This window comes from Vibrio campbellii CAIM 519 = NBRC 15631 = ATCC 25920 (assembly GCF_002163755.1).
Classification (GTDB): domain Bacteria; phylum Pseudomonadota; class Gammaproteobacteria; order Enterobacterales; family Vibrionaceae; genus Vibrio; species Vibrio campbellii.
The window spans coordinates 1,384,117-1,614,802 of sequence record NZ_CP015864.1 but is presented as its reverse complement, the minus strand read 5'-3'; the positions used below and the strand labels follow the sequence as shown (position 1 = coordinate 1,614,802).

Annotated in this window: 215 protein-coding genes, 5 tRNA genes, 3 rRNA genes, 9 pseudogenes and 1 riboswitch (1 of these 233 cut by a window edge); of the genes and pseudogenes, 133 read left to right on the top strand and 99 right to left on the bottom strand. The window is 45.3% G+C overall.

The window, feature by feature from the left end; translation table 11 throughout:
• Positions 1-408: the 3' portion of a DUF445 domain-containing protein gene (locus A8140_RS23575; RefSeq protein ID WP_005533899.1), read on the top strand. Its footprint begins 300 nt before the window's first position; 408 of the gene's 708 nt are visible here — the last part of the coding sequence; the start codon falls outside the window, past its left edge; it ends in the stop codon at positions 406-408.
• A gap of 80 nt (positions 409-488) precedes the next feature.
• Here A8140_RS23575 and A8140_RS23570 read toward each other — a convergent pair whose 3' ends face one another.
• Positions 489-965 (bottom strand): Lrp/AsnC family transcriptional regulator, encoded by a 477-nt coding sequence (locus A8140_RS23570; protein WP_005533898.1) that lies wholly within the window; start codon positions 963-965, stop codon positions 489-491.
• A gap of 335 nt (positions 966-1,300) precedes the next feature.
• Between A8140_RS23570 and A8140_RS23565 the strand changes: the two genes are divergently transcribed.
• Positions 1,301-1,468: a hypothetical protein gene (locus A8140_RS23565; RefSeq protein ID WP_005536045.1), complete on the top strand. Its 168-nt coding sequence runs from the start codon at positions 1,301-1,303 to the stop codon at positions 1,466-1,468.
• 7 nt (positions 1,469-1,475) lie between these two features.
• Here the strand turns inward: A8140_RS23565 and A8140_RS23560 are convergent, their stop codons facing one another.
• Entirely contained in the window at positions 1,476-1,724 is a 249-nt protein-coding gene (locus tag A8140_RS23560; RefSeq protein ID WP_005536047.1) for a hypothetical protein, read from the bottom strand.
• A gap of 601 nt (positions 1,725-2,325) precedes the next feature.
• Between A8140_RS23560 and A8140_RS23550 the strand changes: the two genes are divergently transcribed.
• The 3 genes from A8140_RS23550 (at position 2,326) to A8140_RS25750 (ending at position 3,365) form a co-directional block, all read left to right on the top strand.
• Positions 2,326-2,859: a GNAT family N-acetyltransferase gene (locus A8140_RS23550; protein WP_005536049.1), complete on the top strand. Its 534-nt coding sequence runs from the start codon at positions 2,326-2,328 to the stop codon at positions 2,857-2,859.
• Between the two features lie 125 nt (positions 2,860-2,984).
• The gene (locus tag A8140_RS25755) at positions 2,985-3,164 is read left to right on the top strand and encodes a hypothetical protein (protein WP_227740710.1); all 180 of its coding nucleotides are present in this window, start codon (positions 2,985-2,987) and stop codon (positions 3,162-3,164) included.
• An 18-nt stretch (positions 3,165-3,182) separates the two neighbouring features.
• Positions 3,183-3,365: a hypothetical protein gene (locus tag A8140_RS25750; RefSeq protein WP_005536052.1), complete on the top strand. Its 183-nt coding sequence runs from the start codon at positions 3,183-3,185 to the stop codon at positions 3,363-3,365.
• A 152-nt stretch (positions 3,366-3,517) separates the two neighbouring features.
• Here the strand turns inward: A8140_RS25750 and A8140_RS23540 are convergent, their stop codons facing one another.
• Positions 3,518-3,757 (bottom strand): RNA recognition motif domain-containing protein, encoded by a 240-nt coding sequence (locus tag A8140_RS23540; protein ID WP_005428980.1) that lies wholly within the window; start codon positions 3,755-3,757, stop codon positions 3,518-3,520.
• Positions 3,758-3,905: 148 nt separating this feature from the next.
• Here A8140_RS23540 and A8140_RS23535 point away from each other — a divergent pair, with 148 nt between their 5' ends.
• Positions 3,906-4,436 (top strand): GNAT family N-acetyltransferase, encoded by a 531-nt coding sequence (locus A8140_RS23535; RefSeq protein ID WP_005536055.1) that lies wholly within the window; start codon positions 3,906-3,908, stop codon positions 4,434-4,436.
• A gap of 50 nt (positions 4,437-4,486) precedes the next feature.
• Here the strand turns inward: A8140_RS23535 and putP are convergent, their stop codons facing one another.
• The 4 genes from putP to A8140_RS23515 form a co-directional block, all read right to left on the bottom strand.
• Positions 4,487-5,947 carry a sodium/proline symporter PutP gene (gene putP, locus A8140_RS23530; RefSeq protein ID WP_005536057.1) on the bottom strand — a complete coding sequence of 487 codons (1,461 nt, stop codon included), beginning with the start codon at positions 5,945-5,947 and terminating at the stop codon, positions 4,487-4,489.
• A gap of 137 nt (positions 5,948-6,084) precedes the next feature.
• A complete protein-coding gene (locus tag A8140_RS23525; protein WP_005536059.1) occupies positions 6,085-6,792 on the bottom strand; it encodes a hypothetical protein in 708 nt (235 codons plus the stop codon).
• An 11-nt stretch (positions 6,793-6,803) separates the two neighbouring features.
• Complete coding sequence (putA, locus tag A8140_RS23520; protein ID WP_005536061.1) at positions 6,804-9,935, bottom strand: bifunctional proline dehydrogenase/L-glutamate gamma-semialdehyde dehydrogenase PutA; 3,132 nt, start codon at positions 9,933-9,935, stop codon at positions 6,804-6,806.
• Between the two features lie 400 nt (positions 9,936-10,335).
• Positions 10,336-11,148 carry an AraC family transcriptional regulator gene (locus tag A8140_RS23515; RefSeq protein ID WP_005536063.1) on the bottom strand — a complete coding sequence of 271 codons (813 nt, stop codon included), beginning with the start codon at positions 11,146-11,148 and terminating at the stop codon, positions 10,336-10,338.
• A gap of 771 nt (positions 11,149-11,919) precedes the next feature.
• Between A8140_RS23515 and A8140_RS23510 the strand changes: the two genes are divergently transcribed.
• A complete protein-coding gene (locus A8140_RS23510) occupies positions 11,920-12,639 on the top strand; it encodes a helix-turn-helix transcriptional regulator (protein WP_033000632.1) in 720 nt (239 codons plus the stop codon).
• A gap of 67 nt (positions 12,640-12,706) precedes the next feature.
• Here A8140_RS23510 and pdxH read toward each other — a convergent pair whose 3' ends face one another.
• Positions 12,707-13,342: a pyridoxamine 5'-phosphate oxidase gene (gene pdxH, locus A8140_RS23505; RefSeq protein ID WP_005536068.1), complete on the bottom strand. Its 636-nt coding sequence runs from the start codon at positions 13,340-13,342 to the stop codon at positions 12,707-12,709.
• Positions 13,343-13,510: 168 nt separating this feature from the next.
• Between pdxH and A8140_RS23500 the strand changes: the two genes are divergently transcribed.
• The 7 genes from A8140_RS23500 to A8140_RS23470 all read left to right on the top strand — a co-directional run bounded on the left by A8140_RS23500 (position 13,511) and on the right by A8140_RS23470 (position 23,771).
• Positions 13,511-15,382: a sensor histidine kinase gene (locus A8140_RS23500; RefSeq protein ID WP_038863149.1), complete on the top strand. Its 1,872-nt coding sequence runs from the start codon at positions 13,511-13,513 to the stop codon at positions 15,380-15,382.
• Positions 15,375-16,436: a sigma-54-dependent transcriptional regulator gene (locus tag A8140_RS23495; RefSeq protein WP_005534338.1), complete on the top strand. Its 1,062-nt coding sequence runs from the start codon at positions 15,375-15,377 to the stop codon at positions 16,434-16,436. Before A8140_RS23500 ends, A8140_RS23495 begins: the two co-directional genes overlap by 8 nt.
• Before the next feature lie 113 nt (positions 16,437-16,549).
• Entirely contained in the window at positions 16,550-17,941 is a 1,392-nt protein-coding gene (locus A8140_RS23490) for an HlyD family type I secretion periplasmic adaptor subunit (RefSeq protein WP_005534341.1), read from the top strand.
• A gap of 113 nt (positions 17,942-18,054) precedes the next feature.
• On the top strand, positions 18,055-18,738 hold the full coding sequence (locus A8140_RS23485; protein WP_033000449.1) for a transglutaminase-like cysteine peptidase: 684 nt from the start codon (positions 18,055-18,057) through the stop codon (positions 18,736-18,738).
• A 5-nt stretch (positions 18,739-18,743) separates the two neighbouring features.
• The gene (locus A8140_RS23480; protein ID WP_038863145.1) at positions 18,744-20,657 is read left to right on the top strand and encodes a bifunctional diguanylate cyclase/phosphodiesterase; all 1,914 of its coding nucleotides are present in this window, start codon (positions 18,744-18,746) and stop codon (positions 20,655-20,657) included.
• Positions 20,658-20,673: 16 nt separating this feature from the next.
• On the top strand, positions 20,674-22,788 hold the full coding sequence (locus tag A8140_RS23475; RefSeq protein ID WP_005534347.1) for a type I secretion system permease/ATPase: 2,115 nt from the start codon (positions 20,674-20,676) through the stop codon (positions 22,786-22,788).
• A gap of 383 nt (positions 22,789-23,171) precedes the next feature.
• On the top strand, positions 23,172-23,771 hold the full coding sequence (locus tag A8140_RS23470) for a mechanosensitive ion channel family protein (protein ID WP_005534350.1): 600 nt from the start codon (positions 23,172-23,174) through the stop codon (positions 23,769-23,771).
• A gap of 777 nt (positions 23,772-24,548) precedes the next feature.
• On the opposite strand, the gene A8140_RS23455 is transcribed toward A8140_RS23470, so the two are convergent.
• Complete coding sequence (locus tag A8140_RS23455) at positions 24,549-24,977, bottom strand: hypothetical protein (RefSeq protein WP_005534353.1); 429 nt, start codon at positions 24,975-24,977, stop codon at positions 24,549-24,551.
• 58 nt (positions 24,978-25,035) lie between these two features.
• Here A8140_RS23455 and A8140_RS25745 point away from each other — a divergent pair.
• Positions 25,036-25,155: pseudogene (locus A8140_RS25745) on the top strand (mechanosensitive ion channel family protein); the annotation flags it as partial.
• A gap of 219 nt (positions 25,156-25,374) precedes the next feature.
• Here A8140_RS25745 and A8140_RS23450 read toward each other — a convergent pair.
• Positions 25,375-26,004: a hypothetical protein gene (locus tag A8140_RS23450; protein ID WP_038863143.1), complete on the bottom strand. Its 630-nt coding sequence runs from the start codon at positions 26,002-26,004 to the stop codon at positions 25,375-25,377.
• 730 nt (positions 26,005-26,734) lie between these two features.
• Between A8140_RS23450 and A8140_RS23440 the strand changes: the two genes are divergently transcribed.
• Positions 26,735-27,319 carry a flavodoxin family protein gene (locus A8140_RS23440; RefSeq protein ID WP_005534360.1) on the top strand — a complete coding sequence of 195 codons (585 nt, stop codon included), beginning with the start codon at positions 26,735-26,737 and terminating at the stop codon, positions 27,317-27,319.
• Between the two features lie 63 nt (positions 27,320-27,382).
• Here the strand turns inward: A8140_RS23440 and A8140_RS23435 are convergent, their stop codons facing one another.
• Complete coding sequence (locus A8140_RS23435) at positions 27,383-29,008, bottom strand: ABC transporter substrate-binding protein (RefSeq protein ID WP_005534363.1); 1,626 nt, start codon at positions 29,006-29,008, stop codon at positions 27,383-27,385.
• Positions 29,009-29,195: 187 nt separating this feature from the next.
• On the opposite strand from A8140_RS23435, the gene mpaA reads away from it, so the two are divergent.
• Positions 29,196-29,906 carry a murein tripeptide amidase MpaA gene (gene mpaA, locus A8140_RS23430; RefSeq protein WP_005534365.1) on the top strand — a complete coding sequence of 237 codons (711 nt, stop codon included), beginning with the start codon at positions 29,196-29,198 and terminating at the stop codon, positions 29,904-29,906.
• 20 nt (positions 29,907-29,926) lie between these two features.
• On the opposite strand, the pseudogene A8140_RS23425 reads toward mpaA, so the two are convergent.
• A pseudogene (locus tag A8140_RS23425) lies at positions 29,927-30,253 on the bottom strand (SIS domain-containing protein); the annotation flags it as partial.
• A gap of 39 nt (positions 30,254-30,292) precedes the next feature.
• Positions 30,293-31,195, bottom strand: coding sequence for a LysR family transcriptional regulator (locus A8140_RS23420; protein WP_033000451.1), 903 nt, complete (start codon positions 31,193-31,195; stop codon positions 30,293-30,295).
• 92 nt (positions 31,196-31,287) lie between these two features.
• Here A8140_RS23420 and A8140_RS23415 point away from each other — a divergent pair, with 92 nt between their 5' ends.
• A complete protein-coding gene (locus tag A8140_RS23415; protein WP_005534371.1) occupies positions 31,288-31,941 on the top strand; it encodes a CatB-related O-acetyltransferase in 654 nt (217 codons plus the stop codon).
• Between the two features lie 66 nt (positions 31,942-32,007).
• Here the strand turns inward: A8140_RS23415 and A8140_RS23410 are convergent, their stop codons facing one another.
• The 4 genes from A8140_RS23410 to A8140_RS23395 all read right to left on the bottom strand — a co-directional run bounded on the left by A8140_RS23410 (position 32,008) and on the right by A8140_RS23395 (position 38,466).
• Positions 32,008-33,687: a DUF342 domain-containing protein gene (locus tag A8140_RS23410; RefSeq protein ID WP_005534373.1), complete on the bottom strand. Its 1,680-nt coding sequence runs from the start codon at positions 33,685-33,687 to the stop codon at positions 32,008-32,010.
• Between the two features lie 445 nt (positions 33,688-34,132).
• Positions 34,133-36,151, bottom strand: coding sequence for a tRNA(Met) cytidine acetyltransferase TmcA (locus A8140_RS23405; RefSeq protein ID WP_005534376.1), 2,019 nt, complete (start codon positions 36,149-36,151; stop codon positions 34,133-34,135).
• Between the two features lie 115 nt (positions 36,152-36,266).
• On the bottom strand, positions 36,267-37,241 hold the full coding sequence (locus tag A8140_RS23400) for a ParB/RepB/Spo0J family partition protein (protein ID WP_005534379.1): 975 nt from the start codon (positions 37,239-37,241) through the stop codon (positions 36,267-36,269).
• Between the two features lie 7 nt (positions 37,242-37,248).
• Positions 37,249-38,466, bottom strand: a complete 1,218-nt coding sequence (locus tag A8140_RS23395) for an AAA family ATPase (RefSeq protein ID WP_005428912.1) — start codon at positions 38,464-38,466, stop codon at positions 37,249-37,251.
• 1,243 nt (positions 38,467-39,709) lie between these two features.
• On the opposite strand from A8140_RS23395, the gene A8140_RS23390 reads away from it, so the two are divergent.
• Positions 39,710-41,680 carry a replication initiator protein RctB domain-containing protein gene (locus tag A8140_RS23390; RefSeq protein ID WP_012130354.1) on the top strand — a complete coding sequence of 657 codons (1,971 nt, stop codon included), beginning with the start codon at positions 39,710-39,712 and terminating at the stop codon, positions 41,678-41,680.
• 252 nt (positions 41,681-41,932) lie between these two features.
• On the opposite strand, the gene A8140_RS23385 is transcribed toward A8140_RS23390, so the two are convergent.
• Genes A8140_RS23385 through A8140_RS23375 form a run of 3 tightly spaced genes read right to left on the bottom strand, consistent with a single transcriptional unit; the run spans position 41,933 to position 44,222 of the window.
• The gene (locus A8140_RS23385) at positions 41,933-42,439 is read right to left on the bottom strand and encodes a hypothetical protein (protein ID WP_005534284.1); all 507 of its coding nucleotides are present in this window, start codon (positions 42,437-42,439) and stop codon (positions 41,933-41,935) included.
• Entirely contained in the window at positions 42,439-43,371 is a 933-nt protein-coding gene (locus tag A8140_RS23380) for an ATP-binding cassette domain-containing protein (protein WP_005534286.1), read from the bottom strand. The genes A8140_RS23385 and A8140_RS23380 overlap by 1 nt, the downstream gene beginning before the upstream one ends.
• Positions 43,368-44,222 carry an ABC transporter ATP-binding protein gene (locus A8140_RS23375; RefSeq protein WP_033000436.1) on the bottom strand — a complete coding sequence of 285 codons (855 nt, stop codon included), beginning with the start codon at positions 44,220-44,222 and terminating at the stop codon, positions 43,368-43,370. Before A8140_RS23375 ends, A8140_RS23380 begins: the two co-directional genes overlap by 4 nt.
• A 360-nt stretch (positions 44,223-44,582) precedes the next feature.
• Here A8140_RS23375 and A8140_RS23370 point away from each other — a divergent pair, with 360 nt between their 5' ends.
• Positions 44,583-44,780, top strand: coding sequence for a hypothetical protein (locus A8140_RS23370; protein ID WP_005428900.1), 198 nt, complete (start codon positions 44,583-44,585; stop codon positions 44,778-44,780).
• Between the two features lie 164 nt (positions 44,781-44,944).
• Positions 44,945-46,003 carry a GTP cyclohydrolase II gene (ribA, locus tag A8140_RS23365; RefSeq protein ID WP_005534292.1) on the top strand — a complete coding sequence of 353 codons (1,059 nt, stop codon included), beginning with the start codon at positions 44,945-44,947 and terminating at the stop codon, positions 46,001-46,003.
• Between the two features lie 80 nt (positions 46,004-46,083).
• Here ribA and A8140_RS23360 read toward each other — a convergent pair whose 3' ends face one another.
• On the bottom strand, positions 46,084-46,839 hold the full coding sequence (locus A8140_RS23360; RefSeq protein WP_005534294.1) for a substrate-binding periplasmic protein: 756 nt from the start codon (positions 46,837-46,839) through the stop codon (positions 46,084-46,086).
• A gap of 68 nt (positions 46,840-46,907) precedes the next feature.
• Here A8140_RS23360 and A8140_RS23355 point away from each other — a divergent pair, with 68 nt between their 5' ends.
• The 3 genes from A8140_RS23355 (at position 46,908) to A8140_RS23345 (ending at position 49,989) form a co-directional block, all read left to right on the top strand.
• Positions 46,908-48,833 (top strand): ATP-binding protein, encoded by a 1,926-nt coding sequence (locus A8140_RS23355; protein WP_005534296.1) that lies wholly within the window; start codon positions 46,908-46,910, stop codon positions 48,831-48,833.
• Between the two features lie 94 nt (positions 48,834-48,927).
• Positions 48,928-49,137, top strand: coding sequence for a DUF3283 family protein (locus A8140_RS23350; RefSeq protein WP_005534298.1), 210 nt, complete (start codon positions 48,928-48,930; stop codon positions 49,135-49,137).
• A 135-nt stretch (positions 49,138-49,272) separates the two neighbouring features.
• On the top strand, positions 49,273-49,989 hold the full coding sequence (locus A8140_RS23345) for a YebC/PmpR family DNA-binding transcriptional regulator (protein WP_005428886.1): 717 nt from the start codon (positions 49,273-49,275) through the stop codon (positions 49,987-49,989).
• A 90-nt stretch (positions 49,990-50,079) separates the two neighbouring features.
• Here the strand turns inward: A8140_RS23345 and rodA are convergent, their stop codons facing one another.
• A complete protein-coding gene (rodA, locus tag A8140_RS23340; protein ID WP_033000439.1) occupies positions 50,080-51,162 on the bottom strand; it encodes a rod shape-determining protein RodA in 1,083 nt (360 codons plus the stop codon).
• 392 nt (positions 51,163-51,554) lie between these two features.
• Complete coding sequence (locus A8140_RS23330; RefSeq protein ID WP_005534304.1) at positions 51,555-52,784, bottom strand: RCC1 domain-containing protein; 1,230 nt, start codon at positions 52,782-52,784, stop codon at positions 51,555-51,557.
• Between the two features lie 585 nt (positions 52,785-53,369).
• On the opposite strand from A8140_RS23330, the gene A8140_RS23325 reads away from it, so the two are divergent.
• The 8 genes and pseudogenes from A8140_RS23325 (at position 53,370) to A8140_RS23290 (ending at position 60,682) form a co-directional block, all read left to right on the top strand.
• A complete protein-coding gene (locus tag A8140_RS23325; protein WP_005534306.1) occupies positions 53,370-54,035 on the top strand; it encodes a hypothetical protein in 666 nt (221 codons plus the stop codon).
• A 9-nt stretch (positions 54,036-54,044) separates the two neighbouring features.
• Positions 54,045-54,743, top strand: a complete 699-nt coding sequence (locus A8140_RS23320; protein ID WP_005534308.1) for an ABC transporter ATP-binding protein — start codon at positions 54,045-54,047, stop codon at positions 54,741-54,743.
• Complete coding sequence (locus tag A8140_RS23315) at positions 54,731-55,999, top strand: ABC transporter permease (protein WP_005534310.1); 1,269 nt, start codon at positions 54,731-54,733, stop codon at positions 55,997-55,999. Before A8140_RS23320 ends, A8140_RS23315 begins: the two co-directional genes overlap by 13 nt.
• Positions 55,992-56,777 carry an outer membrane lipoprotein-sorting protein gene (locus A8140_RS23310; RefSeq protein ID WP_005534312.1) on the top strand — a complete coding sequence of 262 codons (786 nt, stop codon included), beginning with the start codon at positions 55,992-55,994 and terminating at the stop codon, positions 56,775-56,777. Before A8140_RS23315 ends, A8140_RS23310 begins: the two co-directional genes overlap by 8 nt.
• A 45-nt stretch (positions 56,778-56,822) precedes the next feature.
• Positions 56,823-58,151 (top strand): hypothetical protein, encoded by a 1,329-nt coding sequence (locus A8140_RS23305; protein ID WP_005534314.1) that lies wholly within the window; start codon positions 56,823-56,825, stop codon positions 58,149-58,151.
• A complete protein-coding gene (locus A8140_RS23300) occupies positions 58,152-59,174 on the top strand; it encodes a sensor histidine kinase (RefSeq protein WP_005534315.1) in 1,023 nt (340 codons plus the stop codon). It abuts the gene before it with no gap.
• A 15-nt stretch (positions 59,175-59,189) separates the two neighbouring features.
• Complete coding sequence (locus A8140_RS23295) at positions 59,190-59,981, top strand: LytR/AlgR family response regulator transcription factor (protein ID WP_005534316.1); 792 nt, start codon at positions 59,190-59,192, stop codon at positions 59,979-59,981.
• Between the two features lie 68 nt (positions 59,982-60,049).
• A pseudogene (locus tag A8140_RS23290) lies at positions 60,050-60,682 on the top strand (DUF2268 domain-containing putative Zn-dependent protease).
• A 106-nt stretch (positions 60,683-60,788) separates the two neighbouring features.
• Here the strand turns inward: A8140_RS23290 and A8140_RS23285 are convergent.
• The 3 genes from A8140_RS23285 to A8140_RS23275 form a co-directional block, all read right to left on the bottom strand.
• On the bottom strand, positions 60,789-61,283 hold the full coding sequence (locus A8140_RS23285; protein ID WP_005534322.1) for a peptidylprolyl isomerase: 495 nt from the start codon (positions 61,281-61,283) through the stop codon (positions 60,789-60,791).
• Positions 61,284-61,405: 122 nt separating this feature from the next.
• Complete coding sequence (locus tag A8140_RS23280) at positions 61,406-63,067, bottom strand: methyl-accepting chemotaxis protein (protein WP_005534324.1); 1,662 nt, start codon at positions 63,065-63,067, stop codon at positions 61,406-61,408.
• Between the two features lie 175 nt (positions 63,068-63,242).
• Positions 63,243-63,629 carry a thiol-disulfide oxidoreductase DCC family protein gene (locus A8140_RS23275; protein ID WP_005534327.1) on the bottom strand — a complete coding sequence of 129 codons (387 nt, stop codon included), beginning with the start codon at positions 63,627-63,629 and terminating at the stop codon, positions 63,243-63,245.
• 860 nt (positions 63,630-64,489) lie between these two features.
• On the opposite strand from A8140_RS23275, the gene gltS (A8140_RS23265) reads away from it, so the two are divergent.
• From gltS (A8140_RS23265) to A8140_RS23250, 4 genes are all read left to right on the top strand, one after another.
• Positions 64,490-65,725, top strand: coding sequence for a sodium/glutamate symporter (gltS, locus tag A8140_RS23265; protein ID WP_005428854.1), 1,236 nt, complete (start codon positions 64,490-64,492; stop codon positions 65,723-65,725).
• A gap of 284 nt (positions 65,726-66,009) precedes the next feature.
• Positions 66,010-66,780, top strand: coding sequence for an SDR family NAD(P)-dependent oxidoreductase (locus A8140_RS23260; RefSeq protein ID WP_005531275.1), 771 nt, complete (start codon positions 66,010-66,012; stop codon positions 66,778-66,780).
• A gap of 101 nt (positions 66,781-66,881) precedes the next feature.
• Positions 66,882-67,427, top strand: coding sequence for an OsmC family protein (locus tag A8140_RS23255; RefSeq protein WP_005531274.1), 546 nt, complete (start codon positions 66,882-66,884; stop codon positions 67,425-67,427).
• A gap of 556 nt (positions 67,428-67,983) precedes the next feature.
• On the top strand, positions 67,984-69,921 hold the full coding sequence (locus tag A8140_RS23250) for a hypothetical protein (RefSeq protein WP_005531272.1): 1,938 nt from the start codon (positions 67,984-67,986) through the stop codon (positions 69,919-69,921).
• Between the two features lie 262 nt (positions 69,922-70,183).
• On the opposite strand, the gene A8140_RS23245 is transcribed toward A8140_RS23250, so the two are convergent.
• The gene (locus A8140_RS23245) at positions 70,184-70,777 is read right to left on the bottom strand and encodes a MarR family winged helix-turn-helix transcriptional regulator (protein WP_033000108.1); all 594 of its coding nucleotides are present in this window, start codon (positions 70,775-70,777) and stop codon (positions 70,184-70,186) included.
• Between the two features lie 93 nt (positions 70,778-70,870).
• Between A8140_RS23245 and A8140_RS23240 the strand changes: the two genes are divergently transcribed.
• Both A8140_RS23240 and A8140_RS23235 read left to right on the top strand, forming a co-directional pair.
• A complete protein-coding gene (locus A8140_RS23240; protein WP_005531268.1) occupies positions 70,871-71,623 on the top strand; it encodes a hypothetical protein in 753 nt (250 codons plus the stop codon).
• A gap of 10 nt (positions 71,624-71,633) precedes the next feature.
• On the top strand, positions 71,634-72,182 hold the full coding sequence (locus A8140_RS23235; RefSeq protein ID WP_005531266.1) for a redoxin domain-containing protein: 549 nt from the start codon (positions 71,634-71,636) through the stop codon (positions 72,180-72,182).
• Positions 72,183-72,338: 156 nt separating this feature from the next.
• Here the strand turns inward: A8140_RS23235 and A8140_RS23230 are convergent, their stop codons facing one another.
• Both A8140_RS23230 and A8140_RS23225 read right to left on the bottom strand, forming a co-directional pair.
• Positions 72,339-72,854 (bottom strand): RNA methyltransferase, encoded by a 516-nt coding sequence (locus A8140_RS23230; RefSeq protein WP_005531264.1) that lies wholly within the window; start codon positions 72,852-72,854, stop codon positions 72,339-72,341.
• A 213-nt stretch (positions 72,855-73,067) separates the two neighbouring features.
• Positions 73,068-74,165: a flavin monoamine oxidase family protein gene (locus tag A8140_RS23225; protein WP_005531262.1), complete on the bottom strand. Its 1,098-nt coding sequence runs from the start codon at positions 74,163-74,165 to the stop codon at positions 73,068-73,070.
• A 135-nt stretch (positions 74,166-74,300) separates the two neighbouring features.
• Here A8140_RS23225 and A8140_RS23220 point away from each other — a divergent pair, with 135 nt between their 5' ends.
• Both A8140_RS23220 and A8140_RS23215 read left to right on the top strand, forming a co-directional pair.
• Complete coding sequence (locus A8140_RS23220; protein ID WP_005531260.1) at positions 74,301-74,870, top strand: TetR/AcrR family transcriptional regulator; 570 nt, start codon at positions 74,301-74,303, stop codon at positions 74,868-74,870.
• Positions 74,871-74,945: 75 nt separating this feature from the next.
• Positions 74,946-76,307: a tetratricopeptide repeat protein gene (locus A8140_RS23215; protein ID WP_005531258.1), complete on the top strand. Its 1,362-nt coding sequence runs from the start codon at positions 74,946-74,948 to the stop codon at positions 76,305-76,307.
• 26 nt (positions 76,308-76,333) lie between these two features.
• On the opposite strand, the gene A8140_RS23210 is transcribed toward A8140_RS23215, so the two are convergent.
• Entirely contained in the window at positions 76,334-77,221 is an 888-nt protein-coding gene (locus A8140_RS23210) for a LysR family transcriptional regulator (RefSeq protein WP_005531256.1), read from the bottom strand.
• Between the two features lie 372 nt (positions 77,222-77,593).
• Between A8140_RS23210 and A8140_RS23205 the strand changes: the two genes are divergently transcribed.
• The 3 genes from A8140_RS23205 to A8140_RS23195 are packed head-to-tail and all read left to right on the top strand — an operon-like array spanning position 77,594 to position 79,302.
• Positions 77,594-77,959 (top strand): nuclear transport factor 2 family protein, encoded by a 366-nt coding sequence (locus A8140_RS23205; RefSeq protein WP_005531254.1) that lies wholly within the window; start codon positions 77,594-77,596, stop codon positions 77,957-77,959.
• Positions 77,960-77,994: 35 nt separating this feature from the next.
• Positions 77,995-78,459, top strand: coding sequence for a cupin domain-containing protein (locus A8140_RS23200; protein WP_005531252.1), 465 nt, complete (start codon positions 77,995-77,997; stop codon positions 78,457-78,459).
• A 9-nt stretch (positions 78,460-78,468) separates the two neighbouring features.
• A complete protein-coding gene (locus A8140_RS23195; RefSeq protein WP_005531250.1) occupies positions 78,469-79,302 on the top strand; it encodes a sulfurtransferase in 834 nt (277 codons plus the stop codon).
• Positions 79,303-79,481: 179 nt separating this feature from the next.
• On the opposite strand, the gene A8140_RS23190 is transcribed toward A8140_RS23195, so the two are convergent.
• From A8140_RS23190 to A8140_RS23180, 3 genes are read right to left on the bottom strand one after another with little or no spacing between them, the layout of a single operon-like run.
• Positions 79,482-80,312, bottom strand: a complete 831-nt coding sequence (locus tag A8140_RS23190) for a hypothetical protein (RefSeq protein ID WP_005531248.1) — start codon at positions 80,310-80,312, stop codon at positions 79,482-79,484.
• Complete coding sequence (locus A8140_RS23185; protein WP_005531239.1) at positions 80,312-81,169, bottom strand: ABC transporter ATP-binding protein; 858 nt, start codon at positions 81,167-81,169, stop codon at positions 80,312-80,314. The genes A8140_RS23190 and A8140_RS23185 overlap by 1 nt, the downstream gene beginning before the upstream one ends.
• On the bottom strand, positions 81,166-81,537 hold the full coding sequence (locus A8140_RS23180) for a GntR family transcriptional regulator (RefSeq protein ID WP_005531237.1): 372 nt from the start codon (positions 81,535-81,537) through the stop codon (positions 81,166-81,168). Before A8140_RS23180 ends, A8140_RS23185 begins: the two co-directional genes overlap by 4 nt.
• A 449-nt stretch (positions 81,538-81,986) precedes the next feature.
• Between A8140_RS23180 and gltS (A8140_RS23175) the strand changes: the two are divergent.
• Positions 81,987-83,212: pseudogene (gene gltS / locus A8140_RS23175) on the top strand (sodium/glutamate symporter).
• Positions 83,213-83,495: 283 nt separating this feature from the next.
• Here gltS (A8140_RS23175) and ulaG read toward each other — a convergent pair.
• Positions 83,496-84,563, bottom strand: a complete 1,068-nt coding sequence (gene ulaG, locus A8140_RS23170; RefSeq protein ID WP_005448892.1) for an L-ascorbate 6-phosphate lactonase — start codon at positions 84,561-84,563, stop codon at positions 83,496-83,498.
• A gap of 124 nt (positions 84,564-84,687) precedes the next feature.
• Complete coding sequence (ulaR, locus tag A8140_RS23165; RefSeq protein ID WP_005531235.1) at positions 84,688-85,443, bottom strand: HTH-type transcriptional regulator UlaR; 756 nt, start codon at positions 85,441-85,443, stop codon at positions 84,688-84,690.
• Between the two features lie 386 nt (positions 85,444-85,829).
• Between ulaR and A8140_RS23160 the strand changes: the two genes are divergently transcribed.
• The 8 genes from A8140_RS23160 (at position 85,830) to A8140_RS23125 (ending at position 92,890) form a co-directional block, all read left to right on the top strand.
• Positions 85,830-87,590: a PTS ascorbate-specific subunit IIBC gene (locus A8140_RS23160; protein WP_005531232.1), complete on the top strand. Its 1,761-nt coding sequence runs from the start codon at positions 85,830-85,832 to the stop codon at positions 87,588-87,590.
• A gap of 123 nt (positions 87,591-87,713) precedes the next feature.
• Positions 87,714-88,190, top strand: a complete 477-nt coding sequence (locus A8140_RS23155) for a PTS sugar transporter subunit IIA (RefSeq protein WP_005531229.1) — start codon at positions 87,714-87,716, stop codon at positions 88,188-88,190.
• 9 nt (positions 88,191-88,199) lie between these two features.
• Positions 88,200-88,892, top strand: a complete 693-nt coding sequence (locus A8140_RS23150; RefSeq protein WP_005531224.1) for an L-ribulose-5-phosphate 4-epimerase — start codon at positions 88,200-88,202, stop codon at positions 88,890-88,892.
• 4 nt (positions 88,893-88,896) lie between these two features.
• Positions 88,897-89,718, top strand: a complete 822-nt coding sequence (locus tag A8140_RS23145; RefSeq protein WP_005531221.1) for a Cof-type HAD-IIB family hydrolase — start codon at positions 88,897-88,899, stop codon at positions 89,716-89,718.
• A 5-nt stretch (positions 89,719-89,723) separates the two neighbouring features.
• Positions 89,724-90,371, top strand: a complete 648-nt coding sequence (locus tag A8140_RS23140) for a 3-keto-L-gulonate-6-phosphate decarboxylase UlaD (RefSeq protein WP_005434690.1) — start codon at positions 89,724-89,726, stop codon at positions 90,369-90,371.
• An 8-nt stretch (positions 90,372-90,379) separates the two neighbouring features.
• On the top strand, positions 90,380-91,261 hold the full coding sequence (locus tag A8140_RS23135) for an L-ribulose-5-phosphate 3-epimerase (RefSeq protein WP_005531220.1): 882 nt from the start codon (positions 90,380-90,382) through the stop codon (positions 91,259-91,261).
• A 183-nt stretch (positions 91,262-91,444) separates the two neighbouring features.
• On the top strand, positions 91,445-91,873 hold the full coding sequence (locus tag A8140_RS23130) for a hypothetical protein (protein ID WP_005531219.1): 429 nt from the start codon (positions 91,445-91,447) through the stop codon (positions 91,871-91,873).
• 150 nt (positions 91,874-92,023) lie between these two features.
• The gene (locus A8140_RS23125; protein ID WP_005531217.1) at positions 92,024-92,890 is read left to right on the top strand and encodes a hypothetical protein; all 867 of its coding nucleotides are present in this window, start codon (positions 92,024-92,026) and stop codon (positions 92,888-92,890) included.
• A gap of 126 nt (positions 92,891-93,016) precedes the next feature.
• Here A8140_RS23125 and nagB read toward each other — a convergent pair whose 3' ends face one another.
• A complete protein-coding gene (gene nagB / locus A8140_RS23115; protein WP_005531216.1) occupies positions 93,017-93,817 on the bottom strand; it encodes a glucosamine-6-phosphate deaminase in 801 nt (266 codons plus the stop codon).
• Positions 93,818-94,191: 374 nt separating this feature from the next.
• On the opposite strand from nagB, the gene A8140_RS23110 reads away from it, so the two are divergent.
• Entirely contained in the window at positions 94,192-94,443 is a 252-nt protein-coding gene (locus A8140_RS23110) for a DUF3081 domain-containing protein (protein WP_005531215.1), read from the top strand.
• A gap of 147 nt (positions 94,444-94,590) precedes the next feature.
• Here A8140_RS23110 and A8140_RS23105 read toward each other — a convergent pair whose 3' ends face one another.
• On the bottom strand, positions 94,591-94,944 hold the full coding sequence (locus tag A8140_RS23105) for a MaoP family protein (RefSeq protein ID WP_005531214.1): 354 nt from the start codon (positions 94,942-94,944) through the stop codon (positions 94,591-94,593).
• 148 nt (positions 94,945-95,092) lie between these two features.
• On the opposite strand from A8140_RS23105, the gene A8140_RS23100 reads away from it, so the two are divergent.
• The gene (locus A8140_RS23100; RefSeq protein ID WP_005531213.1) at positions 95,093-95,986 is read left to right on the top strand and encodes a LysR family transcriptional regulator; all 894 of its coding nucleotides are present in this window, start codon (positions 95,093-95,095) and stop codon (positions 95,984-95,986) included.
• Positions 95,987-96,144: 158 nt separating this feature from the next.
• Here the strand turns inward: A8140_RS23100 and A8140_RS23095 are convergent, their stop codons facing one another.
• Together A8140_RS23095 and A8140_RS23090 are read right to left on the bottom strand one after the other, a co-directional pair.
• On the bottom strand, positions 96,145-96,588 hold the full coding sequence (locus A8140_RS23095; RefSeq protein WP_005531212.1) for a DoxX family protein: 444 nt from the start codon (positions 96,586-96,588) through the stop codon (positions 96,145-96,147).
• Between the two features lie 349 nt (positions 96,589-96,937).
• Positions 96,938-97,141: a hypothetical protein gene (locus tag A8140_RS23090; protein WP_005428499.1), complete on the bottom strand. Its 204-nt coding sequence runs from the start codon at positions 97,139-97,141 to the stop codon at positions 96,938-96,940.
• 204 nt (positions 97,142-97,345) lie between these two features.
• On the opposite strand from A8140_RS23090, the gene A8140_RS23085 reads away from it, so the two are divergent.
• The 3 genes from A8140_RS23085 to A8140_RS23075 all read left to right on the top strand — a co-directional run bounded on the left by A8140_RS23085 (position 97,346) and on the right by A8140_RS23075 (position 100,121).
• A complete protein-coding gene (locus A8140_RS23085) occupies positions 97,346-98,713 on the top strand; it encodes a DNA-3-methyladenine glycosylase 2 family protein (RefSeq protein ID WP_038863135.1) in 1,368 nt (455 codons plus the stop codon).
• Positions 98,710-99,210, top strand: coding sequence for a methylated-DNA--[protein]-cysteine S-methyltransferase (locus tag A8140_RS23080; protein WP_033000105.1), 501 nt, complete (start codon positions 98,710-98,712; stop codon positions 99,208-99,210). Before A8140_RS23085 ends, A8140_RS23080 begins: the two co-directional genes overlap by 4 nt.
• Before the next feature lie 89 nt (positions 99,211-99,299).
• Positions 99,300-100,121 (top strand): hypothetical protein, encoded by an 822-nt coding sequence (locus A8140_RS23075; RefSeq protein ID WP_005531210.1) that lies wholly within the window; start codon positions 99,300-99,302, stop codon positions 100,119-100,121.
• 84 nt (positions 100,122-100,205) lie between these two features.
• On the opposite strand, the pseudogene A8140_RS23070 reads toward A8140_RS23075, so the two are convergent.
• Positions 100,206-100,463 (bottom strand): annotated as a pseudogene (locus tag A8140_RS23070) (YitT family protein); the annotation flags it as partial.
• 240 nt (positions 100,464-100,703) lie between these two features.
• Here A8140_RS23070 and A8140_RS23065 point away from each other — a divergent pair.
• Positions 100,704-101,168, top strand: coding sequence for a CesT family type III secretion system chaperone (locus A8140_RS23065; RefSeq protein WP_005531208.1), 465 nt, complete (start codon positions 100,704-100,706; stop codon positions 101,166-101,168).
• A 6-nt stretch (positions 101,169-101,174) separates the two neighbouring features.
• Entirely contained in the window at positions 101,175-102,911 is a 1,737-nt protein-coding gene (locus tag A8140_RS23060) for a hypothetical protein (protein WP_227740708.1), read from the top strand.
• A gap of 825 nt (positions 102,912-103,736) precedes the next feature.
• Here the strand turns inward: A8140_RS23060 and A8140_RS23050 are convergent.
• Positions 103,737-104,762: an acyltransferase gene (locus A8140_RS23050; protein ID WP_005531204.1), complete on the bottom strand. Its 1,026-nt coding sequence runs from the start codon at positions 104,760-104,762 to the stop codon at positions 103,737-103,739.
• 253 nt (positions 104,763-105,015) lie between these two features.
• Between A8140_RS23050 and A8140_RS23045 the strand changes: the two genes are divergently transcribed.
• Both A8140_RS23045 and A8140_RS23040 read left to right on the top strand, forming a co-directional pair.
• A complete protein-coding gene (locus tag A8140_RS23045; protein ID WP_005428486.1) occupies positions 105,016-105,606 on the top strand; it encodes a TetR/AcrR family transcriptional regulator in 591 nt (196 codons plus the stop codon).
• Positions 105,607-105,728: 122 nt separating this feature from the next.
• Positions 105,729-106,583, top strand: a complete 855-nt coding sequence (locus tag A8140_RS23040; protein WP_005531202.1) for an alpha/beta fold hydrolase — start codon at positions 105,729-105,731, stop codon at positions 106,581-106,583.
• A 117-nt stretch (positions 106,584-106,700) separates the two neighbouring features.
• Here A8140_RS23040 and A8140_RS23035 read toward each other — a convergent pair whose 3' ends face one another.
• Positions 106,701-109,241, bottom strand: a complete 2,541-nt coding sequence (locus tag A8140_RS23035; RefSeq protein ID WP_005531201.1) for a glycosyl hydrolase family 18 protein — start codon at positions 109,239-109,241, stop codon at positions 106,701-106,703.
• Between the two features lie 370 nt (positions 109,242-109,611).
• Positions 109,612-110,115: a DUF2850 domain-containing protein gene (locus A8140_RS23030; protein ID WP_005531199.1), complete on the bottom strand. Its 504-nt coding sequence runs from the start codon at positions 110,113-110,115 to the stop codon at positions 109,612-109,614.
• Between the two features lie 220 nt (positions 110,116-110,335).
• On the opposite strand from A8140_RS23030, the gene ppnP reads away from it, so the two are divergent.
• Positions 110,336-110,620, top strand: coding sequence for a pyrimidine/purine nucleoside phosphorylase (gene ppnP / locus A8140_RS23025; protein WP_005531197.1), 285 nt, complete (start codon positions 110,336-110,338; stop codon positions 110,618-110,620).
• 140 nt (positions 110,621-110,760) lie between these two features.
• Positions 110,761-111,042 carry a hypothetical protein gene (locus A8140_RS23020; RefSeq protein WP_005531195.1) on the top strand — a complete coding sequence of 94 codons (282 nt, stop codon included), beginning with the start codon at positions 110,761-110,763 and terminating at the stop codon, positions 111,040-111,042.
• Positions 111,043-111,064: 22 nt separating this feature from the next.
• Here the strand turns inward: A8140_RS23020 and A8140_RS23015 are convergent, their stop codons facing one another.
• Complete coding sequence (locus A8140_RS23015) at positions 111,065-112,249, bottom strand: GGDEF domain-containing protein (RefSeq protein ID WP_033000101.1); 1,185 nt, start codon at positions 112,247-112,249, stop codon at positions 111,065-111,067.
• Between the two features lie 445 nt (positions 112,250-112,694).
• Here A8140_RS23015 and A8140_RS23010 point away from each other — a divergent pair, with 445 nt between their 5' ends.
• The 8 genes from A8140_RS23010 (at position 112,695) to A8140_RS22975 (ending at position 122,275) form a co-directional block, all read left to right on the top strand.
• Positions 112,695-114,020 carry a carbohydrate porin gene (locus tag A8140_RS23010; protein WP_005531186.1) on the top strand — a complete coding sequence of 442 codons (1,326 nt, stop codon included), beginning with the start codon at positions 112,695-112,697 and terminating at the stop codon, positions 114,018-114,020.
• Positions 114,021-114,438: 418 nt separating this feature from the next.
• Positions 114,439-115,443 carry a LacI family DNA-binding transcriptional regulator gene (locus A8140_RS23005; protein ID WP_005531185.1) on the top strand — a complete coding sequence of 335 codons (1,005 nt, stop codon included), beginning with the start codon at positions 114,439-114,441 and terminating at the stop codon, positions 115,441-115,443.
• A 22-nt stretch (positions 115,444-115,465) separates the two neighbouring features.
• Entirely contained in the window at positions 115,466-116,713 is a 1,248-nt protein-coding gene (locus A8140_RS23000; protein ID WP_005531184.1) for an ABC transporter substrate-binding protein, read from the top strand.
• A gap of 62 nt (positions 116,714-116,775) precedes the next feature.
• A complete protein-coding gene (locus tag A8140_RS22995) occupies positions 116,776-117,765 on the top strand; it encodes a carbohydrate ABC transporter permease (protein ID WP_005531183.1) in 990 nt (329 codons plus the stop codon).
• 1 nt (position 117,766) lies between these two features.
• Entirely contained in the window at positions 117,767-118,651 is an 885-nt protein-coding gene (locus A8140_RS22990; RefSeq protein ID WP_005531182.1) for a carbohydrate ABC transporter permease, read from the top strand.
• A 23-nt stretch (positions 118,652-118,674) separates the two neighbouring features.
• Positions 118,675-120,021 (top strand): GH1 family beta-glucosidase, encoded by a 1,347-nt coding sequence (locus tag A8140_RS22985; RefSeq protein ID WP_005531181.1) that lies wholly within the window; start codon positions 118,675-118,677, stop codon positions 120,019-120,021.
• A 2-nt stretch (positions 120,022-120,023) separates the two neighbouring features.
• Complete coding sequence (locus A8140_RS22980) at positions 120,024-121,118, top strand: ABC transporter ATP-binding protein (protein ID WP_005531180.1); 1,095 nt, start codon at positions 120,024-120,026, stop codon at positions 121,116-121,118.
• Positions 121,119-121,252: 134 nt separating this feature from the next.
• On the top strand, positions 121,253-122,275 hold the full coding sequence (locus tag A8140_RS22975) for a LacI family DNA-binding transcriptional regulator (RefSeq protein WP_005531179.1): 1,023 nt from the start codon (positions 121,253-121,255) through the stop codon (positions 122,273-122,275).
• Between the two features lie 217 nt (positions 122,276-122,492).
• Here the strand turns inward: A8140_RS22975 and A8140_RS22970 are convergent, their stop codons facing one another.
• Both A8140_RS22970 and A8140_RS22965 read right to left on the bottom strand, forming a co-directional pair.
• A complete protein-coding gene (locus A8140_RS22970; RefSeq protein WP_033000099.1) occupies positions 122,493-124,637 on the bottom strand; it encodes a TonB-dependent siderophore receptor in 2,145 nt (714 codons plus the stop codon).
• A gap of 318 nt (positions 124,638-124,955) precedes the next feature.
• Positions 124,956-126,635 (bottom strand): RluA family pseudouridine synthase, encoded by a 1,680-nt coding sequence (locus A8140_RS22965; RefSeq protein WP_005531176.1) that lies wholly within the window; start codon positions 126,633-126,635, stop codon positions 124,956-124,958.
• Between the two features lie 194 nt (positions 126,636-126,829).
• On the opposite strand from A8140_RS22965, the gene A8140_RS22960 reads away from it, so the two are divergent.
• On the top strand, positions 126,830-127,627 hold the full coding sequence (locus A8140_RS22960) for a Cof-type HAD-IIB family hydrolase (RefSeq protein ID WP_005533151.1): 798 nt from the start codon (positions 126,830-126,832) through the stop codon (positions 127,625-127,627).
• A 104-nt stretch (positions 127,628-127,731) separates the two neighbouring features.
• On the opposite strand, the gene A8140_RS22955 is transcribed toward A8140_RS22960, so the two are convergent.
• The 3 genes from A8140_RS22955 to A8140_RS22945 are packed head-to-tail and all read right to left on the bottom strand — an operon-like array spanning position 127,732 to position 129,699.
• The gene (locus A8140_RS22955; RefSeq protein ID WP_029388666.1) at positions 127,732-128,136 is read right to left on the bottom strand and encodes a hypothetical protein; all 405 of its coding nucleotides are present in this window, start codon (positions 128,134-128,136) and stop codon (positions 127,732-127,734) included.
• A 10-nt stretch (positions 128,137-128,146) separates the two neighbouring features.
• Complete coding sequence (locus A8140_RS22950) at positions 128,147-129,238, bottom strand: GGDEF domain-containing protein (RefSeq protein ID WP_005533146.1); 1,092 nt, start codon at positions 129,236-129,238, stop codon at positions 128,147-128,149.
• On the bottom strand, positions 129,235-129,699 hold the full coding sequence (locus A8140_RS22945) for a putative pterin-binding protein (RefSeq protein WP_005533144.1): 465 nt from the start codon (positions 129,697-129,699) through the stop codon (positions 129,235-129,237). Before A8140_RS22945 ends, A8140_RS22950 begins: the two co-directional genes overlap by 4 nt.
• A 281-nt stretch (positions 129,700-129,980) precedes the next feature.
• Here A8140_RS22945 and A8140_RS22940 point away from each other — a divergent pair, with 281 nt between their 5' ends.
• Entirely contained in the window at positions 129,981-130,352 is a 372-nt protein-coding gene (locus A8140_RS22940) for a DUF805 domain-containing protein (protein ID WP_005428270.1), read from the top strand.
• Positions 130,353-130,480: 128 nt separating this feature from the next.
• Here A8140_RS22940 and A8140_RS25290 read toward each other — a convergent pair.
• The 3 genes and pseudogenes from A8140_RS25290 to A8140_RS22930 form a co-directional block, all read right to left on the bottom strand.
• Positions 130,481-130,651: pseudogene (locus tag A8140_RS25290) on the bottom strand (BamA/TamA family outer membrane protein); the annotation flags it as partial.
• A gap of 202 nt (positions 130,652-130,853) precedes the next feature.
• A complete protein-coding gene (gene fghA / locus A8140_RS22935) occupies positions 130,854-131,693 on the bottom strand; it encodes an S-formylglutathione hydrolase (RefSeq protein WP_005533142.1) in 840 nt (279 codons plus the stop codon).
• A gap of 204 nt (positions 131,694-131,897) precedes the next feature.
• Positions 131,898-133,046 (bottom strand): S-(hydroxymethyl)glutathione dehydrogenase/class III alcohol dehydrogenase, encoded by a 1,149-nt coding sequence (locus A8140_RS22930; RefSeq protein WP_005533140.1) that lies wholly within the window; start codon positions 133,044-133,046, stop codon positions 131,898-131,900.
• A 290-nt stretch (positions 133,047-133,336) separates the two neighbouring features.
• Here A8140_RS22930 and A8140_RS22925 point away from each other — a divergent pair, with 290 nt between their 5' ends.
• The 3 genes from A8140_RS22925 to A8140_RS22915 all read left to right on the top strand — a co-directional run bounded on the left by A8140_RS22925 (position 133,337) and on the right by A8140_RS22915 (position 135,971).
• Complete coding sequence (locus tag A8140_RS22925; RefSeq protein ID WP_005533138.1) at positions 133,337-134,152, top strand: arylamine N-acetyltransferase family protein; 816 nt, start codon at positions 133,337-133,339, stop codon at positions 134,150-134,152.
• Between the two features lie 367 nt (positions 134,153-134,519).
• Positions 134,520-135,032 carry a GNAT family N-acetyltransferase gene (locus A8140_RS22920; protein WP_005533136.1) on the top strand — a complete coding sequence of 171 codons (513 nt, stop codon included), beginning with the start codon at positions 134,520-134,522 and terminating at the stop codon, positions 135,030-135,032.
• A gap of 69 nt (positions 135,033-135,101) precedes the next feature.
• A complete protein-coding gene (locus tag A8140_RS22915) occupies positions 135,102-135,971 on the top strand; it encodes a LysR family transcriptional regulator (protein ID WP_005533134.1) in 870 nt (289 codons plus the stop codon).
• Positions 135,972-136,045: 74 nt separating this feature from the next.
• On the opposite strand, the gene A8140_RS22910 is transcribed toward A8140_RS22915, so the two are convergent.
• A complete protein-coding gene (locus A8140_RS22910) occupies positions 136,046-136,819 on the bottom strand; it encodes a siderophore-interacting protein (RefSeq protein WP_038863130.1) in 774 nt (257 codons plus the stop codon).
• A 319-nt stretch (positions 136,820-137,138) separates the two neighbouring features.
• Between A8140_RS22910 and A8140_RS22905 the strand changes: the two genes are divergently transcribed.
• Genes A8140_RS22905 through A8140_RS22895 form a run of 3 tightly spaced genes read left to right on the top strand, consistent with a single transcriptional unit; the run spans position 137,139 to position 139,850 of the window.
• The gene (locus A8140_RS22905) at positions 137,139-137,516 is read left to right on the top strand and encodes a hypothetical protein (RefSeq protein WP_005533130.1); all 378 of its coding nucleotides are present in this window, start codon (positions 137,139-137,141) and stop codon (positions 137,514-137,516) included.
• A 44-nt stretch (positions 137,517-137,560) separates the two neighbouring features.
• Positions 137,561-138,700 (top strand): MFS transporter, encoded by a 1,140-nt coding sequence (locus A8140_RS22900; RefSeq protein WP_227740707.1) that lies wholly within the window; start codon positions 137,561-137,563, stop codon positions 138,698-138,700.
• Positions 138,681-139,850: an ATP-grasp domain-containing protein gene (locus tag A8140_RS22895; RefSeq protein ID WP_005533126.1), complete on the top strand. Its 1,170-nt coding sequence runs from the start codon at positions 138,681-138,683 to the stop codon at positions 139,848-139,850. The genes A8140_RS22900 and A8140_RS22895 overlap by 20 nt, the downstream gene beginning before the upstream one ends.
• Positions 139,851-139,926: 76 nt before the next feature.
• On the opposite strand, the gene A8140_RS22890 is transcribed toward A8140_RS22895, so the two are convergent.
• Together A8140_RS22890 and A8140_RS22885 are read right to left on the bottom strand one after the other, a co-directional pair.
• Complete coding sequence (locus A8140_RS22890; protein ID WP_005533124.1) at positions 139,927-141,858, bottom strand: S9 family peptidase; 1,932 nt, start codon at positions 141,856-141,858, stop codon at positions 139,927-139,929.
• 271 nt (positions 141,859-142,129) lie between these two features.
• Positions 142,130-142,714: a LysE family translocator gene (locus A8140_RS22885; protein ID WP_005533122.1), complete on the bottom strand. Its 585-nt coding sequence runs from the start codon at positions 142,712-142,714 to the stop codon at positions 142,130-142,132.
• Positions 142,715-142,862: 148 nt separating this feature from the next.
• On the opposite strand from A8140_RS22885, the gene A8140_RS22880 reads away from it, so the two are divergent.
• Both A8140_RS22880 and A8140_RS22875 read left to right on the top strand, forming a co-directional pair.
• Positions 142,863-143,303 carry an Lrp/AsnC family transcriptional regulator gene (locus tag A8140_RS22880; RefSeq protein WP_005533120.1) on the top strand — a complete coding sequence of 147 codons (441 nt, stop codon included), beginning with the start codon at positions 142,863-142,865 and terminating at the stop codon, positions 143,301-143,303.
• 211 nt (positions 143,304-143,514) lie between these two features.
• Positions 143,515-144,693: a lytic polysaccharide monooxygenase gene (locus A8140_RS22875; protein ID WP_005533118.1), complete on the top strand. Its 1,179-nt coding sequence runs from the start codon at positions 143,515-143,517 to the stop codon at positions 144,691-144,693.
• 78 nt (positions 144,694-144,771) lie between these two features.
• On the opposite strand, the gene A8140_RS22870 is transcribed toward A8140_RS22875, so the two are convergent.
• The 4 genes from A8140_RS22870 to A8140_RS22855 all read right to left on the bottom strand — a co-directional run bounded on the left by A8140_RS22870 (position 144,772) and on the right by A8140_RS22855 (position 147,237).
• Positions 144,772-145,386 (bottom strand): HAD family hydrolase, encoded by a 615-nt coding sequence (locus A8140_RS22870; RefSeq protein WP_005533116.1) that lies wholly within the window; start codon positions 145,384-145,386, stop codon positions 144,772-144,774.
• Positions 145,387-145,402: 16 nt separating this feature from the next.
• Positions 145,403-145,732, bottom strand: a complete 330-nt coding sequence (locus A8140_RS22865; protein ID WP_005533114.1) for a DMT family transporter — start codon at positions 145,730-145,732, stop codon at positions 145,403-145,405.
• 534 nt (positions 145,733-146,266) lie between these two features.
• The gene (locus A8140_RS22860) at positions 146,267-146,578 is read right to left on the bottom strand and encodes a cupin domain-containing protein (RefSeq protein WP_005533113.1); all 312 of its coding nucleotides are present in this window, start codon (positions 146,576-146,578) and stop codon (positions 146,267-146,269) included.
• An 8-nt stretch (positions 146,579-146,586) separates the two neighbouring features.
• The gene (locus tag A8140_RS22855) at positions 146,587-147,237 is read right to left on the bottom strand and encodes a Qnr family pentapeptide repeat protein (RefSeq protein ID WP_005428393.1); all 651 of its coding nucleotides are present in this window, start codon (positions 147,235-147,237) and stop codon (positions 146,587-146,589) included.
• 432 nt (positions 147,238-147,669) lie between these two features.
• Here A8140_RS22855 and ompW point away from each other — a divergent pair, with 432 nt between their 5' ends.
• The 3 genes from ompW to A8140_RS22840 all read left to right on the top strand — a co-directional run bounded on the left by ompW (position 147,670) and on the right by A8140_RS22840 (position 151,119).
• Positions 147,670-148,314: an outer membrane protein OmpW gene (gene ompW, locus A8140_RS22850; RefSeq protein WP_005533110.1), complete on the top strand. Its 645-nt coding sequence runs from the start codon at positions 147,670-147,672 to the stop codon at positions 148,312-148,314.
• 295 nt (positions 148,315-148,609) lie between these two features.
• Entirely contained in the window at positions 148,610-149,635 is a 1,026-nt protein-coding gene (locus A8140_RS22845) for an HlyD family secretion protein (protein ID WP_005533107.1), read from the top strand.
• Positions 149,632-151,119 carry an MDR family MFS transporter gene (locus A8140_RS22840; protein WP_005533103.1) on the top strand — a complete coding sequence of 496 codons (1,488 nt, stop codon included), beginning with the start codon at positions 149,632-149,634 and terminating at the stop codon, positions 151,117-151,119. The genes A8140_RS22845 and A8140_RS22840 overlap by 4 nt, the downstream gene beginning before the upstream one ends.
• A gap of 86 nt (positions 151,120-151,205) precedes the next feature.
• Here A8140_RS22840 and A8140_RS22835 read toward each other — a convergent pair whose 3' ends face one another.
• Positions 151,206-151,451 carry a Rho-binding antiterminator gene (locus A8140_RS22835; RefSeq protein ID WP_005533101.1) on the bottom strand — a complete coding sequence of 82 codons (246 nt, stop codon included), beginning with the start codon at positions 151,449-151,451 and terminating at the stop codon, positions 151,206-151,208.
• 156 nt (positions 151,452-151,607) lie between these two features.
• Here A8140_RS22835 and A8140_RS22830 point away from each other — a divergent pair, with 156 nt between their 5' ends.
• Complete coding sequence (locus tag A8140_RS22830) at positions 151,608-152,741, top strand: MBL fold metallo-hydrolase (RefSeq protein ID WP_005533099.1); 1,134 nt, start codon at positions 151,608-151,610, stop codon at positions 152,739-152,741.
• 246 nt (positions 152,742-152,987) lie between these two features.
• Here the strand turns inward: A8140_RS22830 and A8140_RS22825 are convergent, their stop codons facing one another.
• The 4 genes from A8140_RS22825 to A8140_RS22810 form a co-directional block, all read right to left on the bottom strand.
• Positions 152,988-153,731, bottom strand: a complete 744-nt coding sequence (locus A8140_RS22825; protein ID WP_005533097.1) for a GlcG/HbpS family heme-binding protein — start codon at positions 153,729-153,731, stop codon at positions 152,988-152,990.
• A 67-nt stretch (positions 153,732-153,798) separates the two neighbouring features.
• Entirely contained in the window at positions 153,799-154,191 is a 393-nt protein-coding gene (locus A8140_RS22820; RefSeq protein ID WP_005533095.1) for a hypothetical protein, read from the bottom strand.
• A 375-nt stretch (positions 154,192-154,566) separates the two neighbouring features.
• Entirely contained in the window at positions 154,567-154,818 is a 252-nt protein-coding gene (locus A8140_RS22815) for a TIGR03643 family protein (protein ID WP_005428362.1), read from the bottom strand.
• A 129-nt stretch (positions 154,819-154,947) separates the two neighbouring features.
• Positions 154,948-155,367 carry a VOC family protein gene (locus tag A8140_RS22810; RefSeq protein ID WP_005533093.1) on the bottom strand — a complete coding sequence of 140 codons (420 nt, stop codon included), beginning with the start codon at positions 155,365-155,367 and terminating at the stop codon, positions 154,948-154,950.
• A 201-nt stretch (positions 155,368-155,568) separates the two neighbouring features.
• Here A8140_RS22810 and A8140_RS22805 point away from each other — a divergent pair, with 201 nt between their 5' ends.
• The 5 genes from A8140_RS22805 (at position 155,569) to A8140_RS22785 (ending at position 159,680) form a co-directional block, all read left to right on the top strand.
• Positions 155,569-156,030: an ecotin family protein gene (locus A8140_RS22805; protein WP_005533090.1), complete on the top strand. Its 462-nt coding sequence runs from the start codon at positions 155,569-155,571 to the stop codon at positions 156,028-156,030.
• Positions 156,027-156,335, top strand: coding sequence for an MliC family protein (locus A8140_RS22800; RefSeq protein ID WP_005533088.1), 309 nt, complete (start codon positions 156,027-156,029; stop codon positions 156,333-156,335). Before A8140_RS22805 ends, A8140_RS22800 begins: the two co-directional genes overlap by 4 nt.
• 575 nt (positions 156,336-156,910) lie before the next feature.
• Positions 156,911-157,315, top strand: a complete 405-nt coding sequence (locus A8140_RS22795; RefSeq protein WP_005533085.1) for a hypothetical protein — start codon at positions 156,911-156,913, stop codon at positions 157,313-157,315.
• A gap of 14 nt (positions 157,316-157,329) precedes the next feature.
• Positions 157,330-158,892, top strand: coding sequence for an NAD(P)-binding protein (locus A8140_RS22790; protein WP_005533082.1), 1,563 nt, complete (start codon positions 157,330-157,332; stop codon positions 158,890-158,892).
• On the top strand, positions 158,889-159,680 hold the full coding sequence (locus tag A8140_RS22785) for a hypothetical protein (protein WP_005533080.1): 792 nt from the start codon (positions 158,889-158,891) through the stop codon (positions 159,678-159,680). Before A8140_RS22790 ends, A8140_RS22785 begins: the two co-directional genes overlap by 4 nt.
• A 332-nt stretch (positions 159,681-160,012) precedes the next feature.
• Here A8140_RS22785 and A8140_RS22780 read toward each other — a convergent pair whose 3' ends face one another.
• A complete protein-coding gene (locus A8140_RS22780) occupies positions 160,013-160,504 on the bottom strand; it encodes a VOC family protein (protein WP_005533078.1) in 492 nt (163 codons plus the stop codon).
• Positions 160,505-160,866: 362 nt separating this feature from the next.
• Between A8140_RS22780 and A8140_RS22775 the strand changes: the two genes are divergently transcribed.
• Positions 160,867-161,313 (top strand): hypothetical protein, encoded by a 447-nt coding sequence (locus tag A8140_RS22775; protein ID WP_005533076.1) that lies wholly within the window; start codon positions 160,867-160,869, stop codon positions 161,311-161,313.
• Positions 161,314-161,699: 386 nt separating this feature from the next.
• Here the strand turns inward: A8140_RS22775 and A8140_RS22765 are convergent, their stop codons facing one another.
• Complete coding sequence (locus A8140_RS22765) at positions 161,700-162,731, bottom strand: zonular occludens toxin domain-containing protein (protein WP_005533074.1); 1,032 nt, start codon at positions 162,729-162,731, stop codon at positions 161,700-161,702.
• 2 nt (positions 162,732-162,733) lie between these two features.
• Entirely contained in the window at positions 162,734-163,024 is a 291-nt protein-coding gene (locus tag A8140_RS22760) for a hypothetical protein (protein ID WP_005533071.1), read from the bottom strand.
• Between the two features lie 382 nt (positions 163,025-163,406).
• Here A8140_RS22760 and A8140_RS22755 point away from each other — a divergent pair, with 382 nt between their 5' ends.
• Together A8140_RS22755 and A8140_RS22750 are read left to right on the top strand one after the other, a co-directional pair.
• The gene (locus A8140_RS22755) at positions 163,407-164,741 is read left to right on the top strand and encodes a mechanosensitive ion channel domain-containing protein (protein WP_038863607.1); all 1,335 of its coding nucleotides are present in this window, start codon (positions 163,407-163,409) and stop codon (positions 164,739-164,741) included.
• Positions 164,742-164,745: 4 nt separating this feature from the next.
• Complete coding sequence (locus tag A8140_RS22750) at positions 164,746-164,958, top strand: hypothetical protein (protein WP_005537049.1); 213 nt, start codon at positions 164,746-164,748, stop codon at positions 164,956-164,958.
• A gap of 259 nt (positions 164,959-165,217) precedes the next feature.
• Here the strand turns inward: A8140_RS22750 and A8140_RS22745 are convergent, their stop codons facing one another.
• The 5 genes from A8140_RS22745 to A8140_RS22725 all read right to left on the bottom strand — a co-directional run bounded on the left by A8140_RS22745 (position 165,218) and on the right by A8140_RS22725 (position 170,556).
• Positions 165,218-166,156: a LysR family transcriptional regulator gene (locus A8140_RS22745; protein WP_033000785.1), complete on the bottom strand. Its 939-nt coding sequence runs from the start codon at positions 166,154-166,156 to the stop codon at positions 165,218-165,220.
• Positions 166,157-166,255: 99 nt separating this feature from the next.
• Positions 166,256-167,506 carry a hypothetical protein gene (locus A8140_RS22740; protein ID WP_033000783.1) on the bottom strand — a complete coding sequence of 417 codons (1,251 nt, stop codon included), beginning with the start codon at positions 167,504-167,506 and terminating at the stop codon, positions 166,256-166,258.
• A gap of 140 nt (positions 167,507-167,646) precedes the next feature.
• A complete protein-coding gene (locus tag A8140_RS22735; RefSeq protein ID WP_005537042.1) occupies positions 167,647-167,964 on the bottom strand; it encodes a DUF4144 family protein in 318 nt (105 codons plus the stop codon).
• A gap of 150 nt (positions 167,965-168,114) precedes the next feature.
• The gene (locus A8140_RS22730) at positions 168,115-168,651 is read right to left on the bottom strand and encodes a DUF924 family protein (RefSeq protein WP_005536454.1); all 537 of its coding nucleotides are present in this window, start codon (positions 168,649-168,651) and stop codon (positions 168,115-168,117) included.
• A 57-nt stretch (positions 168,652-168,708) separates the two neighbouring features.
• The gene (locus A8140_RS22725; protein WP_005536457.1) at positions 168,709-170,556 is read right to left on the bottom strand and encodes a M3 family metallopeptidase; all 1,848 of its coding nucleotides are present in this window, start codon (positions 170,554-170,556) and stop codon (positions 168,709-168,711) included.
• Positions 170,557-170,797: 241 nt separating this feature from the next.
• Here A8140_RS22725 and A8140_RS22720 point away from each other — a divergent pair, with 241 nt between their 5' ends.
• Positions 170,798-171,166, top strand: a complete 369-nt coding sequence (locus tag A8140_RS22720; protein ID WP_005536460.1) for a hypothetical protein — start codon at positions 170,798-170,800, stop codon at positions 171,164-171,166.
• A 66-nt stretch (positions 171,167-171,232) separates the two neighbouring features.
• Here A8140_RS22720 and A8140_RS22715 read toward each other — a convergent pair whose 3' ends face one another.
• Positions 171,233-171,406, bottom strand: coding sequence for a hypothetical protein (locus tag A8140_RS22715; protein WP_005428284.1), 174 nt, complete (start codon positions 171,404-171,406; stop codon positions 171,233-171,235).
• A 236-nt stretch (positions 171,407-171,642) separates the two neighbouring features.
• Here A8140_RS22715 and A8140_RS22710 point away from each other — a divergent pair, with 236 nt between their 5' ends.
• Together A8140_RS22710 and A8140_RS22705 are read left to right on the top strand one after the other, a co-directional pair.
• Positions 171,643-172,773, top strand: coding sequence for a sugar diacid recognition domain-containing protein (locus A8140_RS22710; protein WP_005536461.1), 1,131 nt, complete (start codon positions 171,643-171,645; stop codon positions 172,771-172,773).
• 148 nt (positions 172,774-172,921) lie between these two features.
• The gene (locus A8140_RS22705; protein ID WP_005536463.1) at positions 172,922-174,055 is read left to right on the top strand and encodes a glycerate kinase; all 1,134 of its coding nucleotides are present in this window, start codon (positions 172,922-172,924) and stop codon (positions 174,053-174,055) included.
• Between the two features lie 99 nt (positions 174,056-174,154).
• Here the strand turns inward: A8140_RS22705 and A8140_RS22700 are convergent, their stop codons facing one another.
• The 4 genes from A8140_RS22700 to A8140_RS22685 all read right to left on the bottom strand — a co-directional run bounded on the left by A8140_RS22700 (position 174,155) and on the right by A8140_RS22685 (position 178,841).
• On the bottom strand, positions 174,155-175,333 hold the full coding sequence (locus tag A8140_RS22700; RefSeq protein WP_227740728.1) for an MFS transporter: 1,179 nt from the start codon (positions 175,331-175,333) through the stop codon (positions 174,155-174,157).
• A gap of 23 nt (positions 175,334-175,356) precedes the next feature.
• A complete protein-coding gene (locus tag A8140_RS22695) occupies positions 175,357-175,761 on the bottom strand; it encodes a VOC family protein (RefSeq protein ID WP_033000667.1) in 405 nt (134 codons plus the stop codon).
• Complete coding sequence (locus tag A8140_RS22690; RefSeq protein WP_005536469.1) at positions 175,731-176,480, bottom strand: helix-turn-helix transcriptional regulator; 750 nt, start codon at positions 176,478-176,480, stop codon at positions 175,731-175,733. Before A8140_RS22690 ends, A8140_RS22695 begins: the two co-directional genes overlap by 31 nt.
• A gap of 924 nt (positions 176,481-177,404) precedes the next feature.
• On the bottom strand, positions 177,405-178,841 hold the full coding sequence (locus tag A8140_RS22685) for an aminotransferase-like domain-containing protein (RefSeq protein WP_005534840.1): 1,437 nt from the start codon (positions 178,839-178,841) through the stop codon (positions 177,405-177,407).
• Positions 178,842-178,951: 110 nt separating this feature from the next.
• Between A8140_RS22685 and A8140_RS22680 the strand changes: the two genes are divergently transcribed.
• Positions 178,952-179,869, top strand: coding sequence for a DMT family transporter (locus A8140_RS22680; RefSeq protein ID WP_005534838.1), 918 nt, complete (start codon positions 178,952-178,954; stop codon positions 179,867-179,869).
• 304 nt (positions 179,870-180,173) lie between these two features.
• Here A8140_RS22680 and A8140_RS22670 read toward each other — a convergent pair whose 3' ends face one another.
• Together A8140_RS22670 and A8140_RS22665 are read right to left on the bottom strand one after the other, a co-directional pair.
• Positions 180,174-180,602, bottom strand: coding sequence for a MarR family winged helix-turn-helix transcriptional regulator (locus tag A8140_RS22670; protein WP_005534836.1), 429 nt, complete (start codon positions 180,600-180,602; stop codon positions 180,174-180,176).
• Positions 180,603-180,611: 9 nt separating this feature from the next.
• Positions 180,612-181,253 (bottom strand): cytochrome b/b6 domain-containing protein, encoded by a 642-nt coding sequence (locus tag A8140_RS22665; RefSeq protein WP_005534834.1) that lies wholly within the window; start codon positions 181,251-181,253, stop codon positions 180,612-180,614.
• Positions 181,254-181,381: 128 nt separating this feature from the next.
• Here A8140_RS22665 and A8140_RS22660 point away from each other — a divergent pair, with 128 nt between their 5' ends.
• Both A8140_RS22660 and A8140_RS22655 read left to right on the top strand, forming a co-directional pair.
• Complete coding sequence (locus A8140_RS22660) at positions 181,382-181,825, top strand: cytochrome c (protein WP_005534832.1); 444 nt, start codon at positions 181,382-181,384, stop codon at positions 181,823-181,825.
• Between the two features lie 66 nt (positions 181,826-181,891).
• On the top strand, positions 181,892-182,551 hold the full coding sequence (locus A8140_RS22655; RefSeq protein WP_005534830.1) for a hypothetical protein: 660 nt from the start codon (positions 181,892-181,894) through the stop codon (positions 182,549-182,551).
• A 14-nt stretch (positions 182,552-182,565) separates the two neighbouring features.
• On the opposite strand, the pseudogene A8140_RS22650 reads toward A8140_RS22655, so the two are convergent.
• The 6 genes and pseudogenes from A8140_RS22650 to A8140_RS22625 all read right to left on the bottom strand — a co-directional run.
• Positions 182,566-182,745 (bottom strand): annotated as a pseudogene (locus A8140_RS22650) (GNAT family N-acetyltransferase); the annotation flags it as partial.
• Positions 182,735-183,235, bottom strand: coding sequence for a GNAT family N-acetyltransferase (locus tag A8140_RS22645; RefSeq protein ID WP_005534827.1), 501 nt, complete (start codon positions 183,233-183,235; stop codon positions 182,735-182,737). The pseudogene A8140_RS22650 and the gene A8140_RS22645, both read right to left, overlap by 11 nt.
• Positions 183,236-183,295: 60 nt before the next feature.
• Positions 183,296-183,766: an HAD family hydrolase gene (locus A8140_RS22640; protein ID WP_005534825.1), complete on the bottom strand. Its 471-nt coding sequence runs from the start codon at positions 183,764-183,766 to the stop codon at positions 183,296-183,298.
• Between the two features lie 382 nt (positions 183,767-184,148).
• Complete coding sequence (locus A8140_RS22635; protein WP_005534821.1) at positions 184,149-184,613, bottom strand: GNAT family N-acetyltransferase; 465 nt, start codon at positions 184,611-184,613, stop codon at positions 184,149-184,151.
• Positions 184,614-184,622: 9 nt separating this feature from the next.
• On the bottom strand, positions 184,623-185,354 hold the full coding sequence (locus A8140_RS22630) for an SDR family oxidoreductase (protein ID WP_005534820.1): 732 nt from the start codon (positions 185,352-185,354) through the stop codon (positions 184,623-184,625).
• A gap of 27 nt (positions 185,355-185,381) precedes the next feature.
• On the bottom strand, positions 185,382-185,900 hold the full coding sequence (locus tag A8140_RS22625; protein WP_005534818.1) for a GNAT family N-acetyltransferase: 519 nt from the start codon (positions 185,898-185,900) through the stop codon (positions 185,382-185,384).
• 264 nt (positions 185,901-186,164) lie between these two features.
• Between A8140_RS22625 and A8140_RS26035 the strand changes: the two are divergent.
• Positions 186,165-186,832, top strand: a pseudogene (locus A8140_RS26035) (NapC/NirT family cytochrome c); the annotation flags it as partial.
• A pseudogene (locus A8140_RS25935) lies at positions 186,819-187,777 on the top strand (molybdopterin dinucleotide binding domain-containing protein); the annotation flags it as partial. The pseudogenes A8140_RS26035 and A8140_RS25935, both read left to right, overlap by 14 nt.
• A 78-nt stretch (positions 187,778-187,855) precedes the next feature.
• Here A8140_RS25935 and A8140_RS22610 read toward each other — a convergent pair.
• From A8140_RS22610 to thiD, 8 genes are all read right to left on the bottom strand, one after another.
• Positions 187,856-188,581, bottom strand: a complete 726-nt coding sequence (locus tag A8140_RS22610) for a phosphatase PAP2 family protein (protein ID WP_005534816.1) — start codon at positions 188,579-188,581, stop codon at positions 187,856-187,858.
• Between the two features lie 188 nt (positions 188,582-188,769).
• Positions 188,770-189,384 (bottom strand): thiamine phosphate synthase, encoded by a 615-nt coding sequence (gene thiE, locus A8140_RS22605; RefSeq protein ID WP_005534815.1) that lies wholly within the window; start codon positions 189,382-189,384, stop codon positions 188,770-188,772.
• A gap of 64 nt (positions 189,385-189,448) precedes the next feature.
• Positions 189,449-190,240 carry a hydroxyethylthiazole kinase gene (gene thiM, locus A8140_RS22600; protein ID WP_005534813.1) on the bottom strand — a complete coding sequence of 264 codons (792 nt, stop codon included), beginning with the start codon at positions 190,238-190,240 and terminating at the stop codon, positions 189,449-189,451.
• 12 nt (positions 190,241-190,252) lie between these two features.
• Complete coding sequence (gene tenA / locus A8140_RS22595; RefSeq protein WP_005534812.1) at positions 190,253-190,921, bottom strand: thiaminase II; 669 nt, start codon at positions 190,919-190,921, stop codon at positions 190,253-190,255.
• Positions 190,922-190,975: 54 nt separating this feature from the next.
• Positions 190,976-191,926, bottom strand: a complete 951-nt coding sequence (locus A8140_RS22590; protein WP_005534810.1) for an ABC transporter substrate-binding protein — start codon at positions 191,924-191,926, stop codon at positions 190,976-190,978.
• 46 nt (positions 191,927-191,972) lie between these two features.
• Positions 191,973-192,773 (bottom strand): ABC transporter permease, encoded by an 801-nt coding sequence (locus A8140_RS22585; RefSeq protein ID WP_005534808.1) that lies wholly within the window; start codon positions 192,771-192,773, stop codon positions 191,973-191,975.
• On the bottom strand, positions 192,766-193,521 hold the full coding sequence (locus tag A8140_RS22580) for an ABC transporter ATP-binding protein (RefSeq protein ID WP_038863766.1): 756 nt from the start codon (positions 193,519-193,521) through the stop codon (positions 192,766-192,768). The genes A8140_RS22585 and A8140_RS22580 overlap by 8 nt, the downstream gene beginning before the upstream one ends.
• Positions 193,511-194,398: a bifunctional hydroxymethylpyrimidine kinase/phosphomethylpyrimidine kinase gene (gene thiD / locus A8140_RS22575; protein ID WP_005534805.1), complete on the bottom strand. Its 888-nt coding sequence runs from the start codon at positions 194,396-194,398 to the stop codon at positions 193,511-193,513. Before thiD ends, A8140_RS22580 begins: the two co-directional genes overlap by 11 nt.
• A 104-nt stretch (positions 194,399-194,502) precedes the next feature.
• Positions 194,503-194,613, bottom strand: a riboswitch (TPP riboswitch).
• A 356-nt stretch (positions 194,614-194,969) separates the two neighbouring features.
• Between thiD and A8140_RS22570 the strand changes: the two genes are divergently transcribed.
• Together A8140_RS22570 and A8140_RS22565 are read left to right on the top strand one after the other, a co-directional pair.
• The gene (locus tag A8140_RS22570; RefSeq protein WP_005534803.1) at positions 194,970-196,355 is read left to right on the top strand and encodes a TldD/PmbA family protein; all 1,386 of its coding nucleotides are present in this window, start codon (positions 194,970-194,972) and stop codon (positions 196,353-196,355) included.
• Positions 196,355-197,698 carry a TldD/PmbA family protein gene (locus A8140_RS22565; protein WP_005534801.1) on the top strand — a complete coding sequence of 448 codons (1,344 nt, stop codon included), beginning with the start codon at positions 196,355-196,357 and terminating at the stop codon, positions 197,696-197,698. The genes A8140_RS22570 and A8140_RS22565 overlap by 1 nt, the downstream gene beginning before the upstream one ends.
• A gap of 78 nt (positions 197,699-197,776) precedes the next feature.
• On the opposite strand, the gene trmY is transcribed toward A8140_RS22565, so the two are convergent.
• Positions 197,777-198,376 carry a tRNA (pseudouridine(54)-N(1))-methyltransferase TrmY gene (trmY, locus tag A8140_RS22560; RefSeq protein ID WP_005534799.1) on the bottom strand — a complete coding sequence of 200 codons (600 nt, stop codon included), beginning with the start codon at positions 198,374-198,376 and terminating at the stop codon, positions 197,777-197,779.
• Between the two features lie 158 nt (positions 198,377-198,534).
• On the opposite strand from trmY, the gene A8140_RS22555 reads away from it, so the two are divergent.
• The 9 genes from A8140_RS22555 to A8140_RS22510 all read left to right on the top strand — a co-directional run bounded on the left by A8140_RS22555 (position 198,535) and on the right by A8140_RS22510 (position 205,127).
• Complete coding sequence (locus A8140_RS22555; protein WP_005534797.1) at positions 198,535-199,059, top strand: DUF3087 domain-containing protein; 525 nt, start codon at positions 198,535-198,537, stop codon at positions 199,057-199,059.
• Positions 199,060-199,527: 468 nt separating this feature from the next.
• Positions 199,528-201,080 (top strand): 16S ribosomal RNA (locus tag A8140_RS22545).
• Positions 201,081-201,208: 128 nt separating this feature from the next.
• A tRNA-Glu gene (locus A8140_RS22540) sits at positions 201,209-201,284 on the top strand.
• 2 nt (positions 201,285-201,286) lie between these two features.
• Positions 201,287-201,362 (top strand) — tRNA-Lys (locus A8140_RS22535).
• A gap of 24 nt (positions 201,363-201,386) precedes the next feature.
• A tRNA-Ala gene (locus tag A8140_RS22530) sits at positions 201,387-201,462 on the top strand.
• Between the two features lie 35 nt (positions 201,463-201,497).
• Positions 201,498-201,573 (top strand) — tRNA-Val (locus A8140_RS22525).
• Positions 201,574-201,858: 285 nt separating this feature from the next.
• A 23S ribosomal RNA gene (locus A8140_RS22520) occupies positions 201,859-204,748 on the top strand.
• An 87-nt stretch (positions 204,749-204,835) separates the two neighbouring features.
• Positions 204,836-204,952, top strand: a 5S ribosomal RNA gene (gene rrf / locus A8140_RS22515).
• The 16S, 23S and 5S rRNA genes sit together here with 5 tRNA genes alongside, the layout of an rRNA operon.
• A gap of 84 nt (positions 204,953-205,036) precedes the next feature.
• Positions 205,037-205,127, top strand: a tRNA-Ser gene (locus A8140_RS22510).
• A gap of 346 nt (positions 205,128-205,473) precedes the next feature.
• On the opposite strand, the gene A8140_RS22505 is transcribed toward A8140_RS22510, so the two are convergent.
• Positions 205,474-205,830, bottom strand: a complete 357-nt coding sequence (locus A8140_RS22505) for a YibL family ribosome-associated protein (protein WP_005530256.1) — start codon at positions 205,828-205,830, stop codon at positions 205,474-205,476.
• Positions 205,831-205,914: 84 nt separating this feature from the next.
• Positions 205,915-206,910, bottom strand: a complete 996-nt coding sequence (locus A8140_RS22500) for a 2-hydroxyacid dehydrogenase (protein ID WP_005530254.1) — start codon at positions 206,908-206,910, stop codon at positions 205,915-205,917.
• Positions 206,911-207,086: 176 nt separating this feature from the next.
• Here A8140_RS22500 and A8140_RS22495 point away from each other — a divergent pair, with 176 nt between their 5' ends.
• Positions 207,087-207,569 carry a L,D-transpeptidase family protein gene (locus A8140_RS22495; RefSeq protein ID WP_005530252.1) on the top strand — a complete coding sequence of 161 codons (483 nt, stop codon included), beginning with the start codon at positions 207,087-207,089 and terminating at the stop codon, positions 207,567-207,569.
• Positions 207,570-207,594: 25 nt separating this feature from the next.
• On the opposite strand, the gene A8140_RS22490 is transcribed toward A8140_RS22495, so the two are convergent.
• Positions 207,595-208,305 carry a glycerophosphodiester phosphodiesterase family protein gene (locus tag A8140_RS22490; protein WP_005530250.1) on the bottom strand — a complete coding sequence of 237 codons (711 nt, stop codon included), beginning with the start codon at positions 208,303-208,305 and terminating at the stop codon, positions 207,595-207,597.
• Positions 208,306-208,712: 407 nt separating this feature from the next.
• On the opposite strand from A8140_RS22490, the gene A8140_RS22485 reads away from it, so the two are divergent.
• The 20 genes from A8140_RS22485 (at position 208,713) to A8140_RS22390 (ending at position 226,800) form a co-directional block, all read left to right on the top strand.
• Complete coding sequence (locus A8140_RS22485; RefSeq protein ID WP_005530248.1) at positions 208,713-209,378, top strand: response regulator transcription factor; 666 nt, start codon at positions 208,713-208,715, stop codon at positions 209,376-209,378.
• Complete coding sequence (locus A8140_RS22480; RefSeq protein ID WP_005530246.1) at positions 209,378-210,751, top strand: sensor histidine kinase; 1,374 nt, start codon at positions 209,378-209,380, stop codon at positions 210,749-210,751. Before A8140_RS22485 ends, A8140_RS22480 begins: the two co-directional genes overlap by 1 nt.
• A gap of 206 nt (positions 210,752-210,957) precedes the next feature.
• Positions 210,958-213,048 carry a TonB-dependent siderophore receptor gene (locus A8140_RS22475; protein ID WP_005530244.1) on the top strand — a complete coding sequence of 697 codons (2,091 nt, stop codon included), beginning with the start codon at positions 210,958-210,960 and terminating at the stop codon, positions 213,046-213,048.
• Between the two features lie 74 nt (positions 213,049-213,122).
• The gene (locus A8140_RS22470) at positions 213,123-213,890 is read left to right on the top strand and encodes a DUF3450 domain-containing protein (protein ID WP_033000013.1); all 768 of its coding nucleotides are present in this window, start codon (positions 213,123-213,125) and stop codon (positions 213,888-213,890) included.
• Positions 213,891-215,258 carry a MotA/TolQ/ExbB proton channel family protein gene (locus A8140_RS22465; RefSeq protein ID WP_005530240.1) on the top strand — a complete coding sequence of 456 codons (1,368 nt, stop codon included), beginning with the start codon at positions 213,891-213,893 and terminating at the stop codon, positions 215,256-215,258. It begins immediately after the preceding gene.
• Positions 215,258-215,812, top strand: a complete 555-nt coding sequence (locus tag A8140_RS22460) for a MotA/TolQ/ExbB proton channel family protein (RefSeq protein ID WP_005530238.1) — start codon at positions 215,258-215,260, stop codon at positions 215,810-215,812. The genes A8140_RS22465 and A8140_RS22460 overlap by 1 nt, the downstream gene beginning before the upstream one ends.
• On the top strand, positions 215,809-216,213 hold the full coding sequence (locus A8140_RS22455) for an ExbD/TolR family protein (protein ID WP_005432634.1): 405 nt from the start codon (positions 215,809-215,811) through the stop codon (positions 216,211-216,213). Before A8140_RS22460 ends, A8140_RS22455 begins: the two co-directional genes overlap by 4 nt.
• Complete coding sequence (locus tag A8140_RS22450; RefSeq protein WP_005530236.1) at positions 216,213-216,833, top strand: energy transducer TonB; 621 nt, start codon at positions 216,213-216,215, stop codon at positions 216,831-216,833. Before A8140_RS22455 ends, A8140_RS22450 begins: the two co-directional genes overlap by 1 nt.
• Positions 216,830-218,002 carry a tetratricopeptide repeat protein gene (locus A8140_RS22445; protein ID WP_005530234.1) on the top strand — a complete coding sequence of 391 codons (1,173 nt, stop codon included), beginning with the start codon at positions 216,830-216,832 and terminating at the stop codon, positions 218,000-218,002. Before A8140_RS22450 ends, A8140_RS22445 begins: the two co-directional genes overlap by 4 nt.
• 173 nt (positions 218,003-218,175) lie before the next feature.
• Positions 218,176-219,021, top strand: coding sequence for a CPBP family intramembrane glutamic endopeptidase (locus A8140_RS22440; protein ID WP_005530232.1), 846 nt, complete (start codon positions 218,176-218,178; stop codon positions 219,019-219,021).
• A gap of 136 nt (positions 219,022-219,157) precedes the next feature.
• On the top strand, positions 219,158-219,787 hold the full coding sequence (locus tag A8140_RS22435; RefSeq protein WP_005530229.1) for a PepSY-associated TM helix domain-containing protein: 630 nt from the start codon (positions 219,158-219,160) through the stop codon (positions 219,785-219,787).
• A 23-nt stretch (positions 219,788-219,810) separates the two neighbouring features.
• Positions 219,811-220,350 carry a DUF2271 domain-containing protein gene (locus A8140_RS22430; RefSeq protein WP_005530227.1) on the top strand — a complete coding sequence of 180 codons (540 nt, stop codon included), beginning with the start codon at positions 219,811-219,813 and terminating at the stop codon, positions 220,348-220,350.
• Positions 220,351-220,366: 16 nt separating this feature from the next.
• A complete protein-coding gene (locus A8140_RS22425) occupies positions 220,367-221,197 on the top strand; it encodes a DUF4198 domain-containing protein (protein ID WP_005530225.1) in 831 nt (276 codons plus the stop codon).
• A 44-nt stretch (positions 221,198-221,241) separates the two neighbouring features.
• The gene (locus A8140_RS22420) at positions 221,242-221,562 is read left to right on the top strand and encodes a hypothetical protein (protein WP_005530223.1); all 321 of its coding nucleotides are present in this window, start codon (positions 221,242-221,244) and stop codon (positions 221,560-221,562) included.
• A complete protein-coding gene (locus A8140_RS22415; RefSeq protein ID WP_005530221.1) occupies positions 221,559-222,110 on the top strand; it encodes a DUF6162 family protein in 552 nt (183 codons plus the stop codon). Before A8140_RS22420 ends, A8140_RS22415 begins: the two co-directional genes overlap by 4 nt.
• 62 nt (positions 222,111-222,172) lie before the next feature.
• The gene (locus A8140_RS22410; protein WP_005530219.1) at positions 222,173-223,108 is read left to right on the top strand and encodes a metal ABC transporter solute-binding protein, Zn/Mn family; all 936 of its coding nucleotides are present in this window, start codon (positions 222,173-222,175) and stop codon (positions 223,106-223,108) included.
• On the top strand, positions 223,108-223,842 hold the full coding sequence (locus A8140_RS22405) for a metal ABC transporter ATP-binding protein (RefSeq protein WP_005530217.1): 735 nt from the start codon (positions 223,108-223,110) through the stop codon (positions 223,840-223,842). Before A8140_RS22410 ends, A8140_RS22405 begins: the two co-directional genes overlap by 1 nt.
• The gene (locus A8140_RS22400; protein ID WP_005530215.1) at positions 223,842-224,717 is read left to right on the top strand and encodes a metal ABC transporter permease; all 876 of its coding nucleotides are present in this window, start codon (positions 223,842-223,844) and stop codon (positions 224,715-224,717) included. Before A8140_RS22405 ends, A8140_RS22400 begins: the two co-directional genes overlap by 1 nt.
• A gap of 14 nt (positions 224,718-224,731) precedes the next feature.
• The gene (locus tag A8140_RS22395) at positions 224,732-225,601 is read left to right on the top strand and encodes a metal ABC transporter substrate-binding protein (RefSeq protein ID WP_005530213.1); all 870 of its coding nucleotides are present in this window, start codon (positions 224,732-224,734) and stop codon (positions 225,599-225,601) included.
• A 215-nt stretch (positions 225,602-225,816) separates the two neighbouring features.
• Entirely contained in the window at positions 225,817-226,800 is a 984-nt protein-coding gene (locus A8140_RS22390; protein ID WP_005530211.1) for a porin, read from the top strand.
• Positions 226,801-226,979: 179 nt separating this feature from the next.
• Here A8140_RS22390 and A8140_RS22385 read toward each other — a convergent pair whose 3' ends face one another.
• Both A8140_RS22385 and emrD read right to left on the bottom strand, forming a co-directional pair.
• A complete protein-coding gene (locus tag A8140_RS22385; protein ID WP_033000011.1) occupies positions 226,980-229,145 on the bottom strand; it encodes a S9 family peptidase in 2,166 nt (721 codons plus the stop codon).
• Positions 229,146-229,422: 277 nt separating this feature from the next.
• Positions 229,423-230,628 (bottom strand): multidrug efflux MFS transporter EmrD, encoded by a 1,206-nt coding sequence (gene emrD, locus A8140_RS22380; RefSeq protein WP_005432600.1) that lies wholly within the window; start codon positions 230,626-230,628, stop codon positions 229,423-229,425.
• Positions 230,629-230,686: the final 58 nt, after the last annotated feature.

Genomic DNA, 230,686 nt, shown 5'->3' with positions numbered 1-230,686 from the left:
CTTGAGCCTGTGATCAAGAAAGTCGATTTAAACCCAGCCTTTGATTCATTGGTCGAAGTCATCGAAGGCTCTCAGTTTGGTGGCATGCTTGCAATGTTTGGCGGTGCAGAAGCACTGCAACCCATGCGCCAACCGTTCGTGGAAAAGATGCAAGAGTCGATTATTGAGCTAAGCAAGAGCGACACCATTAAGGAAGCACTAAAAGAGCAAATGGAATCGCCTGCAATGATGGATGAAATCAAGCAGAACATTGAAAGCATCATTGACCAGCGCCTGAGTGAGCTGACACCCGCTTTGGTTAAAGAAATCGTGCAGAAGATGATTAAAGAGCACCTTGGTTGGCTCGTGGTTTGGGGCGGTGTGTTTGGTGGCCTTATCGGTGTACTAACCACATTCGTAAGCGCATAAAAAACTAACCAGAACTTGATATACGAAAGGAGCCTCATGGCTCCTTTTTTGTGTCTGATATCGACGTATCCCCACTCGTATTAACCGAGTAATTCAGGGTTCACACCAAATCCCGTCTTATGTTCTTCGATAACCACTTCACTTCGAGTTTGGATCACGCCCGGTAGTGTCCCAAGCTTACTCGACATAAATTCCTGATAAGCCTTCATGTTCTTTACTCGAACTTTAATCATGGTGTCGAAATCACCTGACAACGAATAACACTCTTCAATTTCAGGCATGAGCTCTGCCGCTTTGGCAAATTTCTCGAAAATCGAGAAGCTGGTTTGGTCAAGACGAATATGAATAAACACCTGTACATCTAGGCCAAGCTTCTCTGCATTGAGCTCTGCGTGATAGCCATTTATGTAGCCTTCTTTCTCCAGTCTCTTTACGCGTTCAGAGCATGGTGATGTGGTCAAGTTCACTTGCTTTGCTAATTCCACCACTGGAATTCGCCCTCGAGAATGCAACACTCTCAAAATTTGTAAATCAATTCTATCTAGTTGATAACTCATTAACCACATCCTTGTAACAACTCAGGAGCCACCAGATTAATAGTAACTATTAAGTTTGCAAATAGTGAAATATACAACGTGTGAGACCAATATGAGTTTAACGATTGCCAGCACAAAAAAAACACTAAACGTTCCAAAAATAAAAACACTCATACATATAATTTATAAATAAATTACTCAATATGGATAAATTTATTTATTAGACAAATTTGTTAACAAAAAAATGGAGTGATGAACTTTGAAGAGAATAACATGAGCCTTAAAGAAAAGAAGTGAGCCAAATAGTAAGGCGATAATGGTAAAAAATCTTGATAGAAAATCTTGAGGAGATCACAATGTTAACCCTACAACTCGCTTATAAGCCGTTTGGTGTTGGTAAATGGACGTACACGAACGTTTCGCACGAAGTCGCAAAATCACTGGCGTCTGAATATGCCTCTTATGGCTGGCCAGTCATGATCGATGGATTACCTTTCGCAACAGAAAAAGAGCTGGCTGCGTAAACGCAGATTAGATGAGTGCTGATGTCTGTCGCGCTGGATGATGAACCACTTCACCAATAGCGCGATGGTTACAACAGCGACAATAGAATTGTGGTTCCATCTCGTAATAATGTTCACCAGTTACGAACTTGGCCATTAATTGTGTGAAGCTCACCACTTTCCCTGTCAGTGTTTGGATTTGCTCTGGTTCACAACGCTTCATGATCACTTTGTGCTGCGTTGCTCTTCTACAAGCTGAGCAATAGATATCCGGCATTACAATCTCTCCCTGTATTTTTCGTTACTACTGACAATTGACATATTTTGTTCAAAATAATTCCACAATAAAAAAGCCCCTTCTCTTTTTTGTGTCCTAACTCCAAAAATTCCCGTACACGCGCCCGAAAACTGCGACCTTGGTCAGTCCGCCTGCTTTCGGACCGAACAATGAAAAATAACACCTATGTATGCAATACAATAAACCATCACACACTACATATTGTTGAGCGCTAATTTTTACATTTCTCTACAGGAAACCGCACACGTTGGAAGTGGAATAGAAATAAGGGGATCGTTGTACGGATTTAAGCAATTTACAGTGTGAATTATGTCCTAACCAGGTCAAATTACATGTGCAGAATGTAATTTCAAAACACATACCTGACTTCATCAACCCATCACCTGGCGCGTTAGTAGTCGTGACTTAGTAGTGTCCCACGGTCGCTCCCTCAAGAATGATGTTTAACGTGATTCGCGGTGCCCAACCCAGAACCAATGAAGCGGGTGTTCAATTCGCATTTAGTGATTTAAGATACTTTGATGCCACTTCTGACCAGATCTTGATGTCTGGTACACCCAATCCGTGAGGTAAAACCAAGATGCCAGCACAACCCACTCTCTTCACCGAACGACTTATTCTTCGCCCATTTCATCACAACGATTGTGAGCGTGTAGCTTTGCTCGCTGGAGAAAAAATCATCGCAGATATGACCGCTAACATCCCACACCCTTACGAACCACCAATGGCAAAAACTTGGATAGATGGGCATGGCCCTATGTTCTATGAGCGCAGAGGTATCGTCTATGCCATCACATTGAGAAGCACAGGAGAACTGCTTGGTGCGGTGAGTTTACCAAGAATAGAAGACGGGTACGGTACATTGGGATATTGGATTGGCGTACCATACTGGGGAAAGGGTTATGCTTTTGAAGCATCTAAAACCCTAGTTGAATTTGCTCAATCATATTTCGAACTCGTCGGTATTCGTGTGATGCACTTAGCAGAGAATCAACGCTCAAAGTCAGTGATAAAGAAACTAAATGTGCCTTATATAGGAAACAAAATCCTTGGCATGCAAGGCGTAGAGCGCGAAGTTTGCGTCTACCAATGCAGATTTGATGCGAATAACTAAACCTGAAAGCGTTCCGCAAACTAAAGAAAGCACTGAGTGGAAGGTGGGACTTGCCTCTTAGATTTGTTGTTCAGCGAAACTAAGCGGCTCTCATCGTGACATTATGATGTGCAAAAGATAACTAGATGGAACATGGAGTCATTGGCATGGAAGGCCTCGCAAAATCTCTCAATCAACAAGGGTTCCGCTGTCATGCGCTAGATCGAAAGGTCAAAGTAGAACTCGGTAGCTTCGGGCAGTTTGTTTACATTGTAAAAGATTACCAAAGCGGTTGTTATATCGTTCAAAGTCACGTAACCATATAACTGATAAGCTTTGTTTTAATGCTTGGTGTTGGCTTATATGGTTTGGCTGCTCAAGGAAGTGCTCTTAGTGCGGTGATTGCAGCGATTTCTCTTGGCGGCTTAATCAACCTAATCTTAATCGAAGTAAAAACGCTTCCGCTTAAACGAAACTTACAACAACTATCGAATATAGGCTTAGAAGAAGTGGAGAATAGTCATTGATACGCTACACCACGAAGGAACCCTATCAGTTTCCCCACACTTACTCCGATAAAAGTGGTTAGCGCAATAAATAAAATAACTTGAACATAAGAGTGATAACTGAGAATGACTTAATAAAAAAAAGCCAGCAATGATGCTGGCTTTTCTCTCTCTTAGTCTTGAGCGACTTTCACGCGAATCTTGCTTTTCGCTACGCTGGTCATGTTCAGCGCTTCCAGTGCAGCAATCGCTTCTGCTTCATCTGGCATGATCACAAAGCCGAAGCCTTTTGATAAACCGGTTTCTTGATCAAGAACCAATGTACACAGTTCCACTTTGCCGTGCTCAGAGAATAGTGCACGCATGTCTTGCTCAGTCGTTTGACGAGCCAAGTTTCTTACTAAAAGTTTCATAATGAACCTAGTGATTTGAATAACCATGCAATTCTCTCAGGTTCTTCCAAGCAAACCAAGTGAATAATATTGTGCGAACAACTAGATCATTCTAAGTACATCTGTTTAAATGATTTTTCGTTTATTTTTCACCCAAAGGAGAGCAGGAATGGAGACGAAACGTCTTAAGCTAATCCCCGCTTGTTTAGAGCGTGCAGAAGAAGCACATCAAGCGGTATTACGAAGCCAAAAGACACTCGAAGTGTATCTTCCTTGGGTACCACATGTGCTCACACTAGAGGCCATGATTGAGGGAACAGAAAAAGCCATCGCGAACTTTGAAAATTTCGAAGAGGAGTTACGTTACTTCATCATTGAAAAAGAGAGTGATCGCTTAATTGGTGCCGTTGGCTTAATGATTAAAGATCAGGAAGTACCCTCATTTGAAATCGGTTACTGGCAGGATGATAGCGCTGTAGGGAATGGCTACATTTCCGAAGCGGTGCTTGAACTAGAGCGCTACGCGTTTGAAGATCTTGGTGCGAGGCGCATTGCTATTACTGCAGATTCAACCAACCTAAAAAGCCGCGCCGTCGCAAAGCGTTGTGGTTATGACTTTGAGGGTGAGCTTAGACACGATAGTGTTTCTACCTCAGGAGAACTGAGTAACACGGTAGTTTACGCCAAAATCCGTCACTAAAAGCAAAAAAGCCCGCGATGAACGCGGGCTTTGTTTTTATTTGAGAGGAATCAGTCTAGCTCAAGCACTTCTTGCGCTGCACCACCAGTCAACTTACTTACAACAACGATCGCAATCGTTGAGAAGATGATACCTGGTACGATTTCGTACACATCGAACCAACCGCCTGTTAGCTGTTTCCAAACAACGATAGTCACGCCGCCAATTAGGATACCTGCTAGTGCACCGTTACGGTTCATGCCGCTCCAGTAAAGGCTAAGCACAACTGCTGGACCAAACGCAGCACCAAAGCCTGCCCAAGCGTAAGATACAAGACCAAGAACAGAGCTGTCTGGCGTCATTGCTAGGAATAGCGCGATAAGAGAAATAACGATAACGCCTACACGACCAATCATGACCACTTCTTCAGACGTTGCATCTGGCTTAATCACTTGCTTGTAGAAGTCTTCTGCAAGAGCTGATGAAGAGACTAGAAGCTGTGAATCCGCAGTACTCATTACCGCCGCTAGGATTGCCGCCAATAGGATACCTGCAATCACCGGGTGGAATGCCGTGTTCACCAATAGCATGAAGATTTTCTCGCCATCATCAACCTGTGTACCAGGGTGACCAGTTACCCATACTAGACCAACAAGACCAACCAACATTGCACCCGCCATAGAAAGCGTAGTCCAACCCACAGCGATACGACGCGCTGTTGTTAGGTCTTTGTTTGAACGAGAAGCTTTGAAGCGCGCTAGGATGTGCGGCTGACCAAAGTAACCAAGGCCCCATGCCACCAAAGAGATGATCGCAATAGCAGATAGAGGCTCACCTTTTACGTCGTTCCAAAGCGTTAATAGCTCTGGGTTGATGTTGTGCATGTCCGTCGCTAGTTGACCTAGGCCACCATCCATAACGGCAACAGGCACGATCATTAGCGCCGCCGCCATCAATAGACCTTGTACCAAGTCCGTCCAAGAAACCGCTAGGAAACCACCAAATAGCGTGTATGAAACCACGCACACCGTACCAATGATAACAGCAATGCTGTAATCCAAACCGAATACGGTCTCAAACAGTTTCCCCCCAGCTACCAAGCCTGAGCTGGTGTAGAAAAGGAAGAATAGAAGAATGAAGAACGCAGAGATTGTCTGAATCAGTTTCGACTTATCGTTAAAACGACGTGATAAGAACTCAGGTAGAGTCAGCGCATCAGTTTGGATACTATAAGTACGAAGGCGTTTTGCACTGATTAACCAGTTTAGCCATGTACCCACAAGCAGACCACCTGCTAGCCAGAATGCTTCAATACCTGCTGCATACGCATACCCCGGAAGACCAAGTAGCAACCAGCCACTCATGTCTGATGCGCCCGCGGAAAGTGCCGCTGGCCATGGACCAAGGCTACGACCACCTAGGAAGTAATCAGATGAATTGGAAGTTCTCTTATACGCGTAAACGCCAATGGCAACCATAATTAGTAAGTACGCCACGAAAGTGGTCGTGATAGCAAAGCTATTTTCTATCATTTGATAGTCCTCGTTATAATTATTTCCTTCCTTGCCCTCTTTGATACTTTGCCATCGCAGCAATACATCAAAGCAAGAGATACCAATCCGGATAAGCTCTCAGGCTCTTTTGATTCAGATTGGTATCGCAAGTCAGGTTAGTGGGAGTCGCTCCCCAATTCGAGTAGAGTCGCGTTACCGCCCACTGCTGTAATATTTATCGTTCGAGTACGCTCGGTAATGAAGCGCAACGACAGATGAGGATCATGAGCCAATGTCGGTGACTCTAAATCCGTTTCAGAAACTAAGCCGACGATGGCACCGTCACGCTTAGCCAGTTGCAGGTTAAGCACGTGCTCAACCTGTAAATGCCCAACATAACCCACACTACGTACGTCACTGTCTAACAACGGGGAAGACGCATCGTACGCAACCACTTGGACTAAGTTAGATGGGAAGTTTGCTGACGCCGCAGCATGCTTAACCAATTGATTAAGATCTGCATTGTCACTGCAAATCACCACACTGTTGCCTGCAATCAAAGCACAGGTGATCATTGCAAATGTGCTGTATAGTGCGTTCTCTTTGTGCTCTAGGTTGTTTTCACAAACAACCAAAGCCACACCGCGACCCGCTGTATACAGCTCGTTAGTTTCACCGGTAGGACCCACTAACTGATGAGTTTCTGCCAACAGAGACGACGCTTGCTGTAAGTGGTAAGACACCACTTTGCCAACCACGCCATGCTGCTCTTCAATGGCAGATTTAAATGCCAGCAAATGCTCGCATTTGTAGTCAAAATCGGTCAGATTCCACTGCTCCCACGCAGAGAATGCATCTTTAAAAAACGTTATCTGATGAACCATAATGCGACTCCTTACGCCTTCTCTGCTTGAACAAGGTGTTGTTTAGTAAAGCGGTATAGGTAGTGAGGACCACCGGCCTTCGGACCCGTACCCGACAAACCTTGACCACCGAATGGCTGAACGCCAACGACCGCACCGACCTGATCGCGGTTGATGTAGCAGTTACCCACACGAGCGTGTTTTTCAATCCAACGGTAAGTGGTTTCGTTACGGCTGTGGATGCCCATTGTGAGACCAAAACCAGTTTGGTTGATTTGCTCAACCACATTTGGCAACTCAGACGCTTTAAAGCGAACAATGTGCAAGATAGGACCGAATTGCTCTTCTTTCAGAACATCAATGCCCGAGATTTCGAACGCACTTGGTGATACAAAATCACCGTGCTGACACGCTTCATCCAACTGCAATTGAGCAACTTTGGTTTGCGTACTTGTCATGTGCTCTAGGTGAGCAAGGAGTTTGTTCTTTGCATTGATGTCGATAACCGGACCCACATCGGTTTTGTGTAGGTAAGGAATACCAACATGCAGTTCATTCATTGCACCTTGGATAAGGTTGATGATGCGATCCGCAACGTCTTCTTGAACGAACAGAACGCGCAGGGCAGAACAACGTTGACCAGCAGAAGCGAAAGCGGAACGAATCACATCACGCACAACTTGCTCTGGTAGCGCCGTACTATCCACAATCATGGCGTTTTGACCGCCAGTTTCAGCGATAAACGGGACTGGCTTAGCGCTGCGCTCGGCAAGCGTCACGTTGATGCGCTGTGCCGTTGCTGTCGAACCAGTGAATGCCACACCTGCAATCGCATCGTGAGAGGTTAGTGCATGACCAATTTCACCACCACGACCCGGCAATAGCTGAATCACACCTGCCGGGAAACCAGCTTCTAACATCAATTCGATCGCACGCGCCGCAATTAAGCTAGTTTGCTCAGCGGGCTTAGCCACAACTGTGTTACCTGCAACCAATGCCGCTGTGACTTGACCAAGGAAGATCGCTAATGGGAAGTTCCATGGACTGATACAAACGAATACGCCAAGCCCTTCGCGGCTAGAAATGCGTTTCACGCCATCAAAACCATCTAGCTCAAACGGCTGAAGATTTTGCGCTTGCTTTGCGTAGTAACGACAGAAGTCGACCGCTTCACGCACTTCATCAATGCTGTCATGGATAGTCTTGCCCGCTTCTTGGTGACAAATCGCCACCAGCTCAGCCAAGTTTTCTTCCATCAGATCCGCAAGCTTATCTAGGCACGCCGCTTTTTGTTCAATTGCAGTACCTTTCCACTCTGGGAATGCAGCATCAGCCGCTTCGATTGCAGCGGAAACATGATCAAGGCTTGCAAAAGCCACCTGACCCACTTCAATACGACGATCGTAAGGGGCAGTAATGATCTCTGCGGAGTTTTCCTTGATCATGCTTTCGGCATGTTTTTCGCCGTTGATGATCGGACCCGCAGTCCAATTCTGGGTTAGGAAGCTTTCAACCTGCGCTTCAAACGGCTTCGCTTCGCTATCGATATCAACGTTCACACCGTGCGAGTTTTTGCGCTCTGGGAAGATGCCGGTTGGCATTGGAATTTGACCGTTGTGCAAGGTCTCAAACGAGGTCAACACATCAACAGGGTGATGCGTCAGCTCTGAAATCGGACAACGCGCGTCCACCAAACGATGCACAAACGAACTGTTCGCGCCGTTTTCTAGTAAGCGACGAACCAAGTAAGGCAGTAGATCCGCATGGCTACCGACTGGCGCGTAAATACGTACTGGCTGACCATAAGTGTCCATCACATGGTTATAAAGCGAATCGCCCATACCATGCAGACGTTGGAATTCGTAATCTTTGTGCTCTGCCATTACAGCAATCGCCGTAACAGTGTGCGCGTTGTGACTAGCAAACTGCGGGAAGATATTACCGCGCACGCCTTCACTCAGTAGGAAACGCGCACAAGCTAAGTAAGCAACATCCGTCGCTTCTTTGCGCGTGTAAACTGGGTAGTTCTCGTAACCTGCTTGTTGTGACCACTTGATTTCGCTGTCCCAGTACGCGCCTTTTACTAGACGAAGCGGGATCAAATCACCCTGCTCTTTCGCTAGACCGTTTAGCCATACCAATACAGGCAATGCACGTTTCGAGTAGGCTTGAACTACCAGACCAAACTTGCCCCAGCCTTTCAAAAGGTCGCTGCGGTACAGTTTTTCAAACAGTTTTAGTGACAGCTCAAGACGGTCCGCTTCTTCTGCGTCAATAGTAATGGCAACATCCACTTCGATAGCGCGCTTGAGCAGTTGCGTTAAGGTGTCGTAAAGCTCTGTCATCACGCGTTCTTCATTCGCCACTTCATAACGTGGGTGAAGTGCAGAAAGCTTGATAGAAACAGAAGGTGCAGGGCTTGTATCGCTACCGTACGTTTCGCGACCAACGGCTTCAATCGCCATTAGGTAGTCTTTGAAATACTTGCTTGCGTCTGCCGTGGTTAGCGCCGCTTCACCCAACATATCAAATGAGTAAGTGAAACCTTTGTCGCGCATTGGGCGACCGTTCTTCTGCGCTTCTTCAATCGTACGACCACGTACAAACTGATGACCCATGATCTTCATTGCCTGATACATGGCTTTACGAATCACAGGTTCTGAGAATTTGTTCACCAGACGGTTTACAGCCTGACCTGGGCTCTGGGTTACTTGCTCACCAAGGTCAATCACTTTACCCGTTAGCATTAAGCCCCAAGTTGACGCGTTTACGAAAACCGAATCAGAACTCTTAAGATGAGATTTCCAGTCAGCAACGCTTAACTTGTCTTTAATCAGTGCATCCGCTGTCGCAGAATCCGGAATACGCATCAATGCTTCTGCAAGACACATCAGCAAGATACCTTCATGAGTATCTAAGCTGTATTCCAGCAGTAGCGCATCAATCATCTGAATTGACTTCTTATCCGCACGGATGGCTTCGATAAGCTGGGTTGTTTGGGTCGTGATTGCCGATTTTTCTTCCGCTGTCGGCGTCGCTAGTGGCAATAATTGCTCTAGCCATTGAGACTCGTCCACCATGTACAATGGCGAGATCAGTGACCACAACTTATCAAGCGGCTGCTCGATAAATTCCGGTGTTAACACATTCGTTGCAGTAAACATGCGTTTTCCTCAATCTCTCTCCTCGAAAACCGCTTCGAGGATCATCAATGGCTGGCAGTGTATTTTGAGCCCGAGAAGAATACTTGTCAAAAACTCCGAGCTTTTTGCTAAAAACTCGCTTTTATAACAAAACATCTACATAGTCACACGCAATTACATAATATATTGTGTTGTAAAAATTCATCTTTGCCTGTCATTTACAACAAAGACAGATAGGTTTTGAGCAATTTTTGTTTGAATAAGAAGGATTTAGATTGCGCTTTTGTGAGGAACGGACAAAAACAATGAAAACTTTCGGAGAATTACGCAAAAAAGTTCGACTTTCCTGTACAAAACGCAAGCACAAAAAAGCCGCGACTCATGCGCGGCTGTCATCATATAAGCAACTATACCAATATAATTAGCCAACCTGTTTCTTATACTGAGAAGGCGATAACCCTTGTAAACGAGTAAAAGTATGCGTAAAGGTACTTTGGCTCGAGAAACCAGTAAATTCAGCAATTTGTCCAAGCGTAAGGTGACCTTGTTCAATTAAGTCACGCGCCATATCAATACGTTTACCTAGCACATACTGATGCGGCGTAATGCCCATCTGATCTTTAAATAAACTGTGGAACTGGCTTTCGCCCAAAAACACACTGCCCGCCAGCTGCGCCACACTGATTTTGTGGCTCAAGTGCTGCTCGATGTAACGGTCAATCGCATCCAGATCAAAGCGAGACTCTTTCCTCGACGTTTCAAATGCTGAGATATGACGCTGCATCAGAGCGATCACAGTATCGTTACACGCACGGCTTAGCAGTAGGTCATCTGGGTGATTACGCATCTCTTGCACCAGCATCTGAATCAGCTTTTGGATTTGACCATCCAACTGGAAGTAAAGATGAGAACGCTCTAGATTGTTGATTTTCTGCAGCATCTCGGAGTCATCATTGGCTGGCTTTGGCATATTGAGCACCAAAATATCTGATTGATGAATCACGCCGCCGAAAGCATGATCAGAAGACGCTGTTACGATACAACCTTGTCCCGGACCAACCAGATTGCCCTGTCCACGCACTTCAAATTCCGCTTGCCCTTTCAAGCCGATCACGATCTGGGTGTAAGCATGATCATGGCATTCCATATAAGACGGAAGCGTGATCAATTCTGCTGGCTTAGGCAGCATGATCTCTTTATGCAGCGGGGCTTTCGGGTTATCTGGGTTACTCATTTCAACAGTCGTCTTTACACGGTCAGCTTACACCTTGGCATCATATACCTTCTCGGTTGGGTTGCAACTCCTCCCCGAGTCAATCGCACAAGATCAAACCAACACGAATCAAGGCTCTCTACATGATCATAGTTCCGGAACGATGATCATGTAAGAGTAACTTACGGTCAATGTGCAACCAATTTTTTTAACAAAAACGGGCAGATAGCAAAAATTACCAAAGGTGAGACAAACACTTAGCAAAGATCCTAGCAATGAAAATGCACATTAATGTAAAAGGTAAGATGAAAATTACGATCGAACGCGCACGAAATGCCCGAAAAACAGTGGCATAGAGGGATTTCCCCCCTTACTAACCTCTTCTCGATTCAATACATTAGACCTCGAGCTCTAGGATGCATACGACCCTGAGCTCATCGGTATCTACTTGATACCTCTAACTTACTTAGCAGACCCTCACTACGTAATTTAGAACCTCTTCTACACGTCGACAAGATTATATCTTGTGTTGCCAGCCCGTCTTCAGGCTGGCTTTTTTTTGTCTATCGCCAATGAAAACAATGGCATAAGCTGCTAATATATCGGACATCTCACTGTATCCTGACGTTAATTATCACGCAGAGCTATCTTGATAGACCTTCTCTCTTCCAGTTCTATCTGGCGCGATTCTCGAAAGCATGATCAAGGTAATGCGATAATGTAAACGCAGGCAAAGCAAAGTGAGGGAACGACCTGTAATCATGCAGGCGATATAGCAGTAGTGAGTCCCTTGTGAATATTCCAGTCAATACCATAGAACAGTCGCTCCTTCGACAGCTACCGGGTTGTTGGGGGTGCAAAGATAAAGATTCGGTATTCCGCTATGTGAATCAGGAATACGCCGAGTTAATTGGGTACGATTCGCCCGAAGCTTGTATCGGTAAGACAGACTTCGAAATGGCTAGCCCTACCATTGAGTGCGCCCAAGACTTTCAAGAACAAGACAAGCATGTGATTGAAACCGGCGAGTCGCTGAAGATCCTTGATATACATCCTTATCCAGATGGCCATTGGCGCGCGCACATTTTTACCAAGACACCTTGGAGAGATGAAGACGGCAACATCATTGGCACCATCTTTTATGGTCGCGAGCTAACGGATACCGCTGTGATTGAAGTCGGCTATTGGGTTTGCCGAGCTATTGGTGGTGCACCAAATCAACATTCTATCTTCCGTTTTTCTAATCTTAAACCTGAGCCAGAAAAGCTGACCTGCCGCGAGCAAGAAACGCTGTTCTTACTGCTCTATGGTAAGAAACCGCAATTTATCTCTCAGGTGATGGGGATTTCAACCAAGACAGTAGAAGGGCATGTCGCTCGTCTGCGCACCAAATTTGAAGCCAATAGTAAGAACGAGCTTATCGATAAAGCGATGGAAGCAGGTTACGGCTCCATCGTGCCAAAGACGCTGCTTAAACATCAGTTGTCTGTTGTTCTCAACGGCGAACGTTGAACTTCCAAACTAGAAAACAAAAACACCGCCCATTGCGGCGGTGTTTTTTATCTCGTCATCGAAGTGACTACGGCGCAAGACGGTCGATGTCCCACTCACCTTCTTGATTTGAGAACAAGAAGCGGTCATGCAGACGGTGTTCACCGCCTTGCCAGAACTCAATGCTTTGTGGCTTAACGCGGAAACCACCCCAGAAGGTCGGCATAGGAATCTCACCTTTAGCAAACTTCTGCTTCAGCTCTAAAAACTTACCTTCCAATACGCCACGTGCAGAGATACGGCTGCTTTGCTTGCTCGCGATCGCTGCTAATTGGCTCTCTTTCGGGCGAGAAGTGAAGTACTTCATGTTCTCCATCGGCGTTAGCTTTTCTGCCACGCCCGTGATGTGAACCTGACGCTCAAGGGGATGCCATGGGAAATGCAGGCTGATGTTACTGTTGTGCTCAAGCTGCTGCGCTTTACGGCTGCCCAAGTTGGTGTAGAACACAAAGCCATCTTTATCGACACTTTTTAGCAGCACGATACGTTGAAACGGCATGCCGTTTTCGTCCACTGTTGCGACCGTCATCGCCGTAGGATCCGTTAGCCCCGCTTGTACCGCTTGCTCTAACCATAGGTTAAATTGATCAATCGGATCTGCTTTTAAATCTTTACGACGCAGGCCACCTTTTGTGTACTCACGACGAATATCAGCAAGTTCCATCTTCACTCCTTCACTCGTTTTTGTCGATTGTGCGCCCGATACTAAGGAAATACAAGGTCGGCAAGCAAGAACCCTGATTACAGTTTTGTGCTGTGTCACGTTGTCGCAGAAGCTCACAGCATCATTAAATGCCTTTTGATAACATAGCTTTAAAAAAGTGAGCCAACCGTGAACCTACTTAACCCAAAAGCTCTGCGCCATTTTTTGTTGGTCTTGCTCGCCATCGGTTTGATCGGGCTGATGTTGACCCATAAATACGCAACCCAACATCAACATGATCAGTGGCAAAGCAAGTTACAAACTCAAGCTTCACAGGTCGCCCAAGAAATCGATTATGAATTGGCAAAGTTTGAGCAAATCCCGAACTTACTCAGCCATGATCCAAGATTGCTTGATGCCGTCAAAGTAGGCAAACCATCAGAATCACTTAACCTATTACTCGCCGATTGGTTAGCACAAAGCCTTGCTGACACCATTTACGTGCATGACAACACCGGCTTAGTTATCGCATCGAGTAACTACCAGCAAGACGACAGCTTTGTGGGCTCGAACTTTGCCTTCCGTCCATACTTTCAACACGCTTTAAATGGGGAGAAAGCTCAGTACGTTGCCCTTGGCGTACGTTCCAATAAACGCGGCTACTTTTTCTCATCCCCGCTTTGGGTTGGAGGCGAAGTCGCAGGCGTGATTACGGTTAAAGTAAACTTGGAGCAACTCGAAAAAGGTTTAACCCAAGAAAATGGTGGGTTACTGGTTACCGGTGTGCACGATGTCGTCTTCATGAGCAACTTGCCCGATTGGCGCTACCGAGCCCTATTCCCATTGTCTGAACAGGCAAAACGAGAGCTTAACCAGACTCAACAATACGGTGATACCTTGCCTCAATATCGTGGCGAGTTGACTGGGCAAAGTGGCGCGACGCAGTTTAAAAACAATCAGCTATTGGTTTCACCCAACTACCTCGCTTACGCAACAAACTTATTCGACAAAGGTTTTCGTGTTGTCGCTCTGATTAGCCAACAAGAAGTGTTTGCTGCGGTATTGCAAGCGGATGTGATTTACCTTTTGCTGTATTCGCTCGTTGGCCTAATAGCCTTAGCGTGGTTTCAAATGCTGGTCAATAAAGCACGATTAGCAAATATGAATACAAACTTGGAAGAAAAGGTCACGGAACGCACCATAGTACTGAGCCAAGCCAACCACCAGCTGCAACAAACCGTGCACCAATATGAACAGAGTCAGCAAGCACTTAAGCAAACCCAACAAGAGCTCACTCAAGCCGCGAAACTCGCACTACTGGGCGAGCTGTCTGCCAGCATCAATCATGAAATCAACCAACCACTTGCTGCACTTCGCACCTATACAGAAAACTCTCAACGTTTGATGGCGATGGAACGCTACTCTATGGTGACAGATAATCTCGGCAAAATGCTTTCTCTCAATGACACCATTGCCGAAGTTATTGCTCGTTTGAAAGTCTTTACGCGCAAAACGGACAACAACTCGCACAACGAAGTGTCCGTGCTACACGATGCGGTACAGAACGCAACGCGCATTCTGAGCAGCAAGCTGATCAAACAAGGGGTGACGCTAAAAGTGCCAAACATTGAATGCGACGTGAAACTCGCCATTCACAGCGTCGAGCTAGAGCAAGTACTGATAAATCTCTTCCATAATGCAGCCCAAGCGATGGAAGGACACTGTGTCGATCCACAAATTTCGATCGCGATACAATGCAATGAAAGCAACTGCGATATTCTGATTTCCGACAACGGACCTGGTATGTCAGAACAAGCATTAGCCAAAGTATTCGATCCATTTTTCACCACTAAACCTGAGGGACTTGGGCTGGGTTTAACCATTTCAAAACGTATTTTAGAAAGCTATCAAGGCTCTCTCAGTGCTTACAATCACAATGCTTACAATCGTAGTGCTTTCAGTGATATAGATACGCAATCCCAGCAGTCAGGCGGCATGACCTTTATTGTCAGCGTGCCTTTAGTCCCACCTCGTCCTGCAGAGGAACACTCTCATGCATAATCCCGTTTTCTTTGTTGATGATGAACCCCATATCCGTGATGCGGTTACTCAAGCGCTATTAATCGAAGGGATTGACGTCACTTGCTTTCCAAACGCAGTTGAAGCGATGAAGAGTGGTGCGTACGATTTTCTCGAAAAACCCTTCTCTACCGAACAGTTACTTAAGTCACTTAATAACGCTGGCGACAAGTTGGCCTTATTACAAGAAAACGTCTGGCTTAAAAAAGAACTCGACATGCAAACCCATGTTGGTCCCAAGATGATTGGTCACAGCCAAGCCATGGTCGACATTCGCCGTACCTTGATCAGCACTCCGCTCCACCAACCGCTGATTTTTGTCGGTGAAGATGGAACAGGAAGAAGACTGGCTGCGCAGTTTGCTCACGATATTCACGCCACACCGGAAAATGAATTGTTCATTACTTCTGGCGATGATTTGTACGAACTTTCTCTCGATGCACTAGACAAAGCCGTACATCATCTTACGGACGGTAAAAGCCATTGCAGTCTGTACCTGCACAGTGCAGAACACATCTCGACAAAACAGTGGCAATGCTTATTTGAACACCCAAAACTGCAACGTGTCTTTGGTGCAGCCAACACAGTCGACAAAGGCATTGAAAGCTCAGTAAAGATGATTCGTATGCCAAGCTTGAATGAACGCAAAGAAGACATCGGTCCCCTATACAAACACTTTGTGCGTCACGCCGCGAGTCGCTATCAACTCCAACCCCCTCAGATTAGTCTCGATGAGGTAAAACTGGTTACGGAACTCGATTGGCCTGAAAACATCAAACAATTGAGGCAATTTGCGGAGTTAAGAGCGCTAAAACCCGATGTGTTTCGTATGGAGGATTGGAGCAGTGAAAAGAGCATCGAAATCCAAAGTATGACTCAACGCACAGAACACTTTGAATACTGCTTGTTGTTTGACGCCTTGCAACGACACAGAGGCAGACTCAAAGAGGTTCAACTAGAATTACAAGTGTCGCGCAAAACCTTGTATGACAAACTAAAAAAACATCAGTTGGACAAAACACATTTTAAGACATAATAAACAAACTGATGCTTATCCTGCACACATTTTTATCAACCAAACATGCTGACATACTCGACTAATAATAATAACATCAAAAGTTAAGCCGTCTTTATATTACAAGGAATGTGATGAGCCGAGACAACTACAACAAACTGAGCAGCGACGAGCTTGAATTTATCGATGACAAAACCGCTGCTTTGCTCTTAAACACACCAAATAGTGCCCGCTTAATGCTGTGGATGATGGTGCTGTTTTTTGTAGCGGCGATTGGCTGGGCATCTTGGGCTGAGATCGACAAAGTGACCGTAGGCCAAGGCAAAGTCATTCCATCTTCTCAAATCCAAGTAGTGCAGAACTTAGAAGGTGGCTTGGTCAAAAAGATATTAGTTAAAGAGGGTCAAAAAGTTCAGAAAGATCAGCAGTTGCTGCTGATTGACGACACCCGCTTCCGCTCTGACTTTCGTGAACGTGAACAGCAAGTTGCCAACTTAACCGCTTCAGTACTGCATCTTTCAGCCTCAATCAACAGTGTCAAAGTTAATCGTAACTTTGACGACAGCAACTGGAAAAAAAATGTCGTTATCGACTATAGCAAACTGACATTCCCGCCAACACTTGAAGAGAATCGTCCTCGCCTGACTCAACGCCAGAAAGCAGAATACCGCGAAGACTTGGATAACCTGCGCAACCAAATTTCGGTCATAGACCAACAAGTTAAGCAGAAACAACAGGATCTGGTGGAGATTCAAGCGCGTGTGGGCAACCTTCGTCAAAGCTATCGTTATGCAAAGAAAGAACTGGATATCACCAAACCTCTGGCTGATGAAGGTGTCGTACCTAGAATTGAACTCTTAAAGCTTCAACGTCAGGTGAACGACACCCGTCGAGAAATGACGTCTAGCGAGTTGAAGATCCCTGTCATCAAATCGGGCATCCGTGAATCGATGCTCAACCGTATCGATGTCGCGTTGAAATTCCGCTCCGAGCAACAAGAAAAACTCAACAGCACACAAGACCAGCTCTCAGCACTAGTCGAATCAGCGGTAGGCTTGGAAGACCGAGTGAACCGAACTGTGGTGGTTTCTCCAGTAACGGGCACCATCAAGACATTGAACGTCAACACCGTCGGTGGCGTTATCCAGCCGGGTATGGACATCGTAGAAATCGTGCCGACCGAAGACACCTTATTAGTGGAAGCGAAGATCGCGCCGAAGGACATCGCTTTCTTGCGTCCAGATCTTCATGCGATTGTGAAATTCACTGCGTACGACTTCACTAAATACGGCGGCTTGGAAGGAGAGTTGGAACACATCAGTGCCGACACCACACAAGACGAAGAAGGCAACAGCTTCTACATCGTCCGTATACGCACAGAGAAAACCAGTTTCGGACAAGATGCGGACTTACCTATCATTCCAGGTATGACGGCATCTGTTGATATCATCACAGGGAAACGAACGGTACTAGAATATCTACTCAAGCCGATTTTGAGCGCCAAAACCAACGCACTGAAGGAGTAAGTGTTTGCAAGGTACAAACAATGTGTTCTTATATGATGACAAGTGGTTAAATAAAAAGCACTTTTCTCACCAATGAACCCATTTCAAGGGTACACTTGTAATGTGAGTCGAATATGCCATCCAAATTGAAGCGTAAAGTTACATTATTAATCAGCATCAGTTGTTTTTCGTTCCAAATTGGGGCGCTCAACAGCAAAGAGCAACGATGGGTCGATACGGTCACTTCAGTTTATGGTGAACGCGCAGGGCAGCGCGTCAAAACATGGCGAGAGAATTTGGATTCCTTACAAGTCCAGAGCAACAACAAGAAACTCTCCGATGTGAACAACTTTTTTAACCAACTCTATTTTGTCGATGACATCAATTTGTGGGGCAAAAAAGACTATTGGGCAACACCACTCGAGTTTATAGGCAGTAATGCCGGTGATTGTGAAGACTTCACGATAGCGAAGTATTTCTCATTGCTCGAACTCGGAATCCCAGATTCAAAAATGCGCTTGGTCTACGTAAAAGCGATTAGACTAAATCAATTTCACATGGTGCTGGCGTATTACCCAACACCAAGCTCTGAGCCGCTCATCCTCGACAATCTCAACCCAGAAATTGTTCGAGCTTCCAAGCGTAGCGACTTACTACCGATTTACAGTTTTAATGGTAAAAACTTGTGGCTAATGAAGTCTTCTGCCAGCAGTGGAGAGCTAGCAGGAAAAGCCTCACGTTTGAGCCTTTGGAATGACTTACGCTCGCGCGAACGTAAGTTGCAGTTAAAGAAACCTAAAATTAACTATGACGAGTGAAAAACATGACCCTATATAAGAAGCTTGTAGTGGGAATGGTTACGGTCTTTTTACTTTTGATGGCATCAGTATTCGTAATCCAGTTCAACACTACTCGAGACAGCTTGGAGCAGCAGCAACGTTCAGAGGTCAACAACACCATTAACACCGTTGGTTTGGCACTGGCACCGTATCTAAAAGACAAAGATAAGGTCGCCGTTGAATCCGTGATTAATGCGTTGTTCGACGGCAGTACTTATTCTGTCGTACGTCTCACCGCGTTAGATTCCGATTACCAAATTGTACGTTCATACCCGGTGAAACCGACGAGTGTGCCGCAATGGTTTATCGATTTAAATCTGTTCAAAGCCATTCACGATAAACGCGTGGTAACCAGCGGTTGGATGCAGCTTGCAGAGGTAGAAATCATCAGCCATCCAGGTGCAGCATACGACCAGCTGTGGCAAGGCTTTGTTCGCCTGCTGACTGCGTTTGGCGTTATCTTCCTTGCTGGTCTAGTGGCGATTTCTTACATCCTACGTCGCTCACTCAAACCTTTAGCGGCCATCGTGAAGAAAATGCACGAGATTGCTAACAACCAATTTGGCGACCCACTGGCTCGTCCAAAAACCAAAGATTTGATCGCAGTCGTCGACGGCATCAACTCAATGTCGGCACAAATCGAACTGTCATTTAAAGAACAGGCAAAAGAGGCGCAGCGTCTGCGTGCTCAAGCTTACCTGGATCCAATCTCCAAACTGGGTAACCGCTCGTTCTACATCAACCAAGTTGATCAATGGCTGGCAGAGCAAACGCAAGGGGGTATCGCGCTACTCCATGCTGAGTACATTGGTGACATTTACGAGACCAAAGATTACCAACGCGCCGATGCCCACGTGAGAGAGTTATCTCAACGTCTCAAGAACACCATCGATGTACCGGGAGCAACCATTGCTCGTCTGTCTAGCGACGAATTTGGTCTACTATTCCCGCACATGGATGAGAGCGAGTTGCGCATTCTCGCTGACAGCATCGTCAACTGTGTGAATGGCCTTAATACCGATCCTACTGGCATGGCGAAACCAAAAGCATCACTGGGTGTCGCGCACAGTAAAGATCAGAAAACTCGTACAGAAGTGCTATCGATGGTGGATAACGCCCTATCGAAAGCCAAAGCGCAGCCAGATAAAGCTTACGGCTTCGTGGGTGGTGAAAACACCTCGAACCTAATGGGTAAACAGCAATGGAAAGCGCTGGTTGAAGAAGCGATTCACAGCGATTGGATCAAATTCCGCTTCCAGTCTGCGAAGAACACTTGGGGTAAAGTGTTCCACAATGAGGTGTTCTCAAGCATCGAAAAAGATGGTGAAACCTACCGTGCGAACCAATACTTGTTTGCTCTTGAACAGTTAGAAGCAACCAACATCTTCGACCAATACGTCATCGAGTCGATGATCAAGATGCTTGAAAGTGGCGAACTAAAAGAACCAGTAGCCATCAACATTGCCCAAAGTAGCTTATCTCAGCCCTCATTCATTCGTTGGACCACCAGCATGCTAGAGAAGCACTCAAAAGTGGCTCCAATGCTGCACTTTGAGCTTCCAGAAGCGTGTTTCATTGACCATCCGCACCACACTGCTCTGCTGTGTAATGCGATTCGTCAAGCGGGTGCGGAGTTCGGTGTTGATAACTACGGCCGTAACTTCCAGTCACTTGAGTACATTCAGGAATTCCGCCCGAATTACGTAAAACTGGATTATCTGTTCACCCACAACTTGCACGACGAGAAACAAAAATTCACGCTGACATCGATTTCTCGTACCGCTCACAACTTGGGTATTACGACGATTGCATCGCGTGTTGAAACACAGATTCAGTTGGATTTCCTAACCGAGCATTTCGTTGAAGTCTTCCAAGGCTTCATTGTCGACAAGGAATAACGAAGGTACACCAAGGATGAAAGACCCTTTACTGAATTCGCTCATTTACGTTAGCCGATACTTCGGGCTAGCCAACTCACCGGAAGCGCTGATTAACGGCCTTCCGCTCTCTGATGGCAAGCTCACTCCGTTTCTGCTACCACGAGCGGCGGAAAGGGCCGGATTGGTTGCCAAGGAAAACCGTGCAGAATTAGACAAGATCTCGAGCCTGATTCTGCCGGCTATCTTACTTCTAAAAGGTGGGGATTCTTGCGTTCTCAATAGCATCGATGTTGAGAAACAAGAAGCTGAAATCACCAACCTAGAAAGCGGAATGGTGCCTATCTCCATCCCGCTAGAAGACCTACTTGAGCAGTACACTGGTCGCTACTTTTTAGTTAAAAAGCAATTCCGTTATGACGAGCGCTCTCCCGAAGTGCTCAAAACCAAAGAAGGTCACTGGTTTTGGTCAACCTTGTGGCAATCGAAACGCATCTACCGCGATGTACTTATCGCTTCTCTCCTCATCAACATCTTTGCCATTGCAGCACCAATGTTCACTCGCTTGGTGTACGACAAGGTAGTACCAAACCTCGCGTTTGAGACTTTATGGGTGTTGGCGAGCGGTATCTTCGTGGTGTTCCTGTTCGACTTCTTACTCAAATCGCTGCGTAACTACTTCATAGACGTTGCGGGTAAAAAATCCGACATCCTGATTTCCTCCAAGCTGTTTAGCAAAGTGATGGGTATCCGAATGGAGTCCAAGCCACCTTCAGTGGGTGCTTTTGCTCGACACTTGCAAGAGTTCGAATCCATTCGTGAGTTCTTCACCTCGGCCACGGTAAGTGCGCTAATTGACTTACCTTTCGCAATTTTGTTCCTAGTCATCATCTGGCTGATGGCGGGCGATCTGGTATACGTACCAATGATTGGTGTGGTGATTCTGATGATTCACTCGGCGCTGATTCAAGGTCCACTTCGCCGCTCGATTGAAGAAGGTTCTCGCCTTGCTTCACAGAAATACGCCAACTTGATTGAGAGCTTATCTGGCTTAGAAACGGTGAAAATGCTAAGTGCACAAAGCCAATTCCAATACCGTTGGGAAGAAGCCGTTGCGCACATGGCAAACTGGAACATCAAGAGCCGCCGTATCACCGACAGTATTCAAAACGCAGCGGGCTTTGTGCAGCAAAGTAGTAACGTCGGCATGATCATTCTAGGCGTGTACTTGATTGCCAATGGTAACCTAACCATGGGTGGTTTGATTGCTGCAACCATGCTGAGTGGTCGAGCGATTGGTCCTATGGTTCAGCTTTCTTTGCTTTCAAGTCGATACAACCAAGCGAAATCTTCAATGACCATCATCAACCAAGTGATGGAAATGCCAGACGAGCAAGAAGAAGGCAAACGCTACATTCACCGTCCTATCGTACAAGGTAAGGTTGAGATTGACCGTGTGACCTTCCATTACCCAGATGCGCCAGTGGCATCGATTCGTGATTTAAGCCTAACGATTAATCCAGGTGAAAAAGTCGCAATCATCGGTCGTATTGGTTCGGGTAAAACCACGCTAGAACGCTTGATAATGGGTCTGTACAAGCCGACAGAAGGTCACGTGCGTATTGATGACACAGACATCGAACAGCTTCACCACGTGGACGTACGACGCAATATCGGCTGTGTACCGCAAGATTCGAATCTGTTCTTCGGTTCTATTCGCGACAACATTACCCTAGGCCGTCCGCTCACCGATGATCGCGATGTCTTAGACGCCGCCAACCGTGCAGGTGTCACCGCCTTTACTCAATCGGATCCTGCGGGTCTAGAGCGCCAAGTGGGCGAAGGCGGCGGCATGCTCTCTGGTGGTCAGCGTCAAGCTGTAACGATTGCACGAGCGTTCTTGGGTCGCCCTCCCGTACTCTTAATGGACGAGCCAACCAGCGCAATGGACAACCGTTCAGAGATGCACATCAAGCATCAACTAGCGCAGTTAAAACCAAATGAAACGCTGATTTTGATTACGCACAAAACCTCAATGCTCGATATTGTTGATCGTGTGATTGTGATGGAGAAAGGCAGCGTGATTGCTGATGGTCCGAAAGCACAAGTGCTGAATGACTTGAAGCAAGGTAAGGTTCGCGCCGTAAGCTAAAACCGCATAAGCAGAAAATCAAAGCCCCGTCGAACCCAGAGTTTTACGGGGCTTATTTATAGAGGGTTAATAAACCAAAGTAACCAAACTCTTCGAGGAATATCCAAAGCAGCACAAAACCAACAATAGCCACTAACCCCATGATGGCCCTTTCATCTTCTTCCATTGCATTCCCTCTCTGTACGTAACATCAACAAGCTACTGATCTAGATTAGCAGCTGCCGACATACCAGATATCAGGGTTCATTCCCTCTCAATTCGGAACTGAGATGCAGGTCAAAATTTGTTCAGCAATAATCGTGCTTTGCACTGAAAATAATTAATTACTTGCGAGCCAAAATCGGCTATAACTCGCGCCTTCTTAATATTCTCGAGTTGAAGAAATGAAACATTGGATACATTTAGAGCAAATCAGTCAGTATTTCACGGCTGGCTCTATCGGTTATAAAGTGTTGATGGGCGTCATCATTCTGATCGCTTATCGCTTGCTAAAGAAAATCGCCAACCGTGCGATCCTAAATTTGGCAGAAGCTAAAGGCGTAAACAAAGCGCGCTTGAGCTTTATTCAGCGCTGCTTCAACGTCGCGTTCTTGTTTTTGTTTGCTTCGCTTTTCGCCATCGTAACCGGTATTGGCTACGGCAATGTTTCACTCTTCCTATCGTCTATCTTTGCGGTATTGGGTGTGGCTTTCATCGCACAATGGTCGATTCTAAGTAACATCACAGCAAGCTTTCTGATCTTCTTTGTCTTCCCATACCGCGTCGGTGACCGAATTAAAGTCGTAGATAAAGACGAAGACATCAGTGGTGAGATTCAAGAAATCCGCATGTTCCATGTGCTGATTAAGCACGACAATGGCAACCTAATCACATACCCAAACAACTTGATGCTACAAAAAGCAGTCTTAAAGCTGGCAAAAGAAAAAGCCAAGCCTGAGGAGCCAAAAACCGCCTCACGCATTTATACCCGCAGAAAGAAATAGCCCACGAAAAAGCCGATGTAGATACATCGGCTTTTTAATATCACTTGGTGGTCAGAAATAATCCAGAGTTAATCGCGAAAAACAGTGAAGAGACAAAACGTATAAACTGAAGGTCACCACAGTATTCTTTCATGATAAAAACATGACACATCGCAGAAACCAATAGCGCCACTTTAACTAGAGGAAGCTTCTTCTTGGAGAACCTTAAATACATGCAGAAAATAGAGATGCTGCAAGCAAAGAAAAAAATCGTCACAAATTATTTATCCTATAGCGATAAGTGATGTCGAATCTAAGACACCTTCATAATCACGGGTATACATCAGCTATTTTTATTCCGCTTTCACCCTCTGATAAAGGGTCAAAAATATTGGTATGTTAATTACGAAAAAGTAACCGATGACAGCTCCCCTTGTTGCAGGGAACGTTAACCAAACACCGAAACACAGCACCACTGAGACCACGAAAGCCATTATGATTATTACTTTAATTTTGACCAGAATCGAATTAGGGAACAAAGGTAATAAGTAAACTAGTGCAAAAGGAATGAAAGCATAAAGATTGGTATTACCGTCGCTAATTGAAAGCTCGGTGTGCAGCATAACTACCAACATCAATAGTAGAAACAGTGATACGACCCTCGATAAAACGATCATCTACTCATCCTTTTTAAGATATTCCTATAACGCTTTTATACACGACATACCAACGCTACATCGCTGAACTCTACCCTTTATGCTACGAGAGCTAGCACCAATACTTCTGTAATACGTTCATTTATATACATGTTAATAGAGGGATATACTTACAAAATCCTGCTTCGGTTATATACTGATCTTGATAGATCATTTCTTTTCCTAAATATATCTGTTGTAACTCAATATTTTTTCCCTGATCATAACTAGCATCATAGGCACCGGAAGCAGTTAGTGTTGTTGTACTTAAAAGTTGTGTTTGTAACCATCTGCACATCTGTGGTGACAGGCTATCTGCATAATATTGTAGATTGCTTTTTTTATCTTTAATTATCGCAACCTTTGTCCCATTTCTCCATCCCCTAGAATCAGCACAAAGCACCTCATCCAAACTCAAGTTTACAGTCTTAAGTGTACTAGTATCAGATGTTGTACAAAATAGCCAAACTAAAAATAGGGAGAAAAACGTAAAGAGACTACCTATTTTAAAAAGTCTTACTGTTCTATTCATTATATTCTCCTATTGTTTTTATTGTACCAACGCCATCAGTCAAATTAGAGATTGAATGCTGATTACTTACCCGAACAACTTGATGCTTCAAAAAGCGGTCGTAAGACTGGCAAAAGAAAGAGCCAAGTCTGAGGAGCCAAAAACCACCTCACGCATTTATACCCGAAGAAAGAAATAACCTACAAACAACCGATGTATCTACATCGGCTTTTTGTTTGTGATGAAAGGTTATCTGTCTTTAGGAGCCTGTTTAATTTTGATTCGTCTTAAAACAGACCAGCCTTCAAAACAATTATTATCATATGCGTGAATACCAGTACTTCAGCAATAAAATGCCTATAACTCAACATTGAAAAAGTAATGAACGTAAATCAACTGATTTAGACAATAAAAAACATCACTTACATGTGTTCCTCTTTTTCAAGGAGATATACTCATCTATATACCCGACTCCACCATTCTCTATAGACTTAACCAAATATTTCATAGTCTTACATTCATTATTTTCTTTTAAGTACACCTGGCTCATTATATATAGAGGAAAAGCTGGGGCAGCATTTTTGTACTCCAGTCTTTTTTCCAGTAACCTAATAACTTCACCATGATCATAATTTTCATCATTATAGTATAGAAAGTAGGCATAATTTGCTGAAGTTATTGGGTCGTTATATTCATCTCCTTTTTTATACCAATGCGTTAAACTATCTTCAGAAAAAAACTTCTCCTCAGAGAAATGTGCCACAAGCTGTCTTATGGCGTATTTATTACCGCAATCCCCAGCAACCTTCAAGTTTAATAAAGCCTTATCGATTTTTTGTTCAAACACGATACCTCGATAATAAAACATTCCTTTAATATAGTGATAACTACACTCATCTTTATACTTTATTTCTTCAAGGTTATCGTATACATCATAGCTTGTAGTGTTGAGGACTTCACTAAAAATATCCAGATAAAGATCATTACTATATGAAAACCTACTAAATAGAATAGTAAGAATCCAAAAAACCTTTCTATTTATGCTCAAAATTAAACTCCCTGTTATTGCATTCTGATTTACAGTAATTAATTAAATCATCTAGCTTAGATATGTTATTTATAGCCTCATAGATTCCGTTACTTTCAACTACTAATTTTGTGATCACTCTAATTCTATTATTATTCGTAACTTCAGATGTGAAGCTTAACACTTCAGCCGATTCACTTAAACCAGGAATATCAATAACTGCTTCAGAACCAATTTTGTCAGGGTTATGATAACCAAAAAAAGTACAAACAACCATGCAGCCCGAATTACATTGCCTCACTCCACTATATTGCGTAAGTTGTGCTGCCTCGTACGTTGCACCACCTCTTTCTTACCAATAAACTTCAGGGCCAATTACTTGTGAACTTGCTATTCTTGGCAAACCACGAATATCCTTTTGATTCCCTAAACCATCACCACTAAATCCTTTAATAGGCTCATTCAACATCCTAAAAACTGCAGCGCTTACCGCACCATTGTAGAATTCTCCTCTAATCAAAACGGACTTGAATGTTCTCCCGGTTACCGCCCCGAAAGCAAACCGCTCAATAACAAGGTCCCCTGCGGATAAGTTAGCGATCGCGGTTACTTCAAAAACAACTACATTGCTCTTAAATCAATCAGCAAACATTTAGTTCACTCATTTCAAGCCACCTTCTTGACCTCAACCAAACTTGAGGTTTTAGCCTTATTCGCATGATTCAAAATCAACAATGAAAAAGGAACCGTTGTGTCCAAAATTGCGATTATTTATTTCTCTAAAACCGACGTTACTGGTCAGCTTGCTCGCGCGATTGCCGCAGGCGTTGAACAACAAAGCATTCAGCAGCAAGGTGAATGTGAAATCCTCTCTCACCGTATTGAAGGCAGTGAGATTATTGAGGGACGTTTTGTGAACCCTAGCCTAATGGATGAACTTGCTGAGTGCGATGCGATTATCTTTGGCTCACCGACCTATATGGGCGGCGTAGCGGCGCAGTTTAAAGCATTTGCAGATGCAAGCAGTGAATCTTGGTATTACCAAAAATGGGCAGGAAAAATCGCGGCTGGCTTTACCAGTGGTGGGGCAATGAATGGCGATCAGTCAATGACGTTGCAGTACCTACAAACGCTCGCTAACCAACACGGCATGATGTGGGTCGGATTGGATAAGATCAGCAATTCTGGCAAGCAGAATCTGAACCGATATGGCGTGCAAGGTGGCATTGTTGCTCAAGGCGGTGAAGACGGTCAGTTGCATGCCTCAGATGTTGCAACAGCAGAATATCTTGGCAAACGAGTCGCAATGCTCGTGGACAAGCTCTCTACTTGCTAGCAATAAAAAGAAGCCCCGCAAGATACATCTTCGGGGCTTCATATTTATCGCTTATTTTGAGCGCTACTTCTTAATGTAGAGGTCTTTCGAGTAGATACGACCCTCTACGTTGTTCTTGGCAAAGCCGCCGACCGTAGGACGAACCAAACGCGCTTGCATGTAGTAGTAAATCGGTGCGATTGGCATATCTGCCGCCAACAATTGCTCGGCTTGGTCATAGAAACCATGGCGCGCTTTCTCATCGGTTGCGGCCAATGCACTGTTCATCGCCTTGTCGTAGGCTTCACTGCTGTAACGCGCAAAGTTACCTGACGAACCAGAGCGCAGTAGACTCAAGAAGGTCGAAGCTTCGTTGTAATCTCCGCACCACGAGGCGCGCATCACATCAAAGTCCCCTTGTTTGCGAGCAACGAGATAAGATTTCCACTCTTGGTTTTCTAATTCGACTTTCGCGCCCAAGTTGTTCTTCAACATAGAAGCAATCGCCACTGCTATGGCCTTGTTCGATTCACTGGTGTTGTACAGCAATTTGAAATCAAGCGGTTCACCATCACCGTATCCCGCTTCTTTCAGCAATTCACGCGCCTTTTCATCACGCTGTTTTTGCGTCCATGTGCTGTATTCTGGCTGAGTCGCATCAAAGCCGGCGGTGTATTGGTGTGCGAACGTATAAGCAGGCAGGTTACCCACTTGCGTGACACCATTCGTGATCACATCACGCATCATCGAATAAGACACAGCTTTACGAACTCGCTCATCATCGAACGGAGGACGTGTTGTGTTAAACGCGTAGTAGTAAGTACAGAGTAGCGGAACCGCGGTATACGCTTGCTCGTAATCTTTCTTCAGCTTTTGCGCCATGTGGGTTGGTACATCTGAGGTAATGTCCACTTCGCCCACCGCATAGCGATTGATCGATGCGTTTTGGTTCTCAAACGGAATGTATGTCACTTCAGTGAGATGAGTATCCACGCTATCCCAGTAATTTGGACTCTTTTTCAGTTCAATGCGCTCATTCACCACCCATTTATCCAGAACAAATGCACCGTTGCCAACAAACTGCTGTGGGTCACTCCACGGCTTTTCGCTGTTCTCAACCGTTGCTTTGTGTACCGGCATCATCGAAGTGTGGTCTGTCATTGCGACAAAGTACGGCACCTTGCTATCAAGTTCGAAGCGCAGAGTATGTTTATCGACGGCGGTGATACCAAGATCATCCAGTGGCTTTTTACCTTCTGCTACGTCGGCGATGTTTTTGATCTTAGTGAGTTTGAGATACCAAACATTGGGAGAAGCGGTTTTCGGATCCACCGCACGACGCAGTGAATAGACAAAATCATCCGCTGTCACAGGATCGCCGTTCGACCATTTGGCGTCTTTACGCAGATGGAACACAAAGGTTTGGTTGTCTTTGGTTTGCCAAGATTCCGCAACACCAGGAACGATATTGCCATCGCGGTCTTGAATGACTAATCCCTCAAACAAATCACGAATTACGTGCATCTCTGGTAAGCCTTCGGCTTTTGCAGGGTCTAGCGTCGCCGCTTCTGCATCGTTTGCTCGTACTAAATGTTGTTCTGGTGCGAGTTGCACACCGTCAGGTAAAGAGTCAGCTAAAGCTGAAGCGGATAAAAATGGGGTCAATAAAGAGGAAACCAGCAACGCTGTTGAATGCTTTTTAAAATCCATATCGTTTTTCGTTCTCCTAACACGTCTTTTGAAGCAAGTACCACTATTCATCATACAAGCATTGACGAACTTTAAGTGTTCAGTTTATATCCGAGTAATCTCAAGATGCTAAGTTCAACGGCTGTAACATGAGTTACATATAGCTTGAGTGATAAATAGATACTACTCGAACAATCAGGAGATTACGGTGAGTCTAATTCCAAGAACGGAAAGAGCGGCATTTTTAATTACGCCAACATCATATGGAAAATCGGTACTGGGCGCGCCGTTGTTGTACTTCCCAGCACAAGCAGAAAGTAACTCGCGAGGCCTTATTCTCGCGGGGACACACGGCGATGAGACAGCCTCAATCGCCGGATTGTCGTGCGCGTTAAGAAGCTTGCCAGCGGAGTGTCTGAAACACGATGTGATTTTATCGATGAACCCAGACGCAAACCAACTGGGTACACGAGCCAATGCCAATCAAGTCGATCTAAACCGTGCGTTTCCTACACAAAATTGGACAGAGCACGGCACAGTCTATCGCTGGAGCTCACATACACCGGTTCGAGATGTGACAGTAAAAACAGGCAACAAAGAACAGCTAGAACCAGAAGTTGACGCACTAATTAGTTTGATTGAACTGCGCAGACCAAAATTTGTGGTCTCGTTTCATGAACCATTAGCGTTTGTCGACGACCCTGCTCATTCTGATTTGGCCAAATGGCTCGGCAAGCAATTCAATTTGCCTATCGTTGACGATGTTGAATACGAAACACCAGGGTCTTTCGGAACTTGGTGCAATGAACGCCAGCTACCATGTATTACCGTGGAATTGCCCCCGATCTCAGCAGATCTCACAATAGAAAAGCATCTCGATGCATTTATTGCTTTATTGCAGCACGATCCAGATCTTTAATTTCTAGCGATACGAAGCGATCAAGTAAGGATTTGCTTGATATCGGTACTGATATCACTGATCAACTGACGCGCGCTTTCATCTCTTTGCTGCACCAAAATAATAAACAGCAGATCCGTAATCACGTTTTGTGCCGTACGTGAAGCAATGGAAGAGCTGCGATGCTCTGTTTCATTGGCGATGGTATCAAACGTGATGTCGGCAATGTCTCTCAATCGGCTTCTCCCCGGAGCTGACAAAGCAATCACTTTTGCTCCCTGCTCTTTCGCCGCTTCCGCAGCCACCAGAATCTCTTTGCGTTCTCCTGAAAAAGAAATCGCAATCTGCACGTCTTGCGAAGAGAGCTGCACACTCAAGACAACCTGTCAGTTTCAAATGATTACTGCTTAAAATGATTGCTGTTTGAAATGCTCAATAAACGCCTGCGTTCGCTTTGGTAAATGCTCACGTTTAGGATAAAGAATATAGAGCGGTAGGATCGCATCCGTTTTCCATTCAGGGAGTAACGGCACGAGTTGCGATCGCTCTTCACCGCTAAGTTTCTCCAATGCGAATTCATCTAACATTGCAACCCCACATCCCGCAAGAGTGGCTTCTAGCATGGATTGAACCAAATTAAAGCTGAGTACACTTTGCAAAACCACTGAAACTTTTTGTTTGGTTTCCATATGATGGAAGTGCCACGTATCGAGGTTTAACGCTTCATTGCGATACACAATGTGGTCAAGCAGAGAAAGATCTTCCGGCGTAGCTATGCTTGGTTTGTTAGACAAGTACGCTTTGTGTGCGAACGGTTTACAGTGTAAAGAGCGCAGATGGTGGCCAATATAGCCCTCGGGTGGATTGTTTGTGAAGAAAAACGCCACATCAAAGCCAGACTCAATAAGATCCAAAGGCGTTTCTGAAAAGATCACTTCGAACGTCACTTCCGGATATAATTGGCGAAACTCGATCAAGGCTCGGTTCAATAACACCGCACCAAATGACGCCGATGCCGCGATGCGCAAATGCCCGGCGACTCGGTCACTTTCCATCACTTGTTCATTAATCTGCTCTGCCCCATCCATCAAGCCCTTTACTTGCTGATAAAAGCGCAGCCCATCGTAAGTTAGATTAAATTGCCTTGTTGTACGTTGAATCAACTGTACTGACAGAATCTCTTCTAACTGCCTCAATTGACGGCTCGCGTGTGCGTTTGAGCAACGCAGTTTTTTCGCCGCACCAGCAATACTCTTCTCTTCACAGAGAGCGATGTACATCGGCACGTAGCTTAGCCACTTTATTTCCATATGGTAATTATGAATCTCTAAAAATAATCTACTGGAAATAATAGAATGGCTCTACACTGCTTACAACTTAAAATTGGAACGGAGAATTACGAATGAATGCGTTCGATACTTGGTTAAAAGGGCAAGTGATCAAAGAACATGTCACCAACCCGAATATTGAGGTAGGAGATTACAGTTATTACTCGGGGTTTTATCACGGTAAAACATTTGAAGATCAATCAGTTCGTTATTTGATGGGCGACAGCGTTACCCAACAAGAGTGGCAAGATAGCGCTTATGGCGAAGTGGACAAGCTGATCATTGGCAAGTTCTGTTCAATCGCTTCTGGCGCGACCTTTATGATGGCTGGCAATCAAGGCCACCGGGTAGATTGGATTTCGACCTTTCCATTCTCTCCTGAAGAGTTTGGAGAAGATGTACAAAGCGGCTTTGAACGCGCAGGTGATACCATAGTTGGTAATGACGTGTGGATTGGCAGCGAAGCGATGATCATGCCGGGCGTGAAGATTGGAGATGGTGCCGTGATTGGTGCGCGCTCAGTCATCACTAAAGATGTCCCGCCCTACTCGATTGTTGTTGGTCACAATCATATTGTTCGCCAGCGCTTTGACGACGAATGCGTTGCCATGTTGTCAGAAATAAAATGGTGGGATTGGCCCATTAACCATATTAAACAAGCAATGAAGATAATGTGCAGCAGTGATGTACGTGCGCTTGGTGCTTACTACCAAGAACACATTGCCTAACGTTTAAAAACAAAAGCCCGTGTATCTCTCAATACACGGGCTTTTTTCAATCTTCCAATTAAAGAGTTAAATCGCGACGAAGTCTTCTTCCTCTAAATTTGCCGCCACTTTGATTTCGTATTGGTTAAAGCTAAACACACAACCGCCATGGGTGCGCTTGGTTGTCACCTGTTCGTCTCCAAATTGCACCGTAACACGGGTAAACACGCGATCTTTGGCTTCGACAATATTCTCTTCCAATGAGACCTCAAAGTCGTGCTCTGTGTGTTCTAGCTTCTGTTTAACCTGATCAAGACGCTCATTGTTTTGTGCTTTTAATACTTCGATTTGAGCTTGCTCTTCATCAGCACGCTCTGCTTTAGGTCGCTTCTTAAATTCAAGCTCCTTACGAATCACATCCATCGTGCCTTCTTGGGCGGACTTGTATTCTTCTTTTAATTTGGCAATACGCTCTTTGAATACAGCGTAACAGGCAAAAGCTTCGACTTTCGTTGCTGTATCACCTTCTACACCAAGCTGAGAACAAAGTACCTTACTTCCTACTTTGGCATCACCACCGCTTAAAGTGCCGTTTTTACCGCTGGCATCAAGTACCGTCAGGTTGCGTCCACACACAATGTCGTTATTCATACTGTGCACAGCCAGCTCTATGTCTTCGCCAGACTGCAATTCACAATACTGAGCGTAACTGGCACGAATCGATGTTTTGGTTCGAACGTGGCAACTCTTCGGCTGACCATCACTCACTGTGTGGCCAATAATGCCTTTCGCGACTTGGATGTCGCCTTCAGCTTGCACGTCCGCGGATTCAATAAAGCCACCAACGGTAATAGAGCCGGTCGCTTTAACGATCATGCCAGATTCAATATTGCCGCCAATGATGACGTTGCCTTTAAACTTAACGTGTCCGGTATTTACGCCCACACTGTTCAGACACAGCGCATTATCAACTTCAATGGTTTTGTCTTTGATGAGAGGCGTACCAGACACAGAAGCGATAAGAAGGTTAGGATCGGATTTGCTGATTTCGGTTCCTTTACCCGGTTTGATAGGGCTGTCTTTGCCTGCTTGAGGAGGAATCACGCGACCTTGCACAGTAAAGCCAGGAATACCCTTGGTAGCAGGCGTTCGACGCATGACCTCGTCGCCAATATCAACGGCGATGGTTTCACCTAAGTTACGTAAATCAATCTTATCACAAGTGGTTTGGCCTTCTTTCGGCTTGAGGATACGTTTGGTGATGTCTTTGACGAGAGGCGAAAAGATAGCGTCTTTACCTTTAGTTGGTTGTTTACCAACAGCGACGGGTTGAGTGAAGGTTTCTCCGGGTTTAAGTTGATTACTGACGACCATGACTTTTTTGAGCGCCAATTTGTTGATGCCTTTCAACACTTGCGCATGAGCAAGCGCTTGAACGATTTCAGGACCACACAAACCGCGGCCACCATAAGCGCCAGTGATGTTCATACTAGCAAGCATGTCGTTGTTCAACAGTTCAACGTCTACCTGAGCATTCTTAATCTGTGCGACGACGATGCCTTCGTATGCTTCTGCTTTACGCTCACGAACACAGTTAATAAATCGAACGACTTCAGCTTCATCAACAAATGCCTGACTCGCCTCCATCGTTTGAAGCTGCTCTGGCAATTCCTTTTGATTTAGCTCACTTTCCAGTTCAACATCTTCTGGTAGGCGGGCAAAAATCCTCGTTCTGTCTTCTGACCACTCAAGGCATATTTTCCACATAAGCAATCCATTGCTACCCATCACTTATCTCAGTCTAACCAAAATTATTTTCTGAACAAACCTCTCAATTCTCAGAATTAGGCTCACATCACTAAAGGATGCCCGGCAATTTCTGAGCTTGAGGCAGACAAACACAGAATTTCTAAATCGAGTTTGGATTCATTTATTAGCCACACTACCTAAGTTTGACTGGTACATAGCAAGCGATATATGAATAAAAGTGGAGGTATGCTTAATGGCCATACTGACTAGACTACGAATTGCTTATTTAGCTCAAATATCAATATCATTCAAAAGAACGAGTTCCCATTTACAGTGTAAATTGAGATCGTCTTTACACCTTGCCGTAGACCTTGACTAAAAAGTGCCAAATCAAAAGGGAGGATTTACAGTGTAAACCCTCCCCCTTTCAAAGCTACTTTACAGTGTAAATTACTTGCTCTGTTTACACTGTAAATTTAGCTATCAAAACTTGTAGCTCGTTTCTTATATGTGCTTCAACCTGCTTACGTCCCGGCAAGCCATATTGCTTAGCGCACTCACTCCAGTCTTTGTTTAAGAATAATTTACTGATCATCAAGTCAGACACATCAGCCAAACCACATTGCAGTAACCATTGCTGAATCCAAACAGAGACCGATTCAAAGTTATTACCACCTTGAGCATAACACTCGATTAAAGTGCGCTTCGTTAAATGGGACGGGCAAGTAGATACCGAGGTTGGTAATAGCGCGCGAAGCAAACTTGGCTCTAACTTAGGATAGGTAGACGCTGCACTCAATGGCAACAGTTCTTCGAATAGCAACTTGGCTTCGTTTATCCAAGTTTGTTGTGAGCCACATTGACGAACCATCAACAACGAGTAACACCCACTTGCCGCATCTCGCATACTTCCAAGACGAATGGATTCAAAACCAGATAGCTTCCAAAACGCAATCAGTTCTTCTGTTGCGCCAAAGCTGGTGGACAAATAAGAGATATGTGGCGCCGTAGTTTGTTCCAGCAGCTTCAACATTTGTTGGCCAATCCCCTGACCTTGCAAGTCTGGATGAACTGCAATTCGCATCACTCGCAAAGTAGAAAGCGCACCCACATCAGCGTAACCAAGTTGATTGATGAGGGTCACTGGCGTCAGATGTCCTTTCGGACGACGTTTCCCAAGCTGAATATCTTTAACGAGATTCGAATCGAGGTTGCCCTCTTCCACCGTTAACATCACCCCAACGATTTCATTATTATTCTGAGCTACGTAAATCTGGCAATGCTCATCCTGCAAAAGATGCAACAAATCATTTGGCGAAGTTTGATAATGTGCATTCACGAGTAACGCGAAGCACGTTTTCAATACGGAAGGATTAGAAATCAACGCTGACTTACGGAGATTGATTAATGAAATATCGCCAAGCTCGGCAGGTTGGCTCGGGATAAGTTCTGCATCCAATAAAAATGCTTGGTACAACCAAGATTCCAAGTTGTCATTTACTGCCCATCGAATAGGTTGTTGAAGATGACAAAGCTTCATTCCTGGTCTTTGCTTTTGTAGCCAATCGACAAACTTAAGCGTGAAGCCACGGCCACAACCTTCATAACCATGAATGGTGGTTGAGAACACGAGACGATGATATTGCTCAGTAATCTGCTTAAGCATAGGAACCGGAATGGCAGCAGCTTCATCAACCAACAACAAATCACACTCAGGTAAAGCTGAGAGTAATTCATCCGGTGCGATGAACTGAATGTAGCCCTGCCCCGCTTCTAATCGGTCTTTCTTAACGCGCTCTGCTGTTGATAGCATTCTCTGCGCGTGCTGATAAACAGGTTCAACCGCTTTGATGCTTGGCGCTGTGACGAGAATTCGTAATGGCTTTTGCTCTAGAAGATGCGCGCATGCAATACCTAGCGCGCTGGTTTTTCCTCGACCACGATCGGCGGTTAAAACTAAAGGACGTTTGCGATGCCCAGTAACCACTTTTTCGATAAAAGAAACCGCTTCAGTTTGCTCGCTATACTGGTGCGCTTTTTCCGCTTGGATGAAAGCTGGCAATGGGGGTAATGACAAATTCTCCTCAATCACGGTGAGTTGTTGCCATTGTGTTTGCAGCCACAGTCCCGCTTCATTCGCCTCTTGGTTTTTATTGGCAACCACAATCAATAGCCCACCGCCGACGAGCGCGCCAAGAGCCGAAGTAAAACTGTTTGCATCAAGCTCTTTTCTCGCATCAAACAGCAAAACGTCACACTCGCGGCCGAGCAGCATATTTCCTTGTTTTGAATTTACGCAGTGGGCATTTTCTAGTTGCCACTCCCCTACGCAAAACCAAGTCTGATTTTGCTGCTTTTGATGGAAGTCGGTAATCAAGGCGTTTTGCCAATCGGCATCACCATAAATCACCACGCCATTACGTTGAAAGGCTTTGTAAGATTGGAGCTGAAGCTGAGAAAGGAATTCAGATTGTGCAAGCATTACGTGTATCCAAGCGTTGAACTGACGCCATGTTATCACATCTGGATTCATGGATACTTCGCCAAATTGCAGACATAAAAAAACCGCCCGGAGGCGGTTTCAAACAAGAAGAGGTTTACTTCATTTTGCTCTCAACGAAAGCCAGAATTTCTTCCATCAAGCTGTCGTCTACTTTCTTCAAGTTAAGAGCAAGGTTGTTACCTTTACGGCTGTAGCTTGCACGACCTTTAACTAAATCGACTTTTTCTGCTTTCTTAGCCGGCTTCGCAGGCGCTAATTCTGCAATCCAGCTTTCGATGCTTTCTGTCACTTCTTTAGTAAGACGAGCCACACCTTGAGCTGTACTGCGCTGCCACAAATAACCTTCCGACGTACGACACTTATCCAACAAGTTTTGTTGTTGTTCGCCGTTCAACGTCGAGAATTGCTTATGCAGCTTAACAATCGTTGGACGACCTAAATCACCAACATTCGGGTAAGCTTGCAGAAGTTCAAGTGGAAGTGCAGCGGCTTTTAATGCGCCACTCACCAATGCTTCACTGCACTGGAACATTTTTGCCAACGCTTTTTGGTCTTCAGCTTCGCCACTTTCAAGCTTCGCCTGCATCTCTTTACCTTTTTCGTATAGAGACAGTGGCTTGTGCGCGTTTGCAACATCAGAAAGGAATTTCGCGTGGTCTGTGTTGATGCCGTCACCAACGTAAACCAAGAAATCCTGCCCTGCTAAGATACAAGACATACGACGGCGGCTACCGTCTAATACTTCAATCTTGCCATCTTCAGTGCGACGACCAACAGCCGGATACTGTTGACCACGTTCTTTCAACGTCACCAACACATCAGATAAAGCGTGTTCGTTTAGGAAAGATTGCTCACGAGCGTTCTCTGCAAATACGCTAGTGTCTGTCGCCACTTTATCTGCAGGAATGCGCACCAATTCAAATTGAACCGTACTCTCACCAGCTACAGAAAGTTCGATGGTTTGTGCTTTGTCTTTTGCTGCCGTTTGCGCTTCTTGAGGTGTCGCAACACGACGCTTATTGGTTTTACCAAATAATTTCGCGTTTAATTCTGACGTTTTCAATGCCATTTATTCATTACCCCTGATTCAGTGACGGCCAGTTAGAGTGCAGTACACGCTCTAGTTCTAGTGCACTCTTATGTACCGCATCTTGTGCAGTAGCGAGTGTTTTCTTACCACCTTCGAAGTCGCCTACGGTCAAATCAAACACGGTGCTGTAGGTGTCAGCACAGGTTTCGAATGCGCGACTACGAGGAATGGTGGCCATCATAACTTGGTCACCTAGAAGATAGTTCATTTCAGTAAGAACAGAAACTTGCTTCTTGTTGTCGTCTTCAAACATAGTTGGCATCAAACGAACAAATTCAAGACCGTTCCAATCTTCTGGGAACATCTCGTAAACCGTTGGAAGGTGTTGGAAGAAGTTTACTGTTGAAGCCCAGTCAAGACGCTTCGCTGCACAAGGAATCAATAGCGCGTTTGATGCGTACATTGCGTTCCATACTAGCGGGTCAACGTGTGGACCGGTATCAATCATAATCACGTCGAAGTCATTCGCGATTTTGTCAATCAACTGCTCTTTCAACAGACGAACGATGTCTAGAGATGGATCTTCAGATAATGTTTGCCACGCTTCTGCATTGAACATTGCGTCTTCTGGGAAAGCAGAAATCGACTTCAAGTTCGGATATTGCGTTGGCAACAGCACGTTCTTGTGTAGAAACTCACGATCGATTTCAACGCCATCTGGCACGTTACCAAGCATGATATCAACTGCAGAATAGATGTTGTCGTGCTCTGCCACACTGATTTGTGGGTTCAAGAACAGACGCAGAGAGCCTTGAGGGTCAAGGTCAATCAAACAAATGCGGTAGCGCTTATCTAGGTTTAGCGCCAGACATGCCGCTAAGTGAACCGCTGTCATCGATTTACCCGTACCACCCTTTTGGTTTTGTACGTTGATGATCCACGGTTTGTTTTCAGAATTCTTTTTGCGTTCATGGAATTTAGGAACTTCTGCCGCATCCATTAGCATGTGCGCTTCTTCAAGCGTGATTGAATAATGGTTGGCATTATTCTTTGTAAATTGATGACCTTCCGCTTCCATCTTACCGATAGCATCGTCCAGCTTACGGCGAGTCAAACCTGAACGGGTTTCCATCATTGCCTTAGACATTGGTGGGAAGTAGTTGTCACTACGCTCTTCCAAAACAATCTCAATACGGTCAGCTTGAACTTGTTGGGTAAGTTCCGCTAACTCTTGGAGATTTTCAATCGTTGTTTCTCTTTTCATGCCAAATTCCGTTGGAAGGATATCTGTTTTTAATTGTACAGCACTGCAATCCTAAAACAACAAAAAGGTGCACGAACATTTTGAATAACCATCACATAAAAAATACTCACAAAAGCCTGTTTTATGATTTCACCTTAAAAACATCACAAAATTTAATCAAATCTATGCGAATAAAGTGCTTCACACCCTGAAAGAATAAAAATGTCACACTGTCACGTATTTACAATGTAAATCTAATGTTTTTCCGGAACGATTATAAAAAGGCACTAAATTACGGATAGTGTGAGATGAATCTAGTGTTTGATGGTGGCTCAGCGTTTTAATTTAAAAATACAAGGAAAACCAGCCTTGATCATGCGTCCTGTATGTTTAGGCATGTAAAACAGCGATATTAAACGGAAGTATGATCAAGGAGTCTTCATGATCATACTTCCGGTAAGAACAGAAAATACGAAAGCATGATCAAGGAAGTTATGTGCCCTTTTACGCCACACATTGATTTTTCAATGCGATCAATTTACTGGAAAAATGATCAAGTGTGTTTTGTCCTCGGAAGCATGATTTTTCACGGTCAATTTACGGCTGAATGCAGATAGACTGGGGGATAGAGGCAAAATCAGAGATAAAAACGTGGAAAGATGAAAATAAATCGAAAACAAAAATGTAGAACGCGATATCATGATCATGCTTCCGCCAATTTCTAGATAGCAGCAAGGAACAAGGCGGCCAGCTTAAAACTGAGGAATATTTCAGCATTTGCGTAAATTGTATTCACAGTTCATTGCAGAACGATGGAAAGCGACGCTCTTGATCATTGATCCGAAGGTAAAATGCCCTTGCTTTACAGCAAATCAGAACAAACTTTTCCAAGCCTTCACGGTATTTCTGTGGATAAGTTGTACAAAAATCATGATCATCGTTTCAGGACCTTTTTGATCATCTTTTCAGAAACTTAATGATCATGCTTACGAGACTTTGTGATCATGCTTTCAGGGATTTATTGATCATCGTTTCGGAATATTCATGATCATAGTTCCAGAATGCCACTTTGAAATAACCATTTAAAACATAGACTTACGCAACCAAAAATCTTCAGATCATTAGATCACATAATCAATAAGATCAGATTAATCAAAAAGATCAGTTATTTAAAAAACAAAGATTTTTTTCTTTATTTATGATCTGTTTTTCTTTATTCTTCGGAACAATAGCAAAACTACGGCTAGTGTGATCTGGATCTAAAATGACCGCTGATGAAAAAATTCTGATTAAAGCGCCAAGAAGCCATAAGGATGGGCACCTTTTTGAGGTACACGAATCTTCTGCAGATTGGGTAGAACAATACCAACACTTCAAAGGGGTAACCAAGAGCATCTTAGAGTTGCTTAATCTGATCTCTTTACGAGGATTCAGCAGCAAAGACGGTTTGGTATCGACAACAGAAATTGTTGAAGCAACCGACGGTCAACTGACCAGAGCCGCCTTGCAACAACGCTTACGTGCTGCTGTGAACATTGGTTTGTTTCATCAAACACCAGTACGTTTTGAAGAAGGCCTTGCTGGCAAAACCATGCTGCACAAGTTCGTCAACCCGAACCAGCTGATCTCAGCGTTAGGTGCCACCAGCTTAGTTACAGAAAAAGTTCGTCAGAGCGAAAAGCAAAAGCGTTCTAAGGCCTTGGCGCAAACTCAAGTGAACAAGCGCCTGTTGAATGAACATGGTTTGAATACCCCACCGATGATGAAGGATGAAGCGGATCAATTTGTCGTTTCTCCAACTAATTGGGCAGGGATCATCGACCAAGCCTTAGCGCCTCCACGCACTCGCAAGAGTTACCAGAAATCCATGGTTTCGATCTCTGGCACCAAAGCCGTGATTGAAACACGATCGTCGAAAAACATCATGACGGTGGACGATCTGATGACGTTGTTTGCTCTGTTTACGCTGACAGTGCAATACCATGATCATCACAAAGATCAGTACCACATGGACGCGGCGCATGTGCCCAATAAAACACCGTTGTACATCACGGATATCTTGTCATTACGTGGCAAGAAAGACAGTGGCCCTGCACGAGATTCAATCCGCGACAGTATTGATCGTATCGAGTTTACTGATTTCCAATTGCACGAGCTCACTGGCCGCTGGCTGAGTGAAAACATGCCAGAAGGCTTCAAGAGTGATCGTTTCCGTTTTCTTGCTCGAACCATCACTGCATCGGAAGAAGCACCAACAGAAGGCGCTGACGGTGAAATTCGCATTAAGCCAAACCTTTACATTCTCGTGTGGGAACCGTCGTTCTATGAAGAACTGCTTACGCGTGATTATTTCTTCTTGTTCCCGCCTGAAATTCTGAAACAACACACCTTGGTGTTCCAGTTGTACTCGTTCTTCCGTAGTCGTATGGTGCGTAGACACACCGATTGCATGTTATTGAGTGAGCTGAACCAAAAACTGGCACGAAACATCGAATGGCGTCGTTTCTCAATGGACCTGATCCGTGAGTTGAAGCGCCTGTCTGATGGCAAAGGGACGGAAGATCTTTTTGTTGTGAACTTATGGGGCTATCACTTAACGATCGAGACCATGATCGAAAATGGCAAAGTGATGGACTACCAAATCGACATCAAATGCGATGTGGAAGAAGTATTGCGTTACTCGCGTGCTCGTACGACCAACGCAGGAAAGCGTAATATGGCCCCTACGCTGCCAAACCCACTTCGTAATGAGATGGTTACGAGGCAGCAGCTAGACGAGCTCTCAGGCATCATAGACGGCGAATTTGAGCCTATTCAGCGTAAAGCTCCCTCTCCACGTGGTAATTTGGGCCGCCGAGTGAAGCAGAAAAAGCACCTAGTTGAGATCAACGCGGACGAGATAACCATTACTCTATCCAAATATACCTCTCCAGAGGCCCTAGAACGTAGTATAACGGCTTTATCGGCGATGACAGGGCATTCCTATGCCTCAATCAAAGAAGAGTGTTCTGACTTCATAGACAAGCTCGATTTCTTGCGAGTAGGGGATGCACCTCTGCCTTACGAGACATTAAGCAAAACAGTCGAGCTGTTTAACAGCCAAAACGATGTCAAACATCTCACCATTGAGCGTCTAATCGCAGGCTTAGCCGTTCGCCGAAAAGTGTGTCGCCAGATTTTTGAGGGACACATGGATGAGATGGTATTCAGAGCACTTGATGAAATGGCGATTTAATATGAATCAAGCGGATGCTTTTTGAGTAATAAGCATGACTAATTGGTTCAGAATGTAACAATGAATTGCATTGATGGAAATCAGACCTAACTCTTACAAATCACTGACATTGCGGTTCCGAGGGCAGACTAAGATTTATCCCGAATAGACAACCTTTTGTCCTTTCTGATGATTAATAGATTGGCTCATATTGTTACATTCATTCTGAATAGACTTCGCGAGTTTCTCCTCAAGAAACTCGCTTTTTTTTATCTAAAATTCCTGTCTTGTGCATTCGGCAAATTCATTCGGAACCATCAAGCATCCTTGATCATGCTTCCTAGTTTCATTCCAATTTAATGATCGCATCAATGCAACGTGTGACTCGATCAAGTTGCTCGCCTGCTGCTGCCACTCATTTTGATCGTGTTGCTGATTGCAGAACTCTAGCGCCAGAACGGTCAAATGCTGCAAACGTTTGAGACACCAATCCTTGATAAGAATATCGGTCATCGGCTGGCAAGCCGCTTGTTCGAGCTTTGCCCCAGTGTATTGCAGGATTTGAAAGGCTTTTTGATGGTCTTGATGCCTAGCGTGTTGAAAGACTCTTAGACAGCCATCTAGCCAACAAGCGATCGCTTTACTCTGCTCGTCTGTCAGTTCTGGACCAAACACTGCAACAGGCGCTTGGTATAAGATCGCTTCTAAGCTTTCTACTTGATCATGCTTCCGATTGTCATACCAATCTGATAATTGATCTTGCCAGGTCATCAAATCCATTAGGCTGCCTCAGTCCATTGTTTTACAAAGTGATTTGGTCCGATTTGATCATAGTCTTCGACCACAACGCTGCTGCGACTGCGGATCTCATCGGCATCTACTGAATAGTTTGGTTCACTTTCTACAAGGTTGCCAAATGGTAGATCAGGATCCGGCACAGCAGAGATCAATAACTTAGTGTATGGATGCTGTGGGTTCTTTAAGATCGCTTGAGTGTCTCCCCATTCCACGATCTGTCCTTTGTACATCACCGCGGTTTCTTCTGCGATGTAATGCGCAGTCGCAAGGTCATGAGTAATGTATAGAAAACCAATTCCTAACTCTTGCTTCATACGTTGCATCAGATTAAGTACACCTAAACGAATCGATACATCCAGCATCGACGTCGGTTCATCAGCAAGAATTAGCTGTGAACCTACCGCCAGAGCGCGCGCTAGATTAACGCGTTGACGCTGACCGCCACTGAGTTCGTGAGGGAATTTGTTGAGCGTTTCCTCTGGCAGTTCGACCAAATCCAGCAGCTCTAGCAGTTTGGCTGGGATTTCTTTGTCACTCTTCACCTGCTTATGGATCTTAAGCGGTCGTGTTAAATGGTGACGAATAGTATGGGTTGGATTTAATGAGCCAAAAGGATCTTGAAACACCATCTGAACCTTGCTGCGGTAGTCCTGAATCTCACCGCGGGCAGTAATGTCGTTAATGTTTTTGCCGTTGAAAAGAATTTCACCATCGCTGGCTGGATACACCTTGGTAATCAATCGCGCGCAGGTGCTTTTGCCGCAGCCTGATTCGCCCACCAGCGCAAGGGTTTTGCCTGCATAAAGATCAAAGCTTACACCTTGAAGTGCGCGAAAGGTTTCTTCTTTGGCAAAACCACCACCGACTTTGAATTCCTTGATCACGTTTCTCATTTGGATGATCGGTTCACTCATACTGGCGCTCCTTCCGTTTGTGGCTGTTTGTGTACATCGTGAATATTTGGGAATGAAGCCCAAAGTTTTTGGGTGTATTCGTGTTGAGGATGATTACGGATTTCGTATGAGCTGTTTACTTCAACAATCTTGCCGTGGCGCATAATGGCAATGCGGTCGCACAATTGGCTCATGAGCGCTAAATCATGGGTAATAAAAAGTACCGAGAAACCAAACTCATCACGTAGTTGATAGATTTGCTGCAAGATTTCGCGTTGAACCACCACATCAAGCGCTGTGGTTGGCTCATCCATGATGATCAGCTTCGGGTTGAGGGATAGGGCGATTGCAATCACCAAACGCTGACGCATGCCGCCGGAGAACTGGTGTGGGTATTCGCCCAGACGATTTCTCGGAATGTTGACTAAGTCGAGAAGCTTCTCTGCACGGTCTTTGGCTTGCTCGTTAGTTAATCCTTTGTGGTGGCGTAATACGTCGGCAAACTGTTCTTGAACAGTGAGAACGGGATTTAGCGAGTTCATGGCACTTTGAAACACCATGGCAATCTCGCTCCAGCGCAGCGTATTTAGCTCGTTGTCAGGCAGACGAAGGATATCCTTGCCTTCAAACAGAATCTGTCCCCCAGAGATAAATGCAGGCGGCTTGTGTAGACGGTTGATAGAGAAAGCTATGGTACTTTTGCCACAGCCTGATTCACCCGCCAGACCAAATATTTCGCCCTTGCCAATATCGAAGCTTACCGATTTCACGGCATTAAAATCACCGTTGTCGGTGATGTAGTCCACGCATAAGTTTCTGATCTGAATGACGGGATCAGAGTGGAATGCCTGATTCAGGTTTAGTTCACTCATAATTAAACTTTACCAATACAAAAGATAATTATTATCATTATCAGGTGCGTGAGATTTGCGAAAGATAAAACCGTCTGATCAGTGAAGTGACTCGAAATTTGAGTGTAATAAAAAGAATTTTTCCGTTATGGAAGTGTGAATTTGTGGGGGAAAAATGAGAGCTGGATCAGCTCACTTTTCGTAGGGGGAATTTTTCAAATCTAAACGCTAAAAAGCGGGTTTGCAAAGACTAAATGATGGATCTATTTACGAGTTGATGAAAGGTCGAAAGGGGTCACATTTCCCTACCGTTTTTCTTACCTCTGCATTGGGTGTTTGCTATAGATTACCCATCGAAAACATGGTGTGTTCGGAGGAAATATGTCCATTAATTCTATCGACCATGAAGAGATGAGCAACATCGCTCACAAATGGGAACTCCCAGAAGAAGAAACCGTTGTGAGACCAGAGAAAATCGTGAAATCTGCCGAAGCAAGACGTCGTATTGAAGCACTTCGTGAAATCCGTGAAAGCGGCTTGAGCATCGAAGAGGCAAGGGAACTTGGCTTAATTCACTAATTCTAACACTGCGGAATAAAAACACGGGGTAGTCATAAGGCTGCCCTTTTCATTTTTTGTTTTATAACCCATTGTTTGACTTTCTTATCCTACGTTACTAAATATTATATCAATAGCGATATGCTTTTTGTTGACTATTCGGTAGCAACGTCAGGAGTACGATTATGGTTGATCAGATCCTTTTCTATGAACCCGATGAATCCCACGGCTTCCTCTCCAATTTTTGCCAAGCTCCCATCAAAGTCTCTACCCAATCTTGGCCCACTAGCGAACACTACTATCAAGCTCAAAAATTCAGTGACCCCAAACTGCAAAACAAAATCCTCTTAGCCAAAAGCCCCGATGAAGCCTTTTCTTTAAGCCGCAAATATCAGCACCTAGTAAGAGATAATTGGGATGACGACAAACTCTCCGTGATGGCGTTTGTCGTTCGTGAGAAGTTTTTGCAAAACCCTCAGCTTGCGAAACAGTTGATGCAGACCGGCAACGCGTGGCTTACCGAACATTCGCACAAAGATGCATTCTGGGGCGATGGGGGGGACGGTTCTGGAGAAAACCATTTAGGAGAGATTTTGATGAACGTACGTGCAGAGCTAAAGCATGTGAAGCCATATAACTTGGTGCGCTTTGTCGATAAAGCCAAACTGCCTACCCAATGGGGCACGTTTATCATGCATGGTTTTATCGAGAACGCGACAGGAAAAGAACACCTAGCGTTAGTGTATGGTGACCCAGCCAGAAGTAAGGATCCGCTGATTCGTTTGCACTCAGAGTGTTTAACCGGCGATGCACTGTTCAGTACGCGTTGTGATTGTGGATTCCAGCTCAATCGTGCATTGCAAAATATTGTCGAAGAAGGCTGTGGCGTGCTGCTCTATTTACGCCAAGAGGGAAGGGGAATCGGCTTAATCAACAAGATTCGTGCGTATCATCTTCAAGATGAAGGTGCCGACACTGTTGAAGCCAATGAGCGCCTGGGCTTTGCTGCTGATATGCGTGATTACGCGTTTTGTAAGGGGATGCTGGAGCACCTTGGAATCGATAAAGTACGTTTGATGACCAACAATCCACGTAAGCTTGCAGCGCTGAAGAAGGTGGACATCAATGTGGTTGAGCGGGTACCACTACAAGAAGGCAATAATCCCCATAATCAACACTACCTTCAAACCAAAGCCAATAAGCTTGGCCATATGTTTGACCCCAAATTTGTCGAACAAGATTAATCATAGAGACGATATAAAAATCAAACCGCCAGCTAATCGAAGCTGGCGGTTTTTGTTACAGATTGGGCGTGAGCGGCTAGCTAGATATATTTTTTGATGATGTCGTCAAGTTTCCCGGAACTTTTTAGTTCTGCTAGACGTTTATTGATAAAGCTCTGCACTTTGGGGTTCATCTTAGGGGAGAAAGCGAGATAGATGGCGTAGTCTGGTATCACTGCGCTGAAAGATTGAATCTGGAAGTCGCCCATCGGCAGTCCTAAATGATGGATGTTGTACACCACGCGCGATTCCATTTCGACAAACGCGGTATCGCCAGGGGTTCGTTGTAAAACGCGATAGGCGGCCTCGTAATCTTTGACGCGCATTTCATTGACGGTACCGTTTTCAAAGAAAGGGCTGAGATTCGGGTAATCAAAGCCAAGCAGAAGCACAATTGAACGACCTTGCATGTGCTGCATATCGCTGAATTTGAATGGTGCTTTACTGCTCGATACTAATACGTGTTTTACAGTGTAAATAGGTTGTTCTGAGAGATTTTCCGATTGAACCTTCCCCCACTTTGGACTGCCGTAAGTGACCCAATTTTCTTCTCCCCCCGCTTCGAGTACCGAAATCATGCGCTTGAATGGGTAGGTGTGGTATTTCACTTCATAATCGGATTCGGCAAAGATAGCACTAACAATGTCTGTCACAATTCCTGAATGCTGTTCACCTTGCTGCTCAATTTGAAATGGTCTGGCTTGATCAGCTATCACGTAATAATTCACTTCACTTGTCATAGCGTAAGAGCTTAAGGCTATAAAACTAAAGCCTAATGTTCGTAACAGTCCTTTCATCCTATCCTCGATTATTGTCGCGACCTGACTATATTTATATTAGCGCAAGTTTAAGGGAGCGATTTCATATGGAGATAAAAGAGCGAGCTCAGCGCCGATTTAGTATCGGAAATCAATTGATGCTGGCGATTTTTGTGTTGAGTTTAATCTTTACCATAATCAGCTCTTCCATCAGTTTATATCGTGATTTCAACGATGATCTTGCTCGTCTGGATAGTGAGCTTGAGCAGGTGAAAAGCAGTTACTTATCCAGTTTTTCGGCCAGTTTGTGGGTTGAAGATCGAGAGCTATTACTTACTCAGGCAGAAGGAGCAATGCGTTTACCCTCGGTGGATTATTTAAGAATTGCGACGCCAGATGAAGTGATCTTCGAACTAGGCAGCGCATTAACGGAAGATCGGATCGAGCGGCAGTGGCCCTTGCAATACGATATGGGAGTAAAAACTTATGATCTTGCTGAAGTCACAGTTCAATCGGATCTTACCCCGATCTATCAAGGGTTATGGCAAACCTTCTTTTTTCTGGTGATCGCGGAAGCGATCAAGATCTTTTTACTCATCCTAGGTGTTTTGTGGGTCACGTTTCGCTTGATGGTGAAGCCTCTAGAGCTGCTCTCTGGGGCCGTAAGCGATTTCAGCGGGGGCCATGTACCAAGCAAAGTGACATTGCCCAAACGTTGGTTCTTTGATGAAGTCAGTTTGTTGGAGCGCAAATACAACCGAAGTGTTGAGCGTGTCAGTGAACACCAATTAGAAATTGAACAAGCGCGCGATAAAGCTGAAGTCGCAAACCGAAAGAAAAGCGAATTCCTTGCCACCATGAGTCATGAGATTCGCACACCAATGAACGGCATTATTGGTATTGCTTCGTTGCTCGGAGATACCAAACTCGATGAGCAACAAAAAGACTTCGTATCCATAATCAATAGCTCTTCAAACTCGCTAATGGTGATCATCGACGATATCCTCGACTTTTCGAAAATTGAAGCGGGTAAGATTGAACTGGAAGCCACGACCTACAATCTACTCGATTTACTTCACGAGGTAGGGCGTCTTCATACCGTCAAAGCGCAGCAGAAAGGTCTACAACTGGTTTGTGATATCGACCCTCAGTTACCGTTAGAGGTGAAAGGGGATATGGGCAGACTCAAACAAGTGTTGAGCAATTTGCTCAGTAACGCAGTGAAGTTCACTGAGCGTGGACACGTCAAGTTGATGGTGTCACAGGTGAGTCGGAAAACAGATGTTGCCAGCGTGCATTTTCGAGTGGTGGACTCAGGCATTGGCATTGCTAAAGAAAACCAGCAAACGGTATTTGAGAAGTTTCAGCAAGCCGATGGCAGTACTACGCGTAAATACGGCGGCACTGGTTTGGGCTTAGCTATCTGCAACAGTTTAGTTGAAGTTATGGGCGGGGAAATCCGTCTGACCAGTGAACCTGGTCTAGGCAGCTACTTTGAATTCACCATTCCACTCAATATCGTCTGTGATAAGTCTATCTCTCCTCAGACGCCTAACGTGTTTGATTTTCCGAATGGGATGAGCAATGCGATTGTTGCTGAGCATATCCAAACGACCAAAGGTGTGGGCAAGCCTTGGATTCTGGTCGTTGAAGACACTGCGGTGAATCAGAAAGTCGTGCGAATGATGTTAGAGAAACTTGGCATGCAGGTGAATGTCGCCGAACACGGTAAAGATGCACTTCGACAATGCCAAACTCATCAGTTCGATTTAATTCTGATGGACTGTCAAATGCCAGTCATGGATGGATTCATTGCCACTGAAAACATTCGTAAGATGGGCGAGTGGGGACAGCAAGTGCCGATCATTGCTTTAAGTGCCAATGTAATTAAAGAGGATCAACAAAGCTGCTTTGATGCAGGGATGAACGAATTTGTTGCCAAACCGGTGACAAAAGAGCGCTTGCAGCAAATCTTTGAGCGATACCTACCAGAGTCATTGCAAACACGATCGAATCCGAAACAAGCAACTTGAAATTGATCAAGTAAAGTGCGTTTCACTTCTTAAAAGTCAAATCTGTGTGCTATAGTGCGCGGCTAGTATTTATTAAAGTACCTTGAGGCTGTGAATGTCGTTCAATCTATCCCTGTTACCGCCTGACGAGAAAAACAAAATCGAACTTGATAAACAAGCGTCTTTTTTGGTTTGGAAGCTTAAAGAAGCGAAATCTGGTCAAGAGGTAATAGAAGAACAGCTGTCTAAGATTAACGACGCTGACGAAAAAGTCTTTTTTCAACAGGCGGTCGATAAGTACAAACGAGTAATGGGTGTCGCATAAAGCGAACCGTGGCTCTGGTGTAAACCACAGCGGCGAATGAGGTTTCCTCCCCATTCCTTTGCAAGGTGAAAGGTAAAACTGTTCACTCTTTGCTAAAATCCTTCGCATTAAATTTGAATTTAGAGAGACATCCCGATGGGAAGAAGTTTTGAAGTGCGCAAAGCCTCTATGGCGAAAACTGCAGGCGCAAAAATTAAAGTTTATTCCAAATACGGTAAAGAAATTTACATGTGCGCGAAAAACGGTGGTGGTGATCCAGACATGAACTTGTCTCTGAAGCACCTGATCGCAAAAGCGAAAAAAGACCAAGTTCCTGCACACGTTATCGATAAAGCGATCGACAAAGCGAACGGCGGCGGTGGTGAAGACTACACTCCAGCACGTTACGAAGGCTTTGGCCCTGGCGGCACAAGCGTGATCGTAGACTGTCTAACAGATAACGGTAACCGTACATTCCAAGACGTTCGCCAATGCTTTGTTAAAGTGGGTGCGAAAATTGGTGTTGAAGGTTCTGTTTCTCACATGTTCGATCACCAAGCGGTCTTCCAGTTCAAAGGCGAAGATGATGAAATCATCCTAGAAACGCTGATGATGGAAGACGTGGACGTTACTGACGTTGAGCTAGAAGACGGTGTTATCACTGTTTTCGCACCTCATACAGAGTTCTTCAAAACAAAAACTGCGCTTAACGGTGCATTCCCAGATCTAACGATCGACGTTGAAGAAATCACATTCGTTCCGCAAACTCACACGCCAGTAGCGGGTGAAGACGCAGAGAAATTCCAGAAGTTCCTAGACCTTCTAGATGACTGTGACGACGTTCAACAGGTATACCACAACGGCGAACTGTAATTCGGTTCTCTAGTTGTAAAAAAGGCTTCCCGAGGGAAGCCTTTTTTGATCGTGTTGTTTGTCTTTTCTCTTTTCTATTGTGACTAGCGTTCAGGTGTTGCGGTACTTGGAGTAACACAGAGACATGATCACGCCAAAACAGATGCCTTGAGTTAGCATCGCAGTACCACCGTAGCTAAAGAACGGCAGTGGGCTGCCCATTACTGGCAACAAGCCACTTACCATGCCGGTGTTGATGAAGGCGTAAAGGAAGAAGCTCATCGCTAATGCGCCGCTCACTAAGCGACTGAAGAAATGCTCAGATTGGCACGCTAGCAGCATCACACGCGCCGTAATGAATAAATACAACGCTAACAACACCACACAACCAATAAAGCCCCATTCTTCTGCGTAGGTCGAAAAGATGAAGTCGGTATGGCTCTCTGGAATAAACCCTAACGTACCTTGAGTAGCATTCATCCAACCTTTACCTTTCATGCCGCCAGAACCAATCGCAATCAATGATTGGATGATTTGGTAGCCTGACCCCAGTGGATCCGACTCTGGTTGCAAGAACTGCGTTACACGGCTCTTTTGATACGCTTCCATCACAAAGAACCAAAGTATTGGTGCCAGCGTTAGAATGCTCACCAAAAAGCCGCCAATTATCTTCCAGCTCATGCCTGCAAAGAACAGCACAAACAACGCGTAAATCACGGTGAAGATAGCGCCGTCCAAGTCTGGTTGTAAGGCAATCAAGCCCGCAGGCACAAAGGTGATCAGCAAACAGAAAGCAATTTTGCGAATGTCTGGTCGGCCACCTTCTAGATGCAGCATCCACGCGATCATAATGGGAATGGAGAGCTTGATCAGCTCAGAGGGTTGAAAGCGGAAGAAGCCAATATCAAGCCAGCGCTGCGAGCCATTGGTGCTATCACCAAACAGCGCAACGGCAGCCAAGAGCGAAACCGCCACTAAATACAAATAGGACGCAGAACGTTGATAACTGGACGCAGGAATCGACGACATGACCAAAATACACACCAACGTCAAACCGCATCGAGCGAGGTGCTTAAATAGCATAGCTTCATTGAATCCACTGGCACTCCAGAGAGTGAGTGAACTCAATAGCATGATCGGAATGATCGCCATCAAAAGTGGCAAATCAATCCTAGGGAAGAAACGCTTGTTCATCTTCTACAACCTAAAAACGCCCCAATACGGGGCGAAAACAACCAGAACTCTGCGAGTTCAAACTATTCCGATGCTAAGAATCCAATTTGGGGATAACAGACACCACGCAAAGGTGTGCAATAGAGGAGTGTGCGACGCCGCCTGTTATGGGTAAGCTGACCTGGAAAGCCGTGGGATGGATAAATACACCAGGCTGAGGTTTTACGCCACACTTTTTATAAGGTTGAAATGGAAATTGGTACAGACAGTGTAATGAATTGAGTAGAACAAGGGGCGCCTTATGCTCAAAATGTGATTCATTGCTATATAGAGATTATTTGAAATACGTTCTGGATAAGGAAACTAAAATTATAAGGCTAGTTAAATTAACTAGCCTAAAGTGTCAATCTCTTTTATTCCTGGTCGGTCGGAAAAACAAATCTAGCTGGAACTGGAGGATCGTTCGCACCTTCACCCCAACATTTCACTCCACCATCATGAACAGCACATTTTCGATCATAACTTATAACAAGTTGAGTTGGATTTGATAGCTGATTAATTTCATCAACATCAATGAGGTTTGTCGCATATTTATCCCAACAGGTTATGCCATTATCATCCATAGCACATGCCTGTGAATCCCTTACAGCGACTGAGACCGGATTGACTAAATCAGGAGAGGTTATTGGGTAATATCCCTCTAGCCCCCAACAAACCACTTTACCTTGATCAATCATGCAAGAAGCAAAACCACCTACCGCAAGAAATGATGGGTTTATATGGCTTGGAACTTTAGTATATCTGCCGCTGCCCCAGCATTTTACAAAATTACTCCCGGATTCTGGTCGGTTCAATGCACAAGTATGAGCATCGGATGTTCCGATTTGAATTGGATTCTTTAGGGCTGCCGATGGAGGGGTTGCCTCTCCATCAGGAGAGTAGCCCCAACAAACGACTTTTTTATCTGAATCGTCAATAGCGCACGCATGAGCATCACCGGCCACAATCTTCCGAGGATTATTTAAACGAGGTGCATAAATATAAGGCCCCCGCTGTCCCCAGCATGTTGGTCTGTTGACCCCTTTTTCTAATGCACAACTAAAACTACTACCTAAAGCCACATCCGTTACTTCAGAAAGTGTGGGAACGTTATACTGGCCATAATCTCTACCTGCTCCCCAACATTCAAGGCCAAAAGCATCTAAGGCGCAAGTCTGAAAACTACCTTGACCAAATAAGCGAATTCCATCGGTTTCTTTATTAAACTTTAACTCTTTAAAATACAACTTACTTGTTGATTTATCCTGTATTGAAAATCTGTATGCGTAATTACCTCCGGGGTACAAGTTAGGTATATTTAATGTATGCATTGGCAGTTCTAATGGCTCACCAACTGACAATGTAACATCTTTCGGTTCATCAATGTTGTAGTGTTTACCGTCGGGGAAGATTAGATAATTAAAATAACTAATATCTTTTTGTTCGGCGAATCTATTACTAACTTTTAGATTAAAGTTTAAATCTCCTCCACCAGATGAAATATAAGAACTTCCTGTTAGCTCTCCTTCCAGCTTAAAATTAGCATGAGCATTGCTTATTGGTAATATTAACATTGCTGATAATAAAATTTTTTTAATTTTCATGTGTAAATCTTATTCTTTGTAGGGGGCAGTCACCATAAACTTATCAATTTTTATTTCAATAAACGATATTGTCTTATCTTGTTGTTGTAGACATTGATTCCGTTTGAAATATTTTTAGTTTGATTGGTTAATTGATTGTTGTTAGGTTAATTTAATGATTAAAATAAATTTTTAATTTATATTTTTATAATTATCCGATGTCTTTTTAATAATTCCATGGTCTTTAATTGTTAAAGTATTTATAATTTTATTTTTTTTGTTGCTATTTTTCCGGTGGTTTGAAAATTTCTAGAAACATTAAGAAATGAAAGCTGCAATCATACTATGGCTGTTAAAAAGCAAATGAACTCAGTCTTTTAATGGCTTTGTGCGGCTTGTTATATTGTTCCCATTACGCCACGTTAAGCCTGAATTGAATCTCGTACGCGTCGCACCATCCTATTGTTGCGGGGATCGCGAAACCATTCATCCTCTCTCAATACCATTCACTCCGCATAACTGCCATTGGTCGCATACAAAAGCAGCGTGCGATCGTCTCCCTTAACCTGAAACCATCAAATCACGTTCAACAAAGGACAGTACATAATGGTTTCTCAATCTCGCTCAATCAAAGCTCTTAAACTTGCAAGTACATTTATCGCCGCATTTGCACTCTGCAGCAATCTGGCTCTGGCTAACCCAAGCGAGCGCACACTCAGTCAATTCAACCAAGCAGCGCAGGGTGACTCTGGCTTAGTTGATACTGTTTATGGCGAACTATCCAAACAACTCGAAGAGCAAGGCGCAACGCCGGTGACCTTAGTTTACTTGGGTAGTGCGGAGACGTTGCAAGGTCGTGAGGCGTTTATGCCTTGGAACAAGATGAAGTTCACCGAGCGCGGTCTTGCCACAATCCAAAAAGGTTTGGATTTAATGGCGAATCATCCCGTTCCACTGCAAGAGCAACAACGCTTACAAGGCTTGCCGGAATACCAATTAGCCACCGCCATGGCTGCTACTACGTTTACCTCTCTGCCAGACATGTTCAATCACTTTGAGCGTGGTTACGAGCTGTACCTTTCATTGCTCAATGAGCCGAGTTTTAGTCAACAACCTTTCGCCGCAACGTCTTGGATTTATCGCTACGCCATTGAAGCAGCACTACGAGCTGAAGATGTTCAACAAGCCAAAACATGGTTAGCGCAAATGGAGCAATTAGGTGACAGCAATCTAGAAACGCAAACCGCGAAAGCGCTGCTAGCGAAGTATTAGGGAGGCGTCATGATCGTATTTAATCAACTTAGTCGCGACTATGCCCTTGGCAGCCAAATGGTGCGTGCCTTGCGAGACGTGTCTGGTGATGTATTTGCCGGCGAAATGGTGGCATTGTGTGGGCCGTCTGGTTCAGGCAAAAGCACCTTACTTAACGTGCTTGGCATGCTGGATACTCAATACCAAGGTCAGGTGACATTTGCAGGCAGCCCATATCCAACCGGACAAATGCAAGCTGCGAAAATGCGCCGTGAAAAGCTTGGCTTTGTGTTCCAGAAATTCAATCTTGTCCCTGTGATGACAGCGTTGGAGAACGTGGCTTATCCGCTACACCTCAACGGCTTTTCAAAAGCAGAACAAACTGAGCTCGCTACACAAATGCTAGAACACGTTGGCTTGGGCGAGTTTATTCATCATATGCCCGATAGCTTGTCGGGCGGTCAGCAGCAGCGTGTGGCAATTGCTCGTGCGTTAGTACACAAACCAGCATTGGTGATTGCTGATGAGCCAACCGCAAGTCTTGATAGCCAAACGGCCAACAAGGTCATCGACATTATGAAAGGGCTCGGACACGAGCTAGGCACCACTTTTATCGTCGCTACACACGACCCTCGAATGGCATCCCGCTGCGATCGAACCATTGAGTTGGTAGATGGCAAGATTACCCAAACGCACGCGAGTGTGGAGGAGGTTTCATGGGCAAGCTAATCCCCGTTTCGGTTCGCCTTGCTTGGTTGAACCTGCAACGCAATCGCCGCCGCAGTTTGTTGTCGATGCTGATCATCGCCATTGCCGTGTTTGCCTTAACCAGTGCGGGTGGTTTTGGTCTGTACACCTACGACAGTTTGAAAGAGTCAACAGCACGTGACACGGGGCATCTGACGTTAACCACGCCGGGTTACTTCGCCAAAGAAGAAGAGATGCCGCTGAGTAACGGTTTAACTCACGCCGACGACATCACCAAGCAATTGATTGGGTTGAATGAAGTGCGAGGCGTGCAGCCACGAGTTGAGTTCAGCGGTTTGATTTCCAACGGCAACAAATCCTCGATTTTTATCGGCATTGGTGTGAACGAACGCGAATTCGATATGAAAGGACCGTTTTTGGATGTACGCGAAGGGCAGACGTTGTCTAACATTCATGCATCGCGTTATGACCCAGCAGAGCCAGAAGTGATGCTCGGTGTTGATTTAGCGAACAACCTAAGCGTGCACGTTGGCGATTGGATTACCTTGCTGGCGACCACAACCGACGGTGCATTGAACGCGTATGACTTCAAAGTTCGTGGCATCTATTCAACTGGCGTACCTGAGCTTGATAAACGCCAACTGTACGTGCATATCAACAGCGCGCAATCGCTGCTCGGTTCAGACAAAGTTAGTGCGTTATCGGTCTTCCTGTTCGATACCAGTTTAACTAACCAAGTCGAGCAACAAGTGGCTTCGGTCCTGAGTAAGCAAAAGCAGAACTTTGGCGACCAAGATATTGAGATTACGCCTTGGCAAGAACGTGCGTTCTTCTATCTCAAAGTGAAAGGTTTGTACGACCGTATCTTCGGCATCATGGGCGCAGTAATGGCGTTAGTGGTCTTTGTTGCGCTGTTCAACACCATGACCATGTCGGTCACCGAGCGTACACGTGAAATCGGCACATTGTCAGCACTTGGTAGCTACTCTCGTGAAATCATTGCTGGGTTCTTGCGCGAAGCAGGGTTACTTGCGGTGATTGGCAGCTTAATCGGCGCTTTGTTTACTGGGTTAGTTACCGTCTTACTGATGGTAGTGGATGTGCAAATGCCGCCACCGCCAGGACGCACCGAAGGTTATCCATTGACGATTTACTTTTCTTGGGAGCTGGTGGCTGTTGCAGGATTCGCAGTATTGATGATTTGTTTGGTTGCGGCGTTTTTCTCGGCGCGCAAAGGTGTGAACAAGCCAATTACGGAGGCACTGATTTATGTTTAATTTCAAATCACTATTACCAATTGCATTGCTGACGGTAACTGGCGTTGCAAGCATGAATGCCAGTGCTAATGAAACACCGCTAGATGCACAGCAAGTCACGCAATTGATTGAAAAAGCGGATAGCTACCGCTTGCACGATGATTCCTCCAAAGTGGTGTCTCTGGTGCGCTTATATCAAGACCAAGAGTTAGATAAAACCCGCCTTTACCACGTGTACACGCGTCCAAATCGTGAATCGCTGGTGGTGTTCAAATCAGCAGTCGAAGCTGGGCAAAAGATGCTGATGATGGGCGACAACTACTGGCTGCAAATGCCGAAGAGCCGCCGTCCGATTCGCATTACACCAATGCAGAAGCTGCTTGGTGAAGCGTCTATCGGCGACATCTCAACCCTGACGTGGAGCCAAGATTATCAAGGTGAATGGATAGCGACAGAAACCGTTTCGGTGAACGGAGAAAGTGTCGCGGCTTATCATCTTGCCTTGACCGCGAAAACCAAAGGGGCGAGCTATCAGAAGATCGACTTGTGGTTGTCTGAGCAAGATGCGTTTCCAATCAAAGCCGATCTTTACTTGCGCTCTGGCAAACTCGCCAAGCAAGCGCAATATGGACGTGCAACCGACAACGGTGAAGACTACGTCAGTGAGATGACCTTGCTTGATAGCATTCAGCCGAGCAAAAAAACCGTTATCGAGTACCAAGAAATCGTGCCTTGGCAACTGGACAATAAGTTCTACAACCCAAGCTATTTGCCTAAAGCCAATACGACTCAGCTTTAGCCTGAACTCCGTAAATAGATTGATGAAAACGAGCAAGGAAGTCACATGAAACCGCACCAGCTTAACCTTAACAAAAGCATCAGTCTGTTGATTGCTGCGTCATTGTGTGTGGGCGCTGCAGCCCCAGTTTTTGCCAATGATGAACTGAGTTTTGAGTGGGATTGGGCTGTCAGTTACGAAACTGCCAAGCAGCGTGATAGCGCATTTATGCAGGCGCAGGGCAGTTCTCGTGATTCACTGAATGCACTGTTGGATGTGCAGGTGAATTATCAGAACTTCAGTGGTTTGTTCGCTCTGTATAGCCAAGGTTTGTACCTCAATCAACAAGGAAAGAGTGATTGGTGGAGTGAAGCTGATAACCAATTGTTGATTAGAGAGCTGGCTTGGCTAGGGGAGTGGCAAGTCGGTGATACCACTCTTGATGTGAGTTTGGGTAAGTTGCGCGTGGATTGGGGCGTGGGTTATGGCTACAAACCTTTGGATCTGTTTAAGCCTTATCGACAAAACCCGGTTGGCTTAGTCGCAGAAGAAGGTGCGGGTGTGTTTTCACTTTCACGCTATGATATGGCTGGCGAGTGGACGGTGATTGCGACCGATTCAAGCTGGGGGCAACAAGACCAAAGTGCACTTGATCAAGCCGCAGAGCAGCAAGGTGTTGGTATTCGTCGATACGCGCTTGTGGGTGACACCGAGTATCAACTTATTGGTTATTACGATGATGTGCGCCGAGGTTTACTTGGCGCCAGTGCCATTGCCGTGTGGGATGAATCCATCGCTATGCACGGTTCCATGCTGTGGCAAAAGCAAAGTGTCGGCTATCAGTTTCAGCAGGATGATCTTTACCAACCTGTTTCGGTTGAGGAGCAGGGCAGTGCATTCCAAGCTTTAGTTGGGGTGAACTGGGCAAACCAAGCCGGACACAACGTGATTGCTGAATATTGGTACGACAGCCGAGCATGGTCGAAAAGCGAATGGCAACAAGCAATAGAACGTGGTGAATTACTCTCTCAACCCCTTAATTCCCAAACGTCTCTACTTGCGACAAGCTACGCCCAAGGGTTTCAGCACGCCAATATCGTTCAGCATAACGTAATGCTGCACTGGAGTTGGGATGTGGAAGCGTGGGCTGCATGGAACGGTAAAGCGGACATGGGCTGGTTAAGTGATGTAACCCCCACGTTGGATGTCATGCTGTCACCGCAAGATGGCGGTGTGATCGTCACGCAGTGGCTTAACTACCAATGGATTGATATTGGCGATCAAAGTGTAGAAGTGGAAGTTGCCGCACGCTTTTTAACCGGAGACGACCAATCTGCTTACGCACAAATCAATGATAAGCATATGATTGTATTTAACATCAAAGGGAAATTCTAAATGTGTTCAGCAAAATCAGTGGTGAAAAGTGGATGGTCGCGTGGCTTATTAGTGACCACGGCATTTTGTCTCTTTATCGCAGCAATGACGCTTTCTGTTTGGGGCGGCTCATTTTACGTTCATGTTATGGTGAGTTTTGGATTTGGCTATTCGGCTATATTCTTCTCATGGCTTGTCGACCGCCTTTTTCCTACCATTCCTCGTTTGGCGGAAGTGGCTATCTCGCTGACGGCTTGCTTATTGTTCGGTGTGGTAAACTCCCAGTTTTGGCTCGGAGAATATTTCGGCATCTCAGGTATGGTGTCGGTTGGACTCATGGGGTTGTTATTCAGTGCCATGTGCTTTTTCTATTTTTACTCACGCGAGCAACATGCAATCGCTCAACGAGAGTTGGAAGCCATCAAACGCGAGAAAGCAGAGCAAGATCGTGCGCTGTTGCTGAGTCAGCTTAAGCAGATGCAAAGCCAGATTGAACCGCATTTCTTATTCAATACATTGGCAAATATCAGTGCGCTCATGTCGCAAGATGTTGATAAAGCTAAGCTGATGCTAGAACAGTTAACCGCGCTGCTGCGTGCAACGCTCAAAAGCTCACGTGAAGAGCAAACTACCATAGACAATGAAACGGCGTTAATTGAGGCTTACTTAGGTATTCAACAAACCCGTTTAGGTGACCGACTCAGTTACAAGATTGAGGTAGAAGAGGGGCTAGGTAGAACCGAGTTACCGCCGATGATGCTTCAACCCTTAATCGAAAACGCCATCATCCATGGTATTGAGCCGAAGCGAGAAGGCGGTGAAGTCCGTTTGCTCATAAAGCGCAAACAACAGAACTTGCTGATTGAAGTCAGAGACACCGGTGTTGGCTTAAATCACGTGAGTGGGCACATGGGCTCTGGCGTGGGTCTAAGTAATCTCAGGCAGCGAGTGGAAGCTTTGTTCGCCGGGCAAGGAGAGGTTTCTATCAGTGAGTCTGCTCAGGGTGGCGTATGTGTTAGCCTGAGCTGGCCAATGGAATCGTAATCAAGGAAGAAAGGAATGAATACAGGGTTTACTGCCATTATTGCTGATGATGAACCGCTATTGAGGCGTCATCTTGATAAAAGCCTAGCTGAAGTGTGGCCAGAGCTAGAGGTGATAGCCAAAGTCGCGGATGGTGAACAAGCGTTGCAAGCCATTGAGCAAAACCAACCTGACATTGCGTTTCTTGATATTCGCATGCCAGTTTTGGATGGCATGACATTAGCGCAAAAACTCAATCAACTCGCCAATCCACCTTTGATTGTGTTTGTCACCGCGTACGATGATTACGCCATCAAAGCCTTTGAACAAAATGCCGCAGATTATTTGCTCAAGCCTATCTCGGATGAGCGCCTGCTGACAACGTGTGAGAGAGTGAAAGCACGCCTTGCTAAGCGAGAGCAAGAAAGCAGCAATGTGCAGATGAGCATCTTGTTAGAACAGTTGCAGCAATTATCCGCGCCACAAACGCCGCAGTATTTACAGTGGATCAAAGCGACGCAAGGGGAAGATATTCATCTAATTGCCACGTCTGATGTGCTGTATTTCAAAGCGGAAGAAAAATACGTTTCTGTATATGCGCAGCAAGGACAAGGCAAAGTGCAGGAGTATTTGATTCGTACATCGTTGAAAGAGTTGATAGGGCAGCTTAACCCAGAGCAGTTCTGGCAAGTGCACCGATCAAGCGTGGTGCAAGTGTGCAAAATTAGCAAAGTAAACAAAGACTTTGCTGGCAGAATGTTTGTTCACGTTGGAGAAAACAAGCTCCCGGTGAGTCGTGCATCTCAAAGTTTGTTCAAAGGGATGTAATCGCTAGAGCTGCTCACTCTTTACACTGTAAACTCCTCGCTCTTAACCAACCTTATAAAGGAAGATAAATGAGTTATCGCGTAACCCTGTTAAATGCGACGGGAGAGTTGTCTCCACTCGCTGAGTATTTACATCAGAAACTTGATGATCTGAGCTCACGGCTTTCGAGTTACTTTGATCTCAGTAACATCGACCTCACCGTTAGCCCGTTTGATCGCAATGACGTATCGCAGACGGGTATTGGTGGCTATTGCTTAAGTGCCTATCGTGTAGAGATTCTGCTTGATACCCAACGTGCTGATATTAAAGATGTTATTGAGAGAGAGCTCGCTGCGGTGTTAGCGCATGAGTTGCATCACCTGTTCCGTATGCGAGCGGGAGAGAATGGCGTTGCACTTGGTGATGTGCTGATTATGGAAGGGTTAGCTTGTCATTTCGAACGTAAGGTGAATGGCGGCGTCACACCGAGCTTGTTTGAGCAAATCAAAGATCAAGATTGGCGTCCTTTCTATGCTGAGATGAAAGACAAGCTGAGCAGCTTAGATTACAACTTCGACGCTTACTTTCTTGGCAGTGCTGAAAGCCGCTGGCCGAAATACATGGGGTATTAGGTTGGGTACAACCTTGTCGCTGAATATCTGGTGGACTTTCAAGGCTCTGAGCTTGATTTAGTCGGAGCAAAAGCTGAGCTTTTCTATTAATAACTCCGGCACAAGCCAGTCATAAAAACAAAAAGCGCCTAGGTCATAAGACATTAGGCGCTTTCTTCGTTTTGGAGCGACGATTTCTCCGAAGAGGCGAATGGGTTTATTCGCTGACCGTCACTTTCTCAATAATGATTGGATCGCATGGCACATCATCGTGACCAAGTTTAGAGGTCGTTTTCACTTTCGCTATACGGTTTACGACATCCATACCCACGGTCACTTTACCAAACACCGCGTAACCCCAGCCTAGGTTGGTGGTTGCAGTGTGGTCTAGAAAATCATTGTCTTCCAAGTTAATGAAGAACTGAGCTGTTGCAGAGTGTGGTGCATCGGTACGCGCCATTGCGATAGTGCCAACAAGGTTCTTTAGACCACGGTTTGCTTCGTTCGCGATCGGAGCGCGCGTTGGCTTTTCTGCCATGTCTTCGGTGTGACCGCCACCTTGGATCATAAAGCCATCGATAACGCGGTGGAAAATGGTGCCGTTGTAGAAGCCATCTTCACAGTATTTTTTGAAGTTCTTTGAGCTAACTGGTGCTCGTTCTAGGTTCAGTTCAATCTCGATGTCACCGAAATTGGTGGTCATAATAATCATCTGGTTTTGCCCTTGTGGGTGCTAAGTTGGCGGCATTATAGCTAAGTCGCATTACGATAGCAGAAATAAAAACAGCGACGTTTTGGCGTCGCTGTTTGCATGTTGAGTGCTTGAGTAAAGCTCTAGACCGTAAAGCGACCGACTAAGTCGTACAGCTCGTTGGCTTTGTGGTTAAGGTTGCCACTGCCTGCACGGTTTTGATTCGCAAGGCTTGCCGACTGACTGCTTTGTTGAGAGATCACTTCGATGCGCTGTGAAATCTCTTGCCCAACTTGGCTTTGCTCTTCGGTTGCCGTAGCGATCAGCGTGTTAATATCCATGATGTTAGCAATTGCGGCTTGGATTTCTTGCAGTGCGGCAGAGGCAGCTATTGCCTCTTCAACCGTAGCTTCACCACGCGCTTGGCTTGAGGCCATTGCTTTCACTGCCGCATCCGAGCCAGACTTCAGCTGCTCAATCATTTGGTGAATTTCGCCTGTGCTGTCTTGAGTGCGACTCGCCAGTTTACGAACCTCATCGGCAACGACTGCGAAGCCGCGACCTTGTTCACCTGCACGTGCTGCTTCAATGGCTGCGTTTAGTGCCAATAGATTGGTTTGCTCGGCAATGTCTTGAATGACTTCTAGCGAAGAAGAAATGTTTTGTACATCGCTCTCTAAACGAGAAATCACCGTGCTGGCTTCTGAAACTTCTAAAGCGAGCGCTTCGACGGAGTTCGCTGCTGAATCAACAATGTGCTTCGCTTGCTGTGAGTTTTCATCGGCGTCCTTGGCGGATTGTGCTGCCTGGTTAGCGTTGCTTGAAATCTCGTGCGCTGTTGCCGTCATTTCAGTCATTGCCGCAGCGACTTGTTCCGTCTCTTCTCGTTGGCCAGACGCCAGCTCATCCACCTGAGAAGCTCGCTGTGACATGTGATTGGTTTCTGAAACCACTTCTTGCCCTACGTGGCTAACGCTCTTGATGATGCTTTGTAGGCTCTCAACAAAGGTATTGAAGTTGCGACTAAGCTGGGTGAACTCCGGTACGCTTGATTCTTCCATGCGTGCGGTTAAGTCTGCATCGCCTTGTGCGAAAGAGTGGATCGAAGCATCAAACTGTTCAATCGGCTTCATGATGCTGCGGTTAACGAACACCGCGAAGATCGCAACGATGGCGGCAATCGAGACACAGAACAGGGCGATTGCTGTCAGTGTGGTATTCAAGGCTTGATGCGCTGAGTCTTCCATACTCGCGATAATGGCGTCGATATCGTCAGTGTAGAAGCCTGTACCCAGCATCAAATCCCATTCAGGAATAAACACCGAGTAGCTCAGTTTCGGTAGTGCTTCGCTCTGACCGAGTTTCGGGAAGTAATAAGTCGTGAACTCACCGATTGTGGAATTGTTGAGCAAATCCTGAATCAGGTAATTGCCTTTCTTGTCTTGCAAGTTATAGAAATTTTCTCCGATGCCTTTGGTGTTTTGACCCGTCACAACGCGAACGCCTTTTGAATCGTAGCCAAAGATGTAGCCGGATTGGCCAAACTCCAACTGCTGCAAAATAGGCAATGCTTCTTCTAGTGGGGCGTTTTGAGCGAGCAATGGCTCAATAGCAGAGCGAGCGAGTTGAACGTAGTTTTTGAGCTCAGCTTTTTTCATCTCCATCATTTGACTTCGAGTCTGCTCAATTTCTTGTTCGTTATAGGCCGTGGTTTGCAGATAGGTAAACCACATCATGCCTATTGCCATGGTTAGAATTGGAATTATTGAAAGGATATATAGTCGTTTTCTGATCGTCAGATTCATAGAGACGTCCTTCTCTCGGCGCAGCGTTACAAGTAACAAGCTGAACAAGCTTGCCTGATACAATCATTAATACTTATTGTTGTAATGCTTAGAGATTAACCGAGTTAATCAATCAGAAGTACTGGAAATTTATAAATCTAGACTAAGGTCGTAGCATTTTAAAGCAGGATCACAATTAACGTGAACACGAATCATTATTGCAGCGAGAAGTGCCCGTTAACCAATAAGAGACGCGGTAGCGGTTTTTGGCAAACTTGAGGTATAGCCAATCTGCAAGGGGTTTGACCATGCGCCAACGCAGTGGTGCGTATATCCAACCGCGACCAACCAGTTGCCATGCTCGATGAGTGACATCCAACCCAAGCAGCAACTCACCTTTCTCGTTGAGGGCGTGCAAAATGGTGTTGGCTTGCTCAGGATCGATTTGCGGATAATCGGCGAACGCCTCGCTGTAGATGTCGACGGTTTTGATTTGCTGCTTGGCATCACGTTGTTTTAGCGCTTTCATCTCTGTAGCGCATAAGGGGCAAGTGCCATCATAAAATACGGTAAGTTTGGTCATGGTTGAGCTCATCGTTGGTTGTTCTCCTCTTTTTTACGCGATTATTTTTCTTTTAGTTCATTGTGTTGCAAGCAATGCAGCCAACTATCTCGGGCGTTGCCATCATTGAATTGGAAGAGCTCTTTGCTATTGCGCCAGTAACCCCTATCAATTTCGTCGAGTAAGGTACCATTGATAAACGGCTCCTCACACGAATCTACATGTGTGATGAAGCCAAGTTTGAGTCGCTTCGCGTTTTTATCTGTAGCAATGATATTGGGCAGTTGATCATTGTTGAAGCAAACTATGAAAGTGGCGAATATCACTGAAATGAGGAAAATTTTCAGCGATATGTTATAATCTCGCTCCGTTGTAACTAGAACACTTGTTGCAAGCTTGAGAATTTCCCGGGATTCGGCTCGTTCCAAACACCATGAGTCAGAGTTTTTGAACTACGATGGGATACAAGCAAACCCAGATGTTAGAGCGCCACTTCGGCGCTCTATTCGTTATGACGGGAGGAACTTTGCTCGATAGTGATGATCACTTTCTGTTTAAGTAAGGGAGCCCGACAGCGGTTCAGAAAGTGTCACTCGACAATACTCACAACACGATATCCACCTTCTGCAATCAGTCATTTCTGTTTGTATATGAAGAGGATAAGAAGGAGCTTAACAGGCTCCTTTTACATTTTAGGGCTTGCGAATAGCGCGTAAATCAGAACATCGCTTAACGACCGTCCCTTAAACTAGCCTAAGGCGCATTTAACACAACCTTTGAGTATTTTCGAAAAAATATAGCGAGAAAATTTGCTATTGAGCGAAGGTTAAACTAACACTCAATCATTACGGAGGATGAAGAGAACAATAATAAGAGGCGATATGAATCATTTAATATCTGTAGGTGCACTGGAGTCCTTTTTGGTTGCGATCAGTGTGCTTTTCCTGGGGCATTTCATTAATGCTAAGCTACCGATCTTAAAGAAATTCAACATACCTGAGCCGATTGTCGGGGGCTTAATTGTCGCCTGCATCATTACTGCTCTTCATTTTAACGGTGTCGACTTGGAGTTCGACTTACCGTTGCAAAACACATTCATGCTGATGTTCTTTGCTACTGTTGGTTTGGCAGCAAACTACACTCAGTTGATGAAAGGGGGCGCTAAGGTTTTCATTTTCTTAGCCGTCGCGTCGTTCTACATCATCATTCAAAACGGTGTCGGTGTCTCACTGGCAGCGGCATTGGGTTTAGATCCGCTGATGGGGCTTATCGCTGGTTCGATTACTCTGTCAGGTGGTCACGGCACAGGTGCGGCGTGGTCACAAACTTTCCAAGACGTTTACGGTTTGAATAACGTATTGGAAATCGCGATGGCGTCAGCAACATTCGGTTTGATCATCGGTGGTATCATCGGTAGTCCGGTTGCACAGCGTCTGGTCGAAAAGAACAACATCGAATCTGAGTATGGACGTGGTGGTCGAGATGCGAAAACCCACGAGAAATTCCCAGAGTTGGTGACGTACAACGAGTACGAAGAAGACAAAGTAACCGCGAAAAAAGTGGTTGAGAAACTGTTCTTCCTATTGATCTGTGTAACCGGTGCTAAGTACGTAGAACAATGGGTGAGCACTTACGACATCCAATGGTTGATGATTCCAGACTTCGTTTACGCGTTGTTCATCGGTGTGATCATCACTAACTTCTTGGAAGTGACCAAGATTCGTAAGCTCGATGCCGAAACGGTCGATATGTTAGGTACGGTATCGCTGTCCCTGTTCTTAGCGATGGCTTTGATGAGCTTGAAACTATGGAACATCTTCGATCTAGCGATCCCATTCTTGGTGATTCTAGGCGTGCAGTCAGTGATTCTGGCTATCTTCACCTACTACGTAACGTTCAAGGTGATGGGTAGCAACTACGACGCAGCAGTTATTGCAGGCGGTCACTGTGGTTTTGGTTTGGGTGCAACCCCAACCGCGGTAATGAACATGGGTTCAATCGTTAACCGCTTTGGTCCATCACCACAAGCGTTCATGGTTGTGCCGATTGTTGGTGCATTCTTTATCGACATCGTTAACTTGATCATTCTACAGGGCTACATCTCGTTCCTTGGTTAGATTGATAAAAATGCTTATAGAGGCCACAGTTTATCTGTGGCCTTTTTTGTATTTATTGATGATTTGAGCGGATTAAATAAAAAATATTTAGCATTAAAGTATTGAATAATAAAGAAATGATAAAATATATCTACCAGTAGGTAGATAAAGTTGTTGACGTAAAAATAATATGATCTTAAAGTAGCAACCACTGACGAGGAGCTGGGCCCCAAACCACCTCCTTTTTTAATAAAAACACTACCTACTTATTAGTAGGTAGGTAAATAAGGGAAAGGAAACGTATTATGTTCAACACATCTTCAATTGCACTTATCGTAGGCGGCTCATCAGGTATGGGTAAAGCGACAGCAGAACGACTTCTTAAAGCTGGTGTACCTGTTATGATTCTTTCACACGATAAAAACAACCTCGCTGAAGCAAAACAGGATTTAGAAAGTGTGACCAAAGGTCAGGTAGAGACCGCTCAAGTTGACCTGTATGACCCAAGTGCAGTGAAAAGCTTCATCGAACAATTGAATGCTGAAAAACGTCATATTGGTTACTTGGTTAATGCTGCTGGCTTTTTCAAACCAGTTGATTTCCTTGACCACTCAGAGCGTGATTACGACCTACAACTAGACATGAACCGCGCGTTTTTCTTCATCACTCAGGCCGTGGCGAAAAACATGAAAGCGCACGGTGGCGGTGCGATCGTAAATATCGGTTCTATGTGGGCTCACCAAGCAATTAAAGCAACGCCATCATCAGCGTACTCAATGCAAAAAGCAGGTCTTCATGCTCTGACGAAAAACCTAGCAATAGAACTTGGTGATCACGGCGTACGCGTAAATGCTGTAGCACCAGCTGTTGTAATGTCGACGATTTACAAGTCATTTATCGCGGAAGAAGAAATCGAATCAGCACTACAAGGCTTCAATGACTTCCACCCAATCGGCCGTATCGGTTCAACAGAAGATGTGGCGGACGCGATTGAGTACTTACTGTCAGACAAATCATCTTGGGTAACTGGCACAGTACTTAACGTCGACGGCGGCGTAATGGCTGGCCGTAACTAACCTCACTAAACGTGCAAATTGGGGCCTTTCACCCCATCCCTAAAGGCCCCAATTAAAAATTCAGTAGTAAACACGACATCAAATAATAACAAGGACATATCATGGATAACTCACCACTAAACGGCATTAAACTCGATGACCTAGCAGCTTACACTCAAGTGATCACTGAAGACGCAACGCAGGCGATCTCTGAATACGGCATTGTTGCCGAATGGAAAGGCGGCGTTCACAGTGAAATCCGTACTTTGAATCAAAAGGTTGGCGGAAAAGAAATCGTCAAAGACTTCAGTTTCGAAGTTGGTGAACCAGAAGAGCTATTGGGCAACAATGCATACCCAACACCTCAAGATTACCTATTGGGCGGCATGGCTGGTTGCATGATGGTGGGGTTTGTTGCGGGTGCGAGTGCTCGTGGTATCAAGCTAGACGCTGTGAAACTAACCATCAAAGGTGCCCTGGATTTACGTGGCTTCCTAAATGTGAGCGAAGAAGCGCCGGTTGGCTTTGATGAAATCCAATTTCAATTTGAAGTAAAAGGTGAGGGGACTCAGGCTGATTATGACGAAGTCATTGCGAGCGTACAGCAGTTCTCTCCAAACTACCGCACCATTAGCGATTCGGTGAAAGTTTCAGCTATCGTTGCATAACCAAAATATTAATCAAAAATCACGCACACTTTTTCACTGCTTTGAGCCTATATTTCGATATAGGCTCTTTTTTGCATAGTGAAGCATTTTAATCAATCTATATTAATATCCCACCTATTCAAAGCTTTACGTTGCTATCCCTTGAGTTATTGTGCAGGCGGCCTCTCCAGTCGAGTTACTCAGGAGGCCTCTTCATTTAAATATCTAGTCCCTACTTTCTGTTTGGCCATTTGTTTTACAAAAAATTGACGCTTAAAAAAACCTCAATGATATTATTGTTAAATCGCTGAGCGGTTTTATAAATTAGCCAGCATCCTTATCAAACTGCAGAAAAAGCTTGAACGTTGTCCTGTTTTTAACTCTAACGCCAAAAGTGGGTGCGTACTTTCAATCTCTCGATGAAATAGGCAAATGACCACTACAGCCCTCCGTTGTCAGCAAAAATGATGGGTTCTTTCTTGTTGTAGTGAGTGATTTTTTATCACTACTTAATGAAATTTGGCACGATACGACAACTCATAGCAGAATCACCAATCAGTGTTAGGAATTTAATAAAATGACGCTAAACCCACGAATCATACTTATTCTCTCTGCGATTAGCCTTCAAGGCTGTGGAGGAGGTTCAGATAGTTCAGAAACTGCCCATGATCACCTGATTTCAGTCGACATACAGCAGATCAGTCAATCAATGATCGCTGGGGGAGGAAAGACGGAAGATGAACTGCCTGATAGAGAAGTTGTCTTCAAAGCCTATGGCCACTACGACAATACAGATGAAGTACGTGACATTACCAGCGAGGTTAGCTGGCTTAGTACGAAGGGTTGTGACGTCATATGTCCGACTTCTAATGCTGGGCACTACCATACTACCAATCCCGGGGAAGCTGACGTATATGCCGTTAAGTCAAGGGTTAACGCTAGTGATGCGGAATCGAATCATATTACTAAGCGTGTTGTAGACATCCAGCCTTATAAGATTGAAACAAAAAAGTTGGACAAAAATAAGCTCGTCAATGATGAAGTACCGAGGGGGTTAAAGGTATCTTATAGTGCTGACGTCTATTGGAATGATGGTCGAATCACCGATGGTACGAATGAGGTGAGATGGCAGGAGCAAGGTAATGGGTTTGAACAAGATAACGAGCAGAAAAATCGCTTTCTCGCTTCTGGTGATGTTGGATCTGATTCAGTGCTGACCGCGAGTTATCAAGGTGTTTACAGTGACCCCCGCACGTTGGAAGTCTCTAACCCTATTTTAAAAGAGCTTCATATTGAAATTGGCGAAGGGCAAAGTACCTCAGTGCCTCGTGGGCAAGCTCGAATGCTGACGGCAGACGCAGAGTTTGAAGGCCTCGGAAACATCGATGTCACACAGGATGTCTCCTGGAACTCTGATAACAATCTTGCTTTTGAGCAAAAAGATAACACTTTCCGTGCGATTGGTAGTAAGGACAATGTCGGTCAAAAAACGACCATCACGGCTTCTCTCTCCGATTACCAATCAGAGATAAGCAATAAAGTAACACTTTCCATATCGCCCGCTGAATTAATTGCAGTACGAACTGAAATAGACCAGGGAGCGAATGCACTGGTTCCACGATATCTAAGCCGTACTTTAAAGGCTATCGGAGTGTACAGAGGGGACGTCAGTCGTAGTGATAAAACTTTTGAAGAGGATATAACAAGTACTGTAGCATCATGGACTAACAGTGATGTAACCAGCTTTACGTCAGTCCAAGGAACGAGCAACCGTTTTCAAGCAATCGGTGAGCCTGGTAGCACGAGTGTTGTTACACCCGCGGTACCAAACTTTGTAGGTGAAAAGGGTATTCAACTATCTGTTGGTGATGGCGTTGTAACGAGTCTTGAGGTTGAACATGCGGACAATAATTTGTACACACCGGACGTACCATATTCAGACAATGTGCCAAAAGATCAGAAGCGAATGTTTCGTGTTATTGCGACCTATGGTTCTGCAAGTGATGGTTTTGTAAAGGAAGACGTTACTAGAGATTCTCAGTTGGTCCTCAGTAATGCATCTTTTAAAAAAATAGACTACAACACAGTTCAAGCTGTCGGTAACACTGGAGAGTATGCTGAAGTTTCGGCTAATTATCGCGGTCAGGGAACTGATAATAACTTTACTCTAACTGTACAAGAAGAGCAGAGTGAAACGATTCAAGTGGGCACACTGATATTTTCTAAGCCACCTGAGATCTTATTGAATTACGCTGAGGCGTTACAATATTGCTCTGAACAAGGGGGGATGATTCCAAGGCCTGATCAGCTGCGTAAGCTGGTAAATGAATATGTTGGCCCCAACCATGGTTGGCCTTGGAGCAGCAACGAGGGTTACGGAACGTATTGGAATAATGAGCAAGCAAATGATAACTTTCCAGATAGCCACTGGATTCTCAATTTAAAGGATAAACACCCGTACCCGAGGAGAAATGATACTACTCACCGAATTAGTTGCGTTATTTCTGAAAAGTAATAAATCCAGCCGTCTTACTTGAAAGGCGGCTGCTCTCGCCCTCAGCACAAAACTACTAAGATGTTGAGGCTACCTTAACAAAACTGGTCTTCTACGCTTTGTCAGTTTTCCTCTTACCCTTATAAAAACCTAACTATTTGCCAAGCTTATATAACATTTTGAAGGTACTGCTGCCTTCTGAGAGTATGGTTATAAGAGGTTTATCCGTAACTACTCCCGTTACTCTCATAAAAGCTAATTGCTGAATTAGGCCTCTACCAACTCAAGTACTTGAGGGTGCCTTTCTTTCCGTGTGCTCAATACAAATTAACGTTGTCTCATCTGGTGACAAAACGACGTTGGTCAATCCGCATAAATATCTACCTCCGGTAAGAGATTGGTTATGCTCACAAGTTGCACATACACCAAAGGTATGCCGCTTGTTTTCTGTTTGAATTGATCGTAACAGGCTTTGTAATTGGTCCTGCAACGCTCGAGCGTCCAACCCGTTGTCGGTCAATTTATTACTTGCAACAGCATGCTGTAGCAAAGGAGGTGGGAAAATTTCTGTGATCAACTTTCTACCCTGTGATGAGACGACCAAGTGAGTCATCCTTTTATCTTCTATATCAGGTTTTTTAGTGAGGAACCCCTTTGTCTCAAGCACTTTTAAGCTCTGAGAAACGGTACCTTTTGTCAGGCCCAAATACTCAGTTACTGCTTTGGGTGTATCAGAAAATCGATTACAAATTGATAAATAATAAAGAGCTTCAAAGTGGATAGGTTGAAGTCCGTGAAGGACTAAAGCGGCACGTACCTCATTTCTGAGGAGATTGCCAATTCTGTCAAGCAGGTGATATAGAGTTTCAGTGTTCATCGGTAGATAGTATCGACTAAAAACAATATTGACAAGAGTAAGTCGCACAGTTAACCTGTTTGGTATCGACTCGATACTAAATGGAAAGAAACAATGAAAATTTCTAAACTTGCTTTATCAATATTAGCTGCATCACTGACTACGGGCTCTGGGCAGAGCTTCGCACATGCAAAGCATACTGGTGGTATTCAATCTCAACCAAGTACAGGCACCTTGTCATCGTTTGACATTATTCACACCAAGATCTCAACCAAAGACAATATTGCTACTTTCCACATGGCGGTGTCTGAGCGAGCTGGGGGTATCAAACCGACGCCAACAGGCAAATTGGCAGGGAGCGAGGTGTTCTCTTACGTCTGGCCAACAACATTGAATAGTGGCCAAGTTGGCTTTGAGGATAATGCAGGGATACTGGCATTGGCTGTAACCGCTCATCCGGACTTTGATGACACACCGCTCTATGACGAAAATGGTGATGGTGATAAGACCAATGATGGTAATGTTTGGCACAGTCATTGGGTCGTGTTAGAACCAAATGAAAAATGTGGGGCGGGTGCACTCGGTGTTGTTGATATCCCGGAGGGAGCAACTCCTAAATTACCGCAAACATGGCCTGGTCTACCTATATTAATTGACAGTCCTGACTATAAGCCAAATTTCGAAGGCAATACTTTAAACGTGAGTGTGCAATTTGAAGACGCAGGAGCACTTGAACTAGCAAAATTTGATGGTGTAACGTCAGGTCTCAGAGTCAATGCAAGTGCCCATTCACCGTTGCTTTGTGTGGTTGATGTGTTTGACGTTGCATCCGGCGATTTGTCATTACCTGGGGAAGTAAATCGATAAGGAAAATATGATGAATCAATATCCAACAGCACCAGAGCTAACAGTCTCACACTGGTTAAACACTGACACCCCTTTGCGCATCAGAGAGTTAAAAGGGAAAGTTGTCGTTCTACATACATTTCAAATGTTGTGTCCTGGTTGCGTTAGTTACGGGCTACCACAAGCAGCAAAATTAGCGCATTTTTTCCAGCAAGAAGACGTGGTTGTGATCGGGTTGCACACCGTTTTCGAACATCATCAAGCAATGCAGCTTGAATCGCTCAAAGCCTTTATTCATGAATATCGTCTGAGTTTTCCTATCGCGGTAGATGCTCCGTCGGATAATTCAATTCCAATAACAATGAGTGAGTATCAATTGTCTGGAACACCTTGCTTGGTGCTGATTGATAAATTTGGCAAACTTCGGTTTACTCATCATGGTTCAATCGAAGACATGCTTCTTAGTAAAATAGTTTCGTCATTACTGTTTGAAACGAGTCCAGCAAACGATAGGGTTGACCTAGATAGAGAGCCCTCGCAGCCGAATTATCCTGATAACACAAAGTGTTCAGCCCATTAGGTAACTGCGCAATTATAACTCAAGGAATAGGAGCCGTTGTTTCGCTCCTATTCATTTTATTGTCTGAGACCGACTTTGAATATTAAGCTGAAGCTACAATGTTACTTAGTGGGTCTACAGAGCAACTTATTTTTAATTTAGATGCAGATAAACTACTTAATCAGCTCTGACTCTCAATCGATTCTTGTTATCTCGATTTACAATTACTTGTTGATGGTCGTCAATCGTGCCAAGGTTTTTCGCCAAACGATCATACAAGACAACATTGACTGTTGCCGCCAAGTTCATGCAGCCATTGGTGGGTACATACACCACGTGATCGGCCTTATCGACAACCTCTTGCGGAAGTGAGCCATCTTCTGGGCCAAAGATATACACCGCGTTTTCTGGGTGGGTAAAAAGAGGCAACGCAGTCGCGCCGACGGCCAACTCAACACACACCACTTTCATGTCTTCAGCAAGGTGAGCGGTGAGATCGTCCATTTCGACCAAATCGATACGTTCGTGCATATTCTTGGTGTCGGTTCGGAATTTTACCGCACGATTATAGCGAGTGCCGTTATAACGAACTTGCGTGGCGTCATAACACCCCGCTGCGCGCATCACCGCGCCCACATTGGTTGGATCTTTAGGGTTATACAGTCCAAGAATGACCGTTGACTGTGCTGTCATTGCTGTTGTTCTACTTAATGGTTTTAGGATAAGAGCTTGATGCTCGTTGAGCGTGGGATTATGGACTTAACCCGCCAGAAGTACTATCACAATATTTTTTAGAAGTAGAAGTAGAAGTAGAAGTAGAAGTAGAAGTAGAAGTAGAAGTAGAGGTAAGGAACGAGTGGGTTACGGGGAGCAATAATCTCCCCATAAATGAATGGATAATGCAATTTAACGAGCGGCGAGCTGTTCGATCACACTCTCTGCTGCTTCTAATGCGCCCTCAATAAATCCGCCGAACTCTTTTGCTGATTCCGTTCCCGCAAAATACATTCCTTGCTGGCTTAAGTGCGTAAGTGATGCGTTGAGCCCATAACGCGGATGATGAGTTGGCATGGTGTGATCTTTTTCAACCGCTGTGTATGCCTCTTTCGACCAGTCCAGCAGTTTTACTTCCGTGACGTTATAGGCCTCAGGGCCAAAGAGTCGCGCTAGTTGCTCAACGGCCATGGTTTTCAATTCGGTAGCGCCTAGTTTCGCGCGAGTTTGAGCATCGTAACCGATAAAACCGAACAGGGCGGCATGACCATTTTCAGCACTGGCGTCATGAATTTCCACCAATGGACCAACTTGGCTGTTTGCGTAACCGGACAATCCGTTTTCACGCCAGAAAGGTCGGTCATAAATGGCGAAGAATTTCGCGTGAGCGGCCATCCATGTGGGCGTTTTGTCCAGCGCGTTCAACGCCGTTTCTGGAAGGGCTGGCGTAAAGCGGATGTTATTAGCAATCAAACGATGAGGGAGCGCAAAGATGATGTTCTCACTCTCTAAAGTCAGCTGTTCTGCTTGGTGGATGACATCGACGCTATAACCTTGAGCTTCATTATGGCTTACTGCGTGTACTTGATGTTCATATTTGATGTTTTCTGGGTTGAGTAACTTTGTCACTCCCGCCACCAATTGCGCCATGCCACCCGATACTCTCATGGATTGAGGAGAAGAAAAGAACTGATTCGAAACTTGACGAATACCAGCCTGCCCGGATTGTTCGATTAACATATCGCCTGTTTCGTACTGTTCTAAGATGGGCAGCGATAAGTTGTCGACGAGCCTCATGACGCGATGGTTCATGTTGGGCCAAAACCACGATGGACCGAGATCAAATTGGTCACTTTGACTGTGTGCAGCCAAGCTCGAAGAAGAAATAATTCGACCGCCGAGTCTGCTTCTCGCCTCAAGTAGCAAGTAGCTATGCCCTGTTTTCTCTAGGTAAGCTGCGGTGTAGAGACCGCTTAAACCGCCTCCGATAATAATAAAATCGTATTTCATTGTTTGCCCTTGATGTTAGTTATCTACTAATAGGTAGGTTAAGTCTTTTTTGAAAAATAAACAATACCTATCGGTAGGTAGACAGATTTGTGAGAGCATGCTATCTTTTGCAAAAATGTTTAAGGTGGAAGCCACATGAAAGAACTTAGCCCAACGGCTGCAAAGATTGCCGACCTTGCTGAAAGCTACATACAAAGCCGAGGTTTTAATGGTTTTAGCTTTCGCGATATCCAAAATGATCTGGGTATCAAGACCGCGAGTATTCACTACCATTTCAAAACCAAGCAAGACTTGGCGGAAGCGGTGTTTGAACGCTATCTCGCAAACTACGAAGCGGCGTTAATTCAGATCGAGAGCCAACCAAGCAGTGCTGAGGAAAAAATTGAAGCGTTGGCTGATATTTTTATTGGTGTACGCGAGCAAGATAAGCTGTGTTTGTGTGGCATGTACGCTTCTGACTTTTACTCTTTGGCAGATGGTCTAGAAGGGCTGCTGTCGCGTTTTGTACAAACGAATGAGCAATGCCTACAAAAAATCATTGATCAGGGTGTAGAAAATGGAGAGTTCGACTTACGAGTGGAATCCGCCCATGTTGCAAGGCTAATCTTTGTTGCGCTGGAAGGCAGTATGTTACTTTCTCAGTTTAAAGATGCTGATTACATTCGTAGCGTTAAGGCAAGTTGTCTCGCACTTCTTAAACGCTAATATTATTCATAATATTACCCGCGATAAGTGCGGGTATTATTTTAAATTTATAGACTATCTACTGGTAGGTAAATAATGATTAAAGACAAAAGAGCGCTAGAGATGAACGGCATTGATGCCGCAGGCGCAGAACAATTTGAGCGGATTCTCGAAGATACGTTGACCTTTCTTCCCAGTGCAATGAGCGATCTCGAGCAGCTGCTACTGCGCTATCCGGACTTTATGATGGGATGGATTTTTAAGGCGTACAGCCATGCGAGTGATGGGCGTCGTTCTACTTTACCTATCGTGGCTAAAATGGTTACGCAGTTGGATCAGTTCGCGCCATCGGCCACCAAGCGTGAAGCGCTGCACATGCATGCGTTGAAACAGTGGAGCCAAAGCAACCTGAAGGGGGCTCTGGATACATGGCAACATATTCTGAGTCTTTGGCCTTTGGATATCATTGCCTACCGCCAATTTACAGGGCAAACATTTTGGTTTGGCCAAAAGCAACGGGCACTGCAAGTTTCTTTGCAAGTTTTACCCTACTGGGATGAGCAGACACCAGGATATTGGATGTTTGCCGCCGCTCATGCCTTTGCACTCGAAGAGGCGGGGGAATATGAATTGGCCGAAGCGTTTGCGCGCCAGACGTTAGTTTTGAACCATCAAGACCTAATTGCCAAGCATACGATGGCTCATATTTTTGAGATGCAAGGCGAGGCGAAAAAGGGCATCGAGTTCTTGCAAGGTCATGCGAGTACGTTTGCGAATCACAATGCTTTTCGAGGTCACCTTTGGTGGCACCTTGCGTTGTTCCATCTTGAGGAAGGTAATATCGATGATGCCTTGGCTTTGTTTGATCAGCACATCTATCCTGCAGAGTCTTCGATATACCTTGATATTCAAAACGCGGCTTCATTGCTGGCTCGCTTGGAGTTCATGGGAGCTGATATTGGAGAGCGTTGGCATCGACTGAGTGCCGGAGCACTAGAGATTTCGGCCGACAGCACCATCATGTTTACTGAAATTCATAATGCCATGGTGTTAGCGAAAACCGATCATCATGACCAGTTAGATGCCAATATAGCGCAAATTATCAGTTTGCCATTACAAACTCAGGAAGTGGAGTTTATGACCGGCAGCAAGTTGATGCAGGCCATCAAGGCCTACCACAGCTCGAACTATCGTCATTGCATTGAGTTGATCAATCAAGTAAGAGATGTGCACAGCAAGCTTGGGGGAAGTCACGCGCAGCAAGATGTGATTTTACAATACCTGCTGATGGCTCATGCCCATTTACAACAATGGGATCAAGTGGCGTGTCTGTTGAAAAATCGTTACGTCGCAAGAGCACAACCGCTGCCTGCAGAGCAGATAAAGCGAAAGCTGGCTCAGTTCGATGAAGTGAAAAACATCGACGCTCTGCTGCCTAGCTTAGTCAAAGTCATTTAAGTTACTTTTGAGTACTCGTATGAATGTTACAGATGCTCCTGTGTGTTTGAGAACTTAGAGACTAGATACTCAATGGCTAAGCGACTTTTAAGCGGCAGAAATTCTCTTTCAGAATAAACTATCCACGTGGAGCCTCTATTCTTCCAATAGGGAGTTAATACAGGCTCTAACTGTTTGTTTTTTAGCTCTTCAGAAAAAATAGACTTTGGGAGATACAGCACACCAAGCCCTTTCTTGCACGCATTTACCAGTGTCTTAACATTATTAGCCCTTACCTGCCCTTTGACAGAAATATTGATGTCCTCGCCCTTATCTTGGAAAGTCCAGCGGTTATAAGTTGTAGTAATACACTTATGCCTTGCTAGATCACGTGGTGAGGTCGGCCTACCGAACTTGTTCAAATAATCAGGGCTAGCTACCGCTGCGTATAAATGGTCAGAAAGTTTTCTTGCTATTAAATTAGAGTCAGGGAGTGATCCAAACCTTATTGCGAAATCATAACCATCATCGATAAAGTCGATCACCTTTGTATTAAAGTCGATATCTAGCTCTAAGTCTGGATGTTCAGAAACAAAGTCCATCAATGCTGGTATGACGTGGTTTTCTGCAAAATCGCCTCCTGCTGATATTCTGAGTGTTCCTGATAAACGGGCTTTACCTTCTGTCACGACTTCATTTGCTGTGTCTATTTGCTCTATTATTTTTTTGCAATATTCATAGTACGAGTGACCAGCGTCAGTTAGCCTTACTTTTCTTGTTGTTCGCGCAACTAGAGCGACACCAAGTCTCCTTTCAAGCTCTGAAACACGTCGACTGATTTGTGAGGTGGCTATGCCAAGGTGTCTACCTGCAGTGCTAAAGCCTTGGGTTTCTGCTACTGCAACAAATTCTGTAATACCCAAAAAAATTGACAAAATAAGCTCCCTGAAAATGTCTCTAACAACGTCAGACTATCATTAATGTGACGCTGTAAAGAAATGATTTTATTGTCAGTAGCTAAAAAGTACGGCTCTTCTGATTAGGGTGAAGTATTGCTTTTGTCCTTTTATTGCAGGTAGTTAACGAGTTCTCTTCTCGTTTCTCAAAAGCTCTAATGCCTACCGTTTCTATCTAGTTGTCAGTTCCAGCCTCCGACTGTTGCACAGTAGCAAAAGTGATTTCTTAAATATACTAATTATCAAAATTAACATTAGATAATATAGTGTAAATCAAGGTTGATTTAGTTGTTTATCGCAAAGTGATCGACATCTAAATATCATTTTTCTATTAAATAAAATGAGGTTGTTATGGATATTAAAAATCAAGAAAAAGCCGTTGCAGATAAAGTTAGTCTCTATATTTCCGCATTGGAAAATTCAGAGTTTGCTAAAGATAATATAGAAAGAGCTTTTTATTCTAGTACTAATCTACATTCTTTGAGCGAGGATGGCTCGATTCACTTTATACCTCGAGATGCTCTAGTCGAGTATGCTGTTACGAATAATGCAGAGGTGGTGGGTTCTATCCTCGGTGTTGAAGTCGTAAACGATATGGCTTTTGCAAAAGTAAAGTTAGAGCTTAGTGACTTCTACTGGGTTGACTATCTGACGCTTTTGAAAATAAAGGGTGATTGGTTAATCGTTAGTAAAACGTTTACAACTATTAATAAGTAGTCTGTTTATGTCCTGAATTTATATTGGAATGATTCATGCGGAAGAAAAAATTAAAACTAAATATAATAAATAAGACACTAGCTGTATTGATTGCAGCTATGAGCTTTAATTCATTTGGTTCTGATACATTAAAAGAACCATTGGTATACTCGCATAACAGTAAAGATCTCACTTGGGTTAATTGTCCCGACTTTTTACCTTGTCAGATAGCGTCCCTAAATGGTGAGTTAGGAGGCAACAATAACGATGTCTTTATTAAATTCCCGAGCTTAGCCGAAATTCCTTTTCATACACATACTTCCACTGAACATATGATTCTGCTTGAGGGCGAGTTCCACACTACTTATAAAGGGTTCGAAAGAGTGGTGCTGAAAAAAGGTGATTACGCGTTTGGACCTGCAGATCTTGCTCATGATGGCTACTGTGCAAGCAAAGAAGACTGCGTCATGTTTGTTGCATATGAGACACCTATTGATGCTATCCCAATATCTAACAAATAGGTGGCTTTTATGTTTACAGTGATGATGCCACACAACCAAAGCCCTCTCATCTCTGCGGAGGAAGCGGCAAAGAAATTGAACGATCAAAGTACAAAGTTCTTTGATGTTAGAGGACGCTGGGGTGAGGATATCCAGTATTCTCGTCAAGCTTTTTTAAGTGAACATATCACGGGTGCACGTTTTCTGGATTGGACGAAAACCTTTGTAAATACTGATTTACCAATAGCCTTAGCACCTGTGGCCGAGATTGAGCAAGCGCAAGCTGATTTTGCAGCACTGGGTATTAACCAAGACGATCTTGTCATTCTCTATGATGATTACTTTCATATGTTCGCCGGTCGAATATGGTGGGCGATGCGGTATTGGGGGTTTCGCAACGTTAGGGTGCTTGATGGTGGTTTGAAGCGTTGGAAATTTCTTGCATTGCCGACTTCAAACAATCTTAATAGTGCAAGGGTGGGCAATTACGTCGTAAAAAAGGAACAGAGTTGGATAGCTCTTTCCGATGATGTTCTTAATCGAAGTGATAATACTGTTTTGTTGGATGCTCGACGAAGTGAGAACTTCTTCGCTTCGGATGTGAGTCATATTCCAGGTGCCATTAACGTTCCATTCGCAACTTTACTGGATAATGATACTGGTATGTTTAAGGCTCCAGAGGAAATAAAGCAGGTTATTGAGGTTGCAATAAATGGCCAAGATATTGACCACGTTATATCCTCGTGTGGGTCAGGCTATGCTGGCACTATTTTATTGATTGCTCTGCAATTGATAGGGATAGATTCAACACTGTATGATGGCTCGTATGCTGAGTGGAAAGCATTACAGTATCCAAGTAATTAGAGAGATGGTGCTAGGTATCTATTTGCCCTGAATCTTGCAGAAAGAGCAGCACTGTGACGTTAGTTTCCTCTTTAGAGTGCTCCCCTCAAAAAGCAAAGTGAGGGGGGCACTCTTTTTTTGCTGTGTTAGTGGTAATCACCACAGCATGGTCTAATTTTGAAATAAATGTTTATTTTGCTTTATTCAAGCGTGTGACTGAACTTGATACTAGCTGTCCAAGCAAGCACACCGATGAAGCAGTAAATACCGACATTCATCCAACCTGCATCTGGAATTGCGCTGAACGGGTTTGGTGCAAGAATCGCGTGCAGCGGTAGATAGAAAATCGCTGAGAAGAAATCATCCAGTCCATAGAAGTTGAACATCGCAATCGGCATCCAGCGTAGCGCGTAAATACCAATCAAGATGACCAACAGTGGTGAGTTCACTTTCTGTGAGATTGCCATTGCGGTCAGGGCAAGCGGCAATAACAACACGCCAGCCACTAACATTCGAAGTAAAAATTCAATCCAGTTCAGCAGCACGAAACCCAATGATGCCTGGCGATACAACAACGCCAACTGGTGGTCAGTTGAAACATTCAACATCCACAGCATAAAGTCCGCAGCGAAAACCAATACCGAACACACCAATGGAATCACCAATAAACCAAACGCCAGCTTCACCAGATGGGTTTTTACGTCACTGACAGGCATACTGCGCCAAAACATGATACTGCCCTCTGAGCGCTCTTTACGTAGCGTTCTTGGGAAGTATTGAGTGCCAAGCAGGATAGACAACAAACCAATGCCACCTGTGATCAGCATGTTGACGTCATCACCAAGCTCTTTGTGGATATCACTGACATCACCACCAAAGCTCATTTGGAGGAACATATTGTGTTGCAGTGTCGAGCTACTCATTAAGCTGACAAACAGCAGCACGCCACAGGCAAACATAAATAATGGTACGCGCGTAACCAATGGGTTCTCTAGCCATTCTTTACGCAACATCGCGACAATCGATTTCATTATGCTGCCTCCTTCTGCAATGCTAAGAACAGATCCGCAAGCTTGACGCCATACACATCACCTAGCCCAGCAACTTGCTCTGCGTATTGTGATGACAGCAACCATTTAGTCGTGCCTAAGCCCTTTTGTGATGACAGTGGTTTCAGCACTTCGATTTGTGCGCGATGCTCATCACTGGCATCGAGAATGAAGTAATCTTCGCTGATGCTGTCCATTGAGGTTTGCAGAACAGGTCGGCCGTGTTTAAGGATCAGCACGTCCGTCAGTAGGTGTTCGATTTCTGATACTTCATGGCTCGCAATGATCAGTACACGCTCTCCATCGTGGAACCATTCCAGCAAATGACGGTAGAAGGTATCGCGATAAACCAAATCCAGGCCAAGCGTTGGCTCGTCCAGAATCAGAATTTGCGTATTGGTCGCGATTACCACGGCCAAGTGCAATTGCACCTTCATGCCTTTCGATAGGGATTTGATACGTGCGCGCGGCTTGATGTCGGTTTGACGAAGCATGCTATCGGCTTTGCTGCGATTAAAGCCTGGGTGTACGCCCTCTGTGTAATCGAGCAGCTGAGCAACCGTCATCCAGTTTGGCAAAACGTTAACATCCGAGATATAAGATAAGCTCTGCATGATTTTGTCGCGTTGCATGATTGGCTCAAAGCCGTTGATGCGAATGGTGCCCTGGTATTCATGTGCACCGAGTAGGGCGTTAATGAGAGTCGATTTACCCGCACCGTTATGACCTAGCAAGCCAAGCACTTGACCCGCTTGTAGATCGAAGCTCACGTCATGCAGCGCTTCACTTTGCTGACGATATTGCTTGGAGACGTGTTTTACACTGACTAATGCGCTCATTGGTCACCTTTAATATGTATTTGGATTTGTTGGATAAATTCATCAAGAGACATATCCAGACGTTGTAGTGTGTCGGCGATCTGCGGAATTTGTTGTTCAAGGAAACGTGCTTTCTCATCAGCAAGCAGCTGTTTTTTTGCACCTTGGGCGACAAACATGCCTTGCCCACGTTTCTTTTCAACCAATCCTTCATCAACCAATAACTGATAGCCCTTCATGACCGTCAGGTGATTGATCTTCATATCCGCAGAGACACTGCGTACCGAAGGCAAAGCTTCGCCCTCTTGCCAGATGCCTTGCAATATTTGCTGGGTGATCTGGTCAGCCAACTGACGGAAAATCGGTTGGCGATCATGCCAATGCGTCATGATTGGTTTCCTTGGCTGAGTTGGTGTTATATATATGTATAACACCTTAAGGATGAGAGAGAAAGCACCAAATTTTTTAGTCGTGGTTTTCTCAATCCCATTTGCCGATGATATTTCGTCAAAATTGGCATCGGAGTTTCACGCAAAATTTGCACGCAATCGCATACGTTTTTGCCCTTAAAAACTGGCAAAAAATTGTTCACTTCTCATAAATTGAGAAGGGCGATAAAAACGAGAAAATTGCGCCACAAAACTTGGTGAAAAAGTGTGTTTTTTCATTAGGTGAGAATTGGGTGAATATTCGAGCTATTGCTTTCTTATTTAATGAGAATTTAGTGGATTTGAACCCTAGAAAACCACACGTTCAGTAGGCACTCTGACTTGCCTAAATACCGCTCAACCTGCGAGTTGTTACTCAAAGGATGAGAAAAAGGAGGCAAAGAGGTTTTATGAATCAGGTCATTTCTGTTGGTCCACAAGAGTCGTTTCTCGTCGCTATTTGTGTGTTGTTCTTGGGACAATTCGCTAACGCTAAATTACCGATCTTAAAGAAATTCAATATTCCCGAGCCAATCGTTGGTGGTTTGATTGTCGCTTGTGCGATCACCGCAATGCATTTCAATGGCGTGGATTTAGTTTTCGATTTACCGTTGCAAAACACTTTCATGTTGATGTTCTTCGCCACCGTTGGCTTAGCAGCAAACTACACCCAGTTGATTAAAGGTGGCGCTAAGGTGTTTATCTTCTTAGCCGTGGCATTGGTCTACATTCTTATCCAAAACGCGGTCGGTGTCTCTTTGGCAACCGCGCTCGGCTTAGACCCGCTAATGGGCTTGATTGCTGGTTCGATTACGTTGTCTGGCGGTCATGGTACGGGCGCAGCATGGTCGCAAACCTTCCAAGACATGTACGGCATGCACAACGTTTTAGAAGTGGCAATGGCATCCGCTACCTTTGGTTTGGTGATTGGTGGCATTATCGGCAGCCCAGTTGCGCAGCGCTTGATCGATAAACGTAACCTTGAATCTGAATACGGACGCACCAACCAGACTCACGAGCGTTTCCCTGAATTGGTGACCTACAACGAGCACGAAGAAGACCGCGTAACCGCGAAGAAAGTGGTCGAGAGTTTATCGATCATTCTATTGTGTGTTACTGGTGCCGATTACTTAGAAGGCTGGGTGAGCAGTTTCGGCATCAAATGGTTGATGATTCCGGACTTTGTTTACGCGCTGTTTATCGGTGTGGTGATCACCAACATCATGGAAGTGACGAAAGTACGCAAAGTGGATGTGGAAACGGTCGATATTCTTGGTACGGTTTCGCTGTCTCTGTTCCTAGCGATGGCACTAATGAGCCTAAAACTGTGGAACATCTTCGACTTGGCAATCCCGTTCCTCATCATTCTGGCGGTGCAATCGGTGATTCTGGCGGTTTTCGCTTACTACGTGACGTTCCTAGTGAGGGCAGCAACTACGATGCCGCAGTCATCGCAAGTGGTCACTGTGGCTTTGGTCTGGGTGCAACCCCAACGGCAGTTATGAACATGGGCTCTATCGTTAACCGCTTCGGTCCATCTCCACAAGCCTTTATGGTGGTGCCTATTGTTGGCGCGTTCTTTATCGACATCGTCAACCTAGTGATTCTGCAAGGCTGTATTTCTTTTATTAAGTAACCTGCCTCGCTCCACAAAACAAAAGCCAGTCCTGTGAGACTGGCTTTTTTGATCGGCTTAGAGCAATAGGCATCAACAATTTAAATTATAGGAATGAGCCATGTCCTTTAAATTTATCAATGACTAATATTCGGTTTTTTGAGGACGTTACTGATGCGAAATCGTCGGACATATATCATCAGTAACCTCCTTTTCTCCTTATAAGACTCTAGCTAATTGCCCGTCGCATCCATCATCGCGACGGGCTTTTTTTTATTCCTGCCAAACGGACGTCGCGATGGAATTACAAGAACGCTTTGTATGGCAGTTCTGGTTCGTTTTTGAAGATGTCGCTAAAGCCACGGAAGTGCTGGTAGTGCATGCGACCTTTATCGGTAGGGAAGGTGTATTTGCCCCCGACTTGCCAGAAGAACGGTGCGAACTTGTATTGCAGACGGTCTTTCTTCATGTTCCACAACACTTCAATTTCGCGTGGGTCGTTTTGGAAGTTCGCCCAAATATCGTGGTGGAATGGCATCACGACATCACAATTCAATGATTCTGCTGCGCGTAGGATGTCAGAAGACGTCATCTTGTCAGTCACGCCGCGTGGGTTTTCACCAAACGACAACAGTGCCACGTCAATTTGGTATTCGTTGCCGTGCGCTGCGTAGTAGTTAGAGTAGTGCGAGTCACCAGAGTGGTAAACCGAGCCGCCTGAAGTTTCAATCAGGTAGTTCACTGCGCGTTTGTCCATGCCGTCGAGGATTTCTTTATCGTAAGATGAAGTGCCTTCTGGCAGTGTGACAAGTGCAGTACGGTCGAATGAATCCAGTACGCGGATCTTCATGTCGCCGACCTCAAGTACATCGCCCACTTTCGCGACAACACAACGCTCTTCTGGTACGCCCCAGCCCATCCATAAATCGACACACGCTTGCGGACCGATGAACTTCACGTGGTCACCACAGTTTTGCAGTACCGCTGCCGCAACGTTAACGTCGATATGGTCTGCGTGGTCATGGGATGCCATCACAGCATCGATCTCTTTGATAGCAAATGGGTCAAGCGGGAAGATAGCAGTACGTAGGTTTGGTTGCAGTGCTTCGACACCGCCCATACGCATCATTTGGTGCTGGTTCTTCATGAAGGCATTTTTTTGCGTCTTTTTGCCCGTACCACACCAAAAGTCGATAGAGATGTTGGTGTTGCCCTCACTCTTCAACCAGATACCTGTACAACCTAGCCACCACATCGAGAATGTATTTGGTTCCACCACCGTATTTTCGATCTCTTCGTTTAACCAGGTCCCCCACTCAGGGAATGTATTTAGGATCCAAGATTCACGAGTGATTTCATTTACTTTACTCATAGCAACACCTTTTTGTTTCACAATTTTTATTAAATTTGGGATGTAGGGAGCCGAGCGCCTTAATTTGTGGTTAAGGCACTGAGCTGAATTATTTTTATTTATTTGAGAAAGAGGCTAGGGCGCGTTAGACCAGAATGACCTGTGTCCCTTGTGCTTCTATCGCTTTGATGACCTCTGGGTTGGCGTTTTTGCCAGTGATCAGAATGTCGATTTTCTCGGTAGGACAGAACAACATGCCCGTTCTGTGACCCACTTTGGAGCTGTCTACCACGACTACGAGCTTGTCGATTTGCTCAAGCATTTGCTGCTCAGCCACCGCGGTTAACATGTCAGCTTTGTAGAGTCCGGCTTCGGTTAACCCTTTACCCGAGGTGAACATCCAATTACCTGCGTAACTGCCAAGCGAATTGGGTGCCGGATTTAAGAACAGTTTTTGTGAACGGTTGTATTGACCGCCAATGATGATCACATCGTCATGGTCTTCATTGATCAGGTAGCTTGCCAATGGGAAGTAGTTGGTGACGATCTGCACGTCTTGCCCACATAGCTTCTGCCCAAGTAGGAAAGCGGTCGAACCGCAGTTGATGACCACGCTGTCGCCAGGCTGACAAAGCTCAGCGGCTTGCATCGCAATCAAGGATTTCTCTTCGTAATGCTCAGTGCTGTTGATGTTCAGCGGTGACCATTTTTTCTTTTCTGCTTCGACGCGTTCTGCGCCGTTGCGTACTTTGCGCAGTTTGCCTAGTTCATCCAGCTTAGAGATGTCACGGCGAGCCGTCGCTGGAGAGACGTTAAAGCTCTCAATAATGTGTGAGACGTTAATCGTCTGATTTTCTTCTAATAAAGACAGAATGCCATTGTGTCTTTGTACTTCATTCATACCCATCACCCTATTTGATTCAAATTCACCGAAATGTGTATCTAGTGATTATTTGGTGATTACTTGTGATTTTTTTTGATTCTATTAATCACGCTCTTGATTGTCAAATTCAAGACTGATGAAAATCTGAACTTCATCACAAAAATTCATAAGTTGTTGTATTTATTGGTAATTTAATTTTTGTGTGTGATCCGCTTACCATTTGTAGGGTTTTTTGGAGGGCAAAATTGATAAATATCAAAATAATCACAAATGAGCATTGCGTGATTACTTTTGATTGTTAGAGTTTATTTCGTGAGCAAAAACTGAGTAGATTCTACGACATCAGATGGAATCACTCTGACCTACATACGATTACAAATAAAAAACACTCTAGGGGTAAAGATATGGAGTTCTTGTACGACATCTTCTATATTTTTTACAGCCAAGTTATGACCAAAGCCCCACTACTACTAGGTTTGGTAACATGCATTGGCTATTGGTTGCTGAGAAGAGACGCCACCACCATCATTAAAGGTTCCATCAAAACGATCGTGGGTTTCATGCTGGTTCAAGTGGGTGCGGGCACCCTAGTTGCTGGCTTCAAACCTGTGATTTCCAAACTTTCTGAATACCACGGGTTAACCGGCTCGGTCATTGACCCTTACACCTCCATGATGTCTACCATGGAAGCAATGGGCGATAACTACTCTTGGGTAGGTTACGCCGTTCTATTGGCATTAGGTATCAACATCCTCTTGGTACTGTTCCGCCGCTACACGGGTATCCGCACCATCATGCTGACTGGTCACATCATGTTCCAGCAAGCAGGTCTGATCGCGGTGTTCTACTTTGTGCTTGGCGCAAGCATGTGGGAAACCATCATTTACTCTGCGGTGTTAATGGCGTTGTACTGGGGTATCTCCTCCAACATCATGTTTAAGCCAACCGAAGAAGTCACCGGCGGGGCGGGTTTCTCTATTGGTCACCAACAACAGGTCGCGTCTTGGATTGCAACAAAAGTAGCGCCAAAACTGGGTGATAAGAACGACAGCGTTGACCACCTAGAACTGCCTAAATGGCTACACATCTTCCACGACAGCATTGCAGCAACGGCGATCGTGATGACGGTGTTCTTCGGCATCATTCTGCTTTCATTCGGTCTTGATAACCTTCAAGAAATGGCGGGCACCACACACTGGACTATCTACATCCTAGAAACGGGTCTGAAATTCGCTGTTGCGATTCAGGTGATTGTTGCCGGTGTACGTATGTTCGTTGCTGAGCTGTCTGAAGCGTTCAAAGGCATCTCTGAGCGCGTGATTCCAAATGCGGTATTGGCGATTGACTGTGCAGCTATCTACGCATTCTCTCCTAACGCAATGGTATTTGGTTTCATGTGGGGGGCGCTGGGTCAGTTCGCGGCAGTACTGGCGATGTTGGCATTCGATGCGCCAATCATGATCATCCCTGGCTTCATTCCAATGTTCTTCTCTAACGCGACCATCGGCGTATTTGCTAACCACTTCGGTGGCTGGAAAGCGGTGATGAAGATCTGTTTCGTGATGGGCATCATCGAGGTACTAGGTTCTGCTTGGGCTATCCACCTATTTAGCCAACACGGCACAGAGTTCAACGGTTGGATGGGCATGGCGGACTGGGCGCTTGTATTCCCACCAATCATGCAAGGTCTGTCTGCATCGAAAATGTTCTTCTTCGTTCTTGTTGGCTTGTCTCTGGTTTACATGTTCTTCGCCTCTCGCAAGCTACGTGCTGAAGAAGACGCGCAAGGCATAGTAGAAATCAGTGAAGAGCCAGAAGTGATTGAAGCGGTAGAGCAAGCAATCAAAGCGAGCGACGGTCTGCGCCCAGTAAGCATCCTCGCGGTATGTGGTAACGGTCAAGGTTCATCGATGATGATGAAAATGAAGATCGGCAAATACCTAGAGAAGAAAGGCATTCCTCACGTGATGGACTCATGCGCAGTGTCGGACTACAAGTCGAAGCTTGCGAGCACGGACATCATCGTATCGTCGAAGCACCTGTCTGCGGAGATGGAGCCAGGCGAAGGCAAGTTTGTACTCGGGGTGCAAAACATGCTTAACCCTAACTCCTTCGGTGACGAGCTACTCGACATCATCAATAAAAACTTTGTACCAGCAAAATAAAACAGCATGACCAAATACTTCTCTCGATGAAGAGATAAGAAACCAATAACAAACAGCGGATAACAACAGTGGTGCCGGGCTTCGGAAAGCCAAAGTCACGGCACCCAAACTGGAGATAGAACAATGGGATTAAAACAATCACTGATCGACAACAACTCAATCAAACTGCAAGCAAAAGCCTCTAACTGGCGTGAAGCCATCAAGATTGGTACGGACATGTTGATTGCCTCTGGTGCGATTCAGCCTTCCTACCACGACGCTATCATCAGCAGCGTGGAAGAGTTGGGTCCTTATATCTGCATCGCACCTAACTTAGCTCTGCCACACGCACGACCAGAAAACGGCGTAATTCGTACTGCTTTCGCACTGGTTACGCTAGAAGAGCCAATCTACTTTGAAGGCGAAGACGAGCCAGTTGATGTGTTGATCACGCTAGCGGGCAGCTCTTCAGACGAGCACATGGAAGGTCTGATGGAAGTGACCCAAGTGTTGGATGATGAAGACAGCGAAACGGGCGTGGATTTAGACAAGCTTCGCCGTTGCCGCAGCAAAACCGATGTATTCAACGTGATTGATGAAGCTCTGGCTGTTACTGACTAAGGAGAAATCATGTACAGCGAACTGAAACAACGTGTGCTCGAAGCCAACCTCAAACTGCCGAAATACGGCTTAGTGACCTTCACTTGGGGCAACGTGTCTGAGATTGACCGCGAGCGCGGCGTGATTGCGATTAAACCATCAGGGGTGGAATACGATGGCATGCGCGCTGAGCACATTGTGGTGGTCGATCTAGACGGCAATGTGGTGGAAGGCAACATGAATCCATCCAGCGATACCGCGACCCACATTGAGATCTACAAAGCGTTCCCACAAGTGGGTGGCGTGGTGCATACACACTCACGCAGCGCAACGACTTGGGCGCAAGCAGGGATTGATATTCCTGCGCTGGGCACGACTCATGCCGACTACTTCTACGGCGACATTCCATGTACTCGCAAGCTCTCACAACGCGAAATTGCCGAAGAGTACGAGAAGAACACTGGCTTAGTGATAGTGGAAGAGTTTCGTCAACGCCGCATCGACCCAATGGCAGTACCAAGCGTGATTGTAGCAGGGCATGCGCCTTTCTCTTGGGGAACCAACGCTGACGATGCCGTGCACAACGCAGTGGTATTAGAAGAGATTTCTGCCATGGCATTAGCAACGCGTTCACTCAACAGCGGCATCAAGATCCAGCCTGAGCTTTCAGACAAACACTACCTGCGTAAGCACGGTGAAAACGCCTACTACGGGCAGAGGTAACGACATGTACAAAGTGCTTGCTTTAGATTTAGACGGAACCGTCCTCACCGATGACCACAGCATTCACCCAGAGGTGAAAAAAGCGATTCAAGAAGCGCAGCAGAAGTGTCACGTGGTGATTGTCACAGGACGCCATCACACCGCGGCACGCCCGTATTACGATGAGTTGGGTCTTACCACGCCTATCATCTGCTGCAACGGCACTTATGTTTATGACTACCACAATGACCGAGTGCTCGAGCACAACTCTATCGATAAGGAAGATGCGCTGACGTTCATCGCCTTGGCGAAGGAGTTTCAGGTCAAGATGGTGATGTACGTAACCGATGCCATGACGTACTCAAACTACAACCCAATTCACTACATGGAAGCGCTGGAAAAGTGGGCGAAAACCGCGCCTGAGCACCTTCAACCGAAGATCTACAAAATCGACTCGTTCAGCGAAGAAGTACGCAATACCGAGTTTGTGTGGAAATTCGTGGTGGAAGGCTTACCAAGCTCGGTAGAACGTTTGATTGAAAACCCATGGGTGAAAGAGAAATTTAACGGCGAACGCTCGTGGTCGAATCGCATCGACTTCGCAGCAAAAGGCAACAGCAAAGGCTTAAGACTGGCGGAATACGTTTCTGAGCTGGGTTATCACCCGAATCATGTCATTGCCGTGGGCGATAACCACAATGATATTTCCATGCTCCGTTACGCAGGATTAGGCGTTGCTATGAATAACGCAGACGAGACGGTACGTTCTAGCGCCCGTTTGGTGTGCGAAACCGATAACAATAACGACGGCTTAGCTCGTCTGATACGTGAAAAAATTCAAGGATAAGCATCATGACCAAACCAATGATTCAAATCGCTCTAGACCAAACTAACTTAACCGACGCCGTGGCGGTTGCAAGCAATGTACACAGCTACGTCGATGTGATTGAAGTGGGCACCATTCTCGCGTTCGCAGAAGGGATGAATGCGGTCTCGACGTTACGTAAGAACCACCCGGACCACATTCTGGTGTGTGATATGAAGACCACTGATGGCGGCGCGATTTTGTCTCGCATGGCGTTTGAAGCAGGCGCTGACTGGATTACAGTTTCAGCCGCAGCGCACATTGCGACCATCGAAGCGTGTAAGAAAGTCGCGGATGAGTTTAGTGGCGAAATCCAAATCGAAATCTACGGCAACTGGACGATGGAAGATGCGCAAGCGTGGGTGGATCTTGGCATCACTCAAGCGATTTACCACCGTTCTCGCGATGCAGAGTTGGCAGGGATTGGCTGGACAGACGCTGACATCAGCAAGATGCGTCAACTCTCTGAGTTAGGTATCGAGCTCTCTATCACAGGTGGCATCGTGCCAGAAGACATCTACCTGTTTGAAGGCATCAAAGCGAAAACCTTTATCGCAGGTCGTGCATTGGCGGGCGACAAAGGACAAGAGACCGCAGAAGCATTGAAAGCGCAAATCGACCGTTACTGGAACTAGGGGCCGACATGTATCAGAACCTACAACGTCATCGTGTTGGCTTGTATGAGAAAGCGTTGCCGAACGAGTTAAGCTGGGAAGAAAAGCTCAGCGTGACCAAAGAGTTGGGCTTCGACTTTCTTGAGATCTCGGTGGACGAATCAGACGAGCGCCGCAGCCGCTTAGATTGGGACGACGAGACGATTTATGCCCTGCGTCACCAGTGCGAACGTTACGGCATGCCATTGCAGTCGATGTGTTTGAGCGCGCACCGAAAGTTCCCGTTCGGCTCGGCAGATCCGAAGATCCGAGAGCAAGCTGTGCTGCACATGGAAAAGGCGATCGCATTGGCGTACAAACTTGGCGTCCGTACCATTCAATTAGCTGGCTACGATGTGTATTACGAGCCAGCAAACCGTGCCACGCATTTGCGTTTTATTGACGGTATGAAGGAAGCGGCGAAACTGGCTGAGCGCGCAGGTGTGATGCTTGCTGTTGAAATCATGGACACCGATTACCTCAACTCATTGAGTAAGTTCGAGGTGCTCAATCGCGAAGTAAATTCGCCGTATTTCACTGCTTATCCAGACGTGGGCAATATCTCGGGTTGGAACTATGACGTGTGTACTGAGCTGAAATTGAGTAAGCCGCACATTACCCAAATCCACCTTAAAGACACCTATCGCGTGACGCCAGAATACATAGGTCAGTTCCGCGATCTCGTGATTGGCGATGGTGAAGTAAACTTCGATGCCATCTTCCGCACACTCAAAGAGACAGACTGCGTCGTGCCACTGGTGATTGAGATGTGGGCGCACGATGAACATTGGCGTGCCCACATTCAAACCGCCCAACAGCGCTTAAATCAAGCGTGTGATCATGCGGAATTACCAAGGTTATTTGCCGCATAATTCTCTCTAAACCGTATAAACACTTACATGCTCAGGTGCTCGTTATTGGGCACCGTTTTCCCATCGTGGGAACGTGCAGTTTTTAACCCTCGTGAAAACTGCACTCTTTCGTTTCATTGGTTGACTTACCATCAGGGTTGGCGCAAAGTTGCGCTTTGTCGTTATGAAACCCCGTTAATCTGAATGAAATTACTCCATCTGCAACTTTTCTGGTACGAAAAACATCACACCCTATTGGAGATGGAAGACCTGCCAATTCTTACCCCAGCGCAAGAGCAAGAACTGCGTGAGTGGGCGAAAACACGCCGTAAAATCCTCAGCTACGAAGTGCATCAACAGCCTTGGGTAAAAGTGAATGTCGACGGTTTCTCATCGATTTTAGAGCTCAAACCAAATGGCACGTTGGTAGAAAAAGACTTGTTCAGTGAGCGCGGTTTACAGGGCTTATGGAAGGTCAGCGACGGCTTCTTGTTTATCAAAGTCATCAGCGGTGAATTCATCGTCGAATACCAAATTGTTGGTAACACCGAAAACAATGTGCACAGTGGTATCGAGTACATCAACGGCAAAATCAGTACCTATAGCAAGTTTGCCAAACTCGCGAATAATTAAGCCGATTTAATTCGATGTAGAGAAAGGAGCCAAAGTGCTCCTTTTTTGTTGTGGATAGAAAATCCCAACTATTCTTACTTCAAGCAATGAAATCAATGCGTTAATATCCAAGTCATCATCTTATTTCAAACAGTAGCAGGAGGCATGATTGTGTCTGAAAAAATATCGACGTCGGCGCTGGCCAAAATGCGTCAGACAGAAGCTAAGCTGCTGTTTGCTGATCTGAAACGCGCTGGCTATATTGTTCGCCAAGACGAGAAATGGATTTTGACCGAAGAGGGTGCCAAGTTCGGCGGTGAGTATGTCGATCATCCTAAATTTGGGCAGTTCATTGTTTGGCCGACCAACTTGCACATCGAGCTTGCGGCAACGTCTGGCAAAACCTATAGCGCAACCCAGTTGGGTGAGAAGCTTAAGCTCAATGCCAAGCGCATGAACCAGCTGTTAAGCGAATTAGGCTGGATCAGCAAATCCGAAGAAGGGTGGAGTTTGACCGAAGCCGGAATCCGCGCTGGTGGGCAGCAGAGAACCGATAAAGAGTCGCAGAATACCTTTGTGGTGTGGCACGACGTAGTGCTGCGTAACAAGCGGCTCAAGCAGTCTGTGATTGAGTTTTTAGGTCAAGATGCCGAGTCCCATTCCACTGATAAGTCATTTTCTAGTTTTCGCCAGAAGTTTGAAGCCAAGCACCGTACTTTGGACGGACACTACGTTCGTTCTAAAGGGGAGCTTCTGATCGATAACTGGCTGTACTTGGCAGGAGTAGTGCACGCTTACGAGCGTCAACTGCCTATCGACCAAGACGTGACAAGCGATTTCTACCTTCCGGGTGGCAAAGTTTATTTGCAGTTTTGGGGTAGCGATACTGGCGAGATGTTAGAAGCGGAGCGAGAGAAGATTCGTGCGGTGTACGAGCAGCATAACTTCAACCTCATTGAAGTTGAACTGAGCGAGTTAGATAAGCTCGATGAGGTATTGCCGAAACGTCTGCGTCAGTTTGGTATTCAAGCTTATTAAACGCCTCGCTAGCCGTTGTTTAAATTCCTACACCTTCAAACCTGCCAGTCTTTAAAAACGAAAAAACCCGTGATGACTCACGGGTTTTGTGTATTCAGCGTTTATCTTTGGTTGTTACCCGAAGGATTAGAAACCTTTGATGTTTTCCGCTTCTAGCTCAGAGAAGTACTTAACAGTCTTCACTTTAAGCTCTTGTTGTGAAGGCTCATCACAAACGATTACTGCTTTAGGGTGTAGTTGAAGTGCAGAAACCGTCCATAGGTGGTTTACGCTGCCTTCTACAGCTGCTTCTAGGGCAAGTGCTTTGTTGTGACCAGTTACTAGGATCATCACTTCTTCAGCGTCTAGTAGCGTACCAACACCGATAGTTAGTGCGTACTTAGGAACTTGGTTGATGTCGCCATCGAAGAAACGAGAGTTCGCGATACGAGTGTCTTCAGTTAGTGTCTTGATGCGAGTGCGAGAAGACAGAGAAGATGCTGGCTCGTTGAATGCGATGTGACCGTCGTTACCTACGCCGCCCATGAATAGGTTGATCTTGCCGTAAGACTTGATTTTGTCTTCGTAGCGTTGGCATTCCGCTTCGTGATCTTCCGCGTTACCGTTAAGAAGGTTGATGTTCGCTTCTTGAATGTTCACGTGGTTGAAGAAGTTTGTGTACATGAATGAACGGTATGATTCTGGGTGATCCGCAGGGATACCGATGTACTCGTCCATGTTGAAAGTCACAACGTGTTCGAAGCTCACTTCACCAGCTTGGTAAAGTTCGATCAATGCTTTGTAAGTTGCTAGAGGAGTGCCACCAGTAGGTAGACCCAGAACGAACGGACGCTCAGCAGTTGGTTTGAAGTCGTTGATGCGCTTAGCGATGTGTGCTGCTGCCCACTTGCCTACTTGTGCTGCTTGAGCTAACGGGATAAGTCTCATTTTGTGCCCCTAGTTATTGGAATTTAAGATGTCCTGAAACATTAATTCGCATTATAAAATAAGTAATGACAATCTGCTATTGTTTTAGGTCAAAAATTTGCTTTTTCTTTAACCAATGTTGCTTTTATCAACAGTTTTTACCTTTGCTTCTCGCCGTTACCCTTTTATATAAAGAAGTTAGGTTAGTTGATTAGCGTTTAAAATTTATGACTGAAATTAAGTTTTTTGATTGAATGAGCGAGCTAAATTGAACCGAGCTGCGTAGTAGAGAGGGAAGAAAAATGCCGAACATATGATCTCACGCAATCTATGGTGTAGCACGGCGTTTTTTTCTTAACCGTAATTAAAGAGTGTTTATTGCTGAGGGAATCGCAATGAGAAACGAATTAGACATAACCAAAGTGCTGCAAGCATACGAATGTGTGATGAACAACGGCACACCTTCTGAGTTTGGCAAGATGTATGAAGGGGTAGAGGCCTTTTCTGATTATGATGGCTATAACGTGTTTCTTAGAGGCAATGGCGTGGAGTTAAAGGTGGGCTTCCACAATACCTATCATCTAGAGTATGACCAAGAGCACCTCAAAGACAGCTTCTTGAAAAAGGTAGCCATGCTGGCGAAGTGAGTACTCACAAAATAATAGGTTTATTACAAATGAAAAAGCCCTAAGGGATTTCACCTTCGGGCTTTTTGGAAAAGAAAAAGTTTTTTGCAACACCACAGAACGAATCTTTCCGCAGTTTAGCCAAGCGTTAGAGCTTGGCTGTGTCGTTTAATCGTCTTCTGCTAGGCTCTCTTCTGCGTAGTCTGCTGACGCTTCTGGTTTGTTACGACCGTTTAGCGTGTGGAAGCGTTTGCGACCACGAGCTAGCTGTACGTATTTTAGCCAGGTGCGCTCGATCTTAGTTTTCGCTTTGCCCGGGTTTTCCAGAACTTTTACGAAGTGTTTTTCTTCGCTGTTCTCAGGTGTCAACTCGCCTGACTCTAGGCCGAGCATAGTATCCCCATAAATTGTTAGGATTTCCTCTTCTGAAAGAGTAAAATCGCCAGACTTTGCAAAGCCGCGTGGGAATTTTACGTTGTCGTAAAAACGTTTTTTGCCATGACGAAATTCAGTGTCAGACATATCAACAGCCTCTGTAACCGTTATTGATGAATGTGATGAATTACGGCGAAAATTAGGCGCAAAGCTAACAAAAGAAAAACAAAACTTTTTTGTCGTCAAAATTTTAATTAGTTGTTAATCTGGTTTTATATTGACCAGGAGATGGTTTATGGATGTAAAGGTCTTTCGAACATTTTTAGAGCTGGCAAAGGTTCGTCACTTCGGACGAGCTGCTGAGAACTTGTACATTACTCAAGCCGCTGTGAGCGCACGCATCAAACAACTCGAAAGTTATTTCGATACGCAGTTGTTTATTCGTGATCGAAATAACATAAAGTTGACCTCCGCAGGTGAGCGTTTAATAGGCTATGCCGAGGTTATGGTGACCACCTTGCAGCAAGCCAAACTCGAATTATCCCTCGAAGATGGCAAAGCGTTGCAGCTCACCATGGGTGGTACGCCGAACATTTGGGACGCTTATCTGCAAAACTGTTTGAGTGTGGTAACAGACTCATTTGGTGGTTACGGCTTTATGGCAGAAGTCATGGGGCGTGAGATGCTAAGCCGCAGCCTGTTTGAGCGCACTCTCGATATGGCATTCGCCTTCGATCAAATCAAAGCTGATGAGCTCAATTGCAAGAAAGTCGCTGACGTTGTGTTGGTGTTGGTGTCTACCGAGCAAGATTCTCTCGATACGGTGTTTGATAAGAAATACGTGTATGTGGATTGGGGCACGCGCTTCGCTTCAGAACACGCAGAACGTCACCCGAAAATCCCAGCGCCTTACCTTCGTACTTCTACCGCTCGTATCGCGTTAGACTTCGTTTTAGAGAAAGGTGGTAGTGCATACCTACCAGCGTCTCTGGTAGAGCCGTTTATTGCAAGCGGGCAGCTCCACAAGGTGTCTGACGTCGAAGATTGGCACCGTCCTATCTATTTGAGCTATCGCAAAGCCAGCACGTCTGTAGAAGCGATTAAGCAGGTTGAAGAAATCGTAAAAGAGATTGACCCGTTGACGGCGTATAGTTTGCAGCAAATAGCCGACATTCCAGCAAACGAGTAATTTCTGCTTTTGCGATCTAGCGCAAAATTAAACGAAACCCCCTTGGTGTGATGCCAAGGGGGTTTTTGTGTCGGTTTACGCAAATGGCAGCGTGTTTATAAATTAAACGTCCGATTGAAGCGAGAGTTGTGGCACTTCGAAGGTGTTTCTACTCTCGTTTAGGCCAATTTTTGACGCAGCGTTTCATCTAAAGCGGCTTTGCCTGCGCCAGAGAAAGCAAGAGAAACGCTTGCTGCCAGTAGTGCTAAACCAAACTCGTAGCCGTTGTTTGACATAAACAAGCCATTTTCAAAGTGAACCGAGAAAATGGCGATCACCATGGTGAATGCTAAAGCCACTGCCGCAGGGCGGGTAAGCAGACCAAGCAAGATGAACAACCCACCAAAGAACTCAGCACTGCCTGCTAAAAATGCCATCAGCATGCCTGGGCCTAAGCCAATTGATGCCATCCATTGACCTGTACCTTCAAGCCCATAACCGCCAAACCAGCCAAAAAGTTTTTGCGCGCCGTGTGCCATAAAGATGAGACCGACTGGAATGCGAAGTGCGAGTGCGCCGTAGCCTGCATCTGAAGTAGTGATTTTTTGTAGTAGTGCTTTCATGACTTTATCCTTTCTCGAATTTTTATGATGAGGAGTACTGCCCCCCTTGTTGTTGAAATCAGTGTAGGTAGGAGGAGAGAAAGAAAAAATTGGGGCAATTTGATAATCTCGTTCGACAAATTCGATGGAACGTTTTTCCATTTTTAAATACAGAACGTTAGAACGGATAAAATACCTGGTTTTAGTACTTTTACAGGACGCTTTTGATTATGAAAGTCGCAAAAATTTGAATGACTTTCTCTACGTCGGTTTGTCTTCTGGTATGGCGCCTGTGCATGGTGAGCAAAAAAATAGAGCACAGGTGACTGCGCTCTTTTACTCTCACGATTAACAAGGGAGAAAGGAGTTTTTATAGATTCATTAAACTTTCAAGCGAGTCTTCCACACTGTTGTAGTGATAAGTGCGAATATTCACACCATCAGTCGCATTGATTTGAATTTCTGAAATCTCGTTATCAGAGTCGCGCTCAATAATCCCTATAGAGTGCTCGACCGACTTGCTGGTAATAACCTTGTGATTTCTAAGTACAATCACGCACGTATGTAAGTCCATGCCAATTCCCTTTAGCCGACGTTGTTGTGTTGTTCTGACTATAACCTTAGTGCACAAATTTGCTATTGCCAAAGTTTCTTAGTATTGAGTTCCGAAAATGGCTAATTTACAGTAACTCCCCGTTCTACAATGAAGTTATGCCGGTCGAGTAGTGAATAAGTTAACCACTCGTTGAACACCAAATACGTAAGCAGGGACAGCACTATGCTCATCCACCCACACACATCGTTGACCTTCGAACAATGCCAGAAAGCCCGCATGGCTCGTGATAGCCGTTTTGATGGGCGCTTTTACATTGCGGTGAAAACAACAGGGATCTTCTGTCGCCCAATCTGCCCTGCTAATTTGCCCAAAGAGGAAAATGTCGAGTACTTCACTGACAAGACGCAAGCTTTGAAAGCAGGTTATCGTCCGTGTTTGCGTTGTCGCCCAGATAGTGCCCCAGGATCATGGGCTTGGAAGGGCGTCGAGACCACATTCCAACGAGCGATCAAAATGATCGATCAAGGCGAGTTGCATCATCAGTCTCTTGTTGAACTCTCTGAGCGTCTTGGGATCTCGGATCGTTACTTGCGGATGCTGTTCGAACAATATTTGGGGATGTCACCTAAGCAATATGCGCAGTATCAACAGTTGATGTTTGCCAAGCAGCTTCTGCATTCGAGTTCGATGTCAGTCACCGAAGTCGGCTTTGCCGCGGGTTTTAACAGCACTCGACGCTTCAATGATGCGTTTCAAAAGATCCTTCAGCTAACGCCTTCTCAAGTGCGTAGAAAGGAATTTGATGGCGTGGGGACGAATCGAATTGTATTACCTTATCGTGGTGCTCTGAACTGGCAACACATGCTCGATTTTTATCGTCTGCGTGCGATTGAAGGAATTGAACAAGTCACACAAGAGGCTTATCAGCGCAGCGTTTTGTTGGGTGATTGCCATGCTCGATTCAAGGTCACTCAAGGAGAAGGTTATCTTGAGATGGAGTTCGATGTAGAAGATGTCACTAAATTGCAGAATTTGGTGTCTGGTGTACGTCGTATGTTCGACCTCGATGCGGATATTTGCGCGGTGGAGCAGCACCTTGAATACATTGCGCCGGGGTTGGTGAAAACCTATGGGATTCGTATTCCGGGCGTCTGGAGTGCGTGGGAAGCTGGTGTACGTGCTGTGCTAGGGCAGCAAGTGTCGGTCAAAGCGGCTATCGGGCAACTTAACTTATTGGTAGCAACACTCAGCAGCGATCAGCAAGCGCGCCACTTTCCAACCCCAGAAACGATTGCCAATGCCGATGTCAGCTTTTTGCGTATGCCGCAAAGCCGTAAAGACACTCTTATGCGATTTGCTCAGTACATGCAGCAGAGCCCAGAAGCCGATCCGCAGCAATGGCTGGAACTGAAAGGTATTGGTCCGTGGACGGTGAGCTATGCGCAATTGCGAGGTCAATCTCAGCCCGATTGCTTTTTAGACAAAGACTTGGTGGTGAAGAAAGCCATGCCAAACTATCCGTCATTGAATGCTCATACTGCGTCACCTTGGGGCAGTTACGCGACTTTTCACTTATGGAATCAATCATGAAATCACTTTATACGGTAATGCCAAGTCCGTTAGGCGCAGTGACTATTCAAGCGAACGAGCAGGGTTTGTTAGGAATTTGGTTTGAAACGTGTACCACCAAACCAGATGATTTAGGTGAGCGTGATGATAAACATGCAGTGCTTAGCCAGACTGTGACTCAATTGGAAGAATACTTTGCTGGGTTGCGTAACGAATTTGACTTGCCCCTTGCAGCGACGGGCACTGATTTCCAGACCCAAGTTTGGCATGCTTTGACGACCATTCCTTATGGTGAAACATGGAGCTATCAAGATCTGGCGAATGCCATCGGTAATCCGAAAGCGGTGCGCGCGGTGGGGCTGGCAAATGGTAAAAATCCAATCTCTATTGTGGTGCCATGCCATCGTGTGATCGGCAAAAGTGGCAAACTCACCGGCTATGCCGGCGGGGTAGAGCGCAAGCAGCGATTATTGGCATTGGAGAAGGGTACGCCACTTTATGTGAAATCATTCTCATAACCTAGCAAGGTTTACCTTATTTGCTTAAATTTTGTGTAGGGTCGTTGTGCTAATAAACAAACTAGAGCAATAAAAAGGATAATAAGGATATGTCTCTCACTACAGATTTTGATGCATTTATAAAACAAAGTTGGCAGCAGCATGAAGCCGAGCCGCAGCCAACATACAACCAACTAGAGCAAGCGCTTAGCGAGGTAGAAGACACTAACCATGCTGAGCGCATCTTACCCTTGATGTTGCACACATCCATCGGTCACCTGCACGATCCAAGTCAGTTTCTCTCCAGCTTAGATAAGATTGAAAGTGGCGTAGCAGCTCAATGCCTGACGCGTCAGAGAGCCAAAGCTGTCGCGAAGTACTTCATTGACCAAAACACGGACCAGATTACTGAGTTAGAAGATGTCGATCAGCGTCGCGTGTTTGCTCAAATCGCTAACGAACTGTCGGCAATGAATGAGCTAGAGCAAGCCAGCACATGGTTAGCAAAAGCAGCCAACGGTATAGATTCAGGCCAAGCGACCGAGCCTTTAGCGCGTTCAATTGCCATTACGGGTAATAACCTTACCTGCCAATATGAAGGGCTTGAAACACGCTCTGGAGCGCAAGTAGAAAACATGCTAGAGGCTGCGACACTGGCCCTTGAATATTGGAAGGTTGCTGGTGGCTGGATACAAGAAGAGCGCGCAGAGTATCGCTTAGCCATGAGTCTTCTAAAAGCGGGTAGTCCGCAGCAAGCCAAAGTGCATGCTGAACGCTGTGAGGCAATCTGTCGAAAAAATGGTGAGGACGCTTTCGAGCTTTTCTACGCTCACGATTTGCTGATGCTGGTGCACTATCACTTAAGCCAAGCGAGCAAGCAAAAACTGACGGCAGATGACCAGAAATACTGTGAGAATTCGCCATTGGCGTAATGTTTTCATTAGTGAGCTAGAACAAACAAAAAGCCCCAGAGTTAAAGGCTCGGGGCTTTGTTTTTTAATCGTGAGCCTGTGTTATTACGCAGTTTGTGGCTTGGGTTGATAACGCCCTGGTTTGTGGTTCATGGCTAAGATTAAGTTGGTCGCCACAGCGCCAAGTACAGAAAGGGCAATCAAGTAAACATCAACGATAAACAGCGACATCACAACAATAGTGCAGTCGAGCGCCATTTGTACTTTACCTGCACGAATGCCAAAGCGTTCCTGGAGGTAAAGCACCAAGATGTTAAAGCCACCTAAACTCATCTTGTGGCGGAAAATCACAAGCATATTCATTAATACACCTTTAGCTAGCGTCTCTGATATCTAGGGCGAGTAGAGGGAAGTACCAAGCAGTAAAGAGCCGCAATGATATATCCAGCGCAATAGCAGGCTGCGCTAAACGGCAAATATCGCATCTAGTGGCGTCAGCGTTTGTTTTATAAACCTAAAAAACCTTGCCTAATAATGAAAGAAATTCCTCCCTTGTGCGCGGTAATCTAAATACTCATTCCCCGATTGTATCTGGAGGCACGGATGACGGCCGACCAAACCTTTTTAAACAACCTGCTTATCGAGTTGGGTAGCACCTGGCAACTGAACTGCTTAGAGCTTGATTACTCGGGGCGTTGTGCACTTCTGACTGAAGAAGGTATCGAGCTGGCAATTGATATGGCTGCGGGCAGCAACAACCTTCAGTTTCTAGCGGAATTAGGGGCTCTGCCGGAGGTGCAGAGAGAACGTCATCTGACCCGTCTTCTTGAGTACAACTTTGAAAACCCTGTCCTGCGTCAGGCACATTACGCCCTTAGCCCGCATGGCGATCAGGTTCTGCTGCGCTACCAGCACCCAATTGAGGGTCTGAAGCTGGAACTGCTGGCAAACTTGCTTGGCAACTTTATTACCACAGCGATTGATGCCAGAAACGCCCTTTATCTTCCTCTGAATGAACAGGCTAAAGCACCTTCTCTGCTTTGCGACGCGCACCTTTTAAAAGGTTAAGGAGTCATGATGCCGGTAACAAAACTTTTTAACACTCTATTTAAAGATATCTACCAGGTACATCAGAGTGCACCGAAACAGGTGCCAAAACTGGAAAAGTCTAAATCAGAACTTCCGGTGACAGCGCATTCAACACAGAGCATGAATGAGCCGCTAAGCCAGAATCCTGTGGGTTTACAGAGTGCGCCCCGCATCTATGATGAGGATGTCGCGCCACTTGCTAAGGCTTTTAGTAGCATACTTCAACAATACGTAGATAATAAGCCGGGCAAACATGGAGGGTTTCTGCGCGGATATTGTGAGATGGAAGAGATTAAGGGGCGGATTACCATAGATGATCAGGAAAAAGTAAGGGTCATTAGATTGCCTCGCTCACCGCAAAAACTGGCAGAAATGTTTAACCTTATGCTAAAAGGGCACTCAAGGTTCGGCTCTATGTATGAAGCGTTAACCCGGCCTTTAGAGAATAAAGAAAATATTCTGAGTTCTTACCTGCGCCTTTCTCACGATAAGGTCAAAGCGGCTAAAACACTGCCTACCGAGGCGGTGACCAAAGCAGAGCAGACAAACAAAGTTAAGCTTCAGGAAATAAACACCGTAGCGGTGCCAAAAAATGCACAGACTCATGTGACCGAGTCACTGAAACCTGATATTGAATTTACTTCCCGTGAACGTAATATGATCTTAGATGACATCAAACAGATAATGTCTGACTATTTGTTCACCGGTAAGAAAGCGGCCTCGCACCAGGAGAAAATAAAAACGCTTCTGGAAGGAGGCGATCCCATGCTCAGCCGTTTCTTAAATGTGGTAAACGGTGAGATGGAGCTGCGCTGTCCTAAAGACCGTCAAGAGCTGAAAGGATTTTTCGACGCGCTGCTCGAAGACCAGCGAGGCTTTGGTGCCCGTTTTTCTGCCGGCTCAAGCAGTCTTGTCAACTTGGTCAAAAAAACGGTGCAGAGCGAAACTGGCACACTGGGCCAATACCTTAAGTGGGATAGTAGTAACCGATTGGCAACCCGCGAGCCGAGTGATGAGACGATTAAAGCCGCAGAAAAGGCCGAACGACAAAAGCTTCTCATACTTGAGAACCGTGAAAAAGCCGCGCTTACCAAGGAGATTAAACTCTGCAGGGATAAACAGCCCGCTTTACTAGCACGGGTTAGGCTGGCCCGCCACCTGCAGGTGCACGCCAGAACAAACTGGCCGGAGCTGGAGTTTCGCTCGATCCCTGTAACCAGAATGACCCGCGCCCCGCTGCATGGTGACGAATCACTAACGCAACTGAGGATTATGCTCCAAGCTGTCAACAGAGAAAATCGCGTTCTTGCCGGAGAGATAGAGCTCAACCTAGAGCAGTTGCCAATAACATCAGAGATCAGAGAGAAAAGCCTTCCGGTTACCCGCCTGCCTATTAAGCAGGCGTTGACAGAGCTGAGAGATAAAGTCACCAAAATGGAGAAGGCTTCCTCAAACCGGTTCACACGATTGATATTCAAACCACAGCATCAGACGCTGAACGAAATCAGAGGTCGTCTGAACGAGCTGGATAATCTCCACCAGCAGCTCACCGAGTATTGGCCCGGAATGCCTAATCAGATATGGTTCAGCAGTTTTGTTGCCAGAGAGGTAGAAAGGTTGAGTGATAAAATCACTCCAAAGCGTAACTTTGGACTTATCCAACTGACCACACCCGAGCATAAAGCGTGGCAGGCTGTTAAGGCTGAGATGCTCACTAAGTAAGTCACGCCCTGTGAGCGTGTAGGACTTTATATGGTAAGCACGCTCTACCTCTTCTTTCCAGCTAGGGCTGCCTTCCCGAAATCTGAACTCTTGGCTAATTCATTGAATAATTTGGTTAACCCCCTTTTTCTACCAGAGATTGGAGTAACAATAAACAGTACGTTACTCGCTAAATTCTGCGTGTAAACTACGTTATGGAATGCCTGTGTGAAATGGTATAGTCTCTTTTCGAAAATCGTTCTATGCTTGGGTCCGCTGTATACACGATTGGTGTTCTTCATAAGTTGGAGTGGTTTCTCCCACAGCCTTTCAGTGAGCGTTAGCCACGTCAGCTTGGTTGTGCTGGGCAAAGGTGGAGCTAGAAAGTATCAAACAGCAAAACGCGACAATTGGATAGATTGGAATAGACATTTCTCCTTGTCTGACTGGAGAAATTTTAGCCACATATTAATAGGTTAAGTGTGAGTAAGCTCGAATTAACGGTAGGAGTTTGGAATTGATGTAGCTTGCGCCACTACTTTCTGAGTGACGCAATGCTCGCCGCGCCAAATAGGATTACTGCAGCGTATAAACCATAAGTTAGCCAATGGCTAATTTCTAAAAAAGGAACGAGTCCTTGACCTGCCCACATACCGCCTCCGTTTAATGAGCGTTTTGTTGATGTCAGACAAATCTAAATTAAATGAACAATGTTTTTTGTGAGTGAAAGCAAATTACAAAGTATTAGAAATGATAATTTTGATGAGTGAGAGAGAGCTCTCATTTTTATAAAGTCTGCACTAGCCAAAAAGTGGTAGTGCAGACCATACATAGTGCTGAATGGATTTAGCGCAGTAATAATTTTTTCAATGGTGTTGCTTCAATGCCTTTCACAAGCAACAAGGTCACCACAATGGTTGCTGGGTAAATGAAGGCGTCTTTGGCTAAGTTTTCTAGCCCCAACATACCCGCTACGTTCATCATGATGATGATCACTAATAAGTGGCTCACGTAGATACCTAAAATGCTCGGGGACCACTTAAACACCCATGGCATATTGCCAAAGTTTGGATGGGCAAGAAGCCACATGAATACGCCCAAAGACCAGATAACAGTACCGAACAAAAAGTCGTGCGAGTAAAAGGCGATATCATAATCCATCAAGTAATAGGCTTCGGCGAAATGAATTGCCATACCAATAAGAATTAATCGAATCGTGTTGCTGCGAGACCATTGCCACTGGTGCTGTCTGGCTAGGTAACCAAGCACCACCAGTAAGGTACTGAAGAACGGACCATTACGAGTAAAGAATGGCGCTGGCAGATCAGTGAGTGTGACGTAGCTGCCTGCGAACACACCATAGATATAGAGCAATACCGCTGTTGGAAGTAGCAGTTGCATCATGCCGATTCGAACCAGAAACGCAATGATGGCTACAGCAATGATGAGTGCCGGAATGAACCATAGATGTACCAAGCCTCCTTCCAGTAACGAATTGATTGGGTTCGACATTAAGTAGCCCCAATAGCCTTGTCGCTCGGCGAGATAGCCTGTTTCTGCAACCACTTGCCAACGGAACGGCACCAACAGACAAATCGCACTCCAAACCAACCATATCTTAAGCAAAGGCTTGGCATAGCCTTTTAGTGTCTCCACGGGATTCGTGCTGAGTTTCGGTTGGATGAGATAGCCGGAGATGAGAAAAAACAATGGCACAGCAAAACGAGCTAGCTGGTTGAGGATATACCCAACCCAAGGCACCTCATCCCATTGCCAATAGGTGAGAGCCATCTGACAGTGAAGCCCTACGATCGCAAACATCGCGATGATACGAGCAAATTCTAAACTGGCAATTTTCTTTGTGGTTGCCATAAGTACTTACCTAAAAAGTGAAAAATCGCTGCGAAATTAGCAGTTAATGACTCAGTTCTCGCGCTAAAAAGTCAACGGATGTGCATTTGGTGGTAACCAGTTTCTTAAATTCTGACTCACCTCAAATTTCGAAAATTCATATTCATTAGGTTAATCAATGTATTGCGATCGTGAGTGTGTAAGTGGGTATCCATTGGTTTGACCAGTAAATTGAGGACTTGTAAAAAAGTACGATCGTGCTAAAAGTGTGTTTATGAAAAAAGGAAAAGTAACCAAAGAGCTGATACTGCAGCGCGCATTCCAACTCGCGAGTGAAAATGGGTTGGAGAGTCTCACTATTGGTGAGCTCGCTAAGCAGTGTGGTATGTCGAAAAGTGGCTTGTTTGCTCACTTCAATTCCAAGTTGAACCTTCAACTGTCGGTGTTGGAATTTGCCAATCAAGTATTCGCTGAGCGCGTAATTGCGCCTGCGCGCGAGCTAGGCGATAGCAACATTGAGCGTAAAGTACGTGGCTTGTTGGATACTTGGATGACGTGGAATCACTCTTTTCAAGGCAGCTGTATGTTCCTTGATGCTTGGAATGACACCGCAGAAGAAGGTTGTGCGTTGCAAGCTGCATTACGTAAGTCGATTGATACGTGGTTGAATTATCTAGAAATTCAGATCAAGAAAGGCAAAGAAAACCAAGAGTTTGTCGCCGATTTAGACACGCGACAAGCGACCTTTGATTTATACGGGCAGTATTTAAGTGCACACGTATTTTACTCGATCAAAGGGCAAGAAGAGAGCCAGAGACTGTTCTGGCAGGGCATCGATAACTTGTTTACTCGATGGAAGCGCTAACCCTGCGGTAACGGGTATAGTAAAAGATTCAAAATGAAGAGCGACAACGAGCGCTCTTTCTTATCAGTATAAAAAGCACGACCGTTCTATTTTGTGCAAGGCTGATAGTTAAGGAAATGATCATGAGTGAGAAAATTTACTTCAATACTTCGCAGAAATTCAGTGTTAAACGCAGCTTGGTCAACATCAGTACCCGCCTGCATCACACGTTGGCACCGTCACATGCAAAAAAGACCGCGCGTAAACTGCTGCTTACTCCCGCTCGTACTCAGCCAAAAAATGTCGAGCCAAAGGGGCTTATCAAAAGCGAAGTGCAAGGTCATGCCGGTGCAATTAAAACCTATCAGCTTGGTAGCGGTCCGGTATGGGTTTTGACTCACGGCTGGTCAGGAACTGCGAGTCAGTTCTACCCGTTGATGGAGCATATTGCGGCATCGGGTTACACGGCATTAGCGTACGATCATCCTGCTCATGGTGAGAGTGAGGGACAATACGGACATATTCCTGCGTTTGTGTGCGGTCTTGAAGATGTATTAGATTCTGTCGATGAGGTTGCAGGTTTGGTGGGGCACAGCATGGGTACCGCTTCAGCGCTAGAGTGCCGCCACAGTAAATTAGAAAACAAGCCTTTGCTGTTGATCGCGCCAGTGCTTAACTACGTTGAAAACTTATTTGGCAGCATTGCGCGTTCGGGTTACTCAATGAAGTTATTCAAAGCGGTGGTTTCGGAAGTGGAAGACCAGTTTGGCTACCCATTGCAATCCATTGACCCAGAGAAACGCCTAGCTGAGCGAGAAGCAAAAACTATTATTGTTCATGATGAGCAGGATAAGTTCACCAAACACAGCGTGTCTGCTAAAGCGGCGGACGAGATTGAACGAGTGGAACTGGTTACCACGCAGGGCCAAGGTCATGGTCGTGTGATGAAGTGTGATGAGGTATTCCAGAGTTTCGATCGTTTAATTGAAGCGAGCTGATCATTAAAGAGTGTTGAATAAACTCTGTGAGAACAACAAAGGACAGCCGAAGCTGTCCTTTTCTTTTTTAACAATATTCAAAGCGAGTGATGTTGAATCACAACACCTTAGCAGTGCTCAGTTACAGTTAGCTGGGCCAACTTCTTTCCAAACACCCCATTCGCCAGACTTGCTAGGATCTTGACCTTGTGTCCACCACTTCGCTTCCCAAGTTTTACCTGCGTGCGTTACTTGGTCTCCGCCTGTGTAAATAGCCGTTGCATCCCATTCGTTAGTACAAGTGCCACCACCTGTGCTGTGCTTAGATACAACAACGGTTGCACTTGCTGAAGACGCTGCCTGACCATCGCTTACGCTAACAGTGAAGCTTAGGCTTGTGTCTTGTGGGTATTCTGCTGCTGTGAACGTCACTTTCGCACCGTTAACCGTTGCGTTTAGACCTTGAGGTAGCGTCCAATCAAACGTTAGCGTGTCGTTGTCAGCGTCGCTAGAAGCAGAAGCATCAATCACAACTACGTCACCAGCTTTCGCTGTTGCAGGTGCAGAAACTTTTGCAACTGGCGCTGTGTTTGGTGGATCAATCACACCAGCAGGCTTAACCGTTACTACAACGAGATCAGAAGCGGTTGCGCCTTTGTCATCGGTTACTGTTAGTTTGAACGTTAGCTGCTCTTCTGCAGTCACTTCCGCTACATCAAAGCTTGCTGTCGCAGTGTTCGCGCCAGATAGAACTACTGCAGTACCTGATACTTGCTCCCAAGCGTAGCTTGCGATTGTGCCATCAGAATCAGTTGAGTTGCTACCATCAAGAACAACACTTGCAGGACCTGTTACTGCTTGGTCTGCACCAGCTGCTGCCGTTGGTTTGCGGTTTGGTGGAACAACCACACCACCAGCAATGCCTTCGTGCATTGCGTTAAGGATGTCGCCGTTATCTGCATCAATTTCCCAAGAGAATAGACCAGCTAGACCCAGAGATTTCGCGTAGTTACCTTTTGCCAATACAGAGCGGTGATCGTCAAATGTAATCAGTTCACCCGTTGAACGGTTCCACACCCAAGGTGCTTCTGCTAGCTCGTCGTAACCGTATTCGAAGCCGTTGATGCCAGCGTTGTTCGCACCTAGCATGAATGACTTAATACCTTTGTAGTCAATCACGCCATCTTCCCAAACGCCTTGAGTCGTGCTGCCTTTCAGTTTACCTGTCGCAGTACCTGTCATTGGGTCGTTTGGATCCGTCAGCGTATCTGGTGTTACGCCTTCCCAACCACGACCGTACATTGCAGTACCTAGGACCAGTTTGTTCGCAGGAACGCCTTGCGCGAGTAGAAGTTGGATGCCGTTGTCAGCCGTGTAAGCTGGGCCTTTGTGCGGTTCGCCGTTTTCATCAACGCCGCTACCATCACACTGACCAGGACGCATGAATGAGCCACAGTAAAGTGCTGTTTGGTGACCAGGAACGTTGTTCCAACCGCCGTAGAAGTCGTAAGTCATCGCGAAGATGTAGTCCATGTACTGCACAGCATCTGCGTAATCAACGTCTTCAATTTTGTCGTAACCAACGCCAATTGCTGAAGTTAGCTCGTATGTACGACCTGTTTCCGCTTCTAGGTCATCCAGCATTGCACGCAGTTCACGCATCAACGCGATGTAAGCTGGGCCATCGTTCACTGGGTCGCCTTTATCTGCTGCAGCACCGCCGCCACCAGGGAATTCCCAGTCAATATCTACACCGTCGTAGAACTTCCACGTTTTCAGGAATTTCTTAACTGACGCGACAAATGTGTCACGGTTTTTCTTATCAACGAAGTCGTAGAATGGGTCAGAAAGTGTCCAACCGCCGATAGATGGAATGATTTTTAGATCTGGGTTACGTTGCTTCAATGCCATCAGCATTGCGTAGTTACCCTTGATCGGTGTGCTGTATTCGTGACCAGCTTGAGCAAAGCTCTTCTGGTACGCTGCCCATGGGTCATGGATAACCACTTCGTAGTCATTCACACCGCGACAGGCGGTTTGTAGAGCGTTGAAGCTGTTACCACCAACTGATTTCACCGACTCGTTTGGACCACAGATTGGGATAAAGCCGTAAAGGATGTGAGTCAAGTTGTCGACAGGCATGTTATCAACCGTGTAATTACGGCCGTAGATACCCCATTCAACAAAGTAAGTACCCATCACGACACTTGGGTCTGTGTTGTAGGTTTTGTTGTTTGGGTCAATATTCATGGTTAGAGGCGGTAAGTGAGAACCGTCAGTATCCGCGATAGTGATCTCTGCAGGTGCGCTCTTAGCACAACCAGTTGCGTCACACGCTTCGATTTCCATTTGGTACAAGCCACCTTGGCCGTATTCAAACGATGCCGTTGTTTGGCTACCAGTGATAGGGCCTGTTGCCACTTTTACGCCATCAAAGTAGATGTTGTAAGTGTCGCCAGAAGTGCCACTCCACTGATTAAATTTCACGTTGATCTTAGCTAGCTCATGGTACTTAACCATGTCGTTGTAGCCAGATGTGGTTTCCATTGCCAACTCAATTTTAGAAAACTGCAGGTTGTCGGAACCGTACATATCGATACTTGGTGCGGTTGGAGCCGCATTTGCAGCGCCAGATAGTGCTAGGGCAACCCCAGCTGCACATAGGTTAAATCGAATCATAACTTCTCTCTCAATCCTTGAATTCATGTTCATTAACGAACATAAGCTGCTCCTGCGACAGAAAAGACAACCAATTCACACACTGTGCAAAAGCATCCCCTTGAGCATTTCAGAGGCTTATTTTTTTTCAAAAAAAAATAAATCAACTTTCGACCGTGTTACCTAAATCTCACTACAAGAAACATAAATTTGCAGTGAAAATTCAATATTGAGCCAATATTTTATAAATATTTTGCATGTACTTAATTAATTGCTTACTCAGTTCACACTCGTTATTTTGCGAGTGAAATTAAACTTTTACTTTGTAATAGAGTTGGTTACGACAAAAAGTGTTTGTTTTGTATACAGAAGAGGAGTGATGGATAAAAGGCTACTTGCGGCCGAAGTGTTCACTTAGTGCGGCACGACGTCTGGAAGCCGCCCCAGTTTCTGAGCCTTGAACTGTGTGCTCGAAGCCTTTGAGAATAAATCTCTGATCGGGAAAGCGAGGTTCAATACGGCGTATTTGTGGTGAGAGGTGAGAGCCTGACAACTGATACTCGGTTTTACCCAAGCCTGTGTTCAGAGTGATGACTTTACCATCAAACTCAAATTGAGTGGCGATCAAACGGTGATTGCGAAAGACCCCGTTGGAAGTAAAAGAAAGGTGCTCGGTTTGATAAGGTGGGGCACCAATTTCAATCCATTCGCCATAGATTTTATCGCGATCGATGTAATCCAAATAAGAGGCATAAAGTAGATAACTGATCACGCCAAACAACGCGCACCCAAACAGAGCAAAACCTCCTTTGATGATTTTGAACTGATGACGAGCCCAAAATGAGGGTTGCGATTCCGGTTTCTGCTTGCGCTTACGGCCTGTGGTGTTAGTCATGATACCTGCTTACTTTCCTTTTCCATTATGGTGAGAAGCTTGAGCCGCAAAAACAAACAATCTCGTATTTAATACGGTGAAACTATGATCTGATATCCACTTTTACATTCCGAAACACAGTTATTGATAAGTTAGCTTTTCAGTAAAGGTCAATTTAGATGCTTGAGTCGCAAACCGAAACAGGGTAAAAAAGAGCTGATTTTTGATAAGGAAACCAATAATGAGTATTAAGGAAAACAGTTATTTTGCTGGTGGCGTTAAGTCGCTAGGTTTTAACCAACAAGGGCAGGATGTCAGCGTTGGGGTAATGTTGCCAGGTGAATACACGTTTGGCACTCAAGCGCCAGAGCGTATGAGTGTGGTCAAAGGTGCATTGATCGTTAAGAAAGCTGGCGAGGTTGACTGGGTCACTTACAACACTGATGAGTTCTTCGAAGTAGAAGGAAATTCATCGTTCGAGCTGCAAGTAAAAGATGCAACCGCGTACTTGTGTGAGTACCTATAAGCAATAAATCGAATTGAAATGAAAGCCACCTTCGGGTGGTTTTTTTATGCATGTTATTCAGAATCAAAGGTTATTAGCAACAGGCCGTTAACTTTTGTATATACTTAGGGTAGGCACACCCATCGTTCAAGGAGGAAGTGATGGCAGTACAACGTAAACATTCAGATCTCCCTCCTCGCTATGAGGCGACGGAGTTTACAACAGAGCAAAGACATCGCTTTACTAAAGTGGCTAATGCGGCTCAAAAGCGCCGTGCTTTTTATAAGCGAGCCATTGAAAGCAGCTTAGTTGGAAAGATGAAAGAGCGCGCACTTAAGCCCATTCTTGTCCCACGAGATGATAAACCAAGAAAAATTGGCCAAGTGATCTGGCTTATCACGTTTTTGCTTGTCGGTTTATGGGCGATGTATATGTATTCCTAAGCCATGTTTGAGTGATTCACTCTTACAAGCTGGCATCTCGCTGTAATGAAGTCACATTACCCATTCCGCCAACCAACGAATGCCTTTGATGGCGCAGCTCTTCTGCATTTGAGCAATGTTCGTAATACGCATACTGGTTTTTGCCAGTATGCTTTGCTGCGTACATGGCTTTGTCTGCACAGCGTGTGAGCTCAGATAAATCCTTAGCATCTTGGCCATAAATTGCAGCTCCTACACTCATGGTCAACTCATTGATATTGTCTTCCGTCTGATAGCCTTTATTAAACAGGTTTACGATACGATCAAGGATATTATCTAGGTCCTTTTTGCAGCGCACATCGTAAAGCATTAACACAAACTCATCTCCCGCAAAGCGAGCGATCGAATAGTCGTGTTTGTCCGTCTTTCGGTCTTTGTTGCGAATATTGCTTTTTAAGCGAGTCGCAAAATGTTTTAAAACGCGATCGCCCACATCATGACCGTAGTTGTCATTGATGTGCTTAAAGTTATCAATATCAAGGAAAACCAATGCTGTGACCGTGTTATTTTGACTTTGATCTAGCTCTTCCAGTTTCGCGCGCGCCCAAGTCTCAAAGCTCCAACGGTTAGCGAGCCCCGTTAATTGGTCTAGGTATGCCAGTTCCTCAATGCCTTCACGATAAAGCGTTTGGATGTAGTTCACGACCTTGGAGTAGTAGTAAGAGAAGGTATGGCAGACAAAACAAATGGCCACAAGGGTGAACATAAAGCGGCGCTCGGTCATTTCACTGGCGGTGGGTACACTCTCTAAAAAGGTCAAATCGAAAAAGATGATGAGAGAATATGTCGCGCTAAACAGCAGACCGACCTTGAACTCGTTAATCAAGATGATGGCAGCCACAATAGGATAGAGCCAAAGTAATCGACCGGACGGCGCATCACCATATAAGAGCAGCAAAAGCCCATCGAACATCAATACGGCTGTGAGCAACAAATCGGCGTATTGGTGGTGGCCACGTACTTTGATCAGATAGCTGATTGCTAAACATGCCACCGCACATGTACCCATGAGTAAACTAAGCCCCCAGTTGCCCTCAAGATAGTGCAGTACAGAGCCATAGGCTAGAAATGCAGTGGCGATGCTAGAACAGAGAAAAACGATCTTCCTCTTTCTTGTCGATCGGATATCAGCCATTTCCTCTAGGCGTGCTCCGGCCAATTTCGACATTATGTATCCCTACTTTAGACTTATCTGATACTTATTCTAGGTCGTAATTAATTATTAGATGGAATAGCAAAGTCCTTATTTGTGATATGAAGCATGTTTGTTATTTATGTGAGTTGTTGAACTTGTAAGAAATTTACGAGTTATGAAATATTTCAGAATCATGAAACGTTTCATTTTTTTGTGATTGAACAGCATGTTCTTAGGACGAATTAACGTGATAGCAATTAAGAAATTCTGTGAAATGAAAGCGATTTCAAATCGTGTTAAGAAAATCATGATTCTCTATCTTTATGTTTTTAATGAGTAAAAATCCCTTTTTGTTTCATGCGTTGTTTCATTTCATTTTCCTAACCATTGTGGTGTGAAGCCGTAGCGGCTTTTCAATGCTTTCATTCCTTAATATTCCTTTCGGGATAACAACAAATACAAATTTTAGGGATATCAAATGAAAAGCTTTAAAGTTTTACCTCTCTCTCTTGCGGTGGCCGCTTCGCTTGCTTCTTTACCTACTTTTGCTGCTGATGCCGATGTGGAGGCATTAGAAAAACGCATTCAGGAGTTGGAAAATCGTATTAACCCAACTTATGTGGACAACCAGCAACCTGCTGTTCTTACTTCAGAAATCGAGATTCCACTTGGCGTTGTTTTCTCTGGTTATGCGCGTTATGGCGCACATTATCAAGCTGACGATGAGAAGTACGTAATGGTGGATGGTTCGTTCAACGGATCATCGGCAATTGGTCGTTTGGGTAATGAAGGCAATGGCGGTGAATTCCAGTTAGCAAAAGTATTTAAGAATGACAGTGGCGCAATCTGGGATGTTGTGGTGATGCTTGATCACTGGGGCGACGAGGTGAACTTGAAAAAGGCTTATGCAGGTGTCACGAATGTACTAGAGAGTCAGCCAAACGCTTACATTTGGGCTGGCCGTGATTTCCATCAGCGTCCACAACAAGGCATAAATGACTACTTCTGGATGATGCATGATGGCCAAGGCGGTGGTATCAACAATTTTGAACTTGGCTCGGTTAAACTTGATTTCGGTGTGGTGGGTTCGGTTGACAGTTGTAGTCCTGAAATCACTGAGGGAGCGAACCCTTCTATCACATGTACGGGTGGCGCAGGAACTGGTGACAGCGGCGTATATGCATTCACTTCTAGGTTGCACGGCATTGATATGGGCTTTGCTGATTTAGCACTTTACGCGAACTATGGTTTTGATTCTGAGGCCATTGAAAGCTCTGAACACATTGACGCCTATCAATTGGGTGCGGTTGTTTCTCGTGCAAATAACAGTGGCTCAAACCGCTTAGTGTTGCGTTACTCTGACAATGCCGACAACGGTGTATTCTGGAAAACAAAAGGCTTAACAACCACCTACGCGAGTTTCGAAGGCAATGCTGACATCGGTGAGAGTGCTGCGGTTGAATACCTATTGGCGTACCACGATTACTCAATTGACGACTCAAATGCTTTGAAAGACGAGCGCACTAATTACAGTGCGATCGTACGCCCGATGTACTTCTGGAATGATGTGCACTCAACGTGGCTAGAAGCGGGTTACCAAATGGTTGATTACGCACGTTCTGACGACGACAACACAGGTTGGAAAGTGACGCTATCTCAAAACATCGCGTTTGACTGGGGGGCGAGTGCTCGTCCAATGCTGCGCTTCTACGCAACAGTTGGTGAAGTAGATAACAAAGCAACGAACAACGATCCTAAGCAAGATACGGTTAGCCTAGGCGCGATGTGGGAAGCTTGGTGGTAAGCCATCTCAAACTACACTCTTAACTTTCTCTTTTTAGCCATGGCGCTCATTGCAGCCAATTGAGCGCCAAATTATCTATTCTTAACCCTATTTTGAGCCGTATTTGCGGCTCTTTTTTTGTTTCTTACGCGTTATTTTTGATTCATGAATCGATATTAAAGAGTTGTGAAATCATTGCCTTTGCTTGGTTTTATTTGAGCGTGTATCAACCAACTCATGAAACAGTTTCATGGCATAAAACGAAACTGCCAACTGCCTCATTCTTTCTGAGATTACCCGAATTTAAAGGGGTTTCGGTGTGAGTTCTCTCACGATAACCACTAGGTAGATCAGAAATACTAGCTGCCATGAAAGCGGTTTCGAGCAAGTTATCTCGAAGCAGAATTGAATCTTGAGGCTCAGGTAGAAGAGGTTTCTTGTGGTGACGATTAAAGATGTATCTGAATACGCGGGTGTTTCTCAAGCGACCGTTTCTAGAGTCATTAACGGTACTTGCCGCGTTAGCCACGACAAAAAGCTTAAAGTCGAAAAAGCAATCAAAGAGTTAGGATATCGTCCAAACTCTATTGCACAGGCATTAGCCTCAAGCCGTACGGGCAGTATTGGCATTATCGTTCCTGAACTAGGTGGTCCATTTTATTCGGGCATCTTACATAGCATTGAAGAGCGCTTACGCCGCATGGGTTACCACGTGATAGTGACGGCGGGATCGAACACCGACCAAAGCCAGCGAGAATCGGTAGAGTTTCTGCTTGGTCGCCGTGTTGATGCGATGATTCTGCACACACAAAGCCTTTCTGATGATTATCTGATCGACCTCGATAACAAAGGGATTCCGGTGGTGTTGGTTAACCGATACATCCCTGAAATGGCTCATAGCTGTATCGAGATCGATAACGAATTTGGTGGCCGAATGGCAACCGAATACTTGTTGCGAATGGGGCATCGTAACATTGCATGTATTACCGGACCTCTGGACAGATCTGACGCACGGGGGCGTCTACAAGGTTACCGCAAGGCTCTTGAAGAAGCGGAAATTGCGTATGACGAAGCGTTGGTGTCCGAGGCCGGTTTTACAGAAGAATCTGGCATCAGTGCAATGAGAAAATTGCTTAAACGTGAAAGCGGTTTCACCGCAGTGTTTGCTTGTAATGATCACATGGCGTTTGGTGCTTATGAAGTCTTGAAGGCAGAGGGCATGCAAGTGCCAGAACAAATCTCTCTCGTAGGATTTGATGACATCTTGTTTGCTCGCTATCTCACACCAGCCCTTACCACGGTTAACTTCCCGATAGAACAGATGAGCGCAGAGGCGGTACAACTTGTCATCCAAGCGCTGAACAAGAACAAACGTGATGTGAACTTCAAACTCACTCCTACCCTAGTGCCAAGAAGTTCGGTCAAGGAACTCAATTCTCTCTAGAACAATAATTAAGGACAATAACATGAAACTCAAAACTTTGACGTTTGCCATGACGGCTGCACTCGGTTTTGCTGCAACGGTAAACGCTGCCGATGAAACTAAAATCCGCTTCGATGGTTTTCCTGACTTCGATAGCAGCTTGAAAGTGCTGTTGCCAGATTTCGAGAAAGAGACTGGCATTAAGGTTGATTACCTAATGAACAACCACGGTGACCACCATACGAAGCTGACAACCAACTTAGCGACGGGCTCTGGCGCAGGGGATGTGATTGTTGTTGATGTAGAAAAAATTGGTCCATTCGTTGCCTCGGGCGGCTTAGTCAATCTGTCTGAGCATTATGGCGCTGATAAGTACGCAGAAAGCTTTGCGCCTTATGCATGGGCGCAAGGCAAAGGTGCCGACGGTGATGTTTACGGCATGCCTGTCGATCTCGGTCCTGGTGTTATGTACTACCGCACAGACATTTTCGAAAAAGCGGGCATTGATGTTAACGAAGCGATCAAAGATTGGGATTCTTACATTGCGGCAGGTGAAAAACTTAAGCAGCAAAATGTTCAACTAATCGCTTCAGCTGCGGATGTGGCACAAGCGATCATCTTCACCACAGTTCCTGAAGGTGAAGGTCTGTACTTCGACAAAGACGGCAACCCAGTCGTGACTTCTGAGCGTTTTGTGCACGCGTTCGAAGTGGCAAAAGAGATCCGTGACAAAGGCTTGGATGGTCGCATTCTAGCGTGGTCAAACGAATGGTACGAAGGCTTCCGTAACGGCACATTCGCGACTCAGCTTTCTGGTGCTTGGCTACTTGGCCACCTAAACAACTGGATTGCGCCAGAAACAGCAGGCAGCTGGGGCGTGTCTAACCTTCCTGATGGTATTTACGGAAGCTGGGGCGGCTCATTCCTATCGATTCCAACCCAATCTAAACACCAAGATGAAGCTTGGAAGCTGATCGAATACATGACAACCAAGCGTGATATTCAGCTTAAACACTTCGAAACCATTGCAGCATTCCCTGCTAACACCACGATTTACGACGACCCAATGTTCGAAGAGAAAATCGAATTCCTAGGTGGTCAGCAAGCGCGTCTATTGTTTGCTGAAGTGGCGCAGAACATCAAGCCAGTGGCACCAGCGAAAGGCGATCACGTTGCTCGTTCTATCATCCTAGAGAATGCACTGATGGAAGTGTTGGATGAAGGTAAAGACATTAAGACTGCGCTTAAAGAAGCAGAGCGCATGATCAAGCGTCGTACGCGTAATCTGTAATTTTTGCCAATACTTAAGGCAGGAAGGGGGCATGTCCCCCTTCTGGGTAAGAGGTCGTTACTATGAATCATGCAGCGAGCAAGGTTATGGAAACTCCAGAAAGTAAGAGCATTTTTTCTCGTCTGAATTTGAAAGCGCTTACACCGTATGGATTCCTATTGCCGTTTTTGATCATCTTTTCAGTGTTCGGAATTTTTCCGTTGCTGTTTTCTATTTTTCTTTCTTTTCATGAGTGGAACCCAGTCGAGGGTTTGGGCGCTATGGACTATGTGGGGTTCGAAAACTACCACATTGCACTGACAGACCCGTGGCTGTGGCGCTCATTGAAGAACACACTTTGGCTAGCGATCACATCAGGCGTGGCGCAGCACTTGATTGCTCTGCCTGTGGCGTACATTTTGGTGTCTTTGGGTGACCGTCTCCGCCACTGGTTAACGTCGGCTTACTTCCTACCGTTCATCACATCTACGGTGGCAGCGTCGCTTATCTTCTTCAATATGTACTCACCAAACTCGGGCATCATCAACCAAAGCTTGATGGCACTGGCAGACAGCACCTTGTTTGGTTGGGCATTCTCTTGGGTGAACGACTTCCAGCCAATCCGTTGGTTAGATGACGCGACCATGGTTAAGCCTTCCATCGCCATCATGGTGTTCTGGAAATACACCGGTTTCAACATCGTGCTTTACACCACTGGCTTGATGACGATTCCGAAAGACATCCTAGAAGCGGCTCGTATGGACGGCGCAAACGCATGGCGTCGATTCTGGAGCATTTCACTACCAATGATTCGTCCATTCATCTTCTTTGCGGTCACCATGACCATCATCGGTAACTTGCAGTTGTTTGAAGAACCATTTGTTCTGACGCGCGGTACTGGTGGTACGGGTCAGTCTGGCTTAACCATCTCTATGTACCTCTACAAAGTGGGTTGGGAATGGTTAGAAATGGGTACAGCGTCAGCAATTTCATGGCTGCTCTTTACCTTGATTGCAGGCTGTACAGCGGTTCAATTCTTCTTCTTCGGTAAGAAAGGTCTAGGGGAGCAATAAGATGAGTACTAACACTTTACCTGCGGCGCAGCGTTGGCGTCCTAGCGATCGCAGCATCGAGATCTTTACCAAGATACTGATGGTGATGCTCGGCACTGTGTTGGTGGTGTCTGCCATCATGACTGTGTTCCCGTTCATTTGGTCGGCGTTGCTATCGACGCGTGACCGTACTGAAATCTTCGGCACAGGCATCAGCTTTGCGATTGGTGACAGCCTTGCGGTGAACTACGCAAAGCTACTGGAAATCATGCCGTTTTGGCAGGCGATGTTTAACTCCATCCACATTGCTTTCCTTGGCACCACGATTTCACTGCTGTTTTGTAGCATGGGCGGTTACGCGTTTGCGGTGTACAAGTTCAAGGGCAAAAACGTGCTATTTGGCATGCTGGTTGGCTCGATGATGATTCCACCTGTACTGAGCTTGATCCCGTACTTCATGATCGTGAAATTCCTCGGCTTGCTCGATAACCACCTTGCGGTTTGGTTACCGTTCACCACCACGCCATTTGGCATCTTCTTGATGCGTCAGCACGTGGTGGCATCGATTCCGAAAGAGCTGTTAGAAGCGGCGAAGCTCGATGGCGCGGGTGAATTTAGAACTTACTGGAGCGTGGTATTGCCACTGATGAAACCGGCGCTCGCAACCCTAGCAATCGTGCAGTTTGTTTTCTTCTGGAACATGTTCATGCAGCCACTTGTGGTACTGACAACGCCAGAAAACTACGTGATTACGCAGGCACTGCGAAGCGTGCAGGGCATTCCGAATACGCCGTGGGGAGCGGTGATGCTCGGAACCACCATCTCCATTTTACCGTTAGTGATTACTTACTTGTTTGCCTCAAAACAGATGATCAGCGGCTTGACCTCTGGTGCCGTCAAGGGCTAAGCGAAACAAAAGGTTTTATAACAATGAATAAATTCCAACTACCACAAGATTCAAAATTACGTAGCCCAGAGTTCTTATTTGGTGTCGCAACCTCTTCTTATCAGATTGAGGGCGGTGCTCAGCTAGGTGGTCGTACGCCTTCGATTTGGGACACGTTTTGCAATAAGCCAGGCGCAGTTGATAACGCAGATAATGGCGACGTGGCATGTGATCACTTCCATTTGTGGAAGCAAGACATTGAGATGATTCAAGGTTTGGGTGTGGGCGCTTACCGTCTATCGATGGCGTGGCCGCGCATCATCCCTGAAGATGGCAAAGTGAATGAAGAAGGTTTGAAGTTTTACGAGCAAATCATCGATGAGTGTCACGCTCGCGGTTTGAAGGTTTTCGTTACGCTTTACCATTGGGATCTACCGCAATACCTAGAAGACAAAGGCGGTTGGCTAAACCGAGAAACGGCTTACAAGTTTGAGGAATACGCGAAGGTAGTTAGTGCTTACTTCGGTGATAAGATTGATTCATACGCGACATTGAACGAACCGTTCTGCTCTGCTTATCTGGGCTACCGTTGGGGTGAACATGCTCCTGGCCTTAAAGGCGAGCGTGAAGGTTTCTTGTCTGCGCACCACTTGATGCTGGCACATGGTCTGGCGATTCCACACATGCGCAAGAACGCACCAAATGCGATGCACGGTTGTGTGTTCAATGCGACACCTGCTTACCCATATGGCGAGGCAGATATCGGTGCGGCAGAGTACAGCGATGCGGAAGGTTACCACTGGTTTATGGACCCGGTATTAAAAGGCGAATATCCGCAGCTTGTGGTAAAGCGCCAATCGCACAACATGCCAATGATTCTGGAAGGAGATCTCGACATCATCCAGACGGATTTGGACTTTATCGGCATTAACTTTTATACCCGTTGTGTGGTGCGCTACAACGAACATGGCGATATTGAAACGGTACCTCAACCAGAGCAAGAGCACACGTTCATTGGTTGGGAGATTCACCCGCAAGCACTGACAGATTTGCTTCTGCGTTTGAATGACCGTTACCCGAACTTACCACCACTTTACATCACTGAAAACGGCGCAGCAGGTGATGACCATTGCATTGATGGCGAAGTGAATGATGAGCAGCGCGTGCGTTACTTCCAGCAGCACCTAGTTGCTTTGGATGCTGCGATTAAAGCAGGTGTGAATGTGGATGGTTACTTCGCTTGGAGCTTAATGGATAACTTCGAGTGGGCTTACGGTTATAAGCAGCGTTTTGGCATTGTTCACGTGGATTACCAAACGCAAAAGCGCACCCTGAAAGCGAGCGCAATTGCTTACCGTAACATGCTGCTGGACCGAGCAGAGGAGAACTAGTAATGGCAAAAGTCGAATTCAAAAACATCAAGAAATCCTACGATGATGTCGAGGTCGTGAAACACTTCGACTTCACGGTGCAAGATGGTGAGTTTGTGGTTTTCCTTGGTCCATCGGGCTGCGGTAAGTCGACTACGCTACGCATGCTGGCGGGCTTGGAAAGCGTCACTGGCGGTGAGATTTACGTTGGCGATAAGTTGATGAACAAAATCGATGCCAAAGACCGCGATCTTGCCATGGTGTTCCAAAGCTACGCGCTTTACCCACATATGACGGTATACGAGAACATCGCTTTTGCACTCAAACTGAAAGGCATGCCAAAAGACCAAATCGACGTAGAAGTGCGTAAAGCGGCGAAGATGCTTGAACTGGATGCACTGTTGGATCGCAAACCAAAAGAGTTGTCTGGTGGTCAACGCCAACGTGTTGCCATGGGGCGTGCCATGGTTCGCACGCCTAAGGTGTTCTTATTTGATGAGCCATTATCGAATCTGGATGCCAAACTGCGTGGCGTGATGCGTGAGGAGATCAAGCAGCTGCATCGTGAGCTGAAAACCACCACGATTTATGTGACTCATGATCAGATTGAAGCGATGACATTGGCAGACCGCATCGTGATTCTTAAAGACGGTTACGTGGCTCAAGTCGGCACACCGACAGAAGTGTTCCAACGTCCGGCAAACAAGTTTGTGGCGCAGTTCATTGGTAACCCATCGATGAACATGTTGGACGCCAAGCTGATTGGTGAAGAGGGCAATTGGGAAGTCGAACTGGGTGATGTTCGTATTCCTCTGCCAGAGCGTTTCAAAGCACACGCATCGAAGAATTTAGCGCTGCACTTTGGTGTTCGTCCTACCGACATCCATTTGCGTTCCGAACAAGTCGACCACGACCGCGTGTTGCCGTTCCCAGTCAAAATCAAAGACAAGGAGCTATTGGGCGCGAGTATCCTACTGAAAACAGAAATCGCAGGTCAGCCGCTTATGGTTGAAACACAAGCGGCAGAAGTAGATGTGGATACGCTGACTCTGTACTTGGATTTGGATGCGATTCACCTATTTGATGCACTGAGTGAAAAATCGCTTGCGACATTCTAAATCCCCGATATGAAAGCCAGTGCGCGCTTGCGTACTGGCGACTTATCTAGCTCTCATTTCCCATATCAAAATGTTGTCGCGTCTCCCGCTGTAACTTATATTTTTGTTATTAGCTTGCTGGGGAAATTCCTACAATGAAAAAGAAGAAAAGAGCGGCATCCATCTATGATGTTGCCAAGTTGGCAGGTGTGTCACCGAGCACCGTATCACGTTTCCTCAATCGCACGACCTTTGTCTCTGATGATAAAAGCCAAAACATAGAAAAAGCGATCAAGTCACTGGGCTATAAGCCAAATTTTCAAATGGGTCAGGGCACTAACACGCGTTCTATGACCATTGGCGTTCTTATCCAACACCCAGAAAGCCCGCACTCCAGTCGTATCCTTAATGATATGGAAAAGGTTCTGAATACTCAGGGTTACTCGTTGGTGATTGCGACGGGACATTGGCAGCGTTCATTGGAATCGCATTCTTTGGAGTATTTGGCGAAGAGCAATGTCGATGGGGTCATCATTGTAACGGGCAGTTTGACGGAAGCGCAGATACTGGAATATGCAGAGCGAATTCCGGTTGTTGCAGTTGGATACAATGTCATTGGCGATAAGGTTCGATCCATAAATATAGATAATGTATTGGGCGGATACATGGCGACACTACATTTGATGCAACAAGGTCATGTGAACATCGCTCATATCAAAGGTCTTTTGAATCAACCAGATGCGGTGGCTCGCTTTGTTGGTTACAAGAACGCTCTGCAAGAGGCAGGCATTAAGGTGATGCCAAAATTAGTCAAACAAGGTGATTTCAGCAGTGAGTCTGGTTATCAAAAAACGGTGGAATTGCTCGAATCTAAAGTGCATTTCTCTGCATTGTTTGCTGCCAATGACCAAACGGCTTATGGGGCGATCAAGGCTCTGCATGACCACGGCGTTCGTGTGCCAGAGGATGTGTCTGTGATCGGCTTTGATGACTTGCCGACCTCACAATATTTCACGCCAGCACTTACGACACTGAGACAGCCGATTGAAGAAGTTGGAGCCATTTGTGCCGAGTCCATACTCAATTTATTGAGTGGTGAAAGGCATGAAGTGCGTCTACCTCCGATCGATCTGATTGTCCGCCAATCAACGGTGTCTAAGTTCCGTCAATCAAGTTGAGATAAGTCGCCACAAAAGGTGGGATTGTGCTTTCACACATCATTAAATGCAGATACTTTTTTTACCCCCACATAGAAGATATGAACGTTTCAGTTAGCAAATAAACGGGGTCCACTATCTAAGTGAACCTAAGCCATTAATTGTCTGAAATGTAATATTAAAAATAAGCCCTGTACTATACAGGGCTAAGTGTTAAAGATAAAAATAGTCAACTAGATTAAAATGTTGCATTAACGCCAAACGTGAACTCTCGGCCATCAGCGACAGTAGTACTTGTTTTACCACCGCCACCAAAGTATTCAGTGTCAAATAGGTTCTTAACGTTCAAGCGCAGCTCAACAGCAGTCTCAGAAATAACCATACCGTAAGAGACACCTGAGTCAAAACGGATATATCCATCTTTAGATACTGTGTTTTGGTTATCAGCAAAACGTTTTCCTTCATACACAGCACCAAGGTTTAGAGCTAGTTGGTCATTTACGTCATAACGACTCCATACATTTGCGGACCATTCTGGCGTATCAGCAGGTCGTTTTCCATCTAGGCTATCAGTTGCGGGTCTTTTATACTCTGCATCCAGATACATCATTGAGCTAGTCAAGAAAAGTTGCTCGGTAACTTGGCCTTGTGCGCCTAGTTCGAAGCCACGATGATTTTGTTTGCCTGATTGGCTTGTTATTTGATCAAAGTTAGGATCATTAACGATTTCTTCTGTCACTTTAATATTTGATACTTCAATATCAAAGATAGCACCTGTTAATAATAAGCTTTCATCAAATAATGCCCATTTTGCACCTAACTCATACTGCTCACCATATTGTGGTTTTAAGTTAAGGCCATCATTGACATCACTTTTGTTATTTACAGAGCCTTGTGGCATGAAACTTTTCGAGTAATTCACATAGATACTGCTATCTGTTGTAGGATTAAAGATTAAACCAGCTTTAGGAGAAACAGCGTAACTGTTATTACCATAACCCTCTTTATGCTGCTCGTCGTAACGTACTCCAGCTAAAGCTTTCCAGTAATCGTTGATAGTTATTAGATCTTGTACATAAAAACCAAAGTGTTTGTACGAGCTATTACTTGTTGAACGTGTGCTATTGTTATAGAAATCTGGCTTTTCAATGACATCCCCAGGTTTTACTTCAATAAAGTTATTGCCATTTGAATCTTTGTACGTATAGCGTGTCTGTGCGTAATCGTAGTCAAGAATATTGGCACCTAAAAGTAGCTGGTGCTCTAATCCAAGAGCGGTGGTATGGCCAGTTAAGTCGATGTATCCGGTTTGAAAATTCCAATCGTCATAGCGATCGAATGGTTTAATAAAATAGCCATCTGCCATGTCGTCATAGCAATTGCCTTTATTACATTGGTTAGGCTGTGAAGCTACATAGTTTCGATCAAATTGTTGTTCGTTGTAACCAAGTTTAACTGTCCATTCAGTATTAATGTGGTACGTTAGGTCAGCACCAATGTTGGTTACTTCTTTGTCTGTTTTCGCCCATGGCATATCCCAAATTGTTTCTCTGTTACCTATCAGGTTGCCTTCATCATCCAAGCGTCCACCGTCGATACCCGATTCATCATTGGTTTTAGTGTAAGAGAGTGATAATAAAACATCGTCTGTCACATCAAACTCTAAGTTCAAGTAACCAACACTTTTATCACCTTCATTGTGCTTACCGTTTTGTTTGTATTCTCGTGCAGAAATACTGTCTTGTTTTGAAAGAACTGCTCGGTAACGAATAGTCTCATTCTGGTTTAAACTACCGCCAGCATCTAAGCTATAGCGAGTTGAGCCATTGCTGTTCACATCGAAACCCACTTTAGCCATATTTTCATGGGTAGGTTTCTTAGTAACCATGTTAATTAAACCTCCAGGACCTGATTGACCGTAGAGCATACTTGATGGCCCTTTGAGTACCTCTACTCGCTCTAAAATCTCGGTCGGCTGTAGATAATATGAAAAGTGTTGATGGCCATTCACAAGATAGCCAGAACTTGTACTCAAATCGAAACCTCGAATTTTAAAGTACTGGAATCCCCACTTTTGGCCACCAGCGGTAACACTTGAGTCGTTTTCAAGAATATCTCCTAGGTTGCTTGCTATCTGTTCATCTGTGATATAAGCGGGAATTACAGATACTGATTGTGGTGTATCCATCAGGCTAATATCACTACGCATAGCCCCGGATGCTTCATCAGCTTTGTATTGGTTGAACTGATTCCCAAAGACAACGACGCGCTCAATATCATCATTTTGGGGTTCAACATTTTCTGCCACGGCAGGCATTGAAATCGCAGCACAAACAGCCAATTGAAGTGGCGATAAATTAAATAGGGATGATGAAGTTTTCACAACAACCTCTAGTAACTAAACATATGAAAAAATACTTGGCCCACAAACATAAGTGAGATGAATTATCATTTGTATTTAATTTACACTGTTTACATAACTTGATGTTGAAAAATGACATGGCGAGTTGAGGGTTGAGCTGTGATATCGGCAGCGAATGGACCTGCGGACACCTACTGACAATCACTGGCGAATCAGGCAGGGTATTTGTATATCTGACTCTTATTTTGTGGCATCGCTAATCTTTTACTTACTCTGAAGGAAAAAAAGGCACTGAAATTCAGTGCCTTTTTGCTATCGATTCTGCATGGATAAGTCGCTTTAAAACTCACACTCTGCTTGGAAACACATACGCTCTTTGCTGTATGGATGGTCCAACTCCAACATCTCCGCGTGCAAATGCAGACGGTCGGCTTTCTCGCCATACAAGCCGTCGCCAACCATCGCCATGTTCAACCCCATATGGTGAGCACTGTGTACACGTAGCTGGTGGGTTCGTCCTGTTTTCGGGTACATGTATACCTTGCTGCGTCCGTCTTTCACTTCAATCAGCTGCCAGTAAGTTTCAGCAGGCTTACCGTGTTCAAAGCACACTAGCTGACGTGGGCGGTCATCCGGATCGCCACGCATCGGGAGCGAGATTTCACCTTCAGGCTCGGCTAATACACCCTCCAGCAGTGCCATGTAGCGCTTTTGTACACCGCGAGTGATGAACTGCTTTTGCAGGCTCTTGTTGGCGCGTTTGGTTAAAGCAAACACCAAAATCCCCGACGTTGCCATATCCAAGCGGTGAATCACGAACGGCCCTTCGACATCCGGGAACATCGCTTGTAGACGCGTATATGCCGAATCTTTGATGGTTTTCCCCGGAACGGAAAGCAGACCCGAAGGCTTGTTGACGATCACCATGGCTTCGTCTTGGAAGAGAATTTCCAGCTCTTTATCTTCTGCCCAGTTCTCTGCTAATGGGTTTGGTTCCACATCTAAGCCTTGCAGCATGTGCCCCAAAATAGGTTGGCATTTGCTGTTACAAGATGGGTAGAACTTCTTGTGCTGGCGCACTTCCGACTTCGGCGATACGCCCCACCAAAACTCCGCCAATGCAAGAGGCTGATAACCATGTTTGTATGCGAACTGAAGCAGTTTTGGTGCCGCGCACTCTCCCGCACCTGCTGGTGGTACTGGGTTGGTGGTCGGAGCAAAAATGTCCACCAAATCGCGCTCGGCACTGTGGTTATCCAAGAAGCGGTATTGCTTATGCAATTTGTGCTGTAGCGCGTTAGACAAGTCTTTGCGCTGCTCTTTAAGTTCTGCCAGTTTTTGTTCTAGCTCGGTCAAGCGTGCTTCTTTGATTGCCAGCTTTTCGTCCCAAGCTTGTTTGAGGTACTTGAGGACATTCTTCTCAGCGATGCTTTGTTTACCTAAATCATCCAGTAGTGTTTTTAGATCTTCTGGATTTAAGGTTTGCTCGCCTTTCTTACGTTGCTGTTTTCGTTCTGCGCGACCGGCGATCATCACTTGGCGCTGGGCATTTTCTTCTTGCTGATACGCTTCACGGTCGGCTTTGATTTCTGCTTTCAGTTGTGCCAACTCTGGCTTGGCAGCAAAGGCTTTGTATTTCGCGTTCGCAGTATTGATCGCATCTGTTTCACCACGGAAGAAGCCTTCTTCTGTCAGCATGTCGAATACTGGTGGAACAAAACCTGGAAGCAAGTTTTGATCGGCAATCTTGCCAGAGAAAGCACTGAAGTAGCCAAGCTCACCTTGCGGGTTACGTACTAGCAAAACACCGAACATTTTACCGCGTCCGTTTTGCTCACCCTCAAGACCGAAATCGTGTTCGAAATCAGTTTGTGTCATTAGGTGCTGCTGCAATTGCTCGGCAGCCAACACACATAATGGGTGAGGCGTGTAGTAGAACGGAAACGTAAACTGCGCTGGCAAGTCGTAGCCAGAAATATCCGCAGTAAATCGAGTAAAGCATTGTTCAGGCGAGTGCATGAGAGTGAGTCCGCGCGAAATAAAAATCGAGCACGGATTGTACCTGTTTTGGCTGTGATTGCTATCTTGAGCCTAGCTTACCTTGTTTAATTCAGCTTGAGATTCACCCAATATCCTGTACCTTAGCGTGATTGTTTTTTGCAGCCGTTTTCATTCGCAGAGTGACCTGTGCTGCTTATTTTTGAGTTGAAGTCATGTCACAAGCTAGCATCAAATTTATTGCCACCGATATGGATGGCACCTTGCTTGACCAATATGGTCGTTTAGACCCTGAGTTCTTTGATCTGTTTTTGCAGCTAGAAGAGAAGGGCATTTTGTTTTCGGCAGCATCGGGTCGTCAGTATTACAGTTTGCGCGATACGTTTGCACCGATTCAAGATCGTATGATTTATGTGGCGGAAAACGGCACCTTGGTGATGTACCAGGACAAAGAGTTATACAGTTGTACCATTCCAAAATCGGAAATCGATGCGATCATTCAAGTGGCTCGCGAAATTGAAGGTACGCACCTAGTGCTGTGTGGTAAGCGCTCTGCATACATTGAAACTCAAGACCCGAAAGCGTTGGAGGAGTTCCAGAAATACTACCACCGTTGTGAATACGTGCCAGATTTATTGGCCGTAGATGATGAATTCATCAAGGTCGCGATTTGTCATTTTGGTGGCTCGGAAGAGTTAGTGTATCCAACCATGAAAGCGAGGTTCGATGACACGCATCAAGTGGTGGTGAGTGCGAAGATTTGGCTGGATGTCATGAATGCTGAAGCATCAAAAGGTGCGGCCATCAAACATCTTCAAGAAACCATGGGTTTTGGTCCTGAAGGGACCATGACGTTCGGTGATTATCTGAATGACCTAGAGATGCTGCAAGTGAGCGAGCATTCCTACGCGATGGAAAACGCGCACGAAGCGGTGAAGAAAATCGCACGCTTCTCAGCACCAAGCAATCGTGACTCTGGCGTAATGAAAGTGATCAAAGAGAAAGTGCTGTAATTTCTGCCTCGCCAGTTTCGAACATAAAAAAAAAGCCCCGCTACTTAGTGAGCGGGGCTTTTGTTTATCTGAAGCCAAGTATCTGACGCTAAGTATGCGCCTACTTAGCGGACGTATTTCGCTGTCGCGCTGACAAACCAATGTTGCAACTTGCCATCTGGGTTCTCTACCCACAGGTCGTTATGGTAGCGGTAGATGCGACCATTCACGGTGAGGGCTAGCGTGTTGTCACTGGTTTGCTCCATGCGAATAAACTGATCAGAAGTCACCAAAAACGGTTCCAAATCATCCGTGCTTGCGCCTTTATACACGACAAAGTAACCAAACATGTTACCCGCGTCAGGGTCTGTAGAATGAATGCGGTGACCAACCAGCGTGTAGTTGTCGTTGAGTGCTTCTTCGAGAGTTTTCGCACCTATAGTTTCGTGAGATGGGATAAACACCCAAGCCAGCACACCTGCCGCGATTACTAGCAGTACTAGCACTGCTCGCATGAAGTTTTTCATCATGGTTATCCGTTTAACGTTGGAATTTCATTTTGTACATGCGCTTATCCGCTAAATTGATCAGGAAGTCAATGTTGTCGGTGTCTTGCGGGTAGCATGCCGCGCCGAGGCTGGTTGATAGAGAGCTTGCTTGGTCGGACACAAAAATAGGCTTCTCAAACACCACATGAATGTGACGCTTCGCTTCTTCGATATCTTGTTTAACTGTTGAATTAATCACGACTGCAAATTCATCTCCACCTATTCGATAGACTTTAAAGTTATCCAAGGCCATATGCTTCAAGCGCTCGGCGACTTCGGTCAATGCGATATCACCCGCTTGGTGTCCTTGCGTATCGTTAATGTTTTTAAAACCGTTCAAATCAAGCAAAAGCAGGGAAAAGGTCGTTCCTGACTCCTGCTTGTTTTGTAGGTCAATAAACAAAGCGCTTCGGTTAGCCAAACCGGTCAGTGAGTCGCTTAATGCAAGCGCTTTGTGGAACTTCGATTCTTGTTTATAGAAATACGTAAGTAAAGCTACCGTGATAACGAAGATGCCTAGCAACACGTATTGCGCTTGAAGTAGGTCATAGGCCTGCTTCTGTTGCTGCTTATAAAGCGGGCTCGCGACACGGAAGTGCTGGGTAACGTAATCAATCATCTCCATATAGAGGTTTTGTGTTGCGCGATAAAACTGACTGGCCGCAACGCTGTTACCTGTTTTGGCTTCGACTAAAATGGGCTCAAGCTGCTTAAAGCGGTCAAACAAGGAAATAAAATACACACGAACCTCTTCTCGGGAGAGGAAAGAATCGGCTTCTTTGTTATGAATCAAAAGGTCAAAGCGGCTCCAGGCGAGTTCGTATTGTAATTCGGCGCTATCAAAATTACTGATGCTTTCGTTTAGGCGCCTAGCTTCGCCAACCAGTTCCGATAACTCTTTGGATAAATGAAATAAAAACCAAGTCGCTTGGTTTTGTTGATCCGAATAGGTTTTGGTCAGTGCGCGTGTTTCCTGCAGTAGCACGATATTGGCGACCAGCAGTGTGGAAGCAAAAATCAGAAGTAAGGTTTTGCTTCGGGATGAAAAAGGTCCCTGCTTGGGAACGTTGGGTTGTACTTTCATTCTTCTTCTTTCGTACTGATCCTATTGATTTGCCAAACCATTTGGGAGTGGTAGTAACTGACATCAAGCTCTGGGTATTTTGTGACTGGGTAGATCAGCCAATATGGTCCCTTATTGCGAACCTTGATGTAATTACGGTCTTGTTTATACGCAATGATAGGTTGGTAACGAAGGATGTCTTCACGTGAAATATATGAATAGTAATCATTCATTGCCCTTACTTGGACGTGCTGAGGAACTTCACCGAGTGTGTGCTGTAAAAGTGTACTGAGTTTTACGCCATTAAACTCGGCGGGCTTTTCAAGCCAAGGCAGAGCGGTGGTATAAGTGGTTTGAGGCATCGACTCAAGGTCTGACAGTGCCACAACGATATTGGACTTTTCGAAACTGCTAAACTGTATCGTGTTTGCAAAAAGTATGGGAGCAAACAAAAGTAAAGCGAGTACTACTGTTTTTCTCATCTTGTGCCCTTTGAAGTTATTGCCCTTGTTTCGGCAAGATCGCGTCATAGAATCGATCTGCTGAAATCTCGGTTATATAGTTATTAATAATAGAGCCAACTTGATGAATTTATATAATACGTTATGGGTGAAAAGTAACCGTTGGTGGAATATACGTCAAGGTTAATAGCAGAGTTAAAAATACAACTATTGAATGAATATGTTGTTTCGCTCATTTTGTGCGCATTTTGCATTGCGTTGTCTAACTTTCGCGACACTTTCATCTCATTAGGAGAGACGATATGTTTGATTGGTACTACAAAGTTATCCTCAATTATACCAACTTTAGTGGTAGGGCAAGACGCCAAGAGTATTGGTACTTTACGTTAGTCAATGTGTTGGTTAATTTGGTGATGGGGATCATCGATCGGGTGATTGGCAGTGTGATGCAAATGGACAATTTTGGCTTCTTCGGTGTGATTTATGCGCTGTTTATTATGATCCCGTCGATCGCGGTGACTGTACGTCGTCTGCACGATTCAGGAAGAGTTGGTTGGTGGGCGTTAATCGCTTTTGTGCCAATCATCGGTATTTTGGTGCTGTTGTACTTCTTGATTCAAGACAGTGAAGAAGGCTCGAACCAATACGGCGCGAACCCTAAATATCAGTCGTGATAATGACAGACGTGATGGCGGCTGCTTTGATGGTTTGATTAGAGTGGGCTTAGATGCCTGAGCCCACTTGGAAATAGACGGCGCTGTCTTCATCGCTAAAGGCGAAGTCCATGCCTGACAGCTGTCTAGGTAATCTCAATTGGTACAGGTAAAAAGCCGTCGGCGTTTTCAGCAAGGTATTCGCCCATATCTAATTGCCCATCAATGGGATCGAAAAAGCTTATCGCCTCGGCAATAGGAGAGGTCGCTAACAACCCGAAGCAAGTCGAGGTTAGCAGGACTGACGTTGTTTTTTTCATAGAGTGCTAGCAGTAATTGAATGATGTTCAATTACAAGTTAGACGTCATTTCGCTAAATTTCAATGGAGTTATGTAAAGGTAAAGTGAGTGTTTTTAGAACACAAAAAGCCACCCAATAATTGGATGGCTTTGTATAGAGAAGATTATTAAACCGTTTGGTTTTCCGCGCTCTTCTATTTGCTTGCGGCGTTAAAATTGGCGTTAAGCAAATAAGTACTTAGCGTGGAAGTTCAAGTGATCAGCGATAAAGCTCGAGATAAAGAAGTAACTGTGGTCGTAACCCGGCTGCATACGCAGTTCGACTTCAGAATCATGGGCTTTTGCTGCCGCCAGTAACACATCAGGTTTTAATTGCTCAGCAAGGAAGTTATCTGCATCACCTTGGTCTACCAAGATTGGCAATGGTGATTTTGCTTGCTTTAGCAACTCGCTTGCGTCGTACTGCTTCCAGCTTTCGATATCAGTGCCTAGGTAAGCGGTAAACGCTTTTTGGCCCCAAGGACATTGCATTGGGTTACTGATTGGGCTGAACGCTGAAATTGAACGGTACTGATCTGAATTTTTCAGACCAATGGTGATTGCACCGTGACCACCCATGCTGTGACCCGAAATCGACTTGACATCTGAAACAGGGAAGTTGTTTTCAATGATCGCAGGCAATTCTTTGGTGATGTAATCGTACATATGGTAGTGGCTTGACCATGGCTCTTGAGTGGCGTTTAGGTAGAAACCTGCGCCTTTACCCAGATCGTAGTTTTCGTCGTCTGCAACGTCGTCCCCACGTGGGCTGGTATCCGGTGCCACAATGGCGATACCTAACTCAGCCGCCATGCGAAACGCACCGGCTTTCTGCATGAAGTTCTCATCGGTACACGTCAAGCCAGACAACCAGTAAACCACAGGCACTGGGTTTGATTTGGTTGCATTTGGTGGCAAGAAGATCGCGAAGCGCATGTTGCAGTTCAAAGCGCGAGATTCGTGAGTGTACTGTTTATGCCAACCACCGAATACTTTGGCTTGGCTTAGGCTTTCAATGGTCATGGATAATCTCTCGATAAAACAATGTTAAGTTAAAGTAATCTTTAATTAAAACAGTGAATATTTAAAACAATGATTTTTAACGGTGGACAAGACCGTTAAAGACAGCGGATGGCTCTCTTCCCAAAAGAAAACGTGTTCAAGAAAGAAGAGAGCCTATTTCAAATTTTCAAATATCAGTCACATTACGTGAGCCGTTATCTTGGATTATTTATCCATGTGAAGAACAGTACGGATAGATTCACCTTTGTGCATCAATTCGAACGCTTCGTTCACATCTTGTAGACCCATAGTGTGAGTGATGAATTCTTGTAGACCGAACTCACCAGCCATGTAGCGGTTTACGATTTCTGGAAGCTCTGAGCGGCCTTTAACGCCACCGAAAGCAGAACCACGCCATACGCGACCAGTTACTAGTTGGAATGGACGAGTTGAGATCTCTTGGCCTGCACCAGCAACACCAATGATGACTGACTCACCCCAACCTTTGTGACAACATTCAAGTGCTTGACGCATCACGTTTACGTTACCGATACATTCGAATGAGTAGTCAACACCACCGTCTGTCATCTCAACGATAACGTCTTGGATTGGTTTGTCGAATTTTTGTGGGTTGATGCAATCAGTTGCGCCAAGTTGTTTTGCTAGTTCGAACTTGCTCTCGTTGATGTCTACACCGATGATCTTGCTTGCACCAGCCATACGAGCACCGATGATTGCAGAAAGACCGATACCGCCTAGACCGAATACAGCAACAGTGTCGCCTTTTTCAACTTTAGCTGTGTTTAGTACCGCACCCATACCAGTGGTTACGCCACAACCTAGAAGGCAAACTTCTTCAAGTGGTGCTTCTTTGTTTACTTTTGCTAGTGAGATTTCTGGAAGTACTGTGTACTCAGAGAAAGTAGAACAACCCATGTAGTGGAAGATTGTCTCACCGTTTACAGAGAAGCGGCTTGTGCCGTCTGGCATTAGGCCTTTACCTTGAGTTTCACGAACTGCCTGACATAGGTTTGTTTTGCCAGATTTACAGAACTTACACTCACCACATTCTGCTGTGTAAAGCGGAATTACGTGGTCGCCAACTTCAACGCTTGTTACGCCTTCGCCAACCATTTCAACGATACCGCCGCCTTCGTGGCCAAGGATTGAAGGGAAGATACCTTCTGGATCGTCACCTGATAGAGTGAATGCGTCAGTGTGACAAACACCAGTAGCAACGATGCGAACAAGAACTTCGCCAGCTTTTGGAAGTTGTACATCAACTTCTTCCATTTTTAGCGGCTCACCTGCAGCCCATGCAACCATTGCTTTTGATTTAATGTGAGTTTGACCTGTTTTGATTTCAAGTGCCATTGGATGTTTCCTTTATATTCTCAGTATATAGAGTGACGTCATAAGCGTAGTTGAGTGTTTCTCTCTGCGCTGCGTCGTTTTGTTGGTGCCCATTTTAGGTGTTTCACGAAAAATGATAATCCGGTTAAATTGAAAATTATTTTTACGCATCTGTAATAATGGATGGTTGGAACAGTTATCTGTGCAAGCAAATAAATAAGTACCAGAAAAATCGCATTGCCGTTTGACCTCAACTGCGGTTGAGGTTTTATTGTGCCGCCACGACGAAGAAACAGCGAGTTAGGATCAAAATGAACAATACGGATTTACGGGCTTACTTGGATAAAATAGGTGTTGAACAAGCCTTGGACATCAATATTAAATTATTGTTCAAGTTGCATATCAATCAACAGAGAAAATTACCGTTTGAGAATTTTGATATTGCGTTAGGAAAGGGTGTATCCATCTCTGAACGAGACATTATCGACAAGTTGGTTTATCACAACCGTGGGGGATATTGCTTTGAGTTGAATGGCTTGCTTTTAAGGGTACTGCAAACTCTTGGGTTTGATGCGCGACCATTATTGGGACGGGTGCATTTATCGGGTACACCGTTAGGCAGGACGCATCAGTTTACCTTGGTCACCATGGGCGATGAAAAGTGGATCGTCGATGCTGGCTTTGGCGCTAATACGCCGAGAGCACCATTACCATTTATTCTTAATCAAGCCATTCATACCGACACCCAAACGTTCCGTTTTATTGAAGACCAGCGCGTTGGCTATATGCTTCAAGTTCAATCTTATGATGATGAAAGTCAGTGGCTTGATATGTACAGCATGGACTTTGAACACGTGTTTGATGGCGACATTGTCTGTGGCAATCACTTTGCCTCTACCTCACCCGCTTCACGCTTTACCTCAAGTCGAGTCGCCACCTTGTCGACAGAGTCGGGGATCATCACACTGGCGAATTACACCTTAAAGCATCGTGCTAACGGTGAGGCGACGGAGGTTGAGCTTGAAGCAGGCCCGGCTTACCTATCTGCACTCAAACAACACTTTGGTATTGAGCTGGATGCGGAATATCAAGATCTGAAACCGCTACCGATCGCATCGCGTGTCTAAATGGTAGGGATTGGTCTATTTATGTTTTTTGTTATTTTAAATTGTTAATAATAGACAGTATGATGAACTGGGGACTTAGTAGAGTACTCAGCTGGTGAGGTCTTCCGCTCACGCTTTGCAGCTTGTTTGTGATTCTTGAGAAGTTCGCGACCGGATAAGCGAGTGATCACTTCCTGATTGATACTGAGCAGCAAACGCTGACTGATCTTAAGGGTGAAGTGAAGCGCGATATTCTGAAGACTGAGTAACACTCCGAGAGAAAAATGGAAAGCGCAGCTCAGTCTGCGCTTATTTTATTTGCGCTGTATCCCAGTAAGTGGTTTTTCAAAGGTTTACTTTTAATCATGGGAAATCAACGAGGTAAATCATGCGCTTTGAATACATACTTGATGATGCAGTCACCCAAGAACTCGATGCAAAGCTAAGAAGTTTGCTCTCCACTTGCTTCACCAAGGAGCAAGACGAAATCTTCCAAACTCAACGATACTTCAATGAAATGCCTCGTCACCGCTACCTCATTTGGGACGGAGACACCCTTGCGGCTCATGTTGCGGTTCATGAAAAACAAGTGATGATTGATGATCAATCTTTCCCAATAAGTGGCATTGCTGAAGTGTGTGTGCAGCCCGATTCACGAGGAAAAGGGTTGGTGAAGTTACTGCTCAAGGCGGTACATCAGGATGCTTTGGAGCGAGGCGATGCGTTCTCGGTATTGTTTGGCCGTACCCATGTTTACCAGTCCAGCGGCTATCAACCGATCAACAACTTACACATGAAAGTTCAGCCCAATAAATGGGTTAGCACGAGCGACACTATGGTGTGCTCGCTGAACATCATTTGGCCACAACAGACGGTCCATTTAGTCGGCTATCCTTTTTAAACAGGTTTTCTCCACATGAAACTTTGTGTGAGAATACGCAATACATAGAATTCCACAGGAACCACATTCATGGCGAATTGGGAAGGCGTGAGCGAATTTGTCGCGGTCGCAGAAACCAACAGCTTTACAGGCGCAGCAAACAAACTTAAAACGTCGGTGGCTCAAATCAGCCGCCGCGTGTCAGCGTTGGAAGAGCGTTTAGCGGTTAAATTGCTGCACCGTACGACGCGCAAAGTCTCTCTGACCGAAGCGGGGCAACTTTATTATCAGCAATGTAAACACCTTGTAGAAGGACTAGAGCTCGCAGAGTTAGCGGTAACGCAGATGCAAGCCGAGCCGAAAGGTGTGCTCAAAGTGACTGCACCTGTGACTTACGGCGAAGTGAACCTCGCGCCGTTATTGCACCAGTTTATTGAGAAATACCCGCAGGTGAATCTGGATTTGAATCTGACTAACCAAAAGTTAGATTTGATTGAGCAAGGCGTCGATGTGGCGATTCGCCTTGGACGCTTGCAAGATTCTAGTTTGATTGCCAAGCGGTTGTCATCTCGGCAGCTTTACGTGTGTGCTAGCCCTGCGTACTTAGATCGCTCGGGTGAACCGCATACCTTGTCTGAGTTGAGCCATCACCAATGTTTGGTTGGTACCGCTGATTACTGGCACTTTAAAGAGCAAAAGCGTGAGAAGTCTTTGCGCGTTTCTGGCCGAATCAAATGCAACAGTGGTTTTGCTTTGGTCGATGCGGCAAAACGTGGTTTAGGTTTGGTGCAACTGCCGGACTACTACGTGCAAGAGGCGTTAGATAATGGCGAGCTGGTGGAAGTGTTAACCGATTACCGAGACGATCGTGAAGGTATTTGGGCGCTGTATCCACAAAACAGAAACCTGTCGCCAAAAGTGCGCTTACTGATTGATTTCTTGGCTGAAAATATGAGCTGAGAGACAGGCTAAATGAGAAAAGTAAGCCAAGTTGCTATGAAAGCGACTTGGCTTTTATTTTTTGTCAGTGGGAATTACTGCTCGTTTAACTCCGCATCTTCGCGCTTGATGACCTTGTGGCCGTCTTCCGACACTCCCTGTTTCCAATAGCTGCTGATGTAGATGTTTTCGCGGTCTACATCCATTTCGTTGCGGAAGTACTGACGCAGTGCGCGCATTGAATCGAATTCACAAGCACACCACACTGCGGCTTCACCTTGTTGCCATTCAAGTTCACGAACTTTGTCTGCGAGAGGTTGCTCAGTAACCCAATGGATCTCCATGCCTGCTGGCGCTTCGATAGGTTGAATATCCGCCTCAGACATAACGCTGATCACCGCATAGCCTTTTGCATCGCCTGGCAGAGTACGAATTTTTGCTGATAGAGCAGGCAGCGCCGTCATATCCGCTGCCATAAAGAACCAATCTGCCTCTGTGTTCAGGTTCGAAATGCTACCAGGGCCTACGATGCTTATGGTGTCGCCTACTTTCGCCGCCATTGCCCAGCGCGCAGCAAAGCCACATTGTAGGTCTTTGGTGATGTGACGTACGAAGTCGACCTCAATCGTGCATGCTTGTGGGTCGAAGTGGCGAATGGTGTAAGTGCGCATTACTGGGCGATTTTCCTCAGAAAAACCTTGGATATCCGTGCCTCCAACTTCATTGAACAGCAATTTAACATAGCTGCCTTCGCAATCGAGCGGAAAATTGCCTAACGCCTCGCCTTGCAGAGTAATGCGTTGCATGTTCGGCGTAATGGCTTGTGTTTTTTTGATCACGAGACTTTTAGGTTGTAGTTTTTTTTTCACTTTAGTTTTTACCTTGCGATTTTTGATAACAATTCTCTTTCGCATTAATCGTAACAACTAATTGTACGGCCAAACAGCATTTTTACCTACCTTTACACCTTCATCGGTTCGCAAAAGTCAGCATTTCAAAAAACATCACGAGTTTTCACAACTTCTAACAAGGTTAAATATTAGTTTCATTTGTTAAATTCAATGTGATTCCGGTCATTTTTTAGCGGGTATTTTTTGACATAAATAAAGTTGAATATAGCCTGTGCGGGCGTTGTTGGTATGTGTTTTTGTGCATATCATGCTGTTCAATTAAATGACGAATATAATAATGAGCTTAATAAATAAAAATCTCCAAATAACTGAGTCAGATATCAAAAATTTCCAGCAGGATGGATTTCTTCTTCTAAAAGGTTCTTTTTTCCAAGAATTTATTAGTACTGTAAAAAATAAAATTGACAATGATATTTCAGAAACAAGTGGTAAATATCAGTCAGGCTTTAGCCGTATTGCTTGTGAATTATTTGTATGTTCGGAATCTAAATATGATAAGAAACGAGCGTTAAACCGAGAAATTCCAAGAGAGCACTTTAAATATAAAGGCCCAACTCGATTCCACTTAGATTTATATAAAGAAGATGGTGAGCTAATAAAGAGCAGTATCTTATTCAAAGGCGATATTGAAACAAGAATCTTAACCACTAACTAAAGGAAGATGCTAGCCAAACTTCATTGGCTGGCAGTTTAATATCGATGAATAAAATCATTTACTTACCCATTACTTTTCTCGCTTTTTTACAAGGCGGGTTTTCACTTCTCTCGCTGTACCTATATCAATCAGGCATTGATCAAGAAAGCATTTCGATGATGCTGCCTTTTATGGGTATTGGCGGGTTACTTGGGGGGATTTTTGGTGGCGTTTCTAGTGACTGTTCGAACCCTAAAAAAGTGCTCATAATAATGGCCATACCCTGGCTTTTTATCCCTGCGCTTATCTCTCAAAACAATATGTTTGTCCAAGTATGTGCGATCTTTTTGATTGGCATGTCGTTGGCTGGGTGCCGCTCTGTGATCTTGTACATCATCACTTCTCAGAGGAATAAAGACCGCATCAATCACTCTTTGTCGATCCGACGAATCATCATTAACTTATGTGTTGCCATAGGAAGTGGCATGATGGGTTTTATCATTAGCCAATCCAACGATTTCTATGTCATGTATTTGCTCTTTTTCGGCTTAGCAACGTTTGCTTCAATCGCAATTTATAAGGTTGACATGAATAAGTTGTATGTTCTCGATGTTATTGAGACCAGGAAGTCTAGAAGCCAATCACTATACTTGCTTTCCATCATTTCTATTACCTTGTCGCTTATTTGCTTTAGCTTTATTCCCGTTTACTACACGATTTATATTGTGAGCGAAAAGCAGTTTCCAACCGATATTGCCGGTTACATCTTCACCTTTAGTGGCATCATTATTGTCCTATTTCAGGTTAAGCTTAGTGCACTGACAAAGAATATAGACATCCACTACCGAGTGATAAGTGGTGTTTTGCTCCTTTCTTTAGGTACATTCAGTGTGAAATATATCAGTGATTATGCTGGGTTGGCTTTATCTGTAAGTGCATGGACATTAGGAGAGATGTTGTTATTTGTCCCTGCTGTTCAATTTATATTGGAATATACAACGAGCAAGAGAGGGAAAACGATTTCCGTTTATCAATCTTTATTTTCTGTATCCGATTTCATCGCACCAATTTTGGGTGGTGCTGTTATTGCCTTTAGTTTCTCGTATATATGGGACATCTCTTTAGCGCTAGGCATCACGTCGTCAGTGATAATATTAATAATAAAGCAAAAGTGTAAAGTAAAAAATGAAAGTTATCAGTATTAACACGGCGAAACGACACAACGCATTATCGGTAGCATTTTTAAAAAAAAGAAAAATTGTAGTTTGTGTTAAAGATGCTGAGTTTGCCGAGTTAAGTGATGAGGTACTGGATCACGCCTATAAGGTGATTACCTTTAGTTCCGCAGAAGGATTGATGATTACGCTGGTGACCCTCGAGTTTTTGAATGCTGATGATCGTGTTTTCTCGGCATCTGAAGATTTTATGTACTTAGCTGCGCAAATAAGAGAGTGCTTTGGTCTTAAGGGCATGACAGTGATTGAAACAGCCTACTTTAGGGACAAGTGCTTAATGAAAGAAAAAGCGTTGGCCGCTGGCGTCAATGTGCCTCGATATGGCGCTTATCAATCAAACCTTACGTTCTCAGAGATTACCCAGCACGTTGGGCTGCCTTTTGTTCTAAAACCGAAGGATTCGGCAGGGGCATTTGGTGTGCATGTGATTAGAAGTCAGCACGATTATGATGATGTCATCAATACATCCAATATTGGCTTAGGCTATGAGTACGAGACGTTTGTTGAAGGTAAGCTCTACCATGTCGACCTATTGATTAAAAATGGCGAAGTTTGCTTCCAAGCGGCTTGTGAATACTCGTTCCCAAACCTTGATTTTCAATTCGGTAAGCCTTGCCTTTCTTTGGTTCTGGAAGAAAGCCATGAATTGTATGCGCAATTGACGAATTTTGCTGCGTTTGTTGTGAAATCTCTAGGCTTAAAAAATGGCCCTTCGCACGTCGAAATCTTTGTGAAAGAGAGCGGTGAGTTGGTTTTCCTTGAAGCTGCTTGTCGTACACCAGGGGCGATTATGGTTCCTATCTATCAGGCGCAATTTGATATGAATATGATTGAGATGGCACTGGATATTGAGTGTGGGTTGGATATTGCAGAGATAGTGAAAAATGACTCTTACTGCATGGGAGGCATTTTTCCTGCGAAACAAGGTCGAGTAAATAAGATCAATAAGGTCAATTTACAGTCTGAGTTTGAGCTTAACCTCGGTTGTCAGGTGGGAGACTACTATGATGGTGTGGATAGCGTAGAAAACTTGTCGGGATCGATTGTAGTAAAAGGCAAGAGCTACGCAGAGGTGCTCGCTGATTTTGAAGTATTGAAAGCTCTTTCTCTTGTTGAATAGCCAAGCTTTTCTTGTTTGAAATCTTATTAAGAAAGGGCACCGTGGTGCCCTTTTGCTTTTATTGAGATTATTAAGTCTATTGAGCTTGTTGAGTTTGCTCTAACAAGTGCGTTTTCAGGAATCGGTCCATCGCTTGGTAACCATCGAGACGATTCTCTAAAGAGCGGAAGCCGTGACCTTCGTTCTCTTTAACGATGTACTCGACTTCAACGCCACGGTCGCGCAGAGCATCGACGATCTGATCAGATTCACTCTTCACTACTCGTGGGTCTTTTGCGCCTTGTAGAACCAACAATGGTGCTTTGATTTGGTCCACGTGGAACACTGGTGAGTAAGCTTTCATCATCTTCGCGTCTTCTGGGTTATTCGGATCGCCCACTTGCTCATGCAGCATGGCGAGGAATGGTGCCCAGTAAGGTGGAATGGAATCCATGAAGGTAAATAGGTTAGACACACCAACGTAGTCGATACCACATTTGTAAAGGTCTGGAGTGAACGTTACACCGGCCAATGTCGCGTAACCACCGTAAGATGCGCCGTAGATACATACTTCGCCATCTTGAGCATAACCTTGGTCAATCGCCCACTTTACGCCATCGGTGATATCGTCTTGCATTGACTGACCCCACTGCTTGAACGATTTTTCCCAAAACTCACGGCCATAACCCGTTGAACCACGGAAGTTCATTTGCAGCACTGCAATGCCACGGTTAGCAAACAGCTGAACTTCAGGTTGGAAGCCCCAGTAATCACGCGCCCAAGGACCACCGTGTGGCAGCACTAATAGCGGTAAATCTTTGGCTTCACGACCTTTTGGTAGCGTCAAGTAACCATGAATGGTCTCACCATCACGAGCGGTATAGGTGATTGGCTTCATTTTCGCCATGTCTTCAGGTTTATGCCACGGTGCATTCGCCGCTAACTTCTCTAACTGGTCGGTATCACGATCGTAATAGTAGTAATTTGGGCGGTCAGTATCGCTGTAGGTGACGACAATCATTTTTCGTTCGTCGCGCGTGGCGTTATTGACAGAAATTTCAACGCCCGGAAGCTTCTCTTGCAGCCTATCAAAAGTTTCTTCATAACCTTTATCAAGGAAATGATACTGACGTTTATCGGTGACATAAGAGATGGCCGTTAGCTTATTGAGCGCATTCGAGTAACTGGCGCTGGTCACGTCAACTTCCGGGTGAGAGAAGATTTCGCGTACTTCTTTATTCGCTTTCACATCGTATTCGATGATCGCCGATTTATCACGTGTGATACGAGAAGCAACGTATAAGTTCTTGTTATCTGGCGTAAACGAAATCGGTGAGAAGCTTTCTTTAAAAGTCAGATTCTTCAATGGGCGGAATTCTTCATCCACCGTATCACGATAAAGTACGGCGGTGTTTACGCCATCAGAGGTTGAAATGTATCGAATGTTGCCATCGTGGTCGGTACCCCAATCGCGAACATTACCTGGGTTTTGTGCCACCAGTGTGTTTTCGCCAGTTTTCAAGTTATGGCGATAAACATCAAACACTTGTGGGTTGCGTTCATTGGTCGTGATAAGAATGTCGTCAGGCTGGCTTTCTAACGTGTCAATTACATAAGCCACAACACCAGACGTTGGCGTAATGGTTTTTTCTTCACCGGTTTTAACGTTCACCGTGACGAGATAAAAGTTCTCATCACCACCTGTATCGCGAGAGTAAATGATGGTGTCATCGCCTACCCAGTAGTAGTACGCAATGTCTCGTCCGGTGATCGACGTAATGCGTTTCACATCCTCTGGCTTGCCAACAGGATGTACAAAGACGTTTTTACGGTCTTGCCATGGTTTCATCATTGAAATGTAATCACCAGCGGGAGAAATTTGGTAGCTAGAGACTTCAGCATTTCGGAAGAAGTAATCCACCGGATACTCTGGCGGAATGACTTCTGCCGTATTGGTGGCAGAGGTTTGGCTGCAACCCGAGATGAGTAGGCCAAAAGCGGTAGCAAGAATGAGCTTGCGAGTACGCATTGTATAACGCTCCTTGTGTGTCAGACCGGTCAGCATCGTGCTTGTCGGTCAGAGTGAATCGATTGTCGCAGCCGAATACTGGGCAGCGGCAAAGCAGTGCAAGGGCAACCGATATTGGTTTGGCTTATCGTTGAAGCTTTTAATATTCTTATCACTGCTGTTGCTACTATGAACCAATCCATCCTTGGAAGTGGAGATTATTTGTACTTACCGAACAAGGGATTAATCGAAATTTGCTTTAAGTCACACTTGCAGCTGATTATTTTGTTATTTATATCATTGGGATAGTCGATAAAAGCAGAAGCGCTGCCATGCCATAGTTGAAGCCTTTTACTCGGTTGGAGGTCGTTAACCAACGTTGAAGCTGTATGCCTGCCGCCGTCCAGAAAGTTACGGACGGCAGGTTTGCCAAGCAGAAGATGCCAGCAATCAAAGCCAGTTCTAGCCAAGACCCACCGCTGCTGTACACGGTGATGGCGGTGAGTGCCATTGACCAGCCTTTGGGGTTCACCCACTGGAAGGCCACTGCACCCAAAAAGCTCATTGGGCGGAAATCGTCTTTGACTTCCGTTTTGTTGCTCGTAGCAATTTTGTACGTTAGGTACAGCAAGTAAGTGAGACTCAAGCCCTTGAGAATGTCATGTGTTAGCGGGTATGCATGGAACAAACTCATTAAACCAATACCGACGAGGATCAGCATCGCACCAAAACCGAGCGTGATGCCAAGCATATGAGGGATGGTACGTTTAAAGCCGACGTTGGCGCCTGAAGTCATGAGCATGATGTTGTTTGGTCCCGGGGTGAAAGTCGAGACAAACGCAAACAGTGCCAGCGCACCAAGTTGATGGTATTCCATAGTGTTTTCCTGCATTTTTGTTTTGCCTGCGTGCACTCAGGCGAAAGAGAGTTGTCTTGACTAGTCGTGAACAATGATAGGTAGAAGTGACATCAATTTTGTGCTTTTATTTGATGAAAATACGCCAGATAAACAACAAAAGGTCACCATGGATAGATTTGACGAAAGAATATTGCAAGTGCTGAAATCAGACGGAAGAATCTCCAATGTGGAGTTGTCTGAACGTGTTGGATTGTCACCATCGGCGACCTTACGTCGTGTGCAAGATTTGGAGCGTAAAGGGATCATCAAAGGATATCAAGCCGTGTTAGATAATCAGCAAATGGGTGTTGGTTTTGTTGCTTATGTCTCGATTGGTCTGGCTTCTCACTCCAAGCAGGCCCAGCTTGGTTTTGAAGATCACGTGCGCTTTGTTGACGAGGTAGTGGAATGCCACAACATCACTGGAGCGAACGAATATTTGTTACGAGTGGAAACCCAAGATCTTGCAGCATACAAAGCCTTCCATGCCGATGTATTGGGAGAGTGCGAGCACGTCAAAGCGATCACGACCATGGTGGTGATGGATACGCCCAAAGACGAGCGTTAATCCTTTTCCTTCGATTTTTTAGCATATCAATTTGAAGTGACTCGAAAGAGTCAGTCGAGTATGAGCAAAGTCCACATAAAATGCTGGAAAGCAGTCTGCAATCTGACAATTCCAGTATTTATTCTCACCTTCTAAATAATCGCATCCTGCTAGTTTTTCTACGTCGCTGCCCGGTTCGCGAGCAGCGGGGTAAAAAATTTAAGGATGAATGATGAAATCATACGTAACCCTTCCTCTAGTGAGCTTGGGCGCAATGGCTGCGTTAAGCTCGTTCAATGTCAGTGCCCATGGCTGGGTCGAGTTTCCAAGTGCGCGTCAAAACACCTGTTATTTAGATGGCGGCTTTTGGACTAATGAAATTCCAAACCAAGCGTGTCAGGCGGCTTATGATGAGTCTGGCGCTTACCCTTTCGTACAACGTAGTGAGATCGCTGCCAACGTACCAAACTACCGCGATATGGCGCATGTGAAAGCGATTGTTCGTGACGGTGAGCTTTGTTCAGCGGGCGATGCTGCAAAGAAAGGTTTGAATATCTCATCGCCAAACTGGCAGCGTACTAACGTGACGCCAGATGCGAACAACCAAATCGAATTGGTGTTCTTTGGTAAAGCGCCACACAACCCTTCTTACTGGGAGTTCTACCTTTCCAAGCCAACTTATGATGATACGCAGCCCCTTACTTGGGACGATTTAGAACTGATCGATACTGCCGGTGATGTGTATGTAGATGCAGAAAAACGTTATCGCATGCAGGTGACTTTCCCGACAGACCGTTCGGGTGATGCGATTCTTTACACTCGTTGGCAACGCATCGATGTGGCTGGTGAAGGCTTCTACAACTGTAGTGACATTACGCTAAACGGCAATGGCACCACACCACCGACTGACCCAGTTGACCCTACCGATCCCGTAAATAACCTGACTTCTCTTGGCTATTTTGTGACACAAGGTTTTGGTCCGGTTGAATCGGGCGATACCGTACGTTTCCGTACCTTTAGTGCAACAGGCAGCGAGATCGTTGATCTTTCACTACCAATCAGTGCTAACAACACCACGACGTGGGCAGCCGAGCTGGCCGATCAGTTTAACTCACAACAAACGGGTGATTGGTATGTGGGTATTTGGCATGAAGCGATGAAGCACTACATGTTCGATACCAATAATATCTACGCAAACCAAGTATTGGCGCCGAATGCCAACTTTAGCTACGCGTTATCATTGATTAAAGGTGATACCCAGCCACCAGTTGATCCCACGAACCTGTGGAGCAAAGACGCGGTTTACAACCAAGGTGATGTTGTGACACACAATGGTCGTGAGTGGACAGCGCAATGGTGGACTCGTGGTGAAGAGCCAGGGACCACAGGAGAATGGGGCGTTTGGCGTTAAGCTTGAACTGCTCTACATAGACAAAACCCTTCTCGCTTGAGAAGGGTTTCTTGTTTTCATCGATAGATCTTGAGCGTCTCAGTGTTGCCAAGGCTGCCAATTCATCGTGGCATGATCCGCCAATTTGAGCATTGGGATATCTTCGTGGGTATCGCCATAAGCATAAATAGTCTCATATTGGCTAACGTCATACGCCGTTTTAATTCGCTCTACTTTTCTTTCTAAACTGCAATCATTGCTCTGGTAGAAGCCACTGATGCGTTTACTCTCGCTGAGTAGCTCGCTACAGAGTAGGTGGTAATCTTGGTTGCGACACCAAGGGCTTAAATAAGCGTTAAGTGATGCAGAGACCACTACGATGGTGTCGCCTTGCGCTTGGTGCCAATCGAGTTTTGCTTGGGCTTCTGGGCGAATGTGTTTAACAATTACCTCTTGTGCAAATTGTGCTCCTAACGCTTCAACTTCTTGAGTCCTTCTCCCAGCAAAAGCAATAAAGCTGGCGATAGGACGCATCCTCTTTGCAGGAAGAGCACCAGTTTTGTACAGCGCGTAAAATGGCAGAATCATAACTTTCCCTAGCCATTTTCGTGGACCAGAAACAGCGTAGTGGAGGAAGGCACTGAACATGTCTTCATCCGTTATGGTGCCATCAAAATCAAACAGGGCAAGAGAGGGCTTTTGAGTATCTGACAAGTCGCTACCTTATGGTTTAGTGTGCGTGTCCGTGAGAGAAGTTTATCACCATCACACCTGCTGCGATAAGCGCCATCCCAATCCAAAGGCTCGTATCCATGTGCTGGCGGTAAACCAGTTGCGAGATTAAGGTCACTGACACAATTGCTAAACCCGCCCAAAGCGCGTGAACAATGCCCACTGGCATACCACCTTTCATCGCCTGCGCTAAACAGACAAATGCGGCCAAATGACCAATCAACACTAGGGTTGCAGGCAGTGGTTTGCTAAAGCCGTCGGTTGCTTTAAGTGCAACGTGTGAAAGGGCTTCGGCGCCCACGCCTAAAAGTAAGAAAAACCAGCTCATTGTTATCATTCGTCTTCGGTTGTTTTGGAATGCCGTCAGTATATTGATATCGAATAAAATGATAATCCCATGAAAAATCAAATGACCTTTACGTAATTGTAATAATAAAAATTGCAGCACCTTACATACCCTTACATTAACTGTTTGTGACAACCGTTACACTGCCGCCGTCTTTGGAAAAGAGAGTGTCGGGATGCGTAAAACTTTGCTGGGTGGGGTTGTGTTGTTCACGCTAAATGGATGTGGCGGAGAAGGAATGACGACAGACTCCGTTTAGGATTGTTATTTTAAATACAACCATAAACAAAACACACTTTCTATCCAATAACACTTCAGCGAACATTTTTTCTTATCGAACATTGAAGTAATGGCTCACTTCATTTCTGAGTAACGGTTGGGAGACTGGCTCAGAGGTCATGACTTCAATTACTTTGCGCTTCACCTAGACCCTTTATTGCGCACATGGGGAAAGTTAGGGTTTCTTTCCCCCGTTTTTCTTTACCTGCTCGTCGGAATAACTCGTAAGTCGAAAATCTAACTGTAAAAAACCGCCAGCCAAATGGTTTCTTGCTCGGGATCAGTCCAGCTCACGCGATGCTTGGTATGTACAGGAATGTTGAGGTGATCGCCCGTCTCTAAACGTTTTACAGAACCATCTTCATAAGTCAGTTCGCCTGCGCCTTGTAGAACCAATACCCATTCATGTTCTTCTTGATCGTACCATTCACCCTCTGGCGTGGTTTGTCCCTTCGAGACGATGCGCTCGATACGCAGCTGTTTATGCGTGAGTAAATCTTCGAACACTTCTTCACTCAGATCACTGGGTAGGTCTTTAAACAGATTCATAATGCTTCCTAAATAACGATCAATCCAAATGGTGCGAGCAGTTGTTCTTGCTGCCAGTCGCAGATCTTAACACCGTATAAAGAGACGCGGCGAATGTCCAAGCCTTCTAAGTCGACGTGGGTAAGGTCGCTCTCTTCTATATTAAAGCTGCCCCATTGTTCTTTGCTGAATTCACCTCTGGATAAGTCTGAGCCTTTAAAGCTTGCGCCCATCAGATTGGCGCCGCTCCATCGGTTCTCAAACAGGTCGCATTTCTCGATTAATGCACGCTCAAAGTTGGTGTAAGCCAAGTTGCAGCCAGTGATGTAGGCGATACAAAAGAAAACCGTATTGCTGACGCGATTAGCAAAGTTGGCACTTTGAAAGTTTGCGCCTTTCAAATCACACTTGCGCAGTTCGATGCCGACGCAGTCTGCACCATTGAACTGAGACATGGCCAACATGCAGTTATTAAAGCTGGCGTCTTTGAGTTTTGCATAACGGAAACTGCAGCCTTCTATGTCGCTCGATTGGATAAAGCGGCAATCAATAAACTTTGCATCACTCAGATCGGCATGGTCGAAATTGCACTGATAAAAGCGGCAGTTTTCAAAGGTGGCGTTTTGCAAATCTTGGTGAGAAAAGTCTTCCTGTTCGAAAGTGAGATCGGTCTTAATCATGGCTTTTTATCTTTTCTTTGTTCGGTTGGAAGCAGACTAACACCCTAAGTGACTGATTTTCCAGAAATATAACTTGTTGTATTTCAGTGGCTTACAAAGGCCGAAAATCGCCAATTTAAGAGGTCAAATTGGCGATTTAAAGTGGGTATTTTTTGAAAATAATCCGCACATATCGAGAAAAAAGTTTTGTTGAATGCAGAGGCGTACAGAGGAGGCGGAATGAGAACTGCGACGCATGCTTCTCACACGCACAGTTTGCATTACAGGATTGTGTCCTATTTGCATAATTTGTTGATCAAAATGGCGTTTTTATATACGAAAAAGCTATATTTTTCACAAATTGATTTCCATCAAAATAGTAGGGTTTCTATGTGCTAGATTGCGCGCAGCTCAAGAATATAAGAACTATTAAGCCCTACAAAGGAAATAACAATGAAAAAAACAATCAGCAGTTTAGCAGTGGTTGCCGCGTTAGTGTCTCCAAGTGTTTTCGCTCACAGTGAAGGTGACTTTATTCTACGTGTTGGTGCGGCATCGGTTGTACCAAACGACAGCAGTGACAAGATCTTGGGCTCTCAAGAAGAGCTTAAAGTGGATTCAAACACCCAGCTGGGTTTGACGTTTGGTTACATGTTCACCGACAACATCAGCTTAGAGGTTCTAGCTGCAACACCATTTAGCCATGATATTTCGACTGACCTACTTGGTCTTGGTGATATCGGTGAGACCAAACACTTGCCACCTACAGTAATGGTTCAATACTATTTTGGTGACTCACAAAGCAAATTCCGCCCGTACGTGGGTGCTGGTCTAAACTACACCATCTTCTTCGATGAAGGCTTTAACAGTACAGGTAAAGGTGCGGGACTTTCTGATCTGAAATTGGATGATTCGTTCGGTCTAGCTGCAAACGTTGGTGTGGACTACATGATCAACGATAAATGGTTCCTAAACGCATCGGCGTGGTACGCAAACATTGAGACAAAAGCGACCTACAAAGCGGGTGGCGCGAAACAAAAAACGGACGTTGAAATCAACCCTTGGGTATTCATGATCAGCGGCGGTTACAAGTTCTAAGTAAAAGCAGTAGTAAAAGAACAATAAGATTATTGGCATGACTTTTAGGGGCAGTTGCGGGGATTGCCCCTCTTTTTTTGTCTGTTATTACTGAACCATTTCTACTCTGTCTATCACACCCCATTGGGTTTCTCTCTTCTATACTTTATGCACGATTGGAGAGTGAATATCTTTGCGCATCATTTGAGCAAATGATCAACGCTTAAAATCGAAACTTAACCTTTCAGATCGTCTTGTTGTTCGGAAGCTGAAAAATCCTACACTAATCACATAATTGAACACTTGGACAATATAAATGAGCGACGATATCGCGAAGAAATCCACTTCGAAATCCAAACTGACCAAAATCCTTTTCCTTCTCGTTTGTGTTATCGCCTTCGGTGCGATGTACTGGTCTTGGCAATACTCTGACAGTCACCCAAGTACGGAAGACGCCTACGTAAGAGCTAAAATCCTGTCTGTCGCTCCTCAGGTTCAAGGCCAAGTGATCTCGGTAGAAGCCAAAGATTTTCAAGTGGTGAACAAAGGCGACCTGCTATTAAAGATTGATTCTCGCCCTTACCTGCTCGCAGTTAAACAAGCGAAAGCGGCTTATCAATTGGCGGTGCAACAGCACGACGTAGCCGACAAGCAAGTGACCGAAGCGGTGGCGGGATTGGATGCTGCACGCTCGAACCTTACCGAAGCGCAGTTGGAGTACAAACGTACTAACTCGCTAGTGAAACGCAAATTAGCGTCTGACCAAGATTTGGATACCGCGAAGAACAAACTCGCGAACGCTCAAGCGAGTTTAGAACAAGCACGTGCAACGGTTGAAAAAGCGATCGCGAACCGCGGTGAAGAAGGTGCAGAAGCAGCGGTTGTTCAGCAAGCAGCGGCGCAACTTGCACAAGCGGAACTGAACCTTAGCTACACTGACATCACTTCTCCTGTTGATGGTATCGCTGGTGAAATCAACACACATACTGGCTCTGTTGTCGGCATTGGCCAAACTCTGTTCCCTGTGATTGTGAAAGACAGCTACTGGGTACGCGCAAACTTTAAAGAAACGGACCTAACGCACATCAAAGCAGGCATGCACGCTGAAGTCGTGATCGATATGTACCCAGACGTAGTGTGGGATGCGAAAGTGGAAGAACTGTCGCCAGCAAGTGGTACCTCTTTCTCTTTGATGCCACCAGAAAATGCAACTGGTAACTGGGTGAAAATTAAGCAACGTTTCCCTGTGCGTTTGACGCTGGAAGTACCTGAAGGTGCGCCACAATTGCGTGTGGGTGCAAGTTCTGAAGTGACTGTTGATCTGAAAAGTAACGCACAATGAGTAACGAGATTACGGCCGACAAACGGGGAATAGCCACCGTCGCCGTGATGCTTTCGGCCATCATGGTGCTGATAGACATGACCGTTGCTAACGTGTCGCTTTCACACATGATGGGCGCATTGGGCGCAACGGCAGACCAAATCACTTGGGTGCTAACTGGCTACAGCATGGCTGAGGCAATCTTCATCCCGATGACCAGTTTCTGGGTATCGCGATTTGGTGAGCGCAAAGTCATGCTGGTGGCGGTCATCGGCTTTGTGATTGCCAGTGCTTTCTGTGGACAAGCGGGTTCACTCGAAGAGATGGTGGTGTTCCGTATTATCCAAGGTGCGTTTGGTGCTTCGGTTATTCCACTGGCGCAATCGACACTGGTTCAGATTTACCCTTCCGAGCAAAAAGGCAAGGCGATGGCTATCTTCTCCATCGGTATCTTGCTTGGTCCTATCTTAGGCCCAGTAGTAGGCGGTGTGATTACTGACAACATCAATTGGCGTTGGATCTTCTACGTCAACTTGCCATTTGGCTTGGTGTGTGCTGCGCTGATTTATCGCTACATCCACATTAGCAACAAATCCAAACCAAACTTCGACTGGTGGATCATTGGCTATATGGCCCTCGGGGTCGGTGCGTTGCAGTTCGTACTCGACAAGGGTAACGACGAAGACTGGTTCAACTCTCGCATTATCCAAACCGCAGTGCTGCTGGCGATCATGGGCTTAATCATGTGGATCTACCGCAGCTGGAAGACCAAGAGCCCCATTGCACCTCTGTGGCTCCTCAAGGACAAAAACCTCATGGTCTCGTCCTTAATGATGGCAGTGGTGTCGATGGCCATGTTCGGCTTGACCACTCAACAACCAATGTTGCTCGAAAGCTTATTGAACTACCCAGTGTCCACCACGGGTATGTTAATGGCACCGCGGGGCTTGGCGTCTGCGTGTATGCTGATATTGGTGATTGTGATTAACCCACAATTCGATCCAAGGTTGAAGATTGTCTTTGGCCTAACCTGTATCGGTATTGGTAGTTACCTCATGACCTTGTACTCCATGGAAATCGATACCTTCTGGATCGTGATGCCAAGTATGATTCAAGGTATGGGCTTGGGTTTGACCTTCTCGACCTTATCGACACTAGCGTACATGACATTGCCAAAAGAGCAGTCGGTGGCGGGGGCGAGTATTTTTAACCTATTCCGCACCATTGGTAGTTCGTTTGGTATCTCGATTGCGACTACATACCAATACCGTGACAGCCAACAGCAATGGCATGCTTTGGGAGAAGGCTTCAACCCTTATAACCCAGTGCTGCATGACTGGGCTGCGAAGCAGGGATTGTCGATTACCGATCCTGCGGCATTGGAGCAATACCAGAATATGCTCCATCAGCAATCGCAAATGCTGGCCTTTGTGCACACCTTCCAGTTGGTCGGGGTGATGTTCGTTATCATGATGCCGATGCTGATATTTATCCGCTCAAGGTAAATCTCTAAAGCCAAACAAAAGCGCCCTTAACTCAGCCAGTTAAGGGCGCTTTTTTGCCTCTGACTCTTATATCGCTTTTCGAGTAATTAACTGAAGGTCACTTCACTGAAATGCGGGTTGTCTTTGAGTGCTTTCATTGCAATCAATTGTTCGGTTGGGAACGAAATGTGCTCGCCATCGATATCCAAAAACAAGCACTCTTGTCGTTCAATATCATAGCCTGTATCAAATGCGCTGCCTTGATGTTTCTCACCGTTTTTGAGGGTGATCTCCACGGGCAGATTAAACATACAAGCGATTTCAATAAAATCGTATTGGCTGCAGGTCACCATAACTTTTCTCCTTCTCTCTTCCTTATCAAGACCGATAAGGACAGAAATACTTCTCTGAAACTTAATCTTCATCTTACGCCCTATTTTGGTCATGAAAAAGACATACAAGCAGGCTTAACTAAAACCATAGTTTATTGAACAAGACGTAGATAGGACATGTCTGAAACGACACTTAAAAACACGTACTTGGCTCGTGAGCGCGCAACGCAATCACTGATTACTCCTCGCACTTACTACGCGCAGTTGGCGCATCGCATTCACCACTCAGCTCAATTTGAACATGGACGCGTCAAAGACAAGATGCCAAATGTGCCAAGCCCTCAGTCTTTTTGGCAAGTGTGCTGGGCCTACATGGGCGGACGTTCGCCGCTCAGTCCCGATAACCAGTTGCCTTATTCATCGATAGAGCCGACGCGGTTTGAGCAGCGACAGCAAGCGATGCGAGTCACTTGGCTCGGGCATTCCACTTTGATGATTGAGACCGATGGCGTGCGCATTCTGACTGACCCTGTATTCGACTATGCGTCGCCGTTGATTGCTAAGGCATGGTTTGAGCGCAATATCCCCAATACAGCCGTACGCGATAGCTTGCCGATTCCGGATGTCATCGTGATCTCTCATGATCATTACGATCACCTCGAAGCTTCGACCATACGTTACTATTCTGATAAATCCGTAACATTTTACGTGCCACTCGGTGTCGGTAAGCATCTGATTCGTTGGGGCGTTAGACCTGATAACGTGGTGGAATTTGATTGGTGGGAGAGCGTTCATTACGCCAACGTCGAGCTGATTTGCACGCCAGCCAATCACAACTCAGGGCGTAATTATCTGGATAAGAATTCGACCTTATGGGCATCTTGGGTGGTAAAAGGGCAGCAAGAGAACCTCTATTTCAGCGGCGACAGTGCGTACGATAGTCACTTTACGCAAATCGCTGAGCGTTGCGGCCCGATTGATATTGCCTGTTTGGAAGTCGCGGCAGATGTGAAAGGCAACCAAGGTTATCCGGTTGAGAACTGGGGACACATGCAAGCGCATCACACGGTACGAGCATTCAAAGATCTGCAAGCGAAGAAGTTGCTACCTGTGCACTGGGCAACGTATGAGTTGTTTACGCACAAATGGGATGAGCCCATTGAGGACTTGATTGAACATTGCCAAGCTGATCACATTGAGCTGATAACCCCGATGGCAGGAGAGAGTTTTTACGTGGCAAAAGAATATAAAAATAAGCCTTGGTGGCAAGCCCATAAATTATGTGAGCAAGCTAGAAAAATACGGGTATAATATGACGGCGCTTCAATAATACCTCAGTTAATTTAACCAACTTTCTTGATCTTTATATCAAGCTCTACTGGTTTTACTATCTCTAACATAATACTCTTTATTAGGAGTGAGGGTATGAGATAAAATACGATTATTAAATTTGCTCAAAGAATGAGGAAAATAAAGGGATGAGTTCTATAAATCATTAATAGATAAAGCCTGGGATGGGTAAATTATTCCCAGGCTTAGCTTTCATGTTTATACTATTTACTTTATCTTAGATATAGGGAAGCTATTCGGTAGATTTTTAGCTATATCTTGCTCACCATTCCCACAATTGACATGAGAGAACCCATTATTATTATCATAGATAATGTTATCATCACCGGTTTCAGAAATACCCTTTGGAACAAAGTCTAATTTAAGAGCGTTGCGAGTTTTCCAAGCGATATTATGATCGGCACATGATGTGTCACCGCTCACACCTAAACCACCGACAATTTCACCTTGTTCATTATAAAGAGCTAACCCTCCGCCGAATACATTTATGCCCCCAATCCTATGGTTTATCATTGGGTCATTATGTTGGCCAAAGTTTTTAGAGTGCCCTTTGAATGCTAACTCAGAATTAACAGGATTACTGAATTGTAACCCAAATAAACTACCTCCCGGTTGCGTTGCTTTCCATAAGTTAGCGGTGGAGAGTGATAGTTCTGGTAAGCTAAACGCATTCGCTGTATTTGCTTTTTGCGCCGATATTACGCGACTACCTGGCCACTGTTCACCAAAGCTCCCGCCAGTTTTAGCCACGACACATACGGTGCCGTCCCTTGCCACAATGGTGCCCCACATATTTAACTCTAAGCCTCCATTTTCCTCATTGCTCGTAGTAGCGACCACACTTTTTAGGGCTTTAGTTAGATCATGGTGGGTTGGTAAGTGATCACATGTACTAGCTTGCGCATGCAGTGCTGAGCTAGATAATAAAAATGTAAATAAAATCTTGTTCATTATCATCCTTTGATTTATTTCTGAAAATACTTTAGGTGAGAATATTTAATTTTAAATTAATTTGAGGTTATTTTTTTGGTAAAAAGTTTTCATCGGCCTTGCGGTGTGCAGTGTAGATGGCTTCGCCATTGCTTTCCCCATCAAATATTACTTTTACTTCCGCCGAGAATAGAATAACGTCACCAACTTCTGCAACATACTTATTGCCTTCAACATCGCGTACTATTATTCTTCCTTTTGTTACGACTTTATATTCTACAGAATCATAAAAGTACTCAAATTCTTCCCCTGGAGACATGGTGAAGTGTCCAATTGTTAAGGGTGCATTGTTATTTGTAACAGAAACTTCGGCCATGTCACTTTTTAATCCTTTCACTTCAAGTAATTTACTTAGGTCATTAAGATCAAGAGTTCCTGATTTAATTAGATAAATACCAGGTTTTTTTGTTAATGTTGTCATCTTTTTTCCTTTTATAATTAGACTGGTTTTCGGCTAGAAAATATAAATAATATTTCTATTTGAGTTGCCCTCATATATTGTCATTTGTTCGGATATAAACAATAGGGCGACAAGTAAATGACTATTACAGTTAGGTAAAAATATAGACAGAATCAATAAATGTAAGAGCTGGACGTGTATACATACGGTGCAACATCTCAGCTGTGGCTGGAAGAAACCCCTTCAACAAGCCTACACCCTTCACGCTATACATGAAGAAGGTTCAGCAAGCAGTGAAGGATTATATGGTGAGCATTTAATAGCTAACGCTCGACAGTACTTTATACGGATGGTGTGGGCAGAGGAGTATTGGGTTTAATAACTTTGTCGAGAGGCTCAACGTTGTTTGTACTGCGTTGGACAATAGCCTCTGTTTACGTCTGGTGAGCGCAGTTTTAAGTGCTTGGTGTTGCGTCCAGATACACGTTGTCGCCAAAGCTTGAAACTGCGAGGTTTGAGGTGGCGACGCATCAGGCTGATAACGCCATTTTCGTTCAGGCCGAATTGATGCTCAATGGCTTCAAACGGGGTTCTGTCTTCCCATGCCATTTCTATGATTCGGGATAGCGCGTCGTCGCTGAGTGTCATGTTGTGTTCCTAATCAAGGTTGTCTATTTAAGCTTAAAAACAAACATACGTAATCTATGGCGAAAAGGTTTAATTGGAAGCCGTTTCTAGTCGATAAAATGAGGACATAAAGTTAGGAATAGCAACGAGTTATTTCTGTGGTTTAAGCTCGACCACATTGCCTTCTGGATCCTCTAAATACACAGACCGACCAAAGCCCTGTGCACCATATCGTTCAGCAAACTCTTCTACATGGACATTATGTTGATGAAGATATTCAAGTAACTCAGACTCTTCAAAAGGCGCAATTTGCAGGCAGAAATGGTCGAGGTTGCGGCCATCTTGGCTTGGCGATTTACCGCCTAACTTGCCGAGTTCACTCTCAACCGTCACCAAATCAATGATGGCTGTGCCAGCACGTAACTGCGTCAGTCCTAAGTAGGGCAACTCTCGCTCGATAGGACACCCCAATAGGTCTCGATAGAAACGGAGCATCGCATCGAGATTATCCGTTCTCAATACCACGTGGTCGAGGGCTTTGATTTCAATGGGGTTGCGCTGGTTTGCCATGACGTGTTCCTTTTTCGTGCTTTGAGAAAAGTATACGCACTAAACCAGCAAGCTGATCGCCAGAGCTAGCATAACTACGCGCGTTTATTTTGCTAAGAGCGTCGTAATTGTGAGAGCCAGCCTCAAATCCTACCGTGCTCTCACATTAAATCAGAATTCCCCATTACAATATGCCCATCCATATGATAAAGGAAAAAAACGATGAAAGCAGTTTGGTTGGCCGCAGGTGCATTGGCACTGAGCGGATGTTCGGCAATGAACTCAGCAAATGATGTATCTCGCCCATCAGCAGAGATGTTCCCAGAGATGGAGAACATGACGAAGCACGTTTTCTATGTAGACCCAGCAAGCAACGAAGCAGATAAGCGCGTTGAGCTTGTGGTAGGCAAAATGATGGAAACAGACTGTAACCGTGTTTCTCTGGGCGGCAGTGTGAGCGAGCATTCGCTAGAAGGCTGGGGCTACACCTACTACCAAGTAGACGCTTCTCCAGCGGGTGGTATCTCTACGCTTATGGCTTGTCCTGAAGATATGGAGAAGTTAGAAACTTTCGTTCAAATGCCAACACGCGACCTTTACCGTTACAACAGCAAGCTGCCTGTTGTGGTTTACGCACCAGCGGATTTGGACGTGAACATTCGCGTTTGGGCGCCTGAAGAATGATTTCTCTTCCGGCTAAAATCACTTTGACCCTAGGTAGTTTGCTTGTACTTGGAGGCTGTACTTCCAATGTGCCAGAGTACCAATACCAGTGTGATGACGGCCATCAGTTTGCTGCCCGATTTGAGCAGGAAAAAGCGCGGATTACCGTTGATGGCGCAAGAGAGCTTGAGCTCAAACAAGTCCGCTCGGCTTCTGGTGTAAGGTATCTATCTCATGACCAAATGTTAGTGCTCCACACCAAAGGTGACGAAGCGATTTTGATCGTCAACGAAATATCGCAGAGTACATGTCGCATTACGAAGTAATCCGATCGCTCAAAGGCTTGGTTGATACCGAGCCTTTTTTATACTCAAAAGCTAAACGAATTGTATTCGGTGAGAGATTCTAGTGAATATTGAGGACTTGTGTCTCTACAAAGAGCTTCACCAGTTCTATTTTGTACCTGTTTTCCGCTCTATGTTTACAGGCAAGTCAAGCAGACTTATCGTAAGCTGAGGTGAGATATCTGCCTATTTTATAAAATCTTAATGTTCAATGTGTTACTAGTAACAAAGTAGCAATACCTATTTAGGTCTTCTATCGCTTAAAGTTATGTAATTGGCTGCGTTTATCAATTTTTTCTCTCTTTTTTGAAAAATCTCTTATTCCTGTAAATGTTTACTTCTTCACTTTTCCCATACCCCCCCTTTCCTTATTGCTTGTTTCATTTTTTTAAATTGTTGATATTTATAGTTTTCATCTTTTTTTTGGTGAAGATTTGTTCAATGGCATATCTCTTACAGAATTAAACGAGTTAAGCCAATAGTGGTAAGTTCGCAATTGATATACATTCTCGTTTGGGAACATTCCCGCAATAAATATAAAAATGGAGAAAACTATAATGAAAAACGTTCTTGGCTTCGTGAGCCTTCTTGCTGCTACTTTGGTTCACGCTGAAGATGCGATTACTTTTCCGACTCAATCCGCTGCAGAGGTAAACGATCCAATCGTCTTTCCTACTGTTCAGCATCCAATTGTGTTGGTTGGTGGTTACGAAGTAGAAAATGGTGTTTTACGCTCTCGCACTTATGACTGTGGCATTAACATCAGTGATTTAAACTTATCAGCACAACTGGTGTGGGAGGGGGCGACACCAAAAGTGATGATTGTAGGTGATGATCTGATTATGTGCCGCTCACTGGCAAATAGCCCGTTTGAACTGGACATCAGTGGCGTGCTTGAGCAACTTCCGAATCACGACCTATATCGTGTAGAAATCGCGAATCATGTGAACTTTCACCGATAGTTCGAGGTGAGAAGATGATTTGCCATTCTATTAGTGAAGGGGAGGTTGAGGCTTGCGCTAGCGCAGGCCGCTCTCGCCCGAAAGTCGCGATTTTTGGCGCGGGAATTTCAGGCTTAGCCGTCGCGCATAATTGTATAAAGCAAGGTTTTGATGTTGCCGTTTACGACAAGGAGCTCTACACCGGAGGCAAGTGCATTGGTACGGTAGATGATGGCGGCGTGGTGCATGAGCTCACACATCGACAGTTCTTCGCTAAAAACTACAACCTGATTAACTTTCTTAAAGAAATCCCTTCAGAGTCGGGGAGTTGTTTAGATTCACTCTATCCTCAAAATGTTGTTCAATTCTCTTGGGCTCAAAGTAATAAAACGATCCCGTTTCAGCGTAGCTATTTCACTCGCCTAGAAAAGTTGTGGGATGATGCGAAATCAGCTTATTCGATGCTCTATTCTCAAGTGCCCGTGAAGGACACGCTTTGGTTTAAGCAACGGCTACAAGCTCCTTACTCGATAGAAGATTTACTCGGCGTTTCTGTTCGTGATTTCTTCTCCTACGATACCCGTCCCAAACTTGCTATCTTCTTGAGATCTGTATTGCTCGGATGGATCGGCGCAACCGATGATACGCCCGCACTGGCTATTTTGGATTTACTCAACAATAAAGAAGGAGAGTTGCATCCATTTGCTCCAGACGCTTACAGCTTGGGAATGGATAAACCAATTAGCGATGCACTGATTAACCCGCTGACTCACCATCTACAAAAACAGGGCGTTCAATTTCATTTAGGCTACAAAGCACAAGCCATATACCCCAATAAGGCCCGAACACGAATTGAAGGCGTTCGACTTCATACTGATAGTACCGTTTTGGCCGATTATTATGTGTTTGCACTACCGGCTCACGTGACACAATCTCTACTCGTTGAGACAAGCCCTGCTCTGAGTTATGACTATGTGTTGAGTCACGGATTCCAGTTCTATTTTTCACGGATACCTTCGGTATTGCAGAGTAGGACGGTTGGTTTGGTCCTCGATTCTCCTTGGGGGTTAAGTTATCACGTGACCACGCGAAATACGCCCCGAGGCGAAATTACCTGTTTGTCGGTGACGGCAACCGATCTTGATAATGCGCTTGGCCTTCTTTATCAAAAACCGATGCTGTCTTGTACAGAGCAGCAAGTTAAAGATGAGCTATTGTTTCAACTCTTCGGACAACTAGATTTACTGGATCACTCGGCCTACAAAGGTTTCAGAGTGGGGCTAGGGGCTAAAATGGTCACGCCGCAAGAGCTGGATGCTCTGTATGCCGATCACTTTCATGGCGATGTCGTTATCAATGAAAGTGGCCAGCCTCGTTGCTGGGTCTTGCAACATGCATTAACGCAACCAACGGCTCAGAGTACGCTCTCGACTACCGTGAAACACTTTTCTAATGTCTTCTTAAGCGGCGAGTACTTGTCTGATCCAAGGCAAACTTGGCGAGTCCCTGCTACGCTAGAACGCTGCATTGAAACCGCCAATCTATGTGCGATGGATGTGGTTGCGCGAGCCCTCTCTGAGAGTGAGGAGAGTCAATGAAGTCACTGGTCTACTCCCCATTATCATGTGGGCTGTTTCTGATACTTTGCTTAGTTTATGGCAGTGGTTTTTATCTGCTTGTGCAAAGCTCTGTGTGGCTGACATTTGTGCTGACACTCATGTTGCCTGTGCTGTTTTGGCCGCTGACGAAGCCAGTAGAAAATGCCAATGAGATAAAGCGTATCCTTTGTCTAGAAACAGGCTTTAATCTGTTATGTTTTCTCGCTGTGAGCCAGTGGGTAAGCGTGGAATACGTCGACAAAGGCTTGATCGTGTTTTTTATCTTGCAGTCCGCTGGGTTTATCATGGTGCAAATCAAAAAGCAGGCTTACTTATCGGCATTGATTTCGATGGTGTTGGCGGCGGCGATTGCTTATTGGATACACATTGGTGCGCAAACTACTCTGCTAGGTGAAGGGAGCATTCTGTTGTTTGGCGAGGCGGTGCCTTGGCAATTAAAACTGATTTATGGCTTTTGGTTAATGCAATTGCTTTTGGTGGAGTATCGTTCTGTTTTACCAAAACTGACGCTTGCGATTTGCCATATTGCATCCTTTGTTATTGCAATTGGCGCGGAGGATTTCTTCCATGCTCGCATCGTGACAGCCAGTCATCTTTTATTCCTCAGTCTGTGTTTTAACCTCAAGAGTTTGGATTGGGGAGGTGGCGATTTTGTCGTATCTACTCGGTTCAGTCGTTTTATTCAATTAAAGATGATCAGAGAGCCCTTGTCTGAGTGCTTGCTCGGTATTGTTGTGATGACGTATCTCGGGATCTTTTTGATATAGCGAGCTTAGGGTTGTGTTTCTTACTCGCACCCCCCCCCCCCCTTGTATTGACATTGTTTGCTCAGCATTTGCATTTAGTGTCCAAGGGGGAGGGCTTTTCTTTGGCGCGATGAGGGAATTTATCTCCAACTTTTCGAGTTATTCCGGCAGGCCTAGTCGACATCAGGAGTCCGCTTTAACCCACTCCGACAGTTCCTCCCCTTTACTCTCGATGTATTTTGATCGCCAAAGCTGAGACCAAGGGGGGGCTAGGAGGGGTTGTTTCATCAAAACTAATCATAACAAAAAAGGATTGGCACTAGGCCAACCCTTTCTGATTCTTTAGCATTCAATTACTCGTAATCAGACGCGTAAGTTTCTTCGTAAGTGTGTGAGTAAAGCTCGAATAGGTTACCAAACGGGTCTTCCATGTAGATCATTTGAGCTTGTTTGCTGTCGTCTTCTGGGTGGTAGCGCATGATGTCCATGCGAGCTTTACCACCAAACTCTTCAATACGTTTGATAGTTTGTGGGAACTGCTCTCTCGCTACTTGTAGACAGAAGTGGAAGATGCCTAGACGAGAGAAGTCGACTTCGTGGCGCTCTTGACGCTCTTTCATTTCAAACAACTCAACACCGATACCGTCAGACGTCACTAGGTGAGCGATATTGAAGCCTTTGAAGCCTTCACCGAATACGGCGATACACATACGACCGATTGCTGATTCGCGCTCTTCGATAACTTTTGTGTTGTTCATTACGATGCGAAGACCAAGCGCTTTAGTGTAGAACTCTACTGCTTTGTCCATATCACCAACCATGATGCCTACGTGATTCATTTTCATAATTCTTCTCCAAAAAACTGTGATGTTTAATCCGTGTTTCGTTGCGATGGAGGTGAGTATATGGAGAAATTTTAATTAAATGAAATTATCAATAATTTTCAAGATAATAATTTTTTGTTATCAAACAATGGAGAGAAGGGTAAACAAGCGTATCCTGCATGCTTATCAAATGGTTATCTTATAAATTTCTTTGTGTTTTGGGTTGTTTTATATCGATCGCGAATGGTTTGGTGAGGTAAACTTCTGGCCGAAGTTGCTGCTAGTTATCTGTTTTTATTGATATTAACTAGTTGTGTTTGAACGTTGGTAGTTAGGGTTTTAGGCGAGCCTTCAATCTGAGCTCACATAAAAGGAATAATAATTTGTACATTTGGAAAACATCAAAGCTGTCTGAGGAACTAAAAGACAACAAAGTGCCAGACAGTGATTGGATAAAATACGCTTTAATATTCTTAATCTTTTATACGGTGACACCTTACTTGATGTTCTTGGCGCCGTATGTAAGCAATGAAGTTATGATAACCGAGGCGATTGGTATCTTAGTCGTGTCAATTTTGGGTGTAATAGTCACGTATAGAACGAATAATAGAGATGGTAAAACCTACATTCTTCGCTCTATCGCTTTATCTATCCCTTTATCGTTTAGATTTGTCGCTTTATCTGTGCTTGTTGGGATGGCTATCGTCTCTTTCGACTTTGGCGCTCAACATTATTTTATCGTTGAAGTACTTTCGACATTCTCTGTTATCGCTTTGCAAGCACTCTATTTTTGGCGTTTGAATGTTCATTTAAAGTACATCAACTCATAGCTTTGCTCTTTCTACTTTGGTTACAGGGTTTGTGGTTAGGCATAAGACTGACTATGAGCTCTCTTAGCCATTTATGGCTTGGGTCATTGTCGAGTTGTTTGTTCCAAAGTAGAAAGAACCCGCCTAGTTCTATCTCGATTAGGAGCGGCTGAATCGCAATATCCGATTTGCTTTCGAACTCTCGGATGCTTTTGTAAGGATCGGTGAGTAATAAGTCGCTGTCTCTAGACAATTCTAACGCACTGAAAATATCGGCATGTTGGTAGTGTTATCAATAATATTGGGGGGCTATCAAGAGGTGTGTAAAAGTATAATTATTTTTCATGAGAATAACATAACGCAGTTTTTCAGAAACTTAGGAAGTTGATGGATGTTAATTTTAAAAACTAGTTCAAGAGAGGGCAAGTGACTACTTTTACATTTTTTCCATATTGAAAAACAATAAGGCACTCCTCATAGTTGATTATTTTTACCTTGTTGAAGATAGAGTTTTTGGAAGTTAATTTAAAACTTTTTTTATTTTGATTCACTTTGAAGTATGTGACTTTCGATTCTTTTTCCATGTGCCAACCATCAATCAATACGTTTGAACTGAATAATATGTTAATTAGGTGTTTGTCGCCATACTCTCCCAGCTCTTCTTCGTGAGTTTTATTTTCTTCAGTATGGACTTGCGAGTGCGGGGGAGTGTTGAATTCAATGTTTGAGGTACTATTATCATTGCTGTTATTTAAATTTTCGCTTGCATTAGAATGGCTAATGTATGACTTAAGGCTAAAATCTCTCTCGAAAGAAAAATTGTAGATTAAAAATGATATAATTAATAGCGCCAAAACAGGCCACATCATAATATTACTTTTATTATCGAAATGAAAAAGATTTCCAGTTTTAACATAATCTCGTTGATAGAACGAATTGTAGTCTGAGAACGTTTTTTTACTGTAGAACCTTAATTTTGAAGACAATACCACAACGCGTTCGAGAGTAGGGACGCCATCATAGACTTTTTTTATATAGCTCCATTTCTTCAAAAAGAATGGGTTGTGCGTTATCTTATGAGAAAATGAGATTAAATCATGCATCTTCTCAGGTAATGAAAGTGGTGATTGAGTTATAATAAAAAAATCTGTTCTGAACTTTCTGTGCTGTGCTAAAAGTTGAAACCAAGCATCTTCATCTTCTTTTAGCAGGAATTGAAACTCATCTAATACGAAGGTTAATTCTATATCCGAACTGTCTATAGAGTTTACGATATCAATTATTTTAGGGGTATCATTAACGATAAGATTGGTGTCGGAGATATTTACGGGGATATTTGTTACGACTTTATTACCGCGTTTTAAATTAGGTAATATATGATATTTTACGGCTTCATAGGTTTTTCCGGTTCCAGGTCTTCCGTAAATAAGCGTGATCATAATTATCCCCTCAGGACCCGAATGAATGTGACAACAGGCAGTGCGAGTAAGCCGCAGAAAACGACAAGGGTGAAACCTAAAAAAAATGCTTCATTTACCAAATGACTGACTTCAAAATTCTGTCCATTTTCTTCTAGTACACTAGTCAATTTATCAACCGAATTAGCTAGTAGGAGGGTTGGGTCGCTACCAACGCTATCTTGAATTCCGTCAGAAATACTCTTACACAACTCATCATAATCAACGATTTCGCCACTTGGGGCTTTTTCTACCTCTAAATCGATCTCAGTCATGAATGATTCCTCGATTGAAAACATTATACGAAGCAAAAAACGATCCAAACTAGCCCACATTAACTTGTCTGTTGAGACATACGTACCCAATAGAACGCATAAAGCTTACATGTGGTTTTATTTAAAAACTCCTAGATTGAGAATAACAATATCTTGAAATGAAATGTGTTGCTATGAGGGCTGACGATATGCAAGTGGGTGATTCTTCATTCTTGATGTTGGCGCAAATTTTGCAAAATTCGCCTATCAAGTAGGAGAAGAGTTATGGAAGTAGTAAGTTTTTTAGTTGGAGCTTTGTGTGGATTTGTTTTCATGCTGCCTTGCCTAGTTGCATTAGTCCAATAGTTCCAAAGTTGAGAGTCAATATGAGAATGAGACAAAAATGCTACTAAAAAATACACTAAAGTTTATGACGCATGAAGTCATCGTATTAACCGTTATTTTTATAAATGCGGTCATCATGGTGTCTTTGGAAACGAACCCAACTCTACCCAAAACAATTGGTACGTGGATTTTGTGGGTAGACTTTGCTTGTGTGCTCTATTTCGCTCTCGAGTTAGTAGTTAAGTGGAGTGATTTAGGGACAAGAGGTTATTTCACTGACAATTGGAACAAACTGGACTTTCTTATCGTAATACTCAGCCTTCCTGTCCTTATTGAGCCGTTCTTGAGCGACGGAATTGGTTGGTTGGGTGACGTCGCTATTCTCCGACTGGCACGCTTCTTGAGATTGTGGCGTATCATCCGCTACGTGTATACGTCCGATACGTACAAATGTTTGCGCGTTCCAGTGATAATCTTAATCGTCCTAACTGGCACCACAATGCTCATTGATGGTAGCAAAGATCTCATATCAGACAGCTATGCGCTCATCAAACAAGTTTTAAATGTACTGTTGGTACTTAGCCTCACTTTCCTGATAGTCCGTATGCTCAGAGTATTATTTTCGACTTTCTTTCACAGGAAACTTACCAAAAGTCCGTATAACTTCGACAGTTCTTTAGTGGATTTCATAGCACTGATCACGATCGTTCTGACATCAGTAAACGGTATCATGATCGCTATTAGCACATCGGGACATGATCCTTTTGCACTCCTAGCTGGCCTTGGAATTGGGGGGATGGCAATTGCTTTTGCAGCGCAAGATGCAGTCGCGAACATCATAGCTGGGATAATGTTATTAGTGCAGAAACCATTTAGAACAGGTGACTGGATTAGTATTAGCGGAAAAACAGGCGCAGTTCATCATATAGGACTTCGTTGCACAGTTTTAGAGGAATTTGGTGGGGAGCACCTAACTTTTCCCAACAAAGTATTCATGGACAATCCAGTTAGAAACATCGATAAGAGAGGGTTCTACCTTCTCTCAGGTAGCATTCGCCTGCATCATCAAACCAAGCATTTTGAAATCAATGATGTAATAGATATGGTCAAAAAGATCTGTGCTGAACACCCCGAGCTATACGATGATTGTGGGGTCCGTTTCGAGGGTTTCGGTGAGGCTTGTTTTCCGATTTCATTTTGGATGTGTGTAAAAGAGTGGAGTGAAAATGAAAAGCTCATTTATCGAGATCGATGGGAAAAAATACGAGTAGTGGAACAAGATTTCTACATTAAGCTAGTCGAGGGGGTTAATGAAAAAGAGATAATGTGCGCAATGCCAATTCGTGAAATGCTGTCAGAACAGCAAGTTACATCGATGAGAGAAAAGGATTGAAATTATGAAGATCAGATACCTATTTTTAATGCTAATGCTACCTTTGGTACCACACGAAGTGCTAGCAGCTGCTACAGAGAATATCGAACAAATCTCTGGCTCAATTGATTTAACCTCGGTCGAATCAACTGCATCTGATGTCGGGATTACCGCTGTTGCAGTAAGTGCTACAGTAAAGGCGGTGGGCATCATCAAAAATGTTATCAATCAGGCATAACAAGTATGAACATAAAGAATCGCGGGTATAGTTGACTTCAACTGTACTCGCCTTTAACTGGACACTTCCATGTTTGTACTTTAAAGATCTCAGTTACCATCCCTTTGTACAACAACCCGACACTCCCGTTGTAATTGTATTTCAGTTCAAAGCCTTGAAGTCTTATCAATAGTAACAACGCAGGTAAAGGTCTTAGATCCAAACCTTCTCATAAGTTGCAAACCCTACCAACTGGGATTTTAAGATCTCGAGATTCCCATTAAATATAACACTGACTGACGATGAGCTCTCTTAGCCATTTATGGCTTGGGTCATTGTCGAGTTGCTTGTTCCACAGTAGAAAGAACCCGCCTGGTTCCATCTCGATTGGGAGCGGCTTAATCACAATATCCGATTTGCCTTCGAACTCGCGGATGCTTTTGTAAGGATAGGTAAGTAATAAGTCGCTCTTCTCACACAGTTTCACAGCGCTGGAAATGTCGGACATGTTGACGGCGTTATCAATGCCCAGTCGTTTCGTATCCAAAACTTCATGTAATAGCCAACTAGATACACCACCAGTGATGACTTGAATATGGCGGTACTTCAAGAAGGTATTGAGGTTCCACTTTTCCTCTAACGCAGGGTGTCCTTTTCGCATGATACAAGCAGAAGTGTCACGCATGAGTTCGGCATAATTCAGTGTGTCGGGGATGGTATCGACATGGGTTTTAGAACGGGCATCAAACTCAAAGATACCCACACCAAAATCGATCTCTCTTCTTTGTAGTCGAGTAATGCTGCCGTTACTCCAATCCTCACTTTTTATTGTGATCCTTGGCGCACTGGATAAGGCTTGAGGTAGAAAACGTGGGTAAATCGTGGAGTAGGCGGTTTCAATAAGGTCGATGCTAAAAACACGTGTCGAGCGTTCTGGGTCAAACTCTTCTGGCTCTCGGAGCTGATCAATTTGCATCAGAATCTGTTGCAGCTTGCTCTCTAGTGCTAGCGCTTTTGGTGTTGGTAGTAGACCTTTGGACTCACGTTCGAACAACGGGTCATCAAACTCTTGGCGCAATTTAGTCAGCTGTTTACTGACGGCCGATTGAGATAAGAATAGTTTCTCTGCAGTTCTGCTCACGCTGCGTTCTTGTAGTAAAACGTACAAGCAAATCAGCAGGTTCATATCATTTTTTATTAAGTGGGATAGATTTATCATGATATTCCTATCAGTCAACTTACGAGTTGAGGCTTATGAATAGAAACTATATCACTTAATTGAAATGAGTTAAGTCAGAAATACAGGGAGTGTCTTTAATCAAAGAATCAAAAGGTCGAGGTATTGGCTAAGTTCTTTCCTGATCTCTAACTCTGCTTCTGATAAGTATTTAGGTGTGTGTGCATCCACTACGACAATGTTTTGTTCGCGAGCTTGGTGGGTATCGCCGATGGCGTCAAAGACGCTGCTAAGCAAGTTCATCGATTGTGACATCAAGGCTTCGCTCTCTTGCTGTGAGAGTCGCGGTTTAGCATCAAAACCAAGCGCGCAGAGGATGTCGTTAAAGTGCATTGCATAACCTGAGCCTGAGACATCAAATGTGGTGCTCTTGATCTCATCGGGGCTTTTCTCCCACAGATACGGGGGATGTTTGAGTGTGCCAAAACCAATGGCGATGACGCGCTTCGGATAGTGCAGCTCTAACCGTCTGTCCCAGATATCCCCCGCTTTTCCTGCCTCAATCACTACTTCAATGTTGCCCTTCATTGAAGCAAGTTCGCCTTCGACATAGAGATGAGTTTCAGCGCCTTGTGTGTACTCCAATTGCGATTCACTAATCCGTTCGGCACAGATTTGTTTTAGTTCAACCAGCGAGTCACCTATGCTGGATTTATGCAGGTAACGCACCAGCCCTGCAATTGCGTGGATGCCCATATCAAAGCCGTAACCTCCGCCGCCGCTGGTGGTTAAGTTAAGTAGTTTTCTCGCGTTGAGTAATTCAATTCGGTTTTCAAAACGGAAGCCTTGGATTGCTTCATGACTGTCGATGGGGTTATCGGCAGCAATCGCAATGATCTTATTGGGCACTCCGTCAGGCAGTGTGATAGGTGAGTCAGCAAAAAGCGCTTCAAGCGAAGGAGCAACCAAAGCCGTATCGATAAAGTAAAATAGTGCCCCGCGACGTTTAAGCTCAGGGATGACTTGGTTAAAGCCTCTATCTATTTCAGCCAGTGAGAAAGACGGTTTCTCAACCACAAACAGAAGGTCTTGAGTGTCGAGAGCATTACTCACTTGTTCAATGATGGAGAGATGTGTGCCAACTGGCGTGAGAACGAAGGCCGCAGCAACATCAGTATGTGAGTGAACCTGCAAAAACGCATTAAGATTGGCGTAGCAAGCGGAGTAAGGGAATTGGAACTGAGATACAAAGGACTTGGGATGTTGAACTGCAGGATCGATAGCGACGATATCAAAGTGAGAACTTAGGGTGTGCAGAAGGCTTTCATACAAACCCACCACAGACGATTTAGCGTTCCCTAGTCCACCAAATACTAATACGACCTTGTTCATAAGCGACTTCACCATCCACACAATTCACCGTGACAGACTAGCAAATTTTATTGGCAGACCAGCTACTTTTTACCAATCAATAGCCCCACATTTTGTTTTCGTAAATGCAACTTCGATGTGTAGAGGAAAGTGCGCGATTGTTAATCAGCTAAGGCCTCAATCGCTTGTTGGACGGAAGTAAAATGGATTTTGATGATGCAGCGCTGCGCTTGGGCAAACTCGTGTTTTTGAATCAGTTCTGTCACTTGCTGTACGCTCAATGTTTGTGGCAAAAGGTCCAATTCCAACGTGTTATTAGCACCATTTCTCAATGCAAAGCAATGGCCTTGCGTATCAATCACAATGTCATCCTGACCCCAAATCAATGCTTGGCACTCGGCGTTTAACTGCTCTGATGAAGCTAAGTACACCAGTTCGTCGTCGCCATCGAGTTTGAGCAAACAAGGCCATGTGATCATTGCGTTACCTTAATATTTGGATTAAGTCATTTGAAGTTGAACTCGAGCTAAACAAGCTACGTAAGGCAAGTACGATACACAAAGCCTTAAGAGAGCAAAAGGCTTTATGCTTGGTGTAATAGTTCGTTTTCAGTTGGCAGGTGTGCTTGCTTAAAAACTGGACCCCGGCTGTTGTAAGAATTCCACTTCTTCTGCGGTGCTATCACGGCCTAAAATCGTATTGCGGTGTGGGTAGCGACCAAAGCGATCGATGATCACTTTATGCTTTAGCTCGAACTCGTAATTAGATTCTCGCCCAAGAGCTTTGAACAGCTTCTCTGCCTCTTCATGAATTCGCTTAGATTCACTGTGCATAAATGGCATGTACAAGAAGCTGCGTTCAACGTCCGTCAATTCTTGGTCTAAGCCTAAACGAATTACCTCTTGTGCCAAGGCAAGCGCGAGGGCATCTTGAGCGAATGCTTTGGGTGTATTGCGGTAAACATTGCGAGAGAATTGGTCGAGCACAATGATCTCTGCGAGTCGACCTTGCGCTGTCTCTCGCCAGTCAAACAATTCAGATTGAGCGGCTTGCTCTAAGGTGGTGAGAAAGCGCGTTTCGATTTGTTTATCGACGTCGGCGCTGCTCACAAACCAGTCTTTTGGTTCCAGTTCTTCAAACCAGAAAGTTAGGATATCTTGGTACATGGTTGCTTCCCTGATAGAAAAAGAGCTAGGAGTATAACCCCTAGCTCTTGGTTTGGCTTATCGACCGTAAGTCTCTTGGATGTAGTGCTCAAACTGCTCACACATCTGCTCGTCTGAGACTGAGTTGCTTGCAAGCTCTTTGCTGCCATCCACCACTTTGATGCTGGCATTTAAAGACGCCACAGAGGCACGTTCACGAGTTTGCAGCGAGGCAATTTTTTTCTGCTGCACTTCCCATGCTTGTTCTGGCGATAGGTTACATACGTCCGCCAGATACTTAGCGTTAAAGCCTTCACCCGTTAGGCTAACGATAGTCTCGTTGTGCGATAGGTGATTACCCGCATGCCAGTAATGTTTCGCCAGTAGCGGACCAATCTCTGGGTTGTCAGTCAGGTAGCCAAACTTGTCGAGAAAGTAAGCGCGAGTCTGGTAAACCGCCATGTGTGCTAGCAAGTAACCGTGGTAGGCACACGCTGCTTCATCAGACAGAAGGTGTGGAATTGCCATCAATGGGCGTGGGCTGCATTCCAAACCAATAATTTGCTTTTCACAATCGCGTGCCAGTTTAGTGATGCGCTCTGGCGTCAGTTCTTCATCGCTTAATTGGTAAAGCGCACGTTCAAAATACGGCACAACCAAAATGCTGCGCTCTTCGTACGCTTTGAATGGCTGACGGCTGTTGATCATCGCTTGGATGATCTCATCCGGTACTGGGTTACCTTCTGCGTCCAACGCGTATTGTTTTAGCCAATCGGCATCGGTCAACAGGCTGTCACAGAACATGGATTGTGTTTCTGCGTATGCCATGGAAGTTGGTGCGAACTCTTGAGAGAAACACGGCGCGTTCATCTTCACGTTAGCGAAGTGTGCAGCGTGACCCCCTTCGTGGAACAGAGTATTGATGCCATCGTAGCCGCTGCCAACTTGGTCTGGCTTCGCGTTACTGGTGAAGTTCACCTGCGCGGCAACCCATTCACCTTGGTTGTAGAACGATGGGATAGGGCCATGGCAGAAACCGTTCGGGTATTTGCCTTTGCGATCAAGCAGGTCTAGTGTAAGTTCTGCGCCTGAGTATTCGATGTTAAGACGGCCGAACGATTCTACCCAGCGACGTAGTGATTTTGAGAACGGTACGTACGGGTCTAGGTCACGCATGACGTCACCCGCGAACGAGTAAATAAAGTTGTAGCCAGTCAGTGCGCTTTGACCTTTTTGCTCAGCAAGGTTTGCCAAGCTGCTTAGGTGAGCATCGCGCGTGCGCTGTTCAAAGTCATCTAAGATGCTGAACAGTTGCTCTGAGCTCATCTTTTCCGTCTTCTTCACTGAGTAGTCAAAGAAGGTCTCGTAGCCCAAAGAGCGTGCGAACTGGTTACGCAGTTTGATCAGCTCAATAAAGCCGTTTTGTAGCAACCATTGCTCAAGGTCGAGCAGCGTTTGGTGCGCAGATTGACGCACTTCTTCGTGATTATTAGCGCGAATGGTCGAAGACAATACTGGCAACGAGCCCTCGGTTTGTTCACCGTTTTCATTGGTAAACGTCAGAACGTGATTTTGCTTTTTCTCGAACAACTCGGCTTCAAATGCAATCAGATCATTCTTTTGCGCTTGAGCTTGTTCGCCTTCAATTGCATGCGATTCAAACGTTGCCAACCAGCCTTGCAGACCAATTTGCGTTTGCTGTTTCTCTTGTGGCTCAGCGATTGTTTCAGCCGCTTCAAGTTGTGCTTTGATAGCAGAGATTTGCTCGGCGTTGCTTAAGAAATTGGTCCAAGCGGTTTGTGCTTTTGTCGAACCATCGTGGTCGTCGCTGATGCCCATGTACGTCTCCCAAAAGAAATCTTCTTTGGTGCGATGGATAGCGAGGTAACGTTGGTTGAGGTCGTTTAGGTATTCCGTTGCAGTCATTTTGATCCTTCAAATGTTTGCTTTATTGAGGTTTTTATCGTCGTCGATTATTACACGCCTAAGCAGCAGAAGGAATGCGAAATCCATTTGTTATGTTTATGGCTTGTAAACAGGGATTTACCGGACTTTTTACATGTGCAGGCGTCAGTCACAAAATCTTTCCGTTTTTGATTAGAAATCGTGGAGTGCAGTTTATACAATTCGGTCTTTCGCAGTGGTGCTGAAAGTAAGGAAAATAGTAATGAAAACAAGAATAACAGTGGGCTTAATGGGGTTAACATTAGCAGGATGCTCAACGACGCCGCCAACCAATGACCAAGTGCAGATCATAGAAAAAAACTGCGCTGTGATACTGAGTGAATCTGCAAACTCAGAACAGCGTCAGAATGCTTACAACCAGTTAATCGAAAGCTATAGCGAGCGTTATGTGGATGCCAACAATCGAAAACAGTCGACAAGCTGGGACTTGTTTCGCCAAAACGTCATTCATGATGGGAATGGTCAGTTAACCCGAGAATTTATCGAAGTAAGTGACTGGGGTTGTGCGAATGGCAATTATCTAGAAGAGGTGCATCTGTTTGTAGAGGAAGCGCAAACCTCTGGTCTGTAATGAATAAGCCGAGCGATGGCTCACTCGGCTAAAAGGTTGTGGTCTTGTTGACGCGTATCCTAGAGATTATTCCTCAGGGTATTCGCCCATACCTTGCGTTTGCCCTTCTGCTTTCCAATGCTCGCCTGGGTCAAAAGCTTCATCGCATAGATCGACGGTGTAGCCCATCTCGGTAATTTCTTTCAGGGTGAGGTTGTCAGCAATTTTGGCAATGTCGCCCGCCTTGTTCCGCAGTTCCATAGTCTCCCTCCGGTCACTGTGTGGTTGTCGGTTCAAGTCGCGCCAAGTACAAAAACTTGGGTGGCTCGGCTATAAGTATAAGCAGTGATGCTCGACTTTACGGGTAGGTAGCCATAAATAATTTAAGGTTAATTGCGTGATGTTTCACTTTGGCGTTGATTTCAGTTCAATATCATGGCGATAGAAGACAAAGTGTGATTTATTGACGCCTCAATCGTGGAATTTTAGGAACGGAAATGGTGATTCTCGACCACACACTCGCGCAGCAAATTGTCGATCGCACCATGTCGATCATTGGTCATAACATCAATGTGATGAACGCGGCAGGGACCATTATTGGTAGCGGCGATGCTGAGCGCATTGGTCAAAAGCATGATGGTGCAGTGCTGGCGCTGAATCATGGTGACTCGCTAGAGTTGGATGAGCAAAGTTGCCAATCATTGCAAGGCGTGAAACCGGGCATCAATATGCTGCTGCACTTTAAAGGTGAAGTGGTGGGCGTGTTGGGTGTCACTGGCAACCCTGAACACATCCGAGCGTTCGCTCAGTTAGTGAAGATGACAGCAGAACTGACGATTGAACAAGCTTCGCTGGTGGAGCAATTGCAATGGGATCGTCGCCATCAAGAAGAGTTTGTCTCAGCATGGTTGAACCAACAACTTAGTGATTCCGAGTTGCACGATTGGGCGCAGCGTCTTTCCATCGATTTAGCAACACCCCGAGTTGCTGTCGTGATCGAGCTTAAAGCAGAGAATGTTCCTGTTAGTTTGAACAGCGTGCGCGGCCTAGTTGACGTGCTGTATCGGTCTGAAGATAAGCCGTTGGTGGCGATCATGTCGATGAATGAAATCGTCGTTCTCAAGCCTTTACGTTCCTCTTCGAATAGCGACCAAAGTGTGCTGGATAGTATTCAGCGCCGCTTAACGGCCAATCAAATTGATGATGTCCGTCTCGCGATTGGGCAACGTTTTGATAGCGCACTACAGCTTCCTCTTTCCTACCAAAGTGCAAAGCAGGTGCTTGCTGTTGGTCGTCGCTCTCATCCAGAACAAACCATGCTGGGCTTCTCTGAATATCGCTTACCTGTGTTACTCGCCCCCTTAGCCGACTCTTGGCAAGGTGAACAACTCGCTCAAGCGATGGCGACTTTGGTTTCGGCAGACAAATCTGGACAGTTAGTAAAAACTTTAGAAGCGTATTTTCAAGCCAATGGTAACGCCAATGACTGCGCTAACGCTTTGTATATTCATAGAAATACCTTGAGATATCGTCTGGATAAAATCAGTGAAGTGACGGGCATCTCGACGCAAGATTTTACGGGATTGACCGAGCTGTATATTGCAAGTCAGTTAAGAAAGCTAAATTAGCTGGTTGTGCAAATGCACAAAATGATTCAAGCATAGTCAGCATTGTTTGGATGGTTGACTAAAGAATGTGCCGAAATTTTAAGTGAGAATAGCCACATTGATGACGTACAACTTGTCGCTCGCAGCGTGCTGTTTTCAGGAGAATGAAATGAAAGTTGTGATTGCCCCAGATTCGTTTAAAGAGAGCTTGACCGCCAAACAAGTGAGTGACGCGATCAAGACGGGTTTGTCTCATGTTTGGCACGATGCAGAATTCGTTACGGTACCTGTTGCTGATGGTGGTGAAGGGACAGTTCAATCTTTGATTGATGCGACTGAGGGCGAGCAGGTTTTCGTGACCATAAAAGGCCCACTTGGCAATGATGTGAAGGCGTTTTACGGCATTCTAGGTGACGGTGAAACCGCAGTGATCGAGATGGCAGAGGCAAGTGGTTTGCACCTTGTGCCAAGTGAGCAACGTGACCCAAAAAACACCAGCAGCTTTGGTACTGGTCAGTTAATTTTGAATGCGCTTGATCGCGGTATTCAACGCTTGATTATTGGCCTGGGTGGCAGCGCAACCAATGACGGCGGCACGGGTATGTTGGCGGCGTTGGGTGTTAAGTTTTTGGACGGTGATGGTCAGCCAATCACACCCAACAGTGGCGGTTTAGTTGAGCTAGTAAGCATTGATGTGTCTGGTCTCGACGCTCGCTTAGCGAACTGCGAAGTGCTGGTGGCATGCGATGTGGACAACCCATTGTGTGGCGAGAAAGGTGCATCAGCGATTTTTGGCCCACAGAAGGGCGCGACGCCGGCGGATGTAGAGCTGTTAGATTCTGCTCTAAGTAAATACGGTGTACTGACAGAGCAGGTGACAGGCAAGCATGTGCTGACTCAAAAAGGCGCGGGCGCCGCCGGTGGTATGGGCGCAGCGTTGCTTGGTTACTTACCAGCACGACTTAAGCCGGGTATCGAGATTGTGCTAGAAACCGTAAAGCTCGCAGAGCATGTAGCTGACGCTGATATTGTCTTTACTGGCGAAGGCCGTATTGATTACCAAACTGTGCATGGCAAGACACCAATGGGTGTGGCGAAAGTGGCGAAAGAATACGGTTTGCCTGTCATTGCCTTAGCAGGTTGCACAGGTGATAACTTCCAAGCCGTCTACGAGTGCGGTATTGACGCAGTATTTGTATGTGTACCACGCGCAATGAGCTTACCAGAAGCTTTGGAAGAGGCGGAAGTGAACCTTACGAACTTGGCTGAAAACGTAGCCAGATTGTGGCAATTACCCCGTTAATTCTCTTATTGCTTTTGAATTTTTTATAGACAATATCGTCTTTCATTTAGAAAAAACGATATTGTCTCTGAAGTTAGCCTTTTAACCCATTAGAATCATTCAGTGTTGTTGAAGAGTAGGGGTATGGGGCTGAGCGGGTGGCGTGAGAGAATAATGCACGGACAGAAGGGCTGGTATCACACATAGAGCTGCGTACAATCCGACAAAGCTAGCATCATATTCAGTTGTCATCGCCACAACTAGCGGAGTTAAACCACCAAAAATAGACAATGCGATATTGTAACAAAGTCCAAGAACTACCGTTTGGTTTTTCGCTATTTGCGCGAGGACCACGGCTAAATTGGCGAGTATTATTGCAGAAATTATGCTTATGATGAGCATTCCTACGATGGCTACTTCTGTTATTGCGTGAGTTAATAGCCAGTAAGTGGGAAAATAAAGAAGTGCGCCAGCCAAAGAACTTGTTCTAAAAGCGTGTTTTGGCGTGGTTATCTTATCGGTTAAGTAACCAGATAATAGAATACATGCCAACAATAATGACGAGTTTATCAGCGAGAAGTGGGGAATATCGACTGATTTTTGCAAAATAGTGCTCGATAGATTTTGTATGTAAAAGACAACCGCCCCCCCCATCGAAATAAAGAATAGTGGTATCCACTGTCTTGGACTCTGCTTTGTTTTTTCTACAACAGTGTTGACTTCTTTAGGTAATTTAGAGCGAAACCAAAAACTGACAGCAATATTAACTCCACCAATGAGAAGTGGGATTCTCCATCCATAACTTTGCATTGCTTCACTTGAAAGTGTGAACTTTAGTGTTTCAACAATAGCGATAGACAATAAAACACCGACAATAGAGCTCGCCACAATGAGGCAGCTTGTTCTTGCTACTTCTTTTTTTGGGGAGTGGTTCGTTAAATAATTTATAACGGTTGGATACTCTCCTCCAAAACTAAATGCTTGGATAATTTGCAGAAAGAGAAAGTAAAAAACAACGTACTCAAGTTCAGTGGGCAGTGCGGCCATAGTGAGCGTTGCGAAACCAGTAAGGCTACTAGTCATTATTAATGCATTTTTTTTGCCGTAGTAGTCTGCGATGTTTCCAACGATATAGCCACCAAGAGGGCGTAGTAAAAAGCGTAAAGCAAACATCCCCCATATTAGAGTCGTAGCATTCTCATATCCATGATTTTCCATAATTTGAGTGAGAAAGGGGGCGATTGCTGCGAATACAGCAATATCATAAAACTCCATTGCATTGCCAGCAACGACAGCCAACCTTTGCTTCCAAGTCAATAGCATTAGATATTATTCCTCTGTATAAATTCTACTTGATTACATTCTGGGTCTAGAGCGAAAAAGTACGAAAAGAGACCTAATCTCGCTTTCTGTATTTCACTACATTGATAGTTTGGACTTAGTTTTTCTCTTGTTTTTTTTAGATCACTTACTTGCAAAGCAAAGTGACTGATACCTGTTTTTTTTAACTCAGGTAAAGTTTGTGAATTATTGATGGTTATGTCTTTTTGGTCCTCCTTTGGAAAGTTAAATAATTCAATATAAGTATGATTGCCACGCATCAATAAGATAGTGACGCCATCATCCTGATAAGAGCGGTATTTATCAAAGCCGATTTTTTCGTAGAAACGGCAACATTGTTCGAGATTTCGACATGTTATTGAGACATGGTGTAGTTGGATAGACATGCTTGAGCGATCCCCGATCTCTTGAGCGCATTAAAGAGGTATGAAGATGATTTTCCAGAGCAATTAAGCTTTCTTTTGATAGATTCAATTCTTTTTCTTTCTGCTGTCTCGCTACATCGATGAGTCCAAGCGATTTCTTTTATTGATTTCAGCTGTAAGAGCCATTGAATCGTTTGCATTTCTTTTTCTGAGAAAGTTAGGCCACCAAATGAGTATTGAGAAATATCGATGTTAATTAACGCTTCATCACTGGCCGGAGCGAGTTTAGGTGTGGGTATATTAAGGCAACTTGGTTTTTCCGTATGCCATATATTTTGAGCTAAAAAGCCTATTTTCGGTTTTAGTGAAGAAAGGTTCAAAATAGAACGAGCGCTGAGTGGTTGATTGGAAGCCAATGAAAGTATATCGATATATTCTTCGTTCTTTGTGGTAACATCCACTTTTTGTTCAGCATGTATCTTTTTGAGTATTTGCTTATGATCTTCATCTATTTTATCCCAGACATTTACACCCTCTCCACACCGTTTCCCAACGGATTTATACATATCTTCTGACCAATATTCTAAGTGCCAGCTGTAGTCTGTACAGATTGTTAATAGTTTATTTTGAACAGTATCTATTCTTGAAAATGCAACGTGAATCACGTTTCTATTATTGAAGCCAAGGTGGCTTTTAAATTTCTTGCATGCTTCTTCCATGTTTCTTTCTTCAACGTTCATATCTAAACACCTGAAAAATTGGCAAAATTTTACGGTTACCATATTTTTATGTATTTGTCAGGTTCTAAAATTAGTAACCTGACAATAAATATGAGATTAATGGATAATGTATACCACTGTTACATCAATTAATAAACTATATTTTATAAAATAGAAATATTAACTTAATTGTAGATAATTGATGATAAAATTGTCATAGAATAAACGTGATTTTGATCGTGATAGAATTATAAATAATTGGCATTTAATTTGGGGATAATAAAACTAGAAATGGTTTATCCGATAAAATAGTCAGAATTTTGACTCTGATTGATAATTTATTTCCAGCTGCTTCGCGAATGGAATCTGTGACTTGAATAACCGTGAGAGTACTAATCTCTCTTATACCTTGCCCCCCCTTAGTCGATCGGAGCCTTTTTAGCCATTTGTACTAAGGGGCTTTTTATTAAGTGATACAATGTCAACGATATCTATTGGTATCTTTGTATCGACTGTGACTAATTAGTTATTGCTAATATTTAAATCAAAGGTTGCAAGCCAAAACGTAAAATATACTTAAATGCGCTAAGAATATTGGTCTGCTGGAGAGTAAAATCTTACCTTTAATATTGTGTGGTTCGGGCGATCAATGCACCCGAGACTTCTGGTTGATTAGTAATGGAAGTCGCTAAGTTGATGAGGCGTTGTCTTCGAAGGTCTTGAAGTTGAGCTTGTTAACATTGTTCTCGTGCCCAATGCTTAGCGTATGAATATGTCATCTTAGTACTTCAGTGAGGAAGATTAAGTGATCAGATCGCATACACGCGAAAGAGTCCTAAAAAATCCCCAAGCTATAGGCTTGGGGATTTGTGTATAGGAGACAGCCCAATTACTGAGGCTTTGTTGTATCTGTGCTGAATGCTTGGAACGGAATGTCTGGAGCGACTATTTAACGTACTGAGAAATCAGTGCTGCCAGCGTTTCCATCGCAGGGAACCAGTTTTTCTCCGCTCCAAAGTTCGCTACGCTGAGACGAATACAGTTTTGATACTGTCCCTGAGTGCCGAATACCGAGCCGGGCAGAATGCTGATTTTGTGTTTGTTACAGGCTTGATAAAGCGCATAGCTGTCAGTTTTGGGTGGCAAGCGTAACCAAAGCAAGAATGAGCCTTGTACTGCATTGATTTGGTAGCGGTTTTTTAGTTCAAAGTGTGCATCTAAGCATTGATTGAGCATCTGCAAATATCGTCTCACGTTGGCTTGGTAAACACGGCACATACGCGCAGTGTGAGTGCGGTATTTGCCTGAGGTTAGAAAAGTGCCCACTGCCGATTGCATCAAGTTCAAACTGCCCATGTTTTCACATAACAGGTATTGCTCGACTTGAGCGCGATAACGTCCCGCCAACATCCAACCAATACGAAGGCGTGAATCGAGCGTTTTCGATAACGAGTTGACGTAAATCACTCGTTGCTTCTCGTCTAATTTGCGTAAGCTTGGCAAGGGTTTGTCGTAACTCAACGCACCAAACACGTCATCTTCAATGATTGGAATATCTCCAGAAACCTTAAGCAGCTGCTCACGTCTTTCAAGGGGCATCATTGAGCCTGTTGGGTTGGTGAAGTTTGGCGTTACAATAATGACTTTGATCTCCCACGTCGCCATGGCTTTTTCTAGCGCGTCTGGATCCATACCATCACGAGGACAACTAGGGATCTCGACCACTTGTAAACCGAGAGATTCGAGCATCAACAAGTTACCGAAATAGCAGGGGGATTCCACTGCCACAATGTCCCCTGTCTGTGTTGTTGCTCTGAGGGCAAGACTGATCGCTTGCTGTGCACCATGGGTGACCAAAAGATCATCCACGTTTGCAGGCGTTCCCAGATCTTGGGTGATCTTCGCCAGCTGTTTGACCAATAAGTCATCACCCGGTGGCAGTTGATAATGGCTGGAAATATGACTCTGTTGTCGACTCTGGCGGCCGATTTCGGCATACAAGCTTTTGATGGCTGGCGCATCAATGTTTGGGTGTGCTGAGCCCGTCGGAAGCAGCTCTTGATACTCGGGGTGGGTGAGGATTTGTTTGCATACCGAGAGCAAATCCACGCGCGTAGGCTTAGCAATCTTGGCTTCATGTCGCTCGGTTGGTTTTACTCGATAACCGGATTTTGGCACCGAGTAAACCATGCTTTGTGCTTCTAGTTCCTGATAAGCGCGGATCACTGTGTTCTTGCTTAGCTTGAGTTCAGTGCTCAATTGACGGATGGAAGGCAACTTGTCGTTTGGCTGATAAACCCCATTGCTGATCGCTTGTTTGAGATGCTTCTCGACGATCAAATACTTATTGGCATCAAGTGTACTTGCTAAATCTGTACCCATAAAAACACTTCCATCTGTCACTTTTTGAAAACACTGTACCTAACTACATTAGCAACATTCGAGATTTAAGAACATTCAAGATTTAAAAATAAGTAGAGTGAGAGCGAATCATGTTAATTAGAGCCATTCCTTTTGTATTTGTGATCCTTTGGGCTTCTGGATTTGTTGGTGCGCGATTTGGTTTGCAGTACGCCGAGCCTGCGACCTTGTTGTCGATTCGCATGGCGTTTAATGTCCTGCTGTTTCTGGTGATTGTGACTTTTCTGCGTCGTCGCATTCCAACGGGAAAAGATTTTTGGCACAGCTGCTTTGTCGGGATATTGATTCACGGCTTTTACCTGGGTGGAACGTACTTCGCCATCAGTTTGGGAATGCCGGCGGGCTTAAGTTCGCTACTCGTCGGGATACAGCCTATTTTAACGGCGGTATTGTTGGTGGCGTTCGCATCTGAGCAGTTCAAACCATCACAGTGGATTGGTTTGTCCTTGGGTTTTGTTGGTATTGCTATGGTGCTCATGGGTAAGATGGAGTGGCAATCAGATTTGCACAAAACCTTAGCGATTGGTGTGTGTCTGTCTTCGCTTTTTGGTATTACTGTTGGCACGCTGTATCAAAAGAAATACTGCCAACAAGTGGATATGGTGGGCGGCGCGACCGTGCAGTATCTAGCAGCATTGGCCATGTTCCTGCCCATCGCGATGCAGTTTGAAACCATGCAGGTGCAATGGACGACGGAGTTCATTCTGACCTTAATCTGGCTTGTGGTCGTGCTGTCTTGTGTGGCGATTCTGTTGTTGCTGTACATGGTGAAGAATGGTGCGGCATCGAGTGTTGCTTCTGTGTTTTACCTTGTGCCTCCGACCACGGCGCTTCAAGCTTGGTTTGCCTTCGGTGAGTCGTTTGATTGGATGGGCATTGTTGGTTTTGTCTTGGCGGCGACAGCGGTCTACTTAGTCGTGAAAAAGCCCAATTTATCAATGTTTAAATCAAATTTTGTACAGGGTAAAGGGAACATATACCTAAAGTAAGTGGAGGAACAACACGCTTACATATTACAAACTCTGCTCGATAGTGATACTTAGCTTCAATGCTATACAGTTCGCTACCCATTCTAGTTTAGATCGTGTGGTGTATATTTGGCCACAAGGGTACACCTTGGAACATGAAGCGTGCTAATACGTAAATCAAGCGTCGACGCGTTCGGTGGTTAGAGGGCAGGCTGCAGAAGGTTGTTATACATCAAGCAAACAGGCGCGAGCATAAAAGCATAAAGCCCCAAGTGCAGAACTTAGGGCTTTATTTATTAATGGGGCGGAAAAACTTAGCGAATCATTAAATCTCTGCGACCAACTTATTTAGCAAGCGAAGCATCTCTTTTTGCTCTGCTGGCTCTAGCGGACTCATCAACTCTTTATTAACAGCCAATGGAATTGGCAGCAAGGTTTCTTTGAGGCTTCGTCCTTCCTCCGTAAGGTAGATATGGAAAGAGCGTCGGCACTTTGGGTGGGGATGGCGTTCGACTAACCCTAACTTTTCCAACTTATCTAATGTACGAGTTGTGGTTGAATCTTCTACCTTTGATTTAGCTGCGATATCGCGCTGCGTCACGCCTTCTTCCTCCCACAAACACATCATGGTCGGCCACAGTGCAATAGTAAGCCCATGTTTTTTGAACTCGGCATCAAGTCGCTTAGCTGCATCGTTTGCAACGACATTGATCATCCAGCCAAAGTTGTCTTGTCTTTCAAACTGTTCGCTCATTTTTTACTCTTATGATAAAGCAACTATCACAATAGTAACCAAAGTTGCAGCAACAAGCACCCAGAAAGCATGGCTTTGTGGCGCGAGATAGACAATTTTTTGTTCCGTTAAGAGTGTGTGCTTGTTCATTTGGGCTTGTTTGCCCGTGATCATCGCTTTCACTAAGGGCTTACCTTTCAGCTTATAGAAAAAGATTGCACCAATATGTAAGGTGACCAGTAAAGGCAAAAGATCGGCGAAGGTTAGGTGTAACCACTCAACCTTCGCAAAGACGTTATCGTTAAGCCAAATATCGGAATATGGCCACGTATCGAATAGGCCACTGAGAGCCATTCCAGACATACACTGTAAAAGTAATGTCGTCAGTAATGCAGCCACCATCCAACCGCCAGCAGGATTATGCCCTACGGTCGCGGTCGACTTACCTCTCAAGTAAGAAATAACATCTTTTGGCCCGCGGAGAAACTGGCGAAACAAGCTGGTTTCGCTGCCGATCACTCCCCAAATTAATCGCCATAGTAACAAGGTAAATAGCATTAATCCCAATTGAGTGTGTGGCCCTATGCCAGACAGTCCTGATGCCATCAAAGCCATAAAAAGTAATGCCTGGGCCCAGTGATAAAGTCGCGTTGCTAAATCCCAAATTTTCATAATTACTTTAATCCTTTCTTTGTATGATGATCTTTTTGTGCAATTTACATAACAACAGTTGCGTGCGCAATATTTGTTATGTAAATTAAGTGCAAAATACAGCAAAAACGAAAATCAAGGAGAAAACAATGAGAAAGACATTGGCACTGATTGCACTTTTACCAACCATCTTTGTTCCTAGGATACTGATTGCACAAGATTTCAGCGTTCAAATCGAAACACGTCAGAGCGCATTTGATCAAATTGAGTCCCTGTCTAAAAAAGCAGGTAAAGAATTGAAAGGCAGCAATATCGACTGGAAGACCCTAGAGCAGATTGGGATTGAACTCACTCGTCAGAGCGCACAATTGCAGTATGCCTTTCCGCAAGGAAGTCAAGCCGATACCAGAGCAAAGAAAGAAGTGTGGGACAAACCTGATAACTTCAACCGTTTGATGCTGCAAATGGATGAAGGGTTTATGGATTTATATCATGCCGCACAGAGACAAGAATCCTCATTAGCTGAAGAAGGACTTAAACAGTCTCTGAATGCTTGCCGTAGCTGTCATCGTACGTACCGGAGTCGCTGGTAAGCTGACGGTCCAGACTTGGAATCTGTTTTGAAGTAAAACTAAAATGAATAAGTGAAAGGTAACTTCATGAAAAAAATCATTCTATTAAGCATACTTACATTGGCTTCTTTCTCTAACTTTGCTGCTGATTACAGTGTGGAGCTGGCTTGGAACACCGAGAAATCAGTGCCGCTCCTAAAAACAATACCAAAATTGAAGACCGTGTTTAGTCAATTGATTGAGCAAGGTGATGTTAAGGGTGTGTTCGTTACACAAAGTCCTATTGATGGTGAACCCGCAAAGATTCTGCATTTAGTGCTATCTGCAAAAAATAAAGCTGCAGTTGAGGCTAAGCTACAAGACTTCCCTTTTTTTCAGAAAGGTTACGTTAAAATCGCTAGCATCAAATCATTAGGGGCTAAATGGCTAGATAGCAATCCTGAAATTGAGAGCTATAGTGCGACTCTAAGCTGGAGAGAAGGTGTTGAAACGTTCGAAATGAACCGTGTTTTGGGTATCGATTTACAGCGAGTGATTAGCTTGAATAACTCTGGCTCTGTTACTTCATCTTATATCAATACCCAACTATTAGAGGATGGTACTGAGCGTCCGATTTACTCTATCGATGTATTGGCGAAAGGTGCTCAGCAGGCGCAGAGCCTGATGCACTCTTTCGAGGCGGTAAGACTTGGGTATGCAACTTTTGAAATTGAATACTTGGGTAAGAAGTTGGATATGAAAAGCTAACTAAGCATTTATGTTTAAAGCGCCAGATACAGACGCAGCATGTCTTTGTGCTGGATACCGTTCTCCCAAATTGGTTCTGGGTAGTGGAGTAAGAAGTGATCTTTATCCACGCTCTCTACCCTGAAACCCAAGCGTTGATAGTAAGTCAGTTGATAACCAAAGGTTCCCGTTCCTAATATCAACTTACGGATGCTTTAAGACCATTTTCTGACTCATCAGGTATTTGCCGTTGGGCAGCAGCACTTCACCCAGCTCTCCACAATGCTCGAAGCCAAATTTTTCATACAAGGTAATCGCTCGCTGATTGCTCTTATAAACGTGAAGTGCGATGGTGTCATAGCCATATTGCCAGCCGCTTTGAATAGCAGTCTCAAGTAGCTTCTTTCCTAACCCTTGGTTTCGATATTGTTGGTCTATATGAATGCCGAGGAAGCCAGTTTTGGCAAATTCACCACCTTCGTAGCCACACATTTCAGCTGGGAAAATTTCAATGCTGCCGACTAAGCGTTTTTCATCAAAGGCCACAAACTGGGGAATGGACTCTTTCTCTACACGAGTGATTACCTCATTCAGCATTGTTTTGTCTGGCGCTGGCGAGCGTAAGTATTCTCCTTCCTCATAAACGCGATTCCAGAGCGAAATAAAGTGGTCAATGTCGTTGACGGTAATCGGTCTAATCTGCATTCATCTTCCTTGACTGGTGCATAAAGTTTAGTGGCTTAAGTGTATTTGTGTGTATGCCGGTTAGATGCGTAGCAACTTGGACAAACAACGTATTTGATTTGGGATGGGTTCGCTTGGCGCAGGGAGGTTTTTAGGGTTGAACCAAACGACGTTTAACCCTGCGTCCATTGCTGGGTAAATGTCTTTTTCTGGTAAGTCGCCAACCATGGTGAGTTGGCTCGGCTCAACGCCCAATTGTTTTGCGACCGCAAGATAAAAATCCGGCTGATGCTTGGCAATACCAAGGTTTGCAAAGCAAAAGTAGCCAGAGAGGTATTGGTCGAGTCCAACTCGTTGAAAGGCTTTTTGTACATCTTCCATCGCTGAATCTGATGCGCTGGTTGCGATATAAACTTGGTTATCTTGTGTGAGTTGAGCCAGAGTCTCTTTGGCTTGAGGAACGGTTTCAACGTGTTCCCAATCGCACATTTTTCCTTGTGCGTGAGGAAAATCGACCATCAAGGTGTTTCCCCAATCGAAAAGATATATCATGTTCGAATCTCCTTTATACCCAAGTAACCTCGAGATGCTTGGTTCAGCGAGAATGACTTGGTTTGTAGACGCGCGGCGATTTAAAGGTTTGGTGGGCCCAAATCAAGAATCGACAACAAAGTATACAAGCCAAGACAACTCGCCCTTTGGGAGCGTTTCATTGACTCGATCTCTGCTTCAAACAACTTGGAAAGAGCTAGCTATTACACTGCGTTGTTTTCCTTGACCTCGAATCAATGACAACGCTCTGAATCCTGCATCTTGAAGTCACTTGGGTATATCCGTACATCATATCGTCTTTTCGAAAAGGGAAGGAAAGCGTGAAAGATAAATGCGATTCACGTAAGCTTTAATGCTGAAATTCGCTTAAATGTCGTGATCGTTACAAACATTTCATCATAAGGCGGGAGTTGGGAACAAAGCCCAGTCTGTCATAAAACTGCTGTGCGTCACGGTTAAACTCCATCACTTCCAATCGCACTTGGATCGCACCAGATTCACGAGCCCACTGCTCGACAGTTGCCATTAAGGCGCGGCCTACGCCTTTTGATTTCTGATTTTCATCGACAACGATGGTGCCAATGCGGCAAATCGGGTCTTTGATTAAAAAGCTAATGGTTTCATTTTGTGTGATGGTAGCGGTTATAAAACCAAGTACTTGTTGGCCTTCCTCTGCGACGAGAAACAATCGTTCTTCATCAGCTAACATATTCCTCAAAAAAGTTCTGTCTTCTTCTGATGGAGCAACAAATGCCTGTGGTGCATAAAGGTGGTGAAGCTCGTTGATCTGTTTGTTTAAATCAAAAAGTGCGTCGAGATCGTCGGGTGTCGCTGATCTGATTTTCATTACTGTTCCCTAATTTCCGCCTGCGAGATCGATAAACGAACCTGTGACATAAGAAGCTTCATCACTGAGTAGCCACGCGATGGCATTGGCCACTTCACCTACCGTGCCACCCCGCTTGAGAGGGATTTTTTCACTGAGCCTGTCGACTCGATTCGGTTCGCCGCCATCGGCATGAATATCGGTGTAAATACAGCCGGGGCGAACACCGTTTACACGAATGTTTTGCTCAGCTAATTCCAAAGATAACCCCTTGGTTAGTGAGTCCATTGCGCCTTTAGAGGCAGCGTAATCAACGTATTCAAATGGCGCACCAGAGCGGGATGCGGCAGAAGAAACATTAACAATCGCATTGCCAGATTCAAATCGTTTTGCTGCTTCTCTACAACAAAGAAAACAGCTCGTCACATTAGCGTTCATCACAGTTTGGAATCGCTCAAGGCTCATGTCCGCAAGACGAGATTGAGTGAATAAGATGCCCACGTTGTTGACGAGGTGAGTGACTTTACCGAGTGCTTGTTCGGTTTGTTCAAACAATGAGAGTACCTGCTGCTCATCGGAAACATCCGCTTTGATGGCGATGGCTATACCGCCAATCTCTTCAATCTCTCGAACAACTTGCGCGGCAGCCTCGACTTGCGCGCGATAGTTAACGCATACGGCGTAGCCTTGTTTGGCGAGTAATTTGGCGGTTGCGGCTCCGATGCCTCGGCTTGCGCCTGTGATGATGACTACTTTCTGCAAAACACGTCCTTATTTTTGTCGTGAATATTATTTGTGTAATGAATAGAGCTTATCTGCGTACTTTCTCCCACCTATTTCATAGGCTTCGGGGATGGTCTCGGTGAGTTTGAAGCCACATTTTTCCAGCACTCGCTCAGAGCCAATATTGCCCTCTGTGACCGTGGCGGAAAACTGAGAAATCTTGTGCTGCTCAAACGCCCACTCTATCACACCGGTAAGGGATTCCGTACCAAACTGTTGGCCATAAAATTCTGGCAGCAATAAATACCCGACTTCAGCAATGCTATCTTGTAATACAAATCCTGTGATGCCGATTGGTCGTGCGCTTTGTTTTTCATAAATCACCAAACATAACCAATGCTCGCTTTGCGGTGTCCATGCAGGTAACCGCGATTCGAAATTTTGGCGCATTTCCTCATCGGTCGGTGGGTCAAAACAAAGCGCGATGATTTGTGGTTCGCTACTCAAGCGGCGATACAGATCCCAATCACTTTTCGTTAGCGGTTTAAGCTCCGTTCTTGGGGTGGAAATGGGTAGAGATAACACGTTTGAATCGCCTCCATGTGATCGAGTTTTTATATCTCACACAAACATATCAAAAGTGCTTTGATAAACAACATCTATCGTTATGGCGAATAGGTTTGGTCAAGAAAGATTTTTCGGATATATGGAATATGCTAAGGAGTCTCTCGATAACGAAAAATAAGTCACCACCTAGGGTGTACGTATGACTCAGATCAATTACCAGATACTACTAAAGCGGTAAACATGCGACAAAGCATGTGAACTTGTAAACATTTATTTCTAATTATGTCAATTAAAAAACGTTATATCGCCGCAATGGTGGCAGTGGGTATTGGTGTGGGCTGGCTAACTTTAGGTGGCACGCAGCAGTGATGCATTACACATCTGACACTGAGTTCTGTCTCTCTTGTCACTCTATGGAAATCCCTTGTAAAGAGTACCAAGGCTCAGTGCACTTCAGTAACGCCAAAGGTATTCGCGCAGAATGTTCCGACTGTCACATTCCGAAAGAGCCAATGGATTACTTGGTCACTAAAATCCGCGCTTCAAAAGACATCTACCATGAGTTTGTAACAGGTAAGATCGACACGCCAGAGAAGTATGAAGCACACCGTACTGAACTTGCTGAGATGGTTTGGGAGCAGTTCCGTGAAAACGATTCGGCAACCTGTCGTTCTTGTCACGACTTCGATGCAATGGAAGAGTTCGAGCAATCACGTGATGCGGCGAAGATGCACGCATACGGCAAAGCGAATGACCAAACGTGTATCGACTGTCACAAAGGCGTAGCGCACTTCGCTCCAGAAGCGGAACTTGATAGCAAAGCGTTTGAAACGCTGATGAGCTTCACTACCAAGACAGCAGCCGATGCGAAAGTGGTTTACCCAGTGACGTCTATCAGCATCGGTGACTTTGGTACAGTGAACCCAACAACCATAGTGGACAGCTGCAGCGAAGCACGCGGATATTGTTCTACCTATCACCACATCGTTCGAGCGTAACGATATGACCATGACAGGTGACTACAGTAACCAACACCTAGTACCAATGAAGCAAGTGGTTGAGCCTCAAGGTGAAGCTCGTAACGACTTTGATGTATTCGCGGACATGGCAGAACTACTTGCTCCGGGCGGACGTGATGTTTACACCGAAGGCAAGACTGAAATGGAATGGCTATACGGCTTCTATAAAGCGGCGCAGCAAGGCGGTCGTGGCCAGCGCATCGCAATGCCAAACTTCAGCACATTCTGGGAAGATAACCAATTGATCGAAATGAAGTGGAACGAGAAGAACGCGCAGTTCGTTCGTTATGCTGAATTCCGTGAAAACCCAATCATGAGCCCACTAGGTACGCCAAGTGGTAAATTCGAGATCTTCTCTAAGACGATTGAAGGCTACCAGCTTGAAGATTGTCCTCCACACCCAACATGGATGGAGTCACAGAGTACACAGGTAATGCAACAGATGGCGAGCTTCAGCTAATGACGGCGCACACGGCGCATCGTCTACACAGCCAGTTCAACTACGCGAAGATTCGTGAAGAGTACGCGATTGCTGACCGTGAGCCAATTTCTATCCACCCAGAAGACGCAAAATCGCGTGGTATTAAGACCGGCGATCTTGTTCGTGCCTTCAATGGCCGTGGTCAAGTTCTAGTTGGTGCATTGGTTACCGATGGCATCAAGCAAGGTTCAGTATGTATTCACGAAGGTGGCTAGCCAGATCTAGATCCGAAAACAGGCATCTGTAAAAACGGTGGCTGTAACGTTCTAACGCTCGATATTCCAACCTCTCGCCTTGCGAACGGTTGTGCGGCGAAATCTGCATTGGTTCGTATCGAGAAGTACGAAGGCCCAGTGCTAGAGCTAACGGCATTTACACCGCCTAAGAACGGTTAAGCTCAGTCAGAACCAAAGATACAAAACTAAAGAAGCCAGCAACTTGCTGGCTTCTTTTTTCTCTATTTTTTAAGGCGTTTACTTGATTGCTAAGGTAAAAAAAGGCGCTCTTTTAGTTATTTGAAATCTAGGCAGTAAGGTAAATACCACAGCGACAAACACCACTGAACCAATCAAGTCCTCAATCCGGTGCATGCCGAGCCACAAGCGACTGTACGCCACGCCCATTGCCCACACCCATAAGGTAGCGGCAGAGAAATAGCACTTGTTTTGCAAAAATAACCCACCAAAGAAGGCTAAACAGATAGAAACGAAAATCGTATGACCAGATGGGAAAGAGTAATCTTTTTCACCTTGCCAGTGGCGAGTACGCCATTCGCTGACTTTCTCAGAAATTTGCCCAATAACATTCGCTTGCTGAGCGGTTTCTAGTTGATAAAACGCTTCTGGATGCTCAATCAATTGCTCTGCGGCAAGCAATTCGGTGTAGGGACGCGGGCTTTCTGTCATCAGCTTTAAGCCTGTTTTGCTGGCAAAACCAATCACTAGTAACAATCCCAGCATGGAGAGTTTTTGCATCCAGTCAGACTGGCTTGGCTTGAAGCGGTAAAGTGATAACACCAACAGCGTTAGAGTGATCAAAAAGCCTTTACTGCCCGCAGAGTCGGTTAGCAGAGTAAAGAGAATGCCTGTGCCGTCAGAAACGTGAGAAGTAAGATCGTGATACGAGGCAAACAGCGAAAGTGGGATGATGCCAAGAATGAACAAGGCGAGCATCATCAAACCGTATTTTTTAGTTTTCATGAAAAGTCATACAGCAGTCGAAAATAGGCGGCTATCTTACGACAATCGATGTGACAAACTTATCAACGCTCTGTCAATTCGGTCTTGAAAGTGACATTGCAGGTCTCCGTTGTGAAAGGAGGGGCTGTTGAAAGTACTGAAAGGCAAACGCGCTCATCCACAAGCGCTTTGTTCAGGAGTGAGCAAGGTTAGCTCATCAAACCCAATAGATACTCCGACGCGGCTTTTGGATCTTCCGCGTGGCAAATTGCTGAAACCAAAGCCAAGCCATGAACACCGGTGGCGCTAAGCTGCGGAATGTTACTTTCGTTAATGCCGCCAATGGCAACAATCGGCAGTGAAGTCGTCTCTAACGCCATTTTCAACCCATCAATACCCCAATGCTTTTTGGTGTTGGTTTTGGTTGGCGTCGCGAAGATCGCACTCAAACCGATGTAATCAATCGGCAGAGAGTCGGCTTCTGCAAGCTGCTCTTCATTTTCGATAGATAAACCGAGAATTTTGTTTGGGCCAATCAACTCACGAGCAATGATTGCTGGCATGTCTGATTGCCCGAGGTGGACCCCATCAGCATCGACAGCCAGTGCAACATCAACGCGGTCATTGATGATCAAAGGCACATCGGTATCTTTAAGGATGTTTTTGACGGCTTGAGCTCGTTCGATAAACGCACGCACATCACCGTGTTTTTCGCGGACTTGTACCATGGTCACGCCACCTTCCACGGCTTTTTTCACAACACGCTTTAGTGTGGCTAAATCTTGTTGGTCATCGGTGACCAAATATAAACGATAGGCGTTCATTGGGTTTCCTTTAAGCCTCTCATTGAAAGAGGATTGAGAGGCTAGTGTTAAAAGAGATAAAAGCTTATTGCACGTGCAGCTTTAGGCGTTTGGCCAGTGTTTCTTCATCCAACTGATAAAGCTCATCCAACAAGTTTATTTGCAGGCTACCTGGGCCGCGAGCTTGTTCCGCTGCAATCTCTCCAACAACGCCTAGTACCGCCGCTGCAGCAAGTCCGGTGTTATCACCAACAGCAGCAAAAGCGCCTGTAAGAGCCGTTAGCGTACAACCCATTCCGGTTACGTATGGCATCATCTCGTGACCGTTGTTTAGCTGCACAGTTTGCTCTTTCGTGACGATGTAATCAGTCTCGCCAGAAATCACCACACTTGCACCATACTCTGCGACTAAGAAGTTCGCTGCGCCAAGTGCTGTGTCGCTGCTGTCTAACGCATCGACGCCTTTGCTTTGTGCTTGCTCGCCAGCGAGTGCAATGATTTCTGAGGCGTTACCACGAATGATCAGCTTATTTGCAAGGCGAGCGATCTCACGTGATGTCTCTGTACGTAGTGAGCTTGCTCCGCAACCGACTGGGTCGAGTATAACGATTTTACCATTGGTATTGGCTTGCTCTACGGCATAGCTCATACGCGGTGTCCAAACGCTGTCTAGGGTACCGATGTTGATAACCAGTGCGCCAGCGAACGACATCATCTCTGCCATTTCCTGCTTGGAGTGCGCCATGATTGGAGAAGCACCGATGGCCAATAGCGCGTTTGCCGTGTTGTTCATCACCACGTAGTTTGTGATGTTGACGACTAACGGCTTTTGCTGGCGCACTGCGGTTAATGCTTCGGTGATTTGTTCAATTAGCATGAGACTCTCCGATTAATCTTGCTGAGCGTTCAGGCCTTGTTGCCAGAATGCCACTTCCATACGCGTTGCAGTTTTGAATACCTGAATCAGGTTTTGACCGCGCTGGCTATTGATATCGATTTCCGCCAATAACTGATTAAAGTGTTCTGCACCTTTTGCGACACCAGATTGGAATTCCTCACCACCGTAGAGGTTGATCCAACTTGCGTATGGATTGCCTTCGAGTACTGTCTTTTCATCTTCAATCAGCATCTTACCGATAACGGCATAACCGATAGAGCAAGGAGCAAGTGCTGCGTAAAGATCAACAAGATCGCCCGTCATGCCAGCATCCAATACGTAGCGGGTGTAAGCCACAGTGCCGAAATCTTCTGGCTCGCTTTCTAGGTCGGACTCCGTCAGCCCCCATTGCTCACAGTAAGTCACGTGGTGGGCGATTTCAGAATCGAGCAATGCATGTACGCTTGGGAGAGCGCGGCGCATGTCATCCAAAGTACGCGCTTTGTAGATCGCTAATGCGTAAGCTCGGGCGTACTGCTTTAGGAAAAGAAAATCCTGTTTTAGGTAATGCAGAAAGCAAGGCTGAGCCAGAGTGCCTTGCGCCAATTGCTGCACGAAAGCATGCTCAGTGTATTCTTGCCAATCTTGGCGGCAAGCGTCGATCAAATCTTGGTATTTCATTATGGGTATCTCGTTATCAAAAGACCCTAGGCTTGGATCCTAAGGTCAGTAGAATTAGTCAAAGCTCGGTACGTAATCTTTCGCTTTTGGCAGTGTTTCGATGATTTTTTGTGAATACATGAATTTGGCATAATCATCGTAGCGTTTCAGATCTACTGCAGATGGACGAAGAGCGAAACGAGTTAGCGTGTCGTTCCAAGCGCGTTGGTTAAGCTCGTTGTTGAGGGTGTCTGGTGAATAAGCCACGAACTCTTTCCACGACTCATTTGGATGGTTAACGATGTAAGTGGTTGCTTGCTCTAGCGCTTTGTTGAATGCCTTGATGGCTTCTTTGTCGTAGGTTTTTGCATTGGCTACGAAGACTAACTCGTCATACGCTGGTACTCCGTGTTCTTCAGGGAAGAAGGCCTTAGCTTTATAACCTTCTAGTGCAAGTTGGTTGGTTTCGAAGTTACGTAGACCGCCCCAAATCGCATCCACCTTGCCAGACGCAAGAGACGAAGACAGTGCCCATCCTACGTTGATGATTTGTACGTCAGAAAACTTCACGTCCTCTTGAGCTAGCATGGTGCCGATAGTCGCTTCTTCGTTGCCTGCGATCGCAATACCGATCTTCTTGCCTTTCAAGTCGCCAAGGTTTTCATTCTTACCGTTGTCCAACACCATCAGCGTGTTGAGTGGCGTAGCAATCAAAGTCGCAGAGCGGATTAGTGGCAAACCAGCTGCGACATCGATAGTTAGGCTTGGTTGGTAAGAAATCGCCATGTCGACTTTACCCGCCGCGACCAACTTAGGTGGCGTGCTTGGATCTGCGGGCTCCTGAATGTTGACCTTCAAACCTTGTTCTTTGAAGTAACCACGCTCTTTGGCAATAACGATAGGACCATGGTTTGGATTGACGAACCAATCCAACATCAGTGTCATCTCTTTTTCAGCGGCAAGCACGTTGGTTGATACCACTGAAGCGAGTAGAGCAGCAGCGCTCATAAGTTTGTTTTTATTCACGGGTTCTTCCTTTTCTTTCCCAATTTCCTTTGGTTATTTTTTGCAATTACTTGCTTTCCCAAGGGATGGCTTTTTTCAATAATTTATCGGTGATGAAGTAGAGTGCGATAGACAGCACGGCGAGGATAAACAGCGCCGCAAACATCTCATCAATGATCATGCGAGCGTTGGCTTGGAGCATCAGATAACCCAAGCCTTCACTTGAACCTACCCACTCACCGACCACTGCTCCAATGGGCGCAATAACGACGGCAACACGAATACCTGAGGCTAAAGTTGGTAGGGCGGCAGGCAATTGAATATGACGAAGTAGCTGCCATTTAGACGCGCCCATGGTCTTGGCAAGATCGAGGTAACCTGTTGGTGTATTGCGTAAGCCGTCGTAGCAACATGTCGTGACGGGGAAAAAGATGATGATCGCCGCCATGACGACTTTCGACGCAATGCCGTAACCAAGCCAAAGCATGAGCACTGGCGCGATGGCGAACACAGGGATCGCTTGGCTAGCAATCAGAATGGGCAGTAACCAACGCTTCAGCGGCTCAAACATCAGCATTTGCAATGCGAACAGCAAACCCATCGACAATCCAAGCGCTAAGCCAAGTAAGATCTCTTGCGCGGTAACCCAAGTATGTTTGAGCAAGACATCGTAACGAGTGACCAATCTATCCAGCACTTCAATTGGTGAAGGTAAGATGAAGCTTGGCATGTCGAATATCACAACAACCAACTGCCACAATCCCAAGATCACCGCTGTGCTGATGACTAAGCGCAGAGCCGGATGGGTCACGCGTTCTTTTATACTAATACGTGTCGAAACGGAGTTGTACTGAGTCATATCACTCATAGTCTTTCTCCAATTGATCCAAAATCGCTTGTTGTAGCGCCGCGCATTCTCCATCGAGAACTCGTGGAGGCGTAGAACCCGGAACAATTAAGTGCTGAGCTTGCGCAGGCGTGCCTTGCAGTACATAGAGTTGGTGAGCCAATCGCACCGCTTCTTGTGGGTCGTGGGTAATAAGAACAACCGTCTTATCTTTCAGTAATTCGGCAGACAAGGTTTGCAACTTATGGCGAGTAACCGCGTCCAACGCAGAGAAAGGCTCATCCATCAGAACTAGAGGCTTGTCTTGCATCAGAGTGCGGGCAAGGGCTACACGCTGTCTCATGCCGCCAGAGAGCTGAGCTGGCTTAGCATCCGCGTAATCGGCGAGTCCCACTTGGCTTAGTAAAGTCAGTGCTCGTTGTTTATTTTGCTCTGGTGATTGGTCTTGAGAAAATCGAGAACTTAGGCAGACGTTGTCTAACACATTTAACCACGGCAACAACAAGTCTTGTTGTGCCATGTAGGCGATACGTTCGTGCAGAGCGATGCCATCCGTTGTGGTTAATTCACCATGCCATTCGACTTTGTCGTCTAACAAACCCGCTAGATAACGAAGGATCGTCGTTTTTCCGCAACCACTACGACCAAGTAACACAGTCCATTGATTGGCAGGGATGGTCATACTCAACCCTGATAATGTTGGTGTTTGGCTGTCTTTGTATTGTAGACTTGCTTCGGTAAGCTGAATGCCGAGTGCATTAGCGCACATCTTTACTTTTCCCAAAATTAGGACCTGCAAAAAAGTGGTTCACAGGGCCGTGACCTTTACCGACATCCAATTCGTCTGCGTGCGCGATAGCTTGGCTAATGTACTGCTTACCAAGGTGCACTGCTTTGTGCAGGTTGTTGCCTTGGCCAAGGTAAGACGCGATAGCAGAAGACAGCGTGCAGCCAGTGCCATGGGTGTTTTTGGTTGGAAAGCGTTTAGCGCTGATTAACTCGGTGCTGTCTTGCATGATCAGCAGATCGTTGCTGTTTTCGTCTTTTTCTAAGTGGCCGCCTTTTAACAGCACCGCTTTTGCACCGAGCGCGCGTAAATCAGCAATCATATCGTTCATTTCAGATTCTGACTGAGGGACTGGCTTACCCGTCAAGGCTGCGCCTTCTGGTAGGTTAGGGGTAATGATGTCTGCGAGCGGAATCAATTCTTCTTTTAAAGTGCTGATTGCCGATTGTTCCAGTAATAGATCACCGCTGGTGGCCACCATTACAGGGTCAATCACGAGGTGTTTTGGTTGGTATTGTTTAATTTTGTTGGCAACGACTTTGATGATGTTGGAGTCGGCCAGCATGCCTACTTTGACTGCAACGATGTTGAGGTCGGTAAATACCGCATCAAGTTGGCTCTCTACATGGTCGAGAGGAATGGGGAAAATCGCAGAAACGCCTTGGGTATTTTGCGAGGTGATAGCGGTAATCACCGAACAGGCAAAGCTGCCAGTCGCGGACATCGCTTTAATATCTGCTTGAATGCCTGCGCCGCCGCCGCTGTCAGAACCTGCAATCGTCAACACAATCGGTGTATCTATTGAAGTTGTAGCGTGTGGTTGGGTTAATTGTTTTTCTTGGCTTGACTGCTGCGCCATGGTCGCTCCTATTACAGACGTAAAGGAACTGACTTGGCCATTGAAGATCTGTGTATGGATCTGTTGAGGCTAGCTGCGTCGATACAGATTTGAGGCAGGCTAGTGGCAAAGTGATGATAGTTCCCTACGTCAGTGCTAACTGAATCAGGTTCAACGGGTCTCGAATTTCGATCTCAGCCGATGCATAAACTGCAAGGGCCCCCCGACTATTTCGTTATGATAATAGCAGTTCACTCAGTTACGGTGCACGTGTTTTTTCCGGCTAAGAGGGGGCAATCGATTAAATATGAGACTTGAGAGCGGTAACGAGAGAACCAAATTTAGAGTAAATGACGTGCTGCATTGAAATTGGCAGTTCAAGACACTATCTAATAATGAGATATCGACATAATACGTAACGAATCGTTCTTTGATTTAGCAAGGATTAGCACAAAACAAGGTTAAAAAAGTGTTAATATTTAACGCGTTGCCAATATGTCTTTGGGTCATTCAATTTATGATATGACTTTAATAAACAGGGTCTAACTCAAAGATGGGGAAGGCTAGGACGATCAGCGAGCAAGGAGATTTCATGCTTAATTCTGTAACAGCGAAAGCGGTGATCGATCATGCCCTCTTTTTAGGGGCTGATTTCGCTGAGCTATTCGTTGAACACCATCAAACCAACACTGTCCAGATCGCATCTGGTGAGGTGGACAAGGTTAACTCGGGTATCGATTTTGGTATCGGTATTCGTCTCTTCTTCGGTCATAAAGTGCTTTACGGTTACACCAACAGCACAGATGAAGCCGAACTAAAACGCGTAACTTCACTGCTTGCAGCAAAAGACAAGCGTGAGCAAATCGCCTCAGCAGGTTCTCTCAACCTGAACCGCTACCCAATTCAACATGGATGTCGTATGCCACTTGGCAAAGACGCGAACCTAGATTCTAAAATCGCTTTCCTATTGCAAGTAGACCAAGCCGCACGCGCAGAGAGTGAACATATCAGCCAGTTCATTGGCAGTGTGCTTCAGCGCGAACAACAAGTGTCTATCTTCAACTCTGAAGGTCTACACGTTGACGATACTCGTCACTACATCCGAGTTGCTGGTAATACTGTCGCGCAAAAAGGTAATGAGCAGTCTTCTGGTATGGAAGGTCCAGGCGCTCTTGCTGGTTGGGAGTTCAGTGAACAACTTGATGCGAAAGAGCTAGGTCAAACTATCGCGCAGCAAGCGTTAGTAAAACTTGGTGCAGATGCGTGCCCATCGGGTGAAATGCCAGTGGTAATTGGTAACGGCTTTGGCGGCGTTATCTTCCACGAAGCTTGTGGTCACTTGCTAGAAACCACTTCGGTTGCGAAGAAAGCGTCAGTATTCCACGACAAGATGGGCGAAATGATTGCTCACACCGCAGTGAATGCTGTCGATGATGGCACCATGACCAACGAATGGGGCTCGATTCACGTTGATGACGAAGGCATGAAGACTCAGCGCACTCAATTGATCAAAGACGGTAAGCTAACCAGCTTTATGGTCGATAAAATGGGTGGCATGAAGACAGGTTACGAACCTACTGGTTCTGGTCGTCGTCAAAACTACAAGTTCGCACCAACCTCACGCATGCGTAACACCTTTATCGAAGAAGGCGAGCATTCACTCGATGACATGCTGGCAGGTATTGAACGCGGCATCTATGCGAAGAAGATGGGCGGCGGCTCGGTTCAACCGGGAACGGGCGAGTTCAACTTTGCCGTTCGTGAAGCTTACCTCATTGAAAATGGCAAAATCACCAAGCCTCTGAAAACAGCAACGCTGATCAGCACGGGTCCAAAAGTGCTGAAAGAAATTAGTATGGTCGGCAAAGACATGGCGCTTGCGCCTGGCATGTGTGGTTCCGTGAGTGGTTCAGTGCCAACAACAGTCGGTCAGCCAACGCTGAAAGTAGATAACATTCTGGTAGGAGGCGGTAACTAATGAGCCAAGAAAAACAACTTCTTAATGCGGTTGATTACGTCCTATCAGAAGCAAAGCGTCAAGGCGCAGAAGCGGACGTCATTGTAAACCGCAACAGCAGCTTTTCTCTAAAAGCGAACCAAGGGCAGTTGGATGAGTACAAAGTAAGCTCAAGCCAAGTTCTGGGTGTTCGTGTTGTGAAAGATGCGCGTGTCGCAACGAGCTACTCTGAATCGTTAGAACAACCGAGCTTAGATTTGATGCTGACTAATGCACTGCAAAGCGCTCGTTTTTCCAAGCAAGACGAACACCAGACCATTAGTTGCGTGAACAGCCAAATCACGACTGACGTGGCTGAGATTGCTCAAGAAGACACAACTTCGGTTGATGAAAAGATTGAAATGTCTCTCGCTCTTGAGCAAGGCGTAGTCGCTCTGCCTCACGCTTCTAGCGCACCCTACAATGGTTACAGCGATGGCGAAACACAATTAATCATTGCCAATACACAAGGCTCGTTGTGCCAACACTTCGAACGCTCGTTCACTTGTTACGCGTACACCTTGTTTGAAAAAGACGGCAAACAGTCGATGGCTGGGCAAATGTCACTTGGTCGTCGTTTTGATGAGTTGAACCCCGCTTACTGTATCGAAGGTGGTTACAACCTTGCTCGTGATCTTCTTGACGGTGCTCCGGTTGCGACGGGTAACTACCCAGCAATTTTCCATATCAATGCGCTAACAAGTTTGTTCGGTGCTTTTGGCAGTGCTTTCTCTGGCGTAAGCGCTATGAAAGGCATTACGCCATTGGGTGACAAGCTTGGCCAACGTATTGCGAGTGATTTGATTACCTTTACCGACGCGGCCTACATGCCAAATGGTATGGCAATTTCGGGCTTTGATAGTGAGGGTTTTGCTACTCAAGACAACGTCATGATTGCTAATGGTGAATTGAAAACTTTGCTACACAACAGCCAGACGGCGAGTTACTTGGGCGCAGTATCTACCGCAAGTGCTGCTCGCGGTGCAAAATCGAGCTTAGACGTATCAGCGAATCACAAAGTGATTGCGACAGGCAACAGCAGTGCGTCAGAAGTGAAAGCGGGTGAGTACCTAGAGTTAGTTGAACTGCAGGGTGTTCACTCTGGCGCGGATGCAGTGAGTGGTGATTTCTCGTTTGGCGCGAGTGGCTTCTTGTGTCGTGATGGTGAGCGCATTCAACCAGTACGTGGTATTACGGTTGCGGGTAACTTCTACAAGATGCTGCAAGAAGTTGAGGCAGTAGGTGATACTCAGCTTATTAGCGATAGTCGCACCTTCTTTGCTCCAGACGTACGCTTTGCCCGTTTGAGAATTGGTGGTAAATAACCCCAGCATTCCTATAGAAACAAAAAAGAGGACTCAATGGAGTCCTCTTTCTTTTATAGAGTGATTAACTCGCGAGAATTAAAACTCGCGGATGTCCAACTCATTGTGGATCAATACCACACACTGAGAAGCGAAAAGCATCTTAGGACCTAAGCTGATCTTCTCTGTGCCAAGGCGCTTCAAGCTGTTATAAGACTTCTTCGGCATCGGAATATGGTCAGTTAGCAAGAAACATGGGTTTCCACCGATTTCAGCATCACGAACAAATTCGCCTTTTTTATCCAACATATATAGTTGGTGATCTTCTGCCAGTTCTTGCACTAGGCGTTCAAAGCTGACGGTACGAACGGTGATACCAGACTCGACTTCACGAAGCTGCTCTTTACCCATACCAACAGAAGCGTCTAAAGCGCGAGCCACTGCTGCGATCAAGGTTGACTCATGGAAGCCGCCAATGTTGGTGATGTCGTTGGAGCGAATGGTAATGGTACGTGAGAAATCTTTTGTGCTTTCTAAAACCAAGTGAACAACCACATCTTCACGGTGTGATTGAGCAACGAACATAGTGTTCATCATGGTATGAGCAAGAATCTCTGTATGCGCTTCATTACCAACACCTTCTAACAGTGCTTTGCTGGTGGTTGGTGCCGCGCGAGCTCGTAAAACAAAAGAGCGCATGAATTTAGCCTCTATGTAGGAAGAGTGAATGCGCGGAAGTATATACCCAAGCAGGGAAGGGATGCGAGTTTAATAGCAAATGTGAACTTACTTACAAAGCTTCGATTGTCGTGCGGAGTGTGCTGGTTAGAATAGAGACAACCTGTTAGGAGCAGTATATGGAAATCAAAAAAATAAACAAACAAGTCTATAGAAAGAAGGTCAACCTAGTGATTGGTGGCTTTGTTGCCTTGCTTGCTATCTCTTCTCTTGCTTTTAGTACTTTATTAATTGTCTTGTTCGGTAATACAGATGTAGTACCTGAACAGTCGACGGGGAACTTTCACTGGAACTTAATTGGTGTTGTACTTGCCTTAGCCACTTCACTGTCTATGTTGAACCAACTCAAAACACGTCCCTATATGGATGAAGTGTTGTATGTCTGGAAACTCAAGCAGCTGCACAACAAGATCTTTCGCAAACTGAAAAGCATTAAAGCCGCTTCTGCTGAGCACGATGTAAAAGCGCTGACGATCCTTAAGTTCTACTATACGACTCAAAGTCAGGTGTTTGAGTTAGACAACAACACGTTAACGATGAGCAGTGTAAATAAAGAATTAGAGGCTATTGAACAAATCGAAGCGGCGCAATCACTGGATCTGGATATCACGCGCTTTGAAGAGTCTTGGATAGACACATATTGATTGCCTATTTGCTACTTGAAGTTAACAACTAAGTGTTAAAAATAAGCGTTTGAGTGAGATTTCATCACTCGACGCTTTTTTTTAAGTTTATTTCTAAAAAAGGGTTGCCAAGAAAAATCATCTCCCTATAATGCGCCTCCGTTGTCAGGGCAAAGCGGAAACGCAAAAGTGGTTGGCAATGAGGTGAAAGAAAAGCTTCTAAAAATTAATTTAAAAAAGTGTTTGACACTAAGAATTAATTCCTTAGAATACGCCTCCGCTTCGATAGCAAAGCTTACGAAGCAAGCTCTTTAACAATATAGACCTATCAATCTGTGTGGGCACTCGTTGATGATAATCCAATTAGATACCTCGGTATCAAATTAGGTTTCAATGAAGCGAAGTGACCATTGAATCGAAAGATTCAGCACAGTCAATTCAAACATTACTTTATGTAATGTTCAGTATTCATTGAGCCGACAAAATCTTAAATTGAAGAGTTTGATCATGGCTCAGATTGAACGCTGGCGGCAGGCCTAACACATGCAAGTCGAGCGGAAACGAGTTATCTGAACCTTCGGGGAACGATAACGGCGTCGAGCGGCGGACGGGTGAGTAATGCCTAGGAAATTGCCCTGATGTGGGGGATAACCATTGGAAACGATGGCTAATACCGCATAATGCCTACGGGCCAAAGAGGGGGACCTTCGGGCCTCTCGCGTCAGGATATGCCTAGGTGGGATTAGCTAGTTGGTGAGGTAAGGGCTCACCAAGGCGACGATCCCTAGCTGGTCTGAGAGGATGATCAGCCACACTGGAACTGAGACACGGTCCAGACTCCTACGGGAGGCAGCAGTGGGGAATATTGCACAATGGGCGCAAGCCTGATGCAGCCATGCCGCGTGTGTGAAGAAGGCCTTCGGGTTGTAAAGCACTTTCAGTCGTGAGGAAGGTAGTGTAGTTAATAGCTGCATTATTTGACGTTAGCGACAGAAGAAGCACCGGCTAACTCCGTGCCAGCAGCCGCGGTAATACGGAGGGTGCGAGCGTTAATCGGAATTACTGGGCGTAAAGCGCATGCAGGTGGTTTGTTAAGTCAGATGTGAAAGCCCGGGGCTCAACCTCGGAATTGCATTTGAAACTGGCAGACTAGAGTACTGTAGAGGGGGGTAGAATTTCAGGTGTAGCGGTGAAATGCGTAGAGATCTGAAGGAATACCGGTGGCGAAGGCGGCCCCCTGGACAGATACTGACACTCAGATGCGAAAGCGTGGGGAGCAAACAGGATTAGATACCCTGGTAGTCCACGCCGTAAACGATGTCTACTTGGAGGTTGTGGCCTTGAGCCGTGGCTTTCGGAGCTAACGCGTTAAGTAGACCGCCTGGGGAGTACGGTCGCAAGATTAAAACTCAAATGAATTGACGGGGGCCCGCACAAGCGGTGGAGCATGTGGTTTAATTCGATGCAACGCGAAGAACCTTACCTACTCTTGACATCCAGAGAACTTTCCAGAGATGGATTGGTGCCTTCGGGAACTCTGAGACAGGTGCTGCATGGCTGTCGTCAGCTCGTGTTGTGAAATGTTGGGTTAAGTCCCGCAACGAGCGCAACCCTTATCCTTGTTTGCCAGCGAGTAATGTCGGGAACTCCAGGGAGACTGCCGGTGATAAACCGGAGGAAGGTGGGGACGACGTCAAGTCATCATGGCCCTTACGAGTAGGGCTACACACGTGCTACAATGGCGCATACAGAGGGCGGCCAACTTGCGAGAGTGAGCGAATCCCAAAAAGTGCGTCGTAGTCCGGATCGGAGTCTGCAACTCGACTCCGTGAAGTCGGAATCGCTAGTAATCGTGGATCAGAATGCCACGGTGAATACGTTCCCGGGCCTTGTACACACCGCCCGTCACACCATGGGAGTGGGCTGCAAAAGAAGTAGGTAGTCTAACCTTCGGGAGGACGCTTACCACTTTGTGGTTCATGACTGGGGTGAAGTCGTAACAAGGTAGCGCTAGGGGAACCTGGCGCTGGATCACCTCCTTATACGATACGGATAGTTTGCTTTCACTTTTAAAAAGTGAAGACAAATGAGTCACAATGAGTGTCCACACAGATTGATACGGTTTATAAAGTAAAAGAGATAGAACATCTCCCAAGATGTTCAACTTAGTGTCCCGTTCGTCTAGAGGCCTAGGACACCGCCCTTTCACGGCGGTAACAGGGGTTCGACTCCCCTACGGGATACCATTGGGTCGTTAGCTCAGTTGGTAGAGCAGTTGACTTTTAATCAATTGGTCGCAGGTTCGAATCCTGCACGACCCACCATTCTTTAAGAATGACTCTGAAGATGGGGCTATAGCTCAGCTGGGAGAGCGCCTGCCTTGCACGCAGGAGGTCTGCGGTTCGATCCCGCATAGCTCCACCATTCTTGACGTCTACCACAAGACGAAAAACTTATGTGGGCGATTAGCTCAGTTGGGAGAGCACCTGCCTTACAAGCAGGGGGTCACTGGTTCGAGCCCGGTATCGCCCACCATCTTTAAACATTCTCTCTTGAGAGTTTTTAAAAATGGTTACTTCATAAGAAGTGATTAGCTCTTTAACAATTTGGAAAGCTGACAAAACAATCTTTAAGATTGTTTGTAAAGTTCTCAAAGTATTCTTAATTGAATACTCCAAACAACACATTCAAGTGTTCTTGGGTTTTGCGAAAGCAAAACATATTTGAGTCCGGCAAAATCGAAAGCTATCTCGCTCATTCAAATAATGAGATAGCGACTTTGGTTGTTTAACTTCAATTCGAAACTCCTTCGGGTTGTATGGTTAAGTGACTAAGCGTACACGGTGGATGCCTTGGCAGTCAGAGGCGATGAAGGACGTATTAACTTGCGATAAGCCCAGATTAGGTAGTAAAAACCATTTGAGTCTGGGATTTCCGAATGGGGAAACCCACTAGCATAAGCTGGTATCGCTGCGTGAATACATAGCGCAGCGAGGCGAACCGGGGGAACTGAAACATCTAAGTACCCCGAGGAAAAGAAATCAACCGAGATTCCGAAAGTAGCGGCGAGCGAAATTGGACTAGCCCTTAAGCTTTTTATGCGTCAGGTGAAACTTCTGGAAAGTTGTGCGATACAGGGTGATAGCCCCGTAACCGGCAACGCATTTAAAGTGAAATCGAGTAGGGCGGGACACGTGATATCCTGTCTGAATATGGGGGGACCATCCTCCAAGGCTAAATACTACTGACTGACCGATAGTGAACCAGTACCGTGAGGGAAAGGCGAAAAGAACCCCTGTGAGGGGAGTGAAATAGAACCTGAAACCGTGTACGTACAAGCAGTAGGAGCACCTTCGTGGTGTGACTGCGTACCTTTTGTATAATGGGTCAGCGACTTATATTCAGTGGCAAGGTTAACCATCTAGGGGAGCCGTAGGGAAACCGAGTCTTAACTGGGCGTTCAGTCTCTGGATATAGACCCGAAACCAGGTGATCTAGCCATGGGCAGGTTGAAGGTTGAGTAACATCAACTGGAGGACCGAACCGACTAATGTTGAAAAATTAGCGGATGACTTGTGGCTAGGGGTGAAAGGCCAATCAAACCTGGAGATAGCTGGTTCTCCCCGAAAGCTATTTAGGTAGCGCCTCGGACGAATACTACTGGGGGTAGAGCACTGTTAAGGCTAGGGGGTCATCCCGACTTACCAACCCTTTGCAAACTCCGAATACCAGTAAGTACTATCCGGGAGACACACGGCGGGTGCTAACGTCCGTCGTGGAGAGGGAAACAACCCAGACCGCCAGCTAAGGTCCCAAATTACTACTAAGTGGGAAACGATGTGGGAAGGCTCAGACAGCCAGGATGTTGGCTTAGAAGCAGCCATCATTTAAAGAAAGCGTAATAGCTCACTGGTCGAGTCGGCCTGCGCGGAAGATGTAACGGGGCTAAGTAGTAAACCGAAGCTGCGGCAATGCACTTTAGTGCATTGGGTAGGGGAGCGTTCTGTAAGCGGTTGAAGGTGTGTGGTAACGCATGCTGGACGTATCAGAAGTGCGAATGCTGACATGAGTAACGATAAAGGGGGTGAAAAACCCCCTCGCCGGAAGACCAAGGGTTCCTGTCCAACGTTAATCGGGGCAGGGTAAGTCGACCCCTAAGGCGAGGCCGAAAGGCGTAGTCGATGGGAAACGGGTTAATATTCCCGTACTTCTTACAATTGCGATGGGGGGACGGAGAAGGCTAGGTGGGCCTGGCGACGGTTGTCCAGGTTCAAGTGCGTAGGCTGAGAGATTAGGTAAATCCGGTTTCTCTTAAGGCTGAGACACGACGTCGAGCTACTACGGTAGTGAAGTCATTGATGCCATGCTTCCAGGAAAAGCCTCTAAGCTTCAGATTGTAAGGAATCGTACCCCAAACCGACACAGGTGGTCGGGTAGAGAATACCAAGGCGCTTGAGAGAACTCGGGTGAAGGAACTAGGCAAAATGGTACCGTAACTTCGGGAGAAGGTACGCTCTCGACGGTGAAGTCCCTCGCGGATGGAGCTATTGAGAGTCGCAGATACCAGGTGGCTGCAACTGTTTATTAAAAACACAGCACTGTGCAAAATCGTAAGATGACGTATACGGTGTGACGCCTGCCCGGTGCCGGAAGGTTAATTGATGGGGTTAGACTTCGGTCGAAGCTCTTGATCGAAGCCCCGGTAAACGGCGGCCGTAACTATAACGGTCCTAAGGTAGCGAAATTCCTTGTCGGGTAAGTTCCGACCTGCACGAATGGCGTAATGATGGCCACGCTGTCTCCACCCGAGACTCAGTGAAATTGAAATCGCTGTGAAGATGCAGTGTACCCGCGGCTAGACGGAAAGACCCCGTGAACCTTTACTACAGCTTGGCACTGAACATTGACCCTACATGTGTAGGATAGGTGGGAGGCTTTGAAACTAGTACGCCAGTATTAGTGGAGCCGTCCTTGAAATACCACCCTTGTAGTGTTGATGTTCTAACGTCGACCCCTTATCGGGGTTGCGGACAGTGCCTGGTGGGTAGTTTGACTGGGGCGGTCTCCTCCCAAAGCGTAACGGAGGAGCACGAAGGTGGGCTAATCACGGTTGGACATCGTGAGGTTAGTGCAATGGCATAAGCCCGCTTGACTGCGAGAATGACAATTCGAGCAGGTGCGAAAGCAGGTCATAGTGATCCGGTGGTTCTGAATGGAAGGGCCATCGCTCAACGGATAAAAGGTACTCCGGGGATAACAGGCTGATACCGCCCAAGAGTTCATATCGACGGCGGTGTTTGGCACCTCGATGTCGGCTCATCACATCCTGGGGCTGAAGTCGGTCCCAAGGGTATGGCTGTTCGCCATTTAAAGTGGTACGCGAGCTGGGTTTAGAACGTCGTGAGACAGTTCGGTCCCTATCTGCCGTGGGCGTTGGAAGATTGAAGGGGGCTGCTCCTAGTACGAGAGGACCGGAGTGGACGAACCTCTGGTGTTCGGGTTGTGTCGCCAGACGCATTGCCCGGTAGCTAAGTTCGGAATCGATAACCGCTGAAAGCATCTAAGCGGGAAGCGAGCCCTGAGATGAGTCTTCCCTGATACTTTAAGTATCCTAAAGGGTTGTTCGAGACTAGAACGTTGATAGGCAGGGTGTGTAAGCGTTGTGAGGCGTTGAGCTAACCTGTACTAATTGCCCGTGAGGCTTAACCATACAACACCCAAGGGGTTTTGATGGACTCAAAGCAAGAACGAATTGAATGTGTAAGAACTGAAACAGCTTTCCGAATTAAAGAATTTGCTTGGCGACCATAGCGATTTGGACCCACCTGACTTCCATTCCGAACTCAGAAGTGAAACGAATTAGCGCCGATGGTAGTGTGGGGCTTCCCCATGTGAGAGTAGGACATCGCCAGGCTTTAATATCGCTTTTAGATAGATCTAAAGGCAAAACTAAGAATTAGCATCATTAGTGTAAGACTAAATTTTAGTAACAATTTGTGGAGAGATGGCTGAGTGGTTGAAAGCACCGGTCTTGAAAACCGGCATACGTTAATAGCGTATCTAGGGTTCAAATCCCTATCTCTCCGCCACTATTAAGAAGCCTCGCTAGAAATAGCGAGGCTTTTTTCATTTCTGACGTTTGAGAATTAGACGGAATTTGCATTAAGTCCCAAGTCAGTCGCGACTTAGGATTAGTCGTCCTCGAACTCAGTCACTAAAAAGAAAGCCTGTTGAGAAATCAACGGGCTTTCGTCGTTTTTAGCATTTGAAAGTTGTCTAAGGTTTCACCTTCTAATAAGTTGAAAAGTGCGCATGTTGCACTGTCACTCGCCGTTTAAATAGATTTCAACCAAAACACAACTTACTGAATTTAAAATACAAAAAAGCCCAAGCTAGCTGCTTGGGCTTTTCAATATCCGTTGCTTCTTAGAGTTATTAGAACTCTTTTGGAGCGAAACCTGTCATTACGTCTAGGCGCAGTTCTTTACCCACTTTAGTCAATGGGTGAACGATAACTAGGCCGCGTACACGCTTTTTAAGCTTGCCGATATCTGCTTGCTCTGCTTTAGTGATTTCACGAGAGAATGGCATATCAAGCAGGCTTTTACGCTCTTTGTTTAGCTCGTAAGTTTGCTTGTGCTTAAGTTGATTTAGTTTCTTGGTTAGATCGTCAACTTCATTCGTGAACTTAGTAATCATTTCATGATCACCACGAGAACGTGCCGCATCCAGTTTGCGTTGGCAAGTATCTAAACGGTTGTGCAGCTTTTGAATATCGGTTTTTATGCTCATGGTAATTGGACTCAAATTTTTAATGGTCGAGGAGTATAGCATAGCTGAAATTCAACGCTCTACTATACTGCTCGATCTATTGATTTAGTTGAGCAGTTCATTACCTGACGGGTTGCCGGTAAAGAAAGCATCCACGTTGCTTAGAGTCACGGACGCGATGTTATTCAGAGCTTCATGAGTCAAGAATGCTTGGTGGCCAGTGAACAATACGTTGTGGCATGCAGATAAGCGGCGGAATACGTCATCAACAATTACGTCATTTGATTTGTCTTGGAAGAATAAGTCTTTCTCATTGTCATAGACGTCCAAACCAAGTGCACCAATCTTGCCTTGTTTCAATGCTTCGATGGCCGCCACGGAGTCTAGTAACTCGCCACGGCTGGTATTGATGATCATTACGCCATCCTTCATTTGCGAGAAGGAATTCTCGTTGAGGAGGTGATAGTTTTCTTTGCTCATTGGGCAGTGCAAAGAAATAACATCGGCCTGCGCATAGATTTCTTCAAGAGAGCAGTAGCGTGCGCCCATTTCCAACGCAAGTGGGTTTTCATATGGATCGTAGCATAGTATTTCCATGCCCAAACCTTTAAAGATGCGCATGGTTGCGATACCAATTTTGCCCGTACCGACGACACCTACGGTTTTGCCATGGAAGTTAAAACCCACTAAGCCTTCCAAGTTGAAGTTAGCATCACGAGTACGTTGGTATGCTTTATGTAGGCGTCTGTTTAAACACATCATCATGCCGACGGTGTGCTCTGCGACCGCCTCTGGCGAATAAGCAGGGACGCGCACCACTTGCAGCCCGAACTCTTTTGCTGCTTTTAAATCTACCTTATCAAAGCCTGCACAACGCATGGCGATCAACTTAGTGCCACCGAGAGAAAGCTGTTTAAGTACTGGAGCTGACAAATCGTCATTTACAAATGCGCACACCACTTCGCAGCCTTGTGCCATTTTGGCAGTCTTAGAGGTCAATCGAAAATCATGAAAATGGAATACGAAGTCACGATGATTTTTGATTTTGTTAAAAGACGCTTCGTCATAGGATTTTGCACTGAAAAAAGCGATGTTGAGCATAATACCCTCTCTATTTTTGCTGGATTTATAAAGCAATATCCTTATAAAGTAATCCAAGTTCGTTACGAAGAATAGCGAAATTTGCACACATTCAGTTTGCTTTAGAATCACCACCTGACTAGCATGGGTTCTCTTTTTTGTTTTCCCTATGAGTGGGTGAGTTAGGCGTTCTGGCGATGTCAGTAAAATGGTTGTCTTTAATCTTGTGTTGTACGTTTGTGTCCGGTGCTCAGGCTGCGGTCGACTTGGTCAAAGTTGATAAGTCAAAACGCAGAATGTATCTGATGGACAATGGCGAAGTGGTTAAAGAATATCGGATTGCGTTAGGGGCTAATCCGAAAGGACACAAGCAAGAAGAGGGTGACAATAGAACGCCGGAAGGAGATTACACGCTAGTTTACGTGATTAACGACTCCGCTTTCTATCGCTCCGTTCATATCAGTTACCCAGATGCAATTGATCGTTTGGAGGCGCATCGAAGAGGAGTTTCTCCTGGTGGTGCGATTAAAATTCACGGCCTAAAAAATGGAGAGGCTCAAGCTCCACAGTTTATTCAGAGCTTTGACTGGACCAATGGTTGTATCGCCATTACCAATGAAGAGATGGATGAATTTATCAGGCTCGTCAAAATGGGAACTCCGATTAATATCGAGTGGTAGTGGAGCTCCATTTCCGAGTTTATTTTTAAGGCATAAAACGGCTTGGGTGATCACTAAAGATACCATCCAATGCAGGTAGGTGTTTTAGCTTGTTGGGGTTGTTCACGGTATAACACATCACCTTATAACCCGCTTGTTGCAGCTTCTTGATTTGACGAGAACGCACCCAGTTAATATTGAGGTTACAGCTGTAAGCATTAACTTCTTCCAATAATAATCGGTTCTTACGAGTAAAAAACTCGCTCAAAACACCTAGCCTATAGCCTTCACAGTGCTTGTGTAGTGCCCTGATAACCTCGTGACTAAAGCTCGATAAAAGGATGTGCTCTTTAGCTAATGGGCCTTCTAGTAGAGTATGAGTGACCATCTTGGCAACATCTTCCGCTGAATGATGATCGACTTTCACTTCGATATTCAGGTTTAGGTCATTTGCCGCGGCGAGTTCTAGTAGCTCTGTTAGAGTCATGATGGATTCGTTGGCAAATTCATTGCTAAACCAACGACCAAAATCTAACGCCTTGAGCTCAGCAAGGGTCATTTGATCAATACGACCTTTGCCGTTACTGCAACGGTTCACGGTATGATCGTGGCAAACTACTAGTACGTTGTCTTTGGTTGGTTGCACGTCAATTTCAACCCAAGTCAGTCCCATATCAATAGCAGCTTGAACGCTGACTTTTGTGTTTTCCGGGTATTTACCTGCCACACCTCGGTGACCTATCAGTAGCGTTTTCATATACGTCTATTCTCAATAAGAAATTGCAGAGAATTGTACTCCTTTTTACGGCTGATCAAAGTGTTCAAATGTATGAGGAATTTTATTGGTTCGTCTTGATACCGATTAGTTAATCAAGGCGATCACACAAGTAAGTTATGGAGTTGTTGGTTGAGGACAAGGTGCCGTTCATGAGATTGCTGTAAGCGTACTATGCGTTACTTAAGTTTCTGAAAGTACTATCAAAGTAATGGGTTTAACGTGCGACTTTTCAAAGCGTTATGTAGGACGAATAGGATACTGAGAAACTTGCTGATACGCGGTGTTATCGTGGCACTCATCGAAGTAAAAACCATAAGAACTATGGTTGTTTAATTTGTAATTGAGTAATAGAATAATAATGATTTTTATTTATGTGGTGATTGATAATGTCTCGAGTTTTGATCGTTGATGATGACGTTCCGTTGTGCGGATTGTTAGAAACTGTGCTGCAAGAAGAAGGCTACACTGTCTCATCGGTACACTGTGGTGAAAGTGCGCTGCAGTACATGGAAAAAACGCCAGTCGATCTCGTTCTTCTCGATGTAATGCTACCGAATCTAAACGGTATGCAAGTCGCGCGTCGCATCTGCCAACGCTTTGCTACCCCCATTTTGATGCTCACAGCCTTAAATGATGAGAACTCGATGTTAGATGGTTATCAAGCCGGTGCAGATCAGTACATAGGTAAACCATTTAACGTCTCGGAACTCCTGATGAGAATCAAGGCCACTCTTCGCCGAGTTGGTTTGGAGCGCCAGAGACAGGCTATGTGTTCTACCGTACAAAGCATTAGTGATCAGTTAGACAGTATACCTTTAACTGGAACGGAAGCTGAGCTGTTGAGTTACCTAGTGAAAAACCAAGGTGTTGTGATCTCTAAAGCTGAACTACAGACCCAAGTTTTGAAGAAAGAGCTCAGTCCTTTTGATCGCAATCTAGATATGCACATCAGTAACATTCGACGCAAATTGGTTGAAGCGGGTTTATCCAAACAGCACATCAAAACGTTTCGTGGTAAAGGTTATAGCTACTTAGAGGTTGTGACTGGCTAATGAGATTTGTGTGTCCATCATACTTTTTGAAACGAAGAGACAGCCTCGCATTTCAGCTTTTTAGTTACATGACAGCTATCGTTATTAGTATCTTGGCCGTTCAAGCGGTTGCTGAACAAGCCTTGGTCAAAGCAATGCTAAAGGTGCCTGCTAGTGTAAAGACTGAAATGTTGGACTTAGCGCATCAAGCTAACGTGTTAATCGAAGAAGGTGATATGGATGAGCTGGCCGATTGGGCGAATGCGCAGCGCTTTTACCTGTTTGTACTCGACAAAAATCAGCACCCACTTACACACCGTCTGATGCACCCGCATTTTGAATTTAAGTTGAAGTTCAAGAGACGTTTGGACGAACAATTGGAAGGTCGAGTAAGTCGTCCGATATTCAGCATCCCTTTGGTTGGCAATAACAGCTTGATGATCCAATTGCCGCACCGATTACATCCGGCACATGATTTCATTCTTTATTTTTCTATTCTAAAGGTTGTGATTGCTGGAGTGATATTGGCACTGTTCTCATTGCTGATGGCGCGTAATCTACAGCAGCCTTTGGACCGATTGAGGGAGGCTAGCAAGAAGCTTTCTAATGGTGACTTCAATGTCAGTGTGGTAGACGAGTTGAAATCGAATACGCGAGAGTTTAATGAACTCGCGCGAGATTTTGATCACATGACCAAAGAAATCCATTCATTGGCGGAGAAGCAGCGCCGGTTAATTCGTGACGTTTCCCATGAATTGCGTACGCCTCTTGCTCGGCAAAATCTCGTACTGCATTTATTGCGAAAGCGTGTCGGTGATGGTGAACAGAGCTTAGTGAATCGTATGGAAGAAGAAGCCAATGAACTTAACCACTTGATTGGCGAGATTCTGGAGTTCAGCCGATTGGAGAATGCTCGTTACGACACAGAGCTAAAGCGCAGTGATCTAGAGGTCTTGCTGGCTCCTCAAGTGGAACGATGCAAGATAGATTTAAAAGCTAGCCAAAGCCTTTCATTTGTCTCAGATGCGACAAGAGTTAAGGCTCAATGTGATGACACTTTAGTGGTGCGATGCTTAAACAATCTGATTGGTAATGCGATTAAGTATGCAGGAGACTCTGCTCAAATAGATGTTCGCTTATCGAATAAAGCTTCTGATACACAGAGTTACTTGGCGGTAACGATTTCTGACAACGGTCCGGGAATTCCACAGAATAAGTTGTCAGATATATACGACCCATTCACTCGCTTAGATGCCTCTCGCGACAAGAAGTTAGGGGGCTATGGTCTAGGGCTAGCGATAGTTAAAGAGTCGATGAGAATGATGGGGGGCAAGGCTATCGCATTAAATCGAGCTGAAGGTGGACTTGCCGTTACTTTGCTGTTTCGGCAGTAAGCGAACTCACGCTCACGGGTAATAATGTGACTTGCATCTAGTTGATGAATCAAATTGAACACAGCCCCTTTACAAATCTTTACGAATGCAAAGAATGTAAATTCAATGCAAATGGGAATAGTTGTTATTTATATTCACTGCCGAAATAAATACAAGGGAATCACATCATAGAGTGTGCGACCCGAAAATAGTCGGAGTGAAAGGATATGTTTACTAAGAGCCAATTGGCATTAGTGATCGGTGCGGTGCTAGCAGCGCCTGCAGTGGCAGAAGTTCAAACAACAGATGAACACCTAGTAGTAGAAGGCCGTGAGTTTGGTTACAAAGCGGATACCAACAGCACAGCAATGCGTATGGAAATGACGCAGCTGGAAACTCCAGGGCAGGTTGCTGTGATCGATGAAGCAGTCATCGATGAGCAGCGTGCAAGTACACTAGGTGAGGTTCTACAAAATGACGCAAGTGTTAGCGCAGGTGGTACTAGCCGTAACCGTGAGCGTTTCTCACTACGTGGTTTTGAACTAAGCAGCTCGGATGGCTTCCTACGTGATGGACGTCAGCACTGGTCTCACTACCGTCAACCAATTGAGCTTTTAGAGCGAGTTGAAGTTCTTAAAGGACCTTCAGGCCTACTTTACGGTAAGTCTGAGCCGGGTGGCCTTGTGAACATGGTTTCGAAGAAGCCAACAACAGAAACACAAGCAAGCTTGAGCCAAGATATTGGTTCAAATGATCACTCACGCACAGTATTAGATGTGAGTGGTGCCCTGAATGAAGAAGAAACGCTGCGTGCGCGAGCGATTCTTGCCAAAGAGAGCTATGGCTCATGGCGTGAATACGGTGATGGCACTGAGCCACAGACTGACCGCGTAGTAGGTGGTCTGGTTGTGGAATATGACATTACGGAAGATATTATGGTGTCGGCTCACTACGACCGTACTAAAGATGACGGTAGTGTTGATTCAGGTGCCTACATTGTGGACGGTAAACCAGTCCGTGGTGACAAGTACATCTGGGACGCGCAATGGTCAAACATTGACAACGATGTAGAAAACTACGGCATCGATATCAATGCACAAGTGACAGATAGCGTAAATGTGAAAGCTGGCTATAACCGTCAAGACTTTAAGCGCTTTGATGTGGAATCTTACCCGAAATTCGATATGTACGAAGAAGACGGAACGATCAAGCACAAGGGTAACGAGCGTTCAGACCACTGGGTATTTGATACTGCTTACGTAGATGTGACAACAGATTTCTCTTTGTTTGGTACAGACAACACCTTCTTAGTCGGCGCAAACTACCTAGATTACAGTTACGACCGTTTTATGGCTTTCCATGACGGTGAGTATGTTCCTGCGGGTGAAACGGTCGCGAGGCCTCAGCCAACGAGCTCTAAAAAATGGCCGACTAGTGAATACGACACTTGGGGTATTTACGGGCAAAACATGATGACAATTAACGATTACTGGCAGGTACTTGCTGGTGTTCGTTATGATGAGAAACGCAGTGATGAACTGACAGAAAGTCAGGTCTCACCGAAGCTAGGTGTAATTTTCCACCCAGCAAGTAACGGCTCGATTTACGTTCAATACTCTGAGAGCTTTATGCCTCAAGGTACAGTAAATAGCACGGACTACACTAACGATGGTGAAGAGCTAGATGCAGAACGTGGTATCTCGTATGAAGTTGGTACCAAGTGGGAGCTATTTGATGAGCGTCTATACGTTACGGGTGCGCTATTCGATATCACCCTTGAAAACATCGCGCTAGATGTAGAAGACGGTGTTAATGCTGGCGGCGACGTGATGTACAAGAAGACGCAAGATGGCGAACAAGTGCACCGTGGTGCAGAAATCCTAGCGCAGGGCTTTGTAACCGAAGAGCTTTCACTAACAGCTTCTGCAATGTACCTAGATGCTGAAATCACTGAAAGTGCAGATTACAAAGGCAACCGTCCGGCAGACGTTCCTGAGTTTTCAGCAAGTGTTTGGTCTAGCTACAAAGTTCAGAACAACACCAACGTTAACCTAGGTTTGATTTATGAAGGTGAGCGCTACGGTGACGCGGCGAACACATTTAAGAAAGATGGGTATACACGTATTGATATGGGCGTGTCGTACACACACAAGTATGATGAGAACTTGGATATCGTAACTCGATTCAATGTTGAGAACCTGTTTGATACTGATTACCTAGCAGGTGGCGGTAGCACCAACAGTAAGCAAGATGGAGCGAGTGGCGTAGTGATTGGCGAAGGCCGAAACTACATGGCGACTATCCAGTTCAAGTACTGATAACAATCTGATTTTTAAAGGGGAAGAGTGGTCTTCCCCTTTAGTCGTTTTTGGAAAACAGAAATATAACTCGTATGAATCTAATGAAATCAAGTATCGCTCTGTTGATCTCATCGGTTTTGATTCCCGTTCAAGCGGAAAATCTTAACGATGCTCAAGCAGTGCAGAGTAAAACTAACCAAGCGTCTGCAGTGAGCCAGAAGCGTATCGATGCAAGTGCTGAGAAGTCTTTGTCACTAGAAGCTGAAATTGAACAGTTGAATGAAGAAGTCAGCAACTTGAAGATTTATCGCGACCACCTTTCAAACCTTGTTGATAGTCAAAACGCGGAAGTGGCAAGCTTGAATGAGCAAATTGAGCAGATCGCTCAGACTCGTCAAGGCGTAGTGCCTTTGATGTATCACATGCTTGATGGCCTTAAAACGATTGTGGCAAATGATAAACCTATCCGCAAAGCACAGCGTGAAGAGCGCATTGAAAAACTTGATGCCATGATGACCCGAGCTGACGTCGCGGATGCTGAAAAATTCCGTCGAATACTAGAAGCGTACCAAATTGAAATGGACTATGGCACTAAGATTGGCGTTTACCAAGGTAAGATCGCTCTGGACAGCGACGACCAAGTGGAAGCCGATATTCTCTACTTAGGCCGAGTGTCACTTATTGCGCGTAGCCTGTCTGGTGAGCATTTCTGGAGTTGGTCTCAGCAACAAAAAGCATGGCAAGCCGTTGGAACGGAACAGAAAGCAGAACTCGATAACGCATTTGCTATGGCGAACAAACAGATAGCACCGAGCATGCTTACTTTGCCTGTGTCTCTAAACGTTGCGGAGGGCAAATAAATGATGAAGAAATGGCTATCAGTCGCATTGATTTCGAGTACTGCGCTTCTATCGCACACCACATTTGCAAGCGACACATTACTGCAAAAAGCACAACAAGAAAATCGCCAACAGCAGTCACACAATGTGGCTCGTGAGTCTGGCTTTAAGCAAACCCAACAAGAGCTGCAAGCAATGAAAAACAAGCTTGTGGCAGAGCGAGCAGCGCTGCAAGCAGAAGCTGACACCCTCGGTGTGACATTCAGTGAAAATGAAGCTGAACTGGCTCAGCTAGAAGAAAAACTACGCCTTGAAACTGGCAGCTTAGGTGAGTTGTTTGGCGTTGTTCGTCAAAACGCAAAAGAGCTGGAAGCAGAACTTAAGCATTCTGTTACTGGTGTAGACGCAAACTCATACCAGCAAAATATCGATGATATCGTTGCCGCTAAATCACTACCAACATTGCCGCAGCTTGAAGCGATGTGGCGCAGCATGGAAGAGCAAGTTAAAGCAAGTGGTGAGCTGGCAAACGTGTCATTCTCATTGCTCGATGGTGAAGGTCGTGAGCAAACGGTTGATGGTGTCCGCCTTGGCTCAATGGTACTGTTGGACGACGCTGGTTACGTGAAGTGGAATGGGCAGCGCGGTGATGCGATTAATTACCTGCGCCAACCAGAAAATGGCCCAACGGCAAGCAGCGTAAAGGCTGGTGAAATCGATGCCGTAGTGATTGACCCATCTCGTGGCATTCTGCTTGAGCAATTAGCAAACTCACCAACAATGGCTGATCGCCTGAACGCAGGTGGTGTGGTTGGTAAGATCATTCTTGGCTTGTTAGCGATTGGTTTGATCATCGCGTTGGTTCGTGGTGTGTCACTTATGATTGCTCGTCAGAAAATCGCCAAACAGCTTAAGAACCCAGCTCAACCAGAAGATAACCCACTAGGTCGTATCTTAGCGGTTTACCAAAGAGACAAACATCGCAGCGTTGAAGCGTTAGAGCTTCGTCTGTTGGAAGCGGTAGTGGATGAGCAGACTCACCTAGAAAAAGGTTTGTCGATGCTGAAGTTGCTTGCAGCACTGGCACCGATGCTAGGTCTACTGGGTACAGTAACAGGCATGATCGAAACGTTCCAAGTGATCACTCAGTTTGGTAATGGCGATCCAAAAGTCATGGCTGGCGGTATCTCAATGGCACTTGTTACCACTGTACTTGGTCTTGTTGCGGCAATGCCATTGCTTCTTGCTCATAACGTATTGAGCTCTCAAGCTGAGAACATTCGCAATATCCTTGAGAAGCAAGGTATTGGCCTTGTGGCAGAACAAGCTGAGCGTGATATGCCAAAAGGTCAAAAAGCACCGAATACTGTAGCGGAGAACGCAGCGTAATGGAGCAGATCCTACTCAACACATTGGGTTTGATCAGTGAGGATTGGGCCTCAACCTTGATGCGTTTTATGCAGCAAGGTGGCCAAATCCTATGGTGGTTGGCAGCCGTTGTTGCGGTGTGCTGGTTACTGGTTATGGAGCGTGTACTTTACCTAACAACGGAATTTCCAAAGGTGAAGAAACAGCTTTGTGCGCAGTGGTCAGCAAGAGCCGATCATCACTCTTGGTACGCGCATCAAATCCGCGAAGGATGGATTGCCAAAGCGCACATTGAACTGCGTCAAAACCTATCAACGATTAAAGTCCTTGTGGCCATTTGTCCAATGCTAGGTCTATTAGGAACGGTAACAGGTATGATTACGGTTTTTGATGTGATGGCCACACAAGGTAGCAGCAATCCAAAATTGATGGCTTCTGGTATTTCACTTGCGACGCTGCCAACCATGGCAGGTATGGTCGCAGCACTTGCTGGCATGTTTGTGCATGCGCGCTTAGTTAAAGTGTGTGAACGCAAAGCCCTCCAGTTAGAACAATCTTTAAGGAGTCAGAAGTGAGACTCGGACGTAGAACCAATCGACAGGATGAAGCACAGATCGACTTAACCTCGATGCTGGATATTGTCTTCATCATGTTGATCTTCTTCATTGTGACTAGCTCATTTGTGCGTGAGTCTGGTGTAGAAGTGAATCGCCCTCAAGCATCGAATGTCGTTAGCCAAAAAGATGCGGGCATTTTTATTGCGGTAACCGCAGCAAATGACGTTTACATCGATAAACGTTTGGTGGACATCGAGCGTGTCGAAGCCACCATTGAGCACCTATTGCTTGAGCAGCCAGACGCATCACTTGTCATTCAAGCTGATGAGCATGCCTACAACGGAACGGTTGTTAAGGTGATGGATGCGGCGAAAGGTGCTGGTGTGAAGAACATCGCATTGGCAGCGGAGAAACCTTAATGGGCAGGCTACTACTCGCGCTACCAGCGTCAATTTTGATTGCGGTGAGCTTGTTTAGCTTTATGGCGTGGATGGTCGATAAAGGCAATCAACGTGCACCTAAGCCTTCGGAGGCGGTGCGCTTTGATATGGTGATGGTAGAGAATGATGCAGATGTTCAACGTCGTCAACGTTCTGTTCCTGAACAGCCAGAACCACCAAAAGCACCAGAGCCGATGGATTTGTCTCAAGCGGAAACCCAAGTAGAGCCGATGAGCCAAGTGACACCAACCAGCGCATTGGGTTTGAACACTGCTCTGGATGGCATTGCGATCAGTGCACCTAACTTAAAAGGCACGATGGGCAACCAACAGGCGATAATGCTTTACAGCCCAGAGCCTCGTTATCCAAGCAAAGCCCTAAAACGTAAAATGGAAGGTTATGTAGTGATGCGCTTTACCATTGATGCGACAGGCCGTCCTAAAGACGTTGAAGTGATTGATGCTAAACCTAAGAGAGTGTTCGAGAAAGACGCTATTCGTGCATTGAAGAAGTCGAAGTACCAACCTAAAGTCGAAAACGGTGTCGCGGTTGAGCGCTTTGGGCAAACCAGAAGAGTGGAGTTCAAGTTACCCAAATGATGAAGCAATTCTTTATCGGAGCGGTGTTAAGCCTGAGTGCTTTTACCACTGTCGCGAATGAACTCAGTCAGTACACGGCGACTCGTGTTCAGCGTGCTCACAACCTGGCGCAAGAAGAAAAGCTGCAAGAAGCCATTTCCACGCTCGAAGGTCTCGACTTATCTCGTGAGTATGATCAAGTGTTTGTTGCTCGCATGCTGGGTATTTTCTACTGGCAAAATGAGCAAGTTAAGCCTGCCATCAAACAACTGGAGATCGCTGTGAATAGCGGTCTTTTGAAAGACGAGCAAGCTTGGCAAACACGTAAGATGTTGGCGGATATGTTGCTCAACGAGCAGCAATTTTCTAAAGCTCTGCCTCATTACTACGACTTAAGTAAAGCAGTACCTAAAACGCAAAAAGCACACGATATTTGGTTACGTATCGCACAGTCTCATTACCAGTTAAGTCAATGGAACAAAGTGCTTTCTGCGATGGCTCGATACGAGAAATTGGGCCAGCCAGATGAGATGGCTCCGTTGTCAATCAAATTGTCTGCAGAGCTTGAACTGAAAAAGTGGGGGCCTGCAACTGGCACGATCAAACGCTTGATTGCGATTGAGCCTGAGCGTGTGGAATGGTGGCGTCAGCTTGTTGCTCTGTATTTACGTGTGGATGATGACAAGCGTGCGCTGGATTCTCTCGCTCTTGCTAAGTTACAAGGCGTCGCGTTGAACCAAGATGACTTAAGACTTCTTGCTCAGCTTTATGGCAAGCGCGGCATCCCAGAGCGAGCTGCGAAAGTGTTGGGCGAGCTCGATGACATTAACTCAGATAGCAAACTGAAAGCTCAACAAGCGACTTTTTGGCAGATGGCTAAGGAGTGGGATAAGTCGATAGCAAGTTGGCGAGTGGCTGCAAAGTTGGATCGTCAATACTACTGGAATTTGTCTCAACTGCTTGTTCAAGAAGGTCAATACAAAGACGCGCTGGTTGTTTTGGATAAGGTTTCTGGGCGTAAAGCCGATGTGGCATTAGTTAAGACTCGCGCTTACTACAAGCTGAAACGCCTAGAAGATGCACTAGCGAATGCCAAACGTGCAAACGAGATTGAACCATCAACCCAAGCCGAGAGCTGGGTGAAATACTTGTCTCAACTACGCAAAGCAAAAACGAGCCAGAATAGTTAAGCTCAATTGCAAACAGGCCATGTGTTAATGCTCGAAAGACCCGGGGTAACTCTCGGGTCTTTTTGTTTGTAAATATTGAGTCTGGTTCGATCTCTTTTTAAATATCATAACGTTATATTACCTTCATCCAGCGTTAAGACTGGAACGTCAGTTTTTCTTATAAGGACAATACGATGATTCTCGATTCTGCTATCTGGCTATGGTTACCACTTATTCTCGCAATAGGTGCGGTATTTTTGCGGCAAAGGGCGGTTGCTCTGGCTTTACTTGGACTCACGTTGCTGAGTGCAATGTTTATCGGTCGGATAGAGTTGATCGCATTCGTAAGTACTTTGGTGGTTTTGGGGGTTGCGTATCGATTGCCTATGTTGGCGTCGAACCAAAAAATGAAGCTCGTTTATTATTTGGGCTGGAGCGTTGTGGTCATTTGGTGTGTGATGCTCTTTGTGCATCTCATTCCGGGATTTAATAATCTGCAAGTTCTCGACAAAGTGACGGCAGGCCCACTAAGCGCACCTTTCTCGATGTATCTGAATTTAGATAAGCCGCTGGCTCTTTTTGCTCTCTTTCTTGCTTATCCTCTTTTGCTGGGGAGTGAGGCTAAAGGCAGAGTAAAACCTGCATTACTGGTTATGATTCCGTTACTTTCACTGCTGCCTATTGCCGCTATGCTTGGTGCATTAAAGCCGGAGTTGAGTTTGCCATCATGGTGGTGGCTATTTGCGTTAAACAACCTAATACTCACTTGTGTTGCTGAAGAAGCGCTGTTCAGAGGGTTTGTACAGCAATCATTATCCCGCCGTTTTGATTGGCGACTAGGTTTGGTTATCGCTAGCATTTTGTTCGGCTTGGCTCACTTTGCTGGTGGTCCTCTACTTATCGCATTCGCAACGTTAGCGGGACTAGGCTACGGGCTGGTGTTTCATTTCACTGGTCGCTTGTGGTGCGCGGTGTTAGCCCATTTCTTATTTAACTTCTGCCATTTGGTGTTCTTCACTTATCCTATTTTAGCTCGATAAGCTTCTCTTCATGTGCTCCCGTCGTCTCTGCCGGGAGCCTGACTCTGCCTCTAAACGTAAACAATGTAAATTAAATGCCAATACGAATGATTATCACCTAAATTACTTCCTCATTTACTGGTGATGATTGTTTTCTATGTTGCTCAAAAGCAAAGGCGTCCAGACTTGGGCACGCCGTCTGCACATTTACATTTCTATGGCTCTTTTATTGGTGACGCTGTTTTTTGCGGTAACTGGTATTACGTTGAACCGACCAGAACTGTTTGAGCGCAGTGAACCCATCATTCAGCAACACACACTCACAGTCCCTTCCGAGCAGCTATTTGCGAATGAAGGAAGCTTCCAACCTAATCGCTCTGCCCTGTTGAGTTTCTTAACACAAGAAACAGACCTGCGAGGCACACCATCGGCACTCGATGTGTATACCGAGGTTGAGGATGGTGAATTGATGGTTGGTGAGCTCTCTTTAGATTTCAAAGGCCCAGGCTACAACGCCACCGTTTTCGTCGATATGACGACGGGTGAAGCTGAAGTTGAAACCACTAACTACGGCATGGTTGCGCTGCTAAACGACCTACATAAAGGTCGCAACAGTGGCGATACGTGGAAATGGTTTATCGACATAACAGCCCTGCTAATGGTGTTTTTTGTGCTAACTGGTGTGTGTTTGCTGCTTCCAAAGAAGAAGACTTTTAGAACATCAATGCAGTGGATGAGTTTTGGCACTGCGTTATCACTCGTTATTTATTTTTTTGCTGTGCCATAACAGCCTATTCAGAGAAAAAACCAATGTTAAACATGGGCCGAATTTTTCGCCGTCACCCGTTTAGTAAAGCCGCATTGATCGCGGCTTTATCTCCTTTGCCGCTTATGGCCGCTCCTTTTCCGGATAATGCCAAAGTCGACTTTGAGTTTGAGTTACCAAAGATTGATACCTCGATGTACGCAAGACCTTATGTCGCAGTGTGGATCGAAGATGAAAAGCGTAAACCAGTCAAAACCATTCAGCTTTGGGTAGGTAAAGATGAGTGGTTAAAAGATCTTCGCAGCTGGTGGCGCAAAGTGGGTCGTTACGATCGCGAATTGGTCGATGCCGTAACGTCAGCTACTCGACCTGCAGGCCAATACCGATTTGTTTGGGATGGCACTAATGATGATGGTCAACGACTCGAACAGGGCAATTACACCCTACATGTAGAAGTCGTACGTGAACACGGTGGCCGTAATTACCTACGTCAAAAAATGCAGTTAGCGGACAGTGAAGTGCGCTACCAAATAAAACCAACGGAAGAGACGGGCGTCATTACCGTCAATTACCAAGTTAAGTGATAGAGAAGGAATAACAATGAAAACCAAAATAAAAGCGGTGGCACTAGCAAGCGTAATGGCGATGGGTTTAGCCGCGGCGACAACGGCACAAGCGCACCCTCGTTGGGTTCTTCCTTCTCATTTCACGGTATCAAAAGAAGGCGGTGATTGGCTGTCGTTCGATGTAACCGCATCTCACGGGACGTTTGTTTTTGATAAACCAGCAGGCAGTGAGCAAGCGTTTGTGATCATGCCCGATGGCCGTTCTGAGCGCCCTAACTTTGTTGTGCGTGGCAAACGCCGCTCGATGTTTGACTTCTATTTCGAAGAGGAAGGCACACACAAGGTCGCGATCAACAATCAACCTAGCTATTACACCCAGTATAAAGCAGGCCGTCGTGACACGGTTAAATGGGCAAAAGCGAGTAAAGCTGACCGTGCGAGCGTTATTCCGGAAAAAGCACGCGATGTGGTGACTCAGCTAAGCTACACCCGCGCAGAAAGCTACGTAACAGTGGGCATGCCAACAGAAAAAGCACTTGAGATTGAAGGTAAGTTGCTTGAGATGAAGCCGCTTACGCACCCATCAGATATCATTGAAGGTGAAGAAGTGATCTTCCAATTTTTCTTCAATGGGGAACCTCAACAAGGTGTGACTGCAGAAATTACTCGTGAAGGTACGCTTTACCGCAACCATCAAGAGCAAATCGACGTAGTGAGTGATAAAGACGGCAAAATTACATTCACGCCGGAAGTGGCGGGCCGTTACCTAATGAAAGCCAACTACAAAGGTGAGCTGAAAAATGACCCACTAGCAGATAAGGCCAGTGCGAATGTTCATCTGACTTTTGAAACGCAACTTAACTAATCAAAGCTTGGCTCAGTGACACACTGAGCCATTTTGGATACATAATGAAAAACCTTTCAATTCTTAAAGTCTCAGCTATTTTTGCTGGTTTTATTTCTTTTCAAGCCGCGGCGCATTTTCCATTGATGAGTTGCCATCTAGAACAAGAAAAAGTGATCTGCGAAGCGGGCTACTCTGATGGTTCAACTGCAGTGGATTACTATGTTGAGATGTACGATTACGATGACAACTTGATTGCCAAAGTAACTACAGACAAGCGTTCGATTGCTGAATTTACTCATCCTCACACGGACTTCTACCTTGTCTTCGATGCTGGTCACGAAAACCCAGTAGAAGTGGATGTGGTTGAGTTAAAAGAGAAATGATTACGCAGAAAGTTCGCCCAGATAATGGCAGTCGCGAAGGCAAATGGGTTGCTCTGACCATTGCTGGCATTCTCGCTATATCAACGCTGTTGCTGCCTTATCATCAAACCGAATCAGAACATACTGAAGCACTCGCACATCAAGTATTGATTACTGATCTTGAACAAGAAGAACTTGCCATGATTGCTGAGCTCAAACTTGCTCATGAGGAAATCCGTGATCTTCATATTGATGAAGGCCAATGGCCAGAAATCAGTGAGCTGGAAGAATTTTGGGTTGCTCCATTTGTTAAAGACCAAAGCTGGCAGCGCAGAGGCTCTCATCAGTGGCAAAAGCTGGATACGGGTCTTTACATTGGTGTGAGGCAAGGCGAGAAGGGCTCGGCTTCGATGCTCCTAGACAGTCGTCATGAGCAAGCTGATATTTGGCTCTCTACATCAGCCTCACTGGGGCAATTGAGTCACCTTATCCAGCAAGACGAGCGAAAGCAAAATGGCTGGCACCAGGTTGTCTTAATGCCTTCATCCACTGCTACGCATGCCCACTAAGTCGTTATGATCCATCAATATTGCGATCAACAAGTCATCACGTTCAATAAGTAACCATCAATATGATAACAACTATCAAGAAACGCGCCTTCTTACGTCGAATTCTAACGGCATGTACTTTACTGGCCGTATCCACTTCAACCTTCGCAGATAAGCTGAACATAGGCATTACCTTGCAGCCTTACTACAGCTATGTCAAAGCGGTGGTCGGAGATAAAGCGGAGATCATTCCTTTGGTCGATGCAGGCTTTAATCCTCATAACTATTTGCCGCAACCGAATGATCTTAAGCGTTTGAACCAAATGGATGTGATTGTCGTGAATGGGATTGGCCATGATGATTTTGCACTAAAAGTGATCCAAGCGGCTCAACGTGATGACCTAGTGGTGATAGAAGCAAATAAAGAAGTACCACTGTTACCAGCAATGGGGCAATCAGTCGGCAAAGGCGCGGTGAATCCACATACGTTTGTTGGCCTATCGACTACGATTCAAAAGGTTTACACCATTGCGAGTGAACTGAGTAAACTTGACCGAGAAAATGCCGCTTTTTACCGTAAAAATGCGCGAAAGTACGCAAAAGCGTTTCGCCTTCTAAAGCGTGATGCCATGTTGTCACTTGGGCAGTTAGATACGGCAGGCATGAAGGTTGCGACCACGCACAATGCTTACGGTTATATCTTGCAAGAGTTTGGTGTCGATGTTGCAGCGGTGATTGAACCAGCACACGGTGTCGAGCCAAGTGCTAGCCAACTTCAAGAAACCATTGAGAAGATCCGTCAATCCGGCATTGATGTGCTGTTTTACGAACTCAATATGCCTAACCGCTTTGTCGATACGATCGAAGAAGCGACTGGCGTACAGCTTTACCGTTTTTCTCATATGACCCATGGCGAGTACGAAACCAATAAGGTTGAAGTTGAAATGCGTGAAAACGTTGCGACGCTTATTGAAGCGATGAAGTTCGTCGCAAGCAAACACGCGCAGGAGAAAGCGTGATGCCAGGCCCTTCTATTTCTCTTGACGGGGTAAGCCTGAAATATGGTGACAACCTCATTCTGCAAGGTATTCAAACCCAGTTCGAGGCGGGACAATGCCACGTCATTATGGGGCCTAACGGTGGTGGTAAGACGTCCCTGTTGCGTTCAGTGTTGGGCCTAACGCCTTTTACTGGTGATATCTCGGTTCATTGGCCAGTTCCAAAGCAGACGCAACAAGCAGGTCAAATTGGTTATGTACCTCAAAAGGCCATGTTTGAAGCCAGTCTGCCACTGACAGTGATGGACTTTGTATTGCTGAATCAAACACGCGTTCCGCTGTTTTGGCGACGTAAGTCTAAGCAAACTCAACAAGCACTGGCTCAGTTAGAGCGTGTGGGGATGGCTGCGCGTTGTGACCGTCGTATGGGACAACTGTCAGGCGGCGAACAACAGCGGGTGTTGTTTGCTCAAGCTTTACTGGACGACCCAAGTTTGCTTGTCCTAGATGAGCCAACAACAGGCATGGATGAGCAAGGGGTTCGTTACCTAGAGGGTTTGATTCATGAAGTGGTCGCAGAAGGGAAAACAGTTCTCGCTGTACATCATGATGTAACGGCTGTGCGTCGTTTAGATGCCCAAGTTCATGTTGTGAATCGTCAGATAGTTGCGTCAGGACATCACTCTGAGGTGTTAAGCCCAGAGCGAATTGAGTCTCTGTTTAAGCACTACACCGCGAAAGTGGAGGCTGCGTAATGGATTGGTTAAGAGAACTGGCTCTGCATGGCGTTGAAGCGGGTTGGTTAAGCGACAGTTTTGCTTATGCGTTTATGGTTAACGCGATTGTCGCTGCGTTGATTCTGGGGCCTTTGTTGGGCGGCTTGGGCACGTTGGTGATTGCTAAGCGTTTGGCGTTCTTTTCTGAAGCCGTCGGTCACGCAGCACTGACTGGTATCGCGATTGGTGTGTTGCTGGGCGAGCCACCAGAAAATCCATTTATTGGACTGTTTAGTTTCTGCATGATCTTCGCTTTATTGCTGCATTTCGTGCGAAATCGAACCAATGTTCCATACGATACTCTCGTCGGGGTATTCCTTGCGTTGGCTTTGGCAGTTGGTGCTGCCTTGCTGATGTATGTGGCACGAAAAATCAATATCCACATGTTAGAGAACGTTCTGTTTGGCTCAATCCTCACGGTGACAGACAGAGATATTACGATTTTGGCGGTGAGTTGCTTGATCATTTTATTACTGCTGATCCCGACATTTAACCGCATTTTGTTGACTTGCATCAGCCCAGATATTGCTCGTGTTCGAGGCTTTAATACCAGCTTCTATGATTACCTATTCGTTATGATGATCACTCTTGTCACCATTGCGGCAGTGAAGATCATTGGTGCCGTGTTAGTGGGTGCGTTGCTACTTATCCCAGGGGCTACAGCACGTCTGCTCACTAAGCGAATGGGTAGCTTTGTGTTGCTCTCATCCTTACTCGCGACCATCGCGTGCTTGGTGGGGACGGTCTTACCGATGGAGTTGGAACTTCCGGTGCCATCTGGCGCTTCGATCATTATTGTTTCTGCCATTTTCTTCTTAACCGCAACGATGTACCACATCGTACGTAAAGCTTAGTCAGGTATCTAAATATGAACACGAAAAAGCTAATCATCGGGTTGGGCTTAATAGCAACGAGCGCATATACGCCACTTACTGTTGCTAAAGACATTCTCACCAGTACCCCTGTCACCTACATGCTGTCACAGCAGTTGATGCAAGGGACAGGGATTGAAACCAGTTACTTACCACCTAAGCGATATGGCATTGAGCGTTTAGTTAACTGGTTTGGGAGCAAGGGTCAGCAACAAGTGATTAAAGCGGGTCAGGATGCAACGGTGGCGATCTCGTTGGGGGCTATTTGGCATCAAGATCCTACCTTTGTTTACGCTCGTCAGGGTAACGTACGTTTGATTGAAATTGATGCTTCCCAGGCGATTTCGCCAAGGGCGCAAGGGGTTGCAGCGTTGAAACTAGAAAATGGTGAAACGTCTAAATTTGCGTGGATGAACCCGACGAACTTGATTCGGATGGCTGCCATCGTTGGTGAGGATCTGCAAAAAGTGTATCCTCAGTATCAGACTCAGATAGAGAAGAACCAGCAAGCTCTAATGCTAGATGTACGTGAACTGATCAATCAGCAGCAAGGCGTTATTTTCGAAAAAGAGATCGATTCGGTGGTATTGTTGGGTGAATCGTTAGAAGATTTCGCATCAGGTAATCAGTTGTTTGTTGTTGACCGCCAATTTAAATCTGAATTGGAATGGTCCGAAGCAGAGAAACTATCTTTAAAAGCTCAATTTGAGGAAGATGAAACTCTGTGGCTGCTCACTAGTAGACGTCCGTCAAAAACGTTAATTTCATTGGTTTCACGGGATCGCATACTGCAAATTGATGTTATTGACCGATGGGGCAATAAAGGTATCAAAACTGAGAAGCCACTCGCACGCTGGCAGTTGTGACACGAAAAACACCACGAAATTTATGAAGGGAACTGAAAAGTTCCCTTTTTTTATGAGAGCTAGATCAAAAAGCAATCACAAATACCACCTGTTGCATAAGAAAATATTTGTTTCATTTATATTTCATTACTACCTTGTTACCTGTTCGTTGCGATTGATTTGTTTTATTTTGCTGTCGGGGCGAACCAATACAAACAACTATATGGATGTTAACAATGAAAATGAAAACTCTAGCCGTTGCAGTGGCGGCACTAGCATGTGGTTCTCAAGCTTTCGCAGCAGAAGTTTACAACAGCGATAGCACATCAATGTCGATTGGTGGTCATTTTACCACTGATATTGGTGATAACGGTGACAATGTAGAAGTCGGAGAAGTATCTCCTCGTATCAATATTGTCGGTAAACAAGATTTGGGGAATGGCCTAACTGTAGAAGCAAAAGGAGAATGGCAAACCAACCTTGTTGAAGGCGGTGATCCAACCTTTTCAACCCGTTTAGGTTACTTAGCTTTACACAGCGAAATGGGTAAAGTGACCGTAGGCACGCAATGGTCTCCTTACTACAGTGTTGCAAGTTTAACGGATATGCCAATTAAATATGCAAACGATTTTCTTTACGATGGCGGTCGTTCGGGTTCATGGCGTTCGATTGGTACGGGCCGTGCAAACAAAATGCTAAGTTATTCAAACAACTTCGATTTTGGTAATGATATGTCGTTGTACTTTGGCGTTGGTTGGCAAGGTGAAACTAACGCTGGAGGTTCTCAGTTTGATGATCGCGGCCAGATTGCAGCAAGTTTAAGCTTCTCAGATTTCAATGTCGGTCTTGCATATACAGGTGGTGATGTTGATTCGGAAAAACTAACCTCGACAGCTATTGCTGCGAGCTATGGTTCTTATGGCGAGGGTATTTATGTGGCGGGTGTATATGGTTTGAACGAGAACTTGTATGGTATGACGGACTCAGATCAAATCTCAGGTCTTCTAGCATATGGTCTAGATAATGGCCTTAACTTTATCCTTTACTATGAAAATGTTGATCGCGATGACAATGTGTTAGACCCTAACCGCGATGTTTTAGCTCCTCAAGTCGAGTACTCTGTGACCTCGAAGCTGAAAACTTTCGCTGGTTTTAGAACGCACATGGGCGACGATAAATCTGATGACGAATGGTCACTTGGTGCTCGTTACTACTTCTAATTAATAGGACAGTTTCTACTGCCTAAACACATTTATTGTGTTAACGCCTACTCGCTGTTAGTAGGCGTTTTTCTTTCTGTTGGCTCATCTGAGTCATGTCACCGAGTATCTAGGTTGAAAAATGCCCGCGTAAAAGCGGGCATTGTTTTCCGTGACTCATAATGAATGATGGTTAAAGCTTATTTTGTCTCCAACAGATCTAGGAAGAAAGCGTACTCAAGCGCGTCTTCTTTTAATCGTTTGAATCGACCAGAAGCGCCGCCATGGCCTGCTTCCATATCGGTTTTGAACAGCAAGACATTATCATCAGTCTTCATTTCACGAAGTTTGGCTACCCACTTCATCGGCTCAAAGTATTGCACCTGTGAGTCATGCAAACCTGTTGTCACTAACATGTTCGGGTAGTTTTGAGCTTTCACGTTGTCGTACGGTGAGTAGCTCAGCATGTAGTCGTAGTAGGTTTTGTCGTTTGGATTACCCCACTCATCGTATTCGTTGGTCGTGAGAGGAATCGACTCATCCAGCATGGTCGTCACGACATCAACAAACGGAACGTGCGCGCCAATACCACGGTAAAGCTCTGGTGCTTGGTTGATGATTGCACCCATTAGCAGGCCACCTGCGGAGCCTCCGACAGCAAAGACTTTATCTTTGGCCCCGTAGCCTTCTTCAACCAGTCCTTTGGTTACATCGATAAAATCATTGAAGGTGTTTTGTTTAGTCAGCTTTTTCCCGTCTTCATACCAAGGACGTCCAAGCATTTCTGAACCACGAATATGCGCGATTGCGTACACGAATCCGCGATCAAGTAAGCTCAAACGAGTTGAACGGAATGTTGGCTCGATAGTGGAGCCGTATGAGCCGTAACCGTACTGGTAGATTGGATTGGTGCCGTCTTTCTTGAAGAGGTCTTTACGGTAAACCAATGAAACTGGCACTTGTTTACCATCACGAGCTGTCACCATGATTCGCTCTGACTGGTAGTTATCGGCATCAAAGTCACCCAGCACTGGTGTTTGTTTCATGATTTCTGATTCACCTGTATTCAGGTCGAAATCATAGTAAGTACCCGGTGTAGTCAGGCTGCTGTAGTAGATACGAACTTTTGAGTTATCTAATTCGTAGTTGCCTGTCAGGTAAGCCGCAAACGCGGTGTCATTAAATTCAAGTGGGAATTCTTTGCCCGTCGATAGTTGGCGAACCTTGACGGTGGATAAGCCGTTTGTGCGTTGCTCGTAAATAAGGTGGTCGTCGAACAAGTCGAAATCGACCAGCTGGGTGTTGTCGTCGGCAGGAATGACATCGACCCATTTAGAGTGGTCATGCATCTCTTCTGATTTCACTTTCATCAAACGAAAGTTGACAGCTTGGTAGTTAGTGTAGATGTAGTACCAATCTCCCAGTTTGGCGATGCTGTACTCAATGCCAGTTTCTCTAGGGTAGAAAGCTTCGGCTTTGGCGTTCGGGTTGTTAGCATCAATCACAGATACGCCACTTGTCTCTGTGCTTGAGTGCCAAATGTAAACTTGCTCACCGTCTTTACTCTTACTCAAGAAGGTGTAGTAAGCGCTATCGGTTTCTTCGTAGATTAGCTCATCGCTTGTTTGAGCTGTGCCCAAGACATGGCGGTAAACTTGATAACCCAACAGTGTTTGCGGGTCTTTCTTGATGTAGTAGAAGGCTTGGTTATCGTTTTGCCATGCGATTGCGCTTGAGGCGCCTTCAATTTCATCTTTTAGATATTCGCCCGTCGTGAGGTCTTTGATCTTGATGGTGTAAATACGGCGGCTCAGCGTATCTTCACCGTAAGCCAGCATGTTTTCATTTGGGCTCACGTATAGGCCGCCAATGCTAAAGAACTCATGCTCTTTTGCCAGCTCGTTAACATCTAGAATGACTTGCTTGTCTGTACCGACAAAGTCTTTCGCACGCAGGTGTACTTCGTATTCGTTATCGCCCGTCACTTCATTTGAGTAGTAGTAACTGCCTTTACGAACTGGAACCGAATTGTCATTTTTCGCAATACGACCTTTGATCTCTTCAAACAGCTGTTTTTGCAGTACTTCGGTGTGTTTTAAAACGGTTTCTGCGTATTGATTCTCTTGTTCAAGGTGTTGCAAGATTTCTAAGTCTTGGCGCTCATCATCACGCATCCAGTAGTAATTATCGACTCGTGTATCACCATGAATATTCATTGCATGAGGGACTTTTTTAGCAACGGGTGCTTGGGTTTGTTGAGCAACAAGTTGCGATTGGGAGTAATGGTTCATGGTTGGTAATCCTTGATTGCTGCATCCGGCGACTAGCGCGACCGATACGGCCAACGTGGTTAAAGTGAAACGCATCTGTGTATCCTTATTGTGTACTCTTCTCGTGTTTTTTCGCCATTCATTTATCTTGCGAGTAAAAGTACGTTTGTGTTCTTCCAGTGAATGTATTTATATCGAATGGCCAACGAATAACTTCTGTGTAAGCAACTGTTCTTTTCTGCAAAGATTGGATGGGATGTTAAATGCAATTGCTGGTGGATGAGAGCTAAAGGGTAAGATGCGTGCAACAAAAAAGGGACACACTTTGCAGCATGTCCCTTTTCTTTATCTCGGTGGGGATTAGAGTCAGATTTTAGATCGCCAGTGGCATTTCGTTTGAATGGTCGTGCTTACGATTAACCCAGCGTAGACCAAGCATGGCGATGATCGACATTGCCATCATCAAACAACCAAGTGGCATTTGATCTTGTGCTGGGAAGAACGAAGCCAATAACGTCGCGATACCCGCACCTAGGTTCTGCATTCCACCTAAAATCGCACCACCAGTACCTGCATGGTATGGAAATGGTGAAAGTGCACCGGTTGTTGCCGCTGGGAACAAAATGCCAGCGCCCAAGAAGTAAATGGTTGCGCCGCCAATCAGGGTCAATGCCGTTGTTAGACCAAACAGACCTGGAATTAACACGACAGCAGAGCCAACTAAGATCGCGACTAGACCAACGTTCAGAGCACGGCGTTCAGAGCGACGTTGTGCAATGTAGCTCGATAAGCCTGCGCCGACTAGGTAACCCGGAATCGGCAAGACAAACAGCAAGCTTACTGTGGTTGCTGGTAAACCAAGTACGCCACCTAGTAGCACCCCAGCCGCTGCTTCAAATACGGCTACTCCTGCGAACGTTGCCACCAATACCAGCAAGAAACCTTGGAAGCGTTTGTCTGACAGTACGAACTTGTAGCTCTTTGCCACAGATTCATGTTTGCGACGCTCTTTCGGCAAAGTTTCCATCATGCTTGTCATCATGGTGATCACTACTGCGATACCAAACAGAGCAAGGAATAAGTAGCTAGAGCGCCAACCGAAAGCTTCAGTTAGGTAACCGCCTAGTACAGGGGCCATCAATGGCGAGAAAATTACACACATGCTGATCAAGCTGTTTGCACGGTGCAGTTCTGCGCCTTCAAAACAGTCACGAGTCAGTGTACGAGACATCGCACCGCCACAACCGATACCCAAACCTTGGATAAAGCTACCCGCTAGAAACCATTCGTACTCATGAGCAAATAGCGCCACCAAAGTACCAAGAATGTAGATGATCAAACCCGCAACGATGATTGGTTTGCGACCAAGGCGATCAGACAGTGTGCCGTACACAAACTGCGACAGACCGTAAGGGATCAGGTAACAGGCCATCACAGCTTGAAGTGACGACGCTGATACCAAGAACTCACCCGCCATATGACCAATAGAAGGCACGTACATCGTTTGAGTCATTTGACCTACGGCAGTCAGAATTGCGATTAAAAAGGTAAGTTTCGCTAATGGAAACGAGGCGGACATTTGCGTATCTCTCCAGAAATTTAAGACGTAAAAAGCCTTAGCGCTCCATATAGGAGAG

Coding starts and splice junctions, on each gene's coding strand:
- A8140_RS23570 (WP_005533898.1), bottom strand. CDS start 965: ATGAGTTATCAACTAGATAGAATTGATTTACAAATTTTGAGAGTGTTG.
- A8140_RS23565 (WP_005536045.1), top strand. CDS start 1,301: ATGTTAACCCTACAACTCGCTTATAAGCCGTTTGGTGTTGGTAAATGG.
- A8140_RS23560 (WP_005536047.1), bottom strand. CDS start 1,724: ATGCCGGATATCTATTGCTCAGCTTGTAGAAGAGCAACGCAGCACAAA.
- A8140_RS23550 (WP_005536049.1), top strand. CDS start 2,326: ATGCCAGCACAACCCACTCTCTTCACCGAACGACTTATTCTTCGCCCA.
- A8140_RS25755 (WP_227740710.1), top strand. CDS start 2,985: ATGGAACATGGAGTCATTGGCATGGAAGGCCTCGCAAAATCTCTCAAT.
- A8140_RS25750 (WP_005536052.1), top strand. CDS start 3,183: ATGCTTGGTGTTGGCTTATATGGTTTGGCTGCTCAAGGAAGTGCTCTT.
- A8140_RS23540 (WP_005428980.1), bottom strand. CDS start 3,757: ATGAAACTTTTAGTAAGAAACTTGGCTCGTCAAACGACTGAGCAAGAC.
- A8140_RS23535 (WP_005536055.1), top strand. CDS start 3,906: ATGGAGACGAAACGTCTTAAGCTAATCCCCGCTTGTTTAGAGCGTGCA.
- putP (WP_005536057.1), bottom strand. CDS start 5,947: ATGATAGAAAATAGCTTTGCTATCACGACCACTTTCGTGGCGTACTTA.
- A8140_RS23525 (WP_005536059.1), bottom strand. CDS start 6,792: ATGGTTCATCAGATAACGTTTTTTAAAGATGCATTCTCTGCGTGGGAG.
- putA (WP_005536061.1), bottom strand. CDS start 9,935: ATGTTTACTGCAACGAATGTGTTAACACCGGAATTTATCGAGCAGCCG.
- A8140_RS23515 (WP_005536063.1), bottom strand. CDS start 11,148: ATGAGTAACCCAGATAACCCGAAAGCCCCGCTGCATAAAGAGATCATG.
- pdxH (WP_005536068.1), bottom strand. CDS start 13,342: ATGGAACTTGCTGATATTCGTCGTGAGTACACAAAAGGTGGCCTGCGT.
- A8140_RS23495 (WP_005534338.1), top strand. CDS start 15,375: ATGCATAATCCCGTTTTCTTTGTTGATGATGAACCCCATATCCGTGAT.
- A8140_RS23490 (WP_005534341.1), top strand. CDS start 16,550: ATGAGCCGAGACAACTACAACAAACTGAGCAGCGACGAGCTTGAATTT.
- A8140_RS23485 (WP_033000449.1), top strand. CDS start 18,055: ATGCCATCCAAATTGAAGCGTAAAGTTACATTATTAATCAGCATCAGT.
- A8140_RS23480 (WP_038863145.1), top strand. CDS start 18,744: ATGACCCTATATAAGAAGCTTGTAGTGGGAATGGTTACGGTCTTTTTA.
- A8140_RS23475 (WP_005534347.1), top strand. CDS start 20,674: ATGAAAGACCCTTTACTGAATTCGCTCATTTACGTTAGCCGATACTTC.
- A8140_RS23470 (WP_005534350.1), top strand. CDS start 23,172: ATGAAACATTGGATACATTTAGAGCAAATCAGTCAGTATTTCACGGCT.
- A8140_RS23455 (WP_005534353.1), bottom strand. CDS start 24,977: ATGAATAGAACAGTAAGACTTTTTAAAATAGGTAGTCTCTTTACGTTT.
- A8140_RS23435 (WP_005534363.1), bottom strand. CDS start 29,008: ATGGATTTTAAAAAGCATTCAACAGCGTTGCTGGTTTCCTCTTTATTG.
- A8140_RS23420 (WP_033000451.1), bottom strand. CDS start 31,195: ATGGAAATAAAGTGGCTAAGCTACGTGCCGATGTACATCGCTCTCTGT.
- A8140_RS23415 (WP_005534371.1), top strand. CDS start 31,288: ATGAATGCGTTCGATACTTGGTTAAAAGGGCAAGTGATCAAAGAACAT.
- A8140_RS23410 (WP_005534373.1), bottom strand. CDS start 33,687: ATGTGGAAAATATGCCTTGAGTGGTCAGAAGACAGAACGAGGATTTTT.
- A8140_RS23405 (WP_005534376.1), bottom strand. CDS start 36,151: ATGCTTGCACAATCTGAATTCCTTTCTCAGCTTCAGCTCCAATCTTAC.
- A8140_RS23400 (WP_005534379.1), bottom strand. CDS start 37,241: ATGGCATTGAAAACGTCAGAATTAAACGCGAAATTATTTGGTAAAACC.
- A8140_RS23395 (WP_005428912.1), bottom strand. CDS start 38,466: ATGAAAAGAGAAACAACGATTGAAAATCTCCAAGAGTTAGCGGAACTT.
- A8140_RS23390 (WP_012130354.1), top strand. CDS start 39,710: ATGACCGCTGATGAAAAAATTCTGATTAAAGCGCCAAGAAGCCATAAG.
- A8140_RS23385 (WP_005534284.1), bottom strand. CDS start 42,439: ATGGATTTGATGACCTGGCAAGATCAATTATCAGATTGGTATGACAAT.
- A8140_RS23380 (WP_005534286.1), bottom strand. CDS start 43,371: ATGAGTGAACCGATCATCCAAATGAGAAACGTGATCAAGGAATTCAAA.
- A8140_RS23375 (WP_033000436.1), bottom strand. CDS start 44,222: ATGAGTGAACTAAACCTGAATCAGGCATTCCACTCTGATCCCGTCATT.
- A8140_RS23370 (WP_005428900.1), top strand. CDS start 44,583: ATGTCCATTAATTCTATCGACCATGAAGAGATGAGCAACATCGCTCAC.
- ribA (WP_005534292.1), top strand. CDS start 44,945: ATGGTTGATCAGATCCTTTTCTATGAACCCGATGAATCCCACGGCTTC.
- A8140_RS23360 (WP_005534294.1), bottom strand. CDS start 46,839: ATGAAAGGACTGTTACGAACATTAGGCTTTAGTTTTATAGCCTTAAGC.
- A8140_RS23355 (WP_005534296.1), top strand. CDS start 46,908: ATGGAGATAAAAGAGCGAGCTCAGCGCCGATTTAGTATCGGAAATCAA.
- A8140_RS23350 (WP_005534298.1), top strand. CDS start 48,928: ATGTCGTTCAATCTATCCCTGTTACCGCCTGACGAGAAAAACAAAATC.
- A8140_RS23345 (WP_005428886.1), top strand. CDS start 49,273: ATGGGAAGAAGTTTTGAAGTGCGCAAAGCCTCTATGGCGAAAACTGCA.
- rodA (WP_033000439.1), bottom strand. CDS start 51,162: ATGAACAAGCGTTTCTTCCCTAGGATTGATTTGCCACTTTTGATGGCG.
- A8140_RS23330 (WP_005534304.1), bottom strand. CDS start 52,784: ATGAAAATTAAAAAAATTTTATTATCAGCAATGTTAATATTACCAATA.
- A8140_RS23325 (WP_005534306.1), top strand. CDS start 53,370: ATGGTTTCTCAATCTCGCTCAATCAAAGCTCTTAAACTTGCAAGTACA.
- A8140_RS23320 (WP_005534308.1), top strand. CDS start 54,045: ATGATCGTATTTAATCAACTTAGTCGCGACTATGCCCTTGGCAGCCAA.
- A8140_RS23315 (WP_005534310.1), top strand. CDS start 54,731: ATGGGCAAGCTAATCCCCGTTTCGGTTCGCCTTGCTTGGTTGAACCTG.
- A8140_RS23310 (WP_005534312.1), top strand. CDS start 55,992: ATGTTTAATTTCAAATCACTATTACCAATTGCATTGCTGACGGTAACT.
- A8140_RS23305 (WP_005534314.1), top strand. CDS start 56,823: ATGAAACCGCACCAGCTTAACCTTAACAAAAGCATCAGTCTGTTGATT.
- A8140_RS23300 (WP_005534315.1), top strand. CDS start 58,152: ATGTGTTCAGCAAAATCAGTGGTGAAAAGTGGATGGTCGCGTGGCTTA.
- A8140_RS23295 (WP_005534316.1), top strand. CDS start 59,190: ATGAATACAGGGTTTACTGCCATTATTGCTGATGATGAACCGCTATTG.
- A8140_RS23285 (WP_005534322.1), bottom strand. CDS start 61,283: ATGATTATTATGACCACCAATTTCGGTGACATCGAGATTGAACTGAAC.
- A8140_RS23280 (WP_005534324.1), bottom strand. CDS start 63,067: ATGAATCTGACGATCAGAAAACGACTATATATCCTTTCAATAATTCCA.
- A8140_RS23275 (WP_005534327.1), bottom strand. CDS start 63,629: ATGACCAAACTTACCGTATTTTATGATGGCACTTGCCCCTTATGCGCT.
- gltS (WP_005428854.1), top strand. CDS start 64,490: ATGAATCATTTAATATCTGTAGGTGCACTGGAGTCCTTTTTGGTTGCG.
- A8140_RS23260 (WP_005531275.1), top strand. CDS start 66,010: ATGTTCAACACATCTTCAATTGCACTTATCGTAGGCGGCTCATCAGGT.
- A8140_RS23255 (WP_005531274.1), top strand. CDS start 66,882: ATGGATAACTCACCACTAAACGGCATTAAACTCGATGACCTAGCAGCT.
- A8140_RS23250 (WP_005531272.1), top strand. CDS start 67,984: ATGACGCTAAACCCACGAATCATACTTATTCTCTCTGCGATTAGCCTT.
- A8140_RS23245 (WP_033000108.1), bottom strand. CDS start 70,777: ATGAACACTGAAACTCTATATCACCTGCTTGACAGAATTGGCAATCTC.
- A8140_RS23240 (WP_005531268.1), top strand. CDS start 70,871: ATGAAAATTTCTAAACTTGCTTTATCAATATTAGCTGCATCACTGACT.
- A8140_RS23235 (WP_005531266.1), top strand. CDS start 71,634: ATGAATCAATATCCAACAGCACCAGAGCTAACAGTCTCACACTGGTTA.
- A8140_RS23230 (WP_005531264.1), bottom strand. CDS start 72,854: ATGACAGCACAGTCAACGGTCATTCTTGGACTGTATAACCCTAAAGAT.
- A8140_RS23225 (WP_005531262.1), bottom strand. CDS start 74,165: ATGAAATACGATTTTATTATTATCGGAGGCGGTTTAAGCGGTCTCTAC.
- A8140_RS23220 (WP_005531260.1), top strand. CDS start 74,301: ATGAAAGAACTTAGCCCAACGGCTGCAAAGATTGCCGACCTTGCTGAA.
- A8140_RS23215 (WP_005531258.1), top strand. CDS start 74,946: ATGATTAAAGACAAAAGAGCGCTAGAGATGAACGGCATTGATGCCGCA.
- A8140_RS23205 (WP_005531254.1), top strand. CDS start 77,594: ATGGATATTAAAAATCAAGAAAAAGCCGTTGCAGATAAAGTTAGTCTC.
- A8140_RS23200 (WP_005531252.1), top strand. CDS start 77,995: ATGCGGAAGAAAAAATTAAAACTAAATATAATAAATAAGACACTAGCT.
- A8140_RS23195 (WP_005531250.1), top strand. CDS start 78,469: ATGTTTACAGTGATGATGCCACACAACCAAAGCCCTCTCATCTCTGCG.
- A8140_RS23190 (WP_005531248.1), bottom strand. CDS start 80,312: ATGAAATCGATTGTCGCGATGTTGCGTAAAGAATGGCTAGAGAACCCA.
- A8140_RS23185 (WP_005531239.1), bottom strand. CDS start 81,169: ATGAGCGCATTAGTCAGTGTAAAACACGTCTCCAAGCAATATCGTCAG.
- A8140_RS23180 (WP_005531237.1), bottom strand. CDS start 81,537: ATGACGCATTGGCATGATCGCCAACCGATTTTCCGTCAGTTGGCTGAC.
- ulaG (WP_005448892.1), bottom strand. CDS start 84,563: ATGAGTAAAGTAAATGAAATCACTCGTGAATCTTGGATCCTAAATACA.
- ulaR (WP_005531235.1), bottom strand. CDS start 85,443: ATGAATGAAGTACAAAGACACAATGGCATTCTGTCTTTATTAGAAGAA.
- A8140_RS23160 (WP_005531232.1), top strand. CDS start 85,830: ATGGAGTTCTTGTACGACATCTTCTATATTTTTTACAGCCAAGTTATG.
- A8140_RS23155 (WP_005531229.1), top strand. CDS start 87,714: ATGGGATTAAAACAATCACTGATCGACAACAACTCAATCAAACTGCAA.
- A8140_RS23150 (WP_005531224.1), top strand. CDS start 88,200: ATGTACAGCGAACTGAAACAACGTGTGCTCGAAGCCAACCTCAAACTG.
- A8140_RS23145 (WP_005531221.1), top strand. CDS start 88,897: ATGTACAAAGTGCTTGCTTTAGATTTAGACGGAACCGTCCTCACCGAT.
- A8140_RS23140 (WP_005434690.1), top strand. CDS start 89,724: ATGACCAAACCAATGATTCAAATCGCTCTAGACCAAACTAACTTAACC.
- A8140_RS23135 (WP_005531220.1), top strand. CDS start 90,380: ATGTATCAGAACCTACAACGTCATCGTGTTGGCTTGTATGAGAAAGCG.
- A8140_RS23130 (WP_005531219.1), top strand. CDS start 91,445: ATGAAATTACTCCATCTGCAACTTTTCTGGTACGAAAAACATCACACC.
- nagB (WP_005531216.1), bottom strand. CDS start 93,817: ATGAGACTTATCCCGTTAGCTCAAGCAGCACAAGTAGGCAAGTGGGCA.
- A8140_RS23110 (WP_005531215.1), top strand. CDS start 94,192: ATGAGAAACGAATTAGACATAACCAAAGTGCTGCAAGCATACGAATGT.
- A8140_RS23105 (WP_005531214.1), bottom strand. CDS start 94,944: ATGTCTGACACTGAATTTCGTCATGGCAAAAAACGTTTTTACGACAAC.
- A8140_RS23100 (WP_005531213.1), top strand. CDS start 95,093: ATGGATGTAAAGGTCTTTCGAACATTTTTAGAGCTGGCAAAGGTTCGT.
- A8140_RS23095 (WP_005531212.1), bottom strand. CDS start 96,588: ATGAAAGCACTACTACAAAAAATCACTACTTCAGATGCAGGCTACGGC.
- A8140_RS23090 (WP_005428499.1), bottom strand. CDS start 97,141: ATGGACTTACATACGTGCGTGATTGTACTTAGAAATCACAAGGTTATT.
- A8140_RS23085 (WP_038863135.1), top strand. CDS start 97,346: ATGCTCATCCACCCACACACATCGTTGACCTTCGAACAATGCCAGAAA.
- A8140_RS23080 (WP_033000105.1), top strand. CDS start 98,710: ATGAAATCACTTTATACGGTAATGCCAAGTCCGTTAGGCGCAGTGACT.
- A8140_RS23075 (WP_005531210.1), top strand. CDS start 99,300: ATGTCTCTCACTACAGATTTTGATGCATTTATAAAACAAAGTTGGCAG.
- A8140_RS23065 (WP_005531208.1), top strand. CDS start 100,704: ATGACGGCCGACCAAACCTTTTTAAACAACCTGCTTATCGAGTTGGGT.
- A8140_RS23060 (WP_227740708.1), top strand. CDS start 101,175: ATGATGCCGGTAACAAAACTTTTTAACACTCTATTTAAAGATATCTAC.
- A8140_RS23050 (WP_005531204.1), bottom strand. CDS start 104,762: ATGGCAACCACAAAGAAAATTGCCAGTTTAGAATTTGCTCGTATCATC.
- A8140_RS23045 (WP_005428486.1), top strand. CDS start 105,016: ATGAAAAAAGGAAAAGTAACCAAAGAGCTGATACTGCAGCGCGCATTC.
- A8140_RS23040 (WP_005531202.1), top strand. CDS start 105,729: ATGAGTGAGAAAATTTACTTCAATACTTCGCAGAAATTCAGTGTTAAA.
- A8140_RS23035 (WP_005531201.1), bottom strand. CDS start 109,241: ATGATTCGATTTAACCTATGTGCAGCTGGGGTTGCCCTAGCACTATCT.
- A8140_RS23030 (WP_005531199.1), bottom strand. CDS start 110,115: ATGACTAACACCACAGGCCGTAAGCGCAAGCAGAAACCGGAATCGCAA.
- ppnP (WP_005531197.1), top strand. CDS start 110,336: ATGAGTATTAAGGAAAACAGTTATTTTGCTGGTGGCGTTAAGTCGCTA.
- A8140_RS23020 (WP_005531195.1), top strand. CDS start 110,761: ATGGCAGTACAACGTAAACATTCAGATCTCCCTCCTCGCTATGAGGCG.
- A8140_RS23015 (WP_033000101.1), bottom strand. CDS start 112,249: ATGTCGAAATTGGCCGGAGCACGCCTAGAGGAAATGGCTGATATCCGA.
- A8140_RS23010 (WP_005531186.1), top strand. CDS start 112,695: ATGAAAAGCTTTAAAGTTTTACCTCTCTCTCTTGCGGTGGCCGCTTCG.
- A8140_RS23000 (WP_005531184.1), top strand. CDS start 115,466: ATGAAACTCAAAACTTTGACGTTTGCCATGACGGCTGCACTCGGTTTT.
- A8140_RS22995 (WP_005531183.1), top strand. CDS start 116,776: ATGAATCATGCAGCGAGCAAGGTTATGGAAACTCCAGAAAGTAAGAGC.
- A8140_RS22990 (WP_005531182.1), top strand. CDS start 117,767: ATGAGTACTAACACTTTACCTGCGGCGCAGCGTTGGCGTCCTAGCGAT.
- A8140_RS22985 (WP_005531181.1), top strand. CDS start 118,675: ATGAATAAATTCCAACTACCACAAGATTCAAAATTACGTAGCCCAGAG.
- A8140_RS22980 (WP_005531180.1), top strand. CDS start 120,024: ATGGCAAAAGTCGAATTCAAAAACATCAAGAAATCCTACGATGATGTC.
- A8140_RS22975 (WP_005531179.1), top strand. CDS start 121,253: ATGAAAAAGAAGAAAAGAGCGGCATCCATCTATGATGTTGCCAAGTTG.
- A8140_RS22965 (WP_005531176.1), bottom strand. CDS start 126,635: ATGCACTCGCCTGAACAATGCTTTACTCGATTTACTGCGGATATTTCT.
- A8140_RS22960 (WP_005533151.1), top strand. CDS start 126,830: ATGTCACAAGCTAGCATCAAATTTATTGCCACCGATATGGATGGCACC.
- A8140_RS22955 (WP_029388666.1), bottom strand. CDS start 128,136: ATGATGAAAAACTTCATGCGAGCAGTGCTAGTACTGCTAGTAATCGCG.
- A8140_RS22950 (WP_005533146.1), bottom strand. CDS start 129,238: ATGAAAGTACAACCCAACGTTCCCAAGCAGGGACCTTTTTCATCCCGA.
- A8140_RS22945 (WP_005533144.1), bottom strand. CDS start 129,699: ATGAGAAAAACAGTAGTACTCGCTTTACTTTTGTTTGCTCCCATACTT.
- A8140_RS22940 (WP_005428270.1), top strand. CDS start 129,981: ATGTTTGATTGGTACTACAAAGTTATCCTCAATTATACCAACTTTAGT.
- fghA (WP_005533142.1), bottom strand. CDS start 131,693: ATGACCATTGAAAGCCTAAGCCAAGCCAAAGTATTCGGTGGTTGGCAT.
- A8140_RS22930 (WP_005533140.1), bottom strand. CDS start 133,046: ATGGCACTTGAAATCAAAACAGGTCAAACTCACATTAAATCAAAAGCA.
- A8140_RS22925 (WP_005533138.1), top strand. CDS start 133,337: ATGAACAATACGGATTTACGGGCTTACTTGGATAAAATAGGTGTTGAA.
- A8140_RS22920 (WP_005533136.1), top strand. CDS start 134,520: ATGCGCTTTGAATACATACTTGATGATGCAGTCACCCAAGAACTCGAT.
- A8140_RS22915 (WP_005533134.1), top strand. CDS start 135,102: ATGGCGAATTGGGAAGGCGTGAGCGAATTTGTCGCGGTCGCAGAAACC.
- A8140_RS22905 (WP_005533130.1), top strand. CDS start 137,139: ATGAGCTTAATAAATAAAAATCTCCAAATAACTGAGTCAGATATCAAA.
- A8140_RS22900 (WP_227740707.1), top strand. CDS start 137,561: ATGAATAAAATCATTTACTTACCCATTACTTTTCTCGCTTTTTTACAA.
- A8140_RS22895 (WP_005533126.1), top strand. CDS start 138,681: ATGAAAGTTATCAGTATTAACACGGCGAAACGACACAACGCATTATCG.
- A8140_RS22890 (WP_005533124.1), bottom strand. CDS start 141,858: ATGCGTACTCGCAAGCTCATTCTTGCTACCGCTTTTGGCCTACTCATC.
- A8140_RS22885 (WP_005533122.1), bottom strand. CDS start 142,714: ATGGAATACCATCAACTTGGTGCGCTGGCACTGTTTGCGTTTGTCTCG.
- A8140_RS22880 (WP_005533120.1), top strand. CDS start 142,863: ATGGATAGATTTGACGAAAGAATATTGCAAGTGCTGAAATCAGACGGA.
- A8140_RS22875 (WP_005533118.1), top strand. CDS start 143,515: ATGAAATCATACGTAACCCTTCCTCTAGTGAGCTTGGGCGCAATGGCT.
- A8140_RS22865 (WP_005533114.1), bottom strand. CDS start 145,732: ATGAGCTGGTTTTTCTTACTTTTAGGCGTGGGCGCCGAAGCCCTTTCA.
- A8140_RS22860 (WP_005533113.1), bottom strand. CDS start 146,578: ATGAATCTGTTTAAAGACCTACCCAGTGATCTGAGTGAAGAAGTGTTC.
- A8140_RS22855 (WP_005428393.1), bottom strand. CDS start 147,237: ATGATTAAGACCGATCTCACTTTCGAACAGGAAGACTTTTCTCACCAA.
- ompW (WP_005533110.1), top strand. CDS start 147,670: ATGAAAAAAACAATCAGCAGTTTAGCAGTGGTTGCCGCGTTAGTGTCT.
- A8140_RS22845 (WP_005533107.1), top strand. CDS start 148,610: ATGAGCGACGATATCGCGAAGAAATCCACTTCGAAATCCAAACTGACC.
- A8140_RS22840 (WP_005533103.1), top strand. CDS start 149,632: ATGAGTAACGAGATTACGGCCGACAAACGGGGAATAGCCACCGTCGCC.
- A8140_RS22835 (WP_005533101.1), bottom strand. CDS start 151,451: ATGGTGACCTGCAGCCAATACGATTTTATTGAAATCGCTTGTATGTTT.
- A8140_RS22830 (WP_005533099.1), top strand. CDS start 151,608: ATGTCTGAAACGACACTTAAAAACACGTACTTGGCTCGTGAGCGCGCA.
- A8140_RS22825 (WP_005533097.1), bottom strand. CDS start 153,731: ATGAACAAGATTTTATTTACATTTTTATTATCTAGCTCAGCACTGCAT.
- A8140_RS22820 (WP_005533095.1), bottom strand. CDS start 154,191: ATGACAACATTAACAAAAAAACCTGGTATTTATCTAATTAAATCAGGA.
- A8140_RS22815 (WP_005428362.1), bottom strand. CDS start 154,818: ATGACACTCAGCGACGACGCGCTATCCCGAATCATAGAAATGGCATGG.
- A8140_RS22810 (WP_005533093.1), bottom strand. CDS start 155,367: ATGGCAAACCAGCGCAACCCCATTGAAATCAAAGCCCTCGACCACGTG.
- A8140_RS22805 (WP_005533090.1), top strand. CDS start 155,569: ATGAAAGCAGTTTGGTTGGCCGCAGGTGCATTGGCACTGAGCGGATGT.
- A8140_RS22800 (WP_005533088.1), top strand. CDS start 156,027: ATGATTTCTCTTCCGGCTAAAATCACTTTGACCCTAGGTAGTTTGCTT.
- A8140_RS22795 (WP_005533085.1), top strand. CDS start 156,911: ATGAAAAACGTTCTTGGCTTCGTGAGCCTTCTTGCTGCTACTTTGGTT.
- A8140_RS22790 (WP_005533082.1), top strand. CDS start 157,330: ATGATTTGCCATTCTATTAGTGAAGGGGAGGTTGAGGCTTGCGCTAGC.
- A8140_RS22785 (WP_005533080.1), top strand. CDS start 158,889: ATGAAGTCACTGGTCTACTCCCCATTATCATGTGGGCTGTTTCTGATA.
- A8140_RS22780 (WP_005533078.1), bottom strand. CDS start 160,504: ATGAAAATGAATCACGTAGGCATCATGGTTGGTGATATGGACAAAGCA.
- A8140_RS22765 (WP_005533074.1), bottom strand. CDS start 162,731: ATGATCACGCTTATTTACGGAAGACCTGGAACCGGAAAAACCTATGAA.
- A8140_RS22760 (WP_005533071.1), bottom strand. CDS start 163,024: ATGACTGAGATCGATTTAGAGGTAGAAAAAGCCCCAAGTGGCGAAATC.
- A8140_RS22755 (WP_038863607.1), top strand. CDS start 163,407: ATGCTACTAAAAAATACACTAAAGTTTATGACGCATGAAGTCATCGTA.
- A8140_RS22750 (WP_005537049.1), top strand. CDS start 164,746: ATGAAGATCAGATACCTATTTTTAATGCTAATGCTACCTTTGGTACCA.
- A8140_RS22745 (WP_033000785.1), bottom strand. CDS start 166,156: ATGATAAATCTATCCCACTTAATAAAAAATGATATGAACCTGCTGATT.
- A8140_RS22740 (WP_033000783.1), bottom strand. CDS start 167,506: ATGAACAAGGTCGTATTAGTATTTGGTGGACTAGGGAACGCTAAATCG.
- A8140_RS22735 (WP_005537042.1), bottom strand. CDS start 167,964: ATGATCACATGGCCTTGTTTGCTCAAACTCGATGGCGACGACGAACTG.
- A8140_RS22730 (WP_005536454.1), bottom strand. CDS start 168,651: ATGTACCAAGATATCCTAACTTTCTGGTTTGAAGAACTGGAACCAAAA.
- A8140_RS22725 (WP_005536457.1), bottom strand. CDS start 170,556: ATGACTGCAACGGAATACCTAAACGACCTCAACCAACGTTACCTCGCT.
- A8140_RS22720 (WP_005536460.1), top strand. CDS start 170,798: ATGAAAACAAGAATAACAGTGGGCTTAATGGGGTTAACATTAGCAGGA.
- A8140_RS22715 (WP_005428284.1), bottom strand. CDS start 171,406: ATGGAACTGCGGAACAAGGCGGGCGACATTGCCAAAATTGCTGACAAC.
- A8140_RS22710 (WP_005536461.1), top strand. CDS start 171,643: ATGGTGATTCTCGACCACACACTCGCGCAGCAAATTGTCGATCGCACC.
- A8140_RS22705 (WP_005536463.1), top strand. CDS start 172,922: ATGAAAGTTGTGATTGCCCCAGATTCGTTTAAAGAGAGCTTGACCGCC.
- A8140_RS22695 (WP_033000667.1), bottom strand. CDS start 175,761: ATGTCTATCCAACTACACCATGTCTCAATAACATGTCGAAATCTCGAA.
- A8140_RS22690 (WP_005536469.1), bottom strand. CDS start 176,480: ATGAACGTTGAAGAAAGAAACATGGAAGAAGCATGCAAGAAATTTAAA.
- A8140_RS22685 (WP_005534840.1), bottom strand. CDS start 178,841: ATGGGTACAGATTTAGCAAGTACACTTGATGCCAATAAGTATTTGATC.
- A8140_RS22680 (WP_005534838.1), top strand. CDS start 178,952: ATGTTAATTAGAGCCATTCCTTTTGTATTTGTGATCCTTTGGGCTTCT.
- A8140_RS22670 (WP_005534836.1), bottom strand. CDS start 180,602: ATGAGCGAACAGTTTGAAAGACAAGACAACTTTGGCTGGATGATCAAT.
- A8140_RS22665 (WP_005534834.1), bottom strand. CDS start 181,253: ATGAAAATTTGGGATTTAGCAACGCGACTTTATCACTGGGCCCAGGCA.
- A8140_RS22660 (WP_005534832.1), top strand. CDS start 181,382: ATGAGAAAGACATTGGCACTGATTGCACTTTTACCAACCATCTTTGTT.
- A8140_RS22655 (WP_005534830.1), top strand. CDS start 181,892: ATGAAAAAAATCATTCTATTAAGCATACTTACATTGGCTTCTTTCTCT.
- A8140_RS22645 (WP_005534827.1), bottom strand. CDS start 183,235: ATGCAGATTAGACCGATTACCGTCAACGACATTGACCACTTTATTTCG.
- A8140_RS22640 (WP_005534825.1), bottom strand. CDS start 183,766: ATGATATATCTTTTCGATTGGGGAAACACCTTGATGGTCGATTTTCCT.
- A8140_RS22635 (WP_005534821.1), bottom strand. CDS start 184,613: ATGAAAATCAGATCAGCGACACCCGACGATCTCGACGCACTTTTTGAT.
- A8140_RS22610 (WP_005534816.1), bottom strand. CDS start 188,581: ATGAAAACTAAAAAATACGGTTTGATGATGCTCGCCTTGTTCATTCTT.
- thiE (WP_005534815.1), bottom strand. CDS start 189,384: ATGAACGCCTATCGTTTATATTTGGTCACCGATGACCAACAAGATTTA.
- thiM (WP_005534813.1), bottom strand. CDS start 190,240: ATGCTAATTGAACAAATCACCGAAGCATTAACCGCAGTGCGCCAGCAA.
- tenA (WP_005534812.1), bottom strand. CDS start 190,921: ATGAAATACCAAGATTTGATCGACGCTTGCCGCCAAGATTGGCAAGAA.
- A8140_RS22585 (WP_005534808.1), bottom strand. CDS start 192,773: ATGAGTGATATGACTCAGTACAACTCCGTTTCGACACGTATTAGTATA.
- A8140_RS22580 (WP_038863766.1), bottom strand. CDS start 193,521: ATGTGCGCTAATGCACTCGGCATTCAGCTTACCGAAGCAAGTCTACAA.
- thiD (WP_005534805.1), bottom strand. CDS start 194,398: ATGGCGCAGCAGTCAAGCCAAGAAAAACAATTAACCCAACCACACGCT.
- A8140_RS22570 (WP_005534803.1), top strand. CDS start 194,970: ATGCTTAATTCTGTAACAGCGAAAGCGGTGATCGATCATGCCCTCTTT.
- A8140_RS22565 (WP_005534801.1), top strand. CDS start 196,355: ATGAGCCAAGAAAAACAACTTCTTAATGCGGTTGATTACGTCCTATCA.
- trmY (WP_005534799.1), bottom strand. CDS start 198,376: ATGCGCTCTTTTGTTTTACGAGCTCGCGCGGCACCAACCACCAGCAAA.
- A8140_RS22555 (WP_005534797.1), top strand. CDS start 198,535: ATGGAAATCAAAAAAATAAACAAACAAGTCTATAGAAAGAAGGTCAAC.
- A8140_RS22505 (WP_005530256.1), bottom strand. CDS start 205,830: ATGAGCATAAAAACCGATATTCAAAAGCTGCACAACCGTTTAGATACT.
- A8140_RS22500 (WP_005530254.1), bottom strand. CDS start 206,910: ATGCTCAACATCGCTTTTTTCAGTGCAAAATCCTATGACGAAGCGTCT.
- A8140_RS22495 (WP_005530252.1), top strand. CDS start 207,087: ATGTCAGTAAAATGGTTGTCTTTAATCTTGTGTTGTACGTTTGTGTCC.
- A8140_RS22490 (WP_005530250.1), bottom strand. CDS start 208,305: ATGAAAACGCTACTGATAGGTCACCGAGGTGTGGCAGGTAAATACCCG.
- A8140_RS22485 (WP_005530248.1), top strand. CDS start 208,713: ATGTCTCGAGTTTTGATCGTTGATGATGACGTTCCGTTGTGCGGATTG.
- A8140_RS22480 (WP_005530246.1), top strand. CDS start 209,378: ATGAGATTTGTGTGTCCATCATACTTTTTGAAACGAAGAGACAGCCTC.
- A8140_RS22475 (WP_005530244.1), top strand. CDS start 210,958: ATGTTTACTAAGAGCCAATTGGCATTAGTGATCGGTGCGGTGCTAGCA.
- A8140_RS22470 (WP_033000013.1), top strand. CDS start 213,123: ATGAATCTAATGAAATCAAGTATCGCTCTGTTGATCTCATCGGTTTTG.
- A8140_RS22465 (WP_005530240.1), top strand. CDS start 213,891: ATGATGAAGAAATGGCTATCAGTCGCATTGATTTCGAGTACTGCGCTT.
- A8140_RS22460 (WP_005530238.1), top strand. CDS start 215,258: ATGGAGCAGATCCTACTCAACACATTGGGTTTGATCAGTGAGGATTGG.
- A8140_RS22450 (WP_005530236.1), top strand. CDS start 216,213: ATGGGCAGGCTACTACTCGCGCTACCAGCGTCAATTTTGATTGCGGTG.
- A8140_RS22445 (WP_005530234.1), top strand. CDS start 216,830: ATGATGAAGCAATTCTTTATCGGAGCGGTGTTAAGCCTGAGTGCTTTT.
- A8140_RS22440 (WP_005530232.1), top strand. CDS start 218,176: ATGATTCTCGATTCTGCTATCTGGCTATGGTTACCACTTATTCTCGCA.
- A8140_RS22435 (WP_005530229.1), top strand. CDS start 219,158: ATGTTGCTCAAAAGCAAAGGCGTCCAGACTTGGGCACGCCGTCTGCAC.
- A8140_RS22430 (WP_005530227.1), top strand. CDS start 219,811: ATGTTAAACATGGGCCGAATTTTTCGCCGTCACCCGTTTAGTAAAGCC.
- A8140_RS22425 (WP_005530225.1), top strand. CDS start 220,367: ATGAAAACCAAAATAAAAGCGGTGGCACTAGCAAGCGTAATGGCGATG.
- A8140_RS22420 (WP_005530223.1), top strand. CDS start 221,242: ATGAAAAACCTTTCAATTCTTAAAGTCTCAGCTATTTTTGCTGGTTTT.
- A8140_RS22415 (WP_005530221.1), top strand. CDS start 221,559: ATGATTACGCAGAAAGTTCGCCCAGATAATGGCAGTCGCGAAGGCAAA.
- A8140_RS22410 (WP_005530219.1), top strand. CDS start 222,173: ATGATAACAACTATCAAGAAACGCGCCTTCTTACGTCGAATTCTAACG.
- A8140_RS22405 (WP_005530217.1), top strand. CDS start 223,108: ATGCCAGGCCCTTCTATTTCTCTTGACGGGGTAAGCCTGAAATATGGT.
- A8140_RS22400 (WP_005530215.1), top strand. CDS start 223,842: ATGGATTGGTTAAGAGAACTGGCTCTGCATGGCGTTGAAGCGGGTTGG.
- A8140_RS22395 (WP_005530213.1), top strand. CDS start 224,732: ATGAACACGAAAAAGCTAATCATCGGGTTGGGCTTAATAGCAACGAGC.
- A8140_RS22390 (WP_005530211.1), top strand. CDS start 225,817: ATGAAAATGAAAACTCTAGCCGTTGCAGTGGCGGCACTAGCATGTGGT.
- A8140_RS22385 (WP_033000011.1), bottom strand. CDS start 229,145: ATGCGTTTCACTTTAACCACGTTGGCCGTATCGGTCGCGCTAGTCGCC.
- emrD (WP_005432600.1), bottom strand. CDS start 230,628: ATGTCCGCCTCGTTTCCATTAGCGAAACTTACCTTTTTAATCGCAATT.